The sequence below is a fragment of the Pseudarthrobacter sp. Pseusp20 genome, assembly GCF_059492155.1.
This window is the reverse complement of record NZ_CP168521.1, coordinates 2,319,753-2,549,047: the sequence shown is the minus strand read 5'-3', so window position 1 is coordinate 2,549,047 and position 229,295 is coordinate 2,319,753. Positions and strand designations below refer to the sequence as shown.

The window sequence follows — 229,295 nt, the reverse complement described above, 5'->3', positions numbered from 1 at the left end:
GCAGGTAGGCCTCAATGACCTCAGCCTCGGCGATCTCTGCCTGCGCCCGGTCATCGTGACCGGCCGCCGAATACGTGGCGGCGGTGTCCCGGCGCTTGGCCGCTTCCTTTTGCAGCAGCGCCGTGACCTGCAGGTCGTCGAGCTCGACCGGCGTCTTGCCGGACTTCTCCCGCGTTTCGATTTCGCCCAGGACGTTGCGCACAGTGGTCAGGCCCAGCTTGTTGCCGGCCTTCATGTGGACGATGACATCGCCCTTCAGTTTTTCCTTCAGTGACATGGACCTGACTCATTCCTTCGTTGGTTATGGAGCTGGTTGGTGATTGAGCTGTAGGTACGGCGTGGCTCTTGGAGCGGCCTTATCCCGCCCTGCGCATCGCGCCGGTGCTTGCCGCCGCCGAGTGGACTGCAGCAGGGAGGATCTTGCCCAAGCCTATTCCCGACGTGGCAGTGGAGCGTTGCTGGTTTCAATCTGTCTGGAGCCGTCTGCACGGGGCGGAGGTAAACGCACGGGCGTAGGTTAGTTTGGAAACGCAGTGGCCTGCCCCCGGGCCCCGGAAGGAGCGCCACGTGGACAGCATGGTTGGCAAGTGGTTTCTGAATCAGGCTGAGCGGGGAAACCCTGCCTCCGACGTCCAAGGGGCTGGTACGGAATCCGGCCCCTGGTCTGAAGGAAACCTGGTACGTCCCCTGATTCACGGAGCAACATACTTCTCCAGGCTGCATGAGGAGCTGTCTGCGCTGCAGGCGGGAGACCAGGTATGGTTCACCGACTGGCGTGGCGATGCCGATGAGCAGTTGGAGGCGAACGGTACGACCATTGGCGCGAAGCTCGCCGGGCTGGCCCGGTCCGGCGTGGAGGTACGGGGCCTCGTCTGGAGATCCCATGGTGAGCGCGTGTCGGCCCCTATCAGTGGCCGCTCCAACGAACTTCTCAGCCGGAAGATCAACGACTCCGGCGGGGAGGCACTGTTGGATCAGCGCGTCCGCCTCTTCGGCTCGCACCATCAAAAACTGGTGGTCATCCGCCGGCGTACCGATCCTTCCCTCGATGTGGCGTTCGTGGGGGGACTGGACCTCTCACACAGCCGCCGTGATGACGCCGGCCATGCGGGAGACCCCCAGGCAGTGGAGATGGATTCCCGTTACGGGCAGAGGCCCCCATGGCACGACGCCGCCCTTGAGCTGCGCGGCCCGGTCGTTGCAGATGTGCTGGCCGTATTCGCTGAACGGTGGAACGATCCCCACCCGCTGGACCGGCGGACCCCGTACCGGATGCTGTTGCAGCGCCTGGCCCGGATGCCCAGGCACCCCAAGCCGCTCCCCGAGTCCGCTCCTCCCCCACCTCCGGCAGGCCCGCACGCCGTGCAGCTGCTGCGCACTTACGGCCTGAAGCATCCGCCATTCCCCTTCGCCCCACACGGAGAACGGACCATAGCGAAGGCTTATGCAAAGGCGTTCGCCCAGGCCCGTTCGCTCATCTACATCGAGGACCAGTATCTGTGGTCAACAGAGGTGGCAGCGGGGATCGCAGCCGCCCTGCAACACAACCCCGGGCTGAACGTGATCATCGTGGTTCCCAGGTACCCCGACACGGATGGCTTTCTCAGTGGACCGCCCAAGCGCTTGGGGCAACTGCGCGCCATCGGCATGCTCCGCCGGGCCGCGCCGGACAGGGTGGGCATATTCGACCTGGAAAACAGCCAGGGAACCCCGATCTACGTCCACGCCAAGATCTGCATCATCGACGACACCTGGTTCACCTGCGGATCAGACAACTTCAACCGGCGCTCCTGGACCACTGACAGTGAGCTCACCTGCGCCGTGATGGACACATCCGCCGACGGCATGCTGCCTGCAGACTCCGGCACCCTGCCCACCCGGCCACTCGCCACGGAGCTGAGGCTCCAGCTCTGGGCCGAACACCTGGGCCTGGAGCTGGACGACCCACAGCTCCAGGCCACCACCGCAGGACTGGAGCTGTGGAACAGCACCGCCGATGCCCTGGACCAGTGGCACCGGGCCGGCCGCAGTACGCCCCGACCGCCAGGGCAGGTGCGCCACCATGCCACGCAACCCGTCCGGCCACTCCATCGCCTCTGGGCGGATCCGGTCTACCGCTTCATCGTCGATCCGGACGGCCGCCCCCGGGGTCTCCGCGGCACGGACCGCTTCTAGCGGTTAGGTTGGAGCGGTAAGGGATGAGCATCCGGACATGGGAGAAGACGTGAAGGCAATCGTGTACCAGGCAACGGGTCCCTCCTCGGTGCTGCAGCTCCAGGACAGGCCATTGACGGAGCCAGGTCCCGGTGAGGTCCGGGTCCGGCTGGTGGTGTCCGGCGTGAACCCCACGGACTGGAAGTCTCGTGCCGGAACGGGTGGCAGGAAACTGGACGTCACCAAGGTTCCCAACCAGGACGGAGCCGGCGTTATCGACCAAGTGGGCGCAGAGGTGGCGGGTTTCAGCCACGGCGACCGTGTCTGGCTCTGGGACGTGGCGTGGGGCAGCAACGAAGGTACGGCGCAGGAGTACGTCGTGGTGCCGGCCCACAAAGTTGTGGCACTTCCCGACGCCGAATCCTTTGACACCGGCGCCTCGCTCGGGATTCCGGCCCTCACGGCCCACCGTGCCCTGACATCGAATGAGGACGGTCCGGCCACGCTCTCGCCCGGCGCCCTGGCGGGTCGAACCGTGCTGGTCACCGGCGGTGCAGGCGCCGTGGGCCATGCTGCCATCCAGCTGGCGCGGTGGGCCGGTGCTACCGTCATCACAACCGTCAGCGGAGAACGGAAAGCCGAACTCGCCCGCCGCGCAGGCGCCGGGACGGTCATCAACTATCGGAAGGACGACGTCGTCCGCGCCGTTCAGGAGGCAGCGCCCGGTGGGGTGGACATCATCGTGGACGTCAACGCGCCGGCGAACATCGATGCCGACCTGCACGTTCTCAAGCCTGGCGGGACCATCTCGATTTACGCGGCCAACCCCGGAGAATCGCTCACGGTTCCGATCCGCGAAAGCATGACCAAGAACGTCCGCTACCAATTCATCCTCACCTACACGGTCACGGACGGGCAGAAAGAGAAGGCAGTAGCCGGCGTTGCCGAGGCACTCGCAGCAGGTGCCCTTCGGGTAGGCGAGGAACATGGGCTGCCTCTTACCCGGTTCACCCTTGAGGACACTGCGGCGGCCCACGATGCCGTGGAGCAGGGAACCATCGGAAAAGTGCTTATCGACGTCGCGCCGGCACCCTGAAAAGCCCCTGCGCCTTACCTGGCCAGGCGGTCCCTGGCAGCATGTTCAACCAGGACCGGTACGAACGCGCGGACCCTGCCTGCATCCAGCAGGCTGTGCTCCTGCTGCACCACATCCTCGATGCGTTCGCGGGGCAGTGCGGGAAACCTTGCCGCAAGCCGGTCCACCACGTCAGTCAGTGCCCGCAACTCTTCGCTTACTCCCATCGGGAAAGTGTCAGGGTTCCGAAGAAGCCCGTCAAGACTTGACTGGCAGGCAGCAGCGCAACACCGTCAACGGACGACGGCGGGCGCCAGGCCGGGTGCGGTATGCCGGCCGGGTGCTCCACGCCGATGCACCCGGGCACGTCCCGCCGTCGTCAATGCGGGTGCAGCCTACGCGAGTGCCGGTCCCGTCCTTGGGGATGGGAACCCGCCGCGACGGGGCGATACTCGATCCGCCGCTTCTCCGTCCGGAGGTCGCGCCGTTCCTGCCGGCGCGCCTTCCTTTCGGGGCGGTCAATGGCAGACAGGATGGTCAGCGCCACGATGACCCACAACAACGCCGTCCCCAACACCAAGGCAATTTCCAGCTCAGTGCTCATGCACACAATTTTAGGCCCCCGGGACCCAAGCCCACCCCTGCAGACCCACACTATGGGTCGCAAATCCGCAGCGCTTACAGCAGGCCCAGCTCCCTGACCGCAGCCATGACGTCGGGCACCTGGATTGCCAGCAGCGCGGGGTCCGGCTGCGCCGCGAACGTGTCCCCGCGCCGCAGCTCCGTGCGGGTCAGGACCACATGGGGCCCAGGGGGCGGACCCCAGATTTCGGGTGGGGCCGGACCAAAAAGCACCACGGAAGGAGTGCCGTAAGCGGATGCCAGGTGGGCGGCGCCCGTGTCGGCGGAAACCACCAGGCGTGCGGCGGCGATGGTGGCCGCGAACTCTCCGAGGCCCAGGACGCCGGCCAAGACGGTGGTCCCCGGGAGCCCCGCAAGGCGGCACACTTCGTCAGCGCGTTCCCTCTCCCCTGCGCCGCCGGTGAAAACCACCTGGTGGCCGGCTTCCGCGAGGGCCGCTGCCACCGCCGCGAAGCGGTCCGCCGGCCACAGCCTGCTGCCATAGGCGGCCCCGACATGCAGGACTGTCGCACCGGGGACGGGGCTGGGGACGTGCGGCGTATTCAGCTTTACGTCCAGTGGATCCGCCTCGATGCCATGCCACTCCAGGAGCTTTACCCAGCGTTCGCGTTCGTGCAGTTCCGGCCGCCACGGCGGGCCGTCCCGGTGGGCGCTTCGGTGGCCAACCGTATGCCTGGCTTTCAGCGCCTCAATCCTTCCCTGGCTCTCCGGGCCGCTGCCGTGCAGGTTGACGGCAACGTCCACTACGCCGGGTTCCATCGCCAGCGGCTCGTCCAGCCCATGCGTAGGGAACAGCTCATAACCGCCCACCAGCCCCAAAGCTTCTGCCAGCCATCCCTGCGCCGCATAGCGCAGCCGGTGTTCGGGAAACGCCCGCCGGATACCCTTCAGGGCAGGTACGGCCACCAGCAGGTCGCCAAGCTTCAGGGCGCGCAGGACCAGTAATTCCGGTTTGCCGTCAGCGGGAAGCGGATCGGTGGCAACGCCCGCCGTCCCGGTTCCGCTCATGCGTCCTGCTTTGCGTAGGCCGTGGCGGTGAGGCTGCGGACATCCTCGTACACCTCCGGCACCCCGATGCCCGCTACCGCAGAATCGTCATGGGCGCAGCGGGGTGCCGTCCAGCCAACCTGGGTCACGTCTATCCCGCACGTGGGGCATGCCGTCACCCAGGAGGCATGCACGCGGTGCAGGCTCCTGCCCAGCGCTCCGGCGTTGATCACGTTCCCGGCCCAAAAGATGCCGACCGTGGGAACGCCCAGGGCCTGGGCAAGGTGCCGTGGACCGCTGTCGTTTGCCACCACAACGCCGGCTTCCGCCAGCAGGGCCACAAGCCCTGCCATGTCCAGTGCGCCGGCTGCGGAATCGACGGCCGCCGATCCGGCCCGGGCCGCGATCGCCTCCGCGAGGTCCTGCTCGCTGCTGTCACCGATAATGACCACCCGCGAGCCGTCCGCTGCGCAGGCAGCGGCAAGTTCGGCGAACTTGTCAGCAGGCCAACGACGGCGGGGGTCGGTGGCGCCGGGATGGATCACCACCAGCGGCTGGCCGGCGGCGCCGTCTAGGGCTTCGTGTGCGGCTCCCCCGCCGGCGGGCGCCAGCCGGGCTTCGAGATCGACCGGGAAGGCACCAGCGAACCCGGCCACTTCCAAAGCCCTGAGTGGTTCGTGCTGATAGTAAAGGTAGGGGACGGTGCGCTCGAGGCTGGCTGCATCGGCAGTCCGGGTCCCGACGGTATGACGGGCGCCGAGCCTTAGCAGGAAGGGGTTTGAATAGCGGCCGCCGCCATGAAGCTGGACAGCCAGGTCGAAGGTGCGGCCCCGCATGTCGGCAAAGAAACGGTCCAGTTCAGCTGCCTCTTCCTGCCCAGGCCTGACTCCTTCGGCGAAAGGCAGGACCACCACTTCATCCACGGGGCTTTTCACCGCCTCCAGCAGCGCCTTGTGGATTGGTGTTCCCAGCAGCGTGATGGTTGATCCCGGATAAGCCACCTTCAGTGCCGCCATGGCCGGGATGGCGAAAATCAGGTCGCCCAATCCTCCGCCGCGCAGGATGACAATCCTGGACACGTCGGTGAACTTCTCCAGCACAGGACCGACGCCCACGCCGATTTGTCCTGCACCGCCGAACTCTGCGGTGAGTTGTTCCACACACTGCCCCTTCCGTCATGCAGGGGGACCAGTACCCTGTCCCCCCACTGCCCACGCGGCCGCAATGCGCTCCTGGAACGTGCGGCTGCTCCTTAGGACCTTTACCCAATAGGCGGCGGATTCACGCTCACTGTTGGGGAATACCCTCCCGATGCTGTACGTTTCATACCCGACAGCCAATCAAAGAAAAGAGAAGCACCTAAAGTGGCAACCGATTACGATGAACTGCGTTCCGACGTCAAGGAATCGCAGGACAACTCACTCGAGCAGCTCCAGTCAGCAAATGCTCCCGACGCCCGCAGTGTTGTGCAGGAGTTGGACGAGGCTGACGGACTGGACGGCGCCGGCGTCCCTGGCGGCGAATTCGTCGCTGAGGAGCTCGTAGTCCAGGTCATCCCGCAGGCTGAGGATGAGTTCACCTGCTATTCCTGCTTCCTGGTCCGCCACCGGTCCCAGATCGCCCGTCAAAAAGACGGCCACAGCTACTGCACTGAGTGCGAAGGCTAGTCGGGAACCTTTCGGGCAGCGATTCGCACGTCCCACCAACGCCGAAGGCACGCCGCAACGGGCGTGCCTTTCGACTTTAAGCCTTCGCCCAGCTGGGGTGCGTAGCGTTGGAGTAGGACATTTACGACGCCAACCGGCAGCCAGGAGGCAATGTTGGACAGCTCCGCGAGCTTGTGGAACACCTTCAGTGCGGCGTTCGCGCAGGCAAACGTACCCAACGTCACCTGGATCGAGATGCTGTTGTCCGTGGCGGCAGCCATCGGTCTGTCCATACCCCGCCGCAGCTGGCGCTACTTCGGGCTCCTCGCTACCACCACCCATGAGCTGGGTCACGCGTTCGCGGCCTTGACGTCCGGTCAGCGGCTGTCGGGAATCCGCCTCAGGCTTGACCATTCCGGAACCACCACCACTTACAGCAGGAGCCGGCTTGCAGCAGCATGGTCCTGTTTCTGGGGATATCCGGTACCGGCTATGGTCGGTGCCGCTTTCGTCTGCTGCGGCCTTGGCGGGTGGGGCCCGGCTGCCATGGCCGTGAGCCTGTTGGTCCTGGCCGCGTCGCTGATCTTCCTCCGCAACCTTGCCGGTTTCATCATCACTGCCGCCGCCATCGCCGGCGCGGCTGCCCTTACCTTCCTTGCACCGGCGCCAGTCGTGGGGCATGTGGCCGTCATCTTCGGTCTTGCACTCCTGGTGGCTGCTGTGCGTGACCTGCTCAAACTCACGAACGTCCACATCCGGCGTCGTGGAAGCCTTGGCAGCTCCGACGCCTACCTTCTGTACCGCGCCACCTCCGTCCCCTCCGGAGTCTGGATTGCTTTGTTCACCCTCCTGGTTGCCGGAGCGTGGCTGGTTGCCTGGCAGCCCGTCTCGGCGATCCTCGCGGAAGGTGCCTGGAACGGATAGCCGGCGCATAGGCTTGTGGCATGAGCCAGGAAACGCACAGCACCCGTGGAGCCTATGTGACCGGCGGCACGGAGTTCACCCGGGACACCAATTACATCGAGGACCGGATCACCAGGGATGCCTCCCCCGGCAGCAAGGGCGAGCCGGGGTGGCCGGTGGAAGCCGGGCGCTACCGCCTCATCGCCGCCCGTGCCTGCCCGTGGGCAAACCGCACCGTCATTGTCCGCAGGCTGCTGGGCCTGGAAGAAGCGATTTCCCTGGGCCAGCCCGGCCCTACCCACGACGCTCGCTCCTGGACGTTCGACCTGGATCCCGGCGGAGTGGACCCCGTCCTCGGCATAGAGCGCCTCCAGGAGGCCTACTTCAAACGGTTCCCCGGCTATCCGCGGGGAATTACCGTACCTGCCATCGTGGATGTACGCAGCGGTGAAGTCGTGACCAACAACTTCCCCCAGATCACCCTCGACTTCTCGACCGAGTGGACGGAGTTCCACCGGGCAGGTGCGCCGCAGCTCTACCCTGGACACCTCCGCGACGAAATTGACCAGGTAAACAAGCGCGTCTTCACGGAGGTCAACAACGGCGTCTACCGCTGCGGTTTCGCCGGTTCCCAGGAAGCCTACGACTCGGCGTACGACCGGCTGTGGACTGCGCTGGACTGGCTTGATGACCGCCTGTCCCGGCAGCGCTATTTGGTGGGCGACACCATCACCGAGGCGGATGTGCGCCTGTTCACCACGCTTGCCAGGTTCGACCCCGTGTACCACGGCCACTTCAAGTGCAACCGGCAGAAACTCAGTGAGATGCCGCATCTGTGGGGCTATGCACGGGACCTGTTCCAGACGCCGGGTTTCGGGGACACTATCGACTTTGTGCAGATCAAGCAGCACTACTACATCGTGCACGAGGACATTAATCCCACGGGCATTGTTCCGGCCGGTCCGGACCTGGGCGGTTGGCTGGAGGACCACGGCAGGGAATCGCTGGGGGGCCGGCCGTTTGGAGACGGCACGCCGCCCGGGCCGGTCCGGCCAGGCGAAGAGGTTGCGCCGGGACACGGCGCGTTGCGCTAAACAAACCTCGGCCAGGAAATCGCTTTCCTGCCTACACTGAGGGCATGCAGACATCTCTTGGTTCCGTGGCGCCAGGGTACGAAAACGTCCTGGCCCTGTTTGAGTCGTTCCTCGCTGAGGACTCCCGGTACAGCGCACAACTCGCCTGCTACCACAACGGGATGCCGGTGGTGCGCCTCACGGGCGGCCCCGACATGGCTTCGGAAACCGTGACCGGGGCCTATTCCTGCTCCAAGGGCGTTGCCGCCATGGTCATCGCCCTGATGGTCCAGGATGGCGTCCTTGACCTGGATAAGGCAATGGTCCATTACTGGCCGGAATTCGGTGGCCACGGAAAGGACAGGCTGCTGGTCCGGGAAGCGCTGTCGCATCAGGCAGGACTGATGGGCGTTGAGGGCGGATTCCGCCTGGATGAATTCACCACGTCCGCGGCCGCGGCGCGCCTTGCCGCTGCCGCTCCCGCCTGGGAGCCCGGGCGGCAGTTCGGCTACCACGCCCTGACCATCGGAATCCTTATGGAGGAGTTGTGCCGCCGCGTCGCGGGCGAGTCGCTGCAGGCCATGTACGACCGCAGGATCCGGCAGCCGCAGGACGTGGATTTCTTCCTGGGGCTCCCGGAGGAGCTGGAGCCACGGTACAGGGACGTCCTCTATGAAGAAGATCCCGGCCAGGGCTGGGTTGATCCACTCAGCCTCGAAGGCATGAACAGCAATGCGCCGGTCAGCACCGTCATGGAACTGCCGAACATCCGCGCCGTCCGGGCGGCCGGAATGTCCGCCGCCGGCGGTGTGGGCTCCGCTGAGGGCCTGGCGCGGTTGTACGCCGCTGCGACCACAGGCGTCGACGGGGACAAACCGTTCCTGGCGGCCCGGACGGTGGAGGCCATGACCCGGGAACAGGTGTGGGGCCTGGACCGCTCTTCCGGCCTGGACAACGCGTTTGCGGTCGTCTTCATGAAGCCCCACCCTTCCCGGAACTTTGGCAGCCACCGGGCCTTTGGACACGAGGGCGCCAACGCGGCGCTCGGTTTTGCGGATCCGGCCTACGGGCTTGGCTTTGGCTACATTCCACGCCGCCAGGAGGAGGGCCGGACGCCGGGAAGGGCGCATCGCCTGGCCGCCGAAGTGCGGCGTTCCGCAGCCGGCTTGTCCTGACGGGCGCCCGGCCCTACTGTGGTCCGGATGGGCAACACTCAAGCACGACCGGATGCACGGTGGGCTCGGGGGACCCAACTTCTCAAACAATCGGTGGCGGGGCTCTCCGCTGCCTTTGCGGCGCAGCGCCTGCAGTTGGCTGCCAAAGCCGCGCTTGCCGCGGGCCTGGCGTTCGCCATCGCTCCGCTAATGCCGGGCGCGGCCTCGCACTATGCGTACTATGCGCCGCTGGGGGCCCTGGTGGCCATGTACCACAACGTCGCGGGCTCAGTGAAGCAGGGGGCGCAGGCCCTCGCCGGGCTGGCAATGGGAATCGGCCTTGCTTTCATTCTGGTCAGCCTTGCCCAACCCTCCCCGTTGACGGTGGCCCTGTTCATGGGAGTCGGCGTGCTCCTGGGCGGCTTGCCGGGTATCGGTTCGGGCCGTGACTGGATTCCGACGGCGGCCCTGCTGGTCCTGCTGGTGGGCGGAAGCAACGCGGACGATTTCTCCTTTGGCTACCTGGTCCAGATGGGTGCGGGCGTGGGCGTGGGGATCGCAGTCAATTTTCTGATCTTCCCGCCGCTGCATTTTGACGCAGCGGCTTCAAGCCTCGATGATCTTCGCCTCGCCCTTGGGCGGCAACTTACGGACATGGGGGCGGCGATTACCGAGAAGTGGCCTCCGGAGCACGAGGACTGGGCGCGCCGGTCGGACGAACTGGCCGAAGCAGCTCGATCGGTGCGGCATCTGGTCAAGGAAGCCGATGCCAGCCGCCGCGCCAATCCCAGGCGGAAGCTGCACCCCAGGGACGTGGACAGGGACTACCGCGACCTGCGGGAACTGGAGCGGGTCACTTTCCACATCCAGGACATGACGGACGTGCTCTCGGACGTCATCTGGGAAAGCGACGCCCCCTACGATATCCCCCTGCAGGACAGTGAACCGCTTGCTGCCGCCATCACGGCCACCGGAGAGCTGCTGGCGTCCTACAGCGAAGCTGACGAACAGACCCAGAAACACCGCTTCGCCGCCGCGAAAGAGGCGGTGGACGCCTGCATGGCGGCCGCTGCAGGCAGGGAGGCAACCCAAGGCACCGTCCCTGCCTCCGAATCGGTCCTCCTCAGCCTCCACCGGATCCTGCGGGCTGTCCGCCCGCAGGACTAGTCCTGGCGCCGGGAACCGGGCTGGCTAGAGCGCGGCAACCGTCCCGCTGAAATGGCGGCGCCCCGAGCGGGGGCTCCAGGCGACAAAGCGCGAGTGTTTCCATGCCCCTGATCCGCTTTGTTCGGTGGCGATTTCCAGGGCAACCCGGGAGGGCAGGAACACCGGAGCCTCGAACTCCACGTCCCACGTGAAGGAGTCACCGCGGGCAGGGCCGACATCTGCGAGCGCACGCGAGGCTAAGTACATCCCGTGTGCTATCGAACGCCGCATGCCCAGCGCTTTTGCCGACAGCACGCTCAGGTGGATCGGGTTGAAATCCCCGGATACCGCGGCGTAGGCCCGCCCCGTGTCAACGCCCAGGTGCCACAGGGCCGTCGGGTCCGGCGGCGTGAAATCGGCCTTCGGTGGCAGCGCAGTAGGTTTGTCGATTCCGGGCAGGAACACGCCCTTGGCCAGGTAAGTGGAGACGCCCCGCCAATGCACATCCGGCGAGCCGGCAGGGCGCACTTCCGCTACCACGTCCACCTGCGTGCCGGAACGGTGCCCACGGAGGTTTTGCACCCAAGCGGTCATGTCCAGAACGTCCGTGAAGACCAATGGGGACCTTTGTTCGACGCTGTTGTGCAGGTGGATCATGCCCAGCAGGGGCAGCGGGAAGTCGTCGCGGTTAAGGACGCTCATGGCCAGCGGGAATGCGATCGCGTGGATGAAACCGGCAGGCAGGACATCGCTTGCCGTCTCACCGATCAGGTGCTGGTAGGCCGTGAGGTTTTCCACCCCCACCACCACCCCCCTGACTTCATGGCTCTCGGCCGGGAGGACGGCGGAGTCATGTGTGCCCAGGAGCCTGCGCCGTGCCGCCTGGGCGGCGGCGTTGACGTAGAGCTTGGACAAGGACGGCATCTCGGCCAGGATCACCGGCTGTGCGAGCGTCATGCCCCCACCAGGTTTTGCCCGCACACCCGCAGCACCTCCCCGTTGATTCCGCCTGCGGCGTCGCTGGCGAGGAACGCTATGGTCTCGGCGACGTCGGAGGGCAGGCCGCCCTGCTGGAGTGAGTTCAACCGTCGTGCCACTTCACGGACGGCGAAGGGGATGCGCGCGGTCATGTCGGTTTCGATGAATCCGGGTGCCACCGCATTGATGGTGCCGCTCCGGGACGCGAGCAGCGGGGCGCTGGCACGGACCATTCCCACAACTCCCCCCTTGGATGCGGCGTAGTTGGTTTGTCCCCGGTTCCCGGCGATGCCGCTGGTGGAGGCAACAGAAACGATACGCGGCGAAGACCGGAAGTGTTCTGAGGCCATCAGGGCCTCGTTGATCCGGAGTTGGGCGGCGATATTGATGTTGATGACCTGGTTCCACCGCGCCTGGTCCATGTTGGCCAGCAGCTTGTCCCGCGTAACCCCGGCATTGTGCACCACGATGTCCAGACGTCCGTACCGCTGTATGGCGTGGTCGATGATCCGCCGGCCCGCGTCCGCTGCGGTGATGTCGAGCTGCAATGCCGTCGCGCGTACCTCATTGGCTACGGCCGCCAGCTGGTCTCCCGCTGCCGGAATGTCCACCAGGACCAGCGTGGCACCATCGCGGTGCAGCGTCCGGGCAATCTGCGCGCCGATGCCGCGGGCTGCGCCGGTAACTACTGCCACTTTTCCTGCAAGTGGCTTTTCCGGGTCGGCGGGCAGCGCGCCGTCCTCCGTTGAAACCGTGAGGAACTGTCCGTCCACGAACGCTGAACGGCCGGAGAGGAAGAACGTGATGGCACCGAGCGTGCTGGGGCTGGTGGAAGTGGTGCCATCAGCGAGGAGCACACCATTTCCGGTTGCTCCCGCACGCAGTTCCTTGGCAAGGGATCGCAGGAAGCCATCCACCCCCTGGCGTGCTGCTGCAGCGTCGGGAGTGGCAGCTTCCGCCGCCGGGCGGGACAAGGTGATGATCCGGCCCCCGGCCCGCAGGTCGCGGAGGGAACCCGCGGCCGCCAACACAGGCTTTTCCAGGTCCGCCGGGTGCCCGAGCTCATCGAGGACCAGGATGATGGCACCCAGTTTTTCGGCCGGAACGGCGTGCCGCCTGACATCGAGGTCCCAGGACAGCAGCTCGGCGGCAAGTTTGTCCGCGCCGGGGGTGTCGCCCAGGACAACGACAGGCCCGGTCACCAGGGGCTGCCCCGGCTCGTAGCGGCGCAGGACAGCGGGCTGCGGAAGGCCGAGTTTCTTTGCGAGGTTGCGGCCTACGCCGCTGTTGACCAGTTGTGCGTATGTGTCAGCCATGCCGTCCCCTACAGAGATTCCAGGATCGCGACGACGCCCTGGCCGCCGGCTGCGCAGACGGACACCAGGCCGCGCGAAGGACGACCTGTGGACGCCGACTTGGCGTGGAGCATCTTGGCAAGCGTGCCGACAATGCGGCCGCCGGTCGCCGCAAACGGGTGGCCCGCTGCCAGCGAGGACCCGTTGACGTTCAGGCGCGAGCGGTCGATGCTGCCAAGAGCACCGTCCAGGCCGAGGCGGGTACGGCCGAATTCCTCGTCCTCCCACGCGGCCAGGGTGCTGAGGACAGTGGCGGCGAATGCTTCGTGGATTTCGAAGAAGTCGAAGTCCGCCAGCGTAAGGCCTTGGCGGGCAAGGAGCCTGGGCACAGCGAACACGGGGGCCATCAGCAGCCCGTCCTTGCCGTGGACAAAGTCCACGGCCGCAGCTTCAGCGTCCACCACTGCTGCCAGCTTCGGCAGGTCGCGGGCATCTGCCCACTCGTCGGACGCCAGCAGCACTGTGGAGGCACCATCGGTCAGTGGGGTCGAGTTTCCTGCCGTCATGGTTGCATCTGCCCCGAGGTTCCGGCCAAACACCGGCTTCAGGGACGCAAGCTTTTCCAGCGATGTATCGGCCCGCAGGTTGGCGTCCCGCGTCAGTCCGCGGTAGGGGGTCATGAGGTCATCGAAGAAGCCGGACTCGTAGGCGGCAGCCAGATTGTGGTGGCTGTTCAGCGCCAGTTCGTCCTGGGCTTCGCGGGAGATCTTCCATTGTGCCGTTGTGAGGGCCTGGTGTTCACCCATGCTCAGGCCGGTGCGGGGTTCTGCCGTGCCCGGGGCCAGCGGTGCCAGGTCCTTGGGCCGGAGGCGGCTCAGGATCTGCAGGCGCTGGGGAAGTGTCTTGGCGCGGTGAAGGTCCAGGATGACCTCGCGCAGCCCTTCGCTGACTACCACCGGCGCGTCGGAGGCTGAGTCCACGCCACCGGCAATGGCCGAGTCGATCTGCCCGAGCTTGATCTTGTTCGCCAGGCCCACCACCGTTTCAAGTCCCGTGGCGCAGGCCTGCTGGAGATCGTAGACCGGGGTCTCGGCGGAAAGTGCCGAGCCCAGCACGGCCTCCCGGGTGAGGTTGAAATCCCTGGAGTGCTTGAGCACGGCGCCGGCGGCCACCTGGCCCATCCGTTCGTCCTGGAGCCCAAAGCGTGCGATCAGTCCGTCCAGGGCAGCTGTAAGCATGTCCTGGTTGGAGGATTTTGCATAAGCGCCGCCGGCACGGGCGAACGGGATCCGGTTGGCCCCTACGATCACTGCCCTCCTGGTTGCCGGGACCCCGGCCGCGATTGATCCGTCGGGTGTGGGGGTGGACTGTCCGTCTGTGGACATGGATGGCTCCTCTGGTCACATGTGGTTACCGATACCCAGCGTACCTGATACGCTGGGTATCGTGAACTTTCAGGACACGCGCTTTCCAGCGACGGTTGAGCTGCCGTCTTCCGCCAGCGCTGACGGCCGTTCGGCGCGCTGGCAGAGCCACCGGGAGGAACGGCGCCGCGAACTCATCAAGCAGGCCCGCCGCGCTGTGCACGCACTGGGCAGCGACGCCTCCATGGAGGACATTGCAACGGCGGCAGGAACCTCGAAGTCGGTCTTTTACCGGTATTTCGGGGACAAGGCCGGACTGCAGCAGGCCGTGGGCGAAGTGGTCCTCAGCCAGATGCAGCACCGCATCCAGGAAGCAGCGCAAAGCGCTGTGACCCCCCGGGAAGGTTTACTGGCCATGGTCTCGGCATACCTGCAAATGGCGGACACCAGTCCCAACGTGTACACGTTCGTCACGAGCTATGCCCCCGGCGACCCCGCCAACCCGCCGCATCCGTCGGCGGCAGGCGGCCCGCTGGGCCACTTCTTTGACGCAATTGCGGACATGATCGCCACCCCCATGCGGTCGCACCTGGGCGACGACAGGGAAACCGTCATCGGCTACTGGCCCAAGGCGGCAATCGGCCTGGTGCGGAACGCCGGCGAACAATGGCTCAGCACTCCGGACTCCCCCTCCAAACCAAGCCAGGAGACCATGGCGCGCCAGATCACCGCCTGGCTGTGCGTGGGCATAGCCCCCGAACTCACTCCTGCCCCACCGACCACCAAGTTATCCGCCAAAGAAGGACTGTGACATGACTGACGTAGTGGACCGCCCCGCCCGCAAGGGGCTTCGCCCCGCGGCGACCCCTGCAGCCAAACCCGCAGGCAGCAGCCCTGCCCCCGCCGTCGACGTCGAGGCACTCGGCCGGCAGCTCCTGGGCAAGTGGGCCGACGTGCGGCTCCAGGCAAGGGACCTGGCCGCCAGGCCGGAACTGCACAAGACCGAGGGCCTGACGCACACCGAACACCGCGCCCGCGTGTTCGACCAGCTCAAATACCTTGTGGACAATGAAGCCGTGCACCGCGCCTTCCCGGCGGCACTGGGCGGTTCCGACGACCACGGCGGTAACATCGCCGGGTTCGAGGAGCTGGTGGTGGCTGACCCGTCACTGCAGATCAAAGCCGGCGTCCAGTGGGGACTCTTTGGATCCGCGGTGATGCACCTGGGCACCGCAGACCACCACGCCAAATGGCTGCCGGGAATCATGAACCTCGAAATCCCCGGCTGCTTCGCCATGACAGAGACGGGCCATGGTTCGGACGTGGCCAGCATTGCCACCACCGCAACCTACGACCCCGCCGCCGGGGAATTCATCATCCACACCCCCTTCCGCGCCGCTTGGAAGGACTACATCGGCAACGCCGCCATCGATGGCCTGGGCGCCGTGGTGTTCGCCCAGCTGGTTACCCGCGGGGTTAACCACGGGGTGCATGCCTTCTACGTTGACCTGAGGGACCCCGCCACCAGGGAATTCCTGCCCGGGATCGGCGGGGAGGACGACGGCATCAAGGGCGGCCTGAACGGAATCGACAACGGCCGGCTGCACTTCACCGACGTCCGCATCCCGCGGACGAACCTCCTGAACCGGTACGGCAACGTCGATGCCGACGGGACCTACACGTCGCCCATCGCCAGCCCCGGCCGGCGCTTCTTCACCATGCTGGGAACGCTGGTGCAGGGCCGGGTGTCACTGGACGGTGCCGCCGTCGCAGCGTCCAAAGTGGCCCTGAAAGCAGCCATCCAGTACGCCACCGAACGCCGCCAGTTCAACGCCTCGTCGCACACGGAGGAAGAGGTCCTGCTCGACTACCAGCGGCACCAGCGGCGCCTCTTCACCCGGCTTGCCACCACTTACGCGGCCGGCTTTGCCCACGAGCAGCTCCTGCAGAAGTTCGACGATGTCTTCTCCGGTGCCCACGATACCGACGCGGACCGACAGGACCTGGAAACCCTGGCCGCAGCGCTGAAGCCGCTGAGCACCTGGCACGCCCTGGACACCTTGCAGGAATGCCGGGAAGCCTGCGGCGGCGCCGGCTTCCTGATTGAGAACCGGTTCGCATCACTGCGCGCCGACCTGGACGTGTATGCCACCTTCGAGGGCGACAACACGGTGTTGCTCCAACTGGTGGCCAAGCGTCTGCTGGCCGACTACGCCAAGGAATTCCGCAGCGTGGACTTCGGCGTGCTGGCCCGGTACGTGGTGAACCAGGCTGCCGGCGCAGCTGTCCACCGCACCGGACTGCGCCAGGTGGCCCAGTTCGTGGCCGACACCGGTTCGGTCCAAAAGGCTGCCATCGCGCTGCGGGACGAGGAAGGCCAGCGCGCCCTCCTTACCGACAGGGTGCAGACCATGGTGGCCGAGGCCGCGGCTGCTTTGAAGGGCAGCAAACGGCTGCCGCAGGACCAGGGCGCCGCCTTGTTCAACCGGCACCAGAACGAACTTATTGATGCCGCCCAGGCGCACGCCGAACTGCTGCAGTGGGAGGCGTTCACGGACGCCCTGCAGCAGGTGGACGACCCCGGAACCAGGAAGGTGCTGACCTGGCTGCGGGACCTATTCGGCCTGTCCCTGATCGAGAAGAACCTGGCCTGGTACCTCATGAACGGCCGGCTCTCCATGCAGCGGGCACGCACCGTGGGCGGGTACATCAACCGGCTGCTGGAGAGGATCCGGCCCCATGCCCTGGACCTGGTGGACGCCTTCGGGTACGGCGGGGATCACGTGCGGGCGGCCATCGCAAAGGGCGCCGAGAAAACCCGGCAGGACGAGGCCCGGGCCTACTTCCGTAATGAAAGGGCAAGCGGGCAGTCGCCCGTGGACGAGAAAGTCCTGATTGCCAGGACGACAGCGGCCCGGAAGGCCTGATCAGCCGCCGGCGCGCAGGCCCGGAAAGCACGACGGCGCCGCTCCCCCTGGCTGGGGAGCGGCGCCGTCGTTGTTGCCGTCCTTAAGCGTCCGTGGCGGTACGCTCAGCGGGCCGCAGGCAGCACCGAGCGGTAGACCTCAAGGGTGGTCTCCGTGATGGACTCCCAGGAGAAGTGCTTTTCGGCGCGCTCCCGGCCTGCCTCTCCCATTGCGCGGGCCCGTGCGGGATCGGATACCACCTCGGTGAGGGCCTCAGCGAACTCCTTGACGAACTTTTCAGGATCCAGGGGCGTGCCGGTGCCGTCGGTCACCTGCTCCAGGTCCACCAGGAGTCCGGTCCGGCCGTGCTCAACCACCTCGGGGATACCGCCCGTGGCGCTGGCCACCACGGCTGCCCCGCAGGCCATGGCTTCGAGGTTGACGATGCCCAGCGGTTCATAGATGGACGGGCACGCGAAGGCGGTGGCATGGCTGAGCACCTGGATCAGCTCATGGCGCGGCAGCATCCGTTCGATCAGGACAACGCCTGTGCGCTGCTTCTGCAGCTCTTCGATGAGCGCTGCGGTTTCGGCTGCCAGTTCGGGGGTGTCGGCGGCGCCGAGGCACAGGACCAACTGGACATCGGCGGGAAGCTTCGCCGCCGCCCGCAGGAGGTAGGGGACGCCCTTCTGCCGTGTGTTTCTTCCCACAAAGACGACGCTTGGCTTGGCGGGGTCGATGCCTAGGGCGCGGACGGCGTCGTCGTTTTCATCACGCTGCCAAAGCTCCACGTCGATGCCGTTGTGGACCACGCGGACCTTTGTGGGATCCACGTTGGGGTAGCTGCGCAGGATGTCCTGGCGCATGCCCTCGGAGACGGCGATGATCGCCGCAGCCGCTTCATAGGCCGTCTTTTCCACCCAGGAGGACAGGGCGTAGCCGCCGCCGAGCTGCTCAGCCTTCCAGGGCCGCAGCGGCTCAAGGCTGTGCGCGCTGAGAACGTGCGGGATACCGTGCAGCAGGGAGGCCAGGTGCCCGGCCATGTTGGCGTACCAGGTGTGCGAATGGACCAGGTCCGCGCCTTGGACGTCGGGCACGATTCGCAGGTCCACGCCCAGGGTCTGCACCGCTGCGTTCGCCCCGCCCAGGTCCTCCGGGACCTGGTAGGACGTCACGGTCGCGCCATGGTAGTCGGCGTCGCGGGGAGCCCCAAAAGCACGAACCTGCAGGTCAACGTGCTTGCTAAGCACCCTGCTCAATTCGGCTACATGCACCCCGGCGCCACCGTAGATCTCCGGCGGGAACTCTTTAGTCACAATGTCTATTCGCACAAGACCCAAGGTAGTCCTTCACGCATAACTGTTCTAGTGTGAAGGAGTCCGGGCCTACCGGACTGTCTTGGGGAGTTACGAAGGCGTACAGGAGCGACCATCATGCCGTTAACGAAAAAAGTCCTGGCCATTGTCCTCGCAGGTGGCGAGGGAAACAGGCTGATGCCATTGACGGCAGACCGGGCAAAGCCCGCCGTGCCCTTCGCCGGCAGCTACCGCCTCATCGACTTCGCGCTGTCCAACTTGGTCAATTCCCGCTACCTCCAGATCGTGGTGCTGACGCAGTACAAGTCGCACAGCCTCGACCGGCACATCTCCGAGACGTGGCGGATGTCCACCCAGCTGGGCAACTACATCGCTTCGGTTCCCGCCCAGCAGCGCGTAGGCAAGAGCTGGTTCCTGGGCAGCGCCAACGCCATCTACCAGTCCCTGAACCTCATCCACGACGCCAACCCGGACATTGTTGTGGTGGTGGGCGCCGACCACGTGTACCGCATGGACTTCGCCCAGATGGTGGCACAGCACGTGAACAGCGGTGCCAAGGCAACGGTGGCGGCAGTGCGGCAGCCGCTGCACATGGCCGACCAGTTCGGCGTCATCGAAGTGGACCAGAACGATCCCCAGAAGATCGCCGCCTTCGTTGAGAAGCCGTCCTCCACGCCCGGCCTGGCTGCCGATCCTTCACAGTTCCTGGCCTCCATGGGCAACTACGTGTTCGACGCCGATGCCCTGGTGGCTGCGCTGCACGTGGACGCTGAGCGCCTGGACACCAAGCACGACATGGGCGGGGACATCATTCCCTACTTCGTCAACCGCGGCGAGGCCGGCGTTTACGACTTCACGCTCAACGACATCCCCGGCTCCACCGAACGCGACCGCACCTACTGGCGCGACGTTGGCACCATCGACTCCTTCTACGACGCCCACATGGACCTCATCTCCCCGCTGCCGGTGTTCAATCTCTACAACTCCGAATGGCCCATCTACACGCGGCAAAGCATTTCCCCGCCGGCCAAGTTCGTCCGCGGCAAGAACAACACCGTGGGCACGGCGCTGGATTCGATCGTCTCCAGCGGCGTGGTGATCTCCGGCGGCGTGGTGGAAGGCTCCGTGCTGTCCAACGACGTATACGTGGCCACCAGCGGCAGGGTCATCGACTCGGTACTGATGGACAAGGTCCAGGTGGGCGAAGGGGCAGTGATCAACCGGGCCATCCTGGACAAGAACGTCAAGGTGCCAGCTGGTGCCGCCATCGGACTGGATCCGGACCTTGACCGCGCCCGCGGCTTCAAAGTCACCGATTCCGGCATCACTGTCCTTGCCAAGGGCCAGGAAGTCCCTGAGCCGGGCGAAGAGGAACGCCGGCTCGCTGCACGGCACCTCAGCCAGCTGCCCAACGCCGTGAAGGCCGCCACGGACCAGTACCCGAACATGCGCGAGGCCGCGGACAAGGTGGCTGACACGCACGCCGCCGCGGCCGCGGAAGCCGCGCCCGGCGCCAGGGTTTCCTGACCCCGGGCCCTCCCCAAAGGCATCCTGCAGGCCGGGACACCGCTGATGGTGTCCCGGCCTGCGGCGTACGCTGTAAAATTTCCCCAATGAGCTCCCCCGATCTGACCCCTGAGGACATCCAGGCCTGCCTCAAGGTCCTGAACACCATCCACGCCTATGACGAGGAGCACCCGGACTACATCTCGGTACGCCGCGCCACCGGAAAGATGTTCAAGGCCGTCAAGCGCCACCGCAGGGTCACCAAGCGCGACTCGATCGCCGACGCCGACCGGGCCGTCATTGCCCAGACGGCCACCGCCGCACCGGACCGGATCGATGACGAGACCCGCGGCAACAAGCTGGCGCCCTCAGCCACCGGCAAGATTGCGGGCCACCTCATCCGGTCCCGCCCCTGCTACATCTGCAAGCAGCACTACACGCAGGTGGACGCCTTCTACCACCAGCTCTGCCCCGAATGCGCTGCCTTCAGCCACAGCAAGCGCGACGCCCGGACCGACCTGACCGGCCGCCGCGCCCTGCTGACCGGGGGCCGCGCCAAGATCGGGATGTACATCGCCCTCCGGCTGCTGCGCGACGGGGCGCACACCACCATCACCACCCGCTTCCCCAAGGATGCGGCCCGGCGCTTCACCGCCATGGAAGACAGCGGCGAGTGGCTGCACCGGCTCCGGATCGTGGGCATCGACCTGCGCGATCCTGCCCAGGTCATGGCACTGACCGACTCCCTCAACGAGGCCGGTCCACTGGACATCATCATCAACAACGCCGCCCAGACCGTGCGCCGCTCCGGCAACGCCTACAAGCCGCTGGTGGACGCCGAGGACGAGCCGCTGCCCGCGGCGCTTGAAGCGGCCAACGGCGGCCCCGAACTGCTGACCTTCGGCCATGCCCATGACAAGCACCCGCTGGCGCTTGCAGGCAGCGTCACCGAACATCCGGTCCTGGCCGGCGACGCCATCACATCACTGGCATTGTCCACCGGATCCGCATCGCTGGAGCGGATCGCTTCGGGGACCGCCATCGACGCCGGCGGCCTGGTCCCGGACCTTGCCACCATCAACAGCTGGACCCAGGTGGTGGACGAAGTGGATCCCCTCGAGATGCTCGAGGTGCAGCTCTGCAACGTCACCGCGCCGTTCCTGTTGGTCAGCCGCCTGCGCGGGGCCATGAAGCGCTCCTCCGCACGGCGGAAGTACATCGTGAACGTCTCAGCCATGGAGGGCCAGTTCTCCCGCGCCTACAAGGGCCCGGGACATCCGCACACCAACATGGCCAAAGCCGCGCTGAACATGATGACCCGCACCAGCGCCCAGGAGATGCTGGACACCGACGGCATCCTGATGACCGCGGTGGACACCGGCTGGATCACGGACGAACGTCCCCACTTCACCAAGGTCCGGCTCATGGAGGAAGGCTTCCACGCACCCCTGGACCTGGTAGACGGCGCGGCCCGCGTTTACGATCCAATCGTCATGGGCGAAAAGGGCGAGGACCAGTACGGTGTCTTCCTGAAGGATTACAAGCCCAGCCCTTGGTGAAGGGCGTATGCTCACCGCATGAGCAACGAGTCATCTACCCAAGTGCAGAACCTCGAACACCATGAATGCTGGGCCCTGTTGCGTACCGTGTCCGTGGGCAGGCTGGCAGTACTGGTTGAGGGACGCCCGGACATCTTCCCGGTGAATTACACGGTGGACGGCGGCACGCTGGTCTTCCGGACCGGCCAGGGAACCAAACTCTCGGCGGCGACCGGCGACGATGCTGCAGTAGCCGTGGAGGCGGACGGTGTGGACGCCGACACGGGCCTGGCATGGAGCGTGGTGATCAAGGGCACCGCCGCCCTGGTCAAGAGCACCGAGGAGGTGCTGGAGACCTCCCGCCTGTACCTCTTCCCGTGGCAGTCGGGGCGGAAGGACGCATTCGTGCGCATCACCCCGGACTCGGTCACGGGCCGCCGCTTCAAGGTCACTGATCCGATGACATGGTGGACCCAGATCAGCAGCACCGCCAGGACGGCGCCGGAATAGAGCCGGCGGCCCGGGTTCCCCGGCGATGGAAGCCGGGGAACCTGACGTGGCTCAGGCGAGCTGCGTGATCTCCACGCTGACTTTCAAGGCGGACCCGCCGCCTCCGGACAGGATGCCCTTGAGCGGTGGCACGTCCCGGTAATCCCGTCCGCGGGCCACCGTGACGTGGAAGTCGCCGGCGGGTTTGTGGTTGGTGGGATCCCAGCTGCGCCAGTCACCGTCCCACCATTCCAGCCACGCGTGCGACTGCCCGGCCACGGTCTCGCCGATGCCGGCGCTGGACCGCGGGTGCAGGTAGCCGGACACATAGCGGGCCGGAATGCCGCAGCTTCGCAGGGCACCGATGGCCAGGTGCGCCAGGTCCTGGCACACGCCCTGGCGCTGGCCCCAGGCTTCCTCCGCATTGGTGGTGACGGCGGTGGAGCCGGACATGTACGTCATCTCCCCCCGCATCCAGGCAAAGACGGCCATGGCGGCCTCGTGCGGGTTTTTCCCGGCCACGACGTCCGGGATGATGCCCAGCACTTCGTCGCCCGGCCCGCTCAGCCGGGACTGCGGCAGCCAGTCGCTGAACGCGTCCAGCGTCTCCGGGGAGGCAAGGACGTCCCAGCCCACGATGTCCGCTTCAGCCGGGATCTTCTCGGCACGGTGGACTTCCACCGTGATGTTGGAGACCACCTCGAGGTTCTCGTGCGGCATCTGCATGTCGAACGCGGTCACCCTGGTCCCCCAGTAGTCGCGGTACGTGCTCACCGCAGCCTGGGACGGGGACACCTTCACCACGGACTCCAGGACCACCTGCTGCGAATCCGTCAGCGGCGTCATCCGGGCCTCGTTGTAGGACAGGGTCACCCGTTTGTTGTACTTGTAGGCCGTCCTGTGGACGATGCTCAACCGGGTCATGACACTTCTCCCACCCAGGCAAGTTCGTCCGCCTGATTGAAGTACTTACGGGAAATGGCATCCGAGGCCTGGGACACTGCCTTCTGTACACGCTCCATGTGCTCGGGCAGTTCGGACATGAGGTCATCCGTCCGGTGGAACTCAAGGAAGGTCCGGGCCTGCCCCACGATGCGGCGGGCGTCGTTGATGAAGCCCACCCGCTGCGCGGACGGGTCCAGCTTGGCCAGGCACTCGTCGGCGTCCCGCAGCGCGTAGACGATGGAGCGGGGGAACAGCCGGTCCAGCAGCAGGAATTCGGCGGCGTGCTGGTCCCCGAATGCCGCCCGGCGGGTGCGCAGGAAGGATTCATAGGCACCGGCGCAGCGCAGCATGTTGACCCAGGACATGCCGGCGGAGAGCACGTCGCGGGTGGACAGCATCCTGGCCGTCATGTCCGCGCGTTCCAGCGAACGGCCCAGGACCAGGAAGAGCCAGCTTTCGTCATGGCTCACTGTGGTGTCGGCAAGGCCGCTGACCATGGCGGTGCGCTCCAGGGTCCAGTTGCAGAAGCGGTAGGTGCCCACCACGTCCTTGCGGTGCTGGCTCAAGCCGTAATAGGTGGTGTTCAGGCTCTCCCAGAGGCCCGAGGACACGGTTTCGCGGGCACGGCGGGCATTCTCACGGGCAGCACCCAGGGAGCCGGCGATGGACGTGGCGCTGGTCTTGTCGTAGGCCAGGGCATGGAGCAGTTCCGGCAGGCCGAAGTCCTCGCTCTGCGGCCGGGCACCCATGACCGCCAGCAGTTCCTGGGCCACGCTCCTGCGCTCCTCCATGGGGAGGTGGTTCAGGCGTTCCAGGTGAACGTCAAGGATGCGGGCGGTTCCGTCCGCCCGTTCGACATAGCGGCCGATCCAAAACAGGGACTCGGCAATACGGCTAAGCATTCGCGGCTACCTCCAGCGTGCCCGGAACAGTGAAAGGGAAATGCCCGACGGCGGCGCGGCTCACTGCTGCTGCTCCGACTGGCGGTCGCGCCAGTTGCTTTCCACCGGCCACACGGAGACCCGTTCACGGACCGTGACGGACTGCCGGGGCACGGTTTCCACCGGCATCTGGGGTGAATCGGCCAGGACCCAGGTGTCCTTGGATCCGCCGCCCTGGCTGGAGTTGACGATCAGGGACCCTTCCTTCAGTGCCACGCGGGTCAGGCCGCCCGGGAGCACCCAGACGTTGTCGCCGTCGTTCACGGCAAAGGGCCGCAGGTCCACGTGCCTCGGGCCGAATTTGTCCCCGCCCAGGGTGGGAACGGTGGAGAGCTGCAGTACCGGCTGGGCAATCCAGCCGCGGGGGTCCGCGATGATCCGCTGCCGGAGGGCGTCCAGTTCGTCCTTGGAGGCATCCGGACCGATGACCAGGCCCTTGCCGCCGGAACCGTCAACGGGCTTGACCACCAGCTCCGCGAGGTTGTCCAGGGTGTACTCCCTGGCCTCCTTTTCCTCCAGGCGGAAGGTGTCCACGTTGGCGATGATGGGTTCCTCGCTGAGGTAGTAGCGGATCAGGTCAGGCACGTAACTGTAAACCAGTTTGTCGTCGGCCACGCCATTGCCCACCGCGTTGGCGATGGTGACGCCGCCGGCGCGGGCGGCATTCACCAGTCCGGGGCAGCCGAGCATGGAATCGGAGCGGAACTGGAGCGGGTCAAGGAAGTCGTCGTCGATCCGCTTGTAGATGACATCCACGCGCTGTTCACCGGCCGTGGTGCGCATGTAGACGCGGTTTCCGCGGCAGATCAGGTCGCGGCCCTCCACCAGCTCGACGCCCATCAGGCCGGCCAGGAGGGTGTGTTCGAAGTAGGCGCTGTTGAACACCCCGGGCGTCAGGACGACGACGGTGGGATCGTCCACGCCCGCGGGTGCGGTCTTGCGCAGGGCCGAGAGCAGGCGGCGCGGGTATTCCTCGACGGGCCGGATGAGCTGCTGGCCGAAGGCCTCGGGCAGGCCCTTGGCCATGGCACGCCGGTTCTCCAGCACGTAGCTGACGCCGGAAGGGACGCGGACATTGTCCTCCAGGACCCGGAAAGTGCCCGCGGCATCGCGGACCACATCGATGCCGGAGATGTGGACCCGGACCCCGCCTGCCGGCTCGAAGCCGTGGACCTGCCGGTGGAAGTGGGCGCTGGTGGTCACCAGCTGGCGCGGGATCACGCCATCGGACACCACGGTCATCTTGTCGTAGACGTCGTTCAGGAAAGCTTCCAGGGCGCGGACGCGCTGGGCAACGCCCTTTTCCAGCACGTCCCATTCGGCCGCCGGGATGACCCGGGGAACGATGTCCAGCGGAAAGGGCCGCTCCTCGCCCGCGTAGTCGAACGTCACCCCGCGGTCCAGGAAGGTGCGGGCCATGGAGTCGGCGCGTGCGCTGACGTCCGCCAGGGAGAGCTTCCGGAGCGCGTCCGCCACCTGCCCGTACGAGTCCCTGGCCTGCTGCCCCGGGGCGAACATCTCGTCGTAGGCTCCGGTGCGGCCTGCGGCCTCGGAGTAATCCTGGAATAGGTCTGACATGTCCAATAGCCAACCATCTTTTTGTTTCGAATTCATTACTGCCATCCATTCTGGCGTGTTGGCGCCAATGGCCCGGTTCGTACTTTACGGGCACTGTCGGGCACAGTAGGTGAGTGCCAGTCAGCAGAAGCCTTCCAGCGCCGGGCCACGGCGGTTCCGGACCCGGGATTGCCCGGCTGGTTCCGGGTCTGCTGACCGCCGCTGCCGCCGTCGCGGCGGCGTTCCTGGTGCATGGGCTGCTGCCGGCCCTTCCTGCCATGACCCTGGCCGTGGTCCTCGGCGTGCTCGCCGCCAACCTGCCCGGTGCCGGCGGCTGGACGGCGGGCCGGGCCCGCCCGGGACTGGACTTCGCCGGCAAGCACCTGATGCGCGGTGGAATCGTACTCCTTGGACTGAAGGTCAGTGTCATGGACGTCCTGGGCCTGGGGTGGCTGGCACTGGTCCTGATCGTGGGCGTCGTGGCCGCCAGTTTCGGCGGGACGTACGCGATCTCGCGCCTGTTCCGCCTCCCGCCCGTGACGTCACTGCTGGTGGCCACCGGATTCTCCATCTGCGGTGCCTCCGCCATTGGCGCCATAGCCGCGGTCCGGCGCATCCGGCATGTGGAAACCGTCCTGCCCGTGGCCCTGGTCACCCTTTGCGGGACGCTGGCCATCGGCGTCCTGCCCCTCCTCGCCGAGCCCCTGGGACTCACGGCCGCAGTCTTCGGGGCGTGGACCGGCGCGTCGGTCCACGACGTGGGCCAGGTGGTGGCCACGGCGCAAACCGCAGGTACCGCTGCCCTGGCGGTCGCCGTCGTCGTTAAGCTCACCCGCGTGCTGCTGCTGGCGCCCGTCGCCGCCCTGGCGGGTGCGCATCACCGCAACGGCGTGCGGGCCTTGGGCGCCGAGGGCGTGACAGCGGAAATGCCTCCGCTGGTGCCGCTGTTCGTGGTGGGCTTTGTTGCCATGGTGGGCCTGCGCTCCACGGGCTGGCTGTCCGGCGGCTGGCTGGACCTCGGGGCCACGCTGCAGGACATCCTGTTGGGTGCGGCCCTGTTTGGCCTTGGCTCTGCGGTGCGGATCCGCACCCTGCTCCACACCGGCGGGCAGGCACTCCTGGCGGCCCTCGCGTCCTGGCTCCTGATCGCCGTGTTGGGCCTGGGTGCCGCCTTCCTGATCGCCGGCTGAGCCAATGAATCAGCACCGTGATTAGATAGCCGGGTGTCACATGAGAATCTGCAGCGCCGTGAAGCCGCTGAACGTTCAGCACTTGTCCGCACCACCAGTTACGACATCTCCCTGGATGTGCGGCAGGCAGCGGATCCGGCGGTCCCCGGGTACACCAGCCGCAGCGTCATCACCTTCACCGCAAACCCCGGTGCCACCACGTTCCTGGATTTCATCGGCAGCGACGTGCACAGCGTGTTCCTCAACGGCAAGGGGTTGCGGGTGGACGACGTGGTGGACGGCGCACGGATCCGGCTGGACAACCTGCGGGCCGAAAACCAGGTCACGGTCACCGGAACAGCGCTGTACAGCCGCTCCGGCGAAGGCATGCACCGGTTCGTGGACCCCGCGGACGGCCAGTGCTACCTGTACACGCAGTACGAGCCCGCCGATGCCCGCCGGGTCTTCGCGAACTTCGAACAGCCCGACCTGAAGGCAACCTTCACCTTCCATGTGATGGCCCCTGCCGGGTGGCACGTTGCCTCCAACGGCGCCGAGGCCAACCGCACCCTGCTGACCAGCGATCCGGCCAGCGCGTGCTGGGACTTCGCCACCACCCTGCCCATGTCCACGTACATCACCACGGTCCTGGCCGGTCCGTATTTCAAGGCCGAGGACCGCTGGCAGGCCACGCTCGACGACGGCACCAGCCTGGACGTCCCGCTCGCCCTCTACTGCCGCGCGTCCATGGCGGACTCCTTCGACACCGCGCAGCTCTTCAGCCTGACCAAGAAGGGCCTCGACTTCTTCAACCGACTCTTCGACTTTCCCTACCCCTGGGGCAAGTACGACCAGGCGTTCGTCCCCGAATACAACCTCGGCGCCATGGAGAACCCGGGGCTCGTCACCTTCACGGAGAGCTACGTGTTCACGTCGCGGGCCACGGACGCCCAGTACCAGGCGCGGGCTAACACGCTCATGCACGAGATGGCGCACATGTGGTTCGGCGACCTGGTGACCATGCAGTGGTGGGATGACCTGTGGCTGAAGGAATCCTTTGCCGACTACATGGGAACGCTCGGTGTTGACCGGGCCACGGACTGGGACACGGCCTGGGTCAACTTCGCCAACAAACGCAAGGCATGGGCCTACGTGCAGGACCAGCTCCCCACCACCCATCCCATCGTGGCGGACATCCCGGACCTTGAGGCTGCCAAACAGAACTTCGACGGGATCACCTACGCCAAGGGCGCCTCGGTCCTCAAGCAGCTGGTGGCCTACGTCGGCTTCGACGCCTTCATCGCCGGGTCGCGGGAGTACTTCCGGAAGCACGCCTACGGCAACACATCCCTGGCCGACCTCCTCGCGGCCCTGGCTGCCGCCTCGGGGCGGGACCTGTCCGAATGGGCCCGGCAGTGGCTGCAGACCTCCGGAATTTCCCGCTTGTCCCTGGACCTCGGATCCGCCGGCGGGAAGGACGACGACGGCGTGCCGGGCCGGGTGGCCATCGTCCAGGAAGCAGTGGACCCGGTGACGGGACGTGAGGAGCTGCGCCCCCACCGCCTCCGGGTGGGCTCCTACGATTTTGACCCCGACGGTGCACTGGTGCGGACCGGAAGCATCGAAACGGACGTGGCCCGCGCGCGGACCGGGCTCCCCCAGCTCGCCGGGCAGCCGCGGCCGGCACTCCTGCTGGTCAATGACGAGGACCTGACGTACGCCAAGGTGCGGCTTGATCCGGTGTCCGAAGCCACGGTCCGTGCATCCCTGGACCGGATCAAGGACCCCATGGCCCGCGCCCTCTGCTGGACTGCACTGTGGAATTCCGCCCGCGACGGCGAAAGCCCGGCGAGCCAATATGTTGACGCCGTGGCCGCCTTCGGTCCGGCTGAGACGGGCATCGGGGTGCTGCTGAACATCCTGGACAATGCAACTACCGCCGTCGAACGCTACACCCCGGCGGACACCCGTGACAGTGTTCGTGCTTCCTTCCTGGCGGCAGCCATAGCGGAGCTGGACCGGGCGGTCCCGGGCTCCGACGCGCAGCTTGCCTGGGCGCGCACCCTTGCCACCCTCAGCCGGCACGATGCAGCAGCGCTCCCCCGGCTCCGCGGCCTGCTGGACGGCACGTTCCCCGTGGAGGGCCTGGCGGTGGACGCCGAGCTGCGCTGGCAGCTCTGGCATGCGCTGGCCGCCAATGGGCAGGCCAGCGCGGCCGGGCTCGACGCCGAGCTGGCGCGGGACACCACGGCCTCAGGCCGGGCCGGACACGCAACTGCCATGGCATCCCGCCCCGACCCGGAGGTCAAGGCAGCAGCCTGGCAGGCCGCGGTCCAGGGGAATGAGCTCTCCAACCAGCTCCTCACCGCCACCATCACCGGCTTCACCACCGCGCCGCCGGCCTTGTTGGAGCCGTACGTGGAGCCATACTTCGACTGCCTGCGCACTGTCTGGGATGAGCGCAGCATCGAAATTGCCAGCCGGATTGTCCGCGGACTCTTTCCCGCAGCGCAGGACCTGGCGGCGGGCACACGCCCTGAAGACCACCCGGTGGTCCGCCGGACGGACGACTGGCTGGCCGCCAACCCCGACGCACCGCACGCCCTGCGCCGGATCATCATCGAGCAGCGCAGCCACCTGCTGCGGGCACTCACCGCGCAGGCCGCCGGGTAATCTACGCGCTAACCGCGGTGCCAATGGACCCGCCTTGCGCAGTAAAGGCCGGGGCCGGTGCGCACGGGCGGTCCCTGCGCATCGAACCCTAAGGCCAGGGCGCTGCCCGGTTACGGGACCCGGTGGAGCCATTCCCTGGTGCCGAACTTGGCGGCCACCCGTTCCTCGGCGGCCGCCAGTTCGTGTCCCGCCAGCTCTGACGGCGTTGCCCCGTAACGCTCGCTGAAGACCGCCATCATCGCCTCGATGATCGCCGTGCGTGCCAGGCCAGTCTGGCGCCGGAGCGGGTCCACCCGCTTCTTGGCGCTGCGGGTGCCCTTGTCGGAGAGCTTCTCCTTGCCGATCCGCAGGACCTCCACCATTTTGTCGGCGTCAATGTCGTAGCTCATGGTCACGTGGTGGAGCATGCCGCCGTTGGCCAGGCGCTTCTGTGCGGCGCCGCCGATTTTTCCCTGGTCCGTGGCAATGTCATTAAGCGGGATGTAGAAGGCGTTGATGCCAAGCCGTTCCAGTGCGGCCATGACCCACGCGTCCAGGAAGGGGTAGGAGTCGGCGAAGCTGAGCCCGTCCACCAGGGTCTGCGGCAGGTAGAGCGAATACGTGATGCAGTTGCCGGCCTCCATGAACATCGCTCCCCCGCCGCTGATCCGGCGGACCACGTTGATGCCATGCCTGGCGACGCCGTCGGGGTCCACCTCGTTCTGCACGGACTGGAAACTGCCGATGACCACGGACGGCTCCTGCCAGTCCCAGAACCGCAGCGTGGGCGTGCGAGCCCCCGCGCCGACGGCCTCGGTGAGCACCTCGTCCAGGGCAACGTTGATTTCGGTGGGAAGCACGGTAGGCGCAATGACGTTCCACTCGTGGTCTCCCCAGGAGGTTGCCTTGGCCAGGGCACGGCGGACGGTGACGGCAACGGCGTCCGCGGAGAAGCCGAACAGCACGGCTCCGGCCGGCAGTGCGGCCGTGACGGCGGCTGCGAGGTCCTTGGCGGGCGTGGTGTCCGGCAGGCCGGTCAGTGCGCGGTTAATGTCCTCCAGTGCCTCGTCCGGCTCCAGGAAAAAGTCCCCGCTGACGGAGACGCCGGACAAGGCACCGTCCACCACGGCCAGGTCAACCACCACGAGCTTGCCGCCCGGAACCTTGTACTCGCCGTGCAGGCGCTGGTTGCTGGCGGCATCATGGGCAGGAATATGCGGCTCGGTCATGCTTTCCATCCTGCCCCAGAAAACGGGTGCACGGTTAAAAGCGGAATGCCCGCGCCGTTGCCGGTGCGGGCATTCCATCAGACCTTGGGGAAGAAGTTTACTTCTTGCCGCCGAAGCCCTTGAAGCGAGCGTTGAAGCGCTCGACGCGGCCTGCAGAGTCCATGATGCGCTGCTTGCCCGTGTAGAACGGGTGGGACTCGGAAGAGATTTCGACGTCGATGACCGGGTAGGTGTTGCCGTCTTCCCACTCGATGGTCTTGTTGGAAGACACGGTGGAGCGGGTCAGGAACTTGGTGCCGGAGGCCAGGTCGTTGAAGACAACAGCTTCATACTTCGGGTGTGTATCAGACTTCATAATGGGACCTTTGTTCGCGCAGCTGGATTTTGCCAGCTGCCAGGTATGAATGGGATGGCTGGGATCTGTTGCATCAGCCGAAGCTGAAAAAGCAGGACAACCAGCTATCCATCATAGCGGATGCGGGAGGGGCTGACGAACCGGTTCACCTGCGGCTTCGCCTACCCCTACCGCGCCCGGAGCTCCCAGAACGCCACGGCCGAGGCGGCAGCAACATTGAGGGAATCCACACCGTTGCGCATGGGGATTTTGACGGCGAGGTCGACGGCGGCGAGGGTCTGGGGGCTCATGCCGGCGCCTTCGGTGCCAAGCACCAGGGCGAGCCTGTCCACGTTGCGCGAGGCGACGGCGTCGACGTCCTCCGCGTCCGGCGTCAGCTCCAGTGCGGCAACCGTGAAGCCGTGGTCCTTGAGCACCTGGAGGTCGCCCGGCCAGTCCTGCAGGCGCGCCCAGGGAACCTGGAACACCGTGCCCATGCTGACCCTGACGCTGCGCCGGTACAGCGGGTCCCCGCACCGGGGTGAGACCAGGACGGCGTCGATGTCCAGCGCCGCGGCAGAACGGAAGATGGCGCCCACATTGGTGTGGTCCACGATGTCCTCCAGCACGGCCACGCGCCGCGCTCCGGCCAGGAGATCCGGCAGCGGCACCGGCGCAGGGCGCTGCATGGCCGCCATGGCGCCGCGGTGCAGGTGGAAACCCGTGATTTCCTCCAGCAGGGCTGCCGAGCCAATGAAGGCCGGGACGTCGGGATATGCCTTGAAGACGTCGCCGAGGTCCGCCATCCACTTCTCCGCCAGGAAGAAGGAGCGCGGCTGGTGGCCCGCAGCCAGCGCCCTGCGAAGGACCCTCGACGACTCGGCGATGTACATTCCCTCGGCGGGTTCGCGGAGCTTGCGGAGGTGTACGTCCGTCAGGGTGGTGTAGTCGCTGACCCGCGGGTCATCGGCAGAGTCGAGGTAGTGGAAGGTCACCGGGTGATTATTTCAGCAGGTTGGCGGTCATGACGGCCAGCGCCACGATGCCCAGGCTGAAGATCACCGCGCGGAGGACGCGCGGCGAAAGCTTCCGGCCTACCTTCGAGCCCAGCAGGCCGCCGATGGTGGAGCTGACCGCAATGAGCAGCACCACCAGCCAGTTGATCCGGTCGAAGGCGAACAGCAGGTAGGAGATGGCCGCCACCATGTTTACGCCGAGCACCAGGATGTTCTTCATGGCGTTGGCGTTCTGGATGGTGCCGGTGAGGAAGACACCAAGGATTCCGACCAGCAGGATTCCCTGGGCAGCCACGAAGTAGCCGCCGTACACGCCGGCAAGGTACACCAGCACTATGAGGAGGATCCCGTGGCGCTTGTCCCGGACGGCGTGCTCCGGGTTGGCCTCGCGGTTGCGCACCCAGTCCTGGAGCCGCGGCTGGAACACCACCATCAGCAGCGCCAGGACCAGGAGGACCGGCGCAACGTAGTGGAACACCTTCTCCGGCAGGTGCAGCAGCAGCCAGGCGCCGGAGACGCCGCCCAGGACCGACGCCGGCAGCAGGCGCAGCACCTGCCGTCCCCGGCCGGCCAGCTCACGCCGGTACCCGAAGGCGCCGGCAGCGGTCCCCGCCACCAGGCCCATGGCATTGCTCATGGAGGCGGTGACGGGTGCCACGCCCAGGGCGATGAGCACCGGAAAGGTCACAAGCGTGCCGGAGCCCACCACCGCGTTGATGGTGCCCGCCCACAGGCCGGCGATGAACACAATGATGCTGCTGAAGAGTTCCAAGGTAGTTGGCGCAGGCCTGCTCTAGCGGCGGGCTGTGGCGGTGTAGCGCCCGGCGTTTTCGGTCACCGACAGCGGCAGGCCGAAGGTGGTGCTCAGGTGCTCTTCGGTCAGCACCTCGGTGATGGGACCGGCGGCCACCACGCCGCCGTCACGCAGCAGCATGGCGTGCGTGAAACCCGGAGGGACTTCCTCGAGGTGGTGCGTGACCAGGACCATGGCCGGCGCGGCCTCGTCGCTGGCGAGTTCGCCCAGCTTGTGGACCAGCTCTTCGCGGCCGCCCAGGTCCAGGCCGGCGCCCGGCTCGTCCAGGAGGAGCAGTTCGGGGTCCGTCATGAGGGCCCGGGCGATCTGGACGCGCTTGCGCTCGCCTTCGGACAGGGTGGCGAAGGTCCTGTTGAGGAGCGGCCCCATGCCCCAGTCGTTCAGCAGACGGAACGCGCGGCGTTCGTCGTCGCGCTCGTAGCCTTCGCGCCAGCGGCCGGTGACGCCGTAGGCCGCGGTGACCACCACGTTCAGGACGTTCTCCTGTTCGGGGATCTGGGTGGCGAGGGCTGCGGAGGAGAGGCCGATGCGCGGGCGGAGTTCGAAGACGTCGACGCGGCCCAGGACTTCGTCGAGGATGCCCGCGGTGCCGCTGCTCGGGTGGAGCCGGGCCGCCGCGATCTGGAGGAGGGTGGTTTTGCCGGCGCCGTTGGGGCCCAGGATGACCCACCGTTCGCCTTCATTGACCTGCCAGTCAACCTTGTCCAGCAGGGTTTTCTTACCTCGGACAACGCTGACGGAGTCCAGTTCCAGAACATCACTCATAGGAGTAGACACTAGGACAAAAAACAAGATGACTGATAACCGGTGTGAAGGCCCCCTAAGTGGCAGTCTCCGGCTGGCGCCGGCTTTGCCCTCAACCGCCGTCCTGGGCTCCGGCCGCCGGCACAGTTCCGGAACGCAGCCTGCCGCCCAAGTACTGCCCTGCCCTGTAATACCAGTAGGGCCAGGCCAGCCACGCTGCGCCCGCCGCCGCTGCCCCGGCCGCCATCAGTGCCGTCCGCAGCCACGCCGGCCGCTCCACGGAGAAGCCTGCTGCAGCCAAGGCAAATCCAAACAGCATTCCACCGCCGATGGCGCGCCCCAATCCGGACAGGCTGCGCGGATAGTCCTCCACCCTGCGCAGCCGGGCGTGGATGGCCAGGAACCATGCGCCCTGCAGGGTGATGGACGCGACGGAAACAGCGGTGGAAGTGTTGAAATCAAGCAATCTCAGGACAAGCAGTGCGGAACTGGCAGCACCTGCAGCGCAGGCTGAAACCGTGAGCCAGGTCATTGGCTCCGTCCACACCGCACGGGGCGCCCTTCGGTGGACTTGAAGGATGACCGGAATGGCCAGCACGTTGAACGCAGCGCCGGTGGCGTCGTTGATGGTGCCGAATACGTAAGGGCCGCCCCGGGGGACCTCGACGGCGTACATGGCCCCCAGGGTCACCGCGCCCAGGGCGCCGGCGGCTGCCGCGGCGTAGGCGCACACTGCTGCGGTCCTGTCGCCGGGAATCGTGGTTGGCTGGTCCATCTGTTGTCTCCTGGTGTCAGGACGCGTCCGTCGGAAACCCAGCCACGATTATGGTAGGCCCGGCAGCAGTGCCGGCGCTATCCGCCTGTCCGCAACGAATTCCGGTCGTCCGGTCGGCGCTGGCTAAGATTGCAGGCATGACTTCGAACGTGACTGCGGTCAGCTATGGCCTCAATGTGACCCCCACCGGGCTGGAGGAGCTGCGTTCCGTCCTTGCATCGCACGGCGCCCAGGTGCTGTCCGAATCGTCTCCGGCGGACGACCGGTACCAGGTCCGCATCCTCGAACTGGCCCTTCCGGACGTGACCGCGGCGGCGCTCGCCGCCCTGCGCCGGTCCGTGGCGGACGCCGCGACCGGAGATTTCGACACGGCGCTTGTTCCAGCCGGTCTTCGGGCCGCTGCCCGGAAGCTGCTGATCATGGATGTGGATTCCACCCTGATCCAGCAGGAGGTCATCGAACTCCTGGCCGCCTACGCCGGCAAACGCGAGGAAGTCGCGGCTGTCACGGAAGCTGCCATGCGCGGCGAACTGGACTTCGCCCAGAGCCTGCACGCCCGGGTGGCGGTGCTCGCGGGGCTGCCGGCCGACGTCGTCCATTCCGTGCGCCACGAAGTGAAGCTCAGCGAAGGCGCCGGGGAGTTGGTGGCGGCGTTCAAGGCGGCCGGCCACGTTGTGGCCGTGGTCTCCGGCGGGTTCAACCAGATCCTTGAGCCGATTGCCGCCGACCTGGGCCTGGACTACTGGCAGGCCAATGAACTTGAAATCGTTGACGGCGTGCTGACCGGCAGGGTGCTGGGCGCGGTGGTGGACAGGGCCGCCAAGGAGAAGTACCTGCGGGATTGGGCCGCGGCGGAGGACATCGCCCTGGAGCACACCGTGGCTGTAGGCGACGGCGCCAACGACCTGGACATGCTCGGCGCTGCGGGGATCGGGGTGGCGTTCAACGCCAAGCCTGCCGTGCGCGCCGTGGCCGACGCAGCCCTGAACATGCCGTACCTGGACGCCGTCCGCCACGTGGCCGGCGTCTGACCCTGCTGGCGCCTTAAATGGCTGTGGCTCCCGCCGCCGGATTGCCCGGCAGCGGGAGCCACGTTCCCGGTACCTAGCTGGAAGGCTGCTGGGCGCCCTTGCCGAAGTAGTCGGCTCCGCCGGCGTACTCGGTGTGGCCGGATTCGACGTCGGCCGTTGCCATGCCGGCCACCACCTGGGCGAACTCCTCCACGGAATACAGTTTCCCGGCTTCCGCGCGGCGGGCCTCAATGGCGCCCGGGGTGGAGCGGTCCAGGAGCGTGGCGGTGACGGTGCCTTCGATCATGTCGCCGGACACCACCACCAGGGAGATGCCCTTCTCCGCCAGGTTGGGGATCAGGCCGCGCAGGGCATCCTCGCCGGCGCGCTTGCTGCGGGCCACGGGCTCATAGGCCGGCATGGTGGGGACGGTGTTGATGAAGTGGGCCTGGTGGCTGGTGACGAACACCACGCGGGAACCTTCCTTCATCAGGGGCACTGCAGCGTTGAGCATGTTCACCTGGGCGTCGCGGTTGAGCTTCAGGGCGTAGTCCTCCCCCATGCCGGTTTCCATGCCGCCGGAGGCGTTCAGCACCAGGATGTCCAGCGATCCGAAGTTCTCCATGGCGGCACTGGCGAGGGCCTGCACGCCCTCCTGCGTGGTGAGGTCGGCGCCGACGGCGACAGCGCGTCCGCCGGCGGCTTCAATTCCCTGCACCACCTTGTTGGCGCGGGGCGCCTTCTGGCGGTAGTTGACCACGACGGCGGCCCCCTCCGAGGCGAGGATCTTTGCTACGTCGGCGCCGATGCCCCGCGATGATCCCGTGACGATGGCCGTCTTGTTGTCCAGCAGTCCCATTCGAGCTTCCTTTGTTCAAAACATCTAAATCGTTGTGGTCTGCAGTCCATCATGCCAGCGGCTGTTGCCGACATCCCTTGTGCGGCTCCGACAAATAAGCGCCGCCCGGCTAGTTTCCTGCAGGGGCAAGGTCCGGACGAGTCAGTGGCCCATGCCCAGGCCGCCGTCCACGGGGATGACCGCGCCGGAGATGTAGGCGGCCTCGTCGCTGGCGATCCACCGGACCACGTTGGCCACCTCGGACGCTTCGGCAAAGCGCCCGGCGGGGATGCTGGCCAGGTAGTCCTTCTGGGTGGCTTCGGGGAGCTCGGCGGTCATGTCGGTGTTGATGAAGCCGGGAGCGACCACGTTGGCCGTGATGCCGCGGGAGCCGAGTTCGCGGGTGAGGGACCGGGCGATGCCCACCAGGCCGGCTTTGGAGGCGGAGTAGTTGATCTGGCCCGGGGCGCCGTAGAGCCCGGAGACGGACGAGATCAGGACCACGCGGCCCTTGCGAAGCCGGATCATGCCCTTGGAGGCACGCTTGATGACACGGAAGGCGCCGGTCAGGTTGGTGTCGATGACGGAGGTGAAGTCGTCCTCGCTCATGCGCAGGAGCAGGGTGTCCTTGGTGATCCCGGCGTTGGCCACCAGCACTTCCACCGGGCCGTGGGCAGCCTCCACTTCTTTGAACGCTGCGTCAACGGAAGCCTCATCGGTGACGTCCGCCTTGACCCCGAGAATGCCGTCAGGCAGCTGGGTTTCGCTGCGGTAGGTCACCGCCACCTTGTCACCGTTGGCCAGGAACGCCTGGGCGATGGCCAAGCCGATGCCGCGGTTGCCGCCTGTGATCAGGACGCTGCGGGGCGCGGAAGCTGTTTCAGTCATAGAGGGGCTCCGGATTCTGCGGCAGGCTGCGCCGCGGTAGCGGGTGTGGTTTGGACTGCCTCCGATCTTAGCGGCAGGCCCGCTGCGGGTTTGGGCAGCACTGCCGATGGTGCGAGAATTGAGGGAAGCCTTTGGAGCGTGATCATTCACCGTGACCCTTGAAAACCATGCGGGACATTCCGCGCCCGAAGAACCGGGCCGGTTCTCCGGCGACACCGAGGTCCACAGCATTACCGACGCTGCCGGCGCGCACTCTGAGGACATGCGCCAGCGGATGATCAAGTACGCCCTGGCGATGGGGATCCGCATGGTGTGCCTGATCCTGATCTTCGTGGTGGACGGCTGGTTCAAGATCATTGCCGTGGCGGGCGCGGTGTTCCTGCCCTGGATTGCGGTGGTCATCGCCAACGGGAGCGACAAGGCTGAGGCCCACAGCGATTTGCTGCTGGATTCCGCTCCCCTGGCCGAGATTGAAAGCCCGGTTCTCCCGGATACGGAAGACCAGCCGGGAAGCGCTGTGCTCCAGGGCGAACTGGTGAAGGATGAGGAGCCCGGGCCCGGGGAGGAGCGGCAGGCATCATGAGCATTTTCGATTTTGCAGCAGGATCGGACCTGGCATCTGAAACGGCCGCCATCTGCTCACGGAAGGCTTGCAGGGCCCAGGCGTCCTGGCAGCTCCTCTGGAACAATCCCAAGATTCATGCGCCTGAACGCCGCAAGATTTGGCTGGCCTGCGCAGACCACCGGGACTGGCTGGAGGACTACCTGCAGACGCGGGGGCTCTGGAAGGAAACGCTTCCCCTGCGCCCAGGCGACGACGGTTCACCCGAGCAGGACATCTGAATGTACCGCTTCCTCTTTTCCAGCAAATGGCTGGGCTATCTCCTGCTGGCCGCGATCTTTGCCACCGCATGCGTCTTCCTGGGCCGCTGGCAGATGGACCGCCGCGCCGAGACGCTGGCCGAGATCAACCGCGTTGTCAGCAACTACTCGGCCACACCCATCCCCTTCACGCAGGCACGGGACCAGTTCAACCAGCTGGACCCGGCCAAGGAGTGGACCCAGGTTGAGCTGAAGGGCTCCTACGATGCCGCCGGCCAGCGGATTGTCCGCAACCGCCCGCTCAACGGGCAGCCGGGGTACGAGGTGGTGGTCCCCTTCCGCCTGGCCACCGGCGAAACCGTCGTTATCGACCGCGGCTGGCTGCCCATCGGAAACAAGAACCCGGGCAGCCCGGATTCGGTGCCGGCACCCCCGTCCGGTGAGGTCACCGCCGTCGTCCGCCTGAAGCACGGCGAGCCGGAACTTCAGCGCGGGGCGCCCGAAGGCCAGCTCGCATCGATCGACCTGCCCACGTACGCCGCGCAGCTGGGCTATCCCCTGCTCACGGGGGCCTACGGCCAGCTTGCGTCGGAGACGCCGCCGTCCGCCGACATGCCCGTCGCGTTCCCCAAGCCGTCCACGGACGAGGGCACACACTTGTCCTATTCACTGCAGTGGTTCGCCTTCGGCGTGCTCATGTTCGTCGGCTTCGGTTACGCGGCCCGGCAGCAGGCCCGCAATGCAGCGATCGACGCCGAGGAGGAGGAAGAGGCTCTGCCGGACGGCGCCGTGCATTCAGCCGTCCCCGCCTCCCGCCGCCGGCCGGCCCCGCCGCGCAAGCGCAAGAGGGCCACGGCGGAGGAGGAAGAAGACGCCCTCCTGGACGCGCAGGGGTACTGAGGCATGACCACGGACGACGGCGGCCCTGTCGCCTTGGTGCGGGCGGCCTTGGTGGGTGCCGGAGTCGGCGACACGGTGCGGACCTTTGAAGCCGGGGTGCCGACGGCGGCGGCGGCTGCAAAAGCTCTGGAGTGCGATCTGGCGGCCATCACCAACAGCCTGGTCTTCGACCTCAACGGTGAGCCGCTGCTGATCCTCGCAAGCGGTGCCGCGCGCGTCGATACAAAGCTCGTGGCCGGGCAATTGGCCCAGGGCCGGATCCGGCGCGCTTCCCCTGCCTTCGTCCTGGAACACACCGGCCAGGAGGTAGGCGGGGTAGCCCCGGTTGGCCACCCGAAGCGAATCAGGACCCTGCTGGACTTGAGCCTCCAGGAGCACGAAACGCTCTGGGCCGGAGCAGGGGACCACCAGTCAATGTTCAGCATCACCTACGCCCAGCTCCGGAGGATCACCGGCGCCCTGGAGCTGAAGGTGCGCTAGGCCAGGGTGATCAGGTCCAGGTAGTCCTCGTTCCAGAGGTCTTCGACGCCATCGGGAAGCATGACCACGCGTTCGGGGTTCAGGGCTTCAACAGCGCCCTCGTCGTGGCTGACCAGGACGACGGCGCCGGTGTAGTTGCGCAGGGCGCCGAGGATTTCGGCGCGGCTGGCGGGGTCCAGGTTGTTGGTGGGTTCGTCGAGGAGGAGGACGTTGGCGCTGGAGGCCACGATGGTGGCCAGGGCCAGGCGCGTCTTCTCGCCGCCGGAGAGCACGCCTGCCGGCTTGTCGACGTCGTCGCCGGAGAAGAGGAAGGAACCGAGGATGCCGCGCACCTCGGCGTCCTTCATGTCCGGCGCAGCGGAACGCATGTTCTCAAGCACCGTGCGGTCGTGGTCCAGGGTTTCGTGTTCCTGCGCGTAGTAGCCCACCTTCAGCCCGTGGCCCGGGATGACTTCGCCGGTATCAGGGGTGTCCACCCCCGCGAGCATGCGCAGCAGCGTGGTCTTGCCGGCGCCGTTGAGGCCCAGGATGACCACCTTGGAACCTCGGTCGATGGCCAGGTCCACGTCGGTGAAGATCTCCAGCGAGCCGTAGGACTTGCTGAGACCGTCGGCGGTAAGCGGGGTCTTGCCGCAGGGTGACGGGTCCGGGAACCGGAGGGCTGCTACGCGGTCCTGCTCGCGGACGGCTTCCAGTCCGCTGAGCAGCCGCTCGGCGCGCTTGGCCATGTTCTGTGCGGCCACGGCCTTGGTGGCCTTCGCACGCATCTTGTTGGCCTGGTCCATGAGGACCTGTGCCTTCTTCTCTGCGTTGGCCCGTTCACGCTTCCGGGCACGCTCGTCCGTCTCCCGCTGCAGCAGGTACCGCTTCCAGTCCATGTTGTAGAAATCGATCTGGGCACGGTTGGCGTCCAGCAGGAACACTTTGTTGACGGTTGCTTCCAGCAGGTCGGTGTCGTGGCTGATGACGATCAGGCCGCCCTGGTGGTTTTTCAGGAAGTCACGCAGCCAGGCGATGGAATCGGCGTCCAGGTGGTTCGTGGGTTCGTCCAGGAGCATGGTTTCGGCATCGGAATAGAGGATGCGTGCGAGCTCCACGCGGCGCCGCTGGCCACCGGAAAGTGTTTTGAGCGGCTGGTTCAGCAGGCGGTCAGGGAGTGCCAGGTTGGAACAGATGGAGGCAGCTTCGGCCTCGGCGGCATAACCGCCGGCCGCGAGGAATTCGGACTCCAGCCGGTCGTACCGGTTCATGGCCTTGCGCTGGACGTCGGCGTCGTCGCTTGCCATTTCGTCATGCGCCTTGCGGAGTTTCCCGACCACGATGTCCAGGCCGCGGGCGGAGAGGATCCGGTCCCGTGCCAGCTGCTCCATGTCAGGGGTGCGCGGGTCCTGGGGCAGGTAGCCAATTTCACCGCTGCGGGTCACCTTGCCGGCCGCGGGAAGGCCTTCGCCCGCAAGGACACGCGTCAGCGTGGTCTTGCCGGCACCGTTCCGGCCCACCAGGCCGATCTTGTCACCTTTATCGATGCGGAAGCTCACCTGGTCCATCAGGAGCCGGGCACCGGCACGCAGTTCAAGATCCTGGACAGTAATCACAGCAGGTAAGGCCTTTCACAACAGGGAACGCCCTGGTCCGCGCACGTACTACGTAAGGGACGCTGGGGCAGCGTGGCCGGAGAACGGCACAGTCCAGTCTACCGTCCGCCGGAGCAGTGCACTTTCCGCGGGAACCTGCTGCGGGCAATTGCTGCTGATGCCGTGGGCGTCACCGCGGCCTGCGGCCCCGGAGTGTCGGAGAGAATGAGGTCATGGAATTCGATCGGCTGCTCCAGATCCGGCGCATCTACGCCCAGCCCGCCGCGTTGGAGCTGCCCCGGGGACAGGAGATCGTGGCACGCTGGCCGGATGCCGACGTCGTACTGGTCGAAAACCATTGGAACATTCCGGACGTGCATGGTGACGAAACCAACGTCCCGCGCTGGTCCCGGATCAAGACAGAAGCGCTGGTCCTTGGCGTCAAGAAGTCGCTGGCCGTCAAGCCCAATGGGCGGTCAGCAGACTTCATCGCACCCTCCACAGCCAACGGCTGCGCCATGGCCTGCGCCTACTGCTACGTGCCGCGCCACAAGGGCTACAGCAATCCGGTCACGGTCTTCGCCAACATTGGCCAGATCGCCGGAGCCATTGAGCGGCACGCCGTTCGCCAGGGGATCAAGCTGGAGCCCAACCAGTGCGACCCGGAACTCTGGGTCTACGACATCGGCGAAAACAGTGACTGCTCGGTCGATGCACTGATCAGCGACAACGTGGAGGAGCTTGTCACGCTTTTCCGCGAACTGCCCAATGCGAAGCTGTCCTTTGCCACCAAGTTCGTCAACCCGGCAATGCTGGACTGGGAGCACGGCGGGCACACCCGGATCCGCTTTTCGCTGATGCCCGCGGACCTGGCGAAGTCCATTGACGTCCGGACGTCGCCGGTGGCGGAGCGGATGGCCGCCATCAACGACTTTGTTGAGGCCGGCTACCAGGTGCATGTGAACTTCTCCCCCGTCATCATCACCGACACCTGGCTCTCGGACTGGGAGCAGCTGCTGCGCCAACTCGATTCGACCCTGACGCCGGCGGCCAAGGAGCAGCTGGCCGCGGAAGTCATTTTCCTGACGCACAATGACCAGCTGCACCAGGTCAACCTGGGCTGGCATCCGCAGGCTGAAGACGTCCTGTGGCGTCCCGATCTCCAGGAAGCCAAGGTCTCGTCGAACGGTTTCAGCAACGTCCGGTACCGGGCGCGGGCGAAGGCGGGGTACGTCCGGCAGCTCACCACACTGATGGGGAAGTTAACTCCCTACTGCCGCATCCGCTACGCGTTCTAGGGTTCGCTCCCGAGGTACGCGCTGTCCGTCAGGCGTCATGCTTCTCCGGGCCAGGGGCCTCGGCCCGGATCGTTTCCGCGTGCTCGTCGTGGCCGCCCTTGGCCTTGCCGAACGGCAATACTTTCAGCAGCGGTCCTACGACTGCCAGGATTACCAGGCCCCAGGCGAGACCGATAACTGCCGAGCACAGGGTGTCGACCAGCCAAGCCAGGAAGCCGCCCACAACCGCAACCCCGGCCACCGGTTGCTCGAGTGCATGGATCAGGTCATAGGGTGCATGCCAGCCGAGGTCGTGTGCCCCCTGCACCATGATGTGCCCGCCCACCCACAGCATGGCGATTGTTCCCACCAAGGTAATGGTGGTCAGCACGGCGGGCATGCCCCTCACCAGCAGATGCCCAAGGCGCTTGGCGCGGGGAGAGTCCTTGGCAGCCAGATGGACCCCGATGTCGTCCATCTTGACGATGAGTGCCACCGCGCCATAGACAAGCACCGTGATGGCGAACGCGACCATGACCAGGATGAACGCGCGGACCCAGATGGACTCGGCGGCAACCTCGTTCATGGAGATGACCATGATTTCGCAGGACAGGATGAAGTCCGTGGTGATGGCGCCCTTGACCACCTTGGCCTCTGCGTCGTGCCCGCGGTCCACCGCCGGAGCATCCCCGTCCTCTTCGTGGCCGCCGCGGAGTTTGTGCCAGACCTTTTCTGCGCCCTCGTAGCAGAGGTAGGTGCCGCCCAGCATGAGGATGAACGGGATGATTCCCGGGACGAACGCGCTGATGAGCAGCAGGGCCGGGAGGATGATCAGGAGCTTGTTCCGGATGGAGCCCCAAAAGATCTTCTTGATCATCGGCAGTTCACGGGACGGGTCCGAGCCCGACACATACTGCGGGGTGACGGCGGCGTCGTCGATCACGACGCCCGCGGCCTTGGCCCCAGCCTTGGCGGCGCCGGCCGCGACGTCGTCCACCGAGGCGGCCGCAATCCGGGCCAGGGCCGCAACGTCATCGAGCAGGGCAACCAGGCCGCCGCTCACAGCTGGCCTCCGCGCAGCACGGTAACGGACCGATGGGTATTGAGGGCTGGGTGCGAGAAGGGCATGTTGGGAGTATATTGCAGCGGGCGCTCAGCCCTTCTTCAGTTCCTCGGCGAGCATTACGATGATGCCGCTGGGCCCCCGGACGTAGGTCAGCTTGTAGACGTCTTCGTAGGTGGCCACACCGCGCAGGGGGTGGCAGCCGTGCTTCGCCGCGATTTCAAGTGCTGCGTCGATGTCCTCCACTGAGAATGCGACGCGGTGCATGCCGATCTCGTTGGGCAACGTGGGTGGAGTCTCGATCGCCGCGGGGTGGATGTACTCGAAGAGCTCAAGGCGGCCGTGGCCGTCCGGGGTTTGGAGCATGGCGATTTTGGCGTGGTTCCCGTCAAGGCCCACGGCGGTGTCCGCCCACTCTCCACTGACCGTCTGCCGGCCCAGGACGGTGAGTCCGAGATCGGTAAAGAACGCGATGGCCGCGTCAAGGTCACGGACGGCTATGCCGACGTTTTCCAGCTTGATGGGCATGGCCAGACATTACCAAGTCGCAGGGGGTTCCAGGCCACCAAACGGACAACGCGCCGGTCCGGTCCTCAGAACCATGAGATGTAGGACCGGGTCGGGCTCCAGTGAATAACGCCGCCCTGGTAGTTCTGGGCCACGCTTCCGTCATTGCCCGTCGCGTATTCGTTACTGGTGGGGTATCCGAGGCGGCCTGATTCAAACCCTGTGGAGGCCCAGATTGAACGGATGCCGCCAACGGAGATGTGGGCCCCTGTTGCCGGCGACCAGATGATGGCGCCGCCCTGGTAGTTCTGGTACACCCCGCCGTCCCTGAGCCCGCCCACTTCGTCGGTGACCGGGTATCCCAGCCCGCCGTTTTCAAACCCCGTGGCCGCCCAAAGACTGCGGATCGCCCCCACCGAGATGTGGGCCCCTGTTGCCGGCGACCAGATGATGGCGCCGCCCTGGTAGTTCTGGTACACCCCGCCGTCCCTGAGCCCGCCCACTTCGTCGGTGACCGGGTATCCGAGCCCGCCGTTTTCAAACCCTGTAGCCGCCCAAAGACTGCGGATCGCCCCCACCGAGATGTGGGCCCCTGTTGCCGGCGAGTAGAGGATGCATCCGCGTTCAAAACACTGGTATCCGCCGTTGTCCTTCAGGCCGTAGATCTCCGGGGTGGTGGCTGCTCCCAGCCCACCGTTGAGTGACGCCGCCTTCACCGCAATGGGAGTCTGCGCGGGTGCGGGCGCAGCCGTGGTGAAGGTCCATGTCCTGTCCGATGCCAGAGGATTGCCTGCTGCATCCTTTACCCCGGCCACGCCGCCCGTGATGGTTGCCGTGTACGTCGAACCGGCCGCCAGGTCGGCACTGGGGTTCAATGTGGCCACTTTGTCTGTGCTGTTGTACGACACGGCGGCCGGCACCGTCGTCGTCCCCGTCTTCAAGGTGAACGTGTTCGCTGTAATCGTCGAGGCAGTCATGGCCTCCGAGAACGTCCCGGTCACGTTCGCCGCCACTGCCAAACCCGTGGCACCGGCAGCGGGAGACGTCGCCGTCACGGTGGGGGCTGCCGTATCAGTGCTGCCGCCGCCGGTCGGATCGTAGTAGTGCCAGTACCGGCTGGTCGCATTCGCATCCGCAAGCACCAGCAGGCCGCTGTTCGCCGTGCCACGGTCGGCACTGTTGAGGTTTTGTTTGGTCGAGGTCACGTTGTGCACATATTGGTCGGCGTCCACGATGCGGGCTGTCTTGGTGGTGGTGAAGCTGATCTTGTCCAGCGGCGTGGACTTCTCGTAGATCGCGCCTCCCGTACTGGTGCAGACACCGGCATCCGTCGTGCCGCTAGGTTTCGGATAGGTGGCGAAAGTACGCAGCCGCTGGGTGCTCTCGTCAATCATCACGATCACGCGGTTGGGACACTCCGCCACGGTTGCGATCGTGTGCGCCGACCACGTGGTTCCACTGAGTGCCAGGAGCTGTATCAGGGGCTGGGATGCTGACGTGTAGGACGTCTTGATAGCGGCGAAAACCCTGCCACCCGAGGAGTCCAGCCACTTCAGATTCATATGGTCATCGCTGCTGCTCTGGCCCGAAACTGCCGCAACGGGGGTGCTCCAGGACGTGGTCGAGGCGCCGTCGACGTGGTAGCTCCAGTACATGCCATCGGTGGAGTCGCCGACCTGCCGGCTCCACATGACGCCCATCTTCCCGTCGAACGCGATGACGGCCGACGTGTCATCCACGGAGACGTTGCTCATCGATGCCGGATGCTGGAAGGGGGTTCCCCACGTTTTGCCGTCCGTGGCGGTCACGTTGAGGTAGATCCTGTTTCCCTGCTGCCACGTGGCCCAGACCCTGCCAGTGGTGTCCTTATCGATGGTCAGGACCTCAACTTTGGAGTTGTTGATCTGGGTGGAACTTAGCAGGCTGTACTTTTTGGTGCTCGAGTCATAGCTGTAGCGGCGCAATGTTGTGGGGTAGTTGGGCTCAGCCGGCAGCTCGTCGTTAACGAACCGGTAGCTGGCCACATACAGCGTCTTCCCGTCCCACAACACGTCGTGGTGGGTGCTTGGGCGGGGATCAGTTGCCACACCCGTATCCACCCAGGAACCCGTCGCGGCATTGAACCTGAAGATGTGGAAATCCGACGTGGCCGAACTCCACAGGTTGCCCCACCAGGAGCCGTCGGTGAACCACAGCGAACTGGTGGCCCGCTTGGTGCCCGTGGGACTGTCCGTTCCTGTATGCGATGGACCTTCAACACCAACATCACCGGTGGCAGCCGACGCCGGGACCGGCACTGCCAGAGCAGCCAGCACAACCAACATCGCTGTCAGGAGGCCGCAAGCCAAGCGATCAAGTCCTAGCAATTGGAAAAGCGCGGCCCTCCTGGAACTATTGCCACGCTCGCCCCTGTGGAAAAACGGACTATAAATCAATTTAGCTCCCCGGAGTCCAATGCCACCGCCAATTATCAGTTCGTTCAGTGTCATTGCTGGGGGCATCCGAAACAATCCCGGGCTCCCCCTAATCCCTGCCCCTACACGTCAAAAGGAACGTATTCTTCGGGTTTCCACAGCAGTTCCACATTGTTATTGCATAGACTTCGATTTTGTGGAGGCCTGCTAAAAAGCATTTTCAGCACGAAGCCATTTTCGTCTGAATTGACAGTTCTGCTGGATGTTTGCAGCGGTGTATGGACTACCGCTGGTGATCCGTTCCGGCACTTCCTATCGCCTGCGGAGCGCACACGGGTCCACCTCCGTCAACCGCCGGTCTGTACAGCGAATACCGAACGACGGGAGACTATCGCCATGCGCAACCTCACCTTCGCCATGAACATGAGCGTGGATGGCTACATTGCCGCGCCCGGGGACAACCTCGGCTGGGGCGTACCGAGCGACGAGCTGTTCCAATGGTGGTCGGACCGGGTTGCGGTGACCGGGCTGGCGCTGTACGGGCGCAAACTGTGGGAGACCATGAGCTCCCACTGGCCGACTGCCGACCAGCAGCCTGGCGCCACACCGGCGCAGATCGAGTTCGCCCACCGCTGGCGGGAGATGCCGAAGGCAGTGTTCTCCTCGACTATCAGCACGGTCGGCTGGAACACCCGCCTGGTCACCGGTGACGCGGTCACCGAAATCACCCGGCTCAAGGCCGGCGACGGCGGCGCCATGGACATCAGCGGTGCCACACTCGCCGGGGCGGCCATGCGGGCCGGGCTGATCGACGACTACGTGCTCGTCACCCATCCGGTCCTGGTGGGCGGCGGCACGCCGTTCTTCACCGCCCTGGACAACTGGGTAAACCTGAGCCTGGTGGAGACCCGGCCGTTTCCCGACGGCGTGCTGCTGACCAGGTACGAGACCAGGCGCTGAATACCCGACGTCGGGTCAGCATGGCCCCGGGCCAACCAAGGATCTCGCTGCACTCTGTTATGAGGCGATGGACGTTCGTGCAGGATCGTGTTCTTCACCAAAGGCGACCGCCCGGGTATGGATCCGACTGAGGGGCAGCGGCCCATTCAATTGGGCCCATTCGGTGCTTCGAAGGCCTCTGCACCTCGAAACACCGGGACTCTTACTTACCCGAGTCATGAGACAGATCCAGACGGACCAGGAGACGAGTTTGGCTGTCCGCAAGGGGATCGGCTACCGCACCGTTGTGAAGTGCTCAACGACCGGGAACGGGTCGTAGAAATGGTGCAGCAGGCCCTTCCATTGCTCGTAGTCGGCGGACCCACGGAAGCCGTCGGTGTGAGCTTCCATCGAATCCCACTCAACGAGGAGAAGGTACAGGTTTGGGGACTCGATCGACCGCGAAATCGAAAGACTGCGGAACCCCGGCTGCCTGCTGATCAGAGGTCGCGCCACCCGGAATGCCTCTTCGAAATCCGACTCGCTGCCGGTACGGACGGGGAGGATCGCGTGCTCCAGAATCATTCGCTCAGCTTCTCACAGCCGTCCGGTTGACGATCCCTTACGGGGACAGGATGTAGCGGCGTTCCGGCCGGCCCGGCGAGTTGCGAACCTTAACGTCGGACGTTGGAATCCAGCCGGCACTTTCGTAGGAGGCGATGGCTCTCGTGTTGTCAGCGATAACCCAAAGCTCCACAGAAATCTGCACGTCCAGCGAGTGGCGTCGGACATGATCAAGGAGTTGGCGCGCAAGACCGTTGCCCCAGGCTTCCGGGTCAACTGCTAGATAGAGCACTTCCAAAACATCCAGTCGAGGAACGACGATCGAGAACGCCATCGCGCGATCACCAGTACGGGCCATTAGTAGCAGCGCCCCGTCAGGGGCAAGCGCTGATTCAATACCCGGCAGTTTGTCGTCGACCGCTGGAATTACGGGGAGTTGATCCCGCAGAGCGGTAGCGCGAGCCCAGATTCCGGCCGCGTCCCGTGCGGACGCGCTTCCCTGCTCCGCACGAACGTCTGGAAGTGGTGTTAGGTTCATCCGTCGATCCTGTCACGACGACGAGCAGGGATATCTCAGTGCGCATTGGCTCAGCCTGGGGAAGTGACGATGTACCGCCCGTAAGCCGGTGGCCGAGCGCGCGGCCAGGCAAGATTCTTCCCTCGGCACCGTCGCTGGCCTCCCTATGCACGTTTACCCCGCACGATGATATGCACGGTGAAGGTGCCCTAACCGCTACACATCAAATCGTCTCCAAACCGGTGGTTTTCTGGACGGAGGGTTTCGAGACATCGGAGCAGATGGGGGCATGAGGACCAAGGTACGCCGGCATGGCAGTGGCATACGCGCCGGCCAGCTGCGCCTGCGGCGCCTACACGATTCGACGTGAGGCCGGTAGGACGGGGGCCACGCCCTGGCGCCGCCGGTGTCGTCACCTGCTCCTGGGGTTCTCCCCCGAGACCCAGAAGCCGGGAGACTCCCGCAACAAAGTCTGACAACCGTTCGGTGGAAGAGGTGCAGCCACCAGTGGATAGGAGCCTCGTCGGTACGATCAACAGTGGGGGCCTCACGCGCCGGAAGAAGCGACAAGACCCGTGACCGAGGGCTCTTTGTGCCCAGCCCGAGGCAGGCGCGGCCCGGTTTAGTAGATCCCCTACAAAATGGGCGGTGTTCCACCCCGGTAGCGTCGGCTGTACATTAGATTCCGCTTGTACAACCCCGACAGGACCACCATGAGCAATACCGAGACCACCCCCAAGAACAGCCCGCGGACGGAGCGCCGCCGCTGGAACGGCACTGACCTTGGGCTGATCGCCGTTTTTGCCGCCCTCGTGGCCGGCGCAGCCCTGGTGCCCGGACTGGCCCTGAACGGCTTCGGCGTCCCCATCACCTTCCAGACCCTGGCCGTCATGCTCACCGGACTGGTGCTGGGCCCCGCCCGCGGGTTCGCCGCCGTCGGGCTTTACACGCTCCTTGGCCTGGCCGGCCTGCCCATCTTCAGCCAGGGCCGCAGCGGCCTGGGCATCCTCGCCGGACCCTCGGCCGGCTACATCATCGCCTTCCCCATCGCCGCAGGCGTCGTGGGATGGCTGGCCACCGTGGTGATCAAACGCACCACCAAGGCCCGCGCCCTCTGGTTCTTCGTGGCTGCCACGGCCACGAGCATCGTGGTTGTGCACTCGCTGGGCATCCTGGGCATCGCGCTGAACTCCAAGGCCACCCTGGAGCAGGCCTTCCTGAGCGACCTGGTCTTCTACCCGGGCGACATCATCAAGAATGTCCTCGCCGCCGCGATCGCCGTCGCCCTTCACCGCGCCTTCCCCGACGTCCTGGTCCGCCGCGTGCGCCGGCGTACCGCCGCGTCCGAAAGCGCCTAGGACCTCCCGCCATGCCCGCAGTGACCTTTGACCAGGCGTCCGTCGCCGTCGAAACGGAGAACTCCGCACAGCCCAAAGTCCTCCTTGACGCGGTGACCCTCCGGCTGGAGGAGGCACGCGTGGGCGTCATCGGCGCCAACGGCTCGGGCAAGTCAACGCTGCTGCGCCTGGTCAACGGGCTCATCCAGCCCACCACCGGCACGGTGACGGTCGACGGCGACGATACAGTGCGTGCCGTGCGGAAAGTCAGGCGGAACGTCGGCTTCGTCTTCACCGATCCCCTCTCCCAGCTGGTGATGCCCACCGGCAGGGAGGATGTGGAGCTTTCCCTGCGCCGTTCCGTGAAAAACGGCCCCGAGCGGCGCCGCCAGGCCGGCCAGGCGCTCGAACGGCTGGGGCTCCTGCACCTGGCCGACCAGAGCATCTACGAGCTGTCCGGCGGTGAGCGCCAGCTCATGGCGCTCGCCGCCGTGCTCGCAGTGAACCCTGCGGTCCTGGTCCTGGATGAACCCTCCACCCTCCTTGACCTGCGCAACCGTGAGCTGCTCCGCCGGACGCTGGCCAACCTGGACCAGCAGATCATCATGTCCACCCATGACCTGGACCTGGCACTGGAAATGGACCGCGTCCTGGTCATCGAAGCAGGCCGCGTGGCATTCGACGGCGCCCCTGGCGAAGCCGTGGCAGCCTACCGTTCGTGGTGCCTGCAGGGGCTGAATCCGGCAGGCAGGGACGCTCCGTGAGGGGCCACGGATTCCTCCTGGCCAATTACGTGCCAGGCAACTCCCTTCTTCACCGCGCACCGCTGGCGCTGAAGTTCGGGCTTGTGTTTGCCTGCGGCCTGGCGTCCTTCGTCATCGTGGATTGGCGCATCTCCGCTGCCGTGCTGGCCATGCTCACCGGACTGTTCCTGTTGGCAGGCGCCGGCGCGAGACGGATCTGGGGAGCCGTCCGGCCGCTGGCTCCAGTGCTGTTGGCCATCGGGTTCTTCCAGTGGTGGCAGCTCGGCGGCCCCACTGCGGCGCGGATCGTCCTGAACATCCTGGTCTGCGTGGTGGCGGCGTCCCTGCTCACCGCCACCACACCCATTCAACAGCTCCTGGATGGCGTTGTCCGGCTGGCGCGTCCGTTCAGGAGGCTCGGCGCTGATCCTGAACGCTTCGCCCTGACTATTGGCATCATGCTCCGCAGCATCCCGTTCATTGCCGGCACGTTCGCCGACGTCCGCGATTCCGCCCGGGCACGGGGCCTGGAGCGCAACCCGCGCGCATTGATCCTGCCCGTGTTCATCACCTCCGTGGCCTACGCCCGCCAAACCGGCGAAGCGCTCGCCGCCCGCGGCCTCGGCGAGGCCGAGGACTGACACAGCCCCCCTGAAGATCAGGCTGGCGCCAGCTGCCGGTACTCCAGCAGTGCCGCGGTCCCCATGCCGCCCGCCATGCTGATCATCGCCAGCCCCAGGGTTCCCGGCGTGCCGGCGCCCCTCGCCTGGGCCAGCAGCCGCGTCACCAGGACGGCCCCGGACGCACCGTAGGCATGCCCCAGAGCCAACGCACCGCCGTCGAGGTTTGCCCGCTCGGGATCGATGCCAAGCTGGTCCAGGCAGGCAAGTGCCTGCGACGCGAACGCCTCATTGAATTCCACCAGGTCCACCTCGCCGGCTGACACCCCGGCACGGGCCAGCACCTCCCGCGCGGCAGGGGCAGCACCGATCCCCAGTACCTGGGGGGCCACGCCGGCTGTGCCGGTGCCGCGCACCACCAGGCCGTCGCGTGCCCCCAGCCGGCGTGCGCGCTCCAGGGAGGTGATGACGACGGCGGCGGCGGCGTCCGCGTCGAAGCAGGAGTTTCCGGCGGTAACGGTTCCTCCCGGCACGAAGGCGGCCGGGAACCTTGCCATGATGGCGGGGGTCAGGCCGGCCCGCGGCCCGCCATCGACGGAGACGGTCCCGGCAGCGGTGGCCAGTGGCACGAGTTCGCCCGCGAAACGCCGGTCCCGGGTCGCCGTGAGGGCCTTCCGGTGGCTGGCAAGGGCGAAGGCATCCTGGCGGTCCCTGCCGACTCCGTATTCCGCGGCCACCGTTTCCGCGGCGGTACCCATGTCCGGATCGCCGTAGCTGGCCGGCACAAACTGGGCGCGGGCGTAAAACTCCGGGCCGCCGTCGTCCCTCCGGTTGGCGCGCAGGGGCGCGGTGCTGGTGCTCTCCACTCCCCCAGCCAGGTAAACGGGGCTGCCTCCTGCCGCCACGAGCCGGGCCGCGAGGACGATGGCGTCCAGTCCTGAGCCACACTGCCGGTCCACGGTGATCCCGGGTACGGTGACGGGCAGACCCGCCTCCAGCAAGGCCAACCGGGCCACGTTTCCGCCGCCGCCCACCGCGTTGCCGATCACGACGTCGGCAACGGAGTCCGGATCCAAGGACAGTTCGGAGACGAGCGCGCGCAGCACCGGGGCCAGGAGTTCATGTGCCCGCAGGGTGCGCAGGGCTCCGTTGACCGGGCACACCGGGGTGCGGCGGGCGGCGATGATCACCGGCTGGCGGTCCGGTGGCAGGAGCTCAGCGTGCACCGCGTCAGCCACCAAGGGGCCGTACCCTGGGATCCCGGGTGTTGATCCACTCCAGCAGCAGGTTCCGGCTGACCTTGCCGCGGTCCGTGGTGGGAAGTTCCGGCAGGAGGTAGTACTGCAGGGGCCGCTTGTGCCGGGACAGGATGTCCTCCAGGCCGGCGCGCAGCTGCGTGGCCGTCAGCCCGCCATGGGATGCAACCACCCCCGCCACCACGCGCTGGCCGCGCAGATCGTCAGCCACGCCGGCGGCCACCGCTGCCGCCACACCCGGGACTGCCGCCAGGGCCAGTTCCACCTCGTGCGGGTAGACGTTCCTTCCGGCGGTAAGGATCATGTCCGCGCGCCGGCCAAGGATGTGCAACTCGCCGTCCAGAAGGTAGCCCTGGTCCCCCACCGTGTACCAGTCGCCGAAGGACCGCAGCGCCTCGCCGTCGTCGCCCCACAGGTAACCGTTGCTCACCATGCCGCTGCGGACGCAGATGTTGCCGTAGCCGCCATCCGGAACCTCTCCGCCGTCGTCATCCAGGATCCGGACGTCCACGCCGGGAAAGGGCCGCCCGATTCCCGTACCGCCAGCCGCCGGAACCTGTCCCGCGGCCAGGCCCAGGCCGGAGACGAAGCTCAGCTCGGAGGCCCCGTAGTACTCATAAATGGTGGCGTTCGGCGCCCAGCGCCGTGCCGCTTCCAGGGTGCGGGCATCGAGTTTGGAGCCTGCACAGATGATGGTGCGGATTCCGGAGGCGTCCACGCACCCTGTCATCCCCCGTTCGCTGAGCATCCGCAGCATGGTGGGCACCAGGACCAGCCGGGTGACCCGGTCGTGGGTGATGGCAGCGTGGACGTCGCCGACGTCGAACGTCTCCAGTGTTTGGAACTCGGATCCGGCGTAGAGGCATTCGGCCAGGGCATAGAGGTTCAGGCTGGCAGCCAGCGGCCCGGGCGCAAGGGTGACGTCGTCCTGGCGAAGCCCGAAAAACTCGATTGAAGCGTCGAAGGACTGCTGCCATGACCGCCGGGAGCGGGTAAACGCCTTGGGTACAGACGTAGTGCCGGAAGTGAGGCCGATGAGGAAGCTGGAGCCAGGCGGGCCGTCGGCCAGCACGTCGTCCGGGGAGACCTGGGCCGGAACGGCGCATGCCTCCACCCGCCGGACAATATCCTCCTGCAGCGGTGCGGGCCACGAAGGGTCCAGGACCGCGCACTGGCGGCCGCCGGCCACGGCGGCTGCGAACTTCACGGCAAAGTCCACCGAATTGGACTCGCACAGGGTACTGACGGACTTCATCTCCGGCACCAGACCCGCGGCGGCATCCAGCAGCTCCGCCCAGTCCAGTCGCCGGCCCGCGATCACCACGGCAGTGTCCTGCGGCCGTTGCCCAGCCCAGAGCTGGATCTTGTCGAGGAAAGGCACGGACCAACTTTACCGGCCGCCACGGGTTGAGCCCCCGGCCCGCGGGTATTGTGACGATATGAGTTTCAATGACAACGTGCAGCTTGATCCTTCCCAGGTCCAGGACCGTAGGGGCATGGGCACCGGCGTGAAAATCGGCGGCGGAATCGGCGGCGGCCTGGTGCTGCTCGTTGCGCTCCTGCTGGGAATCAACCCGAACATGCTCGGCGGGCTGGTGGACAACGGTGCCGGCGGACAGTCCCAGGGCACGGCACCGGCCTGCACCACCGGAGCGGACGCCGATGCCCGCCTGGACTGCCGGATCACCGGCACGGTGAACAGCCTCAATGCGTTCTGGCCCGGCTACCTGAAGCAGTACAACGTGCAGTACCCCCGCCCGGAGGCCGTGATCTTCAGCGGCGGCACCAACACCGGGTGCGGGGCCGCAACCTCCGAAGTAGGGCCCTTCTACTGCCCCACGGACACTACCGCCTACTTTGATCCCGGTTTCTTCCAGGAACTCGTGGACCGGTTCGGTTCCTCAGGCGGACCTCTGGCCCAGGAATACGTAGTGGCGCACGAGTTCGGCCACCACATCCAGAACCTGCTGGGCGATCTGCAGCGGGCGCAGCAGGACCCGCAGGGACCGGAGTCCGGTTCCGTCCGTACGGAACTGCAGGCGGATTGCTATGCAGGCCTGTGGGCCAAGTACGCATCCACCACGCCGGACCCGTCCACCGGGCAGCCCTACCTGGAACCGCTCACCCAGCAGGACGTCAACGACGCGTTGTCGGCGGCCGCAGCAGTGGGCGATGACCGGATCCAGAAGGCAGCCACCGGACGTGTCTCCCCCGAAGGCTGGACACACGGCTCCAGTGAGGAACGCCAGCGGTGGTTCAGCCGGGGCTACCAGACCGGCGACATCAAGCAGTGCGACACCTTCAGCGCCGCCACCCTCTAACCTCGATGGAACGGGGTACGACGACGGCCGGTCACCTTTCGCGGGAAAGGTGACCGGCCGTCGTCGTACTTTTTTCTAGATGTTGAAGCCGAGGGCCCTCATCTGGTCCTTGCCGTCATCGGTGATCCGCTCGGGACCCCAAGGCGGCATCCAGACCCAGTTGAGGCGCCAGTCGTCAACGACGCCGTCCAGGGCCTGGCCCACCTGCTCCTCGAGCACGTCGGTGAGCGGGCAGGCTGCGGTGGTGAGCGTCATGTCGATCAGGAGCGCACCGTCGTCATCGGAGTACTTCAGGCCGTACAGGAGGCCCAGGTCCACCACGTTGACGCCAAGCTCAGGGTCGATGACGTCCTTGAGCGCCTCTTCGACGTCCTCCAGGGCCGTGCGGCCCGGCTTGATTTCGGTCATGACAAGTCCTTACTAGGCCTGTGCTGCGGCGGCAGCCGCGATGGTGGCTGCGCCGGCGCCCTTGGCGTAACGGTCGTAGCCTTCTTCCTCGAGGCGGTCGGCCAGCTCGGGGCCGCCCTCCTCGACAACCTGTCCGTCCACGAACACGTGTACGAAGTCAGGCTTGATGTAGCGCAGGATGCGGGTGTAGTGCGTGATGAGCAGCGTGCCCATGCTTCCCTCGGAGTGCGCACGGTTGACGCCCTCGGACACAATTTTGAGCGCGTCCACGTCCAGGCCGGAGTCGGTCTCGTCCAGGACGGCGAACTTGGGCTTGAAGAGCTCCAGCTGCAGGATCTCCACGCGCTTCTTTTCGCCGCCGGAGAAGCCTTCGTTGACGTTGCGCTGGGCGAAGTCGGCGTCGATGCGCAGCTTCTCCATGGCGGCTTTGACGTCCTTGGTCCAGGTGCGCAGGGCGGGCGCCTGGCCGTCGATGGCGGTCTTGGCGGTGCGCAGGAAGTTGGTCATGGTGACGCCCGGAACCTCCACCGGGTACTGCATGGCCAGGAAGACGCCGGCGCGGGCGCGCTCGTCAACACTCATGGCCAGCACGTCTTCGCCGTCCAGCGTGATGGTGCCGCGGGTGACGGTGTAGCGGGGGTGCCCTGCAATGGTGGACGCGAGGGTGGACTTGCCCGAGCCGTTGGGGCCCATGATGGCGTGCGTCTCGCCGGTCCTGATGGTCAGGCTGACGCCCTTCAGGATCTCCTTGGTGCCCTGTTCCGTCTCAATGCTGACGTGCAGGTCCTTGATCTCAAGAGTTGACATGCTCTTCTTTCTTTTCGCTCGTAAGTCTGGTGCTGCGGGCGCTCAGTAGTTGTCTACTGCTGCGCCGTTCAAAACGTTGGTGACGTCCACGTAGACGTCGTCCCCGTCGAGTTCGACGGCGAAGACCGGCACGGGATCGTAGGCGGGGAGCTGGAGCGGCTGGCCGCTGCGCAGGTCGAACTGGGAACCATGCCCCCAGCACTCGATGGCGCAGCCTTCCACGTCGCCTTCGGACAGGGAAATGTCCGCGTGCGAGCAGGTGTCACCGATGGCGTGGATGTCCCCCATCGAGTCCCGGACCACGGCTACGGGGTAGCCGTCCACCAGGATGCGCAGCGCCTGCTTGACCTGGATGTCATTGGCGCTGCACACCAGCTCACCCTTGGGTTTGCCGCTCATACGTTCCTGCCTGCCTGTCTCTAGTAGTCGATTGCCGCGAGTTCGCGTTCCACGGCATCGGTCAGGCGCTCTTCGAGGGCCGGGACCTTGATCTGCTGGATGATCTCGTTCAGGAAGCCGCGGACCACCAGGCGGCGGGCAACATCCTCGGGGATGCCGCGGGCCATCAGGTAGAACAGGTGCTCGTCGTCGAACCGGCCGGTGGCGCTGGCGTGGCCGGCACCCTCGATCAGGCCGGTCTCGATCTCGAGGTTGGGCACGGAGTCCGCGCGGCAGCCGTCAGTCAGGACCAGGTTCTGGTTCTTCTCGTAGGAGTCGGTGCCCTCGGCCTGCTTCTGGATCAGCACGTCGCCAACCCAGACCGTGTGCGCACCCTTGCCCTGCAGCGCGCCCTTGTAGAGGACGTTGGACTTGCAGTTGGCCACGTTGTGGTCCACGAAGGAACGGTGCTCCAGGTGCTGGCCTGCATCGGCGTAGTAAAGGCCCAGGAGCTGTGTCTCGGCGCCTTCCCCGGCGAAGCGGACGTTGGAGTTCAGGCGCACGATCTTGCCGCCAAGAGTTACGGCAATGTGCTTGTACACGGCGTCCTTGGCAACCTCGGCGTCATGCTGTGCCAGGTGCTTGGCGTCGTCCCCCCAGAGCTGCAGGGAAACCACCGTGAGGTGGGCGCCTTCGCGAACCAGGACCTCAACGTTGCCGTTGTGGTCTGAGGTGCCGTCGTGCTCGATGATCACGACGGAGCGGCTGTTGACTCCGGCTTCGATCACCACGTGGGAGTTGGTCCGGCGGCCTGCGCCGTTGCCGGTCAGGACCAGGCGCACCGGCTCGTCCAACTCGGCGTTCGCCGGGATGGAGATGAGCTGGGCGTCGCCGGCGTTCGCGGAAGCCACGACGGCGGCACGGTCGGCGGGGACGAGGGTGGCGCCACGGGGGGCCTCACCTGCGCGGAGGGTCCGCTGGACCACGGCTGCAGGTGCCTCGACCGTAACGCCAAGGGCGCCGGCCTCCGACGGGGTATCGGACAGCAGGTTGGCCAGTTCACGCACCGGGGTGAAGCGCCATTCCTCTTCCCGGCCGTTGGGCAGGGCGAAATCGGCCACGTCATGGCTGGTGAGCCGCTCGGCGCGGGAGGCCATGACCTGTGTGCCGTGGCTGTGGTGGCGGTCCACCTTGGAGGCGACGAGGTGCTCGCCCTCCTCGGTGAAACCGGCGATCGACGGTGCGCCGACGCGCGCCTTTTCGGTAGTTGCTTCGGCAGTCATTAACCGACGGATCCTTCCATCTGGAGTTCGATGAGGCGGTTCAGCTCGAGGGCGTATTCCATGGGCAGTTCGCGGGCGATCGGCTCAATGAAGCCGCGCACGATCATGGCCATGGCCTCGTCCTCGGGCATGCCGCGGGACATGAGGTAGAACAGCTGTTCCTCGCTGACGCGGGAAACGGTGGCCTCGTGTCCCAGCTGGACATCGTCCTCGCGGATGTCGATGTACGGGTAGGTGTCAGACCGGGAAATGGTGTCCACCAGGAGGGCGTCGCAGCGCACGGTGTTGGCCGAGTGCTTGGCTCCTTCCCGGATCTGGACCAGGCCGCGGTAGGCGGCGCGGCCGCCACCACGGGCAACGGACTTGGAGATGATCGAGCTCTTGGTGTTCGGCGCAATGTGCACCATCTTGGAGCCGGTGTCCTGGTGCTGGCCTTCGCCGGCGAAGGCGATGGACAGGGTCTCGCCCTTGGCCCCTTCGCCTACGAGGTACACGGCCGGGTACTTCATGGTGACCTTGGAGCCGATGTTTCCATCGATCCATTCCATGGTGGCGCCTGCTTCGCAGATGGCACGTTTGGTCACCAGGTTGTAGACGTTGTTCGACCAGTTCTGGATGGTGGTGTACCGGACGCGGGCGCCCTTCTTGACGATGATCTCCACGACGGCGGAGTGCAGCGAGTCCGAGGTGTAGATCGGCGCTGTGCAGCCTTCGATGTAGTGGACGTAGGAGTCCTCGTCGGCGATGATCAGCGTGCGTTCGAACTGGCCCATGTTTTCCGTGTTGATGCGGAAGTAGGCCTGCAGGGGGATCTCCACGTGGACGCCCTTGGGGACGTACACGAACGAGCCGCCGGACCAGACGGAGGTGTTCAGCGAGGCGAACTTGTTGTCGCCTACCGGGATGACGGTGCCGAAGTACTCCTGGAAGATCTCCGGGTGTTCCTTCAGCGCGGTGTCGGTGTCCAGGAAGATGACACCCTGCCGCTCAAGGTCCTCCCGCAGCTGGTGGTAAACAACCTCAGACTCGTACTGGGCGGCAACACCCGAAACAAGGCGCTGCTTTTCGGCCTCGGGGATGCCCAGCTTGTCGTACGTGTTCTTGATGTCCTCGGGCAGGTCTTCCCAGGTGGCAGCCTGCTTCTCGGTGGAGCGCACGAAGTACTTGATGTTGTCGAAGTCGATGCCGGAGAGGTCCGCGCCCCAGGTGGGCATGGGCTTGCGGTCGAAATACTTCAGGCCCTTCAGGCGCAGGTCGAGCATCCATTCCGGCTCGCTCTTCTTCGCCGAAATGTCCCGGACTACCTCTTCGTTGAGCCCACGGCGGGCATTGGCGCCGACATCGTTCTTGTCAGCCCAGCCGTACTCGTAGTTGCCGATGCCGTGGAGCTCGGGATTCTTTTCCAGAATCTCCGAGATCACAGTGTTTTCGGCGACTGCTTTCTCTGATAGTTGGTCCGTCATCACGGCCTTTCTTGCTGATGGTTGATTACTTCGTCCAGGCTGGCGGGGGCTGCCGCCGGCACCGTGGCCGGGTTGGCAGGCAGCCTGCCTGTAGGAATATGTGTGGTGCAGACGTGGCCGCCGCGGGCCAGCGTGGAGAGGCGGCGGACGTCAACGCCCACCAGCCTTGAAAAGACTTCGGTCTCGACGTCGCAGAACACCGGGAAGCGGGCGGCGAGCTGCTGGATGGGGCAGTGGCCCTGGCAGAGCTGCACGCTGGAAAGCGCCGCGGGCAGCGGTGCCTTTGCCTCGATGGACGCAGCGGAGGCCACGAAGTTGTCGCGGGTCAGCGCCGCTGCGAGTGCGGTGGCGCGGTCCCGGATGTCCGGGCCGGCCTGCTCGATTTCGGGTGCGTAGCGCCGCTCCATGTCCGCAAAGCGCTCCTCGGCGAAGGCGCGCACCGCGTCCGGGCCTGCCATCTTTTGCAGCTGCTGGAGCGCAAGGGCGGCGATGTCCAGGTAGTCGTTGCCCAGGCTGGACTGGCCCTGTGAACTGAGGACGTAGCGGCGGGCCGGACGGCCGGCACCCGCGCCGGGCTTGGCCACCCGCTTGACCTCGATGACGCCCGCACGCGAGAGGTGGTCCAGGTGGCGCCGGACGGCGGCCGGGGTGAATCCCAGCATGTCGCCCAGTTCGGCCGCGCTGACGGGCCCGTGCTCCAGGACGGCAGCGAGGACCCGGTCCCGGGTGCGCTCGTCGGCATCAGCCACAGGCCCGGGCGCAGGCACGGCAGTAGCGTTGGTCATGGAATACACAACACAATCATGTCGTAATTTAGTCCCGCACTCCAGTAAGGGCAGGCTGACCTATGCCAGGCAGCTGCACAGGCCCGGGGGACGGTGCTAAATACTACATCCCGTAGAATACTGTGGTGCGATCCCCCCAGTCCCCCGTTCTGTCCATCCATGGGCTCATCAAGGACGTCGGCCCCCTTTCCAGCCTGGACGGAAAGATGCTCAGGGTTGTCAGCGGCGTTTCACTCGTTGCCGAGCGCGGACAGGTAACCGCCCTCCTCGGCGCCAACGGTGCCGGAAAAACCACCACCCTCGAATGCGCCCAGGGCCTGCAAAAGCGCAGTGGCGGCACCATCTCGCTGCTGGGCCAGGACCCGGCGGCGGCAGGCGCTGACCTCCGGTCCCGCGTCGGCGTGATGCTGCAGGACGGCGGCCTCCCGCCGTCGGCCCGGCCCCTGCCGCTGCTGCGGCACATCGCCGGGCTGTACGCCCGCCCGTGGCCGCTGGAAGACCTGGTGGGCAGGCTGGGCATCGACTCCTTCAGCCGGACCAGCGTGCGCAGGCTGTCCGGCGGCCAGAAACAGCGCCTGGCACTCGCCGCCGCCCTGGTGGGCAGGCCCGAAGTATTGTTCCTGGACGAGCCCAGCGCCGGACTGGACCCGCAGTCCCGGCAGCTGGTGTTCGACCTGATCGCCGAGTTGCGTGACAGTGGGATGGGGATCATCCTCACCACCCACCTGATGGACGACGCCCAGCGCTTGGCGGACTACGTGTACATCATCGACGGCGGCCGCAACGTTGCCGAAGGGACCGTGCAGGAACTGCTGCAGCGCAGCCCCGTTGCGGACCAGGACGGCGGGCACATCCGGACGCTGGTGTTCGAAGCCCCGCCCGGGCTGGACCTGGCAGCCGCTTTGCCGGATGACGTGGACGTTTCCGAACCCCGTGCCGGCAGCTACACCATCACCGGCGCCCTGACGCCCCGGCACCTCTCCGCCCTGGCCCGGTGGTGGGAGGCGAAGGGAATCATGCCCGCCTCAATGAGCCTTCAGGCGCGTAGCCTTGAAGACGTCTTTTTGGATATCTCGGGAAAGGACATCCGATGAGCACCGCAGCAATGCAGGAGGCCCAGCAGCCGGCGCCCCTGCTGCGCCGGGTCCTGCTGCAGGGCAAGTACGAGGCACTGACAATGCTGCGGAACGGCGAGCAGCTGATCCTGGCAGTGGTGCTGCCGCTGCTGGCACTTGTGGGCCTGACGGTCACCCCGTTCCTGGACGGAATGGGATCCAGCCGCATCAACGTGGCCGTTCCCGGAATCCTGGCCCTGTGTGCGATGTCCACGGCCTTCACCGGCCAGGGCATCGCCACCGGCTTCGACCGCCGCTACGGCGTACTCCGGTTCCTGTCCACCACCCCCTTGGGCCGCGGCGGCCTGATTGCCGGCAAAGTCCTGTCGGTCCTGGCCGTTCTGTGCCTCCAGGTGGTGGTGGTTGGCGTGGTTGCCCTGGCCCTGGGATGGCAGCCGACGGCGGCGGGCTGGCTCCCGGGGCTGGCGCTGCTCGCGCTGGGCGCGGCGGCTTTCACCGCGCTGGGGCTGCTGGTGGCCGGGACAGTCCGGCCGGAAGCCACGCTGGCCATCACCAACCTGCTGTGGATCCTCCTCGGCGCCATGGGCGGCATCGTCATCCCCGCGGGGCGACTGCCTGCCGCCGCGCAGGCAGTCGTGCACTTCCTGCCCTCCGGCGCCCTGGGCGAATCGATGCGGGCCGCCTTCCTGGACGGGGCCGTGAACGGCGGCGCCGCCCTCATCCTGCTGCTCTGGACGGTCATCGCCGGCGCCGCAGCCATCCGTTGGTTCAAGTGGAATTGAGATAACCGTGTCCACGGCTTCACGCCTCCCCCAGCTCGCCGGCCGCCTGGCCTCGCGGCTCCCACGCACCGTGGACGTCCGCATCCGCCGCCTCGCCGTCGCCTCCCTGATCGGCCAGACGCTTCTGGTGGTCACCGGCGGCGCCGTCCGCCTCACCGCATCGGGCCTTGGCTGCCCCACCTGGCCCCGCTGCACCTCCGACTCCCTGGTAAACACTCCGGAGATGGGCATCCATGGCTTCATCGAGTTCGGCAACCGGCTCCTGACGTTCGCGCTGGCCGCCGTCGCCGCCCTGATGCTGGTGTACCTGTGGAACCTCCGGAAGGAGCGCAAGGACCTCTTCCTCCTGGCACTGGGCCTGCTGGCCAGCATCCCCGCCCAGGCCGTGATCGGCGGCGTCACCGTGCTGACCAACCTCAACCCGTGGGTGGTGGGCCTGCACTTCCTGGTCTCCATGGCGCTGGTGGTCTTCGCCACCCTGCTGGTCAACCGTGCCTTCGGGCGGACCGGCCGCTTCCTTGCCACCCGGCCCGCCGCCCTGCCCGCACCCCTGCGCCCGGTGACGGCCGCCGTCGCGCTTTTCTCCGCCGTCGCCGTGATGCTCGGTGTGGTGGTCACCGGGGCCGGCCCGCATGCCGGTGACGCCGATGCTCCCCGCAACGACCTGGACTGGGATTTGTTCTCCCACATCCATGCCGTGCCCGCGTACCTGGTGACTGCCGGGACTGTAGTGGCCCTGGTCCTGGTCATCAGGCGCCGCATTACGGGCCCCTTCCGGACGGCCGTCCTGGCCCTCCTTGGCGTCACCGTGCTCCAGGCGGTGATCGGGTTTACGCAGTACTACAACGGTATTCCGGCGCTGCTGGTAGCGGCCCACATGCTCGGCGCGGCCCTGCTGATGGCGGCATCGACCAACGCCTGGGACATCGCCCGTTCCAGTGCCGTGGACTCATCCAGGGCAGCGAAGTAGGCGCCCGCCCACCCGTACAGCGCGCAGGCGCCCCGGCCCGGGATGGGGCCGGGGCGCCTGCGTTTTACCGCCTTTGTATGTTTCGCCGCCTTGCAGGCGTCCCGGGAAATTACCGTTCAGCGAAGGCGTTGATCCGAAGCCCGGACCCGCCGGCCGGGTCAAGGTTCCGGATCCCCGTGGCGGTGATCTGCAGGACCTGCGCGGTGGCAATGTCGTAGAAGAGGCCCGTTGCCTGCACCTTTCCCTCCACCAGCGCCGGGCCCGTCACCGGGTGGTCCTGCAGCTTGGCCAGTTGCACGGCCACGTTGACCATCGCCAGTTGGTCCACCCGGGCGTAACCCGCCGCCGCCGCCTGCCGGCCCACCGGATGCCCTGCCAGCAGCTCCGTGTAGCTGGGCCGGGCGTGGTCCAGCCACTGTCCGAATGCCGGACCAAGCGAACTGTTGTCTTCGCCGCCGGCCTCTGCGAACAGCGCCTTCATGGCGCCGCAGTTGGAGTGCCCGCAGATGGCGACCGACTGCACTCCCAGGCCGTTGACGGCAAAGGACAGGGCAGAATCCGTTGAGGCGTCCTGGCCATTGGCGCACACCACGTTGCCGATGTTCCGCAGCGTGAGCAGGTCCCCCGGGCCGCTGCTGGTGATCAGGTTCGGATTGACGCGCGAATCGATGCAGCCCACGAACAGGCTGTCCGGGTTCTGTCCTTCCGTCAGGTCATGCACCAGCGGACGGACCTGGTGCGCAAACCGGCGGTGGTATTTGTTGACGCCCTGCAACAACGGCTCCTTCCTTGGCGGAAGGGGCAACTCGGTGGCTTCCTCGCGCCGGGGAGCCTGGTGGGCGGCGTCCCGGAACACCGTGTTGCCGTGCTCCTCAAGGTTCGCCGTGCCGCCGGCGGCCTGGTGCTGGAGCTGCCAGGCCAACAGGGCTTCCCGGAAGGAATGGTCAACATAGTCGGCGTTGAGCTCCACCACCACGTCCGCGCCGGCGGGCACCGACTGCAGGACGCCGTTGAGCTTTGGCAGCGCGAAGAAGCTGCATGATCCCGCGATGGTCACCCGCCAGGGCGACGGCGGTGCGGCGGGACGGTGCGCCTGGATGGGGGCCCGCAGGACACGCCACAGCACACTGGCAGCGGCGAGGGCCAGGCCGATCATGACTCCTTCCAACAAGTTCAGGAACACCACGCAGATGAGGGTAACCGCGTAAATGGTGAGGTCTCCCGTGCGCAGGCTGGTCCGGATGTCCGCCACCTTGATCAGCCGCGCGCCGATAACCACCAGCAGGCCGGCCAGGACGGCCAGCGGGATCAGCTGGATCAACCCGGCAAAGAGGGCAGAGAAAGCCAGAACCCAGACACCGTGCAGCACTGCGGATGTCCGGGAAGCCGCTCCCGCTTCCACATTCGTGGCGCTGCGGACAATGACGCCCGTCACGGGCAGGCCGCCCAGGGACCCGGAAACGATGTTTGCGGTGCCCTGCCCGATGAGCTCCCTGTTCAGGTTGGTCCGCGGACCGGTCTGCATCTTGTCCACGGCCACGGCCGACAGGAGGGACTCGATGCTGGCGATGAGGGCCATGGTCAAGATGGCAAAAGCGAACGCGCGCCAGTTGCTATCCGGAAGCTGCGGCAGGGCGATGGCATCGAAAATGGAGCCATCAAGGGAGATGCGCTCAACACCGGGGGCAAAGGCCACGGCCAGTGCGGTTCCTGCCGCGACGGCGGCCAGGGGGCCCGGAACACGCCGGACCGTGGCGGGCAGGAACTTCCAGCACAGCAGGATTGCCACGACGGCCAGTCCCAGCAGGGCCGCGTGCAGTTCCAGGTTGGTGATGGCTGCCGGCAGTGCCGCAAGGTTCTCGAGGGCCGAGCCTGCCGGCCGGGATCCGAGAAGCACGTGGACCTGCTGCAGGATGATGGTGACACCGATGCCGGCGAGCATGGCTTTGACCACCACCGGTGAGACGGCCAGGGCGGCCCGGCCCACGCGACTGATGCCCAGCAGGAGCTGCACGGCGCCCGCGGCCGCGGTGATGGCGCAGGTCACCTGCCATCCGAACTCCTGGACCAGCCCGGCCACGACGACGGTCAGCCCGGCCGCGGGTCCGCTCACCTGCAGCGGTGAGCCGCCCAGGCTTCCGGCCACGATCCCGCCCACGGCTGCAGCGATGAGGCCTGCCATGATGGGGGCTCCCGACGCGGCTGCGATGCCGAGCGAGAGCGGGAGGGCCACGAGGAACACCACCAGGGATGCGGGTACGTCGGCGCCCAAATGGGCAGCAAACGGCGGGCGGCGGAAGGTGAAGCGGCCACGGCTTCCCCTGCCTCCCGGCGGGCTGTGGCTGGGGGCGGGAATTGTGGAGGGACGGACTTCCATGGATTATTCCTTTGATCGAGGGAAGGGTCCACCCCACCGTAAGCAGCTGGTCATGATGGATGACACTTAAAGTGACCGATATGACAAAAATGTCATATCGGTTTCGATCCCGGTTAACGCAAACGGCGGCCCCCACCACTCAGGTGGGGGCCGCCGATGGGCTTGGGCCGGGGATGTGCGCCGGGGATCTGCGCCCTGGGGCCTAGCCGGCCATGATTGCATGCCCGACGAACGGGTCCACCGCCAGCGCGATGAACAACAGCGTCAGGTAGCTGATGGAGCCATGGAAGACCTTCATGGCGCGTTTGTCCGGGATGTCCTCGCTGTGGGCGCGCGAATACAGGGCATGGGATTCATAGAGGAACCACGCGCCGGCCAGGACTGCGGTTACGGTGTAGACCCAGCCGGCCCCACCCGCAGGAATCATCAGCAGGGAGCAGGCCACCATGGCCCAGGCGTACAGGACCACCTGGACGGACACCACCTTGGCGCCGGCGATGGCACCGAGCATGGGGACGTTGGCGTTCCGGTAGTCCTCGCCGTAACGCATGGACAGGGGCCAGTAGTGTGGCGGGGTCCACAGGAAGATCACCATGAACAGGACGACCGCCGGCCACTCAACAGAGTTGGTGACGGCAGCCCACGCGATCAGCACCGGGAAGCAGCCTGCTGCACCGCCCCAGACAATGTTCTGCGCCGTGCGCCGCTTGAGGATCATGGTGTAGATGACCACGTAGAAGAAGATGGCACCCAGCCCCAGCCAGGCGGAAAGCGGATTGGCTCCGAACCAGAGGATCACGATCGAGGCGGCACCCAGCAGCCAGGAAAAGACCAGCGCCTCGCGCGGGGTGACTTCACCGGTGACCAGCGGCCTGTTCTCCGTGCGGTGCATCAGCTTGTCGATGTCGCGGTCGATGTAACAGTTGAAGGCCCCGGCGCTGCCCGCAGCAAAGGCACCGCCCACCAGCGTGGCGAGGATCAGTCCGATGGATGGGAAGCCCCGCTGGGCGTAAATCATGGTGGGCAGGGTGCTGACCAGCAGCAGTTCGATCACGCGCGGCTTGGTGAGGGCGAGATACGCCTTGGCCTTACGGGCAAACCCGGCGCCGGAGGCCCGGGATGCGTTCAGCGGCGTATCTGTTGTGCTCACGGTGGCAGTCACCCGTTCTGTGTGGCAGTTGAGGCTGGCAGTGCAGCTCCGGTCGTGCGGCCCGGACCCGGGCACGGCAAGAAGGGAGAAAATGCTTCAGGTGCGTGCAACAGTCGGGAAACCCCGGACGGCGATAGGGATGCACGCCCGGCGTTGGCCTCCGAATATCATACCGCGCCGCGGGCGCTGTCCCGGCCCCGCCATATGCGCAGATGATTGCTCACGGGCCCATTCGAGCAGATTAACTCAACCCTTCGTGACGGTGATTCACAAAAGGGGAAATTGCGTCCAAAACGTGAGATTTGGGCCGCCCGCAGAATGGATAAGAGCTAAGCTGTCAACAGATCAGCACGCAGCAAGAAAGCGGTGGAAAACGCATTCCCGCTGCTGTCCGTGACTGAATGCAAGGATCAACGTTTCGATGGTGAACGGCTGGTACACACCGCAGCAGGCGCCACGCAGTGCGCCCTTAAACGGAACCGGTGTACAGCCGCCATCAGCACAGAGAGGGGCCCGGTTTTCGTGCCACATTTGGAAGAGCAAGAACTGTCATGGACCAGCTTGGACCAGCGCGCCGTGGACACCATCCGCGTCCTGGCCGCCGATGCCGTAGAGAAGGTGGGCAACGGCCACCCCGGAACCGCCATGAGCCTGGCCCCCGCCGCTTACCTTCTTTTCCAGAAGCTGATGCGCCATGACCCGCGCGATCCGCAGTGGCTGGGCCGCGACCGGTTCGTCCTGTCCCCCGGCCACACCTCGCTGACCCTTTACATCCAGCTGTTCCTCTCCGGCTACGGCCTGGAACTGAAGGACCTGGAGGCGCTTCGCACATGGGGTTCGCTGACCCCGGGACACCCGGAGTACAAGCACACCGCCGGCGTGGAGATCACTACCGGACCGCTGGGCCAGGGCCTGGCCTCCTCGGTTGGCTTCGCCTACTCCCAGCGCCGCCAGCGCGGCCTGTTCGATGCTGATGCCCCCGCCGGCGAATCGCCGTTCGACCACACCATCTGGGTCATTGCGTCCGACGGCGACCTCCAGGAAGGCGTCACGGCCGAGGCTTCCTCGCTCGCCGGCCACCAGGAACTCGGCAATCTCGTGGTCATCTACGACGAGAACCACATCTCCATCGAAGACGATACGGACATCGCCTTCACCGAAGATGTCCTGAAGCGCTATGAAGCCTACGGCTGGCACACCCAGCGGGTGGACTGGACCAAGACGGGCGAATACAAGGAAGATGTGCAGGAGCTGTACTCGGCCCTGCTCGCAGCGAAGGCTGAGACCTCCAAGCCCTCCATCATCTCCCTGCGCACCATCATCGGCTACCCGGCGCCCAAGAAGCAGAACACCGGCAAGATCCACGGCTCCGCCCTCGGCGCCGAGGAAGTCGCAGCGCTGAAGGAAGTCCTGGGCTTCGACCCGTCCAAGTCCTTCGATGTGGACCAGGAAGTCCTGGCCCACGCCCGCTCCGTAATGGACCGTGGCGCCGCCGCCCGCAAGGAATGGGAAGAGTCCTTCAATGCCTGGCAGGCAGCCAACCCTGAAGGCGCGGCTCTGCTGCAGCGCATCGAGGCAAGGGAACTTCCCGAAGGCGTGGACGCTGCCCTTCCGGTCTTCCCGGCAGGCAAGGACGTTTCCACCCGCGCAGCATCGGGCAAGGTACTGAACGCGCTGGGCCCGGTACTGCCCGAACTCTGGGGCGGCTCCGCCGACCTCGCCGAGTCCAACAACACCACCATCGAGGGCTCGCCGTCCTTCGTGCCTGCCTCCAAGCAGACCGGTGCCTGGTCCGGAAACCCCTACGGCCGCGTGCTGCACTTCGGCATCCGCGAGCACGCTGCTGCCTCGATCGTGAACGGCATCAGCCTGGCGGGCAACACCCGCGCCTTCTCCGGCACCTTCCTGATCTTCAGCGACTACCAGCGCCCCGCCATCCGGCTCGGCGCGCTCATGGGTGTTCCGTCGCTGTACGTCTGGACCCACGACTCCATCGGCCTGGGCGAAGACGGCCCCACCCACCAGCCGGTGGAACAGCTCGCCTCGCTGCGTGCCATCGTTGGCCTGGACGTGGTCCGCCCCGGCGACGCCAACGAAGTGGCAGCTGCGTGGAAGACCATGCTCGAAAACCACAGCAACCCTGCCGGCATCGTCCTGACCCGCCAGAACATCCCCACTTGGGAACGTGGCGCGGGCGACGCCGACGGCGACACGTTCGCTTCCACCGCAGGTGTTGCAAAGGGCGGCTACGTCCTGGCCGAGGCCTCGAAGGACGGCGCCACGGTTCCGGCAGACGTGATCCTGATCGGCACCGGCTCCGAGGTCCAGTTGGCCGTCCAGGCCCGCGAAGCCCTCCAGGCCGAAGGCATCGCAGCCCGGGTTGTCTCCATGCCGTGTGTCGAGTGGTTCAAGAAGCAGGACGCCGCCTACCGCGAATCCGTCCTGCCCGCCGCCGTCAAGGCACGCGTTTCGGTGGAAGCAGGACTGGCCCTGGGCTGGCGGGAATTCGTCGGCGACGCCGGCCGTTCCGTGAGCCTTGAGCACTACGGCGCTTCCGCGGACTACAAGCGCCTCTTCCAGGAGTTCGGCATCACGGCAGAAGCAGTGGCTGCCGCAGCCAAGGACTCCATCTCCAGCCTCCAGGCCTGAAACCCTCATCTTTTAGGAGATACAAGAAATGACTACTCCCACCCAGCAGCTCTCCGACGCCGGAGTCTCCATCTGGCTCGACGACCTTTCCCGGGGACGCCTGCAGACCGGCACCCTCCGCAAGCTCATTGAAGAGAAGAACGTGGTCGGCGTGACCACCAACCCGTCCATCTTCCACGCAGCCATCACGTCCGGCACGGACTACGACCACATCATTGCCGGCAAGGCCGCAGAAGGCGCCAGCGTGGAGGACACGATCTTCGAGATCACCACCACCGACGTTGCTGATGCCTGCGACCTGTTTGCACCCGTGGCTGCTGCCACCAAGGGCGTTGACGGACGCGTCTCCATCGAAGTCGACCCGCGCCTTGCCTGGGACACCGCAGGGACCATCGCCGAGGCCAAGCACCTCTCGCAGCGAGTCAACAAGGACAACGTCCTGATCAAGATCCCGGCAACCATCGAGGGCCTTGAAGCCATCACGGCAACACTGGCCGAGGGCATCAGCGTCAACGTGACCCTTATCTTCTCGCTGGAGCGGTACCGCGCGGTCATCAATGCATTCCAGTCCGGCCTGGAACAGGCCAAAGAGAACGGCCACGACCTTTCGAAGATCCACTCCGTTGCCTCGTTCTTCGTCTCCCGCGTGGACACGGAAATCGACAAGCGCCTCGACAAGATCGGCACCGACGAGGCAAAAGCCCTCAAGGGCAAGGCCGGCGTGGCCAACGCCCGCCTGGCCTACCAGGTCTACGAAGAGCTCTTCGCCACCGAACGGTGGGCGCTGCTGGCCGACGCCGGGGCTCTCCCCCAGCGCCCCCTGTGGGCTTCCACCGGTGTGAAGGATCCTGCTTACCCGGACACCCTCTACGTCACCGAACTCGTGGCCCGCGGCGTGGTGAACACCATGCCGGAAAAGACGCTGGATGCCACCTTCGACCACGGCGTGGTTACCGGTGACACCATCACCGGCTCCTACGCCGAAGCAAACGCAACCCTCGACGCCCTTGAAAAGCTCGGGGTCTCCTACAACGACGTCGTGGCACTCCTTGAAACCGAAGGCCTGGACAAGTTCGTGGCCAGCTGGAAGGAACTGCTGGCCGACGTCGAAGGTGCCCTGGCCTCTGCACGGAAGGCTTCCTAACACCTATGAGCACTCTCAGCTTCGACGCCACCGGCGCTGCCCAGCACGCGCTTGAACAGCACCTTCCCGCCCTGGTGGAGGACCGGGTCGCCACGCGGATCTTCGCCAAGGACCACACCCTGTGGGGTCCCGACGCCGAATCGGAGTCGGCAATCCGCCTTGGGTGGGTGGAGGCGGCAACAGTCTCACAGCCTTTGGTCAAGGACATCCTGGAACTCCGCGACGCCCTGCGCGCGGAGGGAGTGAGCAGGATCGTGCTCTGCGGCATGGGCGGATCCTCGCTGGCCCCTGAGGTCATCGCTGGCACCGCCGGCGTCGAGCTGACAGTGCTGGACAGCACGGACCCGGACCAGGTCCGGGCTGCCCTGGCGGACCGGCTGGGCCAGACCGCAATCGTGGTCTCGTCCAAGTCCGGCTCCACCCTGGAGACCGACTCGCAGCGCCGGATTTTCGAGCAGGCCTTCACCGAGGCCGGCGTGGACGCCAAGAGCCGGATCATCATCGTGACGGACCCGGGATCGCCGCTGGACAAGGCCTCCCGTGAAGCCGGCTACCGCGCCGTCTTCAACGCCGACCCCAACGTGGGCGGCCGCTACTCCGCGCTGACAGCGTTCGGCCTGGTTCCTTCCGGCCTGGCCGGCGTGGACATCCAGGCATTCCTGGACGAAGCCGAGGAAGCTGCCGAGATCCTCAACGACGACGCCCCTGAAAACATCGGGTTGGCACTGGGCGCCGCGCTGGGCGGAACCAGCCCGCTGCGGAACAAGGTCGTCATCGCCGAGGACGGCTCCGGCATCGTTGGCTTCGCGGACTGGGCTGAGCAGCTCATCGCCGAGTCCACGGGCAAGCTGGGAACCGGGATCCTGCCGGTCGTCGCGGGGCCGCAGGCCCCGGAGGTAACCTCCGGTGCCCCCGACGTCCTGGTGGTGCGGCTCGTCGCCGCGGATGCCGACGTCGAACCCGGTGACAACCAGGTGGCCATTGCCGGCGGCCTTGCCACCCAGATGATGGTGTGGGAGTTCGCCACCGCCGTTGCCGGGCGCCTGCTGGGGATCAACCCCTTCGACCAGCCCGACGTTGAGGCCGCCAAGGTGGCAGCGCGTGGGCTGCTGGACGCCCAGCCGGAGCCCACGCCTGCGGCATTCGTCGACGGCGCCATTGAGGTGCGCGGCGGGGACTGGCTCGGAAACGCCGCCACGGCGGAGGGCGCCGTCAAGGCCCTGCTGGGCACCCTGGCCGCGGACAGCTACCTGAGCGTACAGGCGTACTTCGACCGGCTGGCGTTCGCCGGGCTGGAGGGTATCCGGGACGAACTTGCCGCCGCGACCGGCCGTCCGGTGACGTTCGGCTGGGGTCCGCGCTTCCTGCACTCCACCGGCCAGTTCCACAAGGGCGGTCCCGCCATTGGCGTGTTCCTTCAGGTCACCGCTACCCCCGCCGAGGATCTGGGGATCCCGGACCGGCCCTTCAGCTTTGGCGAACTCATCGCCGCACAGGCAGCAGGCGACGCCCAGGTCCTGGGTGGGCACGGACGTCCCGTGCTCCGCCTCCACCTCACCGACCGTGCCGCCGGCGTGGCGCAGCTGCAGGACATCGTCGCTGCCCTGTCCACCCGCGCATCCGCTACCGAAAGCTAAGGCGCAGAAGCAACCATGCCAGAAACTGAATACGGCAGGAAGGGCGCGGGCCGCGGGCGTAATCCGTTGCGCGATCCGCGTGACCGCCGTTTGAACCGGATTGCCGGTCCGTCGTCGTTGGTGCTCTTTGGGGTCACGGGTGATTTGGCCCGGAAGAAGCTCATGCCTGCGGTGTATGACCTTGCCAACCGTGGGCTGTTGCCGCCGAGTTTCGCGCTGGTGGGTTTTGCCCGCCGGGAGTGGGACAAGGAAGATTTCGCCGCCGAGGTGAAGGCCTCGGTGCAGGCGCATGCGCGGACGCCGTTCGATGAGGCCGTGTGGAACCAGTTGTCCGAGGGCATCCGGTTTGTCCAGGGCGAGTTCGACGACGACGCGGCCTTTGAGCGCCTTGGTGAGACCATCAAGGAACTCGACGACGTCCGGGGCACCAGGGGGAACCACGCGTTCTACTTGTCGATCCCGCCCAAGGCGTTCGAGCAGGTCTGCCGGCAGCTCTCCAAGCACGGTCTGGCGCAGGCCGAGGGGGACAAATGGCGGCGCGTGGTGATCGAAAAGCCGTTCGGTCACGACCTGCAGTCGGCCAGGCAGTTGAACGACATCGTCGAATCGGTGTTCCCGCCGGACGCGGTGTTCCGGATTGACCATTACCTGGGCAAGGAAACGGTGCAGAACATCCTGGCGCTGCGTTTCGCGAACCAGTTGTTCGAGCCGTTGTGGAACGCCAACTACGTGGACCATGTCCAGATCACCATGGCCGAGGACATCGGCACCGGCGGCCGGGCAGGATATTACGACGGCGTGGGCGCGGCCCGCGACGTGATCCAGAACCACCTGCTGCAGCTGCTCGCTTTGACGGCTATGGAGGAGCCGATCTCCTTCAACGCCGATGACCTGCGGGCAGAGAAGGAAAAAGTCCTCGCCGCGGTCAAGCTACCGGAGGACCTGTCCACGCACTCGGCCCGCGGGCAGTTCACCGGCGGCTGGCAGGGCGGCGAGCAGGTCCAGGGCTACCTGGAGGAAGAAGGCATCCCCGCCGATTCCACCACCGAAACCTACGCCGCTGTCCGGGTGGACATCCACACCCGCCGCTGGTCCGGAGTGCCGTTCTACCTGCGGGCCGGCAAGCGCCTGGGCCGGCGCGTGACCGAAATCGCGGTGGTCTTCAAGCGCGCCCCGAACCTGTTGTTCCGTGACCACGGGGAGGATGACTTCGGGCAGAACGCCGTGGTGATCCGGGTCCAGCCCGATGAGGGCGTGACCATCCGGTTCGGTTCCAAGGTCCCGGGCACGCAAATGGAAGTCCGCGACGTGACCATGGACTTCGGCTACGGGCACTCGTTCACGGAGTCCTCTCCGGAGGCGTACGAGCGGCTGATCCTGGACGTGCTTCTGGGTGAGCCGCCGCTGTTCCCGCGGCATGAGGAAGTGGAGCTGTCCTGGAAGATCCTTGACCCGTTCGAGGAATACTGGGCGTCCCTGAGTGAGCAGCCCGAACCCTACGCCCCCGGTTCCTGGGGCCCCGCCTCGGCCGATGAGCTGCTGGCCCGTGACGGACGAACCTGGAGAAGGCCATGATCGTTAACCTGCCCGACACCACCACCTCGAAGGTGTCCAAGAAACTCATGGCCCTGCGCGAGCAGGGCGGCGTGATCGCGCTGGGCCGGGTCCTGACCCTGGTGGTCGTGACCAAGTCCGGGCTCGAGGAAGAAGCGATCGAGGCCGCGAACGACGCCAGCCGGGAACACCCCTGCCGGATCATCGTCCTCGCCGACGCCGGGAAGGACGCCGAGGACCGGCTCGACGCGCAGATCCGGGTGGGCGGGGACGCCGGCGCCTCGGAAGTGATCGTGCTGCGCGGCTACGGCCAACTGGCCCACGAGTCCGAGTCCCTGGTGGCCGCGCTGCTGCTCCCGGACGCCCCGATCGTGGCCTGGTGGCCGCACGGCGCCCCCGCGAACGCGTGCGAGACCTCCATCGGCGCGATCGCGCACCGCAGGATCACCGACTCCGCGAACGAACCCGACCCCCAGGCCGCACTGGAACGGATCCACCGCACCTACAAGGCCGGCGACACCGACCTCGCCTGGACCCGGCTGACCAACTGGCGGATCCAGCTCGCGGCAGCCCTGGACGAAGTGGACTCCTCACCGGTCACGGCCGTCGCGGTCGAAGGCGCCTCGGACTCACCCTCCACCATCCTGCTGGCAGCCTGGCTCACCCTGACCCTGGACGCACCCGTGACCATCGTCGCGGACCCGGCAGGGACCGGCATCCGCCGCGTCCGCCTCAGCCGCCCCGGCGGCGACGTCCAGCTGTTCCGCCCCGGACTTTCCGTCGCCGAACTCACCCAACCCGGCCAACCCGCCCAACGGATCTCCCTCCCACGCCGCAGCCTCCGCGACTGCCTCGCCGAAGAACTCCGCCGCCTCGACCCGGACGAAGTCTTCGGGGAAGTGATTACTATGGGACTGCCACGTACCAATCTAAGGAGCGTCCGACCCAGTGAGCGTTGACCCACGAGTAAGCATCCATCCAGATTCGTCCGTCCTCATGGCCGCCATCGCGGCCCGCCTGATCACCAAGCTCGTTGACGTGCAGGACAAGTACGGCGAAGCCACCGTGGTGCTCACCGGGGGAACCGTGGGGATCGGCACGCTGAAGGCGGTTGCGGACTCACCGGCAGCGCCCGCCGTCGACTGGTCCAAGGTCAACTTCTGGTGGGGCGACGAACGATTCGTCGGGTCTGCCGATCCTGAGCGGAATACCAGGCAGGCGTTCGACGCACTGCTGTCCCACATCCCCGTCGATCCGGACCGGGTGCACTCCCCTGGTTCTTCGGATGAGTTCGGCACTCCGGAGGAAGCCGCCGAGGACTACGCCCGCCAGCTGCGGGAAGCCGCAGCAGACGAACACGCGGCCGACATGTCCGACGACCGGCCGGAGGAGCCGTCCTCGCTCCCCCGGCTGGACGTGGTGCTGCTCGGCGTGGGGCCCGACGCACACATCGCATCGCTGTTTCCGGAACAGGCCGGCATCCGCGAAAAGGAGCGCACGGTGGTGGGTGTCAGGAACTCCCCCAAGCCGCCGCCGCTGCGGATCTCGCTGACCCTTCCCGCCATCAATACGGCGGCGGAGGTTTGGATGGTTGTGGCCGGTGAGGACAAGGCAGGAGCTGTGGGGCTGGCCCTGGCCGGGGCCAACCCTGTGCAGGTACCGGCGTCCGGCCCCCGTGGAACGTCCCGTACCCTGTGGTTGATTGACGAGAATGCAGCCTCACGTGTCCCGCAGCAGTTGGTCCGGAAGGACGCCGCGGGCGCGTAGCTTTTCCAGCGCTCCGGCCAGGACGTCTTCGGCGTCCTGGGCGGAGCGCCGTTCTTTAACGTATTCCAGATGGCTCTTGTAGCCGTCGTCGAAAGGGTCGTCAGCAGCCGCGGCCCGTCCGTCCCTGGTGGCGGGTCCGCCACAACGCCTGCAGTCCCACGTCGCGGGAATCTGGTCCTCGGGCATCTTCAGGAACACGGGCTGCGTCTCATGCCCCCTGGCACACCAATAGGACACCCGGATACGGGGAAGAGGGCGCGGGGACGAGTCGTTGGACTGCAGGCTCGACCCGGACCCTGCAGTAACCCCGGCGCGGGTGCCCCGGAAGCCTGATGACGGATGGACCATTACGACTCCTGCCTCGAAGCGGACGCCGGGGACCTGCAGCTTAAACAAGACTGTGGCCGCCGGGTGAACCGACAGCCACAGTCTAATTGGCAGGCCTACCGGGCGGCAGGGCCTAAAGGACCTTGTACAGCAGGGGTCAGGAATCCCCGGTCCCGCTGAACCGCATGATCAGGCCAAGGGCGATGATCACCACGCCCCACGTCACGCCCAGGATGATGGTGAAGCGGTTGAGGTTCCGTTCTGCCACGCCTGAAGAGCTGAGGCCCGAGCTCATGCCGCCGCCGAACATGTCGGACAACCCGCCGCCGCGTCCCTTGTGCAGGAGGATCAGCAGAGTCAGCAGGAGGCTGGTGATGCCCAGGAGGATCTGCAGAATGACATGAAGAACGTCCACGACGGCCTTTCAGAAGTTGGGATTGCGGGAGTTTTCGCTGGCTGGGGACTAGTCCGCGACCAGGTGGCTCTCGAACCTGACAATATTAGCAAACTCGGCGGGGTCGAGGCTTGCGCCTCCCACCAGCAGGCCGTCCACGTCGCGTTCCTGCAGGATCGCTGCCGCGTTGTTGGCCTTTACCGAACCGCCGTAGAGAAGGCGGGTCTTGTCGGCTGTCCCGGCACCGAACAGCGATTCCAGCTCGGCGCGGATGGCGGCGCACATTTCCTGTGCGTCCTCCGGTCCTGCCACTTCACCGGTGCCGATGGCCCAGACGGGCTCGTAGGCCACCACCAGTTCGGCGGCCTGTTCGGCCGTCAGGCCGGACACTCCGGCACGGAGCTGCTGCAGCGTGTGGTCGACGTGGGTTCCGGCCTGGCGGATCTCAAGGCCTTCGCCGACGCAGAGGACCGGGGTGACCCCGTGCCTGAAGGCGGCCTTGACCTTGGCGTTGAGGACGTCATCGGATTCGTTGTGGATGGTGCGGCGTTCGCTGTGGCCCACCAGGACGTACTTGCAGCCGAGCTTGTTCAGGAACTGCCCGGAAATGTCGCCGGTGTAGGCTCCTGAGTCGAACTGGGACAGGTCCTGGCCGCCGTAGGCGACCTGCAGGTCGTCGCCCTGGACCAGGGTCTGGACACCGCGGAGGTCCGTGAACGGCGGGAAGACGGCCACCTCGACGCGGCTGTAGTCGTGCTTGGCGTCGGAGAGGATCCAGGCCAGCTTCTGCAGGAGCGTGATGCCCTGGACGTGGTCCATGTTCATTTTCCAGTTGCCCGCGATGAAGGGCTTGCGGTCGAAAGCGCCGTTCGTTGACGTAGTCACGTAATCTCCAAAAAGTTCTTGATATGTGTGCGGCCGGCAGGCTGCCGCGGGCAACCTGCCGGCCGGAGGACTGCGAAGTCCGTTTACTGCTGGGAAAGCAGCGGTGGTTCTACCGGCCTGGCCCTACCGGTCCAGGACGCTGAGGCCGGGGAGTTCCTTGCCTTCAAGGTATTCCAGGCTGGCGCCGCCGCCAGTGGAAATGTGTCCGAACTGGTCATCACTGAAACCCAGCGTGCGCACAGCGGCAGCGGAGTCCCCTCCGCCCACCACGGTGAACCCGCCGGTTTCGGTGAGGGCCTGGGCGATTGCACGGGTGCCGGCCGAGAATGCCTCGAATTCGAAGACACCCATGGGGCCGTTCCAAAAGACTGTCCGCGCGCCCTTGATCCGTTCGGAGAAGGCAGCCGCTGTATCCGGCCCAATGTCCAGGCCGATGCCCTGGGCGCCGAAGCTGCTGCCTTCAATGGCGTCGGCTGCCACGGTCTCGTGCCTGGCGCCGGCGGCGAACTTCTCTGCCACCACAACGTCCCTGGGGACAACGAATTCCGTGCCGGCATCGGCCGCGCGCTTCAGGTAGTCCTTGACGACGGTGATCTGGTCCTCCTCAAGGAGGCTGGAGCCAACCTTGTGGCCTGCTGCCGCCAGGAACGTGAAGAGCATGCCGCCGCCCACCAGGATGGTGTCAGCCTTGCCGATCAGGTTGTCGATGACCGCGAGCTTGTCCGAGACCTTGGAGCCGCCGAGCACCACCACATAGGGGCGCTGGGTGTCGGTGGTCAGCTTTCGGAGGACTTCCACTTCGGTGTGCACCAGGTCGCCCTGGTATGACGGAAGCCGGGTGGCGACGTCATAGACACTGGCATGCTTGCGGTGGACGGCGCCGAAGGCGTCATCCACGTAGGCGCCGTTGCCGCCGGTGAGCGCCACGAGCTCATCCGCGAAGGCTCCGCGTTCAGCGTCGTCCTTGCTGGTTTCGCGGGCGTCGAAGCGGACGTTCTCGAGGACCAGCGCTTCACCGTCCTGCAGTGACGCGGCGGCTGCCTTGGCGGCATCGCCGACGGTGTCGGCTGCAAGGGTGACCTTGAAGCCTGCCAGTTCGGCGAGGCGGTCCACTGCGGGGCGGAGGGAGTACTTGTCTTCCGGGGCGCCCTTGGGGCGTCCGAGGTGGGCTGTTACCAGCACGCGGGCACCGGCGTCCGTGAGCTTTTGCAGCACTGGCAGGGAGGCCTTGATACGGCCATCATCAGTGACTGTAGAGCCGTCGAGCGGCACATTCAGGTCACTTCGAACCAGAATGTACCGCCCGCGGACACCTTCAGCGATCAGTTCGTTGAGGGTGTGAGATGTCATGTGTCTAACCCTAGCCCAGCTTGGATGCGACAAGCTCCGTAAGGTCTACGAGGCGGTTGGAGTAGCCCCATTCGTTGTCATACCAGGAAACAACCTTGACCTGGTTGCCGATGACCTTGGTCAGGCCGGAGTCGAAGATGGAGGATGCGGGGTCGCCGACGATGTCGGAGGACACGATGGGCTCGTCCGTGTAGGTCAGGAAGCCCTGCAGTTCCTCGGATTCTGCGGCGCGCTTGAGGGCTGCGTTGACTTCCTCCACGGTGGTCTCGCGGGAGACGGTGACGGTGAGGTCGGTGGCCGAGCCGGTGGGCACGGGAACGCGGATGGCGTAGCCGTCCAGCTTGCCCTTCAGCTCAGGCAGGACCAGGCCGATGGCCTTGGCGGCGCCGGTGGAAGTGGGGACCATGTTGATGGCGGCAGCGCGGGCGCGGCGCAGGTCCTTGTGCGGGCCGTCCTGCAGGTTCTGGTCTGCGGTGTAGGCGTGGACGGTGGTCATCAGGCCGCGTTCGATGCCGAATTCGTCGTTGACCACCTTGGCCAGCGGGCCGAGGCAGTTGGTGGTGCAGGAGGCGTTGGAGATGATGTGGTGCGTGGCGTTGTCGTACAGGTTGTGGTTCACGCCCATCACGATGGTGATGTCCTCGTCCGAGGCGGGAGCGGAGATCAGGACCTTCTTGGCGCCGGCATCGATGTGCTTCCGGGCATCGGCGGCCTTGGTGAAGAAGCCGGTGGACTCGATGACGATGTCCACGCCCAGTTCGCCCCAGGGGAGGTTGGCGGGGTCGCGCTCAGCCAGTACCTTGACGACGTTGCCGTTGACGACGATGTTGCCGTCCTTGACCTCAATGGTTTCCTTCAGGCGGCCGCCCACGGAGTCGTACTTGAACAGGTGGGCCAGGGCTTCGGGGCTGGTGAGGTCGTTGACTGCAACGATCTCCAGGTCGGCGCCCTGTGCCAGGGCTGCGCGGAAGTAGTTGCGGCCAATACGGCCAAAGCCGTTGATACCAATACGGGTCGTCACTTTTTCAGTCTCCTTGGTGCTTTCAGAAGCACAACTAGTTGAGCGGGCTATCAAGCCAACTAACAGATCCCGCACGCCATTGGGCAGAGATGATTTACAAACGGAGGGCGACCAGCCTCATTGCTGAAGGCTAACCGCCTTCCGTGACCTATCTTACGTTTAACTGGGTCCGCCCCCGCAAGTGCGGGGGCGGACGGTCCACATTGCGGGTGGTTTAAGTCCGAATGTGAAGTTTGTTACAGCAGGGTATGGTGCCCCCCACTACGGGAGGGTGATGAGTCCCGTGGCGTTGGTGCGTGCTGCCTCGAAACGCTTGGCAACGTCCGCCCAGTTGACGATGTTCCAGAAGGCCTTGACGTAGTCGGCCTTCACGTTGACGTAGTCCAGGTAGAAGGCGTGCTCCCACATGTCCAGCATCAGCAGCGGGGTGGTTCCCAGTGCCGTGTTGCCCTGCTGGTCGTACAGCTGCTCGATGACGAGGTTTCCGCCGATGGGCTCGTAGGCGAGGAAGCCCCAGCCCGATCCCTGGAGGCCCAGGGCAGCAGCGGAGAACTGTGCACGGAAGGCATCGAAGGAGCCGAAGGCGTCATCGATCGCGGCAGCCAGCTCACCCTCGGGCTTGTCGCCGCCGTCCGGGGAGAGGTTCTTCCAGAACACGGAGTGGTTGATGTGGCCGCCAGTGTGGAACGCGAGGTCCTTGGAAAGCCGGTTGATGTTGGCGAAGTCGCCCTTTTCGCGCGCCTCGGCCAGCTGGGCGAGGGCGTTGTTGGCGCCTGCCACGTAGGCGGCGTGGTGCTTGCTGTGGTGCAGTTCCATGATCCGCGCGGAAATGTGCGGTTCGAGGGCGGCGTAGTCGTAGCTGAGTTCCGGCAATACGTACTCGGTCACAAAATCCTCCAATATCGTGGACCCGTCAGGCCCGGTTGGTAACTCTCGGATTGTGCATCCGGGCAGCTGGTGCCCGGAATTATTTTTGATTCTATGGGGCGGTTACTCGTCCAGCATTTCGGGCGTCACATTGGCGTCCGTTCCGGGAATGCCCAGGTCAAGGGCGCGCTTGTCCGCCATGGCCAGCAGCCGGCGGATCCTGCCGGCAATAGCATCCTTGGTCATGACGGGGTCGGCCAGGCGGCCCAGCTCGTCCAGGCTGGCCTGCTTGTGCGCCACCCGCAGTTCGCCTGCGTACTTCAGGTGGTCCGGAACATCGTCGCCGAGGATTTCCAGTGCCCGGTCCACCCTTGCCCCTGCCGCCACCGCTGCCTGTGCGGAACGGCGCAGGTTGGCGTCGTCGAAGTTGGCGAGCCGGTTTGCGGTTGCCCTGACCTCCTTGCGCATGCGGCGCTCCTCCCAGACCATCAGGGCGTCGTGGGCTCCCATGCGGGTCAGGAGTGCGGCGATGGTGTCACCGTCGCGGATCACCACCCGGTCCACTCCCCTGACTTCCCTGGCCTTGGCCTGGATGTCCAGGCGGCGGGCCGCGCCCACCAGGGCCAGGGCGGATTCGGGTCCCGGGCAGGTGACCTCCAGCGATGATGACCGGCCGGGTTCCGTGAGGGAGCCGTGGGCCAGGAAGGCCCCGCGCCAGACGGCCTCGGCGTCCGCCGCGGAACCGTTCACGACGGCGGACGGCAGCCCGCGCACGGGGCGTCCGCGTCCGTCCAGGAGGCCGGTCTGGCGTGCCAGCGCCTCGCCGTCGCGGACCACGCGGACGACGTAGCGGCTGGCGCGCCGGAGTCCGCCGGCGGAAACGACGATGATTTCGCTTTGGTGTCCGTAGACCTCTGCGATGGCGGCACGGAGCCTGCGCGCCGTAGAGGCCAGGTCCACTTCCGCCTCGATGACGATCCGGCCGGAGATGATGTGCAGTCCCCCGGCAAACCGGAGCATGGCGGAAACCTCAGCCTTGCGCACTGATGACTTCTTGATGTCCAGACGGGACAGTTCTTCCTTGACTGATGCTGTCAGTGCCATGGCACCTTCCTAACTGTTCCCAAAAATGTCCTGGTACGCCGTCGCCAGCCGCAGCGGCTCGTGGACAGGGCGGCGTCCCGACGCCCCTACTTTACCCAAGACCACCTCTGCGCCGATCATGCCGGCGGCCTTCTCGAACTCCCGGCGGTCCGGTATGGAGGTGGGATCGGCCAGGACCACGTCCACGCTGAACTCCGGCGCGTAGCGCCGCAGGACGTGGAGATGGTCCGCCGCCGTCATGCCCGTGGTTTCCTTGGTGTCCGTGGCAAGGTTCATGGTCAGGCAGCGTTTGGCGGGGGTGCTGCAGAGGGCCTGGCGCATCTCCGGCAGGAGCAGGTGCGGCAGGACGGACGTGTACCAGGAGCCCGGACCCAGGACCACCCAGTCCGCCAGTTCGATGGCCGTCAGGGCGTCCGTGCAGGCCGGCGCCGCTTTCGGCAGGAGGCGGACCTCCTCGAGTGAGCCTGCCACGGCACAGCGGGCCTGGCCGTGGATGGTTTGCAGCGCGGTTGAGCCGTCAGGTGCGGTCACGCGCACATCACCTTCAATGGTGAGTGGCACGGTGGACATCGGCAGGACCTGGCCGCGGGCGCCCAGCAGGGCACCCGCCCATTTGAGCCCTGCGACGGTGTCCCCCAGCAGTTCCCAGAGCGTGACGATCAGCAGGTTCCCCATGGCGTGCTCGTCCAGCGATCCGCCGGGTCCCTTTGCGGCGCGGAACCGGTGCTGCATGACATCGCGCCAGGTACGGCCCCAGTCGGTGTCGTCGCAGAGCGCAGACAGCGCCATGCGGAGGTCTCCCGGCGGAAGGACACCGTACTCCTCGCGCAGACGCCCCGACGACCCGCCGTCGTCCGCCACTGTGACCACCGCAGTGAGTTCGGAGGTGAGCAGGCGGAGCGCGGACAGCGAGGCCGCAAGGCCGTGGCCGCCGCCCAGGGCCACCACGTTGGGGCCCTTGTCCTGCTGGCCCGAGCCCTTGCCGGCGGCAGGCGGCACCAGGGGCAGTGCTCCGGTGAAAAGTGCCATTATTCGCGGCCCAGATCCCGGTGCGCGGTGGTCACCGTGACCCGGGGGTACTGCGCAAGTTTCTTGGAAAGTTCCACGGCGACCGCAACGGAGCGGTGCTTGCCGCCCGTACAGCCGACGGCGATGGTGGCGTAGTGCTTGTTCTCCCTGCGGTAGCCCTCCAGGACGGGTTCGAGTGCCAGGACATACCGGTCCACGAAGTTCTTGACGCCTTCGGCCTCGAGCACGTAGTCGCTGACGTCCTTGTCCAGGCCCGTCAGCGGGCGCAGCTGCGGTACCCAGTGCGGGTTGGGGATGAACCTGACATCGGCCACATAGTTGGCGTCCACCGGCAGGCCGTACTTGAAGCCAAAGCTCATGACATTCAGCCGAAGCGCCACCGGACCGGTTTCGCTGAACAGTTCGGTGATGGCGGTGGCCAGCCCGTGGACGTTGTAGTTGGAGGTGTCGAGGACGACGTCGGAGCTGTCGCGCAGTTCCTGCAGCAGCTCACGTTCGGCAGCGATGCCGTCCAGGATGCGTCCGCCGCCCTGCAGCGGATGGGGCCGCCGCCCCTGTTCGAACCGCCGGACCAGGACGTTGTCGCTGGCGTCGAGGAACAGGACGCGGAAGGTGACACCGCTCGCGGCGAGTGCGCCCAGGGCTGCGCGGATGTCCGCGAAAAGGCCCTTGCTGCGGACGTCGATCACCACTGCCAGCCGGGGGATGGACTGCGGGGCGTGCGAAACAAGCTCCGCCAGCGTGCCCAGCATCTGGGGCGGGAGGTTCTCCACGACATACCAGCCATGGTCCTCCAGGGCGTCCGCGGCGGTGCTGCGCCCGGCGCCGGACATTCCGGTGACCACCAGCAGTTCCGCTTCGAGCGGTTTGACGGGCTCCAGCCCGTCCTGATCCGCTCCGGATCCCGCCGTCGTGTCTGCCATGAAGCCTGCCCCGTTTCCTCGTTGTCCACCGGCAGCCGTGATGGCACTGCCCGTCCTTTACCCTAGCTAAATTTCCGGGAACTCCGCTAAGTCTCGATGATTTCGCCGGTGGTCATGTTGATCGCGGGCACGGCAACGGCCTCGGGCCCGTCAGCGGCGAAGTGGTTCACGATGGCGCTGGCGAGTGCCGGACCAATCCCCTTTGCCTGCGAAAGCTCTTCCACGGTTGCGGCCTTCACGCCCTTGACCGATCCAAAGTGGGCCAGCAGGGCCTTGCGCTTGGAGGCGCCCAGGCCCGGAACAGCGTCCAGCGCGGACACGGTCATGGCCTTGCCGCGCTTTTGCCGGTGGAAGGTGATGGCGAAGCGGTGCGCCTCGTCACGGATCCGCTGGAGCAGGTACAACCCCTGGGAGGTTCGGGGCAGGATGACGGGAAAGTCGCTGTCCGGAAGCCACACCTCCTCCAGCCGCTTGGCCAGGCCCACCACGTAGACGTCGTCGATGCCCAGGTCCTTCAGGGCGCGGGCCGCTGCGTTCACCTGTGGCTGCCCGCCGTCCACCACCACCAGGTTGGGCGGGTAGGCGAACCTGGCCTTGGGTGCAGGAGTGGTGGTGTCCAGCACGGCGGCGTCCACGTCCCGTTCCAGGCCGTCGGATGCCAGGACGGATTCGTCCACCTGCGCGGACTTGTCCTGCAGGTAGTGGCGGAACCGCCGGGTCAGGACATCATGCATGGCCGCCGTGTCATCGGCGGCCGCGGGGCCGGTAATGGAGAACTTGCGGTAGTCCGACTTCTTGGGCAGCCCGTCCTCCACCACCACCATGGATGCCACCACGTTGGTGCCCTGGACATGGGAGACGTCGAAGCATTCGATCCGGAGCAGGGGCACGGGCAGGTCCAGTGCCTCCTGGAGTTCCTGGAGGGCCTGGGACCTGACGGTGAGGTCCCCGGCGCGCCGCGTCTTGTGCAGCTTCAGCGCGTGCTCGGCATTCTCGCGGACGGTGGACATCAGCGCCGCCTTGTCTCCGCGCTGCGGCACCCGGATGTCCACCTTGGCGCCACGGATGCCGCCCAGCCATTTGGCAAGGTCCTCCGCGTTGCTGGGCGCCACGGGCACCAGGACTTCGCGCGGCAGCCGGCCATGGGTGTCGCCGTCCTCGCCGTAGACCTGCTGGAGCAGGTGCTCCACCAGGTCCGGAGTGGTGAAGTCCTCCACCTTTTCCACCACCCAGCCGCGCTGGCCGCGGATCCTGCCGCCGCGGACGTGGAACACCTGGACGGCGGCTTCCAGCTCATCCTCATGCAGGGCGAAGACGTCTGCATCCGTGTCCTCGGACAGCACCACGGCGTTCCGTTCGAAGACCTTGCGCAGGGCCGTGATGTCGTCGCGGAGCCGGGCGGCGTGCTCATAGTCCAGCCTCGCCACGGCGTCGGCCATCTGCTTTTCCAGCTTGGTGATGAACCGCTTGGCCTCGCCTCCCATGAAGGCGCAGAAATCCTCGGCAAGTGCCTTGTGGTCCTCCGGCGAGATCCGGCCCACGCAGGGCGCGGAGCACTTGTCGATGTATCCCAGCAGGCACGGCCGCCCGCTGGCCTCCGCCCGCTTGAAGACGCCGGCGCTGCAGCTCCGGACCTGGAAGACGCGGAGCAGGGTGTCCATGGTCTCGCGGATGGCCCCGGCGGTGTACGGGCCGAAGTAGCGGGTCCCCTTCCGCTTGTCCCCCCGCATGACCTGTACCCGGGGGTACTTTTCGTTCATGGTCACGGCGAGGTAGGGATAGGTCTTGTCGTCCCGGAACACCACATTGAACCGGGGCTTGAATTCTTTGATCCAGGTGTATTCCAGCTGCAGCGACTCGAGTTCGCTGCCAACGACCGTCCACTCGACGCTGCTGGCCGCGTGCACCATGGCATAGGTCTTGGGCAGCAGTCCGGCCGGGTTGGCGAAATACGAGTTCAGCCTGGACCGCAGGCTTTTCGCCTTGCCCACATAGATGACCCGGCCGTGCGGATCACGGAACCGGTATACGCCCGGGTTGGTGGGGATTTCACCGGTTTTGGGCCGGTAACTTGCTGGATTTGCCACCTATCAAGTCTACTGAGTCGCGCCGGGTCTCCCTGCCAGCCGGCCAGGACGGGGTCCGTTCCGGCTGTCCCTGGCCGGCTTGCCGGCTATTCCGGGGTCTTGCTCTGGTTGTAACTGGCCGAACGTTCCTGGCCGCTGAGTTCGGCGATGGCGTCCATGATGCGGTCCGTGACCTCGCGGCGCGCAGGCAGGGAGTGGTCCGGGCCGGTCTTGTCGAAGTACAGCGGCTCCCCCACCTTCATGGTGAAGTGCTGCGGCCTGACCCCCTTCTCGCCGGCGCGCTGCAGCTTCTCGGTGCCGATCAGGCCCACGGGAATCACCGGCGCCCCGGTAGTGAGCGCCAGCCAGCCGACCCCGGTGCGTCCCCGGTAGAGGATGCCGTCCCGGGAACGGGTTCCCTCAGGGTAGATGCCGATGCCGCGGCCTGACTCCAGGATGTCCAGCAGTGTCTTGAGCGCCTGGACACTTGCGGCCTGTTCGCCGCGCTCCACCGGAATGGAGCCCACGGATTCGAAAAACGCCTTCATGACCTTGCCCTTGACGCCGCCGGTGGTGAAGTATTCGGCTTTGGCGAAGAAGGCGACCGGCCGCGGCATCAATGCCTGGACGATCACGCTGTCGAAGAAGGACAGGTGGTTGGGAGCCACGATAAACGGGCCGTCGGAGGGGACATTGTCCAGCCCGACGACGGTGGGCCGGCAGGTGCCGGAGATCAGGTTGCGGGTGGTCCAGCGGACGGCATCAAACATTTCCATCGTTGCTCACCCCGCTCATTGCCGCGACGTGGACGGCCTGCAGACGCTCGATGACCGCGACCAGCTCCTCATCGGTGCTGACGACAGCCACGGAGCCGGCTTCCTCCAGTTCCCCGTCCGGAGCGAACCCCCATGCGACGCCGATGCAGTCCAGTCCGTTGGCGATGGCCCCGGACACGTCCTGGGCGCGGTCCCCCACCATAATGGCGTGCTGCGTGTCCAGGTCCCGCAGGGCGGCGGCGATGATCTGGGTCTTGCCCAGGGGAACACCGTCCACTGCCGCTTCGTCATCGCCGGAGCCGTGGATTCCGTGGAAGAGGCCGTCGATGCCATGATGCGCCAGCACAGTATGCGCCAGACGCTGTGGCTTTTGGGTGGCTACTGCCACAGGCCGGCCCGCTGCGGCGAAGGATTCAAGGATCCCGCGGATGCCCGGGTACAGCCGGCTTTGGGCGATTCCGGTGGCCACGTAGTGTTCGCGGTACCGGCGGACCACCTCTTCCAGGCGGTCCGCCGGTACCTTTGCCACGTTGAGCAGGGAATCGCTCAGCTTGGGGCCGATCATCGCGTTGAGCAGGTCCTGGCCGGGAACCGGGAGCCCCAGTCCGCGGAGGGCCGCGGCAATCCCCTCGGTTATGCCACCTGCCGGGTCGACAAGAGTGCCGTCCAGGTCAAAGATCACGGGCACTGTTGTTGAAGTCACCGGGTTAGTTTCTCATGACAGCAGGAGTGCCTGAAACTCGCATTCCCCGTGAGGAATATTTCCGTGGAATTTCCTCCGGTCAGCCGAGTATCTCGGCCAGGAACTTCCCGGTGTGGCTGGTGCCGGACTTGGCCACCTGCTCCGGCGTTCCGGCCGCGACAATCTGGCCGCCGCCCGAACCGCCGTCGGGCCCGAGGTCAACCAGCCAGTCGGCACTCTTGATGACGTCCAGGTTGTGCTCGATGGTGATCACCGTGTTCCCCTTGTCCACCAGCCCCTGCAGGACCATCAGCAGCTTGCGGATGTCCTCGAAGTGCAGGCCAGTGGTGGGCTCGTCCAGGACGTAGATGCTGCGGCCGTTGGAGCGTTTCTGCAGCTCCGCCGCGAGCTTGACGCGTTGCGCTTCACCGCCGGAGAGGGTGGTGGCAGGCTGTCCGAGGCGGACATACCCGAGTCCCACGTCCACCAGGGTGTTCAGGTGCCGTGCGATGGGCGAGAAGGCCGCGAAGAACTCGGCGCCCTCTTCGATGGGCATGTTGAGGACGTCGGCGATGGTCTTGCCCTTGTAGTGCACCTCCAGGGTCTCCCGGTTGTAGCGCGCACCGTGGCACACCTCGCAGGGGACGTACACGTCAGGCAGGAAGTTCATCTCGATCTTCAGCGTGCCGTCGCCGGAGCAGGCCTCGCAGCGGCCGCCTTTGACGTTAAACGAGAAACGGCCGGGCAGGTAGCCGCGGACCTTGGCCTCGGTGGTTTCGGCGAAGAGCTTGCGGATGTTGTCGAAGACACCGGTGTACGTGGCCGGGTTGGACCGCGGCGTGCGGCCGATGGGGCTTTGGTCTACATGGACCACCTTGTCGAGGTGCTCCAGGCCCTGGACCGTCTTGTGCCGTCCGGCCACCTGCTTGGCGCCGTTGAGCTTGTTGGCCAGCACCTTGTAGAGGATTTCATTGACCAGGGTGGACTTGCCCGAACCACTCACGCCCGTCACCGCGGTGAAAAGACCCAGCGGGAAGGCTGCGTCGACGTTCAGGAGGTTGTTCTCCCGTGCGCCCAATACCTTGATCTCGCGCTTCTTGTCGTACTTGCGCCGCTTCCGGGGCACCTCGATGGCCTTGCGGCCGGACAGGTAGTCGCCGGTCAGGGACTCCTTGTTGTCCAGCAACTCCTTGTAGGTCCCCGAGTGGACCACCTGGCCGCCATGCTCGCCCGCGCCGGGTCCGATGTCCACGATCCAGTCGGCCACGTGGATGGTGTCCTCGTCGTGCTCCACGACGATCAGGGTGTTTCCCATGTCGCGGAGCCGGGTGAGGGTTTCGATGAGCCTGCGGTTGTCCCGCTGGTGCAGCCCAATGGAGGGTTCATCCAGGACGTAGAGGACGCCCACCAGGCCGGAGCCGATCTGGGTGGCGAGCCGGATGCGCTGCGCTTCGCCGCCGGACAGGGTGGCCGAGGGGCGCTCCAGGTTGAGGTATTCCAGCCCCACGTCCAGCAGGAAGGTCAGGCGGGCCTGGATCTCCTTGAGGACCTGGTGGGCGATCTGCGCCTCGCGCCCGGTCAGCACCAGGTTGTTGAGAAAATCCGCGCAGTCCCGCATGGGCAGGGCGGCAACCTCGGCGATGGACTTGCCGTTGATCAGCACCGACAGGGATGCCGGGTTGAGCCGCGCGCCGTTGCAGGCGGGGCAGGGAACCTGCCGCATGTACTCCTCGTAGCGGTCGCGGGCCCAGTCGGAATCGGTCTCGCCGTGCTTGCGGTGGACGTACTGGATGGCGCCTTCAAACCCGGTGCTGTACTTGCGTTCGCGGCCAAAGCGGTTGCGGTACTGCACCACCACCTTGTGGTCCTTGCCGTGCAGGATGGTCTGGCGCACGTCCTTGCCCAGCTTCTCCCACGGCGTGGTCATGGAGAAGCCAACCTCCTTGGCCAGGCCCTCGAGGAGCCGGTTCCAGTACTCCGTGGTGGCAGTACCCAGTGACCAGGGCGCGATGGCTCCCTCCGACAGGGAGAGTTCCGGGTTGGGAACAATGAGTTCCTCGTCAACCTCGAGGCGGGTGCCGATGCCGCTGCAGGCGGCGCAGGCGCCGAAGGGGTTGTTGAACGAGAAGGAGCGCGGCTCGATTTCGTCGATGGCCAGGGGGTGCTCGTTGGGGCAGGCGAGGTTCTCGGAGAACGCCCGGATCCTTTCGGGGGCGTCCGCGTCCACGTCGACGAACTCCGCCAGGACCCGGCCCTCGGCCAGTCCCAGCGCGGTCTCGATGGAGTCGGTGAGCCGCTGGCTGATGCCTTCCTTGACCACCAGGCGGTCAACCACCACTTCGATGGTGTGCTTGAACTGCTTGCCCAGCTTGGGCGGATCGTTGAGCTGGACGAGGTTGCCGTCCACCCGCGCCCGGGAGTAGCCCTTTGAGGTGAGTTCCTTGAAGAGGTCCACGAACTCGCCCTTGCGGCCACGCACCACCGGCGCCAGGACCTGGAAGCGGGTTCCCTCGTCGAGTTCGAGGAGCTGGTCCACAATCTGCTGCGGCGTCTGCTTTGACACGGGTTCACCACAGACGGGGCAGTGCGGCCTGCCGACGCGCGCCCACAGCAGGCGCATGTAGTCGTAGATCTCGGTGATGGTTCCTACAGTGGACCGCGGGTTCTTGCTGGTGGATTTCTGGTCGATGGAGACAGCCGGGGAGAGCCCTTCGATGAAATCGACGTCGGGCTTGTCCACCTGGCCCAGGAACTGGCGTGCGTAGGCGGACAGCGATTCGACGTAGCGGCGCTGGCCTTCGGCAAAGATTGTGTCGAACGCCAGCGAGGACTTGCCGGATCCGGAGAGGCCGGTGAAGACGATCATGGCGTCGCGCGGCAGGTCGAGGTCCACGTTGCGCAGGTTGTGCTCCCGCGCGCCCTTCACCACAAGGCGGGAGAGGTCCGGGCGCTGCGGGGCGGCGGCGGCAGGGACCGCGAAGGACGTGGAGGGGGCAGGGGTTTCTTCAGCTACGGCTTTAGGCACCCCATTATGCTAATCGAAAACTTTTTCGAACACTCGCGGTTCCGCCGTCAGGGAACATCGTAGGCGGCCGCCAGGATTTTCACGGCCTCGGCAAAGCTGGCCCCTTGGGATTTGGCGACGGCGGCGTATGCGGCGGCTGCGGCGGACAGGCCGCCCAGGCGCTCGTCACGCGCGGCAACCACCGTACCGTTCCGGCCACGGGTGGTGACGATCCCGGCGGCCTCCAGTTCCTTGTACGCCCGGGCCACGGTGTGCGGGGCGACGTCGAGCTTCTCCGCCAGGGCCCGCACGGCAGGCAGCCTGGTGCCCGGCGCCAACGCGCCGCTGTCCGCCAGATGGATGACCTGAAGCCGGAGTTGCTCGAACAGCGCCACGCTGCTGGCCGGGTTGGGGCGCCAGGATCCCGGGAAGTCGCCTGCGGCGCTCACAGGCCGCCCTCCAGGATGCCCGCACGGCCGTCGCGTTCGGCGAACTGTGCGTTGTACAGCCGGGCGTAGTAGCTGTTGGCGGCAAGGAGGCTGTCATGCGTGCCCTGCTCGACGATCCGTCCATGGTCCATGACGAGAATTAGATCAGCGTTCCGGATGGTGGACAAACGGTGGGCAATCACGAAACTGGTCCGCCCCTGGCGCAGCCGCTGCATCGCCTGGCGGATGAGCACCTCCGTCCTGGAATCGACCGAACTTGTGGCCTCATCCAGGACCAGCACACTGCGCCCGGCGAGCTGCGCCCTGGCGATGGTGATGAGCTGCCGCTGCCCCTGGCTAAGCTGCTCGCCGCCGTTCTCCAGGACTGTGTCGTAGCCGCGCGGCAGGGACCTGATGAAACGGTCCGCGTGCGTTGCCTCCGCGGCGGCAACTATGGCCGCATCCGCAGCGCCTGGCAGCCCGTAGGCGATGTTTTCCCGGATGGTCCCGGCAAAAAGCCAGGAATCCTGGAGCACCACGCCGAACCTGCCCCGCAGCTGGTCGCGGGGAATTTCCGCGATGTCCCTTCCGCCCATGGTGATCCTGCCGGACGAAGGTTCCAGGAACCGCATCAGCAGGTTCACCACGGTGCTCTTGCCCGCGCCCGTGTGCCCCACGATGGCCACCGCCTGGCCCGGTTCCACCGTGAAGGTGAGGTTGCTGACCGCCGGAACGGAACCGGGATAGCTGAAGGTGACGTCATGGAAGACGATGCGGCCGGCGGCGGGAGCGCCCGCCCCCGGCTGCGCCGGCCGGTTCCTGGAGGTCTTCCCCGGCATCGAGGAGCACGAAAACCCTTGCCGCCGAGGCTGCGCAGGACTGAATAACGTTGAGCAGGCCGCCGATTTGCCCCACCGGCTGGGTGAACAGCCGGCTGAATTGGATGAAGGCCTGGACGCCGCCGATGGTCATGGCGCCTGCGATGACCTGCAGCGCACCCACCACTGCGACAGCAATGTAATTGAGGTTGGACATCAGCACCATCAGCGGCTGGACCACACCGGCTGAGTACTGGGCTTTGGCTGCCGCCCGGGCCAGGCGGCCGTTGCTGCGGCTGAAGACCTCCGTGGCCTGCGCCTGCCGGCCAAAGGCCTTGATGACTTCATGCCCGCTAATGAATTCCTCCACGTGCGCGTTGAGTTCGCCGGTCTCCTTCCATTGCCTGGCGAAATGCTCCTGGGACCGCCGGGCCACCAGGACGGTGATCCAGGTGGAAACGGGGACGCTGGCAATGGCAATGGCCGCGAGCAGCGGCGAGATCCACAGCATCATGGCCAGCGACCCGCACAGCATCAGGACGGACACGATGAGCTGGGTCAGAACCTGGTTCAGGGCCTGGGCAATGTTGTCGATGTCGTTGGTGGCCCGGCTCAGGACATCCCCGCGGGAGCGTTCCCGGAAATACGTGGAGGGGAGCCGGTGCAGCTTGTCCTCAAGCGCTGCTCGCAGGCCATACATAAGTCCCTGCACCGCACGTGCCGTCAGAGCGCCCTGGATCCAGTTGAAGAGGGAAGCGAAAACATACATCAAGGCCACGGCTGCCAGCAGGACTCCGAGGCGCTGGTCCAGGCTTCCCTGGAAGATGCCCTGCACCACCATGTCCGTGGCGTCGCCCAGATACTTGGGGGCGGCAACGTTGACCCCTGCGAAGGCGCACGTTGCCGCCACGGCCCCCAGCATCTGCAGCCGGAACGGGCGCAGCAGGCCAAGGAGCCTGCGGGCGGTCGGCCAGAACCTGTGCGCCGATTCCGCGGATTCCTCCACCGCCGTCACAGTGTGCCGTCCAGCGCGAGCTGGGAGTCTGCGATTTCCCGGTAGGTGGCGGACGTTTCCAGCAGCTCCCTGTGCGTTCCCTGCGCAACCAGCCGGCCGTCGTCGAGCACCAGGATGAGATCCGCGTCTTCGACCGCGGAAATGCGCTCGGCCACGATGATGACCGTTGCGGCGGCGAGCGCCTGGTCAAGTGCGCGCCGCAGCCTGGTGTCGGTGTCATAGTCCAGCGCGGAGAAGCTGTCGTCAAAGAGGTAGAGGGGCGCTTTGCGCAGGAGGGCCCTGGCGATGCAGAGCCTTTGCCGCTGGCCGCCCGACAGGCTGGCGCCGCCCTGGCCGACGGGGGTGGCAAGTCCAAGCGGGAGGTCGCGCATGAAACGCATGGTCTGGGCAGCCTCCAGGACAGCCCACAGTTCCTGGTCCGTGGCGTCGGGGTCCGCCATCCGCAGGTTGTCTGCGATGGTTCCCGTAAAAAGGTGGGAGTGCTGGGGCACGATAGCCATGGCAGCGCGGAGTTGGTCCAGGGGCAGGTGGCGGATGTCGTGGCCTGCAAGGGTGATGCGGCCGTGGGTGGGGTCCAGGAAACGCGGGATCAGGTTCAGCAGCGTGGTCTTGCCGCTTCCGGTGGAGCCCACGATTGCTGTGGTGGTACCGGGAGCTGCCGTGAAACTGATGTCCGCGAGCACGGGCGCTTCTGCTCCCGGATAAGAGAAGGCAACATCGTGGAACGCCAGCGTTGCCTGCCGCCCCGGCAGCACGGCGCCGGGCGGCGGAGGCGCGGCTGCCTTGTCACTGGCTGCCTTGTCGCTGGCCGCTCGGTCACTGGCCGCAGTGTGATTGCCCGGATCGCCGACGGACGGCTCGGTGTTAAGGACCGCCTGGATGCGTTCCGCGCAGACTGCCGCCCGCGGCGCCGTCATGAGCACGTACATGGACATCATGATCGCCAGCAGTATCTGCATGATGTAGGCGATGAACGCCGTGAGCGCCCCAAGGTTCATCTGGCCTGCCTGGATCCGGTGCCCGCCGAACCACACCACCGCAACCGAGCTGGTATTGACCACCAGCATGATGATGGGCAGCATCCCCGCCACCAGGAGCGCGGACTGCAGGTTGTTGGCGGTGAGGCCGGCGTTGGTTTCCGCAAACCGCCGGACCTCATGGCCCTGGCGGACAAAGGCGCGGATGACATCCACCCCGATGATCTGCTCGCGAAGAATCCCGCCGGACCGGTCCAGCAGGTCCTGGCCCTCACGGTAGAGCGGAATCAGCCGCCTGACAATCAGGTACATGATCAGCAGGAGCAGGGGCACGATGACGATCACCACCAGGGACAGCGCAACATCCTGCTGCACGGCCAGGACGATGCCGCCTACGCCCATGGCGGGCCCGGCAAAGAGCATGGTGAAGACAAGCACCGCGAAGGCCTGGATCTGCTGGACATCGTTGGTGGCGCGGATGGTCAGGCTCTGTGTTCCGAACAGGGCCACGTCCTGGGAGGACAGGGACTGGATCCGGGTGAAAACCTCGGCCCGCAGGCGGTGCCCGATCCTCATGGCCACCACCGCCCCAAGGTAGCCGGCAGCAATGGCGGACGCTGCCTGCACCACGGCAATGACGGCCATGAGCACGCCAAGGCGCGAGACCACCCCCGCCTCCCCTGCGACAATCCCGTCATCGATAATGGCGGCGTTCACGGTGGGCAGCAGCAGGTTTGCCGCCGCCTGGATCAGCTGAAGGAAAACGATCGCCCATACATACGCGTATTGACCGGCAAGCTGCCGCTTCACGAGTCCGACCAGCAAAATACCCCCTGTAAATGCATGGGCCGAAGAGGGGGCCAGCGGCTTGACCCCTAAACCACAGTCGCCATTGTAAGCCAGATCACTTTTCACTGCTGTCACAGCCTGTGACGGGCGTGGAAAACCCGTGGGCCGGGTACCGGTTAGCCGGCTTTGCGGCCCACTGCGAAGATGCGGCGGAAAGGCAAAACGGTGCCGTGGACCCCGCGGGGGTAGGCGTCCCGCAAAGAGGCCGCGTACTCGGTCTCGAAACTCCTGGCGTCCTCCTCGCCCAGGGCGGCCATCACAGGCCGCAGTGCCGTGCCCCGGACCCATTCCAGCACGGGGTCCGGCCCCGGCAGGACCTGCAGGTAGGTGGTTTCCCACGCATCCGCCGCGCAGCCGGCGTCGAGCAGGATCCGCAGGTATTCCTCCGGCTCCCCCACGGCCTCCCCGCCCCGCAGCACACCGTCCAGCTTTGCAGCCCAGCGGTCCGACCCCGCGATGTCCCGCATCAGGGAGTGCGAGGGGGCGTTGAAATTTCCGGGTACCTGCAGGGCGAACCAGGCCCCCGGCCGGAGCACTTCCAGCCACTTGCGCATCATGTCCTGGTGGCCCGGAACCCACTGCAGGGCGGCGTTGCTGACCACAACGTCCGTCTCCGGACTGGGCATCCAGCCCTCGATGCCGGCCTGCTCAAAGCGAAGGGAGGGCTTCTCCTCCGCCAGTGCCGACGCCTTTGCCAGCATGTCCGCGGAGGAATCCAGGCCCAGGACCCGGGCGCCCGGCCAGCGGTCAGCCAGGGTTGCCGTCAGGTTCCCTGGCCCGCAGCCCAGGTCGACCACGCGCTTGGGCCGGTCGGCATGGATCCGGGCCGTGAGATCGAAGAACGGCCGGTTCCGGTAGTCGCCGAACTGGACATACTTGGCGGGGTCCCACTTCATGAATCTCTCCAGCTTCTGACGCGCACACGGGCAAGGCGTAGCCTAACCCGCCAGGGACTCCGGGTCCGGCCGCAACGTGGCACTAAGGTTGAAGTCAATGAAACTCGTTGACCAGCTGATCGATCTGCCCGCCCCCGCCCCATCCGCCGCCGTCGACCCCGACGCCCTTTACACCCGGTTCGTGGAGTGGACGGAAAGCCGGGGCCTGTCGCTGTACCCGGCACAGGACGAGGCCATCATGGAGCTGGCAACCGGGGCGAACGTCATCCTGGCCACGCCCACCGGCTCAGGGAAGTCCCTGGTGGCCATTGCGGCGCACTTCCAGGCCATGGCCCAGGGCCGCCGAAGCTATTACACGGCACCGATCAAAGCCCTGGTGTCCGAGAAATTCTTCGCGCTCTGCGACATCTTCGGAGCAGAGAACGTGGGCATGATCACCGGCGACTCCGGGGTGAACCAGGATGCTCCCATCATCTGCTGCACCGCCGAGATCCTGGCCAACATCGCGCTCCGGGAAGGCGCCGCAGCCGAACTCGGTGCGGTGATCATGGACGAGTTCCACTTCTACTCCGACCCGCAGCGCGGCTGGGCCTGGCAGGTCCCCCTCCTGGAGCTTCCGCAGGCCCAGTTCCTGCTGATGTCCGCCACCCTGGGCGATGTCACCCGGTTCGAGGAGGGGCTAACGGCGCTGACCGGACGTGCGACCACCACCGTCAGTTCCGCCGAACGGCCCATTCCGCTGCACTACTACTACCACCAGACACCCGTCCACGAGACGCTGGAGGAGTTGTTGTCCACCCGGCAGGTGCCCGTCTATGTGGTGCACTTCAGCCAGCTCGAAGCGATCGACCGTGCCCAGAACCTGATGAGCATCAACGTGTGCACCCGGGAGGAAAAGGACAAAATCGCGGAGCTGATCGCCAACTTCCGGTTTGCCGCGGGCTTTGGGAAGACGCTGAACCGCCTGGTCCGCCATGGGATCGGTGTGCACCACGCCGGAATGCTGCCCAAGTACCGGCGGCTGGTGGAGCAGCTGGCGCAGGCGGGGCTGCTGAAGGTCATTTGCGGCACGGACACCCTGGGCGTGGGCATCAACGTCCCCATCCGGACGGTGCTGCTCACGGCTTTGAGCAAGTACGACGGCGTCCGCACCCGGCTGCTCAACCCGCGTGAGTTCCACCAGATTGCGGGCAGGGCAGGCCGTGCGGGCTACGACACCGCCGGGACAGTGGTGGTGCAGGCACCCGAGCACGTGACTGAGAACGTCAAGGCGATGGCCAAGGCCACCGCCAAGTTCGGCGATGACCAGAAGAAGCTGCGCCAGGTGGTGAAGAAAAAGCCGCCCGAGGGCTTCGTCTCCTGGGGTGAGCCCACGTTCAAGCGGTTGGTGGAATCGGTACCGGACCCGCTGACGTCCAGCTTCACGGTAACGCACGCCATGTTGATGAACCTGATGGAGCGGCCCGGCGACCCGTTCGCGGCGGCCCGGCGGCTGCTCACCGAAAACCACGAGCCGCGCGCTTCCCAGCTGCGGCTGATGAAGAAGGCCCTGGGCATTTACCGGGAACTGCTGGCCGCCGAAGTGATCGAACGCATCCCGCCGGAGGAGCAAGGCCCCGATGGCCGTTCCGTCCGGCTGACCGTCCATCTGCAGCCGAACTTCGCGCTGAACCAGCCGCTCTCCCCCTTTGCGCTTGCCGCACTGGAGCTCCTTGACCCGGAGTCGCCGTCGTACGCCCTGGACGTGGTGTCCGTGATCGAGGCGACCCTGGAGAAACCGCGGCAGATACTGTCGGCGCAGCAGAAGAAGGCGCGCGGCGAAGCGGTGGCCGCCATGAAGGCTGAGGGCATCGACTACGACCAGCGGATGGCCATGCTGGACGAGGTCACCTACCCCCAACCGCTCGCGGAGATCCTGGGCGAGGCGTTCGAGGTCTACCGGAAGGCCGCGCCGTGGGTGGGCGACTTTGAGCTTGCACCCAAGTCGGTAGTGCGCGACATGTACCAGCGGGCGATGAACTTTGGCGAATTCGTCCAGTTCTACGGCCTGGCCCGGTCCGAAGGAATCGTGCTGCGGTACCTTGCCGATGCCTTCAAGGCGTTGCGCCAGACTGTTCCGCAGGACATGCTTCGCGAGGACCTGGAAGACCTGATCGCCTGGCTGGGTGAGCTGGTGCGGCAGGTGGACTCCAGCCTCCTGGACGAATGGGAGGAGCTGGCCTCCGGGGCGGCGCCGACGCCGCATGACGCGCCGCCTCCCCCGCCGCCGTCGCTCACCTCCAACATCCGCGCCTTCCGGGTGATGGTGCGCAACGAGATGTTCCGGCGGGTGGAACTGTTCGCTGACGAGGACGCCACGGCGTTGGGCGAGCTCGACGGCGGTTCCGGGTGGGGTGCCGAACGCTGGGAAGACGCGCTGGACGACTACTTCGACGAACACGATGACATCGGGACCGGGCCCGACGCCCGCGGTCCGGGCCTGCTCATGATCACCGAGGAACCCGGAACGTGGAAGGTGCGCCAGATCTTCGATGACCCGGCGGGCAACCACGACTGGGGGATCTCCGCCGAGGTGGATCTTGCGGGCTCGGATGCCACCGGGACAGCGGTGGTCAAGGTGACGGAGGTTAACCGGCTCTGACACCGACCTGGCCGGGGCAGCCGTCCCGGCGCCGGCGGTAAGCTCGGAGAATGAGTGCAATCCGCCCCGCAACCCGCCACGACGTGCCCGCCATCCTCCGAATGATCCATGAACTGGCCCATTACGAGAAGGAACCCGACGCCGTCCGGAACACGCCCGAGCGCCTGGAACAGGTGCTCTTCGGCGACAACCCCCGCGTATTCGCGGCCATGGCCGAAAACGCGGCGGGCGAGGTGCAGGGCTTCGCGCTGTGGTTCCTGAACTACTCCACCTGGGAGGGCGTTCACGGGATCTACCTGGAGGACCTTTACGTCAGCCCGGAAGCCCGGGGCGAAGGCCACGGCAAGGCGCTGCTGCAGCACCTTGCGGCGATCGCGGTCGAGAATGGCTACGCACGGGTGGAATGGAGCGTGTTGGACTGGAACGAGCCCTCCATCAACTTTTACCGCCGCCTGGGTGCGCGCCCCATGGACGGCTGGTCCACCTTCAGGCTGACCGGCGAATCACTGGACCGGTTCGGCCGGGCCACGTCCCGCGACTCCCTTCCCGCTTCTGCCCGTGGCTGACGCGCGCCGGGTCCAGGCGACCGCCGTCGGGCATGACGTCAGGGCCCGGCATGAATTCCGTGGCATGCGCACGGTGGAGCACTACTTCACAGTCCCGCTGGACCATTTTGCTTCGGAGGACCATGCCCTGGCCGGCGGCCAGCCTCGCGGCGAAACCATCACGGTTTTCGCCCGGGAGTACGTGTCTGCCGCGCACAGCGAAGAAGCCGCCGCGCGGCTGCCCTGGCTCCTCTTCCTGCAGGGCGGCCCGGGCGGCCGCGGCAACAGGTGGGGTTCCCTGGGTGGCTGGAGCAAAGCCGCGGCGCAGGACTTCCGCATCCTGATGCTTGACCAGCGCGGCACGGGCCTCTCCTCGCCCATTGACCGGAACACCCTGCCCGGCCGCGGAAGCGCGGCGGAGCAGGCGGCCTACCTGGAGCACTTCAGGGCGGACTCGATCGTGGCGGACGCGGAGTTGATCCGCCACGCCCTGGAATCACCGCCCTGGACGATTTACGGCCAGAGCTACGGGGGCTTCTGCGCGCTTACCTACCTGTCCTTCGCACCTGCGGGCCTGCGCGAGGTGCTGGTAACCGGCGGCCTTGCCCCGCTCACCGGTTCCGCGGACGACGTGTACCGGGCCACGTACCAGCGGGTTGCGGCCCGCAATGACGAGTACTTCCGCTGGTATCCCGAGGACAGGAACGTTGTGAAGCGGATTGCCCGCCACCTGCGCTCCACGCCGGAGTTCCTGCCCGACGGCGGCCCCCTCACCGTGGAGCGGTTCCAGATGGCGGGGGCGTTCCTGGGCGGCAACACGCGCGTGGACAGCCTCCACTACCTGCTCGAGGACGCCTTTGTGGACACGGCGGCCGGACCGCGCCTGTCCGACGCGTTCCTGGAGCAGCTCCAAGGCGTCATCTCCCGCCGGTCCAACCCGCTGTACGCGCTGATGCACGAATCCATCTATGGCCAGGGCCAGGCCACCGATTGGTCAGCGTGGCGGATGCTCGGCGAAAACCCCTGGTTCCGGCCGGATGCCGACCCGCTGCTGCTCACCGGGGAGATGGTGTATCCGTGGTACTTCGAGCAGGACCCTGCCCTCCGGCCACTGCGGGAAGTGGCGGAACTGCTGGCCGGCAAACAGGACTGGAAGCCGCTGTACGACGCGCGGGTACTGGCCCGCAATACTGTTCCCGTGGCTGCGGCAGTCTACTCGGACGACATCTACGTGGACCGGGAGCTTTCGCTGCGGACCGCCGCTGCGGTGCGCGGGCTGCAGGTCTGGGAGACGGCGGACTTCCATCACGACGGAATCGCCGACGACGGTGAGCGGATTTTTGCCCGCTTGCTGGGCATGGTGCGGTCAGGCGGCCGCTGACCGGCGGTGTGACAGGCGCGTGGCCACCGCTGCGGCCAGGACGGCCGCCCCGATGGTCCCGCCCAGAAGGTTCAGGCCCAGGTAGCCGGCAACACCCAGGACAAGTCCCGACACCGCGCCGCCCAGAGCCCCCGCGGCCCCCATCAGCATGTCGGAGACACCCTGGACCGCCACCCGGGCTTCCTGCCCCACGCTTTCCGCCAGGAGCGTGGAGCCGGAAATCGTGGCCGCAGACCAGCCCATGCCCAGCAGGACCAGCCCGGTGGCCACCGCGGCGGTTGAGGACTGGCCGAACCCGGCAACGGCCACCGCCGCGATCAGCAGCGTGAAGCCGATCATGATGGTCTCCATCCTGCCCGCCCTGTCGGTCAGCCAGCCCATGACCGGGGAGAGCGCAAACATCCCGGCGATGTGAAGTGAGATGGTGAAGCCTATGATGACCAGCACGTCCCCCTCGGCAACGTGCCCGGCGTGCGGACCGGGTCCCTCCACGAGGTGCTGGAGGTGCAGCGGCGTCATCGACATCACGCCGACCATCACCGCGTGGGCTGCCACGACGCCCGTCACCGCCAGCAGTGCTGTCCGCGATCCACGGATGGCACGAAGCCCCCGGCTGAGCGAACCCGGGGAGGCAGCTGCGGCGGCCGCGGAGACAGTGGGTGGGGCGTCCATGGGAGGGGCTTGCGAGGGGGCGGCGGCAGCGACCCCGGTTCGCGCTGCCGCTGACGGCGGAACGGCTCCACCAGGGCCGGCGGCCGCACGTTGGCGTGCCAGCAGCAAGGGGTCGGGGCGAAGGCCTGCGAACAGGATTACAGTGGCAATGAGGAGCCCGGCCCCGGAAATCACAAAAGGACCAGCAACCGGAGGCAGGCCCAATGCTGCCCCCACGGCTGTGCCCGGCTGGATCAGGTTGGGTCCGGCAACGGCGCCGACAGTCACGGCCCAGACCACGGTGGACAGCGCCCGCCCGCGGTGTTCGGCAGGAGCGAGATCGACGGCGGCAAACCTTGCCTGCAGGCTCGCGGCCGTGCCCACCCCTATGCCTGCCGATCCAAGCAGCAGCAGGACGAAGAGTCCGGAGACAACGGCCAGCACCATCAGCACGGCGCCTGCCAAAGCGGCCGAGAGACCGGCCACCTGCCCGGCCCGGCGTCCGCGCCGTTCCGCCAGCGATGCCAGCGGCAGTGCCGCGGCCGCGGCCCCGAGGGTCATCACCGTGGCAACGGCACCCGCCCAGGCGCTGGAACCGGAGAGTTCCACGGCCAGGATTGAGCCTATGGAGACGGTTGATCCCGTCCCAAGTCCACTGAATACCTGGGCCACGCTCAAGAGCACAACAGTGCGCCGCTGCACGTGGCGCACGTCCTGCTCCATCACAAGTGTGCGGGCCATGTTCAGAGCATAGTCCCGGCGCGGCGCACGCCACAGGGGTTTTTGCCCGCTGCCTCAGGAAGGGTTAAATGCCGGATCCCGGCCGCGCGTGCGGCCGGGATCCGGCGGATTTGAGCGGGCGGGGGCGCCTAGTCGACGTCGCTGTGGCTCCTGCGAACGTCTTCCTCAAGCCGGGGATCCATCTTGGCAGCCTGCGCCTTGGAGCTGACCAGGCTGGCGACCACGGCGATGATGATGGTGCCCACAATGACGGCAAGGGAGACGAACGTGGGAATCTCCGGCGCCCATTCGATGTGGTGTCCACCGTTGATGAAGGGCAGCTCGTTCACGTGCATGGCGTGCAGGACCAGCTTGACGCCGATGAACGCGAGGATGAAGGACAGTGCGTGCTTCAGGTAGATGAGCCGGTTCATCAGGCCACCGAGCAGGAAGTACAGCTGCCGCAGTCCCATGAGGGCGAAAAGGTTGGCCGTGAAGACAATGAAAGGGCTCTGGGTCAGGCCGAAGATGGCGGGAATGGAGTCAACCGCGAACAGCAGGTCCGTGAGGCCGATGGTGATGAAGACGATCACCATGGGGGTGAACACCTTCTTGCCGTTCACCGTGGTCCGCAGCTTGCCCCCGTCGAACTTCTCGGACATGGGGATGACCTTGCGGATCCTGGCAATCAGCGGGTTTTCCCGGTCTTCTTCCTCTTCGCCCTCGTCCTGGGCCTGCTTCCAGGCCGTCCACAGCAGGAATGCGCCAAAGATGTAGAACACCCAGCTGAACTGTTCGATGACGATGGCGCCCAGCATGATGAAGATGCCTCGCAGGACCAGCGCGATGATGATGCCCACCATCAGCACTTCCTGCTGGTACTTCCGGGGCACGGAGAACCTGGCCATGATGATGATGAACACGAACAGGTTGTCGATGCTGAGGCTGTATTCGGTGACCCAGCCGGCCACGAACTGGCTGCCGAACTCGGCACCCGTGAAAGCGAACATGGCACCGGCAAAGGCCAGGGCGAGGCTGACATAGAAGGCTACCCACAGACCGGCTTCCTTCATGGACGGCTCGTGCGGCCGCCGGACCACCAGGAGGAGATCGATCAGGAGAATCAGGCCAAGGACGACAAATGAGCCGACCTCGAACCAAACAGGCAAATCAAGCACAGGGAAGCCTTTCGCAGGGTACACAAAAATGGTGTAAGTCTCTCCGGCCTGCCTGTGCACTTGGTGCTGATGCGGCGGCCCGCTACGCCCGGCAGGGCAACTGTGCCCTGCGTGTTGACGATCGTAGCGCTTGGGATACTCCCCTACGTGCCATTAACTGTACCCCAGGGGGCTGACCGGCGCGCCCCGGGACGCGGGCGCACGTCGCTGGATAACGTTTTCCCCCAAACCGTTGACGGCCGCCGGCACGCTTGCAATAATCACGTCCAGGCGGGAAAGCGGTTTCTCGCTTCGACCCGGCGTCCCGGCGTCATTCCCAGAAAATCAAGGTTGGTCAATGAAGACTCCTCATCGCACTGGCGTGGTGGCCAAGGCCCTTGCCACCGCCGCCGCGCTGGCCATGCTGGCCAGCGGCTGTTCGTCCTCCCCCTCTTCATCGTCGGGCGACGGCGGAAACGTCACCATCCGCTTCACCTGGTGGGGCAACGACCTGCGGAACAAGCAGACGCAGCAGGTGATCGATGCATTCCAGGCTTCGCATCCCAACATCACCGTCAAGGCTGAGCCCGGGGTGTGGAGCAGTTACTGGGACAAGCTGGCCACCACCACGGCCGCCAACGATTCACCGGACGTGATCCAGATGGACCAGGCATACATCGCCGAGTACGGCGGCCGGGGCGCGCTGCTGGACCTGTCCAAGCAGGGCAACGTCGACACGTCCAAGATTGACCAGGACGCCCTGAAGTCCGGCCAGGTGAGCGGCAAGCAGTACGGCCTGAGCACCGGGCAGAACGCCAAGGCCGTGATGATCAACACCAAGATGTTCCAGGACTACGGGGTTCCCATCCCGGATGACAAAACCTGGACCTGGGACGACTACGCCCGGACCGCCGCCCAGATCGCGGCGGCTGCGGGCAAGGCCGGCCAGACCAACTACGGCAGCTCCTACTCCCTGACCGACTCCGACCTGAACACCTGGGCCATGCAGCACGGCGAGTCGCTGTACTCGGCGGATGGCGGCCTCGGCTTTGACGAGGGCACGGCAGCGTCCTTCTTCCAGAACGTGTTGAACCTGCGTAACAAGGGCGCCGCCCCACCGGCCAACATTGCCACCGAGGACATCAGCGCCCCCGTGGAACAAACCCTGTTCGCCACCGGCAAGACGGCCATGTCGTGGTGGTGGACCAACCAGGTGAATGCGCTCCAGTCCGCACTGAAGACCGAGGTGAAGATCCTGCGGGCACCCAGCTCCACCGGCAGCGCCAAGGACAACGGCATGTCCTACAAGCCGTCCATGTTCTGGTCAGTTTCCTCGCGCAGCAAGCACCCCAAGGAAGCCGCAGAAGTGGTCAACTACATGCTCAACAACCTGGATGCGGCCAAGACCATCCTGACTGAACGCGGCTTCCCCACCAACTCCGAGGTCCAGACGGCGATCGACCCGCTGCTGACCCCTGCGGACAAGGCCGCTGCCGCGTTCCTGAAGGACATCAAGCCGGACCTGAAGAGCGGTCCGCCGGTACCTCCCACCGGTTCCTCCGGCGTGCAGGCGCTTATCCAGCGGTACAGCACTGATGTCCTGTTCGACCGGAAATCCCCTTCAGATGCAGCGAAGGGCCTGATGCAGGAAGCAAAGGGAATGATCGACTCCGCCAGGAAGTAAGGCAACAGCACCACAGCAGAGAAAGCGCGACGGCGGGCACCCGGGGTGGGTGCCCGCCGTTTCCGGTCATGGCTGCGGCTGCCTGGAAAAGCAGCGCCTAGGCGTGGCCGGCCGCCTGCATCTGCCGCAGCTCCTTCTTCAGGTCGCTGACTTCGTCGCGGATGCGGGCCGCCACCTCGAACTGCAGTTCAGCCGCAGCGCCGTGCATCTGTTCCGTCAGCTGCTCGATCAGGCCCACCAGGTCCTCGGCCGGTGCAGCGGCCAGCCCGTCCGCACGCACCTGCGCTGCGCCCTTGGCGCCCGACTTGCTGCGCTTGGCACCCTTGGCCAGCCGGTTGTTGTTCAACAGTTCCTGGGTGTCGGCGTCCTCGCGGGCCAGCTGGTCCGTGATGTCCGCGATCTTCTTGCGCAGCGGTTGCGGGTCAACGCCGTGTTCCTTGTTGTAGGCCACCTGGATGGCGCGCCGCCGGTTGGTTTCGTCGATGGCGTTGGCCATGGAGTCAGTGATCCGGTCCGCGTACATGTGCACCTGGCCCGACACGTTGCGGGCGGCACGGCCTATGGTCTGGATGAGCGACGTTGAGGAGCGCAGGAAGCCTTCCTTGTCTGCGTCCAGGATACTTACCAGGGAGACCTCCGGCAGGTCCAGTCCTTCACGGAGCAGGTTAATGCCCACCAGGACGTCGAAGCTGCCGAGGCGCAGCTCCCGCAGGAGTTCAACGCGCCGCAGCGTGTCAACGTCGGAGTGGAGGTACTCCACCCTGATGCCGTGCCCCAGGAGGTAGTCCGTCAGGTCTTCGGCCATGCGCTTGGTAAGCGTAGTGACCAGGACCCGCTCATCCTTCTCCACCCGGGTGCGGATCTCGCCCAGCAGGTCATCGATCTGGCCCTTGGTTGGTTTGACGATCACTTCGGGGTCGATCAGCCCGGTGGGGCGGATGATCTGCTGGACGAAGCCGTCGGCCTTGCCAAGTTCGTACTTGCCGGGAGTGGCGGAAAGGTAGACGGTCTGGCCGATCCGTTCCAGGAACTCATCCCACTTGAGGGGCCGGTTGTCCATGGCGGAGGGCAGCCGGAAGCCGTGGTCCACCAGGGTCCGCTTCCGGGACATGTCGCCTTCGTACATGGCACCGATCTGCGGGATGGTCACGTGGGATTCATCCACCACCAGCAGGAAGTCGTCCGGGAAGTAGTCCAGCAGGCAGTGCGGCGCAGATCCGCCGGGGCGGCCGTCGATGTGCCGCGAGTAATTCTCGATGCCGTTGCAGAAGCCCATCTGCTGCATCATTTCGAGGTCGTAGGTGGTCCGCATGCGGAGGCGCTGCGCCTCCACCAGCTTGTTCTGGCCCTCCAGGACCGCCAGCCGCTCCGCGAGCTCGGCCTCGATGGTCTTGATGGCGCGGCTCATCCGCTCCGGCCCGGCCACGTAGTGCGACGCGGGGAAGACGTACATCTCCGTCTCCTCCCGGATGACATCGCCCGTCACCGGATGGAGGGTGTAGATGTTTTCCACTTCATCCCCGAAGAACTCGATCCGCAGCGCCAGTTCCTCGTACATGGGGATGATCTCGACGGTGTCGCCCCGTACCCGGAACGTGCCGCGGTGGAAGTCCATGTCGTTCCGGGCATACTGCATGGACACGAACTTGCGCAGCAGTGCATCCCGGTTCATCTCCTGGCCCTTGCGCAGCGTGACCATCCCTGCGATGTATTCCTCCGGCGTTCCCAGGCCGTAGATGCAGGACACGGTGGCCACCACGATGACGTCACGGCGGGTCAGGAGGGCATTGGTGGCGGAGTGGCGCAGCCGTTCGACTTCCTCATTGATGGAGGAGTCCTTTTCGATGAACGTGTCCGTCTGCGGGACGTAGGCTTCGGGCTGGTAGTAGTCGTAATAGGAAACGAAGTATTCCACCGCGTTATTGGGCAGGAGTTCGCGGAACTCGTTGGCCAGCTGGGCGGCGAGGGTCTTGTTCTGCACCATTACCAGGGTGGGGCGCTGCACCTGTTCGATGAGCCAGGCAGTGGTGGCGCTCTTACCGGTACCCGTGGCACCGAGCAGCACCACGTCCTTCTCGCCGTTGTTGATCCGCTCCGTCAGCTCCGCGATGGCCGCCGGCTGGTCGCCCGCGGGCTTGAATTCGCTGATGACCTCAAAGGGCGCTACAACACGGTTGATCTCCTGCGCAAGGCTCATGGATCTAATCTACAACCGGGCACCGACACTGGGCGGTACCGTCCGTTACAGGCGAACAGCCGCCCGTCCAAGGACCTGCCTCAGGACGCGTACGACGGCGGCACCCACCCTGTTGCCTCGGCCCAGGCGGACATGCGCGGCCAGGCAACGTCGGTGAACCAGGGCTCCTTGGCGTCCGCGTAGGCCCTGGTGGTGGCGGAGTCCGCGAAGCGTCCTGCCAGGTCCGCCTTGTGCGCTTCGTAAAGCCGGACCGCGGAGGGGTCAGTCCGCAGCCAGTCGCGGAACATCAGCGCGTAACGCCACCCGGCCGAGCCGGCGGCCCGGACATGGACGTTCACGGCCCGGCACGGGTCCGCGTTGGCGTGGAACCGCTTCTGCCATTCGGCATGATCAGGGGCGTTGGGCTTCGGGGTGTCCGATTCGGCTCCCCGTACTGCCGGGAAGCCGGCAGCCGCCAGGAGCGGCGCGATCCTGTCCGCGGTTTCCAGGTCCGGCACCGCCACTTGCAGGTCGATGACGTCCTTGGCGGCCAGGCCGGGAACGGAGGTGGAGCCGATGTGCTCCACGGTCAGGATGAGGCCGGGCGCAGCCGCTTCCAGCCGGGCCGCGATCCGGGCCGCCTGCCGTGCCCATTCCTTCCGGTGCGGCTCCAGCACCGGTCCCCCCTTCCGCGGTGCGCGGGTCCCGGCCGCCAGGTTGCGCGCAAACGGCACCAGCCGCCGGTCCCAGAGCCTGTCTACCTGCTCAAGCAGGTGCAGGATGGTGCCGGAGTTGTCCAGGACGACGTCGGCAGCGGCCAGCCGTGCCTCCCGGGTGGCCTGGGCGGCCATCCGCGCACGCGCCGCTTCGGCGGTCATGCCGCGCTGCTCCTGCATGCGTTGCATCCGCACCTCGTCCGGGGCGTCCACCACCAGCACCAGGTGGAAGGCGGCCCCCTGCCCCGTCTCCACCAGAAGGGGGATGTCCTGGACCACAATGGCGTCTTCCGGCGCCGCTGCCGTGATGGCGGCGGCGCGGGCGCGTACCAGGGGGTGGACGATGGCGTTCAGCGCAGCCAGGCGCTCCTGGTTGCCGAACACCGCCCCGCCGAGCCGTGCGCGGTCCAGCCGCCCGGCGCCGTCGAGCATGTCCGCGCCGAACTCCCCCACAATCCGCTCGAGGCCCTCGGTGCCGGGCTCAACCACCTCCCGTGCCAGCGCATCTGCGTCCACCAGCACGGCGCCACGTTCCTTCAGCCGCGCGGCCACCACCGATTTCCCTGAAGCGATCCCGCCCGTCAGCCCGATTTTCAGCACCCCGCCAGCCTACTAGTCCCCGGCCGCAGGTCCGCCGCCTGGAAGCAGGGAGGTGAGGCCGCCGGCGGGTGGGCCTAGACTGGGGCGGATGCAAGAGCAAGACAGCCGGTCAGGCACCTACACCACGCTGGCGGCCGGCCGGGACTTCCGGCACGAACTCGAGATCAAGCGCTCCCGATTCATCACGGTCCTGCGGAGGGCCGGCACGGAGGCTTCGGCCCGTGACCTGGTGGCGGACCTCCGCCGGGAATTCCACGACGCGCGCCACCATTGCTCGGTGTTTGTCCTTGGGCCGGACCGCACCATCCAGCGCTCCAGCGACGACGGCGAACCTGCCGGGACTGCAGGCATCCCCATGCTCGAAGCCCTGCTGAAGAGGGAGACCGCACCCGGGGTGACCGACCTCAGTGACACCAGTGCCGTCGTCGTGCGTTATTTCGGCGGCGTCCTGCTCGGCGCCGGTGGGCTGGTCCGGGCCTACTCCGAGTCGGTTTCGGCAGCCCTGGACCTGGCGCCCCTGGTCCGCCGCAGCAGGCTGCGGATCTGTTCCACGGCGGTACCGCACGCCGCCGCAGGGCGGCTGGAGAACGACCTGCGTGCCACCGGCGCCGTCATGGCGGAGACCAGCTACCAGGACCGGCACACGGTGCTGCGGATTGCCGTGCCGGACCACGCAGCCGCCATAGCTGCCGCAACTGACCGCGTCCTGCAGCTGACGGCAGGGTCTGCCACGCTCACGCCCGGTGGAACGGAATGGGTGGATGAAGCCATCACCTGAAGTGACCCTGGTGGACGTCGATGAAGCCGTAGCGGACCAGCTGCTCCAGCTGGCCAAGCGCGACGCCTCCCCGGATGAAGTGGCTCCCCCACTGGGCGGCCCCGGCTGGAACCTGGAGCGCACCGCCTGGTTCTACAGCTACCATCACGCTGCGGCCGCCGGGTTGGGAGGCCACGCAGCGGAAAAGTCCTGGGCCGTCTTCAGCGGCAGCCGGATTGCCGGCTCCGTGCGCCTCAAACGGAACGCTGGTGCCGACGTGCCTTCCGCGGAAACCGGGATCTGGCTTGGCCGGAGCTTCCGTTCGCGCGGGATCGGCACCGCCGCCCTGGACCTGGTCCTGGCGGAGGCCCGCCGGGCCGGCCTGAGGCGCGTCACCGCGCGTACCCTGGCTGGGAACCACCGCGCCCAGCGGCTGCTCGCGGCAGCCGGGGCGGCACTGACCTCTGACGGCGAAGGGACGGTCCTCGCCGTCGTCGACCTGTAGGCCCGGCTGACCGCAACGCCCCATGCGTTGTCTGGCAGCTGCCAGCCAGCTGTCGCGTTAAAGCACAACGGGCCCCCGCTTTCGCGGGGGCCCCTTGCGTCAGCCCGGAATCCGGGCCGGCGGCAATTAGTTGCCGGTCAGCTTCTCGCGCAGGGCAGCAAGTGCCTCGTCCGAAGCCAGGGTGCCGGCACCGGTGTCGGTGGCAGCAGGCTCGGAGGAGTAGCTGGTGGCGCCGGAATCGCCGTCACCGGACGTTGCGGCAGCAGCGTCGTCAGCAGCGTGCTGGGCAACCTGCTTCTTGTGGGCTTCCCAACGGGCCTGGGCGTCAGCGTACTGCTGCTCCCAAGCGGCGCGCTGGGTCTCGTAGCCTTCGAGCCATTCGTTGGACTCGGGGTCGAAGCCCTCGGGGTACTTGTAGTTGCCCTCTTCGTCGTACTCTGCGGCCATGCCGTACAGAGCCGGATCGAATTCGGTGCTGTCGGCGTCGACGCCCTCGTTGGCCTGCTTGAGGGACAGCGAGATGCGGCGGCGTTCCAGGTCGATGTCGATGACCTTGACGAACAGTTCGTCGCCAACGGAGACAACCTGCTCGGCCAGCTCCACGTGGCGCACGGCCAGCTCGGAGATGTGGACCAGGCCTTCGATGCCGTCTTCGACGCGGACGAACGCACCGAACGGAACCAGCTTGGTGACCTTACCCGGGACAACCTGGCCCAGGGCGTGGGTGCGGGCGAAGGTCTGCCACGGGTCTTCCTGCGTAGCCTTGAGCGACAGGGAGACGCGCTCGCGGTCCAGGTCGACCTCGAGGACCTCGACGGTGACTTCCTGGCCTACCTCGACAACCTCGGACGGGTGGTCGATGTGCTTCCAGGACAGCTCGGAAACGTGGACCAGGCCGTCTACGCCGCCCAGGTCCACGAAGGCACCGAAGTTGACGATGGAGGAAACAACGCCGGGACGGACCTGGCCCTTTTCCAGCTTGTTGAGGAAGGTGGAGCGGACCTCGGACTGGGTCTGCTCCAGCCATGCACGGCGGGACAGGACCACGTTGTTGCGGTTCTTGTCCAGCTCGATGATCTTGGCTTCGATCTGCTGGCCGATGTACGGAGCCAGGTCGCGCACGCGGCGCATCTCGACGAGGGATGCGGGCAGGAAGCCGCGCAGGCCGATGTCGAGGATAAGACCACCCTTGACAACCTCGATGACGGTACCGGTGACGACACCGTCTTCTTCCTTGACCTTCTCGATGTCGCCCCAGGCACGCTCGTACTGAGCGCGCTTCTTGGAGAGGATCAGGCGGCCTTCTTTGTCTTCCTTGGTGAGCACCAGGGCTTCGACCTGATCGCCAACGGAGACGACGTCTCCGGGGTCAACGTCGTGCTTGATGGAAAGCTCGCGGGAGGGGATGACACCTTCGGTCTTGTAACCGATGTCGAGCAGAACTTCGTCGCGGTCGACCTTGACGACGGTACCTTCGACGAGGTCTCCGTCGTTGAAGTACTTGATGGTCGCGTCGACTGCTGCGAGGAAGTCCTCAGCGGTACCGATGTCGTTAATGGCGACTACGGGGGTACCGGGCTTCTCGGTGGAGGTGATGGTCATGTAGTAGGGGCTCCGTTGTGGATAGTTAGTCGGTCAGGCAAACCGGCGCGCCCGCGTTATGGAACGCAGGCGCGATTCGCGGTGAATCCGACGGATCCTCCGGGTCATCCTGATTTTGTGGATTGCTTTCAATGCGCCCCGCGAGGGGACGCAAGTGCGTACACGTGGTACACGCCCGTTTATTCTAGTCGCTGCCCGCAATTCGGGTCAAAGCGGGCAGGCGCAGTACGCCGGTGGCGCGTTCACCCAGGACCGGACCCCATGCAGTCAACCGACCTCAGAAGTGGGTGAGGCAGTGCGTCGCCCGTTCGACGGCGAACATCTGCATGGCCGTCAACGCCGAACCTGCCGTGTGCTCCCGGATTTTGCCGGCTGCCGCCAGCGTAACCGGACTGACCCCGCCGACGTAGATGGACGACAGGGCGGACACATCGAGGGTCAGGTCCGCCTCCGCGGATTCCGGCAGGCGCTCGACGGCGGCCTGGCCGCCGTCGGACGAAAGGGCGTAGGTTCCAGCCGTGAGGCCGAGCGGGTCCAGGACTTTCAGCGCCAGGCGGCCTGCTGTTGGGTACTGCCGCCCGGAGAGTGCCTTGGGGACATCGAGGATGCGCAGCCAGAGCATGTCCCGGCTGTCCGAGGAGTCGATGCAGCGGGGATCGTCCAGGGCCCAGGCCAGGGGGTCGTCCAACGGGGCTTCCATCCAGGACACGCGGTCCACCAAATCGATGGCACCAAGGAACTGCCAGAGTTCCAGGTAGGCATCGTTGCTGCCGGCCAGCAGGTCCACTACTTCCACGGTGTAGGGCTCGGTGTCCCAGCCGAGGAACTTGTAGGAAACGTAGCCGTCAATGTCGCCGCCCGGGCCGTAGTGGAGCGCCACCTTGATGGCGGGGTCCTCCTTGCCGTCGCGGCCGAGCTCGCCCGACGCAAGCAGCCGATACCAGTCCTGCCGGCCTACGGACCCCGGAGTCAGCCGGTGCACCTGGTCGAAGACTTCAGGAGCCAGCTGCAGCAGGGCCTTGGGGTCGGCGACCTCCACGGTGCCGGTGGCCTGGTGCCGCAGGCTGAACCGCGCAGTGGTGTCCACCTTGGCAGTGCGTTCAAAGCTGGCCACGCCGTAGCCGAACCGGCCATAGATGGTTCCCTCTGATGCGGTCAGCGCCGCCACCGCCACCCCGTCGTCCTTCGCGAGCTGCAGGTCCTCGCTCATCATCCGCCGCAACAGCCCCCGCCGCCGGTGCGAGGTGCGGACGGTAACGGCGGTGACCAGGTGGGCTTCCACCAGGCGCCCGAAGCCTACGTTGAGGGTATTGCGCATGGTGCCGAAGGTGGCCACCGGCACGTCCGCGGGCAGCGACGAGGGCGCCACCGGGCCCGTTTGGTAGGCGCCGGTGAGGACGCGCCGGTCTGCCTCATACGTTTCGAGCGTCTTCGCGACGTGTTCCGGGGTGCGGGTGGATTCGTGGAAGCCGAAGGATACGGCGCGGCTCCAGGTTTCCGCCTGGGCGTAACCGTCTTTGCCCCTGGATACAGCACCAAAGCGCCGGATTTCGTAGTTTCCACTCAGATCAGCCACGCACCTGAGCCTAGCCAAGACCTCCGGCGCCTGGCCAGCATCAACACACGTTAGTGCCCGGCGTCGTACCAGCTGGGTCCGACGCCGATCTGGACTTCCAGGGGCACGCTCAGGTCCGCGGCTGCCGCCATCTGCTCGGTCACCAGTTTCTCCACGGCGGTTCGCTCCCCGGCAGCGACTTCCAGGACCAGTTCGTCATGGACCTGGAGCAGCATCCGCGATTTCAGGCCCTGCGCCTGCAGTTCGGCATGGACACCCAGCATGGCGCGCTTGATGATGTCCGCCGCCGAACCCTGGATGGGGCTGTTGAGCGCGATGCGCTCGGCGTTCTCGCGCAGCTGGCGATCGGTGCTGGTCAGGTCCGGCAGGTACCGCCGGCGCCCCTCAATGGTGGCGGTGTAGCCGTCAACCCGGGCCTGGTCCACCACTCCCCGGAGGTAGTCGCGGACGGCGCCGAAGCGGTCGAAGTAATCCTTCATCAGGGTCCGTGCCTCATCAACGGAAATCTCCAGCTGCTTGGACAGGCCGAAGGACGTCAAACCATAGGCAAGCCCGTAGGACATGGCCTTCACCTTGGAGCGCATGGCGCTGGTGACCTGGTCCGTGGGGACGTGGAAGATGTTGGAGCCGACGAAGCGGTGCAGGTCCTCGCCGTCCCTGTACGCCTGGATCAGGCCCGCATCCCCCGAAAGATGCGCCATGATGCGCATCTCGATCTGGGAGTAGTCGGCGGACAACAGGCATTCGTAGCCATCGCTGACCACGAAGATGCCACGGACGCGCCGGCCTTCCTCGCTGCGGATGGGGATGTTCTGCAGGTTGGGGTTGTTGGACGAGATCCGGCCGGTGGCGGCCACGTTCTGGGCGTAGGTGGTGTGGATCCGGCCGTCCTCCGCCACGGACTTCTTCAACGATTCGAGCATCTGGCGCAGCTTGGCCGCCTCGCGGTGCGCCATGAGCTGCACCAGGAACTCGTGCCCTGTCTTTTCCAGGAGGTTCTTCAGGGAAGCGGCGTCCGTGGTGTAACCGGACTTGATCTTCTTGGTCTTGGGGAGCTGCAGTTCGTCGAACAGGACGGTCTGCAGCTGCTTGGGCGAGCCCAGGTTGACCTCGTGGCCGATGGCAGCGAAGGCCTGTTCCTGCGCCTGGTCGATCACCCGCGCGAGGTCGGCAAGCTGTTCATCCATCTTGTCCATGTCGATGGCGATGCCGGCGAGTTCCATGTCGGCGAGGACCCGGCTGACCGGCAGTTCCAGGGTGGACAGCAGTTCCTCCGCCTTGCGCTCCTTGAGCTCGTCCTCGAAGTAGCGGCTCAGGGCCAGCACGACGGCGCCGGCCTGGACCAGGGCGTCGGCGGCTGCGGTGTCGTCGCCGTCGAACGACAGTTCCAGCTGCCCGGCCTTGGCCGTGGCGGCGGGGATTCCCACGTTGAGGTGGTGCTGGGCGAGTTCGGCGAGTTCATAGGTGCGGCGGTCCGGCTGGATGAGGTAGCCCGAGATGGAGGTGTCGTCCACCACGCCCTCCAGCTCCAGGCCGCGGGCAGTGAGTGCCTTGAGCGCGGCCTTGAAGCCGTGCATCACCTTGGGTGCTTCGGGGTCGCGCAGCCATCCGGCCAGTACATTTTCGGTTTCGGCGTCCTGGCCGGCGAGGTCGACGTAGACGGCGGCGTCGCCGCGCACGATGGCCAGCGCGGCGGCGTCCTCGCCAATGCGGCCGGGCACGAGGTCCACAGCGAGGGCGGTCCGCTGGCCGGCGCCTGCGGCCAGGAAGGCGGCCAGTTCGGCGGCACCGGCAGGCGTGGTGTAGTGCGGTGTTTCGATGCTGTCGCGTTCGGCGGCGGGAGTGTCAGCGTCGCCGTAGAGGGCAAACAGCCGGCCGCGGATGGCCTTGAACTCCAGCTGGTCGAAGAGGTCCTCAATCGCGGCCTGGTCGGGGCGCGGCTGGTAGAGGTCGTCCAGGGTGACGGGGAGCTCAAGATCGGTGTGGAGCTGGTTCAGCCGGCGGTTGCGCTTCACGGCGTCGACGTTCTCCCGCAGGGCGTCGCCCACCTTGCCCCCGATGGAGTCAAGGTGCTCCAGGACGCCTTCCAGGCCGCCGTACAGGTTGATCCATTTCGCCGCGGTCTTGGGCCCGACGCCGGGCACGCCCGGCAGGTTGTCGGCCGTCTCCCCCACCAGGGCGGCAAGGTCCGAGTAGCGGGACGGGCTGACGAAGTATTTCGCTTCAATGGCCGCAGCGTCCATCCGCGGGATGTCGCTGACGCCCTTCCGCGGGTAGAGCACGAAGACGTTGTCCGTGATGAGCTGGAAGGCATCCCGGTCACCGGAGACCAGCAGGACTTCGAATCCGGCCTTTTCACCCATGGTGGCGAGCGTGGCCAGGATGTCGTCGGCCTCGTAGCCGGGCATTTTGATGGTCTTGATGCCCCACGCTTCCATGACCTGCGCGATGAGGTCGATCTGGCCGCTCATCTCGCGGGGGGTTTCGTTCCGGCCGCCCTTGTAGTCGCTGTACTCGGTCTTCCGGTGGGTGGATTCGTCCGAGACATCGAACGCCACCGCGATGTGGGTGGGCTGCTGCTCCTTGATGAGGTTGATCAGCATGGAGGTGAAGCCGTGGATGGCGTTGGTGTGCTGGCCGTTGGACGTGGAGAACTTGTCCGCGGGCAGGGCGAAGAAGGCGCGGAACGCCATGGAGTGGCCGTCAAGGACCAGCAGCCGGGGCTGGTCGGTGATGGGAATCACGGGCGCTTCCGTGGCTGAAACAGACCCACCGGCAGCGGGGGTGGCGGCTTTTGCAGCAGGCCTGGGCGTGGAGGACGAAAGCTGCGCGGCAGCCTCCTCAGCGATGGCCGAAGACGGGAAAGGGGCCGGTTTGGTTGTTTCACTCACAGGTGCCAGCCTAGTTGCCATGACAGACAATTTCACGCCGGGCGCTTTCGCGGAGGAGCTGGCGGCCGCCGGCATTCCCGACCACATGCACGGCTGGCTGGGCCGGTTTGGCGTTGGCGCCCTGGTGGTCAAAATGGGAATCCATTTCCTGGAGATGAGTCCGGAACGGACCGTTGCCACCATGCCGGTGGAGGGCAACACCCAGGTGGCAGGCATACTCCATGGCGGCGCGCACGTGGTGCTGGCCGAGACCCTGGGTTCGTTCTCCGCAGGGATGCACGCCGGTCCCGGCCGGCATGCCGTCGGCATCGAGGTCAGTGCCACGCATCACCGGTCCATTGCGAAGGGCATGGTGACGGGCACCTGTACGGCGATCCATTTGGGGCGCACGCTTGCCACCCATGAAATCGTCATGACCGATGCCCAGGGACGGCGCCTTTCAACGGCACGGATCACCAACATGCTCCGGGACGACGCCGGCTGAGGTACGTGCGTCAGGACCGCGGGCCCGTTCGCCCGGGCAGCAGATAGCGCAGCTCCACGATCCCCCTGCCCATGGTGCGGGACGCAGCCAGCTCAAGCGGCGGCGTCGGTCCTTTTACCGGGAGCAGCCGCTTCCCGCTGCCCAGGACCACCGGGATGACGGAAAGGATGATGTCGTCCAGCAGTCCGGCATCCGCGAACTGGGCCGCCAGGTTGCCGCCGCCCACTACCCAGATGTTCCTGTCCCCGGCCGCGCGCTCGAAGTCGGCCATGAACTCCAGGACATCCCCGCGGACGAACGTGATGTCTGCGCCCTCCGGGGCACGGTATTCGTGGTGCGTGAAGACGTAGCTGGGTGTGTCCGTGTACGGCCACCTGCCGGGCTCGTGCTCCATCAGCCAGGCGTAGGTTTCCCCGCCCATGACGATGCAGCCCACTCCGGACATGAACTCGCCGTAACTGTCGGCCCCGCCTTCGAAACCGTCGAACTGCAGGAGCCAGTCCAGATCGTCGGTTGACGTGGCGATGAAGCCATCAAGGGACGCGGCCACAAAATATTGGATGCGCGGCATGGCCCCAGCCTAGCCAAGCGGCCCAGTCCAGCCAATGGCCCGGGCCATGCCCGGGCTGCGGCTCTCCGGGCTGCAGCTTCCGGGAATGGCTACTTGGAGAAGTACGGAATGATCAGGTACAGCCCCACCAGGACAGCCAGGCCGCACAGGCCGAAGCAAGCATAAGCGAACGAGCGCTTCATGGCCGGGGACGTCTGTTCGGCGTCAGCGGCGATGGCCGTCAGCCGGACGCCGAGCGAGTAAAGGGTCACCACTGTTGCGGCAGCAACCAGCGTGGCGCCGGCAACGGTCAGGAGTTCCAACCACTTCATCGCCGATTCTCCTTGGGGTTGTTGGCTTTGGCGTCGGCCTTGGCTTTAGCCTTGGCTTCGGCCCGGGCGCGGGCCATGGCCTTCTTCTTGGCGAACCGGACAGCCTGGCCGGCTTCCTCCACCTCGACGGCGTTCTGGTGGCTCACGGAGGACTTGCGTGAGTAGAAGAACATGAAGAGCACCGCGGCGCTGCCGGCAATCGCGGCAATGAGCACGCCCACGACGCCGGTCTTCACCAGCAGGGCGGTCAGGGCACCGACGATGCCGGCGGCAGGCAGGGTGAAGAGCCATCCCAGCGCGATCTTGCCCACCATGTTCCAGCGGACGGTGGTCCCGCGGCGTCCCATTCCGGAGCCGATGACGGAACCCGAGGCTACCTGCGTGGTGGAAAGGGCGAAGCCAAGGTGGGACGAGGCGAGGATGGCGGACGCAGTGCTGGTCTCGGCCGCGAAGCCCTGGGCGGGCTTGACTTCGGTCAGGCCGGAACCCATGGTGCGGATGATCCGCCAGCCGCCGGCATAAGTACCGATGGCGATGGCGAGGGCGCAGGCGGCGATCACCCAAAGCTGGGGACCGGACCCGGGCGCCTGGCTTCCGGCGGCGATCAGGACCAGCGTGATGATGCCCATGGTCTTCTGGGCGTCATTGGTTCCGTGTGCCAGGGCCACCAGGCTGGACGTGAAGACCTGCCCCGTGCGGAAGCCGCCGCGCTTCTGGGTGAGCTTGGTGCCCGTCTCGGGATCGTGGCGTGACGTGAGGGCGTAGGCAAGGCGCGTGCAGACGTAGGCGGCAAGGCCTGCGATCAGCGGTGCGAAGACCGCCGGAAGAATGACCTTCTGAAGGAGCGTCTCAAGGTTGACGGAGTTGAACCCTGCGCCGACGATGGCCGCGCCGATCAGTCCGCCGAACAGTGCGTGGGATGAGCTGGAGGGCAAACCCTTCAGCCATGTGACCATGTTCCACAGGACGGCCCCCATCAATCCGGCGAAGATGATCTCCGGCGTGATCTGGACGCCGCCGGACCCTTCGCGGATGATGCCGCCGGACACTGTCTTGGCCACCTCGGTGGAAAGGAAGGCGCCCACCAGGTTCAGGACGGCTGCCAGGGCCACGGCTGTCCTGGGCTTGATGGCACCGGTTGCGATGGGCGTTGCCATGGCGTTCGCGGTGTCGTGGAAGCCGTTCGTGAAGTCGAAAAATAGTGCCAGTGCGATGACCAGCGCCACCATGAAGGTGATATCCACCTGTTGCCCAATCTGCAGAGTCGACGTTCAGCAGTTTCTCTTACCCGGCTGCCTTGGACAGCATAGTTCACCAGTTGTTTGCTTTGGAATGACTTGCGGCGATGGCACAACCGGCGGGAAACCTTATCGATCGTACGCGTACCGGGCAGGAGGTCAAAACACGGGCCCGGCCAGGAAAGAGCGGAGCACGTCCAGCTCCGCGGGCGTGATTCCCTGCCGCGGATGGGGCGACACCGTGAGGATGCGCCTGCCCAGGAAGCGTGCCCATGATTGTGCTTCAGCCTCGAACGCCAGCTGGTCATCCACCCACGCCACCGAGTCGGGTCCGGTCTTCTCGACGTCGCCCTGGATGGCCCGGAGCTTCCACCAGACGGCCCCGCCTGCTGCCCCGTCCGCGGCAAGGTATGGCCAGCCGCTGCCCGCAAGTCCGACGGCGGGACACAGGTATTGGGGCGCCAGCTCCTCCCAGCTGGTAAGCCAGACACAACGCAGCCCGGGCGTCATGGCCAGGGAGTTGAGCCCCGATACGAGTTCTGCGGCGAAGGTGACGGGCAACAGCCCAGCGTCGGCGCGCTGCCAGGCGGACCCCCAGCCGGTGGTTCCCTCCGGGCCGAACGGGCAGACCACGCCGTCGACATCCAAATAAAGCGTCCGCCGCACGCTGCACCTGCAGGGGCTTCAGCCCTGGTGGAACTGCGGCGGCCTGGGACCTGCATCCAGCGGCGGCGCGATTCTGCCCTCAAGGGCCGCCACTGTGACGTCCGGCAGGACGATGAGCCCGTCCAGCTCACGCCGGGCCCGCTTGTAGGCAGACTGCCGTTCGGCCGGGGTAGCCGCATGGTTCTCGGCAATCATGAGCAGTTTCCGTGCCACGGCAAGCCGTTCGCGTTCGGGGCCGCTGAACTTGCTGTCCCTGATCCGTATGGCTTCGCGCTCGGCCACATCCAGGGCCACCACGAAGTTGTTCACGGCCTGCCGGTAGGCGTCAAGGCCGGCCACTGATGTCAGGTCTTCGGCAGAGGGTGGCCGCAGGCCGTCGGCTTCGCGTTTGGCGCGCAGGAAGGCGACCGTGAGGGGTTCCCGGACGTCCGTCATGAGGGGAAAGTCAATGAGCTTGCCCACGTCGAGCTCATAGTCAAGCCATCGCCGGTTGGTGGCATCGTGGGTGGCCATGAGCGACTTCACGTCGGCCACCGACGCCCTGTCAGCTTCGCGTGCCTGGTTCTGGAGTTTGTCCTGGTTCTGGAGTTTGTACAGTTCGACCCGGCGCCGGTACCGGCGCTCGCCGGCACGCCGCCAGCCGCCTGCCCAGCGGCCGGCCACCGCCATCAGTGGAAACACCATCCACCACTTGTCGTACAGGAACTCCATGAGGGGCCTCACGCATCAATCCTCCCAGCCCGGGGGCCCGGCCTCAAGGCGCAGGGGCAGATCCATGCAGGCTGGCCGGCCGGCACTCCCCCTCCACGTCCTCAGGGTCCTCAGGGTGCCGGCGTGGCCTGCGATGCGTTGACGTTGACCAGCCAGGCGACTCCGTACCGGTCGGTGCACATGCCGAAGATGTCACCCCACGGCGACTTTTCCATGGGGACAGTCACCGCGCCGCCATCGCCGCTGAGCTGCTCGTAGTAGCCGCGAAGCTCCACTTCATCATCGCCGCTGAGCGAGATGGAGATGGCGGAACCCGGGTGGTACTCCATGCTGTTGGGGGTATCAGCGCCCATGAGGACCAGGCCCTGGGTGGTGGTCAGCATGCCGTGCATGATCTTTTCCGCTTCCGCAGGATCCTCGCTGGCCTGGAAGTCACCAAAAGTGCTGAGTGTCAGCTCGCCGCCGAACACCTGCTGGTAGAAGTTCAGTGCCTCACGGGCATTGTCCCGGAAACTTATGTAGGGATTGAGGATTGTTGGCATGGCAGGTTCTCCTTCACAGGGGCCGGAACTGCTTCGGCCGGAACGCGGGCAGACAACATCCTGCCCTATCCGGCCGCCACCCGGTAGGGGAAGTCTCCCCTGTTCATCCCGTGTTCCGGGGTTTGAATGTCAGGGGACGAAACTGTTTCCGTGTCGAGGCATATCCCGCAGGAAAGGGTGCGGCGCGGGCCGCGGGAACGTAGGCTCGGGGCATGGCCCGATTCTTTGATGTGCATCCCCAGGACCCCCAGCCGCGCGCCATCGCGCAGGCAGTGAACATAATCCGCGACGGCGGCCTGATCGCCTACCCCACGGATTCCTGCTACGCGCTGGGGGCGCAGATGGGCAACCGGGAGGCGCTGGACCGGATCAGGAGCATCCGGCACCTGGACGACAAGCACCACTTCACGCTGGTCTGCCGCGATTTCGCGCAGCTGGGCCAGTTTGTGAACATCGGCAACGACGTGTTCCGCAGCATCAAGTCCGTTACCCCGGGCAGCTACACCTTCATCCTGCCCGCCACCAAGGAGGTTCCCAAGCGCCTGCTCCACCCCAAGAAGAAGACGGTGGGCGTGCGGATTCCGGACAACCGCGTGGTCCAGGCGCTGCTCGCCGAACTGGGCGAGCCGCTGCTGTCCAGCACGCTGCTGCTGCCGGACGAGGAAGAGCCGCTGACCGTGGGCTGGGAAATCAAGGAGCGGCTGGACCACCAGGTGGATGCCGTGATCGACGCCGGGGACTGCGGGGCAGAGCCCACCACCGTTATTGATTTCTCCAGCGGGGTGGCCGAGGTGGTCCGGCGTGGCATGGGCGACCCGTCCCGCTTCGAATAAACCTGCTTCGAAGTAACCCGGGCCGCACCTGCGGTCCCGGGGCACTTTGGCGGCGCCGCCGTCGTATTTTCCGAGGGCGGCCGGCGTGTCCGTGCCAAAGTGCCCCGTTTTGGAGGGCGCAGTTCAGTCGTTGTTGGCGTCAGTCTGCTTTTTCGCCCGGCTGGGCTGGACCCGGGGCGGTTCGCCCGGCATCTTGGGGTAGTCCGGCGGGAAGGGCATCTCCCCCAGGCCGGCTTTGCAGTCGCGGTCCCACCATTCCAGCAGCGTGTCGATGGTCCCGGGCTTGGCGTTGAAGCCAGCCCAGGGGTCTCCCACCGTCTTCAACCGTTCCGGAACCGTGAGGATGGTGAAGTTCTTTGGATCCGCGTGTTCCAGTTCCTCCCAGGTGATGGGGCAGGACACGGGGGCGTGCGGCAGGGCCCGCGGGCTGTAGGCGCCGGCGATGGTGCGGTCGCGGTTGGCCTGGTTGAAGTCCAGGAACACCCGTTGGCCGCGTTCTTCCTTCCACCACGCCGTGGTTACTTTGTCCGGGATCCGGCGCTCCACTTCCCGGGCCGCGGCGATGACCGCGTGCCGGACGTCCAGGAATTCGCGTGTTGGTTCGACGGGTGCGTAAACGTGCAGCCCGCGGTTGCCGGACGTTTTGATGAAGCAGGTGAGGCCGGCCTCGGCGAGGACGTCCTTCAGCACCAAGGCGGCGGGAACGGCGTCGTCGAAGTCCGTGCCCGGCTGCGGGTCAAGGTCGATCCGCAGCTGGTCCGGGTTGTCCGTGTTCTCCGCCCGGGAGGGCCAGGGGTGGAAGACCACGGTGTTCATCTGTACGGCCCAGACGGCAGCTGCCGGTTCGTCAAGGACCAGCTGGGGGTGGGACCTGGCGCTCGGATACACCACCTTGACGGACCTGACGAAGTCCGGCGTGCCTTTTGGCGGGTTCTTTGAGAAGAACATTTCGCCTTCGATGTTGTCCGAGTACCGCTGGAGGGACACGGGCCGGTCCCCGTTGGCGGCGATGAATGCCTCCCCCACGTCGCAGATATACCTGGCGAGGTCCAGCTTGGTCAGGCCCAGGTCCGGCCAGAGGACGCGGCTGGGGCTGGAGATGCGCATTTCGCGCCCGCCGTTGGGACCCGGGACAGTGATGGTGGTCTGTTCGCTCGCCATGGGGACAACGTACACCCGGCCGCCGGCAGACACCGGCATATCCGCCGGCCTCCGGCATGATGGAGCCATGCCCTCATCCGATCAGCAGCTCATGGTCGCCGTCGGTGACGCCTCGTTTTCCGCCGTCTACGCCCGTCCCGGGAAGCCCACCGCCACTGTGGTGGTGGCGCATGGTGCCGGTGCCGGCAAGGACCATCCGTTCCTCCGCGGCTTCAGCGACGCCCTGAACGGGCTGGGCCTGGCCACCCTGCGCTTCAATTTCCCGTACCTGGAGGCAGGGCGGAAGTTCCCAGACCGCCCTCCGGCTGCCATCGCTGCCTGGCGGGCCGCCATGGACACAGCCCGCGCCCAGGCGGAGGCCAACGGCGGCAGCGGCCCCGTCTGGGCGGCGGGCAAGTCGTTCGGCGGCAGGATGGCGTCCATGGCCGTTGCCGACGGCATGGAGGCCACAGGCCTGGTGTACCTCGGCTACCCGCTGCATGCCCCCGGCAAGCCGGAGAAACTCCGGGATGAGCACCTGTACGGGATCACGGCGCCGATGCTGTTCCTGCAGGGAACGCGCGACACGTTTGCCACGCCCGACATCCTGGCGGGCGTCGTGGCCCGGATCGGATCCAACGCGGTCCTGCAGTGGGTGGAGGGCGGTGACCACTCCTTTGCCGTGGCGGGAAACAAGCGCCCCGCCGATGAGGTGGGTGCGTCGCTGGCGCTTCCGGTGGCGGAGTTCATCGCCGGGCACGGCTGACGCTGCTAGGCAGCGTCCTCGTGCCACCAGCCTTCCCAGGCGGCGGAGGTGAGCCGGCCTTCCGGGAACGTGCCGGTGTCGGTGTTGCGGGACCCGCCGGCCTCACTGCGTCGGCCGTCCAGCAGGAGGTTGAGGCTGTTCAAGAGAAACATGGTGTGTCCTTCCGTAGGGGAATGCGGACCACGTTGTCCGCGTACTTAAGAGCGTAGGGAAGGCATGTTTCAGCACGTCGACGCGACGTTTCGGCTGTGTATCGGAGTTCTCACGCAGCCTTCCCCGGCCGGAAAGAATCGGACGTGGTTTCAGTTCCGCTTGTTGGTCCGTGCCGTGGCGGGAGCCGACCAGGGGTCCTCCGGCCAGGGATGCCTGGGGTAGCGGCCCCGCATTTCGGCGCGCACCTGGGTGTACGGGCCGGACCAGAACGATGTGAGGTCGCCGGTGACCGCCAGCGGCCTGCGGGCCGGGGACAGCAGGTGGAACAGGACCGGGACACGGCCGCCCGCCAGGCGCGGGGATTCAACCAGCCCGAAACACTCCTGCAGTTTCACCGCCACCACGGGCGCGGCGGAGTCCCCACCTGGTTCCGGGTAGTCGATCCTGACGCGGGAGCCGCTGGGGACCTCCAGGTTTTCCGGCGCAAGCTCGTCCAGCCGGGCCGCTTCGGGCCAGGGCAGCAGCCGGCGCAGGGGGTGGGCCAGGTCGATTGAGGTGACCGGCTTCCCGGCCGCCAGGTCTTCCAGCTCGGGCCCCAGCCACTCTTCCAGCCGCCCAAGCAACGCCCCGTCCGACACATCAGGCCACGGCGCCCCCACCTCGCGGTGCAGGAAGGCGAGGCGGCGCCGCAAGGAGGCCGCCGCCGTCGACCACGAAAGGGCGGCAAGGCCGCTTGACCGCAGCGCGGCTTGCACGGCCCTCCTGCCCTGTTCGGCGGTGGGGCGCACGGGGGTTGCGGAGAGTACGACCGCTCCCAGCCGCCTGGTCCTGCGCGCGCTCAGCCGGCCGCCGCTGAATTCCGCGTCCACACTGTCGGACAGCAGGTGGGACGCCGCCGCTTCGGCAATGCCAAGGGTGATGGGGGCTGCGGCGCGGATCACGGCGCCCGTACCGGCCGCGTCCCTTCCCTCGGCGCGGGACACGTCGGCCACGGCCAGCCACTCGTGGCCTGACAACGTGCTGCCTGCCGGCAGCCCCGCCCTGGTCCCGGACGTCAGCAGGTACTGTCCGGCGCCGTCGCTGCCGGGCACGCGGCGGGCCACGCGGTCGGGAAAGGCGAGCGCGACGACGGCGCCCGCAGCTTCGTTTCCAGCGGCAGGGATGGCGGGAGGGGCCGTGGCGCCGTCCTGTTGCCGACCCGCCAGGGCGCCCAGCCGCCTGGACTCGTCCGCCCAGCGCCTTCCGGCCGGGCCTGTGTCGGCTTTGAGCTGGGCCAGCAGGCGGGTCAGGTCCGCTCCGGGTGCGCGGTGGTCCCCGGAGAGCGCGGCTACCACCCCGGCGGCGAACCGGTGTCCGGTGGAGGTGCCGCCGTCGAGCAATGCCCGGGCAAGCCGTGGATCGGCGGGGATGCCGGCAAGGGCGCGGCCCGTTGCAGTCACGTGGCCGTCACCGGACACTGCGCCCAACTCCCGGAGCACCTCAACGGCGTCATCCATTGCCTGGCCGGGCGGTGCGTCCGGCAAGGCAATCCCCTTCCCCCGGGGCGCGCCCCAGCAGGCAAGGGTCAGGGCGGCGCCGGTCAGGTCCGCCACCTTGATTTCCGGCGTCACGTGGGCGGGAGCGGCACCATATGCGTGCTGCGAGTAGCAGCGGACCACCGTCCCCGGGCCTTGCCGTGCGGCACGCCCGGCCCGCTGGTCGGCTGACGCCCTGGAACAGGACACGGTAACCAGCCCGCTCATGCCGCGGCCTGCGTCCCGCCGCGGTTCCCGGGCCAGTCCGGAGTCTATGACCAGCCGGACGCCGGGCACTGTCAGGGAGGACTCGGCAAGATCGGTCGAGACGATGATCCGCGGGAGGTCCCCGGGACCACGCCCCGCCACTGCCCTGTCCTGCTCGGCTGTCCCCACCTGGCCGTGAAGTTCCAGCACGTCAACACTGCTGCCCAGCCGGCTGCGCAGGACCGCTGCAACGTGCGAGACCTCCCTGGCCCCTGGCAGGAACACGAGCGCGTCCACGGACCCGTCGGCCGCAACGGCACGTTCATGGGCGTCCGCGGCTGCCGTGGCCACATAATCCAGGAAGGTGCGCGCCACTCCCCTCGCGTCCAGCCGGGCGGCGGGCGCCGGGAGCCACTGCACGTCCAGTGGATGGTTGACGGAGGGGCAGTCGACGACGGGTGCGGGCCCGGCGCCCTCGTCATCCCCCAGCAGGGCTGCGAACCGGGGCGCGTCCAGGGTTGCGGACATGGCGACGACGGCGAGGTCGCCGCACAGCGCACGGACCTCAGCGAGCATGCCGACCAGGAGGTCTGTTTCCAGTCCCCGCTCGTGCACTTCATCCAGGACGACGGCGGCAGTGCCCTCCAGCCCGGGATCTGCCAGCAGGCGTCGCAACAGGATGCCCGGGGTGACGAACTCAATCAGGGTGTCCGGGCCCGCCTGGCGTTCCCCGCGGACGGTGTAGCCCACGCGGCCAGCCATCCGGCTGCGGTCGAGCGCAGAAAGGCGCCGGGCGGCGGCACGGGCGGCAACCCGCCGCGGCTGGGTGACGACAACGCGGCCCCGCCGGCCGTGGAGGTTCGCCAGCAGGGGCGGTACGAGGGTGGTTTTTCCCGTTCCCGGCGGTGCCTGCACAACGGCGGCACCCGGGATACCATCACTTCCCAGTGCCTCCCGCAAAGCGGAAAGGGATCCTTCGAAGGCGAGTCCGGCACCGATCGCGCGGAGGTCGAAGGCGTCGGCGGCGGGGCGGCCCTCAGGAGGATTCATCCATCCATTCTCCCTTGGCCGGGGAGCTGTTTGCCGCTGCGGTCAGGGCTTGCCCTGGCCTTTGCCCTTGCCTTTGGCTTCCTTCGCGGGGTCCTGATGCTCCGGCCCGGGGGCCTGCGGAGCGGAGTCTGCCGGGACCGGCGCCGGAGCGACGGCCGGAACGGCGGGTTCCACGGGAGCGGCTTGGTTCGGCCCGGTGCCGGCAAGGGCAGGGTCTGCCGAAACGGCGCCCGGCGCTGTGTCAGGGGATGCTGCCGCGGACGCTGCTGCCACCTGCGTGGCGAGATCTGTCCGGACCACCGACAGTGCATTCTCGATGCTCCGGTACCGCGATGCCGAAAGCCGGCCATTTGCTGCCGCATCGCCCAGGTCCTTCTCGAGGGCCTGCAGGGCAGCCAGCGCCCCATCCATCCTGTTCTCGGCGGCGGCCTGGCTGATACTCAGCACCCGGATCTGGAACCCGCGCAGGACGTTTTCATCTGCATCCCCGGAACGGATGCCGGAGGCGCCGGCAACCAGCGCCGCCGCAACGACGGCGCAGCACAGGAGCATCAGGGCACGGACTCCGCGGCGACGCCGGGGTGCGGGATGCGAGGCGCGTTGCTCAGGAGTCAGCACCGGGTCCGCCGGTGCCTGCGCCTCAAGCGGCATGCCTGCCCCGCAGCGGGACTGCGGAGGCGGTCCGGACGGGGAGTACAGTCACGGAGGCGAGCTCCGCCGCCGGGGGTGCCACGGGAGCGCTCCGCCGCTGGGATCCTGGCCGGGCCAGGAGATGCCGGATGCCGATGCGCAGTCCGGTGGCGAACAACAGGCCGATCCCCACTCCGAGGAGCACGTGCCCGGCCAGATAGTGCTGCGCGGCTCCCGGGCCGCGTTCTGCCGCCACCGCCGCACCGCCAACGGTCAGCACCAGTGACAGGGCCGTACCGAAAATTGCGCCCATAGCTCCTGCTCCCATCCCATTTAATCAGCAAGCTTACTAGTAATGCTCAGCAAGCTTACTACTGGATGGAGCTAAAGCAAGGGCACGGAGGCGGGGTCCCGGGGCATCGGCAATGCCCGGTGGATTGGGCGCGCCAGTCAGCCGGCCGCTTCGAGCAGGCGCTCCGCGGGGGCGAGTCCTGCATACCGGCCCTTGAAGAACAGCAGGGGTTCGGCGTCGTTCCGGGCACTGAGGTGCCGCACGGCAGCCACCGCAATGGTGTGGTCGCCGCCGTCGTATTCTGCATGGAGTTCGCAGTCCAGCCAGGCGAGCGCGTCATCCAGCACCGGGTTCCCCAGGGGCGAGGATGCGTGGCTGACGCCGGCGAACTTGTCCGTCCCCGAGCGCGCGAACTGGCCCGCGAGGTGCTGGTGTTCGGCCGGAAGGATGTTGATGGTGAAGGACCCGGCCCTTCTCAGTGCAGGCCAGGTGGTCGATGTCCGCGCCGGGCTGAAGGTGACCAGCGCCGGCTCCAACGAAAGGGATGCGAAGGACTGGCAGGTGAACCCGGTGGGCCCATCGGGGGTGGAACCCGTAATGATGGTCAGGCCGCTGGCAAACGTGCCGAAAATGTCCCGGAGCCGGCGCGGAGCAAGATCTGAAGTGACTGTCATGGAAATGGCCTCTCATCTCGATCGTTACCTCACCAAACCATCAGCAAATCGGCTCATTCAAGCCGCCTGAAACGCACCGACCCGCGGCGAAACGAATTGTCATGCCCGTACTTCCGGCGTCATCGGCGCGTGGCTTCAGGGACGCTGACGTGTCCTTGTTTGACGCAACAGAAGGACGTAACCAGCACTGGCCGGTCGGGACAGCCCCGGTTAAGGCCGCAGGTCGAGCGCGGCCAGCAGCCGGCGGACCGAGCCGCCCAGGTTCCACTCGCCGCCCAGCTGCTCCAGTTCCGCGCGCCGGTCGCCCGTGACGGGCTGCAGGCGGGCGCCCGCCTGGTCCAGGGTGGGAAGCTCCAGGTTCCGCACCAGGCGTACGACGGCGGGGGCTGCTTCCAGGTACGCGGAGGCAGCGGAGAGCTTGGCCCGGACAGGTGCCGACACGCCCGTGCCCGGCTCGTCAGCAGCCGCCAGCAACCCTTCGAGGGTTCCGTACTTCAGCAGCAGCGACGCTGCCGTCTTCTCGCCGATGCCCGCCACTCCGGGCAGGCCGTCGGAGGCGTCTCCGCGGAGTGTGGCGTAGTCGGCATACTGCTGGGGCAGCACCTTGTATTTGGCCACCACGGTTTCTTCCGTGATGACTTCGAGGTTCTTCATGCCGCGGGCGGTGTAAATCACCCGGACAGCCCGTTCGTCGTCGCACACCTGGAAGAGGTCGCGGTCACCCGTGACCACGTCCACCGGGAAGCCGGCATGGCTCGCATAGGTGCCAACGACGTCGTCGGCCTCGTGGTGTGCCGCGCCCACAATGGCGATGCCGGCCAGCTCCAGCACGCGGCGGATCATCGGCAGCTGCGCCTGGAGGCCCTCCGGAACCACCTCGATGTCGGCGCCGCCGGAAACTGCCTCGGCCACCCGGTGGGCCTTGTAGGTGGGGATCAGGTCCACCCGCCACTGCGGCCGCCAGTCGTCGTCCCAGCAGGCCACGAGGTGGGTGGCATGGTAGTCGGTGCTGAGCCTGGCGATCATGTCCAGCAACCCGCGGACCGCGTTGACCGGCGTTCCGTCCGGGCGGCGGATGCTGTCCGGCAGGCCGTAAAAGGCGCGGAAGTACAGGGAGGCAGTATCGAGCAGCATGAGTCGCCGGGGCATACCTTGATCCTGACACGGAATCGGCTACCTGGGCAGCAGCGGCTGGCAGTTGCCGAGGGTTTTACGGTTCGCCGGTGAGCGGCGGGCGGTCGATGACGCGGGGGATGTACTCGAGCAGCTGCAGGCGTCCGTCGAAAATCCTGCTGTCCACCATTTCCAGGGCGACGTCCGGATAGCCGTCATAGATGCGTTCACGTCCGGTACGCCCGGTGATCAGGGGGAAGACGACCAGCCGGAACCGGTCCACTAGACCCGCTGCCACCAGGGAACGGCAGAGGCTGAGGCTGCCGAGGGTGCTTAAGAGTTCGTCGTGGGTCCGCTTCATCTGCCGGACGGCCTCGACCGCGTCCCCGGCCACCAGTTCGGAGTTCGGCCAGCGGAGGGGTGCGGCCAGGCTGGAGGAGAACACCACTTTGGGAACGGCGGCAAGACCCGTCAGGGAGGTGCTTTCGTCCGGCGAATATCCCGTGCCCCCGGCGGCAGCATCTTCCGACATCCCCGACATGAGGCGGTAGGTGTTGGCCCCCATCAGGTAGGTACGGTCCCCTCCGGCCTCCTGCTGCAGCCAGGCCAGATATTCAGGACCTTCCAGGCCCCACCAGCCAGGCCATCCCTCGCCCGAGGCGAAGCCGTCCAGGGTGATGATCATGTCCACCATCAACTGGCTCATGGCGGCCATGGTATTCCCGCCCGCGAAGCCCGGCAAGGGACCAGTGACCCGGACTCACGGACCAGCCCGGACCGCAGAACCGGTCAGAACCAGTCGCCGTCGGCGTAGGCGCTGCGGACGTGCGCCCGGAGGTACTCCCCCACCACCGCGGCACCCAGGTCCCCCACCTCCGGCGCCACGACCCTGCCGTCAACGCGCTGCGCCATCCGCCGGATGAAGCGCTCCAGGCCGGGGTCGTTGCCCAGGCGGAAGAACGTGGTCTGGACGCCCGAACGGCCAAGCCGGTCCAGTTCGGCAACGGTGGCGCGGATGGTCCCGGCGTCCGGCGGCCAGTTGAACCAGGAGTCCCCGTCCGGCAGCAGGTGCGCCGTCGGTTCGCCGTCGGTGACCACCAGCAGCACGGGCTGCATGGAGGGGTGCCGGCGGAAAAAGCGCCCCGCCAGCAGCAGGCCGTGGTGCAGGTTGGTGCCCTGTTCGCGGAGGGCCGGCAGGGCCGTGAGTTCCCCGATGTCCATTGACTGCGCGTAGCGGCCGAATGTGATCAGCTGCAGCCTGTCGCCGCGGAACCGGGTGGAGACCAGGTGGTGCAGTGCCAGCGCGGTCCGCTTCATGGGAACCCACCGCCCCTCGGCAGCCATGGAGAAGGAAACGTCCACCAGCAGGACAACGGCGGCCTGGGTACGGGCCTCGGTCTCGCTCACTTCGATGTCGCCGACGGCGAGCCGCAGTCCGCGGGCCGGATCGCCGCCGTCGGCCATGGTGCGCCGGATGGCGTTGGTCATGGTGCGGGTAACGTCCCAGGGCTCGGCGTCCCCGAACTCCCATTGGCGGCTGGAACCCGTTTGTTCCCCGGCGGCCCCGGCCACCCTGGTGTCACGGTTCCCCTGGCGCCCGGAGAGCTGCCTGGCGGTGTCCCGCAGCAGTGATTTCCCCAGCCTGCGCATTGCCTGCGGTGACAGCCGCAGGTCGCCGTCGGCACCGCGCCGCAGGTAGCCGCCGTCCTGCATGGCGCGCTCGATCTCGGCAAGCGTGCGCGCACTCACGGCTGCGTTCTCGCCCAGCTGGCGGGCAAGGGCATCAAGGTCCAGGTCATCAAGCCGGGAGCCGTTGTAGGACTGGGACAGTTGCTCAGACAGTTCGTCAAGCTCGGCGATGTCCTGCAGGACACCTGTCCCGTCACCCAGCCCCAGGCCTTCCTGTCCTTCGAAGCGTTCCGATCCCGTCCAGTCCTCCCCGGGACGCAGCGCCTGCAGGGTGGCGTCGAGCTCGCTGAGCTGGGCCATCAGCTCAGGAGAGCCGAAGGCCTGGGCCGACAACCGCATCAGCTCCTCACGCTGTTCCGGGGACATGGACTGCAGGAGCCGCTGGGCTGCGGCGGCCCGTTGCGCCAGGGCATCCACCAGTTCCTCGACCGATTGCGGATTCTCCGGAAAGAACTGGCCGTGCCTGGCCATGAACTCCTGGAAATCGGCTTCCGTGTCCTCGCCCCGCCGGTGTTTGCCCAGCAGCTCATTGAGGTCCCGGAGCATTTCGTTGACTGCCTCGCGGTCCTCATCAGTGGCGCTTTCCAGAGCCTGCTTCATGCCGGCGAACCGCTGTTCCAGGACCTCCCGGCCCAGCAGGTCCTTGATCCGGTCGTACGCTTCCCTGGCCGCGCTTGACTGCCAGTCGTAGGACGCAAGCTCGTTGACGGCCGCCGCTGTGGAGGGCGGCAGGTTCTGCAGCTGCATCTCGCGGAAGGCGCGTTCGGTGTTGTCCATCATGGCGTCCCGTGCCAGCTGCTTGCGCTCCTCCAGGATGGCGGTGTCCAGGAGTTTCTTCACTTCATCCAGGGTGCCGTCCAGCCGGTGGCGGCTGAGCAGATCACGGCGCCGCTGCTGGACGCGCCGGGCGAGATCGTCCAGTCCGTCGCGGTTCCGGCCGCCGCGCCGCAGGAACTCCTGCAGGGCATGGCGGGGCGAGTAGCCTTCCATCACGTCCTGGGCGACGGCTTCGAGCGCCTCCGCCAGGTCAACCGGCGGGGCCAGCGGGTCCGGACCGCCGGTGTACCGGCCGTACCTTGCGGACCGCTTGTGGATGGCCATGGTGCCTCCCGTGCCTAGCCGTAAATGGTTTCCTCGTCGTCGGATTCCTTGGAGATCCGCCGTCCGAGGTACAGGCCTTCGAGCGCCAGTTCGACGGCGGCTGCCCGCTGCCCGTCATTCGTCGCACCCAGGCGCCGGCCGATTTCGTCATACAGGCCTGATCCGTTCAGGGCCGGGAGGTTGCCGAGGAACTCCTTCGCCGTGACCTGCTCCCCGGTGGTGACGGTCCGGTGGCCGTCCAGGGCAGCCACGAGCGGACCCATGTCCAGGCCCTGGAAGTGCGCCCTGACAGCTTCGGCGGTGGCGGTGCGCAGGAGGTGGTCCAGGACGCCCTGTTCGCGTCCTTCCTCGCCCGATTCGAACTCAAGCTTCCCGGTCAGGACTTCCACGGCGGGCTCCAGGTCAATGATCCGGGCCACGGCCTGGTCCTCGCCCCGCAGGCTTGACCTCCGCAGCGCGGCCGCGGCCACCGTCTCTGCCCCCGCGATGGCGAACCGGGCGGAGACGCCGGATGTTTGGTTGATGGCCGGAGACTGCCGCAGCGCCCGGGTATAGCGGGCCAGGATCTCCAGGATGAAGGGAGGAACGTCCGCCACCAGCCGGCCCTCCTGCCGGATGACCGAGACCTCGTCCTCCAGTTCAATTGGGTAATGGGTCCGGATCTCGGCGCCGAAGCGGTCCTTCAAAGGGGTGATGATCCGGCCCCGGTTGGTGTAATCCTCCGGGTTGGCGGACGCGACCACCAGCACGTCCAGCGGCAGCCGCAGGACGTAGCCGCGGATCTGGATGTCGCGTTCCTCCATGACGTTGAGCATCGCCACCTGGATGCGCTCGGCCAGGTCCGGCAGTTCGTTGATGGCGATGATGCCGCGGTTCGAGCGGGGAATGAGCCCGTAGTGGATGGTCTCGGGGTCTCCCAGGCGGCGGCCTTCGGCGACGCGCATCGGGTCCACGTCGCCAACCAGGTCGGCCACCGAGGTATCCGGCGTCGCGAGCTTTTCCACGTAGCGCTCGGACCGGTGACGCCAGGCGATCCGGAGCCGGTCCCCTTCGGTCAGGGCCCGGGCGCGGGACTGTTCGGTAATCGGTTCAAAGGGGTGTTCGTTCAGCTCCGAATCCTCGATCACCGGCGACCACTCGTCCAGCAACCCGGCCAGGGTACGGAGCAGGCGGGTTTTGCCTTGCCCCCGTTCACCCAGCAGGACAATGTCATGCCCCGCAATCAGGGCCCGCTCCAGCTGCGGAATCACGGTCCGGCCGAAGCCGTACAAACCCGGCCAGGGGTCGCGCCCCGCAGCCAGGGATGCGAGGAGATTGTCGCGGATCTCGTGGCGCAGGTCCTTGTGGACATGGCCTGCCGCACGCAGTTCACCAACGGTAAAGATATCGGGGCGATCAGTCACCCCTCTACGGTAGTCCCCGCCCTGCGGCTAATCGAGAGTTTCCTCCAGATTCCTCGAAGCAGCGTGACGATGCGGCGTGGCCGGCCATGGGAGCCAGCCGGCGTCCCGGCCCGTGCCGGCGGGGCGCAGGCAGCCAGCGGGGCGTTAGGCTGGTTGCTGATGACTGCTGAGAGTACGTTGATCCTCCTGGTGCGGCACGGCGAAACACCCACCACGGGTACTGTCCTGCCCGGCAGGGCCCCGGGACTGCACCTTTCCGAGCGCGGCCGTGCCCAGGCGGACGCTGTTGCCGAACGCCTTTCCGGCCTGCCCGTCCAGGCCATCTACTCCTCTCCCCTGGAGCGTGCAAAGGAAACCGCGGAACCTGCGGCGGCACGGACAAGCATGGCGGTGACGGAAGAACCCGGACTTCTGGAGTGCGACTTCGGTGACTGGACCGGCGCCGCGCTCGCCGGCCTTGCGGGCCTGCCGGAGTGGCAGACCGTCCAGCACAATCCGTCGGCCTTCCGGTTCCCCAACGGAGAGGGCTTTTCCGGGATGCAGGCCCGGATGGTCGGCACCCTGGAGAACCTTCGCGCAGCCCACCGGGGCGGCGTGGTGGTGTGCTTCTCCCACGCGGACCCCATCAAGGCGGCCGTGGCCCACGCCCTGGGCACCCATCTGGACCTTTTCCAGCGGATCATGATCAGCCCGGCGTCGGTCTCCGCGATTTCCTACGTGGACGGCCGGGCGCCGGCCGTGCTCACGGTGAATTCGACGTCGGAACCCCTGAGCGGGCTGAGGTCGCCGTGATGCCGCGCGGAGTGTCATCGGATGGATGGCCGCGGGACGCGGCCGCACGGGGCATGTGGTGTCCGGCCGGGAACTGACCCTCCTTAACGAGGGCCGCGTGGAACTGCTGGGCCGCATCATGAGCGGCAGCAACGCCACCTTCCTGGTGGAGGTTTCCTGCGCGGATGAGTCCGCCTGGGCGGTCTACAAGCCCGAAGCCGGGGAACGGCCGCTCGCGGATTTCGACGCCGGCCTGTACCGCCGGGAACGCGCAGCCTATCTGCTCAGCGAAGCACTGGGGTGGGGCATCGTTCCGCCAACAGTTGTCCGATCGGACGCGCCGCTTGGGGTGGGCTCCCTGCAGTGGTTCGTCGAAGGGGACCTCGAGGAGCACTACTTCACCCTCTACGCCGACTCGCCCGGGACCCACGCCGCGTTGGCCCGGATCGCCCTGTTCGACTACGTGGCAAACAATACGGACCGGAAGAGTGGGCACGTACTGCGCAGCACTGACGGCCACATCTGGGGAATCGACCACGGCCTGTGTTTCTCTGCCGCGTTCAAGCTGCGCACCGTGATCTGGGACTTCGCCGGCGACCCTATTCCGGACGACTTGCTTGAGGACATCAGTCCCCTGGCCACCACGGTGCCTGCCGATGTGGCCGGGCTCCTCGACCACGCCGAAGTGGCAGCCCTCCGGCGGCGCGTCCAGCGCCTGCTTCAGGACAAGGTACTTCCCGTTGACCACACGGGCATGCGCTACCCGTGGCCCTTGATCTGAGTCAGCTGCGCCGGGAAATCCCGGTCCGGCCGGCGCTCACTGGGCCTCCGGACGGCCTTGCGCTGCGGCCGCGGCCGGGGCCGCCTGCTCCAGGTAGGCGCCGATGTGCTCCAGCAGGTAATGCTGTCCCAGCACCGTGGGGTGGTCGCCGTCCGGGCCGATGAGGTCGTCAAAATCGTCGCTGATCCAGCCCTCGGCGATGGGGTCCACGAACTCCCCGCCTGCCTGCCGGGCAGCGGCCCTTAGCTGGTCGCTGATGTCCACGAGGGCGGGGTCCGGGGTTGCAGAGTACGACGGCGGCCCCACCACGATGATCTTCGCTTCCGGGGCAAGGGCTTCCGCACGGTCCATCGCGGCCAGGGCGGCGCCGCCAACGTCTGCGGGCGCAAAGCCAAGGTCATTCTCTGAACCGAAAAAGACCACGATGCCGGTGTCCGGTGTCACGAAGTCTTCGACCTCGGTGCCGAAAGTTCCGTCAAGATCACCTGTGCTGAGGTAGCCGCTGCCATTCTCGGCGGCGTTGACAACCTCCAGGCCGGCGCCCAGCGGGTCCTTGCGCATCAATGCCGGCCACGCCTGCTGCGGCGAAGTGCCGTGACCGGTGCTCAGCGAGTCCCCCACTACCACTACGCGGACCGGCGCGGCGGCGGCCGGGGGCTGGGTGGGGGCCGTACTCCCTGAGGTTATGGCCAGGACCAGGCCAACTGCTCCCGCCGCTATCACGCGGCCGGGATGCCGGTACACAGGATGTCCCTGAAGCAGCACGCCGTGGTGCATCGGTCCACCTCCTGCCAGCAAATCGTCGCGGGCCGGAGGCGGCTGCGCGCCGCCAATCCGTCCCCTGTCCGTATCCCATCGTAGGCAATGGTGGGAATACTGTAGGGCCAAGGTGACCAGGATCAAAGGATGCACAGCGACTGCACAGGAACTTTAGGGGCATTAGGTATCCCTGGGCTTGGGCCGCATCCGCCATATGCGGCTGCCTGCGGCTACTCTTTTACCCGTGCAGCAGCAAACCGCGGGGTGGGACCCCGCAACCAGCCTTTCCGAGCAGGCACCCGGCGTGTATTTCGCTGAAGGGCCGGCGTCCAACTGGATAGTGGTGCGGGACGGCACGGGATTCATCCTCATTGACAGCGGATATCCCGATGACCGCCGCCATGTCATCGCGTCGCTGCGCCATCTGGGCCTGGAACCTGCGGACGCCCTTGCCCTGCTGGTCACGCACGGCCACGTGGACCATACCGGCTCCGCGGCATTCTTTTCCGAGTCCTTCGGGACCCCTGTCCTGTGCGCTCCCGCGGAGTTGGCGCATGTGCAGGGGAAGGAGAAGCACCAAGTCACCCTGGGCCAGGTCCTCAGGCGAGCGTGGCGGCCGCGTGTGTTCCGCTGGATGGTGCACGCCATCAGGGCCGGCGCGCTGGCGGCCAGGCCCGCGACGCAGGCGGAGGCCTGGGACGACGCCACACTCAAAGCCCTGCCGGGCAGCCCTGTTGCCATCTCCGTGCCCGGGCATACGCCCGGCAATGCAGCAATCCTTCTTCCGGCTGCGGGTGCCATCGCCGTTGGAGATTCGTTTGTCAGCGGCCACCCGATCAGCCGGACGTCCGGTCCGCAGATGCTGCACGCGATGTATCACTCAGACCGGGCCGCGGCGCTGGCCTCCGTGCGGACCCTGGCCGGCGTTGATGCCCCGGTTGTCCTGCCCGGCCACGGGCCGGCCCTGCGCATCCAGCTGGACGAAGCGGTAGCCGGCCTGGTCAGCCAGGCCGGCTCGGCAAGTCCGGGCGGGCGCCGTAAGTAAGGCCGCATCCGGGCATCCCGGTCCCGGAAGGGGCCCAGGGGCACAAGCTAGAACTTTCCGTACCGTGCCCGGGCCATGGAGTACACCCCGTAACAGATGAGCCCTGCGGCGATGGCGCCCAGCAGGAACACCCCATAAGGCTGCGAGCCCAGGGTCTTCAGCCCGCCGTCCAGGCCGGAGGACTTGGAAGGGTCGGCAGTTGCGGCCGCCACGATGATCAGCACGCCAACGACGGCGAGCACCACGCCTTTGGCTGCGTAACCGACTGTTCCGAGCCACTTGACGGCGGTCCGGGCGTTGCCCGGGTCCTGCAGGTCCTTCATGAACTTCCGGGTGATGCCGCGGTAGGCGTAATAGACGCCGGCGCCGATGATTGCCAGCCCCACCGCTATCACAAGAACCACGCCTGCGGGCGCTCCCATGAGCTTTGCCGTGAAGTCACTGGCGGACTGGCTGGAGTTCTTGCTGCCCCCGGAGGCGAAGACGGCGAAGGTGAAGGCAAGGAAACCGAAGACCACGGCCTTTCCCCCGGCGCTGGCGGCAGCCTTCAGCTTCTTCTTGGAATCTGTCTCGGAGCGCGCCCCAATAAACGCCTCACTGAGCATCCACAGGGCAAGCGCAGCGCAGGCCACCGCCCCGACCCACAGCAGGATGCCGCCGCCGGGCTTGGAAGCCAGGGATCCGATCGCCCCGGACTGGTCGGCTTCACCACCCTGGCCCCGGTCCACCTGCAAGGCGATGGCTCCGATCAGGATGTGGACCAAACCGATGAAGACAAATCCGGCACGGGCCAGAATACGGACCGCGGGGCTGCGGCTCGCCGACGCGGCCTCGGATACTGCCTTGTTCGCTCCCTGCGACGCGTTGCCCATGGCCGGCCCTTCCTCAATATGTAGTTGGTCTTCTGTCCCCGGTCGGCGTCCCCCGCCTGCCTGCGTCACGGAATGCTTTAGTGTAAATCCGTCCGCGCTGTCCTGACAGGTCCCCTCAAGTTCCGGCCAGGCACGGTTGGCCACTACAGTCGAAGCGGTGCATGCCAAACAGAACGCTGAGCAACTGACCTCGCTGGACCTCCCGGGTTTTACGGCCGACCAGGCCGAAGACGGCTTCGTCCGGGTGCGGGGCGCCCGGGAGAACAACCTGCGCAACGTCAGCGTGGATGTGCCGCGGGATGCCATTGTGGCGTTCACTGGAGTATCGGGCTCCGGCAAGTCGTCCCTGGCCTTTGGCACGATCTACGCCGAGGCACAGCGCCGGTTCTTCGAGTCCGTCGCGCCATATGCCCGCCGGCTCATCCAGCAGGGCCACAACCCCAAGGTGGAGCAGATCACCGGGCTGCCGCCCGCCGTCGCCCTCCAGCAGCGCCGGGGCACCGCCACTTCCCGGTCCACGGCAGGGACCGTCACCACGCTCTCCAATTCGCTGCGCATGCTGTTCTCCCGCGCCGGCAGCTATCCCGCCGGAGCTCCCCCGTTGGACTCGGACGCTTTCTCCCCCAACACCGCGGCAGGCGCCTGCCCGGAATGCCATGGCCTTGGCACCGCCCACACCGTCACTGAAGCATCACTGGTTCCGGATCCGTCACTGAGCATCCGCGACGGCGCGATCGCCGCCTGGCCCGGCGCCTGGCAGGGCAAGAACCTGCGGGACATCCTGGCCCACCTGGGCTACGACGTCGGCACCCCCTGGCGGGAACTGCCGAAAGAGGACCGCGACTGGATCCTGTTCACCGAGGAACAGCCCGTGGTGGAAGTGACGCCGCAGCGGGACCGCGTGGCCAAGCCGTACAAGGGCCGGTTCTGGAGCGCCCGGAGCTACGTGATGCACACACTGCTCGATTCCAAGAGCCCCGCCATGCGGGAGAAGGTGCTGCGCTTCATGGAAACCGGACCGTGCCCGCGGTGCGGCGGAACGGGGCTTCGGCCCGAGGCCCTTGCAGTGACCTTCGCCGGGCACACCATCGCCGGGCTCAATGCCGTGCCCATGACCGAACTGGCGGAGATCATCCGCCCCACCACCCTGCTGGCCACGGCGGGGACGGCATCGCGGAAGCAGTCATCCGAATCCAACGAAGTGGCCGTGGCCATCACCCGGGACCTGCTGCAGCGCATCAGCGTGCTGTTGGATCTTGGCCTGGGCTACCTGGCGCTGGGCCGGGCCACGCCAACGCTCTCGCCGGGCGAGATGCAGCGGCTACGGATTGCCACCCAGCTCCGGTCCGGGCTGTTCGGGGTGATCTATGTGCTGGACGAACCGTCGGCCGGCCTGCACCCCGCCGACGCCGAACCCCTCCTGGCTGTCCTGGACCGGTTGAAATCATCCGGAAACTCCGTGTTCGTGGTGGAACACAACATGGATGTGGTCCGGCGTGCCGACTGGCTGGTGGATGTTGGTCCCCGGGCCGGCGAAGACGGCGGGCAGGTGCTCTACAGCGGGCCCGTTGAGGGCCTCGACGCCGTGGCAGGGTCGGTGACCCGGCCGTTCCTGTTCCCAAACGGTTCAGCAGGGTTGACGGACGACGGCGGCGGCGCCGGCATGGGTGCGCCGCGGGAACCCTCCGGGTGGCTCGATCTGCGCGGCATCAACCGGCACAACCTGCGGAACCTGGACGTGGCCTTTCCGCTTGGTGTCCTGACAGCCGTCACCGGCGTCTCCGGCTCGGGAAAGTCCACCCTGGTCAGCAAGGTCCTGGCGGACGTTGCCGGCACGTCCCGGCAGGCCAGCGACGACAGCCTCGAGCCGACTGAGGAGCCAGGTATGGACCGTGACGAAGACGGTGCCGGCAGTGTGGGGCACGCGTCCGGGCTGGAGCGGATCGACCGCACGGTGAAGGTGGACCAGAAGCCGATCGGCCGCACCCCCCGTTCCAACCTGGCCACCTATACAGGGCTCTTCGATGCCGTCCGCAAGGAGTTCGCCGCAACGGGCGCGGCCAGGAGCAGGGGCTTCGGTCCCGGGCGGTTTTCCTTCAACGTGGCCGGCGGACGGTGCGAAACGTGCCAGGGCGAGGGCTTCGTGGCCGTGGAACTGCTCTTCCTGCCCGGCAGCTACGGTCCGTGCCCCGAATGCAGCGGCTCGCGCTACAACCCCGAAACCCTGGAGGTCACCTACCAGGGCAGGAACATTGCGGAGGTGCTGGGCATGACCGTCAATGCCGCGGCCGGCTTTTTGGCCGGGGTTCCCACTGCCGCCCGGTCCCTGCAGACACTCCAGGAAGTGGGCCTGGGCTACCTTCGCCTGGGCCAGCCGGCCACCGAGCTGTCCGGGGGTGAGGCGCAGCGCATCAAGCTGGCCACCGAACTGCAGCGCGCCCGCCGCGGCCACACGCTGTACCTGCTGGACGAGCCCACCACGGGACTGCATCCGGCCGATGTCGAACTCCTGATGGCGCAGCTCAACCGCCTGGTGGACGCCGGCAACACCGTGATCGTGGTGGAACACGCCATGGATGTGGTTGCGTCCGCGGACTGGGTAATGGACCTGGGACCGTCCGGAGGCGACGCCGGCGGGAAGCTCGTCGCCGCCGGCCACCCCGCCGCCGTCGCACGTTCAGCCAACAGCCGCACAGCGCCCTACCTGGCAGCCGCCCTCCGGGACCGGAAGGCCGGGGACGGAACGGTAGCGGGCAACGCCCTTGCCCCGGACCGCGCAGAGGCGTAGGACGGAGGAATGCGTTCCCGGCCGGCCATGCCCCCTCACACTGTGCTCCAAGGCAGGGTGGCGGTGGTGACCGGCTCCAGCCGCGGGCTGGGGTTTGCCATGGCCCGGGTGCTGGGCCTGCATGGCGCGGCGGTGGTGCTGGCATCCAGAACGGACGACGGCGTTGCTGCCGCCGTCGGGCGTCTGCGCCTGGAAGGCATCGCGGCGGACGGAAGGCGCTGCGACACCGGCGAGCCGGCGGACGTGGAAGCACTCCGGGACATGGCCCTCAGCCGTGGAACGCTGGACATCTGGGTCAACAACGCCGGCACGCCAGGGGTCTACGGACCGACGGCATCGACGCCCGTGGATGACTTCACACGGGTGGTGCGGACCAACATCCTGGGCACGTTCCACGGCGCCAGGGCGGCCCTGCCGGTGTTCCTGGAGCAAGGCCATGGTGACCTGGTGAACCTCTACGGCCAGGGTGACCGCGGACCCGTGGCGATGCAGAACGCCTACGCGTCGAGCAAACGGTGGGTCCGCCAGTTCACGGAGACGCTGAGGCTGGAAACCAAAGGTACGGGGGTCCGGGTGCACGGCATGAATCCCGGCCTTGTGGAGACGGCCCTCCTGGGAAAGGTCACGTCGCAGGCCGGGTACGAACACCGTCTCGGGGCACTGCAGGTGGTGGTTGGCCTGTGGGGGCAGAGCGCCGACCAGGCCGCACAGCCAATCCTGGACCTTGTGACGTCCGACAAAGCGGAATACCGGTTCCTGACCAGGAGGCGGCTGGTGACCCACGGGCTGCACAACATCCTGGCCGGCCGCCTGCGGCGGACAAACAGGATGCCCCTGGAGGTCACCGTGGTGGACACAGACCGGGAGCCGTGACAGGGCCGCTCCCCCTCCCCGTTCCGCGCCCGCGCGCCGTTAGGGAACCGAGACCTTGCCAATACAGGCTTGTGACGCGGAACACACTATGCTCGACAGCACCATCGGGATCGCGGGAAGAGGCACCATGAGCATCGACACTGAGGTTGGGTCCATCCACAGCACCGGGGATGCAGCGCTGGTCACCGCGGCAGCGAATGCCATCACCACAGCCGTTGCCACCGCCATGCAAAGCGTCCTGGAACGTCACGCAGCCTACAACTGGGTCTGGACCGACGAAATCCGCTGCCGGGGGTGCGGAGCCAGCCTGCCAATACCGTACCTTTCCAGCACACGGGCCAATGCCGACCTCGTCTTCGAGGCCCACCGGTCCGCGGAAGTCGGAACCCTCCTGGCCACGGGTTCGGAGTCCCCGAACCGCCGCTGACCGGTCGCAGCGGCACCCTCGGACCGGCACTCTCCTGCCGGACGCCTGGCCGCACCCTTCCGGCATCTGCCAGGCGCCGCCGTCGTACGCCCTTCATCGTTGCTGCAGGCAAATATCGGCCCGGCTCTGGACTCTTGACCGGGGCCCAACGAGACTGGCTACAACAGCTGGCCAGGCGCAGATTCCGAAGGGTCGGACAAATGGCCGGCTGCATTCATTGGGGTTTTACCGTGAAGCGATTTTCGCGGCATTGAAAGGACCTGGCCATGCCGGACTTTGCACCGTTCTTCCCGTTAATTTCCACTGTTTTGGGCGTACTTGTTGCCATTGCCTTCATTTGGGTGGCGACGAAGCTCATGTGGAAGGTGGCTGAACCCAACGAGGCCCTGATCATCTCCGGACTGACCCGGGGAACCCTTGAGACCCGGGCCGGAATGGACTTCAAGATTGTGACCGGCAAAGGCGCCCTGGTCCTTCCCGGCCTCCAGACGGTGCGGACCCTGTCGCTGACACTGAACGAAACCGAGCTCAAGGTTTCCTGCGTGACGTCACAGGGTATCCAGGTCATTGTGGAGGGCGTCGTCATTTACAAAATAGGTGACGCACCGCCGTTCATTGCAAATGCGGCCCGCCGTTTCCTGGGCCAGCAACCCAAAATGGAAAGCCAGGTCTACAACGTCTTTGAGGGCCACCTCCGCTCCATTATCGGCAGCATGACCGTGGAGGAGATTATCCGCGAGCGGGACAAGCTTGGGTCCCAGGTCCGCAGCGCCAGCGGAGTGGAGATGGAGAAGCTGGGCCTGGTGGTGGATTCCCTGCAGATCAAGGACCTGCAGGACCCTACCGGCTACATCCAGAACATCGCCAAGCCGCATATTGCCCAGGTGAAGATGGAGGCCCGGATTGCCGAGGCCACCCGCAACCGGGAGGCGGCGGAGAAGGAGGCGGAGGCTGCGGCCCTGATCGCGGACGCGCAGAGCGTTTCGGCGATCCGGCAGTCCGTGGCGCAGGCCAACGCGGAACGCGCCAGGGCCAACGCAGCCCAGGCCGGCCCGCTCGCCGAGGCTACGGCCCGGCAGCAGGTGGTGGTCCAGGAAACCGAAGTCGCCAAGCTTGAGGCGGACCGTGAGGAGCAGAAGCTGCAGACGAGTATCCGCAAACCCGCTGATGCGAAGGCCTACGCCAAACGCACCGATGCTGAAGGCCAGAAGGCGGCGGATATCAGCGCTGCGGAGGCGCTGGCACGCCGCACCGAGCTCGAGGCGCAGGCGAACGCGCGGCGCACGGAACTCCAGGCCCAGGCGAATGCCACCGCAGCCGCCGCCGCAGCAGGAGCAACCAAGGTCACCGGCGAGGCTGAAGCCGCCGCCACCAGGGCCAAAGGCGACGCCGCGGCGTCCGCCATCAAGGCCAAGGCACTGGCCGAAGCGGACGGCATCAAGGCCCGGGCCGAAGCGCTGGGCACCAACCAGGACGCGGTCATCTCCCAGCAGCTTGCCGAAAACATGCCCGCCATCATCGCCGCTGCAGCCGAGCCTTTCTCCCACGTGGGCAACATGACCGTCCTCAACGGCGGCGAAGGCGTCAACAAGATGCTGGGCGGCATCCTGGCACAGGCGGGCGACTACCTGCCTGCCCTCGCATCAGCGCTCCGGAAGGGCGAAGACACCAAGCGTCCGCCGAAGGCTCCCGGTGCATAGGCCCGCCCATGCGCAAGGACGTTGACCGGAGCCTGACGGGGAAGATCGGCCGGGTGACCGGGCGCATCGGCCCGGGCACCATCGGGGAAGTCATGCTGCCCTACCTCGGCGGCATCATGGCGTTCCACGCCCACCCGTTCGACAAAACCAGCGACTTCCCGGTGGGCAGCGAGGTGCTGGTGATCTACTACGAGCCGCCGCAAACGGTGTATGTGGACGAGCTGCCGGACGTGCTGAAGCACGCGGAGTAGGTCCTTTCACCGTGCCCTCGTTCGCGGTGTAGCTACCGCCCGCCCTCCATTTTCCGGCTGCGCTGTTCCTCAGCCATGGGTCCGTAGGGATAAACGCCGGCCTCTGGCTGGCTGGCCTGGGTAAGCCGGTCCACTTCATCGGCACTGAGCTGCAGTTCGGCGGCGGCGAGGTTGTCAGCGAGCTGTTCCGTGGTCCGCGCCCCCAGAATCACCGAGGTAACAGCCGGGCGGTCCGCCAGCCAGGCCAGGGCCACCTGGGACGGGCTCACGCCGTGGGCGTCGGCGATGTCCTGGACGGTGTCGATGACAGCCCACGTGCGCGGGTTCTCGTTGCGCGCCTGCCACGCCTCCATGCCGCGTTTGGGGTTTTCCCCGAGGCGGGTTGCACCGGTAGGCTGCTGGTCGCGCTTGTACTTGCCCGAGAGCCAGCCTCCGCCCAGGGGCGACCACGGCAGCAGGCCGATTCCTGCGTCGAGGGCTGCCGGAACGATCTCGAATTCGATGTCGCGGACCAGCAGGCTGTACTGGGGTTGCAGGCTGACGGGCGGGTTCCATCCCTGGTTGCGTGCAACGTGCACAGCCTTGGTCAGTTGCCAGCCAAGGAAGTTCGAGAAACCGTAGTAGGCGATTTTGCCGCGGCTCACAGCGTCGTCCAGGAAGCGGAGGGTTTCCTCCAGCGGGGTGATCGGGTCCCAAGCATGCATCTGGTACAGGTCGATCTGCTCCACGCCCAACCGGCGGAGGGAATCATCAAGGGCGCGGGTCAGGCGACGCCGTGAGGTTCCGACGTCGTTTGGTGCCGTCCCCATGGGAAAGCGCCCCTTCGTGGCGATCACCGCCCTGTCCCTCACGTCGGGGCGCTTGGCCAGCCAGCGGCCGATGACTTCTTCCGACACTCCCGCACTGTAGACGTCCGCGGTGTCGATGAAGTTGCCGCCCGCGTCGAAATAGCTGTCAAGGATGGCATGGGATGTCTCCTCCGTCGCCTCCGCGCCGAAGGTCATGGTTCCCAGCGCGTAACTGGTGACCACGGCGCCGCTGTGGCCAAGGGTTCGATGCTGCATGGCTTCTCCTCGTATTCAGTGGTTATGGGGCGGAAAGTGGCGGGCAGCCGCGTCCCTGGTGGTGGTACGGATCCGGTACAGGCTTGTGGTTGCCGTGATGTAGAGGTCCTGGCCGTCGGAACCGCCAAAGCACAGGTTCGAGACCGTCTCGGGCACTGGGAGGGTGTCCAGGAGTTCGAAGGACGGTGAGTAGACCCTTATGGACGGGCCGGCGGAGGTCCAGATCCTGCCTTCGACGTCCACCCTGAGGCCGTCGGCCGGGTGGCCGTCCTCAAGCTCGAGCGTCCCCGTCCTGGCGCTGCAGCGTCCCTCATGGACGTTGTACGTTGCGATCCGCAGCGGAACGCCATAGAGGGAACCGGCCGTATCCGCGACGTAAAGAACGGACTCGTCGGGCGAGAAGGCAAGCCCGTTGGGGTGCACCAGGTCGGTGATTTCGGCCGTCATCGATCCGGAATCCGGCTCGAAGCGGAAGACATTGCAGCCACCATATTCCTGCTCACCCTCGTGGCCTTCCCTTGTCCCCGGCAGAATTCCATAGGGCGGGTCCGTGAACCAGATGCTTCCATCGCGGGCGATGACCACGTCATTGGGTGAGTTCAGCCGGTGACCCTCGAAGGAATCCACCAGGCCCGTCACTATGCCTTCGCGGTCGCGCTCCACCCGGCGCTGCCCGTGGCTGCACTGGACCACGCTGCCGTCGGCGTCGAGGGTGCGGCCGTTGGTGAACTCGACGCCCACCGCGTAGTCCCGGGTGGCCCCGGTGGCGGGATTGAACTCGAGGATGCGGTTGTTCGGGATGTCGCTCCACCGCACGGTTTTCGAGGACGGCACCCACACGGGGCCCTCTGCCCAGACCGAACCCGTGAAAAGGCACTCGAGCCGGCCCGTGGTTAGTTCGTCAGCCAATGGAGCTCCTTTGCGTTCCAGGTACCTGCCGCCGGCTTGCCGGCAAGGGGACGGCGTCCCGGCCCGGGGGCCAGGGATCCCACAGGCCCGAACTTACCCTAGCCCTGTCGTTGGGTCTGCGGGACGCGCAGGCTGCCGTACCTTTCCATCCGGTGCCACCGAAGGTGCACTCCGGCCACTGCTGTGACGACGGCCTGGATGACCACCAGGTACATGAGCTGCCGGTAGACGAACTGCTGCAGGGGAAGCGTCCAGAGCGGGCCGAGCCGTTCCCTGTCGAGCCGGAACGCGTAAGCAGCCATAAGGAATTGAACCGCCAGGAACAGGAGCCACAGCACCCCGATCCGCAGGGGGTCAAGGAAGATCAGGCCGTACAGGGCAAAGACATCGACGACGGGCGCGAAGAGGGGAAGCAGTACCTGGAGGACAAACAGGTAGCCGAGCCCGCGCCGGCCGAGCTTCCCGGCCGCGCCTTTTTGCAGCACAGCCCCCCGGTGCTTCCACATAGCCTGGAGGGTGCCGTAGCACCAGCGGTACCGCTGGCGCCACAGGGCGCCGAGGGTTGCGGGCGCCTCCGTCCAGGCCCTGGCATCCTCCTGGTACACCACGCGCCAGCCGTCCCGGCACAGTGCCATGGTCAGGTCGGTGTCCTCAGCGAGCGTGTCATCGCTGACACCGCCGACGTTGCGGAGGGCCTCGATCCGGAAGGCCCCAATTGCCCCGGGAACGGTGGGCATGCATTCGGCGACGTCGAACAGCCTGCGGTCGAGGTTGAACCCGACAACATACTCGATGTGCTGCCACGCACCCAGGATGCCTCCCCGGTTGGCCACCTTGGTGTTGCCGGAGATCGCGCCCACGCGGGGGTCCGCGAAGGGCTGGATGAGGGCGCGGACTGTATTCGGTTCGAAAACGGTGTCACCGTCCACCATGACAACAAGGTCGTGGCCCGCGGCCTGGATTCCGGCGTTCAGGGCGGACGGTTTGCCGCCGTTCTCCTTGCGGATGACGGTCACGCCGGGCAGGCCGAGAGCCTCCACGATGTCGGCGGTCCCGTCGGTGGAGCCGTCGTCCACCACGATGACTTCCACCGGATGCGTGGAGGCAAGGATGGACCGGACCGCGGCTTCAATTCCGGCGGACTCGTTGTAGGCGGGGACAACCACCGTGGCCGGTTCGGTAACTGCCGGCCCCACCATCACGTCGACGCGGCGCCTGCCCCGCCCAGCCCTGGGGAGGCGCCGCGCTGCGCGGCTATGGCGGGCAGCGAAGAACATCACCAGGACGGCGCGCACGAGAGTCACGGCACCAGCGGCAACGAGTCCCCACGAGATGGCGGTGACAACGAAGTCACTGAGGCGGATGCCCCACACGAACGCAGAGCCGCGAACCTGTTCCATGCCGGAGGCGGGGCGCATGCTGTCAACGCCCACCGCATCCCCCACCGTGGTGACGCGGTACCCCTGCCCGGAGAAACGTGAGAGGGCGGAGTCCAGCGCGGCGACGGTCTGTTCCCTGTCACCGCCCCCGTCATGCATGAGAACCACCTGCCCCTGCGGCCCGGACGGCGCGAGATTGTCCTCGATCGCTCCGGCGCCCGGCATTTGCCAGTCCTTGCTGTCCATGCTGCTCAGCACGGTGAGGTATCCCTCATCCGCCAGCCCCCGCAGCGCGGACCACATGCTGTCCGTAATGGCCCCGTTGCCGGCGGTGTAGGGCGGCCGCAGCAGGGACGCGGCCTGGCCGGTGATCCCCACAATCGCGTCCTGTCCGCCCTGCACCTCAAGTTCCCGGCGCCAATCTGGAGCTGCGCCGAGGTCTGTGTGCGTCAGCGTGTGGACCCCCACTTCATGGCCTTCGGCCACGATGCGGCGCAAAAGATCCGGGTTGTCCACCGCTGCGGAGCCCACGACGAAGAAGGTCGCATGGACATGGTGTTCCCGGAGGACGTCGAGGATGCGGGGCGTCCACAGGGCGTCAGGGCCATCGTCGAACGTCAGGGCGACCGTCCGGTCCGGCGGCCTGACGGACGTTACGGTCCCGCCACGGGAATCCAGCACCGGGCCACCGTGGGAAACGGCATCCGGGACATTCCCGGCGGCCTGGTCCACGGGCACCTGGTCCACGCCGGCACCGCCCGAGTGGTGCAGGTATCCCTGCACCGCCAAAGCCAGCCCCAGCGCCATCAAGGTGGCCAGGAGGACGAACCAATGGGCCCTGACATTCGCGGGCACATTGCTCTTTGCGTTTCTGGTGCCCTTGTTCCGGAGGGTCATGTTACTGGCGGGAAGGGGCCGACGGCCGCATAGCCTGGCCCGGCGCAACACCGCTGGACCCCGGCGCAACACCGCTGGTACCCGGGGCCGTCCCGCTGGAGCCGGGGGCGGTTCCAGCGGCACCGGGAGCCGTCCCGCTCAGTCCGGGTTGAGTGGGCGCAGCAGGAACCGGAGCAGCAACAGGGGCGGAAGTCTCGACGGCGGTACCGCCCACCGGGGGTGCGGCCGGTGCGGCGGCCAGGGCCACCGGCACTGCCGCCGGGGACTGCTCAACGGGCGGAGCGGCGGGGCCGGACAAGGCTGCGGCAGTGTGGGAATCAGCCGCTGGTGAAGACGGCGGAATTGACGGCTGGTCGTGGGGGCCTGCCGCGGCGGGCAGGGGCAGGAAGGGCGCGGAGACCCCGGAGCCGCCAATGAACGCGGCAAGCACCAGGACGACGTATCCGGCCACCAGCCCGAGAACCCCCAGGCCAATCAGCTGGACCCGCCGGAGGCGCCGTCCTGAGGCATCAACAAAAACGGGTCCGCGCGGGGAACCTGCGGGCAGCTGATCGGAAGTCTTCTCAGGGGCTTTCATCGAGCATCAACCTTAGGGGACCCGGATTGTCTACCACAAAACCCGGGCCCCAGGCCCCTGGCCAACGGCGGGGTGGAAATCCAGGGGCGGGCCGTCACCATTCCACCCCGGCGCCGGCAAAGGCGGGCACCACTTTGGCCGGTCAAAACGAAAACGGCGTTCGAGTGCCACAACCATGGCATTGGTGTCGGATAGAATCCCCTCTCGGCGAGTCCCACTCGCCTCGATACCCGCTAAAGGGCGGAGGTTGACAGCAGAATACAAGGGGAAGCAATGAGGCATGCCGCGGCTAAGGTCCGGGCGCACGGCACCAACGGCTCCGGGGCCAGACGGGACATCCAGGGCCTCCGCGCACTGGCCGTTGGGATCGTCGTCATCTACCATCTTCGGCCTGAAGCCCTCCCGGGCGGGTTCGTAGGAGTCGACGTGTTCTTCGTCGTCTCGGGCTTCCTCATCATCGGCTCCCTTGCCAGGGAAGCGTCAAAGAACGCGTCAATCTCCGTTCCCGAGTTCTACGCACGGCGCATCCGCCGCCTCTTTCCGGCGTCGGCCGTTGTTTTGGTTGCAGTCCTGGCCGGGGCAATGCTGCTGCTTGCCCAAAGCCGCTGGCAGAACATCTCCTCCGATGTCCTGTTCTCGCTGCTCCAGGTACAAAACTGGCATCAGGCCCTGTCCGCAGTCTCATACGCCGGCGCAACGCAGGAAGTGTCCCCCCTTCAGCACTTCTGGTCCCTTGCCGTCGAGGAGCAGTTCTACCTCGTCATCCCGTTCTTCTTCCTTGGCCTGATCTCCGCGGCGCTCGCCACAGGCAAGCCGCCCGGCCGCTTCATCGTCCCGGCGTTGTCCGTGACTGCCCTGGCGTCGTTCGTCTACAGCATCTACCTGAGCGACCATGAACACACCATCGCGTACTTTGCCACGACGACGAGGATCTGGGAACTCGCCGTCGGCGGGCTCGCCGCTCTCCTGCCGGCACTGCCGAAACCGTCCGGCCGGCTTGCAGCGGTCAGCGGGTGGCTGGGCGTCTCTGCCATCGTCGTCCCCGCTTTTCTCTTCAGTACTGACATTGCCTTCCCCGGCAGCATCGCCGGCATCCCAGTACTCGGGACCGCCATCCTCTTGCGCACTGGCCCTCCATCATCAGCCGTTCCGTGGTCAGCTTCCAGGTTCCTTGCCATCCGGCCCATGACGCTCGTCGGAGACGTGTCGTATTCCCTGTATCTGTGGCACTGGCCCGTCATTGTTTTCGCTGTCGCGCTGTTGGGCCGCACGCCACGCATCAGGGAAGCGCTGCTTCTCGCCGTGCTCAGTCTTGTCCTCGCGGTAGCCTCCTACCACCTGGTGGAACAACGCTTCCGGCACCGCTCAGGGCATGCTGGCTGGAGCGTGTACCGCCGGACTTACGCGATGGCGCTGTGCGGCGCGATGGTGGTGTCCGTTGCAGCGTGGGCGCCGTGGCAGGTAATTGAGATTAAGCGCGCACAACTGTCGACCGAACTGTCGGACCACGATTACCCCGGCGCCCAGGCGTGGTCCACCCGCCCCGCGCCGGTACCTGCCGGCCTCCCCATCCGCCCTGATCCCTCGGTCGCCATGCAGGATGTACCTGCCACCAGCGCCGGGGCCTGCGGCGTTTATGACCCCGCCGTGGTGCCTGACACTGATTGCTGGTTCGGTTCGGTGACACAGCAGGATGCGCCTGTTGTTGTGGTTGTCGGGGATTCACACGCCGGCCAGTTTGTTGACCCCCTCATTGCCGTATCCCGGAAGATCCCGCTGAGAATCCACGCCCTGGTGCGGAACGGCTGCCCGTTTGCCTTGACTCCGCCGCGGTCCGAGACCACCCTCTACGCCAACTGTCCGAACCAAAATTCCGTAACAGCCGAAAGAATCGCGGCAGGAAAACCGGACCTCGTCCTGGTTGCCGGGATGCGCGAGTCCGGTTACAGAAAGGCTCTTGGGTGGTCCTGGGCGCCGGATGCCCCGCTTGTCGAGGGTTATGTTCAGACCCTTTCCCGGCTGCGTGCTGCGGGACTGCGGGTCGCGGTCGTCGCGGACCTGCCGTATCCACAGGGCAACCCGGTGGAATGCATTCAAAAGTATGCCGACCACGGCGCTTGCGCCACGCCTGCCTCGGAGGCCCTTGCGGGCGGGGATGATGCGCTTGTTGGGGCGGCCCGCCGGGTTGGAGGCATTGAAATTGTTGACCTCTCCAGGCTCTTTTGCCGGGACGGCCTTTGCCCGGCTGTCATCGGGAACGTCTTGGTCTATCGGGACAACCACATGACCAATACCTTCGCGAAGTCACTGGGACCGGACCTCGCCGTCGCCTTACGCCTGGGGTAGGTGTCTGTTGCGGTTCCGGCAATCCCACAGACGGCGGCGGGGCCCGCTGACAGCCGGACTTCAGTAACGGCCAGGGATTTCGACGGCGGGACTGATGACCCAGGCGCAGGCTTTGGTTAGGATCAAGGTTCCACGCTCAGTCGTTTGAGGCCTTGGCGCCCGCCGTGCCCCCGGGAGCGCCAAGGAGGCAGAGAGGCCACCATGGACGTCACACAGGCTGCTGATTATCCGCTCGATCCCTTTCCCCACTACGAACAAATGCTGCAGCCGCTCCTGTCTTCCAGGACGGCCAATCGGGGAGCTGGCACGTGTTCCGGTATGACGATGTTCAGCGGGTGCTGTCCGAGCACGCTACGTTCTCATCCCGCATGGGCGGTGAAAATCCGTCCGGCTCCGGCCAGCTCTTCGCCTCAAGCCTCATCACCGCCGATCCCCCGAGGCACCGGCAGCTGCGCTCCCTGGTGACACAGGCTTTCACGCCAAAGGCCGTTGACGCGCTGGCTCCACGTATCGCCGGCCTCACGGACGAACTCCTGGAGGGGATCGCGGCCCGCGGGAGCGGCGACCTGATCAAGGAATTGGCGTACCCGCTGCCGGTCATCGTGATTTCCGAGCTCATGGGCATCCCGGCGGAGGACCGCGAGCGTTTCAAGCAATGGTCCGACGTGATTGTCAGCCAAACCCGCACTGGCCCGGCCAGCGACGGGCAGGACGCAACCGCCTCAGAGATGATCGAATACTTCCTGGCCCTCATCGACCAACGCAGGAGCCGCCCCGGCAGGGACCTGATCAGCAGCCTGCTGTCTGCCGAGATTGACGGCCAAAAGCTCACGGTCCCTGAACTGCTCGGCTTCTGCAGCCTGCTGCTCGTCGCCGGCAATGAGACCACCACCAACCTGATCGGCAACGCCGTTCTATGTTTGTCTGAGTCGCCGGGCTCTCTCGAGCGTGTCCTTAAGGAGCCGGCCCTGCTTCCCCAAACCCTCGAAGAGGTGCTGCGGTTCCGGTCGCCGGTCCAGTCCATGTACCGGGTGACGGTGGCGGAGACGATTTTGGGCGATCAGCGAATCCCGGCCGGGGCACCGGTTGTTGCCTGGATCGGGTCCGCCAACCGCGACGGGCAGCAATTCGAGCGGCCGGCGGAGTTCGACATTGACCGCAACCCCAACCGGCATCTGGCGTTCGGCCACGGCATCCACTTTTGCCTCGGCGCGCCCCTTGCCCGGCTGGAGGCCAGGATTGCGCTGGAGGCACTGCTGGCCCGCTTGCCTAAGCTCTCCTTGGCTCATGAAGCGCAACTGGAGCGGATGGAAAGCACCATCGTTTACGGACTGAAGGCACTTCCCGTCAGGTGGCAGCCTGCCTGACGCACGGACGGCCGAGTCCACGGGGAGACCCCGTATGCACCTGAAGCCGGCACTGCGACCGCCAGCCGCCCGGCATCATTCGGGGGTGCCCGTTTCTGCGGCGTAAGCGGTCGCCTGGGCCCGCACCTGACGGATGTAGGCATCGGACTGGTTGTAGGAGTGGATGGCGTCTGCCCACCCCTGCGGGGTTGTGAGGTCCCGGCCGTGGGCGCACAAATATGTGGCCGCGCTGAGGGCGGCGTCGTCGATGTTGGACGGGTCCGCTGTTCCGTCCCCGTTCCCGTCCCTTCCTGCAAGCCGCCACGTGGAGGGAATGAACTGCATCGGCCCCACCGCGTGGTCCCACCGGGCGTCGTCGTCAAGGGCGCCGCCATCCGTATCCGCGATGGCGGCGAATCCATCGCCGTTAAGGCTTGGTCCCACGATGGGCCCGCTCGCATGGCCGTTGCTGTCCAGGCGGCCGCCGCCATAGGTTCCATGGGCTGATTCGACGAAGCCGACAGCAGCCAGAGTATTCCAGCCGATTCGACACATCGGGGTGGCGTCATTGGCCGTGGCGGCGGCGCCAACGTAGGCCCGCAGGGCCCGGGCAGGGATACCGGTCTGGGTGGAAGCCTCCAGCAGCCACTGGGCGTCCGGGCTGCGTGTTACGTTGACGGCGGTGTCGATGCCGGCGGGGCCGAGTGCGAAAGTTGCCCCTGCCCGCGGCGGTGCGGAAAAGGCCACCCGGGCGTCCGCGCCTGGCTGCCGGATGAGCCAGAAGGAGACAGCAGTGCTGATGCAAACGACAAACAGGCTGAAAACAACAAAGCGTTTTACACGGAGCACTGACTAATCAAACCATCAACCGCGAGGGCTGAAGGACGAGCCGGTTCCCAACCCACCATGCAGCGCCCGGGAACATCGTCGGATCCATCTTCTTCAGCACGCAGTATCGGTACCATCAGGCATGGGCAGGAAGAACTACCTCATCGAAGGCGGCTCAGGAACCGGCAAGACCGCTGTCTGCGACGAGTTGCGCCGGCGCGGTTATCACGCAATCAACGGTGACCGCGAACTGGCCTATCAAGGCGATCCTGAGACCGGTGAACCACTCGCCGGCATCACCGGCGTCTCCGTGCACCATCACCATCTCTGGAGGGTGGACGACGTGAAGGCCCTCACCGAAGACCGGCGGGAGGCGGTGACGTTCTTCTGCGGCGGATCCAGGAATCTCTCAAAGTTCATTGAGCTTTTTGACGCGGTGTTCGTTCTTGAGGTGGACCTCGAAACGCTTCGCCGGCGGCTTGATGCGCGCCCAAAGGACGAGTGGGGAGGGCGCCAGGCTGAACGGAAGCTCATAGAACGCCTTCACGGAACACGGGAAGAAATCCCGTCCGGTGCCATTGCGATCGACGCTACTGCACCACTCCAGAGCGTGGTGGATGACATCCTCCACAGGACCGGAACAGGTTCCGGGAGCTAAGCAGGCGGTTTACGAAACCTGCGCGCGATGGTTGTCTGCAAGGACGGCAAGGTCGCGGATCAGGCGCTGTACCTCATGTTCCCGCCTGCTGGAACGCGAGGTCTGTTGAACCGTGCCGGGTCTTGCCAACGGCCCCACAGGTGGAGCGGGCACCGGTGGCGTCACCGTATGTTCGTCCTTGGCGGCCGGCGGATTGCTTGTGCTCATGCGGCCCCCCTTGGCCTGGTCAATTGGGGGACTGTCCCCCAAGTCGTAGCTGTACGGCCACTTTAGGAAGCCCTGCGGCCACGGGGAAGATATTTTGTCCACTACAGGGATTTATTGTTTCAATCTTGAGCTTGGCTTCATTGTCGGCTGTCGACCAAGAACCCCCACGGCCTCCCGCCGCGAAGGTGCTGCCAGTGACCGGACCATTGCCTTGAACCGCGGGCATGGCGACCATGGAAAGGTGGGAATGAAGGACAGGCAGCGTGGTCTTGCTTTCACCCTTTGCTTGCCGACTGTGGCCTGGGGAATCGCCGGCTGCGCGTATGGGTACAAAGAGACTGTGCAGAGTCCCATGGCGAGCCCGTCCCCAGTCGCTGATTCCCCTGCCCCCTACGTTGACCCCGCTCGTCCTGGAGCGCGAGGTGGGAAACTATGCTGAGCTGGACCGGCTTCTTAAGGCAGTACCCGGGCCTGCGCTCCTTTTCGAGGAGGGACCCCTGGATGGCCCCGTCAGGGGGTTTGGCACGATGGCGAAGGTGCCGGCGGCTGGGCTGTACACCGTCACCGTAGCCTGCGTGGGTGGTTCCGGCGCTGTGGTCTCCGTGGGGCAGGAGCATCCCGGCGCCCCCTTTCAGCCGGTGGCGCTGTGCCTGAAGTGCGCAGGGGCCACGTCCAGGGTCCTCCCACTTGAGCAGGGGTACGTTTTTGCGCATCTGGTGCTGCCCGTTCCGGGCGATACGCCGTGGACAGGGGCGGTGGGCGGAGTACGTGTCACCGGTCCCGGCGCGTCATCGTTGGGCCCGTCACCGGATTCTTTGTTGGACTCCTCCAAAATCGAGTCGCCCAGGGAGAACTAGCGTCTGCTGTGAGGCATATTCCATGTAGACGCAAAGGACCAATTAATGACCATCCAGGCAAACCTTCCCAGCGCCGGCAGCACCGGGACCACCGCGGGCGGAGGCTGCGCAATCCTGGAAACCGCCGGCCGGCAGGTTCTCGGGGACGGCATCGGCCTGAACCAGGCCCAGCTCGAAGAGGTCCTCCGGCTCCCGGATGAGGCACTTCCAAGCGCCCTTGAATTGGCCCACCAGGTACGGCTCCGCCACTGCGGGGAGGAAGTGGAGGTAGAGGGCATTATCTCCATCAAGACCGGCGGCTGCCCGGAGGACTGCCATTTCTGCAGCCAGTCCGGTCTCTTTGACTCCCCCGTCCGTGGCGTGTGGCTGGATATCCCGGAACTGGTCAAGGCCGCCAAGGAGACAGCCGCCACCGGGGCCACGGAGTTCTGCATCGTCGCTGCCGTCCGGGGGCCCGACATCAAGTTGATGAACCAGATCAAGTTCGCCATCGACCGCATCACCCAGGAAGTGGACATCAACATCGCCTGCTCGCTGGGCATGCTGACGCAGCGCCAAGTGGACCAGCTCAAGGAGTGGGGGGTGCACCGCTACAACCACAACCTGGAAACGGCACGCAGCTACTTCCCCGAAGTCGTCACCACCCACACCTATGAGGAACGGCTGCAGACCTGCGCCATGGTCAAGGACGCCGGCATGGAACTGTGCTGCGGCGCCCTTATCGGAATGGGTGAAAGCCTGGAGCAGAGGGCTGAACTGGCCGCCCAGCTCGCAGCCCTGGAACCCCACGAAGTGCCGCTCAACTTCCTCAATCCCCGGCCTGGAACCCCGCTGGAGAACCAAGGCATCATGGACGGCAAGGACGCCCTCCGCGCCATCGCCGCCTTCCGCCTGGCCATGCCCCGCACCGTTCTTCGGTACGCCGGCGGCCGCGAACTCACCCTCGGCGACCTCGGCACCCGCGATGGCCTGCTCGGGGGCATCAACGCCGTCATCGTGGGCAACTACCTCACCACCCTCGGCCGCCCTGCCACCGCAGACCTGAACCTGCTCGTGGACCTCAACATGCCCATCAAGGAACTTCAGAAAACGCTGTGAAGAGAGCTTTTCCCTCCATGCATTCAGCCGCCGGGAACTTTTGCGGGCACTGCGGCGAGGCGTTCGACGGCGGCAACCACCCGCCGTCGTACGCCCACCAACGCTGCGGCGAACGCATGGCAATGGAACCGCCGCGGTACTGCGCCGCCTGCGGGCGCCGGATGAAAGTACAGGTGACGCCGCTTGGCTGGACAGCGGAGTGTTCCCGGCACGGCGTGGTGGTGGCCTGAGCCGGGGGCTTCGCCCACGTCTATTGACTATGGTGTGGCACCGCGCTATACCTCAACTAAGTCCAGCAGCAGGCCCCGCTTCAGCTCAGCCGGAGGCCGCTGTGACATCACCCCTATCCCCCACCCGCTGCAGGATCCTGCGCGTCAGCAGCCACCCCGGACCCCACCATGGCATGGGACCGCCCGTGGTGCGTCCGGGTACAGAGGCACCACGCCAATGACCCCGTTCTTTACGTGAACCAGCAAACCCCTGCTTCCTGAGGAAGTGCCGCAGTGGACACGATTCCGACAGTGCTCCTTGTCATCGGCGTTGCGTTCGCCTGGATCGGCCTGACCGTCCTCGTGATCGTCCATCTTCGCCGCCGAAGGAACGGATCCACCCTGGTGGCGTCAGCGCCGTCTACCACGGTCCACCTTCATGCAAGGCCATGGCACAGCCGCATGCGCCGAAACCGTGCCGCTCCACACCCCCGGAGGGTAAGCCTGCGGCGGGCACGGGGCCGAGGCAATACCCCCCACATCTGATCACTGTCTCGAAAGCAGCGCCGCGCTGGACCCTTGCATACTGAAAGCACCGCCATGGTCCCAGGCACCAAATCGCCTCAAGGAAGATAAGCCGTGTACCGCCTTCTTCGCTTTGCAGGCCCCGGCAAAGTAGAGATCATCGAGGGCCAGAGCGTTGCCCTCCAGCCCGGAGAGGTTCGGGTCCGCACCCTGTTTTCGGGTATCTCGGCCGGGACCGAGATGACCGCGTACCGGGGCACTAATCCCTACCTGACCTCCGAATGGGATCCCGGGATCCGCCTGTTCCAGCAGGATCTACGTGAACCGCGGCTTGGCTACCCCCTGGACGGGTGGGGATACTCGGAGGTCGGAGAGGTCGTGGAGGTTGCTGCCGTGCCCGACCCGGTCGATGAGGGGAAGGACGCCGGCCGGCCTGTCAAAGTCGGAGACACCGTCTGGGGCATTTGGGGGCACCAGTCCGAGGCTATCCTGCCGGCAAAAACCGTGGCCGGTCACCAACTGCCCGAGGGCATGGACCCGCTCGCTGCCGTATTTGTGCGGGTGGGAGCGATAGCCCTGAACGCCGTCCTGGCAGCTGACCTGGGGGTGGGTTCGACGGTTGCCATTTTTGGCCAGGGCGTCATCGGCCTGCTGGCCACCCGCTTCGCCGTTTTGAACGGCGCGACGGTGATCGCAGTTGACGGAATCAGGGTGCGCCATAGCCAGGCACTCGCTTGGGGTGCGGAGGAAGCCTTGGCGCCGGACCCGGATCCCGCAGCCCGGATTCGCGAACTTACCGGCGGCATGGGGTGCGATTGCGCCATTGAACTCAGCGGGAACTACCGCGCCCTCCACGAGGCCACGCGGGCCGTGGGTGCCGATGGCACAGTGGTTGCTGCCGGCTTTTACCAGGGCGGCGCGGCACCTCTCCGCCTGGGAGAAGAGTTCCACCACAACCGGGTCCAGATACTCGCCTCGCAAATCGGTTCGGTCCCAAACCGGCTGCGCAGCCGGTGGAGCGTTCCCCGCCTGGAACAGACAGTGATCGCTTCGATCGCGTCCGGCGCCCTGGATGCAGCCTCGCTGGTGACCCACCGGTTCGACATCGCAGATGCTGCCAAGGCCTACGAGCTGTTGGATAACAATCCCGAGTCTGCCCTTCAGACAGTTTTGGAGTTCCGATGATCCCGCTCACCGTACAAGAGCAGCACCTGCCCGGTAGCTGCCTGGAGGAGAAATTTGAGAGAGCCGTTGCCTGGGGCTTCGACGGAATTGAGCTCCGCGCCCAAGGCGACCTGGGTTTCCAGAACCGTCTGTCCGAGCTTCGGCGCGCACGGAAGAACGGAGTGGTCATGCCCACCGTATGCGTGGACATGCTTCACTTCATCGGAGACTTTGACGAGGCCCTCCGTCGGGACGCCGTGGTTCAACTTCGATCCCAGCTAAGTGTCATGGCCGAGCTGGGGGGCCGGGGCGCCGTAACCCCGGCCTCGTACGGCATGTTTTCAAAACGCCTTCCCCCGTTCATTCCGCCGCGAACCCCGGAGGAGGACACGGCCGTGCTTGTTGATGTTCTCGGTCAACTTGGCGGGCACGCCGCGCGCGAAGGCGTAGAACTCTACCTGGAACCCTTGAACCGGTACGAAGACCACATGGTCAACACACTCGCCCAGGGCGTGGAACTGCTGCGGAAAGTCGGACTCGGTTCGGTCAAGCTTGCCGCAGACACCTATCACATGAACATTGAAGAAGCAGATCCCGCAGCGGCCCTGGAGGCAGCGGGCGCTTTCGTCGGCCACGTCCAGGCCAGCGACTCCAATCGACTGGAACCGGGCGCCGGCCACATCGACTGGGCTCGGATCGGCGCCGCCCTCAAGGCCATGCGGTACCAGGGAACAGTGGCCCTCGAGTCCCGGCTTTCCGGTCCCCCTGAACTGGTCCTGCCCCGGGTCCCGGAACTGCTCAGACGCTTCCTCTGAGACGCTGGCCGTTCGGGGGATAATCCATCGGTGGCCGGCGCCTTTGTAGAACGATGCTTTCTTGCCGCCGCTGAACGCCCTCCTACATCCGTCCTGAGGCAAGATCTGCGTCGACATTCGCATCCGCACCGCTCATGTCCTGCGAACTGTCCGAACGCACCGTCTCTTCTTTGGACGCCTGCATTGAGCGCCAGACTGCTGCCCCGGCCGCCAACGCTACGAGCCCTGCGATCCACCACCACATCCGGAAGGCCGGCTGCCGGGACCTCACCGGGCCGCGTCTCTTGGCTCGTCCGGCCGGTTTCGGGCCAACGCGCTTAAGCTGTCCCTGGACCCGTGGCGTCAGTGTCTCCACACCCCCGGCAAGCTCATCGGCCAACCGGCGCAACAGCGCCTGGAGGCGGGGAGAAGCGGTCTCGATGCCTGCATCCAGCCCGGCCACCGCCCGCTGAAGCGCAGCCTGCACACCAGGCGTGGCCCATTCCCTGCCTCTGGCCAGCTGGCCCATGAGGTTCTCGGAGAGATGATGGACCCGCTCGGTTTCAGTCATTGCTGCTCTGCGCATGGATGCCTCCTTGATGTAATGGATGACGACAGACTAGGGCGCGGAGAAGTGCCCAAACAGGGTCTTTGGAACCAAGACAGGTCTCCGGGGCGTCCCGGCGCTCCAGAGGTACAGGGTGCCATGACCAAAGCCCCTACTCCGCCATTGCCTGCACTATCACGCTGGGAGTTGGGGGTAGCAGCTCCCGGGTCACCGGCGGGCGCGCGTTTGGTCAGGCAGGAGGGTCCCCATGACAACGCAACCACAGCCCGGAGTGCCGCTCGTTTCGGGCGCCGCCGGCAAGGGGTTCTCCTCGTTCACGAGGCGCCATCCCTTGCCTGTTTTCTACCTCCTCGCATTTTTCATCTCCTGGGGCGGAATGGTTGCCATTCTCAGTGCAGGGCACCTAACCGTAACCTGGGCCGCGGCGGCGCTCCCGGCAGGGCCCGCCGCAGCCGGCGTTTCCCTTACCGCCCTTCTATACGGCCGAACAGGGCTTCGGGAACTCGGGACCCGGCTGCGCCAATGGCGGGTGGGCCCCCGGTGGTACCTTTTCGCCCTTCTTACTGGCCCGATCGTCATGGCTACGACGGCGGCCATGGTCTCGATGATGTTTCCGGGTTACTACGCGGGCACGACCACACTGGAGGGGACAGCGGCCATTATCCTGGGCGGCCTCCTGGTCGGGCTCGCGGTCGGCATCCTGGAAGAGCTTGGCTGGACGGGCTTTGCCCTGCCCAGACTCCGTAGGCGTTACGGCATTCTTTTGACTGGCCTCATCATGGCCCTGCTGTGGGGAACCTGGCACTACCCGATGTTCGCGGACAGCACTGACCCTTCAGGAGCTATACCAAACGCGGTTATCGTGGCGGTGTTCCTGTTTGCCTGGCTGCCCCCATTCCGGGTGCTGATGGTGTGGGTCTACGACCGGACAGGGAGCCTCCCGCTGGCGATGCTCATGCACGCGCCGCTTTCGGCAGGGGCGTTCATCAACTCTTTCATGGCATCAGGTACGGCGACCGGGATGGCGGTCCTGATGCCGGCACTGCTTTGGGGTGCTGCATTCTGGACGATTGTTGCGGTTGTCTTCCTCGTCAAAGCCCGTCGACTTCGGGACGCAAACCCTTAGCGCACCACCTTGCGGTGGCCTGCGTCCAACCGCTGGGTCCACCCCCGCGAATCGAGGTGTTCCAGCAGTGGAACCGCTATCCGGCGCGTCGTTCCGAGGGCTTGGCGCGCCTGGCTGGTGGTAAAGGGCTGCTCCAGGCCGGCTAGGGTTCGCATCGCAAGGGCCGGCGCCGTTGGCAGCAGCACCACGCCGTCACGCAGCCTCAGCAGGCGGCCCGAGCGTTCTGCAGCAGCCAGCTCCCGCGTGCCCAAACCCAGCGCGGCCAGCTCCTCGGATTCCGGGGCCTGGAACGTATGCGTGGTGAGCCTGCGCTCCAGCTCGGCAATTGCCGGTTCGATGGGGCCAAGGTGGCCCCGGCTGCCGGGCAGCCGGATGTGGCCTGCGTCCTGTTCCAGGGCGGCCCCACGGATGACATGGGAAAGCAGCTTCTCGTCGGGCAGGCGAAGCAGGTTGCGGGCTGCCCCCATGGAAAGGCCCGGCGCCAAGGGATCGGATTCCTGCAGCGCCTGGACTGCGTTGCGAAGCTGGTGCTGCCAGGCCTCAAGGACAGGAGCGTGCACCCACCAGTCGTCGATGACCTGCACGCCGGACGGCCCTTCCGGGTCCTGCCCGGACAACAGCCCGAGCCGGCGCAGATGCTCCACCTGCACGGCTTTGCGGGCTGCCACCTCCCCCAGCACGTCACCCGCCGGGTCCATGCCTGCAAGCCGCTGGGCCCAGTGGGCGCCGTCTCCGCGCCGCCGCAAGGCCGGTGGATCGGCGTCGAGGATGCGTGCCCCGCCCAGCACAGAGCGGCTTCCGGGGTCGCGCAGCACCAGCCGGTCGCCCAGGACGAGAGGCAGGTGCCTGTCGAGGACGAGCCTAGCGTGGTCGGCGCCGAAAGGACGCAGCCTGGCCGGCACGGACGCGGTGCCAACATGGACCATGAGCTGCTCCGGCACATCCGTATACGCCACACCGGTGGTCCGTTGGATGCCCACGACGCCGGTGGTGGGCCAGGCATCGAGGGTGAGCAGCGCATCACCGCGCCGGATGTCCGTGGCGGAAACGTCGCGCAGGTTGAGGGCCACACGGCTGACTGGCGCCACCGAGGTGTACGAGGTGTCGCGGCTTTGCAGGCCGCGGACGACGACGGACCGGGAACCAAGGTGACCAAAGAGGCCCAGCCGGTCCCCCTGGACGATCGTTCCTGCGGCCAGCGTTCCGGTCACCACGGTGCCGGAACCGGTGATCGTGAACGACCGGTCCACCCACAGCCGGACCCGCCCATCTGTGGCGGGTTGGGGCACACTGGCCAGGACGCCGTCGAGCGCTGAACGCAGCTCAGCCAGGCCGGTGCCGTCGATGGCGGACACGGCAACGGCCGGGGCATCCCTCAGACCAGTCCCGGCCAGCTCCACCCGGGCGCGTGCCAGGACGTCCGCCACCCGCTGGCTGGACGCCCGGTCCGCGCGGCTGAGGACCACCACACCGTGCTCGATGCCCAGCGCCGCCACGGCGTCCCGGTGGTCACTCGACTGGGCCTGCCAGCCTTCGTCGGCGGCGACGACGAAACACACCACCGGCGCGGGTCCGATGCCGGCAAGCATGTTGCCCAGGAAACGCTCGTGGCCGGGGACGTCGACGAACGCAACGTCCTGCCCGGACGGCAACGTGGTCCAGGCGTAACCCAGGTCGATGGTCAGCCCGCGGCGCCGTTCTTCGTCCCAGCGGTCCGGCTCCATGCCGGTAAGGGCGCGGACAAGGGTGCTCTTGCCGGAATCGACGTGACCGGCCGTGGCAACGACGTGCACGGTTCAGCCCGCCCTGCCTGCATCCGCAGCCTCGAGGGCTGCCAGCGCCTGCCGAATGGCCTCGAGAATCCGGTCGTCGTCCGCGGCGGGCACGCACCGCAGATCGATCAGGCAGGAACCGTCGTGGACGCGCGGAAGCACGGCGGGATCGCCGGTACGCAGGAGCCGCGCCAGTCCTTCGGGGAGCCGGAGCGCCCACCCGGGCAAGGCAAAACCGGGGGCGCCCCCGCCGCCTACCCTGCCGTCATGCGGCACCACCGCTGCCCCGAGTTCCTGGGCCAGCCGTTCCGTGCGGCGCCGCAATTGCCCGACGTCGGCGTGCAGCGCCTGTACGACGGGCGGCATTCCGCCGGCCACGGTCGCCTCCAAGGCAGCGAGGGCAAGTTTGTCGGCCCGGACGGCCCGGGCAAGCGGGTGGCGGGCCAACCGGGTGATGACCTCCTTGCGGCCCAGCAGCAGGCCCGCCTGGGGTCCGCCGAGAAGTTTGTCGCCGCTGGCGATGACGACGTCGGCCCCGGCCGCCAAAGCGGAGGCAACATCAGGTTCATCAGGGAGGTGCGGGTCGGGTGCCAGCAGTCCACTGCCAAGGTCGGCCACGAGCGGTACTCCGTGTGCCTGCGTCAGCGGGGCCAGTTCATGCAGCGGAACAGCGGAAGTGAAACCGTCTACCCGGAAGTTGCTCGGATGGACCTTCAGCACGCAGCCCGTATCGGGGCCGAGGGCCGCTGCGTAGTCGTGCAGGTGGGTCCGGTTGGTGGTGCCCACCTCGCGAAGCCTTGCCCCTGTCGATTCCATCAGGTCGGTGAGCCTGAAGCCTGCACCGATCTCAACGAGTTCGCCGCGGCTCACCACCACGTCCCGGCCGGCGGCCAGGGCTGTAGTGGCCAGTACCAGCGCCGCTGCTCCGTTGTTGACCACCAGTGCGTCCTCAGCGGCGGGACAGGCGGCGAGCAGTACCGCCCGGGCCCCGGCGCCACGGCGGGAGCGGTTTCCGTCAGCCAGGTCGAGTTCCACGTCAACGTAGCCGCTGGCTGCGATAACAGCTTCGACCGCGGCCGCGGAAAGGGGTGCCCGCCCCAGGTTGGTGTGGACGATGACCCCGGTGGCGTTCAGCACCGGGCGGAGGGTTGTTGCCTTGCGGTCAGCGACGGCGGCCAGCAGGACTGGCTCCACCTGGCCGGGAGGAAGGTCACCGCGCCGGGCCTGGTCCTGGATGTCCCGGACGAGTTCGCGGATCACACGCTCACTCAGCCGTGACCGGGCTTCGCGGACGGGCGGCAGTGCCAGCAGGTCGTCCGTGCGGGGAATCAGGCGGCGGGGATCGACGTGGTCCACAGCCCTCCTCATATCGCGGCATTCACTGCCGAAAGTTGGCGGTGGCGGACGGGAATCGAACCCGCCAGGCCGAGATGCTCAGCCGCACCGGTTTTGAAGACCGGGGGGCCCACCAGGACCCGGACGCCACCGCGCCTCAATATAGCAGGTCGATTCACGGGGGTACGCTAGGCGGGTGAATGAGGCCCAGACGTCAGTCCAGCAACTTGATGAGGGCGCCGTGGGCGCCCTTCGGCTCACCGACTACGCCCACGGAGGAGGCTGTGCCTGCAAGATCCCGCCGGGTGAGCTCGAAGATGCCGTCCGTGGCCTCATCGGCCAGCCGGGCGCAGAGGTGCTGGTTGGCCTGGACAGTGGCGACGACGCGGCGGCCGTCCTGGTGCGGGACGACCTCGCGGTTCTTACCACGGCGGATTTCTTCACTCCCGTTGTCAACGATGCCTTTGACTGGGGCCGGATCGCCGCCGCCAATGCGCTCTCGGATATCTATGCAATGGGCGGCCGGCCGGTCACGGCCATCAACCTGGTGGGCTGGCCCCGCGGCGTCCTGCCAATGGAGCTGATGACGGAGGTCCTCCGCGGCGGGCTTAGTGTGGCGTCGGAGGCCGGTTGCCCGGTGCTTGGCGGACACTCCATCGACGATCCGGAACCCAAGTACGGCATGGCCGTCACCGGCGTCGCGCACCCGGACCGGCTGCTGCGCAACGACGCCGCCCGGCCGGGCCTGCCCATCACGCTGACAAAGCCGATCGGCGTCGGGCTTCTCAACAACCGGCACAAAGCGACCGGTGAAGTGTTTGCCGAGGCGATAGCGACCATGGTGGGTCTCAATCGCGACGCGTCCGAGGCAGCGGTGGCCGCCGGCGTCCGGGCAGCAACGGACGTCACGGGTTTTGGCCTGCTTGGCCATCTTCACAAGATGGTCCGGGCATCGGAAGTGGGCGCAGTGATCGACCTGAAGGCGGTACCGCTGATTGATGGAGCCCGCGAGGCACTGCGCGACGGCTTTGTCTCCGGCGGGACCCGGCGCAACCTCGACTGGGTGCGGCCGCACCTGCAGACCGCACCGGGCATCACCGAAGACGACCTGCTGCTGCTTGCCGATGCCCAGACTTCCGGCGGGCTGCTGGTGGTCGGCGAGCTGCCAGGGCACCCCGTCATCGGCCACACCACTGCCGGCCGGGGCATCAGGATCCGCTGATGCCTGGCGGCCAGGTCAGCTGGCGGTCGTGATCGCGTCGCCGGTTACGCCGGCTGCGCGGCGGGCTGCGAGCCGGGCCTTCTGCGGTTCGATGGTGTACCGCGGGTCCTTGGCAGAGGCCAGCCCCGCTTCGAAGATGCCAAACCGGGTCAGTGCAGAAGCGGCCAGCAACGCCACCCCCGAAGCGGCAGCTGCGACGCGGTTGCGGCCACCCAGCACGGTTCCCAGGCCGCCGGCGACTGCCAACCGCTCGCTCCACTTCAGCATGGTGCCTGCCTTGCCCTGATGAAGGGGCTCGGCTGCCACCGGATCCATCCGGCGCTCCATGATCTTCATGGCAAGCACGTCGCCCACGACGCCAAGCACCGCGAGTTTGCGGGCGGGACCGGTCTCGCGGGCCGGCGTGGTGACCATGGCGAGCCCGGCAGAAGCGAGGCACGCCGAACTGACGAAGACGAACGGCAGTTCCTCGTGCGCAGCGTTCCAGGTGGGGGTGGCGGTGTCGCCAAGCAGGACAGCTGTGTATGCCGCCAATGGTCCGGCGAACACCGCAGCCTCGACGCCCGCCGGTCCTTCCACGGCCTGCAGCACCCTGCGCAAGGGTCCCAGCGGCAGCCGGTTTCCGCTCATCCGGTCGATTTCGGCCACTGCGGCAACACCCGCACCTGCGCTGAAGGCGCTGAGGATCCAGGAGCCCACGCTCATCGGCGAGGTCACTTTGAAGGTCCGCAGCATATGCAGGAAACGCTCCGGCCTGCCCAGGTCCTTCACCAACGCGACGGCGCCGGCACTCACGGCGGCCAAGGCACCCAGCCGGGCATTCCGGCGAAGTATCGGCCGTCCGGTCAACTGGCCGCCGAGGCCAAGCAGCGCCGAGCCTGCTGCCACGCCGCCCAGGAACAGGTAGATGGCAACGTCATCGCCCCACGGCGCGGGCTTTACGACGGGGCGGCCGTAGTAAGAGGTGAATTCAGGCTCCGGGACCATGGGCACTTCGCGGGAACCGTCCCCGTTGTCCCTGCGGCGGCGCAGGCCGGGTTTGCCGTCCTGCCGGCGGCGCCGGGCACGCTCCGCCGGCCGGAAGCTGTCGAATTCCGAAAGGGTCACGCCCGTCCTCCCAGGAAAGCCAATGCTGCAGCCGCGGCCATGCCCGCTACAGCCATGCCTGCCCGCCGGTACATCTGCGGCAGGTCGGCTGTGGGGACGCGCGGGTCCGGCGGGAGCCCGTACACCTCGGGCTCATCCAGCAGCAGGAAGACCGATCCCGTTCCACCGACGCCGTCGTTCTCGTTCGCACCGTAGAGCCGCGCTTCGGTGAGGCCTTGCGCGTGCAGGTGGGCCACCCGCTCCCGGGCTGTTTCCACCATGTCGTCGTGGTCGCCGAACTTGATGGACGTCGTCGGGCATGCCTTGGCGCACGCGGGCGTCTCATCGGCCACCAGCCTGTCGTAGCACAACGTGCACTTCTGGGCCACGCCCACGTTGGGGTCGGCGGGATGCTTTTCGTGCTGCTCGTCCCGCTGGCCGGCCACCTTCACCGTGCCATTGCTGCGGCGTTCGATCACGCCGAAGGGGCACCCGGCCACGCAGGTTCCGCAGCCGTTGCAGACGTCGTCCTGGACCACCACGGTGCCGAATTCGGTACGGAAAAGGGCCCCCGTGGGACAGACGTCAAGGCATCCGGCGTGGGTGCAGTGCTTGCAGACGTCGGAGGACATCAGCCATCGGAAGTCTGCCGTGTCCGGGGGCGTCGTGTCGGCCTCTGCCAGATCGGTCGCTGCGGACCCTGCCGTGGCGGGAGGACCAATGCGGGGCATGCCCAAATTGACCAGGGCCCGCCCGGATTCCCGGGCCTCGGTAATGCGTTCCTGGCCTTGCTCAATGAACGCCACATGCCGCCAGGTGCTGGCGCCCAGGGATCCGGTGTTGTCGTAGGAAGACCCCAGCAACTCGAGGTTTCCGTCCTGCGGGTTGTGGTTCCATTCCTTGCAGGCAACTTCGCAGGCCTTGCAGCCGATGCAGATCGAGGTGTCGGTGAAGAATCCCTTGCGCGGATGGTTGTGTTCCCAGTGGGCATCGGCGGTGGGGTCGGTCGGTCCGGACAGCTGGCCCATCTAGTCCTCCGTTGTGGGATCGGTATGCGGGGCGGGTTTGTTGCCTTCCGCCGTCGGATTGGTGACGGCGCTGTTCCCCGTCTCGATGGTCACTCCTGCCCGGGCCTGGTACTCCGCAACCAGGGCAAGCAGTTCCTTCCCCCGCGGACGGCGGCCCGGACGGATATCGCACGAAGCCACCTTGGACTCCTGGATCTGGACGTTGGGGTCCAGGGTCACACCCAGCAGGTCGTTGGCCGCGTCACCACTGACCACGGCATTGCTGCCGACGCCCCAGTGGTAGGGCAGCCCAATTTGATGCACGGTGTGGCCGCCAACAGCCAGGGGCCTCATCCGGTCCGTGACAAGAACCTTCGCCTCGATGGCGGAGCGCGGCGAAATGATCGTGGCCCACCCGTACGGCTCAAGTCCGCGCTCGGCGGCCAGTTCAGGCGAGACCTCGCAGAACATCTCCGGCTGGAGCTCCGACAGGTATGGGAGCCAGCGGCTCATCCCACCCGCCGTATGGTGCTCCGTGAGCCGATATGTGGTGAAGACGAACGGGTAGACGTCTGCCCCGCTGGTGCCGGCGCTCGGTGCGCTGAGGTTGTCCGCGCGGGGGAACACCAGCCGCGCAGGACTTTGCTGCTGCGGATAAAGCGCGTTCGCCACCGGTGATTCCTGCGCCTCGTAATGGGTGGGAAGGGGTCCATCCATGAGGCCCTTCGGCGCGAACAACCAGCCTTTGCCGTCTGCCTGCATGATAAAGGGATCATCACCGCTGAGTGCGGCTGGACCACCGACAGAGGGATCGGGTTTGCTGCCAGGTGCCCGGTCAACCGGGAAGTCCGGCACGTCGTCTCCGACCCACTTACCCTGTTCCTGGTCCCACCAGATGTATTTCTTCCGCTCGCTCCACGGGTTGCCGGCCGGATCAGCCGACGCGCGGTTGTAGAGGATCCGGCGGTTGGCCGGCCATGCCCAGCCCCATTCCGGGGCCGCAGGCCCCTGTTCCTTGCCCGGCTTCCGGTTGGCGGCGTGGTTGACACCGTCAGCGTACACGCCGGTGTAGATCCAGCAGCCGGCCGCCGTGGATCCGTCGGCGCGCAGTTCGGTGTATGCCGAGAGCGGCTTGCCCGCATCCGGGCCGTCCAGGTGGCGGCCGTTGATTTCCGCCAGCACGGCTTCACCATCAGGTTCGCCATGCCCGTCCGTGGGGTAGTCCCAAGTGAGGTCCAGCAGCGGACGGTCCCGTTCGTCCTGCGACCCGGCCAGTTTCTCCCGGATCCGCTGGCCCAGTTCGAAGAAGAACTGCAGCTCGCTCTGGCACTCCCCCGGCGGCGACACCGCCTGGTGCCGCCACTGCAGCAGGCGCTGGGTCTGGGTGAAAGAGCCGGCTTTCTCAACGTGGGTTGCGGCAGGCAGGAAGAACACTTCGGTCTCGATGTCCTCGGTGCGCAGCTCCCCGGATTCAATTTCCGGACCGTCTTTCCACCACGTGGCCGACTCGATGAGGTTCAAGTCACGCACCACCAGCCACTTCAGGTGCGACATGGCCAGGCGTTGCATCCGGCCGTGGGCCGAACCCACTGCAGGATTCTGGCCGAGAAGGAAGTAGCCCTCAACTTCGTCCTCGAGCATGCCCATTACTGTCTCGTACGTTCCGTGGGCCCCCGTCAGTCTCGGGAGATAGTCGTAAGCCCAGTCGTTGTCCGCGTTGGCAGCCTCACCCCACCAGGCCTTTAGGAGGCTGATGGTGTAGGCGTCGGCATCAGCCCAAAAACCCTTCTGTTGCTTCGAGCCAATGACTGACAGGTACTCCTCAAGGCTGTCATGGCGTCCGGCGCTGGGCATGGGCAGGTACCCGGGCAGAAGGTTGAAAAGGGTGGGGATGTCCGTTGAGCCCTGGATGCTGGCATGGCCACGCAGGGCCATGATCCCGCCACCGGGGCGTCCGACGTTCCCGAGCAGAAGCTGCAGGATGGCGGCGGCCCGGATGAACTGAGCCCCAAGGGAGTGCTGGGTCCAGCCGACGGCGTAGGCGAAACACGTCGTGCGGTCGCGCCCGGAGTTTTCCGTGATGGAGCGCGCCAGGTACTCGAAGTCCGCGGCGTCGATCCCGCACATGTCCTGGACCATCTCCGGGGTGTAGCGGGCGTAGTGCCGCTTGACGATCTGGAAAACAGTCCGCGGGTCCTGGAGGGTGTCGTCGCGCTGCACTTCGGCGTGCTCCAAAGGTGGTCCGCCGCTGCCAAAGGCGTGGCCGGCGGCGCGGGCCGTGGCATCGGCTCCGTGTTCCGAACCTGGCCCGGGCTCATCGATGGCACCGTCCCCTTTTTCCGCATAGGCCCACGATGACGTGTCGTAGGCGCGCTTCTCCGGATCAAAGCCGGAGAACAGCCCACCCAGGTCCTCGGCGTCGCGGTAATCCTCATGGACCAGCGTGGCGGCGTTGGTGTACGCGCTGACGTACTCCTTGAACCACAGGTCATTGGTGAGGACATAGTTGATGAGCGCACCAAGGAGAACCACGTCGGAGCCTGCACGAATGGGAATGTGCTTATCCGACACTGCCGACGTCCGCGTGAACCTGGGGTCAACGTGGATGACCTTGGCTCCGCGGGCTTTAGCCTCCGCTACCCACTGGTATCCCACGGGATGGCACTCGGCCATGTTGGAACCCTGGATAACGATGCAATCGGCGTTGGCCATGTCCTGCAGTGACTGCGTTGCACCACCGCGTCCAAACGAGGCTCCCAAACTGGGAACCGTGGCGGAGTGTCATATGCGGGCCTGGTTCTCGGTCTGCACCGCCCCTGCAGCCGTGAAGAGCTTCTTGATCAGGTAGTTTTCTTCGTTGTCCAGGGTTGCGCCGCCCAGCGAAGCAATGCCCATGGTGCGGCGAAGCAGCCGGCCCTGGTCGTCCTCCTGCTGCCACGTCCTGCGGCGCGTTTCGATGAACCGGTCCGCCACCATCTCGACGGCCGTGGCCAAATCCAGGTGTTCCCACTCCCTGGAGCGCGGCGCACGGTAAAGCACCTTGGTCTGCCGGCCTGGTGAATTGACCAGTTGCTCGCTGGCAGAACCCTTGGGGCACAGGCGGCCGCGCGAGATGGGTGAGTCCGGATCGCCTTCGATCTGGATGACCTTTTCGTCCTTGACGTAGACACGCTGTCCGCAACCCACGGCGCAGTAGGGGCAGACGCTCTGGACAACGCGGTCAGCAGTAGCTGTGCGGGGGGCAATGGCCTGGGTCTTGGCCGAGGTGACAGCGGGCCCACGGCCCAGCAGATCCCCCGTCGACAATTGACGGATGACCGGCCATTGAAGGAAACTTCGCGGTGCCATTTGTGGAGCATATCCCGAAGCGCCGCGAAAGCAACAGGACAGCGTTCGCGTGTCTTCCGCAGAAACTACGGCGCCGAAATTCAAGTAGTCCCCACAAAAGTCAAGGAGCACGACGACGGGACGCACCGCCGTCGTGCACCTTCCGCCGGTGCCCCCTCCCCCAGGCGGACGCAAAAAGACATTCGCCCCGGTCCGACCGCCCCGCGTTCAGCTTCATGGTGGAACGATGGACGCATCAGAAGGTAAAGGGAGAGAATTTTGAACCAGTTTGATAACTCCGACGACGGTGTTGAAGGCGGCGAACGCGGTTCGCATGCGGGCGGCACCCCCGCGGCCTTTACGGTCGACCAGTTACTGGAAGAGAGCCGCAGCGGGCTCGTGCGTGTCCACCCTTCGGATCTTGAGCGGGAAATGGCAGCGGGCGCCCTTGTTGTTGACATTCGGCCCGTGGATCAGCGGGACCGGGACGGCGAACTTCCGGGAGCCGTCGTGATCGACCGCAACGTTCTTGAGTGGCGGCTCGATCCTTCCAGCGCCCACCGGCTCCCGATCGCTGACGACCCCGCCCGCCGCATCGTGGTTGTGTGCAACGAGGGCTACAGTTCCAGCCTCGCTGCGCACACCCTGCAGAGGCTGGGGCTGATCCGTGCCACCGACCTGATCGGCGGTTTCCAGGCGTGGGCGGCGTTGCGCAACCAAAGCAGTGAGTAACCGGCCCCGGGCCAGCGTCCAACCGGATTTCACACGCCTTAGCTGATGCGCGCCCGGGTCCAGTCAGCACGTTTTTTCGTAGTTTTTGGCGGTGTCAATTAATAGATTGACACCCTGCGTGGCACGAGTCACACTGTTGCATATGGTGATCGATGTTGCGTACAGCGCGAACAGGGACGTCCCCGACGGACGCATTGGTGCAGGTCGATCCTCCCCAACCTTTATGACTGCAAAGTTGCGGCAACGCCGGTTGCCGCCTCCAACTCTGTGGTCGCCACGAATCGCACACCAGCCAGCCCTCCCGGGAGGAAACCCAACATGACTGCTTCAGTGAACGTCCCCCTCAAGCGTGGAAAACTCGCTGCATCCCTGCCTGCCGAGCAACTGGCGGAAATCACCGAACTGTTCGAGTTCCGGCGCACGGGATATTCCCTCGATGCCCCCTTCTACACGGACCCGACGATCTTCAACATCGACATGGAGGCCATTTTCGGGCAGCACTGGATCTTTGCCGCCAGCACTGCCGAACTGCCGGAACCGGGCGACTACGTCACTGTCGACTACGGGCCCTATTCCCTGATCGTGCTGCGCAACGACGACGGCGGCGTGAACGTACTGCACAACGTGTGCCGGCACCGCGGCGCCCGCGTCCTGACGGAATCCACGGGATCAACGGGAAACCTGGTCTGCGGCTACCACTCCTGGACCTACTCGCCCAGCGGCGACCTGATCCACGCCTCGGCCCCGGGGGAAACGAAGTTCGACAAGAGCTGCTTCGGCCTCAAGCGCGCCCACGGCCGGGAGGTGGCAGGACTGATCTTCGTCTGCATCGCGGACGTGCCGCCGACGGACTTCGATGAAACCGCAAAGATCTTTGAGCCCTACCTCGCGCCCCACGATCTGTCGAAGACGAAGATTGCCTACCAGCAGAACATCATCGAAGAGGGCAACTGGAAGCTGGTCATGGAGAACAACCGGGAGTGCTACCACTGTGACGGCCACCCCGAACTCGCTTGCTCCCTCTTTCCCACCTGGGGCCTCACGGAGGGGCTGATCCCGACGCACCTTGAGGAAGTGTGGGACCGCAACAAGAACGCACAGTCATCGCTCGAGGAGCGCTGCCGCCGCTACGGCCTTCCATACGAGGTGGTCGAGGAGCTCGACACGCGCATCGCGGGAATCCGCATCTCACGGGAATCGCTCGACGGCGAGGGCGAATCGTTCTCGCCCGACGGACGCAGGCTTTCGAAGAAACTGCTTGGCGACCTTCCGGACTTCCGCCTTGGCCGCTGCTCGATGCACCTGCAGCCCAACAGCTGGTTCCATTTCCTTGGGGACCACGTCATCACCTTCGGTGTCTTCCCCATCAACGAACACCAGTCGCTGGTGCGAACCACCTGGCTCGTGGCGGACGACGCGGAAGAAGGCGTCGACTACGACCTGGACAAGCTCACCTACACCTGGAAGCAGACAAACCTGCAGGACAAGGCGTTCGTGGAGCTGTGCCAGAAGGGTGCCGGCAGCCCTGCCTACCAGCCCGGCCCCTACATGAAGAGCGAATACCAGGTGGAGGCCTTCATCAACTGGTACGTTCAGCGCGTTCAGGAGCACTTGGCATGACGGAACTCCTTACTGAAACGGTAGTCCAGGAACCCCAACGCATCCGTGGCCTTGAGATGCCGTGGAACAGGGTAATGGGCAGCGCCGAGGCACCCGCCCGCGCTGCACGTGCTTTGGGTCCCTGGCATCCGCAGGAGTTCATGGCGGAATGTGTGGAGACCGTACCCGAGGCCGGGGGCATGATGACCTTCGTGTTCCGCCGCTGCGACGGCGCACCCCTGGCATTCAGGGCCGGCCAGTACGTGAATATCGCCTTTCCCGTGAACGGCGAGGACCAGGAACCCGTGGACCGCAGCTACTCAATCTCCAGCTCACCCACGGAACCCTGGACCTTCAGCGTCACCGTTAAGCGCGATCCCGGCGGACTGGTTTCACCGTGGGTGCATGACAACGTCAAACCCGGCACCGTCCTGGACATGCTGGGACCCGTGGGGGCATTCCACCTGCCCGATGCCGACCGGCGCGCACGGTACCTCTTCCTGGCTGCCGGCGCGGGCATCACTCCGATCATGTCGATGCTGCGGACCATCCACTCGCTGCCCGGTACGGCCAATGTGGTAGTGCTCTACCACGGAGCGGAAGCCGGCGGCTTTGCCTTCCACCGTGAACTGGCCTACATTGCGTCGGTGGACTCGCGCGTCAAGGTCTTCTACGCCCTTGGCGACCGCGGCCGGCCCGAGGAGTGGGATGGCTTCAGCGGAAGGCTGTCCTCGGCCATGATCGACGAGGTCGCTCCTGATGCCAACGGCCGCCAGGTGTACGCCTGCGGCCCGGAAGGTTACCTGAACACCGCCACCGAGCTGCTTAAGAAGGTCGGCGTCGACGACACCTCCATTTACATGGAGTTCTTCTCGGGGGATCGCCAGACACTCCTTGAATACCAGGCAGAAATCGCGCTCGCTTCGGACATCGCGGAGGAGATCGCCGAGGAAATCGCCGATTCCGCCGAGGACTACTTCGAAAGCCAGCCCAGCGCGTTCGGGCTCTACGAGCCCGGCTACGACGACGAGGGAACCTTGAAGGCCACGGGGCTGCCGCTGGAAACGGTCGACCCGGGCCCGGCGGCCGCCGAAGGCGGATCAGATGCGGAACCGGAGGCCGCGTCCCCCGACGCCTCCAGCTTTGACACTGTGGGAACGGGCAGCCTCACGTTGTCCTTCATGCGGACGGGCATCAATGTGCGGATCGGCCCGGACGAACACATCCTCGGAGTGGCCCAGCGTGCAGGCGTCCGGATCGGCGCGAACTGCAAGGAGGGTATGTGCGGCTCCTGCAAAGTCGTCAAGCTTTCCGGCGAGGTGGAGATGAACCACCAGGGCGGGATCCGGGCACGTGAGATCACTGCAGGCAAGTTCCTACCCTGCTGTTCAACCGCGCTGACCGACATGGTTATCGACGCCTAGCCGCTCGGTCCGGCCCGCCCGGCACCTCAATCCACCCCCCTTGCTTCACGAAAACTGACAACTCTTGCCCCACGGAAGGTCTGATGCAGCCGGCGTCAGGCCTTCCGCGCCAATTCGAACACCAACCATAGGAGCCATGCCCATGTCAGCCAACAAAGCCGTTGCGTACAAGGCACCCGGGATTGTCGAAATCATCGATACCCCCTACCCCACCTTTGAACTGAAGGCCGGCCCCGGAGTCAATCCCGTCAACGTCGGCCGGAAGGTCCCGCACGGCGTCATCCTGCGCACCGTGAGCACCAACATCTGCGGGTCGGACCAGCACATGGTTCGCGGCCGCACGACCGCCCCCGCCGGCCTGGTCCTGGGTCACGAGATCACCGGGGAAGTCATCGAGACCGGGCCCGACGTCGAGTTCATCAAGGTCGGGGACATCGTCTCGGTCCCGTTCAACATCTCCTGCGGGCGCTGCCGGAACTGTAAGGAGCGCAAGACCGGGATCTGCCTGAACGTGAACCCGGACCGCCCAGGATCCGCTTACGGCTACGTCGACATGGGCGGCTGGGTCGGAGGGCAGGCGGAGTACGTCCTGGTCCCTTATGCCGACTGGAATCTGTTGCGGTTCCCCGACCGCGACCAGGCCCTGGAGAAGATCCTGGACCTGACCATGCTCTCCGACATCCTCCCCACCGGATTTCACGGCGCCGTCACGGCAGGTGTCGGCGTCGGGTCAACCGTCTATGTTGCCGGGGCCGGACCCGTAGGACTTGCCGCGGCCGCAAGCGCCCAGCTGCTGGGGGCCGCCGTGGTCATCGTAGGGGACCTCAATGAGGATCGTCTCGCCCAGGCCCGGTCCTTTGGCTGCGAAACGGTCAACGTGGCCAACGGCGACCCGGCCGACCAGGTCGAGCAGATCCTCGGCGTTCGGGAGGTCGATGCCGGTATTGACGCAGTCGGTTTCGAGGCCCGCGGGCACGGGCATGGCGCCAAGGAAGCGCCGGCCACCGTGCTCAATTCGTTGATGGACCTCACCGCCGCCGGCGGGTCCGTGGGCATTCCCGGCCTTTACGTCACCGGAGACCCGGGCGCCGCGGACGAGGCGGCCCAGAAGGGTTCACTGTCCCTGTCCCTGGGCACTGGCTGGGCAAAGTCCCTCTCCTTCGCGACCGGCCAGTGCCCGGTGATGAAGTACAACCGGCAACTGATGATGGCGATTCTGCATGACAAGATCCAGATCGCCAAGGCGGTCAACGCCACAGCCATAGCGCTGGATGATGCACCGCGGGGGTACGCGGAATTCGATGCCGGAGCGGCCACAAAGTACGTCCTGGACCCGAACGGCTACCTCAGCAACTAGATCCGGGCAGGAAGCGGGCTGCCTGGGCAGGCTACCTCGTGTGAGGTCCGCCGGTTCGTCACCGGCGGACCCGCTCCCCCTGTCCGGTATCGCTCCCCCGCCGCCTGCGGTTCTCCGGCCGGTTCAAGTGACGGTGAGCTCCGTGTACATCCCTGCCCAGTAGTGGCCCGGGAGATTACAGAACAGTTCATACCGCCCGGGCGGCAGGTCAAGCGTGACCCAGCCGCTCGTGGACGGCAGGATCCCCTCTCCTTCACCTTCGGCGCAGGCAGCGGAGGCCTCGCCCAGGCTGCCGGCCTCGTCGGCTCTTCCGTCCCGGCCCACGGGGCGCGTTCCTGCGCTCTGGGTGCCCGCCACGGGGACGACCAGCATTTCATGGGGAATGGTGCCGGCGTTGACGACCAGGAAGGACACTTTGCCGTGGACCACGGTGGCCCGGTCCGCGGTCAGGCGCATGCTGCCGCGCATCATCCTGGGACCGGCCATCATGGGCCCGCCCCTATCGATGGTAGTGACGTTCACGACGGTGCCCGCGAAACTCGGCGCCGCACAGCGGGTGGTGCCGGGATTCCCTGCTCCGCCCGGATTCGGGCCACCGCCCAGCAGCGCGATCCCCGTCATGGACAACGCGGTCAGCATTACTGTCGCGATAGCCCCGATCAGGATCTGCGTGCTGCGGGAGAGTGTCTTCACGGCCTGCGTCGGAGAGCAGCCCGGCGTTCATTCAGCTCGGTAGCGTCGATTTCCCCCCGCGCGAAACGTTCATTCAGGATCCGCTCAGCCTCATCATGAGCAGACCCATAGTATCCCCCGTGCCCCTGGCGTCCGCCGCGGACCAGAAGAATCACGACCGTCACCACACCACCCCAGAACAGCAGCATCATCAGGGCCATGACAATCCAACCGCCCACACCCCAGTCGCCATACCATCCGTACATCATCCCCGGACCCGCCCCTTCAATCCCTGCCGTTCATTCCAGCTTTGCGCGGTCACCGCCGGGCGAACAGAGCCATTAGTCACCTGGTTTCGGGCCTTCCCGAAACCACGGGATTCCCTGGCGTCCCGCCCGTCGCGACGGCGCATTCCGCCGGATCGTCCATCTGTGCTGTGTTCAAACCAAGCCTTGAACAGCAGGCACTTTCTCATCTGGCTGACATGCAGAGCCGGTCAAGGGTCTCGTTCAGGGAGGACTCGACCTGGCTGTCCAGGAGGTCACGCCTGTTCCCGGTGGACGGGCCTTCGAGTTCGGTGGGCAGTGATGGCGTTGTGACTGTCATCGCCGCCTGGTAGCGCCCGTCAGCGCTGCTGACTGCTATGGTCCGGTATCCCCAGAATGAGCCCCTTCCTTCGTGCCGCGACTCTTTCGAGCATCCGTCCGCCTGCTCCCACAGGCCCAGCCCGTAGGGGCCAAGCCCGGGCCTGGTGTTCACCCTGGAAGGGCTCCTGCCCGTGGATACCCTCCACGCCGTTACGGTGGGCAGGCAGGGTTGTTTCGGACGCTCGAAGCAGTGACAAACACAACGGGAAGGGCGCGCTCACTGAACGGAGCGCGCCATACATGGCACGCCTCTTCACTGGCAAAGCGGTTACGGTGGAGTTGCTGCGGGAAATGGAGACCAGCCCGGTTTCGCCCCGACGGACTGGGCATGTGGGAGCAGGCTCCGCAGCCCTGCACAACTGACCAAAGAACTATTCTGACTGTCTTGGCACCGTCGAATCAAGGGCACAACAAAGCCTCGGACCAGCAATGGTCCGAGGCTCCCCAGATGCGCCTAACGATCGATGCGGACGCTGAGATCCAGGTGGATGTTCTCGGCCATGAGGCGGTCCTGAAGGTACTGGGCGAGGCTCGCATCGGTCGCGGTGTGCGGGCCTTTCGGCGCAGCCCCGCGGAACAGGGCCTGGGTGTTCGTTGACTTGATAACGTCCAGCGGCGTCCACCGGAGATGTCCGTCGGTCATCCGCTCGATGTCGGTGCGGAAGGTGCGCCGGTGGTCGTCTCGGACCGAGGCGCGCATAGTGAAGGGAATGAAAGCAGTGGGCAAGAGGGTCCTTTCGAACGAGGCAGCCAACCGTCGGCGCCTCACTGGGAACAAGCTCAAAACCAGCACTGGTATTCCCTCTAAGCCAGAATGAGGTGGGCGTCACTGACGGACGTCAAGGTCCCGCTTGTTGGGGGCAGGACCTTGAATGGGGATAGGGCCGGCGGCCGTGGCAGCTTTGAGACAGGATGCTGCCCTCTAACCGCCGCCGGCCCAGCCTTTCCCGGGCATCTGCGTGGGAGGGCTCCTGCGCCGATGATACCTGCGTGCCAAGAATCATTTGGGGCCCGGGCCTCGGCTGGAGCTGACACCGGAGCTTGAAAGACGACGCCGGCTGGACGCTTAGCTTTTGGCGTCGAGTCCGGCCTGCGAAATGAGCTCGCTCAGCCACGGCCGGTGTTCGCGGTGGAAAGTGATGCCCTCCGGCAGGCCCTGCACCGATGGGCCAGAGGGGGTGATGTCAATGGTGATCCGGCCCCCGGCCAGGGGCGCATTGGTAATGTGCAGATCCCCGTACGATGCCGGCAGAGCAGGATCCATCCAGAAGCCGCCCCGCGACACGTGGGCGTCGTACCGCATCAGGCTGGTGATCAGCATGATGGGTGTGGTGGCCGCCCACGCCTGGGGTGAGCAGGCCGTGGGGTACGGCACCGGTTCGGTTACCTGTTCCCGGCTGAAACCGCAGAACAGTTCCGGGAGCCGCCCGTCGGAGTAGTCCGCCGCTTCAAGCAGGGCCGTGGCGATCCGTTGCGCCTCCTCCACGAAGCCGTAACGCATCAGGCCCGCCGCGATAATGGCATTGTCGTGGGGCCAAACAGACCCGTTGTGGTAGCTTGCCGGATTGTAGGCGCCCATGTTCGTGGCAAGGGTCCGCACGCCCCATCCACTGAACATTTCAGGCGACATCAGCCGCTCGGCCACCATCGGCACCTTGTCATCATCAATGATGCCGTGCCACAGGCACTGGCCCATGTTTGAGGCGCAGGCATCCACCGGGCGTTTCCTGCCGTCCAGCGCTACCGCGAAGTAGCCGCGTTCCGGCAGCCAAAACGCCTCGTTGAACCTCTTCTTCAGCGCCGCCGCCTCATCGGTGAGCTGCGCGGCCAAACCCGCGTCGCCGCCGTCGTACGCCATCCACGCCCGTGCCTGCAGCGCGGAGTACACCAGCGCCTGCACCTCGCAAAGGGCTATCGGCGGCTCGGCAAGGGTGCCGTCAGCGAAGTTGATGCCGTCCCACGAGTCCTTCCACCCCTGGTTTAGCAGGCCGTGGTCATTGAGGCGGCAGTACTCGACGAAGCCGTCGCCGTCCTTATCGCCGTAGTTCCGAACCCAGTCCAGTGCGCGGTCCGCGTTGGGCAACAGTGCCGCAATGGTTTCCTTCGCGAAACCCCACCGGCTGACGGAGGCCAAAGTCATCACGAACTGCGGAGTGGCGTCCACGCTGCCGTAATAGACCGACTTTCCGCCCAGAGCCAGCCCGGAAGATACCCCAAGCCGTACCTCGTGGAGGATCTTCCCGGGTTCCTCCTCACTCACCGGGTCCACCACCTTGCCTTGGCGGTCAGCCAGGGTCTGCAGGGTGCCAAGAGCCAGTGACGGATCCACAGGTAGGGCCATTTCTGAAGCCCACAGCGAATCACGCCCAAAAAGGGTCATGAACCATGGCGCTCCTGCGGCCACCACAATCCGCTCCGGATACGCAGGGTCCTCGATCCGAAGTGCGCCGAGGTCGTCGTAGCTGCGCCGCAGCGTCCGTTCGATGGACCGGTTGGTCATCTGCAGCCTGGGTATCTTCGCGACCCATTCCTGGTGCCGCCGGTCACTCTGTGAGGTGCCGTGCCGGACAGGGCGTGAAACGTCCTTTTGCGCGGCCGGTGCAACGCTTAGCCGCGTTCTCCAGTGGCCGGAAGCGGGCACCATCGCCTGGTATGTGAGTGCGCCGGCGGTGGCCACGGCCCCGCGTCCCCGCACCAGGACAGCCTTCCGCAGGTCCTGCCATGCCGCGCTGATAATCAGGGAATCACCGTCGGCTCCACGGACGACCTCCCAGCGCCGCTGGACCCTCGCCTCCTTCACCTCGAACAGGTCCGCGAAATCCGAATCGACGCCAACGGAGACGCTGCACTCCACAGGGTTTCCGGAGTAGTTGCGAATGGTGATTTCCTCTATCACGCCGTCAGCGACTTCCCGCAGGCGCTCCACGATCAGAGGGCTGTCCGCGTATCCGTCCCCGCGCGGAACGCGGCCGATGAACAGTGCCCGGTAGGGTTCTTTCGTTTCCGCGGCCAGCGGCTCAAGCGACTGGCCGTTCACCGTCATGCTCCACCCGGACAGGATCCGGGTGTCCTCGTGGAAAACACCGTGGGGAAGTTCCGAATGGATGTCGCCGTTGGCAGCGGAGATGCAGAAACATGAGCCTTCCACCAGCGTTACAGTTCCCGCCCCCACCGGCCCCGCCGCTGTGTCCGCATTCCATCCAGCCATGTCCGCTCCTCTGACGGCTACGACCGTTCCCGGCGGAATAGACGATACGCCGCCGCCAGGGCTCATGAAAGGGCCATCGGCAGGAGTGGCAGGGCGTCATCCCGCACATCCTCGACAACGGACTGGAGCGACGTCGACCGCATGAAGACCTGGGTGGAACTCCCCCGGACGGCATCGCCGGCGGGACGCGAGTTCATGGGGACGAGCCCCAGCCGTTTCAGACTGGTCCTGGTGAGGCTGGGGCATGTGGCTGTCCCGTGAGTATTGGAGGACTGCTGACTTCACACCCGTCTGCAGGCCCTTAGGAATTGTCAATAAATGTTGACGCTGGCGATTTCCGTCAACTAATGTTGACGCATGGAGGTGGACCGGATGAAGACATTGGTTGCATCAATGGACGGCAAGGGCCCCGCTGACGCGTTGCGCGCGGTCGCTGAGCTGCAGAAGGAGGTTGGGCGCACCGAAGCGTCCCTGGTCAGGAAGGCCCGGCAGGCCGGCCTTTCTTGGGAAGCCATTGCCCTGTGCCTGGGCGTAAGCAAACAAGCCGTCCACGGCAAGTACGGGAAGCGCTAAGCGCTGCTCCTCAGTCTTTCTACCGGCTCGTCCCCGCCGGATGGGAGCAAACTTTGGCAGGACAGACAGGTGCCCCATCTCCCGCGCCGAAGAAAGTAGCCGTCCGAGGAAGTTTCCCACCACAATCAGCAAAGTCTTGTTGTGCCCGCTCCCCCGGCCCTTGCACCGGTGCTGGCCATCCCGAACCAACCCGACACAGCCGGAAACGAAGCCGGCTGTTCGCTGTTCAGCTTTTTGATTCGGGGTCGACTGCCTGGCTCTTTGCCGCTGCTGGCGACCGGGAGGGGCGGATGCGAGACGGTGGCGAGGGCCCTTCGACACGGACGTGCAGCTCGTTGTCCCCGCGCAGAATGGCGCGGAGCAGCCACCGCTCCTCCCATCTGAGTGACCTGAGCGCGTGACCGCGCCGCAGTAGCAGACCCCCGTTCGGGGTGGCGTACCACTTCTGCAGATCTCCCAGCTCCTCGGCTCGCAGCAGCGCGACCGTGCTGCCCGCCGCCGAGTCGATCATGCTGACAAGCGACGAAGGTCCCGTCAGATCGGTCGAAACGACTCGCCGCTCGCTCTCGGCGAGGATTGTCTTTTGCGCTGCGCGTGTCACGACGAGGGGACGGGACGGGCCGTCCAACAGCCCGGTCAGCACGTCCGCCGCAGCGTCAGGGCGGCCCGTCCTCCGCGCCGCCGCCTGCATCCGCTGCAGGCGGCCCGGCTCCCGCAGCAGCTCGTCGATCTTCCAACCGATCGTCGCGGGAGTATTGCAACGGACCGCCGCCCCCTGCTCCATCAGGTAATCCCCGTTGCGAACCTCCTGCCCCGGAATGGGGTTCACAAGCACCATGGGCAGCCCTGCAGCCATGCACTCCGCCGCCGCCAGACCGCCCGGCTTGCCCACAAACAGGTCGGCGCGGCGCAGCAACTCGGGCATCTCCGCCGTGAAGCCGAGCACGCGGTAGCGGTCGCCAGCGGGCGCCACTAGCTGTTCGATACGCTGCCGCAGGGCATCGTTGCGTCCGCACAGAACCGTGGCCGTGAAGGATGAGCGCATGTGCAGCGTCTGCCGCACGACCGAGACGGCATAGTCTCCGCCAGTCGCGCCCGCCGAGATCAGCAGCATCGGGGGCTCGTTTACATCGCGCGCAGGCGCTACATCCAGCTGGCTGGCGATCGGGATGCCCGTGGCCGCGACGCGGTCGGGGGGCAAACCCAGCGCTATCAGCTCCACCCTGCCCTCTTCCCTGGCCAGGAAGAGCGCATGGAACGCCCCCGTAAGCCATAGGCCCTGGAAGTCGTAGTCCGTCATGACGACGGCGGTCCGCGCGTCAATCACGCCGCGAAGGAGCAGCGACGCCAGCAGTTGGGCTGGCAGGAAGTGCGTGCACAGGATTGCGGTCGGCCGGAATCGCTTGATCGCACCGATCACCGGAAGAGCGTTCACCCGTGTCCAGGGATCAACTGGGACCCGGCGCCGGAACGGACGGTCGTTGATGTCGTAGCCCCACTCGACCAGCCAGGGCAAGTCCTTGACCAGGACGAAGTAACCCTTGCCAAGCAGTGAGCGGTAGAGCACGCTGCTCACCTGCAGCACGTCGAGCACCTGCACCTCATCAATGTCGGCGCGCGCGGCACACGCCTGCCGCAGCGCCGCCGCGGCGCTGTTGTGCCCCGCTCCTACCCCTGCTGACAGGATAAGTACGCGCTCGCTCCCAGCGGCGTCGGGGCCTCGTGCCGAGGTTCTGCGCATGAAACGAGTCTAACCGGCCCGGCTTTTCCCACCACCGCACAACCCCAACTAGTACTCGATCGGAAGGGCTTGGTTCTCCTGTTGGCGGCCCTGCAATCCTGGGCACCCTCAGGCTTTCCGGCAGGAGTAGCGTTGGAAGCCCCCTCCATGACCCAGCCCGCTCACGGCTGCCACAAATGAGCGATTCCTTTGTGCTTTCTGAACGTGTCTGTGAATCTCAAAAAGCCGTTATTTCTGGTGCTGAACCTATAGGCGAAGTGAGGTGCCCTCCGGTAAGCAATTTCACGGGCATAAAAAATAACCGCGAACCGTGGACTACTTCCTGGCTGTTCGTTAATTTCAGTGGCGTCGGCTTCAGGCGGTTTTGGGTGTCCGTACTTTCGTTGCAATGTACCTGCACCTCGGGCGTTTTGGGCGTTTCGATAGGCAAATAATCGAAACAGCTACCTGACCTGTTCAACGCGTGACATATCCAAATATCAGTTAGGCCTTGGACAGAACCGTTGGGGCCTAACTGCTCCAATTAGGACTCACTCGCACCGAACGGCAGATACGCCCGCAGCAGGCGGAACGATTCGGTCATGAACGGCGAGGGAGAGCCCGTATGCGCTTCTGAAAGGTGGCACAAACATTGTTGGTTCGCTTCGACGCCTACTGACCACAGCCTTCAGGCACAATGGCGTCATGTGCGGCAGATACGTGCTGTCCAAGGCCACCGGCGACCTTCTGAGCTACTTTGATGCCAAAGAGGTAGACGGTGACCCGCCTCCTCCGAGCTGGAATGTGGCGCCGACACAGAGCGTGCATATCGTGGCTGAGCGCGTGGACGAGGGTTCCATCGAGCGGCATCTGCTCGTGGCCCACTGGGGCCTGGTCCCCTCTTGGGCGAAAGACATCCAGATCGGCAAGAAGCTGATCAATGCCCGCAGTGAAAGCATCCTGGAGAAGCCGTCTTTCCGCAAAGCGGCGGTCAAACGAAGGGCAATCCTGCCAGCTGACGGATACTTTGAGTGGCAGAGCACCTGCCGGGCTCTCTGCCGGAGCCAACCCTGACACCCCGGGTTGTCAGCACGAGGGTAAACAGCGTCCGTAACAACGGACCTGAGCTTATCGAGCCGGCCGAGTGATCGAGGCGTAGAGCACCACGATGCCGTTCCCGCATGCCCCGATGTGGCTTATGGCTGGCAGGCTTCGCGTCCCATGTAATTGTTTTTGCATGGCGAAATTGGCCGCCATTGAAAGGTCAAGGATGCCTTCAAGGAGTAACAGTTCTATACAGGAAGGGCGCGCTCAGCGAACGGGGCGCGCCTTCTTCGTGCCCTCTGACCTTCCTGCGTTTGAACTTGAAATAGCCTGGCACCAGGCCACTCGCTGCCTCCGCTCTCCGGCCGTCTCTGCGGCGGGAGGATGATGGAGTTAAGAGGTGCCCGGAGGGCCGTCCGCCATGTCGAAGAGGTCAAGGACCGCTGCGCCCTCCTCCAGCAGGGGGTCGCGATCGGCTGGCTGCGCCACGAGCCGGGTTACGTCGCTCATAAGGGTCTGCACATACTGCCGAACGACGGCGCGGTGCGCGGCGTCTCCGAACCAGGCGAGATCACGGCACACCCGCAGCAACGCCCTGACGACGCGGGGTTCGTTCGATCCGTAACGCCGAACCTGTCCGAGGGCCAGATCGACGAGATAGGCGAAGTCGCGGGCCGGGATGTGGAGCCTGACCGTACCTTGGGCGTCTGTCACTGCTCGCGGGCCGTGCTGCCTGAGTGTAAGCGCGGCGAGGATCGTGCCCAGATGGTCGACCGCCTGGTTCGCCGTGTATGGGTCATTAATAGCTGGCGAGAGCGCCTTGGACGCGACGTCCGCGAGCTGTCGGATCCCGAACGCGACGTCCTGCTCCAGGGTCCGTTCGTAGCCGATGCGTACACTCTGCGCTAGTGCCCGCCGAAGCGGGGCGGAAGCCTCGGGCACATACGGTCTCCCGCTGCCGTCAGCGACGTCCCATACCCAGGCGATGGGTGCTCCGGCAACCACGTGCCGGCCCACCATGGGCACCATCAGTGCCTTCAGGCCCCGCTCCGCGAGTGCACCGACGAATGGCCCGACATGGAAGGCCTGGACGTATCCCGATGCCGGTGCCGGCAGGGCGGTGGCACCGTGCGGCACGTCCGGCATGGGGATCCCAGGGTCGCCGGGGACGTATGACTGCTCGATCACCTTCAGCGTCGCCGTCTCGACGCCCTTCATGACTTGGTCCACCTGGATCGAATGCGATAGATGGTGGACGAAGAACACGAGCATCACCATGCTCACGAACAGCAGCATCAGCGCGCCGCTAACGGCGAGTCGGGGGTACTCCTCGATGCGTTGGCCGCCTGCGATGCCCACCGTGTAGAGCCCCGCCGTGCTGTACGCGAAGGTCGCGACGAAGGCGCTCAGGGTCAGCTGGTTGGGGATGTCGCGGAGGAAATTCCGCAGGAGCCGAGGGCTGAACTGCGTCGACGCGAGCTGCAGGGCCACCACGGTAAGTCCCAGGACGAGGGCGATGACCGTGACCATCGTGCTGGCGATGCTCACGAGCAGGTTCCGGGCGTCATCGGATGTCCCCTGGAAGAGGAGGACTGCAAGAGGCGACGTCTTGTCGATCTGCACAGCGGAAAGGCTCGCCCCCGCGATGAGCGCGAGCACGACGGCGCATGTCGGCATCGCCCACAGTGCGCTCGCCAGATACTCCCGAAGAGCCACACGCTTCACATGTGCCACTCTCTGCCGACGGTCCTCGGTCGTCAAGGGGCGCTGTGCTGAGTCCGGTCCACCGGAGGTCACTGGTCTTCGCAGGACGGAAGCCCTGGCATCCATGCCCTTGCTGGTCTCCTCAATACCGCCGCCGCCGAACCACCCGAGGTGTTTCTGCCACCAGTGTGCGACCAGCACACCGCCAAGTCCGGCACGGAACAGGGTGCGGGCTCCCCGAGTTAGGTTTTTTACCGCTACTGCTTTCGGGAGCTACCCCAAAAGCTCCCAGTCCCAGCCATAGATAACCACAGGAGTCATAGGGTTTGTAGGGATGCGGCGATGTCGTTGGCGAGCAGTTGGGTTCTTCGTGGGGCGCGAAGTGTCCTCCACGGGGCATGAGCGTGTATCCCCTTACGTCGTACGTCCGCTCCGCCCAGCTGCGTGGTGGGGTTGCAAGGTCGTGCGGGCCGAGGGCGACAGCGCTGGGGCGAGGGTGAGGGGCAGGGTCTGCTAATGCTGGTAGGCGCCCTCGGCTGCGATCCGCGCCTGAACCTTGTCTAGATGCTCCCGCTCCTCATCGGTAACTGTCGCCTCGTCAATGTGAAGCGGGGCAGCGACCGCCAAGAGATGGTACCTGCGACGGCGCCACGATACGCCTGCCCGAGCCGCGAGGTGATTCCGGCCGCCGAGATCACCACCATGCGCCGCGTACTGCTGGAGGCCGAGATGACGGTCATCAAGTGGTGCCAGAGTTTAATGCGTTTGCTCGTCCAAAGTTGGTCGCTGGGGCGAGAAGGGAAACCCAGGAAGGGCCGGAACGATCACCGTAAGGGCGCGGTCTGGGTCGCCACCGCAGCGCGACGGCGTGGCCAGGCGCTGTGCCACTTCAAGGAGCTCGAGGACACTGATTGGCCACCCATTGGTAAGAATGCTCACTCAATTCGGACGGGAGGGAAAATAGATTGTCTTCAGTGAAACTATCGTGGGCGCCATCATCCCGGGTCCGCGTCGGCATCTTCCCCAGAGATGGACGAGAAAAAAAGTCCGTGCCACCCCGACGTCGACGGTGTTGGCGTGCATGGGTTCGCGAAACAAAGCTGTCAGGGTCCGCTGCGCCAGCCCCGACGCCTAAGCCCGGGGTGAGGTGTCCCGTCGTCGATATGGCGTACCGGTCTGAAAGCCGCTGACTCCTGTATAGCCGCCTCGGTTACATTGATATTCCATACTCTGGACTTCTGCATTCGACAGTCGTACTCTGACGGGCACGAGCTGGGGAAGCCGCAAAGGAGGGGCGATGTCCTCAGCGCTGGAAATTCTCGAACTCCGCGTCCATGGGGTTCGTAATACTCCGCCTCATGAAATGTTGGGGGTCGAGCCGGGCGATGTGGTGCCAGCCGACGCTGACGGCATCAAACTCGCCGACAATCTAGCTGGTTTCTACAAAGCTAAGCAGCCGCCCGCGGAAGCATTGTTGGCGCCAGATTCGCGAATACGGATAGAGGCATACAGCTGGGGCAAGCTGGACCGCTTCGCGCCGTCTGGACTTCTAGGCAAGGCTGCCCGGGCACTATATAACATCGGGTGGTTTTTGATCGCACCATTCGGTCTTGCTAACGCTGCCTACTGGGCCCGTGTTCTAAAGGCTGACAACCGTCGCGAAGGCGATGTCGGTCCAGGCACAGGCGCGGCGCTCGTGCGTCTCTTCAGTCTGCTGTTGACGCTCTTGTTCGCCACTGCCGTGGCCACGGCCGCCATGGACTTTGTCGCTGTTCAGTGCTTTCGTACTGAGAATGGGCAACGCCAGATGTGCGATGCCTTGCCGCACTGGTTCGATGGTCTTCGCGACCTGGAGCGGGGTCAGCGCCTTGCCGCCGTATCAATTTTTCCGATCCTCGCCGTGACACTTTTGGCAGCCGTTAGCCTGTCCAGCGATGTTCGTTTCCGCACCCGGTTCACCGATCAGAAACGGGTTCAGAGTCATTTGAAAGTACCCGGGGAGAAGCCAAAGACCCGGAGAAATATGTTGAAGGACGCACCTGTCCTCGCTGCACCGCGGCTCTGGATTCGCAGGGTCAACTCGCCGACGGGCGTGGCGCACATTGCCGCGACTGTCCTGCTCGTCGCATTCCTGCTCGCTGCTGACCTCAAGGCAAATTCGAAGGACGACGCTGCCGCCGCCACAACTTTTGCGGCTATTGCCTGCTTTTTGCTTGCAGTTGTAGCAGGATCTGTCATGGTTTGGGGATCAAAGAGCGTGCGGGCACCCTTCAAGGTCAGGTTCTCGCGAATGGCCTTGGCGGTGGCTCTTCTCCTTGCGAGTCTCCTCGTCTATCTTTTGACCGTCGTGGTGATCTGCCGCGCTACTACTGTGAACGAAACAGCCCCCTTTACCGTGGCCCAGATCGTGCCGATCGTGCTGGTGGCCCTCCTGGCGATATTTGCGACGTCGGGGTGTTTCATGCGACTGAGCCCGGCTGCCGCCGTCTTCTGGGGAACGCTGTTATGGTGTTGCGGCTTCATCGGCGGCCTCATCATCGTCAGCCGCTTGGATAGGGCACCAATGTCCGTAAGCGCGGCCTATGGAGTGTGCGCAATCTGCTTGATCGCTGTGGCGGCTTCCCTCATGAAACAGGGAGAGAGGGCTCCGGTGCGGCCACTTGGCCGGAAGGCTGAAGCGTGGCACGGTCTTGCTCCTGCCGTGATGATGTACCTCAGCCTCCTGCTCGCTGCCTTCTACTCCAGCGCAATCGTCGTCGGAATCGGCAACTGGCTGCAGGCTGGCGGACTCCTTTGGCAACAGGACACCAACCATCCGCTCTTCCGCAACCTACTGAAGGACGACGCCTCTGCAATCAAAATCCCCTTCCTCTACTGGGCAGCTGGTGGAGTCATGGTGCTCCTGGTCCTGGCCGCCGTACTGTTAGTGGCCGCGCTAATGCTCAGCAGCCTATGGAGTGGTAACGGAGTCACAAATCCTGACATCGCTGAGGTTGAACAGCCCTATACATCGGAGATTTTGGCTGTCCGTCGCAGAAGCGCCTTGCTTCAGCGCGGGGAGCGAGTAGTAGAGATCGCAGCCCTGGCAACTATGTTTGGCGTCATCGTGGTTCTGGCATTGACGATCCTCCATGAGTACGGTCCAGGCCGCCAGTGGCTGCAGCAACAATGGCTTTGGGAAACGTTCGCACCTGCCGGCACCTGGGTGACCACATGCGCACTAACAGCAGCAGGGGCCCTGATAGTGGGCGCAGCGATTACCAGTGCGGCAGTGGGAACAGGCAGGCCGCTGGGGCTCCTCTGGGACTTGGTGGCTTGGCTGCCAAGGGCCGGCCATCCTTTTGGTCCTGCTTGTTACTCCGAACGCGCGGTTCCCGAACTGGCAAGCAGGATGCTCCAATGGCTCACGGACCAGAAAAAAGTAGATGATCCGGAGGTGCTCGATCAGGTGCAGCCTGCGCGTCGCATCCTCCTGGCTACGCACAGTCTTGGAGCCGTCCTAGGCATCGCCGCCCTGTATCATCTCGCGGCCACGGTCCAACAAAAGGAGCTCGACGCGCGAGAAAATATGGCTACCGCAGCCGCCAAGGAAGCCGCCGAGCAGAAGACCAGGGAGCTCCTATCCAGGATCAGGCTGCTTACTTTCGGGATTCAGCTCCGCCCATACTTCGGGAGGTTCTTCCCCGACCTGTGGGGACCGGCTGTCCTTGGAACGCCAGGAGTCAAGGGACCACGCTACTTCGCAAGCGATCCATGGAAGGACCGCTTTTTGCCCACGCCACCCCTACTGCCGCAGAATCCGCCTCAAGGCCATCTTGTGGGGCTTCTGCGTGGAGGAGCAGACGGCCCAGGAGTTTGGCAAAATTTATGGCGCCGAACGGACTACCTCGGCTTCCCTGTCTACTCGTATCCAAACGACACTGCAGATAAGAACGCACTGGATGCCACCGCCCTTGAGATTGAGCCTGACTCCTATCAGGCGCTAGTAGCTACCCACGGGAACTACTTCAAGACAAGCAGTTATGCTGTCGCCCGTGAGAGCCTACTGAAGGATTGGGAGTTCCAGGAAGGGCGCGCGCCTGCCGGCACAACCATGGCGGTCGTGGTTGTTGGAGTCATGGGGTGGTTCTGGTGGCGCCTGAGACCGGACGGCTCCCGATTGAAAGTCCAAGCCGCGAAGGACAAGCCGGATGAGATGTAACTTCGCCCCGGCTTCGGCTCCGTGCAGAGATTCTTATTGCCCTGGGCTCTCGATTACATACCCGGTATTAGGAACAACGGATGAAAGACAGATGGCCTTTGACCTGCGGAATCACTGTGCCCGAAGTGGGACTCGAACTGTCTTCTAGCCCTTGAAAACACTGGGCTCCCGCGAAAACATGCGGAATTCGAAGAAGTCCGGCAGCTGTACGAGACAGTACGAGACGAAAAGTGTGAACATTGTCCACACCCCATTTCCGGGGGGTGAAGGACTACAGGGGCACCAGATGCCTGGAAATCTCGGCGGCGGAGTCCAGCAAGTCGATGGTGCCCGCGGCGACTCCGACGACGAGGTCGAAGCCCTCCTCCGTGGTGAAGGCATGCCGGTAACCGTTGACCCAGAGCAACAACACCATGAGCGTCCACGCCGTCCGTTTGTTCCCATCAATGAGTGGCTGGAACCGCGCGACCGACTCCAACAACGCGGCCGCCTTCACCGCCAGTTCCGGATAAGCCTCCGCACCCATGACAGTCGTAGCCGGCCTGGCCAACGCCGAGGCCAACAACCCGACATCACGGATATGGAAGCCGTACCGATCAACTACCTGAAGTGCATCCTCAATGTCCAGGTACGCCGTCACGCGTCCTCAAGGCGCTTCAGCAACTCCGCATCATGACTCATAACAAAATCAAGGCCCTCGCTGATCTCACGCCGCCGCGCATGGCGCTGCAGAACCAATTCTGCCCCCTGCAACAGAAGCGCGGACTTGGACGTGTGTTCCTCGGCAGCCAACTTCTCCAGCCGCCGATCGAGGTCTTCAGGGACACGGAGATTCATAGCCATGTCACTATGGTACCAAAACGGTACTGACACCTCAGCAGGCGGCACGCGCCTTCGATTCGAGTCCCGAGCTCAAGGGGCGGGAGCACCGGGATGAAGTTCGCTGCCCGAATCTTCCAGTCGGCCGGGAGCCTAAATCCGAAGGGTCCTGTCGGCTTTATCGAACGGCCGATATCGGCCTTCGAATTTGACCTGGGGATGGCTCGGAGAAGGACGCCCCGCGGCTTTTCTCTCGCTTACCAGCGCGTGACAGGTTGTCCCCGGGCAGTGCCGACGTTTTACCCTCAGTCGCCATTGCCTGCCATCACCCTTGGCGAAGGGGTGCCTCAGGGGTAGCCCAGGCGGCCATCCCGAGCCATGATGGCACCATGACTGATCCCCAACGGAAGCTGTCCGCCGCCGAACTCGCCGAGACCGGGCTCACCGGCTGGCACGTGACCGGCGAGGCCCTCGCCGCCACCTTCAGGACCCGGAAGTTCTCCACCGGCCTGGAGCTCGTAAACCGCATCGGCGCCTCCGCCGAGCAGGCCAACCACCACCCCGACCTCACGCTCACCTACCCCGAGGTCGGCGTCACGCTCTCAAGCCACGATGTCGGCGGGATCACCAGCCGCGACATCGACCTCGCCCGCACCATCAGCGGCCACGCCGCGGACCTCGGGGTCGCCGCGGCAGAGTGAGTCCGCGCCGTCGGGCACAGGGCGAACGGACCATCGAGGCGCTAAGCGGGCTTTACGGAATCTTCATTATCGGCTCTTCTACAAAGGGCGGGCGAGGCGCCTTGGCAGGGGGCCTCCGGGCCTGGCGGAGGGATAAGTTCGACGGCGCCTGCTTGAAAGCAGGCAAACAACTGGCCGTCTGCCTACGCAGGCCTTACATTTACAGTAGATAGTAAGTAGGCTTACTTGTGGGTGGGGTGTCCAGCAGTGAGGCATCGCGCTCCATGACTTCGTGCACCAAAGCCGACGGGCGTACGTCTATTGGTGTCGCGGGAATGGCGGCGGGACTTCGGCTGACGCTCGTGGCGGCATGTGATGCAGATGTATGCCGCCACGAAGCTGCGCCGCGGTATCTGGCGTCGTCGGAGCGTTGCTGGTCGATGATGAGGCCCCCAGAAACTCCATGGGGCGGTCGTGGCAGCCGCGCACAAGGGTTAGCCGCGGCAGCGGCCTCTAGGCTGCGTCAAACGGTCTATTTGCTTTTGGTGAGGCGGGCAGGCAGGCAGGGCCTCTATCTCACTAGATCCCTCTGGCGAGCAGTTCCCGTCGGGGTCTTCCCCTGCATGGCACACGCCGAAGAATAAATCCCCAGGTACAGCAGAGTGCGGCCCTGGTTGCAGAGTGGAATACGACTCAACTGTTTGCGGTGAGGGCAAGGATGACGACCACTACCGCGAGAGTAGCCAAAATGGCCAGTACGACGTAACTGAGCCATTTGGGGCGTTGCCGGTGAGGGTTTATATCGATGTACGGCACGGCGCCTCCCGCTCGCTGGTTGAAATCTCTTCTTCTTTTCGTCGTGACCTCCGCATCAAGATCACGTGGGCTGTGAAAGCAATGACAAATGACACGCCCAGAAAGACCGAGAGGGCGCTGAGGTAACGGATGAAGTCCAAGAAAGGTGCCTTTCGTAGGCTGACCCGCAGATCCTATACCGGCGGGGGCATTTTACAGAGTCAAGTTCTGGATGACGAAGGTTGAATGCTCAAGAATGCATCAAGGTTTCCTCAAATCCGCTGATTTTCTTGTAGCTTAGGGTTTGGGTTTGAATGCTGGCCGGCGCTGGGCGGGTGCGGATTCAATAGAAAACGGGGGGCCATGGGCGACCTGGGTGTGGCTGTCGTTATTGAAGATGACCTGGATGTACGCGGCCTTGTCGAAGGTGTCCTCCTTCAAGCGGGGTTCGCCGTGCATACCGCAGTGAACGGGCGGCAGGGTGTTGACACGGTGCGGGAACGGAATCCCGACGTGGTGACCGTCGATGTGGGTTTGCCCGACATTGATGGGTTCGAGGTTTTACGCAGGATCCGCCTATTCAGCAACGCCTACGTCGTGATGCTCACCGCGAGAACGGGGGAGCCGGACTTGCTGGCCGCCCTTCAGGGCGGGGCGGACGATTACATCACCAAGCCTTTCCGTCCCCGGGAGATGCGGGCGCGTATCGCGGCGATGATGCGCAGACCCAGGAGCGCCGGCGCAGCAGAGGATCAGGCCCCGCAATCGTTACCGCCCGCTCCCTTGGCGGTAACCGGCGGACCGGTCCTGGCTCATAACGGATTGACGTTGAACCCACGGACGCGAACCGCCGCGCTGGCAGGAGTGCCTTTGGAACTAACGAAGAGTGAATTCGATCTGCTGCGCGAACTGCTCCGCGCGTCCGGAAATGTCCTTTCACGTGCTGATCTTGTCCGCGCCGTCAGGGGCGACAACTACCCCAAGGGGGCCTATATCAGCGAGGCCGATGAGCGTGCTGTCGAGGTCCATATCGGGAATCTTCGCCGGAAATTGCGTGACGACCCGGAAGCGCCGCGGTGGCTGCAAACGGTCCGGGGTGCGGGATACCGCCTGGCCGCCCGGCGGCTTCCCGGTCCGTCTGCTTGACCCCTGGGGGCAACAAGCGGGCTATCCGCGGTGCTGGAGATATTGTGCCTGAAGTTCTTCGACCGTGGCCCGGCCGTGAACTGATAGCTCCCGAACGATTCCGCCACTGATGTCGCCGCTGCGGACCCTCGCCTCCAGCGTCTGGGCCAGGAACGCCAGGCGGAGCGCTCCCACCATGGCCGAGGAGACCTTCAGACTGATTACCGCATCTAAGGCGGCGGTGAGATCCTCCTCTTGAACCGATGCAATGAGACGGCGCTCCCGCCGTTCCCACATCACGACGTAGTCCTTGGCGAAATTCGTGGCCAGATCAGGGCGTCCCAGATCCTCTTCAAGTTCCTGCAGCACCAGAGGATCCACCAGCGGTAGGGCCCGCCGGTCACCGACCAGGGCAGTCCCCTCGCCCGGGCAGGAGAGAGTTGTCGCCGTGGGGGGTTGTTCACCGCCCAGCGGTCCCGGTGATCCTGCTGAAATGGCCATGACACGAGACTACGTGCCGCTAAGCCGCAAAGCCCCCGCCCTCGGGGGATCCTGCGCAAACCTTTGGCCCTACCTTGAGCGCGGCCGGCACATGCCACAGGTTCCACTCGCCCGTCCCCATCGCCGGAGACCTGGCAGACCTGCCCTCATTTTTCCCAAGTTTCCTGCGGTTCCTTTGGCCGTTACTGCTGTTTCCTCGATTTCCCGCACCTTCCCAAGGGTTGGGCGAAGTTAATCCAAGGAAAGGATTTTCCTGTTTGTCCTGCTGTTAGCTTCGAATTGTCGATGGAACGCAGGACGGTTTCCCGTTCCGTTCCGTTGGCGGCGGCATCCAGTTGTACCTGGGGGTTGCAACGGCCGCGGAGCCCGCTCAGGGGCTGCCGGGCTTCCTACACGAAAGAGAAATCATGCGCACTTCTGCAAAGATCGTCACTGCCCTCTCCGTCACCGGCCTGGCCCTGGCAGCCGGTTCCGCCTTCACCGGCGCCGGCCTTGTCAACGCTGCCGGGCCGAGCCAGTTCGTCGGCGGCACCGTCACCCAGGAAGTCACGGGCGCCACCCTGACCGGTCTGGAATACGGGTTCACCGATGCCACCAAGACGGCAGTGAACCAGGTCACCCTGACCTTCGCAGAGGGCGTTGCCGGCAAGACCCCGGTACTGTCCCTCACCGGCGGCGGTGCGCCGGCAACCTTCGGCTGCACCGCCATCGACGCCCTGACCAACACCTCGGTCTGCACCACCACTGGATCCCAGAGCGACGTGAGCAACGCTTCCGTCACCGTCAGCTAGTTTCGATGCGTGGGTGGCCGATGTCCGCTGAGGGGCCGGCCACCCGCCGTCTCACTTCGAACGATTCCTGCCAGTTCCCGAGAGGGGTTCCGCTTTGGCTCAGCGTCTGACGCATCGCCTCCGCACGGTCCTCCTCGTCATGGTTGCCGTGGTCGGGGCGGCCGTGGGAGTTGTTTTGGCCACCGGTCAGGCGGGGTTGGTCGTCACCCACGGCGTGAGCATGAACCCCTTGTACTACCAGGGAGATCTGGTCGTTGTGGCCCGGTCCTCCTCCTACGCGGTGGGAGAAATTGCCGCCTACAACCTCCCGGGCCGGGATGAGGTCGCCCTGCACCGTATTATCGGCGGCAACGACGGCGCTTTCGTCTTCAAAGGCGACAACAACCAGTCCGTTGACCCCACCACCCCGGCCGGCAAGGACCTCGTGGGCCGGGCCCTGATTCATATCCCGCAGGGTGGGCTGTGGTTGGAGTCCCTGACCAGTCCCCCGGTCCTGGGGCTGCTGGCATTCGCGCTGCTGGCCGGCGGTGGCGCAGCCACAACACGGCACCGTCGCAAACGAAGGAGAACATCCATGTCCCGCCACATCAGCACCCGGCCCTCCAGCCGTCAGAGCCTGGGGAGCCTGCCGCCATCGCTGCGGATCTCCACCCTGCTTGCCGTGGTCTTCGCGGTCGCCGGGGTGACCGTCGGTGCCATGGCGTGGTCCGGGCCCTTGGACGAAACGGCCAGCACCTCGGTCAAGAGCGGCACGCGGATGAACTTCTCCTACACCGCGGACGTTGGACAAAGCGCAGCCTACGACGGCAGCACGGCGAAGTCACCGGACCCGGTCTTCCGTAAACTCGCCAAGACCGTCGATGTCAGCTTCAGCTATCACGGTGAACCCGGAACGGTGACCGTGACAGCGGACCTGTCCACTCCCGGAGGCTGGCGCTCCACCGTCCCCGTGGCCGGTCCGGTCGCCATTGCCGGGAACGACTATGAAGGCACTGCCCGCTTGGATCTGGCAAGCTTCGACGCCAAAGCCCAGGCAGCCTCTGCGGTCACCGGCCTTCCCGCCGGACCGATTTCCCTCGCCGTGACCCCGACAGTACGGACGGCGCAGGGCGCTGAATTCCGGCCTCAGCTCAAACTCGAGCTCACACCACTCCAAGTCAGCCTCCCCGGCGGCCCGGCCGCCTTATCGGTCACTGATTCGACCACCCGGGAGCACACCGCGATCGTTCCCCGCATGATCGGTGTCAGCGGACTGTCCCTGACCGCGGCCGCGGCCCGTATCGTCTCGGCGGTGTTCATCCTCGCTGCCCTGGCTACCGGAATCATCATCATGATCTTCGCCCGCCGCACCACCCCCGCCGACGAGGCCGCGGCGATTCGCCGACGCTACGCCGCGTTGCTGGTCCGGGTCCACCCGATGCCGGCTCCCCAGGGCAGGCCCGTGATCGACGTCACGACTTTCCCGACGCTGGCCAAGCTGGCCGAACGCTACGGCCTCCTGGTCCTTCACTGGTCCCGCAGCGGGGTGGAGACCTTCGTCGTCCAGGACGAGAACATCACCTACCGTTACCGGGCCGGGGCAGAGCCCGCCGCGGTCGATGCACAGCCGGAACCGGCTGACATCCAGGCATGACCGCGCTCTCCGGCAGGGTTTCGGAACCCGCCGTCCAGGCCCCCGTTCCAGCGCCGCCCCTTGGGGGCACGAAGACTCTACAGCTTCCATGGCGGCGTCACGGATTGCCGGGCAGGGCGGGCCTGCGCGTCTTCATGGGCAGCCGCCTGCTGCTGTGTGTGCTGGCCACGCAGGCAGCCTTCGTCCTGGCCTTCACGACATGGCTGCACGTTCTGGCTCCGCACGCCGAGGAGCCGGCAGTCCTGACCGGTGTGCTCGTTTCCCTCGCTACGGGCCTGGTCCTCGTCGCGGGCTGGGCCGCGGCCCGGGGCATCCGGGCCCACCGTGAGGAACGGACCCGAAACAGCGTGATCTCACGCCTGGTGAGCACGGTGATGGACACCAGCGGGGAATGGTTGTGGGCCTTGGACGATGCCGGGACCTTCTCATTCTCCAGCCGGGCCAGCGCCGATCTGCTCGGCTACGAACCGTCCGAACTGATCGGCCGGCCTTTCAGCCTTGTCATCAACGAGGACCACCTGGCCAGGGCGCGTGAAGCAGTTGCCAAGGCATTAAACGACGCAAAGGGCTGGGCGGGCGTCACCGTCTGCTGCCGGCACCGAAACGGCACCCCGGTCCTGCTGGAGATGTCCGGCAAGTCCTGCGGGTCAGAGGACGGCCCCGGACCGCGTTTCGCAGGCACCAGCCGTCTGCTGCCCTCCCCCGCCCCAGCAACAGCAATGGCACAGCGGGTGCGGGAACGGATCGGGAATACCGTCAAGGACGGGCTGATCCTCACCGCGTTCCAGCCCATCCATGACTTGACCAGCGGCGCCGTGACAGGCGTCGAAGCCCTGGCGAGGTTTCCCAGCGACGACGGTAGGAGCCCGGAACACTGGTTCAGTGAAGCCAGCAGCATCGGGCTCGGCGGCGATCTCGAATTCGCGACCCTGGCCGCGGCCCTGCGCAAGAGCGCCGCGCTGCCCGGCCACCTGTTCATCTCGTTCAACATCGCCCCGGAAACGTGCATCGATCCACGGCTACCGGCGATGCTGCGAAGCTCGGGCCTGCCCCTGGAGCGTGTCGTCCTGGAACTGACCGAGCGGCACGCCGTCACCGATTATGAGCTGCTTCTCGAGTCCCTGTCGCCCCTGCGCCGGGATGGGATGCGGATAGCCGTAGACGACGCCGGATCGGGATTCGCCTCCATGCGCCACATCCTGCGGCTGCGGCCCGACATCATCAAGCTCGACCGGACACTCATCGCACGCATCGACACCGACCACGCGAAGCAGGCACTGGGCACAGGCATGGTCAGTTTCGCCGAACAAACCGGCGCGCAGGTCCTCGCCGAAGGCGTCGAAACAGAGGCCGAACTCCACACCGTCGCACGGATCGGCATGACAACAGCCCAGGGATACCTCCTCGGACGGCCAACAATCCACCCATCCGACTGGGCCAACTGGCATTAGGACCCGTCACCGGTCCAAGCACCAACCGCTGATCGGCCCCGTATATTCCGGTCTCAGAAGGTACTCCCTCGTATAGTCAATGCGGAACCGTCCAGCCTCGCCCCGATCCACGGGCCGGGCGCGATCTTCCATGTCCTCAACCCTGCCCGGTTCCAGAACCCGGCAGGCCCGGCCTATTCCTCAGGGGGAGATGATGAGTCCAGGCCTTCACGACGACTGCCCTGGCAGTGTGGAACTTTGCGGTCGAATTCTTCACGTCCGCTGGGCCCCTGGGATCCTGATCAGCGAATCCCACGCCCGGGCAATGATCATCCGGGCCGGTGAACTCGCCGGCGGACGCGCGCTGCCGGTGCTCGTGGAGATGGGCGGAATCAAAGGCCTCACCCCCGAAGCCGGCGCCCTCTTCGCGACCGAATGGCCACGAAGTAAAACAGCAATCGTCGGAGACTCCCCGGTCGACGAAGTCATCGCCGTCTTCCACACCGAACGGAACAAACCCGAATGCCCGACCAAATTCTTTCGCTCTGTCCCTGAAGCCCTGAAATGGGTCACAAAGCAGTAAGAACCGGCCATGACATACCGTGAATTCCTGTCGCCTGGTTAGCGGCGATCACAGCATGGGACGTTTCGGGCGGACCCGTGGAACGGGGCAGCGTGGCCGGCAACACCTAGTGCAGCGGCTGGTTCACCACCGACCGGCAAGTCGGCGGGCCCGGAGCATCGCGTGGTGCGAAGCCTCAGCCAGGCGGGGCCGACCTGTGGTGCGGTACAGGTCCCGGGCCCACTCAAATTCCGCTGCTGCGTCGCGGTATCTGGCTTCATCGAAGAGGCGCCGGCCGATCTGATGGCGTACCAGGGCCTCACGGGAGTTCGTGCCAGCGAGGCACAATGCTTCCTCGTGGAGTCTCGCGGCTTTATGCCATCTGTACTGTCGCTGATAGGCGTGCGCGAGCACGAGCAATGGCCTGAACTGGTCCCGGGAGTGAGCCAGCAGCAGCCGTCCTTCAGCGATGGCTTCCTGGTCGCGGCCCAGCACGGAAAGAATCCATATCCGTTCGAGTTCAGGGCACCCGTTAAGCCTGTTTTCAATCACGGCGCGGTCAAGGACAACTTCCCGGAGGGTCGCTGGATCCACGCGCCATGCCTCCACTTCGCTCTCCAACGACACAGTTCTCCCATGACACACCCGTGTTTATCCGCCGCGGCCACACGCAGTCCTTGGGCGCTGCCGGGTCCTTTGCGATTTCGGTGCGGCCGATACCATGCTCTCATGGGCATCGACGCCGGGCTTGATTATGGTGCCCTTGTCTGATCGGGGGGAATTGGCATGAGAGATGAAGAGCGTCGCAGGAACTTGAATGGGGATGACGACCCTAACGCCATGCTGCACGCTCTTTTGCTGCGTGTTGACGGCATCATCGATGAGGTACGGCGGACGAGCGATGCGCAGCCTCACTTCACTGTGGAGGCGACGCTGAGAAAAAGTCTGCGGGACGAATTTCCGGACATCACTTTCACGGATGCTGACATTAGTTCCTGGGCTGCAAAATTCTCAAGTTGACGCACGGAATGGTCCCTGAACGGCAGGAATCTAATTCCGCGCCTGCTGCCCGCTTTCGGGAATTTTTTCAGGATAGTAGAATTCCGGAATTGCGGTCTGGAACGTCGCTCCGTTTGGGGCCGTCTTGAAAAAATTGTCTATTCGACATCCAAATTCGACGGTCATATTGTGCTAGCGGGAAGCCCGCTGATCCCCCATCGGCGGGCTTCTCCAGCCGCCTGACTCCGCGGAACTGCCTGCGTTGCGGTCGTCACTGCAACTGTTGCTCCTGCAGAGGTTCCCGGCACCGGGCGTTCAGCCAGCCCGGGACGTGCTCGGACGCGATGGGCTTGCTCCACAGGAAACCTTGGGCACGGTTCACGCCCAGGCGGCGCAGTTCATTTAGTTGGGTGGAGGTTTCGACGCCTTCGGCGACAACATCCAATCTGAGGCTTTTTGCCATGCCCAGCACGAGCTCGATGACCGTTCCGGCCCGCGGGTCTTCCCCGAGTTCCTTGATGAAGGAGCGGTCAATCTTCAACGTCGTCGCGGTGAGCCACTTCAGATAGCTGAGGGAGGAATAGCCTGTGCCGAAGTCATCGATGGAGAGGCAAACACCCAGGCGGGCAAGTCGCTGCAGGGTTTCCCTGGGCAGATCCGGTTCGTCCATGAGGACTGTCTCGGTGATTTCCAGATGCACGGCTTCAGCGTCAATGCCAGACTCCCGGATGGCGGCTTCGACAATGTCCGGGAAGTCCTTCGCAACCAGCTGGCGCCCGGAGATATTAACGGCCATCGTGAGGTTCGCTGCGCCGCTTGTCTGCTGACGCCAGACCTGCCCTTGTCGCAGTGCTTCCTTCAGGAGCCAGGTGCCGATCGGAATGATAAGGCCTGTCTCCTCGGCGATGGGGATGAACACCTCAGGGGATATGAGGCCGTGGTCCGGGTGTTCCCACCGCAGGAGAGCCTCGAAACCCAGCGGGGCCTCCGAATCCAGGTCCATGATCGGCTGATAATCCAGGCGCAGTTCCCCCCTATCCAGGGCCAACCGCAGGTCCGATTCCAGGTCCAAGCGTCCGCTGGCCCGTCGAGTCATACGGGAGTGATACATCACCGAGGCGTCCCCACCAGCAGATTTCGCCCGGTACATGGCAGTGTCCGCCCCGCCCAACATGGACTGGGCCGTGTCTTCCGGCCCGGCAAGGGCAATGCCGACACTGACGTTCAGGAAGATCTGCCGCTCCTCGATCTCGAAGGGAGACCTGACGCAGTCACGGATCCGCGCGGCCAGCACCTGAGCGGCACGCATGCCCATGTTCTCGCAAACAATGATGAACTCGTCGCCTCCGAAGCGGCCCACGGTGTCACCGGCCCGAACCGCCTTCTTCAAGCGTTCAGCGACGAGCATCAGTATCCTGTCTCCGCCACTGTGACCAATACCGTCGTTGACCAGCTTGAACCGGTCAATGTCGACAAACATGACGGCCGGCCGGCAGCCCCGGTCAAGGAAACCCTGCAGCACCTCTGTGATCCAGTACCTGTTCGGCAGACCTGTCAGGGCGTCATGCCGGGCCTGCCATTCCAGGATCTGCTCAGCGTCCTTGCGCTCGGTAATGTCCAGCACCGTGTCCAGGAACTGAAGGGGTTTCCCGTCCGGGCCATCGACGCTGCGGATCCTTGAATGCAGCCACCGCTGCCCGCCATTAGGCCGCAGGAGCCGGTATTCAACATCCGCGAATCCAGCTCCTGTTCGCAGGCTCTGCCACACCCCCCGCACCAGGTCACGGTCCTCCGGATGGGTCCGCTCCAGCATCCACTCCCACGACAATGACTCCCCCGGGCCGAGGCCCACGACCCGGGCTAGCTCCTGTGAGTGCCATATCGTACCCAGATCGGCGGAGTACTCGAGGCTTCCCACGTGCGCCATCTCCTGTGCCGCCAACAACCGACGCCGCTCCGCGTCAGCCTCTGTGCGCAGCCGCTTGATTTCGGTGATGTCCCTGGCGATCCCGGAAGCTCCGGTCAGGGTCCCATCCTGCCCATAGACCGGGGAAACGGTCAGTTCAACATCAATGAAGGACCCGTCCTTACGCCGCCATCGCGCTTCCAGACCGGTGACGAACGCCCCGCTGCGGATCCGTTCGGCGACACGTTCGCCCACATCCTCCGGTGCCCGGGTCGTGAAAAGCCCGGGGTTTTGGCCCACGGCTTCCCCCGCGCTCCAGCCAAGCATCCTGACAGCGCCAGCGTTCCAGCTGCTGATCCTCCCATCCATGTCAGCGCTGATGATCGCATCCCCTGAGGACTCAACCATCGCCGAGAGCCGCCGCAGGATCGCCTCCTGGTGCTTCCGGTCGGTAATGTCCTTTGAGATGGCCACAATGTCTACCGGTACCGTGTGCCGGCCCCTGATCGGGCTGATCGTCCCATGGACCGGGAACTCCCTCCCGGCCCGGTCCTGCACCCAGAACTCCCCCGACCAGTCCTTGTCTCTCGCTATACGCTCGGCGATCTCCTCGCCCGTGGGCCCCGGCGCAAGGGTCTTGAAATTACCCACGATCCCGAGCTCAAGAGGCGTCAGTCCCAACACCTCAGAGGCGGCATAACCGTACAAGCGCTCAGAGGCACGGTTCCAGTAGGTCACCCGCCAACTGCTGTCCATCCCGATCACGGACTGCCCGATCTCATCGAGCAGCAGCGACTGCGTCAGCAGGTGATCCTGGTGCTCCTCCGTCATCTGCGCCCCCGGCCTGTCTTCGGTCATGTCTGCATGACCACTGCCTCAGTTGCTGAAGTATATGTCGACCCGGGATCCGCCGGCCCGGGCACTGCGTCAGTTTGCCGATCCCAGGGTCTACGGGCACTGTCCCCGATCCCTGGCTCCCCAAGGAGGATGACGCCTTGCTGCGCAGCTGTTATGGCTCAACCGTCGCCCCAGAGGTCGGTTGGATCACCCAGGGCGACCAATCCAGCGGATGCACCGAAGGCCGGCCCAGCAGATAGCCCTGGCCCGCAGTAACGCCAGCGGCGATCACCGCCGCCAGCTCGGCCTCGGTCTCGATGCCCTCGGCCGCCAAGAGAGCGCCTACCTCCCGGGCCAGGCCTATCACGGCCGGCTCATCCGTCTCCGGCCCCCCAAGAACCCCGTCGATAAACGTGCGGTCGAGTTTGATGATGTCGGGCAGAAGGCTGAGAACCCGTTCGGCAGGAGTGTACCCAGCTCCAGAACCATCGACCGCTACCCGCAATCCACGTCCTCTAAGGGGTTCCAGGGACAGGATGACCCTGTCCCACTGTTTATCGTCTGTCTGGCCCCGAAGCTCGATGACGATCCTGTCCATCGACAACCCCGACTCCTCCAGCAGGCTCAGGACACGGCTTTCCGTCAACGTCACAGGGGTCAGGTTGAACGCGACAAAAAGATGCGAAGGGACTACCCGCGCCGCGGAGACAGCGCGCTGCAGAGCCGCTAACTCCAACTCGATCCCAAGGCCTACGGACTCGGCCTCCCGGAACCAGATGTCCGCGTCGGCCCCGTCGCTGCTGACAAAACGCGTCAGGGCTTCGACCCCGAGGACCCGCCTCTCCGGTAACTCATGGATCGGCTGGAACGCCGTCAACAACAGCCTGCCGCCCAGAACCGACTCGATTCGCTGCATTACTTCCGGATCCTGGGGGCCATCATCAACCGGACAACCCTCAGAGGCGCCCCCGTAACCCCGAGGAACAGGCCACTGCCCCGCCCCGTGCTTTCGTGTCCCGATGAGGTGCTCAAGAAACGCACGCTCGGGCTCACCCGGATACGACGCCACAAGCTTCCGCAACTGCGACCTGGCCCACTGCCCCGCAGGATCAGAGTCAGACAGGACATCATCAATCAGCTCCATCACCTGGGAGCGCAAGGAAACACCCTCCGCCGCAAGCGGCGGCAAAACAGGTCCCCCCGGACCCGGTATCGACCCTGCGCCGGTGACCGCTGGAAGAGGGAACTCATCCCTGGACATCGGCTATTCCTTTGTTGGCTGAAGGCAACGGCTGAGCCCGGTACCTGGGCCTAAACCACACACCTACGCACACCAGAAGGTGAGGCATCGGCCTGAACAAAGAATACAACCGCCAAGAACCAAATGTCCCTGCCGAAAGGGCTTCCTTTCAGCGCCGTTCTCCAGGGCAGGGTCATAATGCGCAGGGGGATGAATAACTGCTCATTGCGTCGATGCACCAATCCCGGCTCAGCTTGGCTGTGACAGGGAGGCGCGGCCCTCCTCGCGGCTATCGCGAGCCTGCATTTGTGCTGAAGGGCAAGGCGAGGATCGACGCACACGGTGGACGGACATGTCGACCGACAGTTCCATCATGAGTGATATGACAGATTGGTTCAGGACCGCTGTGACGGCTTGAATCAGGACCACCCGCGCGCTGTCGTTGAGCCGTGTCGCTGCCGCAGTTGGAGCTGCGATCGGTTGCGGAAGGTCGCCCGAGGCTTCCATGCCCTGCGGCAGATGCTGGATTGGCGTTGTTCTTTGGGTCACAGCATTCGTTTCCCCTGCGGCACGTTAGCACTGTCCCGTCGCGGGGCGCGCGGGGACCAGTTTTTCCACCCGCTGTCGCAGTTCGAGCGGGCTGAATGGCTTCGCCATGAGCTCGGTGACACCAGCGGCAAGCGGCTTGTCGGCGACGTCGTTGTGGCCGGTGAGCATGAGGGCGGGTGCTTGGCTGAATTCACGGATGCGGCGGACGGCTTCAAGGCCGTTGAAGTCCGGCAACCCGAAGTCGACAACAAAAACTTCCGGTCGGTGTTGGCGGACTGCCTCGACACCGGCGGCGGCCGTGGAGGCTTCGTGGACCTGTAAGCCGGCCCCGGACAGAATGCCAATAATGAGAGCACGGACATCGTCGTCGTCCTCGATGATCACCACTGAGATTGGCACAAACTCCCCCTTTATCCCCTCCACCGTTCCGGCGGGTCCAGCACCGCAGCCATATCAGCCCCACGGAAGCAGCTACGGTGCAGGTGCGCGTCAGCCTACCACCCGGCGGTGGTAAGCCATCGTTGGTGGTTTGGCCGTTATCTTTCCCCTGCGGAGCTTGAGGCAACGGGACGGGGCAGAATCAGTGTGAACGTTGAGCCTTGGCCGGGGGCACTGGTGCAGGTGATCTGTCCTCCGTGGTTTTCCACGATGGCCTTTGTGATGGCAAGACCCAGCCCTATTCCTGGGATGCCCGATTGATGTGCCGTCCGGGACCGGAAGAATTTGGTGAACAACTGGGGCATGTCCTCCTGGGGGATCCCTAGCCCGTTGTCCGTCACGGAACAATAGACGCACTCAGCCGTTCCCCATGCGCGGACGGTCACCGTTCCGCCTTGAGGGGAGTACTTGATGGCGTTTGACACCAGGTTATCCACGGCCTGGCCTATCCGTACCGGGTCCAGGGGTGCCGGGAGGACAGGTTCAGAGTCGTTCAGCAGCCTGACGCTCGCCGCGGCCGCCTGCGGGGCGGCTGTCGCCACGCTGAGGCCCACGATGTCGGCAAGGTCCGCTGGTTCGGGCCGGACGTCCACGGAGCCCGATGCCGCCGTCAGCAGATCGGTAACCAGCCTCTGCAATTGTTTACCGTTGCGCTGGACGACTCTGAGCATCTTCCCGGCGTCCGGGGGCAGATCCGTTTTGCCGGCCAGTACCTCTGTGTATCCCAGGATCGAGGTGAGCGGGGAGCGCAATTCATGGGTGACATTGGACAGGAACGCGTCCTTCGCGGCAAGGGCTTCGACCAGGGCGGTGACGTCAGAGAAGGTCACCACTGCCCCATCAAAACGGCCGTTGGTCCGAAGTGCCCTGCCGGAGGTGGAAAATGCCCGCTGTTTTCCGTCCTCGCCGGTCCGCACCAGGTAATCGGAAAAGTCTTCGCCGCTGGCAGCCCGCCGCTCGGGGAACATCTCGGGGGCGAGCAGTTCCTTGCCATTACCTCCGTACAGACGCAGTTCATCGGCGGCGGTCCCCGATCCTGGGTCAGGGCGCAGGAGTGCCTGGTTGCGGTGCTGCTGCCGGTTCCGAAGAATGATTTTCCCCTCGGAGTCCATGACTAGAACAGCCACGCCGACGGTGTCGATGATGGTGTTCAGCAGCCGCTCCTGCCGGGCGGAGCTCTCCAACGCTTCTTGAAGCCGGGCTTTGGCCTGCTGCAGGATGCGTTGCTGATCGTCCCTGCTCGCGCTAAGAGTGTGGACCGCGTAGCCTGTCGCGAACATTAGGAGTGGCAGCAGCACCACCACGCTGTACTCCTGCACGGAAGCGGAGCCCTGAAGGACCAATGGCCACCAGACCATCAGCAGAGGCCAATGAAACTCATCGCCAGGCAAAACCGTGGGAACGACTGTGAACTTGTCAGCCATACCACCGGCAGGACGGCGACCGCCCCCAGCGCGGGGATGCTTTGCACCCCAGGGTCCCGGACCAGTCCGATCGCTACAAAATCAAGGAGGGGGATGGCCAGGGAGGCCGGAGCAGCAAAGCGATGCCACGGTGCTGCCACAGCCAGGAAGATCAGCACGGCATGAAGCACCAGCCCGGCCATAAATACGGGCACGGAGAGCAGTTCCGGGTGAAAGATCAGCACGATGGCCAGCACCACAATCATCGTGCCCGTGAGCGGCAGCTGGCTGAGCGCCACGCGGCGGCGGGGCGACAGTTCGTGAAAAAACGGATGCGCCTGCAGCCTTGCCAAGCCCCCACTCAATGGTCCGCCCGCACCGTTGTTGATCACGTCCCCGCCTCTATACCGCCCGTTGCCTGATCTCACCCGGTCGGCGAACCAGCCCGAAACGCGCTCAAACGGGGCCGCCCTCCGGCAACCGTCACGCAGAAGCCAACACAAACACCGGCGGGGAAACCTTCTCTAATCTCTCACCTTATTGACTCATGCCCCTGATCAGGAAGGCCGGAGGCTCAATACTCCCGGCGCAGTTGCTCCATTGTCAGTGCACCGCAACGCTCCAGTTCTTCCAGCCACGGCTGCATCCTGTCCCTGCGGCCGTCACGAGCGGCAGCCTCGATGCCCCGGGCCAGACACTCAAGCCGGAGTGCACCGACCATCGCGGCCGAGGTTTTGATGCTCAGCACAGCGTCCAGCAGCGCCTCAACGTCCTCCGCCCGCACAGCCGAAGACAGCCGCCCGCAGCGTTGGGGCCACATCTTCAAGTAATGGCTCAGGTACCGCCTGTACAACTCGGGGAGCGCAAGATCGGCTTTCAATTCCTCCAGTACACCGGCGGCAACAAGCGGAAGATCTTGGCATCCACCAGCCACTATCGCCTCCTACTCCGCTGCCGCATCACGGCGAACTGGCCACCTCGCGATCCCGCCCATCCTTGGATCTGCACACTGTAAAGGCAAAACCGCACCGGATCCGGCGGTTCAGACGAAACTGATGAAACCTTGAGACAAAACAGACGCTACGCAGCGCACTGCAGGCTCAGGACCGAGGACGGGGCCATTACCAGGCACGAAACGGATCCGCGGCGCGCTGCCCGGCGGTGAGAAACATTCCGCGGCGCATCCGGGCAGCATGTGGAAAGCATTGTTCAATCCTGTCCAAACCCTGTATCGCCGCTAAGGAAAAGCGCCGGAATTCTTGATGCTCATCGGGCATCTTTAACACCAACAAGTCACGGCGGCCGGGCCAACGCCCTTGGCGACACAGGAAATGCAAAACGGAAGCAGGAATGGATAATGACTCAAGCGCCAGCCTTGGATGCAGTTTCCGTCGTCGGCGGGATCATCACCGATCAGCACCCCCTGGACTTCCATGTCCTGGGCGTCGCCGGCTGCATTGACCGGTTAACCCAGCCCCTGCGCCGACAGGGAACCATGGTCCGGTGGGAAACACCACACCACGGCATCGAAATCACGGCCGCGTCCGCCGCACTGCTTTATCACGCCGCCCAGGAAACACTCAGCAACGCCCTCAAGCACGCGCAGGCATCTGAAATTACTATCCGGCTGGGCGCCGTCTACCACGGCATCCGCCTGGCCATCACGGACAACGGCAACGGATTCGACAACACTGCCACCGGCAGCCGCACCCCCGGGTACGGGCTCCGCCTGATGTCGATCGCCGTCCACGAGGCCGGCGGCACCATCACCATCGACTCCAGCCCCGGCAACGGCACCGCCCTCACCATCACACTCCCACTGGACTGACCACACACTTCAGACGGTAGCCCGGGAGTGTCCGAACAACGGTGGATCCGGGGGGTTGCCCTGACACGCCGGGCAGTGAAAGGGAAGGAGGTCTGGAACTAGTGGCTCTCACCCCCTCGTTCAGACGGGAGGCGTATTCAAGAACCAGAGTGCCGATCATTCGCCCGCCTGCTTGAGGTACACCCAACCTTGACATCAAGACCGTTCGACAAGGGAAGACTTGGCCTGATTGTGCAGCCCCTGCTTGTTCTTGGACGCCCGCCCCAGCTACAACAGGGGGAATAGCCACCTACTGATCCACGCAGACGCCACGAAGTCCACATTCATTGGACTATTCGACGATTCCAGACTCGCCGGCCCGATTTCTTCCCCTGCGACTGTCAGGGTGGGATCTGAGACCATCATGAACCACCGTCAGTTAAACGCAACTTCGCACTATTCTGACGACAGCCGAGGCGGGGTGCCGGCCGGAGCGGCTCGAACTGATCTCTCGCTGTCAAACGTTCGCGTCAGCCGGTCCAGTCCCGACAGAGATGGCTTCTGTGTCCTGTGACGCGGGCTCCGCTTGAGCCGGGGAGGAAATCCTCTCCCACTTCAGCGCAGGTCGATGACGATTCTGTCCATTGGCAACCCCGTGTCCTGCAGCAAGCTCAGGGCAGGGGTCTCGGTCAATGTCGGGGGGGAGGTTGAACGGGACGAAACGATGGGAAGGGACCATACGAGGGCGGAGGCCGCGCACTGCAGCCGGCTGCCTCCCCCCGGGTAAAGGATCCAAGGGCTCGGATCCCGCAGGTACGAATGAGAACAACATGCGCCTCGGCCACGACTGCAGGAGGGCACGGGCTGGACTAGAGGCGCCTCCTAAAAGCTTCGCAGGGCAACCGAAGCTACTACCGGGTTACAGTGGTGCCATGAGCCGCTATCGTTGCGATCGGTGCAGGGCAGCTATCGAGCCGGTGTATGAAATGACCAACCCGGTTGCGGGACAGCTGGACCCGCCGGTGGCACGGATACAACTGGGGTGGCGCTGCACGAATCCGGAGTGCGGAGGCCAGACAGGCAGCCCACACACGGCCAAGCCTCAAGCAGATGCGGGACCGCCCAATTCGCAAGCAATTCCTCTGTGAGAGAAGAGCTCGCGGCGCGAGACCCGTCGGGAATCTTAACCAGGTGCTTTTTGAATTCTCAGCTTGAGCGCAACGCCGATCATTATCGACCCGCCTTTCTCTCCTGATGACACTAAACGGCCCTTGTCCTGCACTTGAAAATGCACAGACTGGAAGTAGCAAGGAGGAGTACACATGCCCAAGGTGGAATGTGATATCGACTCCCGCGTGCCGCCGGAAAAAGTCCGCGGAGCGTTGTTGGACTTCAGCCTACGGCGGCCCGGGATCTGGCCGGGTATATACCCGCTTATGTACGAGGTCTACGAAGTGGGAGAGACATATGCGGACATTAGGGAGGGAAGTAAGGCGCCCGGCGGCCCGATCTGGGCCAAGGAACACTACGACTGGTCAACCCCCGACACCGTCACCTGGACAGTGCGGGAAAGCAACTTCTGCGCACCGGGAAGCTACGTCAGTGCCAGGCTCACGCCCGTTGCCACTGGCGGTTCGCGAATCCACGTCACGTGGAACCGGCACCCAACGAGCATGGCCGGGCGCATAGCCACATTCCTGATCGTGGCAACACGGGGCGCTCCAGTGGCAAGCTCCATGCGCCAGGGACTACGGCGGCTCGAAGCCCAAGGCGCCCCCTAAACCGCCGACGCAGGCTCAAGAGCCCCCTCCCACGACTTTGGGATCAACCAGCCGGGGATCAGACCGCTGTGACGCGAGGTTGTGTTAGGTCCAGAATTCGTCTGCCTTTGCGGTGTCATCGAAGTATTCCCGGCCCTCGACGACTTTGCCGTCCCGAAGCACGAATGCAATGACGGTTCCGGCGTCCGGGGTCTTACCGTTGTTTTCGGCATGCGTCTGTTGGATGCCGATGCTGTGGTTTTCGCCGCCGACAATGTCCTGGACCGCCGCTTGGAAGGTCCCTTGTGAGCGGGTTCCGAGCTCTCCGAAATACGCCAAAATCGCGTCTCGACCCTCTTTTGTTCCGGACAGCATGCTGTTCCCGGCCGCATACCAGACAGCGTCCTCTGCGAAGATTTCGGTGAGTGTCGTCAAATCCCCTGCGTTGAAGGCCTCGTACCCGCGCCGGATCAGTTCCGCATTTTCCTGCGCACCCATTTCAGGCACCCGCCTCTCCACTTTCTGCAATCAGGACAATTTAAGGCTATTCCGACCACGGAACACTGTCCACGTCGAAATAAAAGGACAAGACTGCACCACCCCGTATTAACCGCCGCCCCCCCCCACGAACACGGGTGTTATGAACTTCCGGCCACCAGCCACTTCCGGATGGGTTCGGCCACGAGGCCAGCTCCCTGCGCGCACATGCCCCAACGCCATTGGCATCAGCCTCTTGCGGGCGGACCGGTTCGGTCTCCTCCACACATGTACGCCTAGAGGTGCAAGGGCTGCGGCGGTCTTGAGCGAACATTGCGCTCAAGATGGGCTGCCGTTTAGGAACGGGTTCTACCGTGGAGGCCAGGACACCGTCGTTGGGGGCAGTGCCCTGGAAGGTGACAGGGCCGGCGGCATTAAGGCATCCCATGAGACAGGGGTGCCGCCCCCCAAACCGCCGCCGGCCCAATCCCTTCCATCCCTACGTTGAAGGACGGTATCCAAGTCAATGGAAGTCGCCCATAACGGCAGCGCGAAAGGTCATTTGGAAATCCTAGGTCGGTAGTAGGACAACGGACGCGCCAGTCGCTCGCGAGGAGGCGCTGAAGAATCGGGATTTCAAGAAGGGCCGGTGGTCCCCCTCCGACCGGGACCCCCGCACCGACTACCCGGGCCCGCCCGCCTACCACGGCTACGACTACTTCCTCATGGACGCCAACGGCGAAAAGCTGGAGCAATCGTGGGGCAACTCCCAGGGCGAAACCAAGGGCTGCTATGACCCGGACGACCCTGGACTACGACGTCTGAGAAATCGGCCGGGTGGTGCCCCGCCTGAAGCTGCAGACCAAGAAGAAGATCGAGCAGTTGAAGGAAACCATCAGGGAATGCAGGGAGGACATCGACGCGGTCAACACAAGACCTACAACATGGGCGGCTACGGCGCCATCTCCTGGTCGAGCCGAGCCGGCCCTGCCCAGAAGGCGGCCAACACGTACACGAGCCGAACCCGACGCACCACGGTCTCCCCCATCGACCAGTACCCCAGCCCGTCCCCACCCAGTGGCCCCTGACCGTCCGCGCCAGGGGCCACTGCCGTCCCTGGCAGCTGTCTCGGGGCACGTCTTCCGACCGGGCAGGCGAGCATCATCAGCAACGCTTCTTACCGGCGCCGGATGCCCTAGGATCGGCAGGTTGTCTCACCGAAAGCACCCTCTTTTCATGGATCCCCTCCGCTATGCCCTCGGGCTCGCTGCGCTTGGTGAAAGAGCGCCAGCCCGGCATCCGCACCGTGGCACTGACCAATAAGGACTTCCTGCAGGCTGGCCAGCCAGGCAAGTCGCCATTGGCTCGGCGGCATTGACGCCGATGACTTCGGCGGCGACCTCGTGGACGCCGCCGGCAGCCTCGGCTTTGACGCCATCTCCCCCGTCCATGGCACGCCCCAGAACGGCACCGTCACCGACCCAGGCTACGTCCCCTACGTGAACGCGGACATGGTGACCCGCGCCCACGCCAAGGGCATGCAGGTCATCCCCTGGACCGTCGATAACAAGCCGACCATGCACAAGCTCATGGACGACGGCGTCGACGGCGTCATCACCGACTACCCCAACATGCTGCGCGACGTAATGGCCGAACGGTCCCTGAAGCTGCCCAAGCAGTACACCCTGGAACCGGGCATGTCGGCAGCCAAGTAGCCTGGCCGACAGCGCTCCAAAGCCCGAGGCTCCTGCTCGGCAGACTTGCCAACCAGATCCTAAGCCTGCTTACTATGGATACAGCCGAATGCGAACGGCTGCCGAACCAGAGGAGGAAACACCATGGGACTGGGCGACAAGATTGACAACGCTGCCGAGAAGGCAGGCGGCAAGGCCAAAGAGACGGCCGGCGCCGCAACAGGCGACGAAAGCCTCCGGACCGAAGGCCAGGCAGACCAAGCCAAGGGCGATCTGAAACAGGCCGGCGAAAAGGTCAAGGACGCCTTCAAGCACTGACAGCTTTACACGGAAAGGGCGCGCCCAGCGAACGGGGCGCGCCTTTTTCGTGTCTTGGTGTGTGGTGCGTCCGGCTCTGGAAGGTGTGTTCTGATCCCAGCTCGTGTGGCGAGGTCAGGCATTCCTCGAACGATCCCTACTCCCGTCCGCTATAGCCGTCGAGAGAGCCCTGTCGACGGCCGATCTCGCGGGACAGGCCGCCAGCGGAGCGTCACCGTGCCCGGGCACACGATTCCGATGAGGCGGACCGGCAGCAGGCACTCAGGAGACGCTTGGTCGAATTCGTCCAGACCGCATAGGCCCGCGGCATCCACCCCCTACCCCTGGAAACCTACAACGGCCACCGGAGGTACCGAACTTCGGTCTTCGGTTGGGTCTTGTTTCCCGACACGGGCCTGGCTGTCGGTACCGACGCGGAACTGTACCGGCTGCATCTGGAGGACGGATTGACCCGCAGAAAAGCGCCTGTTCGTGAAGAGTGGATCCGCAGCTTCTACTGGCTCGGCTGGTCCTCCAGATGGGTCACGCTCAACGAGATGCTTGTCGACGCCGTCGCCCGGGGCACAAGCCAGCGCCTGTCCTAGATGACTGCCCGCATGAGGATGACGAGCTGCTGACGGTAGCGCTACGAATACGCAATCGGGCTTGCGCACGCATTACTAAGCATGCTTATGATAGTTTCAATCGGATGGGTATCCGGTTGCGAGGGGAAGCGAAAAGCGTGCGCTCAGCGAACTGAACTGCTCCCCGGAAGTTGGACTGAGAAATTCAGTTCCGACTACCGGGGAGCAGTTTTATGCGTCCATCTAGTTCGTTGTCTGAGGTTCAGCGCGAGGCCGCTGTAGCGTGGTTTGAGAAGGGCATCGCGGACAAGGCGACGGCCGGCCTGCTGGGTGTGGCCCGCGCGCCGGTGGATCGTCTTTATCGGCGGTGGAGGATCCATGGCCGGGGAGCGTTGATGACTAAGCCGACAAACCGCGCATACTCGTTTGAATTCAAGCTCGCATTGGTCGAACGCTTCGCCGCAGGCGAGAGTGCTCAAGATCTCGCCTCAGAAACCGGCTTATCATCGCCCAAACTTCTCGAAACCTGGGCTCGGGCATACCGCCGGGAAGGACCGGATGCGCTGCGCCCAAAGGCCAAAGGCAGACCCAGGAAGCCCGCCGACGCGCCACCAGTGGAGCCATCTGAACTGGAACGGTTGCGACGGGAGAACGAACGTTTGCGGGCGGAAGTGGCTTATCTGGGAAAATTGCGGGCCTTGAGGGCGCAGGAACGACGGTGAAGGTTCAGGCCCTCATCGCCCTCAAGGCTGACTTTCCCCTCCCGGCACTGCTTCAGATAACGGGTCTTGCCAGATCAACATTCTTCTACCACCAAGCCCGCCTCCGAGCTCCCGACCCCCGGGATGCACTCAAGGCCAAAGTTATGGAAATTTTCGAGAAGAACCATAGCCGGTACGGGCACAGGCGAATCCATGCTGAGCTGGTCAAACAAGGATGGACGATCGCGAAGAAGACAGTGCTGAAACTCATGCATGCGATGCGGCTCGTCTGCAAAGTCCGGCGAAAGAAGCGTTACAGCTCCTACAAGGGTGACCAGGGAAAGGTTGCCCCGAACGTGCTAAATCGGGAGTTTGAGGCCGATGGCCCCAACCGGAAGTGGGTGACAGATGTAACCGAGTTTCGGGTCGGTGACCGGAAACTCTACCTCTCACCGGTCATGGACCTCTTCGACCGACAAATCATTTCCCACACCATCAGCTCGTCCCCGAACCTGGAGCTCACCAACAGTTCGCTGCGCGAGGCCCTCAGCCGCCTCGATCATGGCCAGCAGCCGCTGGTGCATTCGGATCAAGGCTTCCAGTACCAGCACGCTTCCTGGCGAGCTCTCCTGAAGAGCCCGGCGCCGTCCAATCGATGTCCCGCAAAGCCAACTGCTATGACAACGCCGTGATGGAGAACTTCTTCGGACACCTCAAAGAAGAGCTATTCCACCGTGTCCGGTTCCTCAGCGCTGATGCACTCACGGCAGCCCTGCACGAGTACATCCGTTGGTACAACACCGAAAGAATCTCAACAAAGCTCAAGGGCCTGAGCCCGGTGCAATACCGTGCTCAGGCCATCTCAGCTTAAGCTCCTACTTAACCAGTCCAACATTCGGGGACCAGTTCAAACGGGGCGCACCCTTTCCCGTGTCTCCTGCCGGAGCTGCCCACCGAGTAGCCTTGGGTCAACAACTACTTGGGGGTAGCGATGACAACTTTGTCACCAGCGTTCGAAATCCTAGGCATCCTGTACGCCGTCTTCACGGTCGTCGTGGCTGTCCTGGCGGTGTACGCCTTATTCCTGGCAATAGTGTTCCTGCGGCTGCGGATCGCCGAGCTGAAGCGGGCCGCGCGCCCCCGCGGGGGCTCACTGGAGTGAGGGCGCGACCCAGCTGATGCGCCGGACCAGGCGCAGCGCCCCGGACCCGGAGTGGGTACAGATGTACCGCAACGGCATTCCGGCGCCCAAGATCGCCGCGGTCGTCGGCGCCGCAGAGACGACCGTGAGGTATCACCTGGCGATCGCAGCCCGGAAGGATCCCGGTCTACGGGCTGAAGACCGCTCGGCACTCTCCAAGCCCCAGCGGGTGACGGCTCTCGGCCAACGGAACCCGGACGACGTCCTGGCACTCTATGCGACCGAGGGCCGTCGGCCGGCCAGAGGCCGCACCGACCGCGAACGCGCATTGGCCACGTGGCTGGCACGCTGCCGGAACGAAGCAACCGACGGGACTCTCTCCCCCATCTACGCTGACGTCCTGAAGGCCTTCCCCGGCTGGCGGGAAAAGCCGACCAAGCGGGAGGTGGACGCAGCCCCGTGGCGCAGAGACTGGCCGAGGTTGCCGCATGGCTGACTGCCGGCAACGACTGGCCGCGGCACTAGAAGACCGACAACCAGGAGGAGCACACGCTCGGAGTGTGGCTGCACAGCCAGCGAATCGACTACCGGGCCGGGAAACTAACCGCAACCAAAGAGAAGCAGCTGAACGACTTCATTCCCGGGTGGCGGCAAGGCCGGCCGCGACGCGGTGCAAGCAGCAAACACGCCAAGCTATAGACAGGAGCAGCGACGTGGAGATAGCCCTGTCGGTCCGGGATTGGACCTTTATCGACGCGACCATCGACAACACGGTGGCCATCGCGGCACAGGGTGGCGAACTTCCCATCGCATCGTATGGCTTTGTACTCCGGGAAGCTGGCTGGGAGGCGGTGCGCAATGACTCCAAATCGCCCCAGGGTACTTCCGGGTGGCCACCTGAGGACGAGGAGCTGACCCTGGATCTGCCGGTCGAAGCGTGGAAGTTCATCGCCGACCAGCTACGCCGCTGGGATGGAGCAGACGCCCTCGCGAGGCCCCGCCAACAGGGAGGCCCTGAGTCGAGGTTCCAGCAGCTGGCCCGGGTGCTGGAGGAACGGCTTCCGTTGGCCTAGCCGAACCCGCCTCCTCCGACTGGTCCTACCCAGCCGCTGAACTCCCCTCCTCCCCTCTGGCGCTCATCGTCGTCCTTTCCACAGCGGAGACAGCGCTTATACAAGCTGCCGTCTTCGGCGTGTTCGACATGCCATTTGTGGTTGATATTGAGCTTGCATAGCAGTGCCTTGAGCATGGCCTTCTCCCATCGCTGCAGCAGCCACTCCGGCAATCCAATGATGGCCCTCGCCCCGCCACGGCGAAACCAACAAGTGCTGGTGCTTCCTGCCGTTAAGGACCAGCAGGAGGAAAGCTCAGCCAAGAACGGCGAAGAAGCTTTGTGGGTCGTCGGCGCCCAGGAGGTCGTGGTGGAAGACGGTTCCCGGGATGCTGGGGCCAGGTCACGATCCTCCTGAAACCTCTGCTGGTTCGTGATGGCCTTATCAAGGATCCATACAGCGGTTTCAGGAACATAATGGAAAGTGGGCTGGGCAACACATTCCTGGAAGGGAGCGGTCATGATCCAGGCCTTGCTGTGCAGGCTCAATATTGGGCACCACTGGCTCGCAGAAACTGACTCAGATGGCGGGTTCCGCCGCCGCTGTACTAAGTGCGGGAAGTATGACCCGAGCGCCAAATGGTCGGGGCACCTGTCGGCCCAAGACCGCCCGGGCAATAGATGGGGTCCAGTTCCTGATTAGACAAGCACGCTGCAGTCCTGGCCGTGACCCGACCGAGTCAGCCCTCAGCGAGCCCCTCGACCGACTTTGCAGCCCCGAAAGGGTGTTAAAGGGTTTGGGGCGACGGTGCCGCTGAAAGTCTGGCCGGATGCCGCGGGCGGCCCCGAATCTGTCATATCGTCCCGAGCGGATGCGGCAATGAGTAGGAATAATCGCGTTTGGAAGCGGGCGGGACTCGCAGTCGTGCTCCTTGTTACTGGCTGTACCTATTCCATCGATGAGCCTGCACCGTCGTCAAGCTCACCGAGTCCTTTCGCTTCGCTGGAAAATCAGGTCCAGCTGTTCCTGGACGAGGGCGCGGTAGCCGTCGTCGTTCAGATCCGCTGGCCCGAGGGCGAGTGGTCCAGGGCGTATGGCGTGCGGGACCTTGAGACCAAGACCCCGGCGCAGCCTACGGACCGTGCTCAAGTTGCCAGTGTCACCAAGACGATGACGGCCGTGGCCGTGCTGAAGCTCGTGGACGACAACCTCATCGGCCTTGACGATCCCGTCAATGACGTCATCCCTGGATTCACGTCTTCGCTCAAGCCGCCGGCGCCGATCACCGTGAGGCAGCTGCTCAGCCATACGTCCGGAATGCCCGAAGTCAACGATGCACTGCCAAAGGATGTTGACTTCCGCTCTGGGCTGGCCCAAACACTCACGATGGAGCAGGGCCTGCAACTGGCAGGGACCCTCCCTTGGCCCGCTGCCGATGTCGGGTCATTCAAGTACTCAAACACCAACTATTTCGCACTCGGCCTCCTGGTCCAGACGCTGCGGCACAAGCCCTTCGTCCAAATCATGCGGGAGCAGGTCTTTGACCCTCTCGGCTTGAAGAACACCAGCCTGGATCATGTCGATCTCAACGAGAACGGGCTTTTGCATGGCTACGTGACCCTGCACGGTGAGAGGGTAGACATCACAGACAACACCTTCACGGTCGGCAACCCGGCAGCCGGCGCTGTATCGACCATGGACGACCTGAACCTCCTCATGGCCGGAATCTTCCAGGGACGGGCCTTCTCAGCGTCCTCCGTGCGGGAAATGAAGACCAGCCCCGGTTTTAGCCCGTACGGGCTCGGCGTGTGGGAGCATGCAGACGGATGCTCGAAAGACTCGCGGCACGAGGGCCGGGGCACGTTCTTGGACTACCAGACCGTCGCGGTCAGCAGCGGAGACGGGGTATACCAGGCCGCCATGACAGTTACAACACCACCGATGCCCACCGAGCTCGAGGACCCCTCAACCCAGGACAAGCGCTACTACCTGAACGACCGGATCGAAACCTCACTCAACGAAGCCCTGGACCGCATCTGCACACCGGGTCACTGAGAAAAGCACTGCCTAACCCACCCGTCCCCTCCGGTCCAGGCTTAAAAGGTGGCGTCTGAATGCTGCAATTCTGCAGAGCGGCGCATCTTGGAAAGGTCGCGGTTTCCGTGGTCAAAAACCCATTTCATCACTCCACTCGGACTGACGGCACGGAGAAAAAGCCGGATGAAAACAGGCTTTCCTGGCTCCAGCGGGAAGGCGCCGCCGTCAGCCACGGCAAGAGCAGTCTCTTCTTCATCACCCACGACACCCCTGTACCCCCTGCCGTGACCTGCCTCCAAGGCCATGACATCTTGCCCGGCGAAAGCACCTGCAGGGAGGGCCATCCGATCGGCTGAGCAGCACTGATAGCGAGTCGTTCGGGTTGGCTTCCCCACCGCGCATGGTTCTGGGGGGGGTCTGCTTTAGGCCGGAACGTTGAAGAAGCACTTCGGATCGTCTGCGCCCACCAGGTCGTGCTGGAAGGCAATGGCGTCCACCGGCCGGGTGTCCACGAACAGGACAGCGACCGTCCGTGGAGTGGACCACGGTGTACCGGGTGAGGCCTTCAACCCAGGAATGGATCCCGGTGTACTCCTCGACGAACAACCCGTCCCCGAGCAGGCCCCGCTGATCGAGCAGGTCGTAGACAAGATTCCAGGCGAGATCCATAAGTTCATGGATAGCCGCCTCCACCGTTGGAGCCGTCATAGCTCCATGCTCCTCCCGGGCTACGACAGGATGGCGCAGGCGGAGGGGCGTCTCAGGCCTTGCAGAAACCGGTGGTTTTGATAACCCCTATGATTCGGTCCGCAGACCCCTCAGGGACGGCGACGGCAGGGTTGCCTTCACGGAAGAAGACGCGCTCAACCTGCTCCCGCTGGGCCCGCTCCGGCATGCCGCGGGCCATCATCTTACACACCATCATCGCGTTGGGCAGCACCCGTGGCGTATCAAGGGCCGGGTCGATGGCGCGCAGTTCGCCGCGCAGGCTATGTTCCTGGGCCGAGCTGATCACCACGGGCTTGGCCGCCGAGGGACTCGGAATACTTGCGTCCGCGGCGCCCTGGGCGCAACCGGTCAGGCTCAGGACGGCCAGGGCAGCCAGTGCAGCGATGTTTGCGTTCTTGGTCATCGGGCTTTCCTCCGGATGGGGTCTTTGGCGGTGATCCTGCTCGGTCGCGACAGGGCGGGTTCACCGGGAATCATGCGTAGGCCTCACCACCTGGCGGGGCTCCTTGAGGATGCTGTGGCTAGACTGGGCCGGGTAAGGACGGATTGGGGGATCCAAAGTCGGCGCTGCCGTCGTTCCGCGGGTCGGTCGCAGCCAGCGGACCAAGGATGCCCGTGACTTTCTTCCAGGATTACTCGATCCCTTCGCCGCCTCCCCGCCCAAGAGTGCCGCAGTTCACTCCGCCCCCTTGGGTCGCGCCTCCCCGGTACGAATTGCCGGCAATCGTTCCTGTGGGGCGGTTTGTCTACCAATCCCCCACCTTCGTACTGGCAATCGAGGCCGCGAAGGCCTCCTCCACCGGGTGCACCTTTGACGTGACGTGGATGCTGCGCCGTACTGACCAGGAAGATCGGAAGTGGGCGGAGCTCAACGCCGTCTTCCACCGCCCGGCGCCCCAGGTGCGCGATGGCGGCCTCTCTGCCGAATCCGTACTTCTGTTCGGAGTTCAGTTCCCGGACGGCACGAAGGCCAGCAGCTCATCGCTTGCAATGTACGAGCCAAAATCACTGGACCAAGAACCGGACGGGCCAGTCTTCGAATACCGACCCAGGAGCGGCAACGGCGGCGAGGACGACATGTCCGCCAATGGTGCACTGTGGCTGTGGCCACTGCCGCCGGCCGGGGACCTGCGCCTGGTCGTGTCCGCTTCCTCAACACCGACGCACTCGCATCAGCGCTGCACGACTACATCCGTTGGTACAACACCGAAGTGATCTCAATGAAGCCGACGGTCTGAGTCCCGTGCAATATCGTGCTCACACCCTTGCGGCTTAGGTTTTGGTTGCCCAGTCAGCTTTTTAGGGGCTGTTTCAAAGCCCAGATACCCCTTGGCTCTGCGCATTCCAGCGCCCATCTCTATTGACCGGGCGGTTAGGCTCTGGGCATGAGCCCCCGAAGGAAAAAACAGCCGACCAAAGGCGAAGCCGTGGTCATAGCGGTTATGGCTTTGTTTTGGACTGCTACCACCGCGGCTACCGTCCTGGTGGAGGGCCGTCCTGCAACACTCCTTTTCTGGCTGTCCATTGCGATAAACGTGGTCCTCTTTGGAACTTCCATTTGGCTGTACTGGCGAGCCGCCAAAATTTCAAGGCCATCTGAATAGCACACGCTGATGTCTGTCAGCGTTCCTTCCGACAAAGGGCTGTTGACAATGACACACGGAAGGCTCCGTCCCAATTGGGACGGAGCCTTCCGCGGAGTGCCGACCACTGGCCCGCTAAAGTGAGTACCTGACCCATAAGCAAGTCCAACTTTCGGGGACCAGTTCACGCCCGCCGAGCCTTCTCGAATTAGCCTTATCCTGTTGGCGTTAGCGGACTACGCGGGTTCCTCCACTGAAGGTGCCTGGGATGGCCAGGGTGGCTCCACTGGTCTCGTCAGTGACGGCGACATTGGTGTACGACCACGCCGTGAGGGTTGCCGTCTGGCCTGAGGGACAGTCCAGGACGGTGTCAGCAGCAGCAGGGGTCAACGTCAACGAACCGACGATGTTGCCGTTCTTGTCTGCCGTAAATGTCCCGGACGCGTACACAGGGACATCGGTGACCGTCTTCTTGATGTCAGACGGGTTGTGCCCGGCCTTATTGATGCACTGGTACGTGCCGCTGAAGTCGGCTGAGGCGGTAACGAACTCGGAAGCACCGGAAGGCAGGCCGGTCTCCTTGAAGGAAACGACAAGGCTGGAGCCCGATACGGATGCGCTGGTCGCGTTCTTGATGAAGTGCGGGTTGCCGTTTGGCGGTGCTGCCTGGGCTGGACCACCGAAGAGGAGGATTGCCGTAAAGACGGCGGCGAGAATCGCCAGAATGCGCTTGAACATGGTTGTCTCCTGAAAAGGACACGAGGTGAAGCAAAATCGCCGACAGATAGCGGCGCTTAGGGGAGGGCTCCCAGCCAATCCCTGCATCTTGGGGCAACCCGCTAAGCGGAGGCTCCCGTACTCTTCAACCTACGCCCCTGTGCACCTGTTGGCCACAGGCCGCCCTACCCTATCTTCCAGCCCTCCGCAGGCTGCAAGCCCGTTTGGTGAGCGTCGGCTCACTCTGGTCCGGAGAGATTATTCGAACTTGCCGCGAGGGAGTGAATAGTGGGGCCCTGCCCGTGACTTTCCGAGTCCCTCGGACCGCCCACAGATCACATACGGAAATATAAATAATTGTCAAGGCCGGGAAAAAGTTGTCCCAAAATGGTAAACTTTGCACCACTCTGGACGCTGCAACCGTGATTACGAAGTACACGAGCGGGACCACCCAGCAGGACCGCAAGGAACGCGAAGTCGACTACGGCGCTTCCCTATTCATGCGGCGGCCCGTCTGCCGGGCCGAGTGGGCGCGGATGGAAGGTTTGGATTCGGCGTCCGGTGCGGCCAGTTCGATGTGGTGCTAGCTCAGGAGTATCCCCCTGCCTTGTTATGGCCCGCACGGCGCGCCGAAGTCCTCGAGAACTCGCCTACTTCCGCGATAGGGGGATGCCAACGTAGTTGGAAGACTTCCAACTAGGGGCTCCGAAACTTCCAAGTAGGAACTGGTTCTTCTACTTAGGTCTACGTCTCACACGCTCTGCATGGTCACGGTCCTTGAACCCTTTCGTGCCCAGGGCGTCGATGGCGACGTTGTAGGCGCACCGGTGGTGACTGTCCCACTGCACGCGGTCCTCGGGGCTAAGCGGATCGCCTTCATCCCAGGGCAACTCGAAGTCCCGGTCATCCTTCATCTACGACCGCCGTATCCGTCGGTGCAATGATTTCGGAAGCTGCCTCAAGGGCGATGCCGACTCTTGTCAAAGTGACGTCGTAGCCCTACGACAAATACTGCCGCAGGACAGGGGCCTTACTCCACCGACCGCTTGTCACTGGACGCGACGTCTGCCGACCCGAAACAAAGAAGATTTAAGTGTGGACGCTGTTCACACGCCATTTGCCCGGACAAATGCCAGCGCGTGGCCACCTCGGCCCCGCTCGAACCCGCTTTGCAGAAGCTCTGGATCGACTTCCTGGCAGTCATGTCGTCCCCCTTCCCCCGGCACATGGATAGGTGTAGGCAAACACCGGCCCACCCAACAGAACCGGAACGAGGACCCACATAACCCCAGCTCAGCAGGCGGAGCGCCCACCAGCCAGGGACTTGAACCCGCCACCCCACACATCTGCATAGGCTCCGCGGCAGCCAGGCTAAAGCCCGCACCAGTAGCGTCAGAGGCGCCCCAGTGCAAGCTTTGTCAACACATCAAAGCAAAAAAGCCCCTGACGAGAGGGTATCCTGTGCCCGAGGTGGGACTCGAACCGGCTTCAAGCCCTTGAAAACACCGGGAACCCGCGGAAACACCCGGAAACCGAAGCAGTTTGACGGCTGTACAAGCCGATCCGGCGCGGAAAGTGTGGACATTGTCCACACCCCATTCGGGGCTGCTGAAGCACTACCGGGGACATCAGATGCCTGTAAACCTGGGCGGGCAAGTCAGTAGTGCCAGCAGCGAGCCCACAACCAGCCTGAAACCAAACTACGCCGTCACGCGTCCTCTAGACGCTTAAGCAAATCAGCGTCATGACTCATAACAAAGCCAAGGCCCTCACTGATTTCACGCCGGCGCGCGCGGCGCTGCAGAACCAACCCTGCGCCCTGCAACAGAAGCGCGGGCTGGGACGCATATTCCCCGGCAGCCAACTTCTCCAGCCGCCGCTCGGGCTCCTCAGGGACACGGAGATTCATAACCACCGCTTCACGGTACCAAAACGGTACCCTTCCTGACACTGGCTGCCCGCACGCAAAGCCGTAACCGCCACTTCCATTCTTTCCCGGTCTTGTTTGTTCTACCGTCCTGGCCCTGCTCCTTTAAGCAGCCAGTGGTCCGCCATGCCTGTTACTCCAATCCACTACACGACCACGCCTCATTCCAAGGGGCCTTCCCCCGTAAGTCATGCCGCATTGTCGCGCGGAGTCGATGGACAAGCAGAAGGACGAACTGCTTGTCATTCTGATACTCCCCATGATCGCTGGGCGGGTCCTCCACGCAACCAGGGCGCTACCGCGCCGACCCCGAAACCGAAAACTTTGCGCAACAAGGCACATGCGCTCCGCATGGAAGTTTCCAGTCCCGGGGCCGGTCCCCCAAGTTGCACTCCGGCCCCTCGACCCAGCGGATGGTCCCCTACCAGAACGACGCCCATAACCAACAACCGCAGAAGAAACAGCAATCGCAGGGTGAAGGGAAACACGGGATCATGGAAAAACTCACGCTCAAAACACCATCAGATGTCCTCAGCTTCATCGGGCACACCCTCGGCTTCTGGCCCCAGGAAAGCCTGGTGTGCATCACAATGAAAGACAACAGCATCGGCGCAACCCTCCGCATCGACCTCCCCCACCAACCAGGACAGGAACTCCCCTACGCACAAACCGTCGCCCACTACCTCACCAGCGACGCCACCGCCACGTCCATCCTCTTCGCCGTCTACACCAGCGAAACCACCCAACCCGGACAGCCTAAACCCCAAGCCGGAGCCATCGCGGCGCTCACCGGAGTCCTCGCAGAACAAGGCATCACCATCCGAGACGGCCTCATCGTCGGAGACGAAACCTTCTCCCCCTACGACGGGGAACCAGGCACCAGCCTCGCCCTGCCCGTCAATTCCACCCAGACCAGCGCCATCAACGCGGAATTCATCTACCGCGGCAGCTACGTCCAACCCACCGACCGCATCACCCTCCCAGCCACCGGCCCGACGGCAGCGAAAGCCGCCGCAGTTGAAAGCCACATGGACTCCATCAGGTCTCAAACCACCGAGACTGCCATCCTGCACGGAAGGGAACTCTGGGGCAGCATGCTCGGCTCCGCGGACTTCCCCAGCGACGACGACTGCCACGCCCTCGTCGCGAACCTGCAATTCCCCGCCATCCGAGACAGACTCATAGCCGACATCCCAGGGTTTGACGAACCCATGCAGCACATCCTGTTCGCCCAGACCACAGAGGCCCCGAAGTGGTCGCGCATCGAATGGGCACAACAACTCCTCCTGCACGCCTACACCCGCACCTCCCCCGAACACGCAGCACCAGTCCTCACCGCCATCGGCTACATCAACTGGTGGGAAGGCAAAGGCAGCAAAGCACACCAATTCCTCCAACCCGCCCTCGACAACGACCCCGCCTACCGCCTCGCCCGCCTCAGCGACCAGATGGTCGGCTCCGGCATCGTCGCCGGCTGGAACATGAACAAGAACACGGCCTACAAAGCCCTACCGTTCGACATGCCGTAAGACTTGTCCGCGCAAAAACGAAAACAATGTGCTCACCGTGACAGTGGAGATTCCCTACCTCCGGCCAAGACGCGAGCCACGGCTCGACATCCAACAACCGAGCAGATCAGGTTGACGGAAGATCAATTATCGGCGTTCGAGTGGGACGAGTAGAAGTACTTGCGAGAACTCCCGACTGGTGACGGGTGGCGAGCACAGATGCTTGGTCGCGGCTCTCGGCATAACCCCAAACAGCGAGCTGTTTGGGGTTATGCCGAGATGGGCGATGATGCCTGCGGCGCCCCGTGGAGTTTTTGGTTTCGGTGTCGGTCGCCTTCGTTGTCGAATGGCTTTCCGAGATGGAACTGCCCCCCTGTTGGCGTCCTTAAGATCAAGAGCTACACGGGGAGCAGTTCAATGTATGAGTCAATTGTGGCCGGCCAGACCCCACAGCTCAGCCACTCCAGGAGCACGTTACTTGGTGAGCGGCCCCAATACTGGATCGCCCTCGTAGGCAGTCTTGACGTTTGCGGCTGTCACGAGGACCGGGTCCAGCAGGTATGCAGGGACAGTTTTCACTCCGTTGTTGTATGACTTGTCGTCGTTAATTTCGGGCTTCTTGCCGGCCTGCAGGTCCTTGACCATCGTGATCGCGCGCTCAACCAGTTTGCTCGTGTCCTTGTTGATGGTGGAGTACTGCTCGCCGGACATGATGGACTTGACCGACTCCGCCTCGGAGTCCTGCCCAGTGACGACAGGGGTAGGTTTGCCGGCGGCCTTGATCGAGGTCAGGATTGCCCGAGCGAGATTGTCGTTGGGGGCCAGAACGCCGTCCAAAGATGCGCTGGCATAGCTGCCGCTGAGCAGGGTGTCCATTCGGTTCTGTGCGTTTTCACCCTTCCAGCCCTGGGTTACGGCCTGCTCGAAGCTGGTCTGGCCGGACTCAACCTTCAGGGTGCCGTCGTCGATCTTCGGCTTCAGGACACTCATGGCGCCATCGAAGAAGACCTTGGAGTTGGCGTCATCCGGGGATCCGGCGAACAGTTCGATGTTGTACGGTCCGGAAGGCTTCTTGGCCTTGAGGCCCTCCAGTAGGGCCTGGCCCTGGAGGACGCCGACCTTGAAGTTGTCGTAGGCCGCGTAGTAGTCCACGTTATCGGTGTTCAGCAGCAGTCGTTCGTACGCGATGATTGTAACGCCAGCGTCTTTGGCCTGCTTGAGCTGCGTGCCAAGCTGCGAGCCGTCGTTTGCCGCGACGATGATGACTTTGGCGCCTTTGGTGACCATGGCACTGATCTGGTTCTGCTGCTCCGATGCACCGCCGTTGGCGAACTGAATATCCGGCTTGAATCCCGCATCCGTGAGCCCCTTTCGGAATAGGCCCTCTGCCCGAACGAAGACCTCACTTGCTTTCTGAGGGAGCGCGACTCCGATCACTGAATCTTTGGGAATGGATTCGGCGGTTGCCCCACTGGAAGTTCCCGTCTCGGCACGGCCGCAGCCTGTCAGCGCCAGTGCTGCGATGGCAGCTACCGCTGCGGCCTTTCCTGCTTTGCCAATCATTCGCATTGTTGGTTCTCTTTCTTTGTGTGATGGAACGGTATTCAGGCTGCAAGCTCAGGCTTCCCTGGCGATTGCTTCCTTGGTGGAGGTTGTTTCGTCGGGCTGGATGGGGCCGCTGGGGCCGGCGGTGTTGCGGTTCATGTTCCGGGTCAGGAGGCCGATGATCGACTTCTTGCCCTGGCTCTTGTTGTAGACGTCGAAGGCGACGGCGATGAGCAGGACGAGGCCCTTGATGATCTGGGTGAGGTCGGCGCCGACGCCCAGGAGCTGGAGCCCGTTGTTGAGCACGGCCATGACCAGGCCACCGATGATGGAGCCGACCACGGTGCCTACACCGCCGGTGACGGCCGCGCCACCGATGAAGACTGCGGCGATGGCGTCCAGTTCCCAGCCGACGCCGTCGAACGGGCCGGACGCGGTGGAGCGGCCCACGAAGATCATGCCGGCCAGGCCGGCCAGGATGGACATGTTCATCATGACCAGGAAGTTGACCTTCTTGGACTGGACGCCGGAGAGTTCGGCCGCGTGCCGGTTGCCACCGACCGCGTAGACGTGCCGGCCCAGGATGGTGCGGGAGGAGATGAAGCCGTAGAGGAGTACCAGGACAGCCAGGATGAGGCCGGGGATGGGGAACGAGGTCCCGGGCCGGCCGGTGGCGAACAGGTATGTGGCGTAGAGGATGGCGCCGCAGACCAGGACCAGCTTCAGGGCCGTGACCCACATTTCGGGGACCTCGGCGCCCAAGGCCTTGGCGCGTGCCCTGAAGCGCAGTTCTCCCCAGACCACGAACGCCGCGGCGGCGATGCCGAGGAGCAGGGTGAGGTTGTTGAACCCGGTGTTGGGCCCGACTTCCGGCAGGTAGCCGGAGCCGAGGTACTGGAAGTCGTTGGGGACGGGGATGGTGTTGGACTTGCCGACGAACTGGTTGAAGCCGCGGAACAGGAGCATGCCGGCCAGCGTGACAATGAAGGCAGGGATCCCCACATAGGCGCTCCACCAGCCTTGCCAGGCACCGATGGCGGCGCCGAGTACGAGACCGAGCAGCACGCCCGCCCACCAGGGGATGCCCCAGTCGCGGATGGCCAGGGCAACGGTGACACCCACGAACGCCGCAACCGAGCCGACGGAAAGGTCGATGTGGCCGGCGATGATCACCAGCACCATGCCGATGGCCAGGATCAGGATGTAGGAGTTGCCGTTGAAGAGGTTGATGACGTTGCCGGGCGTCAGCGTCCGGCCTTCAGTGGCGAACTGGAAGAAAATGATCAGGGCCACGAGGGCAAAGATCATGCCGAATTGGCGGGTGTTGCCGCCAAACAGCTTTTTGAGGGCGTTCATGGTGTCAGTCCTTGTGTCCGGAAGGTTCTGGAAGGGCCAGAGGGTCAGGCGGCTTTTCGGGTGGCGGAGGTCATCAGCTTCATCAGGCTTTCCTGGGTGGCCTCGTCTTTGTTCAGGACACCAGTGACGGCGCCTTCGAAGATCGTGTAGATGCGGTCCGACAAGCCCAGCAGCTCAGGCAGCTCCGAGGAAATGACAATGACTCCCTTGCCCTGGTTCGCCAGTTGGTGGATGATCCCGTAGATCTCGTACTTGGCACCGACGTCAATGCCGCGCGTGGGTTCATCGAGGATCAGCAAGTCCGGGTCGGTAAACATCCACTTGGCCAGCACCACCTTCTGCTGGTTACCGCCGGACAGCTTGGCCACGCCCTCCTCCACGGAAGGCGTCTTGGTCCGCAGCGACTTGCGGTACTGCTCAGCCACGGTGAACTCCTGGTTCGGATCCACCACCGAGTTGAGGCTGATCTTCTCGAGATTCGCTGACACGGTTGTGGTCTTGATGTCGTCGAGAAGGTTCAGGCCCAGGGTCTTCCGGTCCTCGGTGACGTATCCCAGCCCGGCGTCGATGGCCTGGCGGACGTTCTTGAGGACCACTTCCTTGCCGTCTTTGTAGATGTGGCCGTCAATGAAGCGGCCGTAGGAGCGGCCGAAGACGGAACGGGCCAGTTCGGTCCGGCCGGCGCCCATAAGCCCGGCGAACCCTACGATTTCCCCGCGGCGAACGAAGAAGCTGGAGTTCTTGCAGACCAGGCGGTCCTGGACGTTGGGGTGGCCCACCGTCCAGCTCTTGACCTCGAAGAACACTTCCCCGATTTTGGGGGTGTGGTCCGGGAACCTGGACTCGAGGGTCCGCCCCACCATGCCCTTGATAATGCGGTCCTCGTCCACGCCGTCGGCCTTCACGTCAAGGGTTTCGATGGATTTTCCGTCGCGGATGATGGTGATGGAGTCGGCGATCTGCTCAATCTCGTTGAGCTTGTGGGAAATGATGATCGACGTGATGCCCTTGGCCTTCAGGCCCAGCATCAGGTCCAGCAGGTGCTGTGAGTCGGATTCGTTCAGCGCAGCCGTGGGCTCGTCCAGGATGAGGATCTTGACGGACTTGTTCAGGGCCTTGGCGATTTCAACAAGCTGCTGCTTGCCGACGCCGATCTCCTTGATCGGGGTGTCGGGGTCATCGCGCAGGCCCACGCGGGCCAGGAGGTCCAGCGACCGCAGGCGCGCCTCCGCCCAGTCGATGACGCCCCGTTTGGTGGGTTCGTTGCCCAGGAAGATGTTTTCCATGATGGACAGCTCAGGGATCAGTGCCAGTTCCTGGTGGATGATCACGATGCCGGCGTGTTCGCTGGCCCTGATGTCCCGGAAGTGCTGAACCTGCCCCTGGTAGACGATGTCGCCGTCGTAGCTTCCGTACGGGTACACCCCAGAGAGGACCTTCATGAGGGTGGACTTCCCGGCGCCGTTCTCGCCGCAGATGGCGTGGATCTCGCCCGCCTTCACCCGCAGGTTGACGTTCGACAAGGCTTTAACGCCCGGGAACTCCTTGGTAATGGACCGCATCTCAAGGATGACCGGATCCGAATGCGCCGTCTGGCACGTCATATTGCCCAACCCTTCAAATGCCACGACTTCTTGTCTTCTCGTTGCTCACAACTACTAAGGGAGTGCGAAAGCTGCTAACTCTAAATAAATGCTTCGATGAGCAATGCTCCGGCAAGGCCCGCTAAAGAGAGCAGGGTTACCATGAGAGTCCACGTCTTGAATGTCTGGCTGACCGTGAGACCTAAAAACTCCTTCACCATCCAAAAACCAGGATCGTTCACATGGGACAAGAAGAGTGAGCCAGCACCGATTGCAATGACCAAGAGGGATAGTTCCGGTGATGAAAGGCCGACAGCCAAAGGAGCCAAAATTCCGGAGGCGGTTACCGTTGCGACGGTTGCTGACCCTGTGGCAACGCGGACCAGAGCTGCGACCAACCATGAGAGCAATACGATGGAGATGCCGCTGCCCAAGGCAGCCTTCGCCAACAGACTTCCAATTCCGGCATCAATGAGGATCTGCTTTAGGCCGCCACCGGCACCGACAATGAGTAAGATTCCGGCTACAGAAAGCAGCGCGTCGCTTGCGGACCTTCCTACGTCACTTTGCCGCATGTTGCTCGCGCGGACGAAGAAAATCATTGCGTAGATCAAAGCCAAACCCAGAGCAATAGTCGGAGTTCCTATGAAATGAATCAAAGTTGAGAACGAATCAGTGGGATTTGGATTCAACGATTCGTTCACGGCGCGAACAAGCATGCAAACGATGGGGAGCAGAATTCCTATTGTTGTCACGAGCGCGGACGGCCGCTTTCGGACAACGGCCGTTGAGAGCTGTGTCTGCTCCTTCAGTTCCAAGCCCACAGAATGGCCACCGTGGGGACCAGCGGGAGGCCTGGATGAGTCATCATTATTGTTCGTTTGGAGAACGCCGCCACGGCCTTCTCCTGTGAACATTTCGGGAACTCGAACGTGCGGCATCCATCGTGCGGCAGCAAAGCTGAGCACGGGGCCGGCGAGCACCACGAGGGGCACCGCCAATGCTGCCCCGATGGCTAGACTCAGGCCGATGTTGGCGTTGAGCGTGGAGATGGCCACAAGCGGACCAGGATGCGGAGGGACAAGCCCATGCATCGCCGAGAGGCCTGCTATCGCCGGCAGAGCAACCTTTAGCAGATGCACGCGGCTGCGGCGTGCCACCAGAAGAATGATCGGCATGAGAAGGACCAGACCGACTTCAAAAAACATCGGTAGGCCCACTACGGCGCCAATTACCGCCATAATCCAAGGCAGCGACTGAAGCCCTGCTCGATGCAAGAGAGCGTCAACGATCGCGTCCGCACCGCCAGAATCGGCCAGGAGCTTACCAAAAATAGCGCCTATAGCGATGAGAACGCCGACGCCCGCCATAGTGGCCCCGAAACCATTTGTGAAGCTATCGACTGACTTTCCCGGTGCCATGCCAGCGGCGATGCCGGCGCAGATGGCTGTGCCAGTCAGGGCAAGAAAAGGATGTACTTTGAGCCACGAGATGAGGGCGATAATAAGCGCGACTGCGATAAGGGCGACCGTGATCAATTGCGCCGGACCACTTGCCGGCGGGACGTCAGCTGATCCGCCAGCCGTGGCGACTATTAGTGGAAACAAGATTTACCTCCTGTATATGGATGAGCGTTCAGCTCAACTTTGAGCGGGTCATCGGAAATTTGCGGGTGCTGCCGGGTTGGGACGTAGAAATAAGGGACTTCAATGAGAGTCCGCTGAGAGCCTAGGTTCCCTGGGGCGCCTAGGGTTAGCGTGGTAACTCTGCGCAGCTACCTTCTAATCGGGTTGCCATCCTGCGAGGTGGTGAGCGGGGATCCTGTCCCTGTCGTATGTGATTTCTGCATAGCCGTGAGGCTCAGGCTTGCCCTCGACGTCCAGGTTTACAAACACGATCTCTTCGATGGTGAGGATGCTTCGCCGGGTGATCATGTTGCGGACTTCCGCTCGCATGGTCAGTGAAGTCCGGCCAAATTTGGTTGCCGCTAGACCCATCTCGATGAGGTCCCCTTGCACGGCGGAGCTGACAAAGTTGATCTCCGAGATGTACTTGGTCACCGCCCGGCCATTGCCAAGCTGGAGAATGGCATAGATTGCCGCTTCCTCATCAATCCACTTGAGAAGACTTCCACCGAACAGGGTTCCGTTCGCATTCAGGTCTTCTGGGCGCACCCACTTTCGAGTGCGGAAGGTTATATCGGAGGACTCCATTGTGAACCTTACTTCTGTGGTCTTGCATTCGTTCCAATGCGAGGATTATTCGGGGGAGCCTTGGTCTAGTAGCCGGCTCGATTCCTGAGGACGATTGACGGTAACTTCGAAACGATCTGCTTGGTGGTACGCGCAATGTTTTGCAGCTTTGGCGAGGACGCAAGGCTGATGATGCTATCTGAGAAGAACCAGCACCCTTTTGGTCAAACTGAAGATGGCTGCCAGTTCGTGTCATTCATTCTTGACCGAGCTCTCAAAAGCCAGGGTGATTTGATGAAATGGCGGAGAGCTTTGTCGTGAGTCAGATCTAAGGCCAAATGATCGTCGTTTTGCCGATGCTGCCGTTAGCGAAGTCGGCGATGGCAGCCGGAGCATCTTCCAAGCCACAGCAAACTGTAAGGATTGGATCGAGATCGAGTCCCAGCTTCACTGCATCCGCGACAGCCTCCATCATCACGGGCATGCTGAAAACGAATGATCCCTTGATTGTCGACTGTCGCATAATCACGTCCGTGACGGGATCGATGTCGTATCCTGGCCCAAATCCGACTAGCACGACAGTGCCCCAGACCTTCGCAATGCGTGACGCCGTACGACGGCCATGAATGTTGCCTGAAGTGTCGATCACAGAGTCCACCCCGTCGGGTGCGATAGAAGTGACGTCGAAATCCCGGGAGTCGTGACTTTCGAAGCCCAGGCTCGTCGCGAATTCCAAACGCTCAGAAACCGGATCGATCCCGAATGCGCGCACTCCGAATGCTTTTGCCCACGCCAAGGCAGCAAGTCCCACCGGCCCTAGGCCGATAATAGCGACAGTGCCGCCGAGCGGGATGTCAGCTCGATGCAGCGCTTGGTATGCCGTTGAAGCACCACAGGCAAGAAAGGCACCTGCTCCGAAGCTCAACTCGCTGGGAAGGGGTACGCAATCGCGCGCTTCAACGATCACTTTGTCCTGGTAGCCGCCGTCACGGTCGAGGGAATACACCGTGTTGTTGACACAGTGGTTGTCCCACCCCTTGCGGCAAGACAGGCAATGGCCGCAACCTGAGTAATGTTGCACAGCTACGCGGTCACCGGGCTTCAGGTGGCTGACTCCCTCGCCGACGGACTCGACTATGCCGGCAATTTCGTGTCCCGGCGTCGTTGTGTACTTCCGTGGTTGGGTGTGGGACTCCATGGCGTCGGCCGAGATGTGGTAGTAATGCAGGTCGCTCCCACAAACCCCCTCCGCTTTAACATCAAGCAGCACTTCTCCAAGGCTTGGTGACTTGACTTCTTTCTGGACGAGAGCCATTTCGGACATCCCTGTGAAGATCGCAGCGGTGACTAGTTGTGTTTTGGACATAGGTGACTCCATGGTGTTCATGCTGTGGGACGCGTGTGAGAACGGCTGCCGAGGCGTTGAGGTGCCGGGGATCACAAACTATCGCTTTACCGGCCGATTTTACAACAACTATGTTGAAGTCTTTTCAGATAGAGACATTTTGGGCCCCATGAGAAAGAAGGGGCGAAGGCTCGTTTCTCGAAGGTGACATCGACCTCCAGCAGGATCGTTGCCGTGGCTATGCGGTCGGATGGCGGGTGCGCTAGTCAAGTGCCTCGACGACGCAGGCAGTGACCGCTCTAACTGCTCGGGCCTTCCACGAGGTTGACATAGGCCAGCTGGCGGTTCCATAAAGGGCCCGAACAGTTAATGATCAGGAAGAACGCATGACACTTTTCACCGTTCATGCCCCTTCCGTCTCGAATCAGGTGGCCTATCGTGGCTCCGTTCCGGAAACTAGCGCGGAATAAGGGGTGCCTTGATTGGGCCTTACCCAGGTGCGACGTGCACCCAGACTTCGTACGAGGCGGACTTCTCGTAGAGCCGCCTTTGGTCGGATGGGGGTTGAAGCCAGAGAATCATGCCGTCAGAAGTGACGGCATCAACAATGCCGGCACAGTCGACCTGCCCGTCTTTCCGAATCTCGACCCTGGATCCCGTCAAACCGGTCCAATCGTCGACATGCCGGGGAAGGACCTTCGGCGGGCGACTCTCCTCAGGTGGACAGTTGCATTTCACTGGCATCGTTCCAACCACGTCTGCTCACTTAGGACTGGACGCAGCGTGCTGGTGCTGCTGCTGTCGTTGATACAGGTTTTTCACGTCGTTTCTCAAAGCCCATTTCAGGGCGACGACCTGGTAACATCCCGGAATCTTCGGGGACGGGCCGCAAAAGGAGTGGCGGGCAGCTGGGCATGCGGCTTCGATGATGAGCAGGCAGTCTGGCCCCGCCCAGGCGGATGGGGCCAGACCTCCTAGCAGTAAAAGAGCCCGCCACGAGCATGGTAGTTAAACCTTGCCCAGCATCAGCGGTGGGTCAGATGGATGGGGATCCAGCGGTCGAATTGTTATTGACATAAATTCCCTTAGCGGCAGGGAGTCCAACAGCGTCTGGAGTTCGGTCACGTCTTCGGCCTCCCACAGACCGATGTTCCGCCATCCCGGCACTTGGGGGCGCCACAACCGAAGCAGATGCCCGGAGGCAGCGAGCTGCCCGGCCCGCTGTGCTTCTGCCGTTTTGAGCTCCTCAAGAACGCCAGAATCCATTCCAACTGGAGTTGTGAAAGATATTTCAACGAGGAACTCCACCGCCTTTACACCCCAATGGCGTGGCCAGTAGGGGCGCTGCTCACCA

207 protein-coding genes, 1 tRNA gene and 2 pseudogenes (2 of these 210 cut by a window edge) are annotated in these 229,295 nt (G+C 65.3%); 88 read left to right on the top strand and 122 right to left on the bottom strand.

Features of this window, described 5'->3' with window-relative positions:
* Window positions 1–277 carry the 5' portion of a GatB/YqeY domain-containing protein gene (locus ACEN9K_RS11730; protein WP_056390337.1) on the bottom strand. 185 nt of this gene lie to the left of the window's left edge, so 277 of the gene's 462 nt are visible here — the first part of the coding sequence; it begins with the start codon at window positions 275–277; its stop codon lies off the left edge, out of view.
* Between the two features lie 299 nt (window positions 278–576).
* Between ACEN9K_RS11730 and ACEN9K_RS11725 the strand changes: the two genes are divergently transcribed.
* Both ACEN9K_RS11725 and ACEN9K_RS11720 read left to right on the top strand, forming a co-directional pair.
* Entirely contained in the window at window positions 577–2,175 is a 1,599-nt protein-coding gene (locus ACEN9K_RS11725; RefSeq protein ID WP_495635703.1) for a phospholipase D family protein, read from the top strand.
* Window positions 2,176–2,224: 49 nt separating this feature from the next.
* Window positions 2,225–3,250, top strand: coding sequence for an NADPH:quinone reductase (locus ACEN9K_RS11720; RefSeq protein WP_478223441.1), 1,026 nt, complete (start codon window positions 2,225–2,227; stop codon window positions 3,248–3,250).
* Between the two features lie 14 nt (window positions 3,251–3,264).
* Here the strand turns inward: ACEN9K_RS11720 and ACEN9K_RS11715 are convergent, their stop codons facing one another.
* The 4 genes from ACEN9K_RS11715 to ACEN9K_RS11700 form a co-directional block, all read right to left on the bottom strand.
* A complete protein-coding gene (locus ACEN9K_RS11715) occupies window positions 3,265–3,456 on the bottom strand; it encodes a three-helix bundle dimerization domain-containing protein (RefSeq protein WP_018771136.1) in 192 nt (63 codons plus the stop codon).
* A 152-nt stretch (window positions 3,457–3,608) separates the two neighbouring features.
* The gene (locus tag ACEN9K_RS11710; RefSeq protein WP_018771137.1) at window positions 3,609–3,833 is read right to left on the bottom strand and encodes a hypothetical protein; all 225 of its coding nucleotides are present in this window, start codon (window positions 3,831–3,833) and stop codon (window positions 3,609–3,611) included.
* Window positions 3,834–3,907: 74 nt separating this feature from the next.
* Entirely contained in the window at window positions 3,908–4,879 is a 972-nt protein-coding gene (locus ACEN9K_RS11705) for a glycosyltransferase family 9 protein (RefSeq protein WP_478223372.1), read from the bottom strand.
* Window positions 4,876–6,018: a glycosyltransferase family 9 protein gene (locus tag ACEN9K_RS11700; RefSeq protein ID WP_134164742.1), complete on the bottom strand. Its 1,143-nt coding sequence runs from the start codon at window positions 6,016–6,018 to the stop codon at window positions 4,876–4,878. Before ACEN9K_RS11700 ends, ACEN9K_RS11705 begins: the two co-directional genes overlap by 4 nt.
* 204 nt (window positions 6,019–6,222) lie before the next feature.
* On the opposite strand from ACEN9K_RS11700, the gene ACEN9K_RS11695 reads away from it, so the two are divergent.
* From ACEN9K_RS11695 to ACEN9K_RS11675, 5 genes are all read left to right on the top strand, one after another.
* Window positions 6,223–6,525: a DUF4193 domain-containing protein gene (locus ACEN9K_RS11695; RefSeq protein ID WP_018761323.1), complete on the top strand. Its 303-nt coding sequence runs from the start codon at window positions 6,223–6,225 to the stop codon at window positions 6,523–6,525.
* A 150-nt stretch (window positions 6,526–6,675) separates the two neighbouring features.
* The gene (locus tag ACEN9K_RS11690) at window positions 6,676–7,428 is read left to right on the top strand and encodes a M50 family metallopeptidase (protein ID WP_144599734.1); all 753 of its coding nucleotides are present in this window, start codon (window positions 6,676–6,678) and stop codon (window positions 7,426–7,428) included.
* 20 nt (window positions 7,429–7,448) lie between these two features.
* Window positions 7,449–8,501 carry a glutathione S-transferase family protein gene (locus ACEN9K_RS11685; protein ID WP_495634448.1) on the top strand — a complete coding sequence of 351 codons (1,053 nt, stop codon included), beginning with the start codon at window positions 7,449–7,451 and terminating at the stop codon, window positions 8,499–8,501.
* Window positions 8,502–8,545: 44 nt separating this feature from the next.
* Window positions 8,546–9,655, top strand: a complete 1,110-nt coding sequence (locus ACEN9K_RS11680; protein WP_018771142.1) for an EstA family serine hydrolase — start codon at window positions 8,546–8,548, stop codon at window positions 9,653–9,655.
* A gap of 93 nt (window positions 9,656–9,748) precedes the next feature.
* Window positions 9,749–10,801 (top strand): FUSC family protein, encoded by a 1,053-nt coding sequence (locus tag ACEN9K_RS11675; protein ID WP_018771143.1) that lies wholly within the window; start codon window positions 9,749–9,751, stop codon window positions 10,799–10,801.
* A 24-nt stretch (window positions 10,802–10,825) separates the two neighbouring features.
* Here the strand turns inward: ACEN9K_RS11675 and ACEN9K_RS11670 are convergent, their stop codons facing one another.
* Genes ACEN9K_RS11670 through ACEN9K_RS11660 form a run of 3 tightly spaced genes read right to left on the bottom strand, consistent with a single transcriptional unit; the run spans window position 10,826 to window position 14,438 of the window.
* A complete protein-coding gene (locus ACEN9K_RS11670) occupies window positions 10,826–11,737 on the bottom strand; it encodes a MaoC family dehydratase (protein WP_018771144.1) in 912 nt (303 codons plus the stop codon).
* Window positions 11,734–13,074, bottom strand: a complete 1,341-nt coding sequence (locus tag ACEN9K_RS11665) for a 3-oxoacyl-ACP reductase (RefSeq protein ID WP_018771145.1) — start codon at window positions 13,072–13,074, stop codon at window positions 11,734–11,736. The genes ACEN9K_RS11670 and ACEN9K_RS11665 overlap by 4 nt, the downstream gene beginning before the upstream one ends.
* Window positions 13,075–13,082: 8 nt before the next feature.
* Window positions 13,083–14,438, bottom strand: coding sequence for an acetyl-CoA C-acetyltransferase (locus ACEN9K_RS11660; protein WP_018771146.1), 1,356 nt, complete (start codon window positions 14,436–14,438; stop codon window positions 13,083–13,085).
* Window positions 14,439–14,457: 19 nt separating this feature from the next.
* On the opposite strand from ACEN9K_RS11660, the gene ACEN9K_RS11655 reads away from it, so the two are divergent.
* Together ACEN9K_RS11655 and ACEN9K_RS11650 are read left to right on the top strand one after the other, a co-directional pair.
* Window positions 14,458–15,228, top strand: coding sequence for a TetR family transcriptional regulator (locus ACEN9K_RS11655; protein WP_495634447.1), 771 nt, complete (start codon window positions 14,458–14,460; stop codon window positions 15,226–15,228).
* Between the two features lies 1 nt (window position 15,229).
* Window positions 15,230–17,344 (top strand): acyl-CoA dehydrogenase family protein, encoded by a 2,115-nt coding sequence (locus ACEN9K_RS11650; protein WP_495634446.1) that lies wholly within the window; start codon window positions 15,230–15,232, stop codon window positions 17,342–17,344.
* Window positions 17,345–17,448: 104 nt separating this feature from the next.
* Here ACEN9K_RS11650 and glgA read toward each other — a convergent pair whose 3' ends face one another.
* Window positions 17,449–18,654 (bottom strand): glycogen synthase, encoded by a 1,206-nt coding sequence (gene glgA / locus ACEN9K_RS11645; RefSeq protein ID WP_043425351.1) that lies wholly within the window; start codon window positions 18,652–18,654, stop codon window positions 17,449–17,451.
* Window positions 18,655–18,756: 102 nt separating this feature from the next.
* On the opposite strand from glgA, the gene glgC reads away from it, so the two are divergent.
* The 3 genes from glgC (at window position 18,757) to ACEN9K_RS11630 (ending at window position 22,193) form a co-directional block, all read left to right on the top strand.
* Entirely contained in the window at window positions 18,757–20,166 is a 1,410-nt protein-coding gene (gene glgC, locus ACEN9K_RS11640) for a glucose-1-phosphate adenylyltransferase (RefSeq protein WP_018771150.1), read from the top strand.
* Window positions 20,167–20,252: 86 nt separating this feature from the next.
* A complete protein-coding gene (locus ACEN9K_RS11635; protein WP_268003138.1) occupies window positions 20,253–21,704 on the top strand; it encodes an SDR family NAD(P)-dependent oxidoreductase in 1,452 nt (483 codons plus the stop codon).
* Between the two features lie 18 nt (window positions 21,705–21,722).
* On the top strand, window positions 21,723–22,193 hold the full coding sequence (locus tag ACEN9K_RS11630; protein WP_026266057.1) for a pyridoxamine 5'-phosphate oxidase family protein: 471 nt from the start codon (window positions 21,723–21,725) through the stop codon (window positions 22,191–22,193).
* Between the two features lie 51 nt (window positions 22,194–22,244).
* On the opposite strand, the gene ACEN9K_RS11625 is transcribed toward ACEN9K_RS11630, so the two are convergent.
* Genes ACEN9K_RS11625 through ACEN9K_RS11615 form a run of 3 tightly spaced genes read right to left on the bottom strand, consistent with a single transcriptional unit; the run spans window position 22,245 to window position 25,636 of the window.
* Window positions 22,245–23,096 (bottom strand): transglutaminase family protein, encoded by an 852-nt coding sequence (locus ACEN9K_RS11625; protein WP_018771153.1) that lies wholly within the window; start codon window positions 23,094–23,096, stop codon window positions 22,245–22,247.
* Window positions 23,093–24,019, bottom strand: a complete 927-nt coding sequence (locus tag ACEN9K_RS11620; RefSeq protein WP_018761308.1) for an alpha-E domain-containing protein — start codon at window positions 24,017–24,019, stop codon at window positions 23,093–23,095. The genes ACEN9K_RS11625 and ACEN9K_RS11620 overlap by 4 nt, the downstream gene beginning before the upstream one ends.
* A gap of 60 nt (window positions 24,020–24,079) precedes the next feature.
* Window positions 24,080–25,636: a circularly permuted type 2 ATP-grasp protein gene (locus ACEN9K_RS11615; protein WP_056390300.1), complete on the bottom strand. Its 1,557-nt coding sequence runs from the start codon at window positions 25,634–25,636 to the stop codon at window positions 24,080–24,082.
* Between the two features lie 113 nt (window positions 25,637–25,749).
* On the opposite strand from ACEN9K_RS11615, the gene ACEN9K_RS11610 reads away from it, so the two are divergent.
* Together ACEN9K_RS11610 and pepN are read left to right on the top strand one after the other, a co-directional pair.
* On the top strand, window positions 25,750–26,805 hold the full coding sequence (locus ACEN9K_RS11610; RefSeq protein ID WP_495634445.1) for a YeiH family protein: 1,056 nt from the start codon (window positions 25,750–25,752) through the stop codon (window positions 26,803–26,805).
* A 33-nt stretch (window positions 26,806–26,838) separates the two neighbouring features.
* The gene (gene pepN, locus ACEN9K_RS11605) at window positions 26,839–29,457 is read left to right on the top strand and encodes an aminopeptidase N (RefSeq protein WP_495634444.1); all 2,619 of its coding nucleotides are present in this window, start codon (window positions 26,839–26,841) and stop codon (window positions 29,455–29,457) included.
* A gap of 110 nt (window positions 29,458–29,567) precedes the next feature.
* Here the strand turns inward: pepN and lplAB are convergent, their stop codons facing one another.
* The 6 genes from lplAB to ACEN9K_RS11575 form a co-directional block, all read right to left on the bottom strand.
* Complete coding sequence (gene lplAB / locus ACEN9K_RS11600; RefSeq protein WP_018771157.1) at window positions 29,568–30,665, bottom strand: lipoate-protein ligase LplAB; 1,098 nt, start codon at window positions 30,663–30,665, stop codon at window positions 29,568–29,570.
* Window positions 30,666–30,762: 97 nt separating this feature from the next.
* Window positions 30,763–31,020: a type B 50S ribosomal protein L31 gene (locus ACEN9K_RS11595; RefSeq protein WP_018771158.1), complete on the bottom strand. Its 258-nt coding sequence runs from the start codon at window positions 31,018–31,020 to the stop codon at window positions 30,763–30,765.
* 167 nt (window positions 31,021–31,187) lie between these two features.
* On the bottom strand, window positions 31,188–31,994 hold the full coding sequence (locus tag ACEN9K_RS11590; protein ID WP_478223382.1) for a TrmH family RNA methyltransferase: 807 nt from the start codon (window positions 31,992–31,994) through the stop codon (window positions 31,188–31,190).
* A gap of 7 nt (window positions 31,995–32,001) precedes the next feature.
* Complete coding sequence (locus tag ACEN9K_RS11585; RefSeq protein ID WP_495634443.1) at window positions 32,002–32,787, bottom strand: sulfite exporter TauE/SafE family protein; 786 nt, start codon at window positions 32,785–32,787, stop codon at window positions 32,002–32,004.
* Window positions 32,788–32,808: 21 nt separating this feature from the next.
* Window positions 32,809–33,594, bottom strand: coding sequence for an ABC transporter ATP-binding protein (locus ACEN9K_RS11580; protein WP_018771161.1), 786 nt, complete (start codon window positions 33,592–33,594; stop codon window positions 32,809–32,811).
* A 91-nt stretch (window positions 33,595–33,685) separates the two neighbouring features.
* Window positions 33,686–34,348 carry a hypothetical protein gene (locus ACEN9K_RS11575; protein ID WP_478223383.1) on the bottom strand — a complete coding sequence of 221 codons (663 nt, stop codon included), beginning with the start codon at window positions 34,346–34,348 and terminating at the stop codon, window positions 33,686–33,688.
* Window positions 34,349–34,485: 137 nt separating this feature from the next.
* On the opposite strand from ACEN9K_RS11575, the gene serB reads away from it, so the two are divergent.
* Entirely contained in the window at window positions 34,486–35,379 is an 894-nt protein-coding gene (serB, locus tag ACEN9K_RS11570) for a phosphoserine phosphatase SerB (RefSeq protein ID WP_495634442.1), read from the top strand.
* A gap of 73 nt (window positions 35,380–35,452) precedes the next feature.
* Here the strand turns inward: serB and ACEN9K_RS11565 are convergent, their stop codons facing one another.
* Together ACEN9K_RS11565 and ACEN9K_RS11560 are read right to left on the bottom strand one after the other, a co-directional pair.
* Window positions 35,453–36,217 carry an SDR family oxidoreductase gene (locus ACEN9K_RS11565; protein ID WP_018771164.1) on the bottom strand — a complete coding sequence of 255 codons (765 nt, stop codon included), beginning with the start codon at window positions 36,215–36,217 and terminating at the stop codon, window positions 35,453–35,455.
* Between the two features lie 141 nt (window positions 36,218–36,358).
* Complete coding sequence (locus ACEN9K_RS11560) at window positions 36,359–37,084, bottom strand: beta-ketoacyl-ACP reductase (RefSeq protein ID WP_018771165.1); 726 nt, start codon at window positions 37,082–37,084, stop codon at window positions 36,359–36,361.
* 151 nt (window positions 37,085–37,235) lie between these two features.
* Between ACEN9K_RS11560 and ACEN9K_RS11555 the strand changes: the two genes are divergently transcribed.
* The 4 genes from ACEN9K_RS11555 to ACEN9K_RS11540 are packed head-to-tail and all read left to right on the top strand — an operon-like array spanning window position 37,236 to window position 39,286.
* The gene (locus ACEN9K_RS11555; RefSeq protein WP_018771166.1) at window positions 37,236–37,667 is read left to right on the top strand and encodes a DUF3099 domain-containing protein; all 432 of its coding nucleotides are present in this window, start codon (window positions 37,236–37,238) and stop codon (window positions 37,665–37,667) included.
* Entirely contained in the window at window positions 37,664–37,927 is a 264-nt protein-coding gene (locus tag ACEN9K_RS11550; protein WP_056390277.1) for a hypothetical protein, read from the top strand. Before ACEN9K_RS11555 ends, ACEN9K_RS11550 begins: the two co-directional genes overlap by 4 nt.
* On the top strand, window positions 37,928–38,806 hold the full coding sequence (locus tag ACEN9K_RS11545) for an SURF1 family cytochrome oxidase biogenesis protein (protein ID WP_018771168.1): 879 nt from the start codon (window positions 37,928–37,930) through the stop codon (window positions 38,804–38,806). It begins immediately after the preceding gene.
* A 3-nt stretch (window positions 38,807–38,809) separates the two neighbouring features.
* Window positions 38,810–39,286 (top strand): YbaK/EbsC family protein, encoded by a 477-nt coding sequence (locus ACEN9K_RS11540; RefSeq protein WP_268003128.1) that lies wholly within the window; start codon window positions 38,810–38,812, stop codon window positions 39,284–39,286.
* Here the strand turns inward: ACEN9K_RS11540 and ACEN9K_RS11535 are convergent.
* Window positions 39,283–40,881 carry an ABC-F family ATP-binding cassette domain-containing protein gene (locus ACEN9K_RS11535; protein WP_056390270.1) on the bottom strand — a complete coding sequence of 533 codons (1,599 nt, stop codon included), beginning with the start codon at window positions 40,879–40,881 and terminating at the stop codon, window positions 39,283–39,285. The two genes, ACEN9K_RS11540 and ACEN9K_RS11535, sit on opposite strands and share 4 nt — an antisense overlap.
* A gap of 212 nt (window positions 40,882–41,093) precedes the next feature.
* Here ACEN9K_RS11535 and ACEN9K_RS11530 point away from each other — a divergent pair, with 212 nt between their 5' ends.
* Window positions 41,094–42,158: a spore photoproduct lyase family protein gene (locus ACEN9K_RS11530; protein ID WP_018771171.1), complete on the top strand. Its 1,065-nt coding sequence runs from the start codon at window positions 41,094–41,096 to the stop codon at window positions 42,156–42,158.
* Window positions 42,159–42,186: 28 nt separating this feature from the next.
* Here the strand turns inward: ACEN9K_RS11530 and ACEN9K_RS11525 are convergent, their stop codons facing one another.
* The 3 genes from ACEN9K_RS11525 to ACEN9K_RS11515 all read right to left on the bottom strand — a co-directional run bounded on the left by ACEN9K_RS11525 (window position 42,187) and on the right by ACEN9K_RS11515 (window position 46,031).
* Window positions 42,187–43,200, bottom strand: a complete 1,014-nt coding sequence (locus tag ACEN9K_RS11525; RefSeq protein WP_495634441.1) for a DUF808 domain-containing protein — start codon at window positions 43,198–43,200, stop codon at window positions 42,187–42,189.
* Window positions 43,201–43,290: 90 nt separating this feature from the next.
* Window positions 43,291–43,728 (bottom strand): VOC family protein, encoded by a 438-nt coding sequence (locus ACEN9K_RS11520; protein ID WP_134164756.1) that lies wholly within the window; start codon window positions 43,726–43,728, stop codon window positions 43,291–43,293.
* A 65-nt stretch (window positions 43,729–43,793) separates the two neighbouring features.
* The gene (locus ACEN9K_RS11515; RefSeq protein WP_495634440.1) at window positions 43,794–46,031 is read right to left on the bottom strand and encodes an Ig-like domain-containing protein; all 2,238 of its coding nucleotides are present in this window, start codon (window positions 46,029–46,031) and stop codon (window positions 43,794–43,796) included.
* 486 nt (window positions 46,032–46,517) lie between these two features.
* On the opposite strand from ACEN9K_RS11515, the gene ACEN9K_RS11510 reads away from it, so the two are divergent.
* Entirely contained in the window at window positions 46,518–47,081 is a 564-nt protein-coding gene (locus ACEN9K_RS11510) for a dihydrofolate reductase family protein (RefSeq protein WP_018771175.1), read from the top strand.
* Window positions 47,082–47,354: 273 nt separating this feature from the next.
* On the opposite strand, the gene ACEN9K_RS11505 is transcribed toward ACEN9K_RS11510, so the two are convergent.
* Entirely contained in the window at window positions 47,355–47,645 is a 291-nt protein-coding gene (locus ACEN9K_RS11505) for an antibiotic biosynthesis monooxygenase family protein (protein WP_018771176.1), read from the bottom strand.
* Between the two features lie 37 nt (window positions 47,646–47,682).
* On the bottom strand, window positions 47,683–48,162 hold the full coding sequence (locus tag ACEN9K_RS11500; RefSeq protein ID WP_495634439.1) for a GNAT family N-acetyltransferase: 480 nt from the start codon (window positions 48,160–48,162) through the stop codon (window positions 47,683–47,685).
* A gap of 692 nt (window positions 48,163–48,854) precedes the next feature.
* Between ACEN9K_RS11500 and ACEN9K_RS11495 the strand changes: the two genes are divergently transcribed.
* The 3 genes from ACEN9K_RS11495 to ACEN9K_RS11485 are packed head-to-tail and all read left to right on the top strand — an operon-like array spanning window position 48,855 to window position 50,862.
* On the top strand, window positions 48,855–49,499 hold the full coding sequence (locus ACEN9K_RS11495) for a biotin transporter BioY (RefSeq protein ID WP_478223389.1): 645 nt from the start codon (window positions 48,855–48,857) through the stop codon (window positions 49,497–49,499).
* An 11-nt stretch (window positions 49,500–49,510) separates the two neighbouring features.
* Window positions 49,511–50,242, top strand: a complete 732-nt coding sequence (locus ACEN9K_RS11490) for an energy-coupling factor ABC transporter ATP-binding protein (RefSeq protein WP_478223390.1) — start codon at window positions 49,511–49,513, stop codon at window positions 50,240–50,242.
* On the top strand, window positions 50,239–50,862 hold the full coding sequence (locus ACEN9K_RS11485; protein WP_056390257.1) for an energy-coupling factor transporter transmembrane component T family protein: 624 nt from the start codon (window positions 50,239–50,241) through the stop codon (window positions 50,860–50,862). The genes ACEN9K_RS11490 and ACEN9K_RS11485 overlap by 4 nt, the downstream gene beginning before the upstream one ends.
* Window positions 50,863–50,879: 17 nt before the next feature.
* Here ACEN9K_RS11485 and ACEN9K_RS11480 read toward each other — a convergent pair whose 3' ends face one another.
* Complete coding sequence (locus ACEN9K_RS11480) at window positions 50,880–52,079, bottom strand: thiolase family protein (protein WP_488314627.1); 1,200 nt, start codon at window positions 52,077–52,079, stop codon at window positions 50,880–50,882.
* Entirely contained in the window at window positions 52,072–53,478 is a 1,407-nt protein-coding gene (locus ACEN9K_RS11475) for a class I adenylate-forming enzyme family protein (RefSeq protein ID WP_478223392.1), read from the bottom strand. The genes ACEN9K_RS11480 and ACEN9K_RS11475 overlap by 8 nt, the downstream gene beginning before the upstream one ends.
* A gap of 58 nt (window positions 53,479–53,536) precedes the next feature.
* Here ACEN9K_RS11475 and ypfJ point away from each other — a divergent pair, with 58 nt between their 5' ends.
* Window positions 53,537–54,418, top strand: coding sequence for a KPN_02809 family neutral zinc metallopeptidase (ypfJ, locus tag ACEN9K_RS11470; protein ID WP_144599711.1), 882 nt, complete (start codon window positions 53,537–53,539; stop codon window positions 54,416–54,418).
* Window positions 54,419–54,493: 75 nt separating this feature from the next.
* On the opposite strand, the gene ACEN9K_RS11465 is transcribed toward ypfJ, so the two are convergent.
* From ACEN9K_RS11465 to ACEN9K_RS11440, 6 genes are read right to left on the bottom strand one after another with little or no spacing between them, the layout of a single operon-like run.
* Window positions 54,494–54,826, bottom strand: a complete 333-nt coding sequence (locus ACEN9K_RS11465; protein WP_018761278.1) for a metal-sulfur cluster assembly factor — start codon at window positions 54,824–54,826, stop codon at window positions 54,494–54,496.
* A gap of 12 nt (window positions 54,827–54,838) precedes the next feature.
* The gene (sufC, locus tag ACEN9K_RS11460; RefSeq protein ID WP_144599710.1) at window positions 54,839–55,633 is read right to left on the bottom strand and encodes a Fe-S cluster assembly ATPase SufC; all 795 of its coding nucleotides are present in this window, start codon (window positions 55,631–55,633) and stop codon (window positions 54,839–54,841) included.
* A 42-nt stretch (window positions 55,634–55,675) separates the two neighbouring features.
* Window positions 55,676–56,032, bottom strand: coding sequence for a non-heme iron oxygenase ferredoxin subunit (locus ACEN9K_RS11455; RefSeq protein WP_018772109.1), 357 nt, complete (start codon window positions 56,030–56,032; stop codon window positions 55,676–55,678).
* A gap of 20 nt (window positions 56,033–56,052) precedes the next feature.
* Window positions 56,053–57,294, bottom strand: coding sequence for a Fe-S cluster assembly protein SufD (gene sufD, locus ACEN9K_RS11450; protein ID WP_018772110.1), 1,242 nt, complete (start codon window positions 57,292–57,294; stop codon window positions 56,053–56,055).
* A complete protein-coding gene (gene sufB, locus ACEN9K_RS11445; protein WP_018772111.1) occupies window positions 57,294–58,757 on the bottom strand; it encodes a Fe-S cluster assembly protein SufB in 1,464 nt (487 codons plus the stop codon). The genes sufD and sufB overlap by 1 nt, the downstream gene beginning before the upstream one ends.
* Complete coding sequence (locus ACEN9K_RS11440) at window positions 58,757–59,542, bottom strand: helix-turn-helix transcriptional regulator (RefSeq protein WP_495634438.1); 786 nt, start codon at window positions 59,540–59,542, stop codon at window positions 58,757–58,759. The genes sufB and ACEN9K_RS11440 overlap by 1 nt, the downstream gene beginning before the upstream one ends.
* 125 nt (window positions 59,543–59,667) lie before the next feature.
* On the opposite strand from ACEN9K_RS11440, the gene ACEN9K_RS11435 reads away from it, so the two are divergent.
* Genes ACEN9K_RS11435 through ACEN9K_RS11425 form a run of 3 tightly spaced genes read left to right on the top strand, consistent with a single transcriptional unit; the run spans window position 59,668 to window position 62,370 of the window.
* Window positions 59,668–60,636: an ABC transporter ATP-binding protein gene (locus ACEN9K_RS11435; RefSeq protein WP_056390246.1), complete on the top strand. Its 969-nt coding sequence runs from the start codon at window positions 59,668–59,670 to the stop codon at window positions 60,634–60,636.
* Window positions 60,633–61,400, top strand: coding sequence for an ABC transporter permease (locus ACEN9K_RS11430; protein WP_018772114.1), 768 nt, complete (start codon window positions 60,633–60,635; stop codon window positions 61,398–61,400). The genes ACEN9K_RS11435 and ACEN9K_RS11430 overlap by 4 nt, the downstream gene beginning before the upstream one ends.
* A gap of 7 nt (window positions 61,401–61,407) precedes the next feature.
* Entirely contained in the window at window positions 61,408–62,370 is a 963-nt protein-coding gene (locus ACEN9K_RS11425; protein ID WP_018772115.1) for a COX15/CtaA family protein, read from the top strand.
* Between the two features lie 109 nt (window positions 62,371–62,479).
* Here ACEN9K_RS11425 and ACEN9K_RS11420 read toward each other — a convergent pair whose 3' ends face one another.
* Together ACEN9K_RS11420 and ACEN9K_RS11415 are read right to left on the bottom strand one after the other, a co-directional pair.
* The gene (locus ACEN9K_RS11420; RefSeq protein ID WP_495634437.1) at window positions 62,480–64,747 is read right to left on the bottom strand and encodes a SulP family inorganic anion transporter; all 2,268 of its coding nucleotides are present in this window, start codon (window positions 64,745–64,747) and stop codon (window positions 62,480–62,482) included.
* Window positions 64,748–64,949: 202 nt separating this feature from the next.
* Window positions 64,950–65,909, bottom strand: coding sequence for a heme o synthase (locus ACEN9K_RS11415; protein ID WP_018772117.1), 960 nt, complete (start codon window positions 65,907–65,909; stop codon window positions 64,950–64,952).
* A 519-nt stretch (window positions 65,910–66,428) separates the two neighbouring features.
* Here ACEN9K_RS11415 and tkt point away from each other — a divergent pair.
* The 6 genes from tkt to pgl are packed head-to-tail and all read left to right on the top strand — an operon-like array spanning window position 66,429 to window position 74,648.
* Complete coding sequence (gene tkt, locus ACEN9K_RS11410; RefSeq protein ID WP_495634436.1) at window positions 66,429–68,546, top strand: transketolase; 2,118 nt, start codon at window positions 66,429–66,431, stop codon at window positions 68,544–68,546.
* Window positions 68,547–68,574: 28 nt separating this feature from the next.
* Window positions 68,575–69,690: a transaldolase gene (gene tal / locus ACEN9K_RS11405; protein ID WP_495634435.1), complete on the top strand. Its 1,116-nt coding sequence runs from the start codon at window positions 68,575–68,577 to the stop codon at window positions 69,688–69,690.
* A gap of 5 nt (window positions 69,691–69,695) precedes the next feature.
* Window positions 69,696–71,327, top strand: a complete 1,632-nt coding sequence (locus tag ACEN9K_RS11400; RefSeq protein WP_018772120.1) for a phosphoglucose isomerase-related protein — start codon at window positions 69,696–69,698, stop codon at window positions 71,325–71,327.
* 15 nt (window positions 71,328–71,342) lie between these two features.
* Window positions 71,343–72,902, top strand: a complete 1,560-nt coding sequence (gene zwf, locus ACEN9K_RS11395) for a glucose-6-phosphate dehydrogenase (protein WP_134165360.1) — start codon at window positions 71,343–71,345, stop codon at window positions 72,900–72,902.
* Window positions 72,899–73,840 carry a glucose-6-phosphate dehydrogenase assembly protein OpcA gene (locus ACEN9K_RS11390; RefSeq protein ID WP_134165361.1) on the top strand — a complete coding sequence of 314 codons (942 nt, stop codon included), beginning with the start codon at window positions 72,899–72,901 and terminating at the stop codon, window positions 73,838–73,840. The genes zwf and ACEN9K_RS11390 overlap by 4 nt, the downstream gene beginning before the upstream one ends.
* Before the next feature lie 37 nt (window positions 73,841–73,877).
* Window positions 73,878–74,648, top strand: a complete 771-nt coding sequence (gene pgl / locus ACEN9K_RS11385) for a 6-phosphogluconolactonase (protein ID WP_263422505.1) — start codon at window positions 73,878–73,880, stop codon at window positions 74,646–74,648.
* On the opposite strand, the gene ACEN9K_RS11380 is transcribed toward pgl, so the two are convergent.
* The 17 genes and pseudogenes from ACEN9K_RS11380 to ACEN9K_RS11300 all read right to left on the bottom strand — a co-directional run bounded on the left by ACEN9K_RS11380 (window position 74,601) and on the right by ACEN9K_RS11300 (window position 94,059).
* Entirely contained in the window at window positions 74,601–74,996 is a 396-nt protein-coding gene (locus ACEN9K_RS11380; protein WP_026266190.1) for an RNA polymerase-binding protein RbpA, read from the bottom strand. The two genes, pgl and ACEN9K_RS11380, sit on opposite strands and share 48 nt — an antisense overlap.
* A gap of 136 nt (window positions 74,997–75,132) precedes the next feature.
* A complete protein-coding gene (secG, locus tag ACEN9K_RS11375) occupies window positions 75,133–75,390 on the bottom strand; it encodes a preprotein translocase subunit SecG (protein WP_018771976.1) in 258 nt (85 codons plus the stop codon).
* 48 nt (window positions 75,391–75,438) lie between these two features.
* Window positions 75,439–76,254 carry a triose-phosphate isomerase gene (gene tpiA / locus ACEN9K_RS11370; protein ID WP_495634434.1) on the bottom strand — a complete coding sequence of 272 codons (816 nt, stop codon included), beginning with the start codon at window positions 76,252–76,254 and terminating at the stop codon, window positions 75,439–75,441.
* Window positions 76,255–76,377: 123 nt separating this feature from the next.
* The gene (locus ACEN9K_RS11365) at window positions 76,378–77,604 is read right to left on the bottom strand and encodes a phosphoglycerate kinase (protein ID WP_495634433.1); all 1,227 of its coding nucleotides are present in this window, start codon (window positions 77,602–77,604) and stop codon (window positions 76,378–76,380) included.
* Between the two features lie 10 nt (window positions 77,605–77,614).
* Window positions 77,615–78,625, bottom strand: coding sequence for a type I glyceraldehyde-3-phosphate dehydrogenase (gap, locus tag ACEN9K_RS11360; RefSeq protein ID WP_018771979.1), 1,011 nt, complete (start codon window positions 78,623–78,625; stop codon window positions 77,615–77,617).
* A 261-nt stretch (window positions 78,626–78,886) separates the two neighbouring features.
* Complete coding sequence (locus ACEN9K_RS11355; RefSeq protein ID WP_018771980.1) at window positions 78,887–79,513, bottom strand: superoxide dismutase; 627 nt, start codon at window positions 79,511–79,513, stop codon at window positions 78,887–78,889.
* Between the two features lie 102 nt (window positions 79,514–79,615).
* Complete coding sequence (gene whiA / locus ACEN9K_RS11350; RefSeq protein WP_015937022.1) at window positions 79,616–80,596, bottom strand: DNA-binding protein WhiA; 981 nt, start codon at window positions 80,594–80,596, stop codon at window positions 79,616–79,618.
* Between the two features lie 9 nt (window positions 80,597–80,605).
* Window positions 80,606–81,625, bottom strand: a complete 1,020-nt coding sequence (locus ACEN9K_RS11345; RefSeq protein ID WP_018771981.1) for a gluconeogenesis factor YvcK family protein — start codon at window positions 81,623–81,625, stop codon at window positions 80,606–80,608.
* The gene (gene rapZ, locus ACEN9K_RS11340) at window positions 81,625–82,548 is read right to left on the bottom strand and encodes an RNase adapter RapZ (protein WP_018771982.1); all 924 of its coding nucleotides are present in this window, start codon (window positions 82,546–82,548) and stop codon (window positions 81,625–81,627) included. Before rapZ ends, ACEN9K_RS11345 begins: the two co-directional genes overlap by 1 nt.
* An 86-nt stretch (window positions 82,549–82,634) precedes the next feature.
* Window positions 82,635–84,635, bottom strand: a complete 2,001-nt coding sequence (gene uvrC / locus ACEN9K_RS11335; RefSeq protein WP_495634432.1) for an excinuclease ABC subunit UvrC — start codon at window positions 84,633–84,635, stop codon at window positions 82,635–82,637.
* Between the two features lie 86 nt (window positions 84,636–84,721).
* Entirely contained in the window at window positions 84,722–85,390 is a 669-nt protein-coding gene (locus ACEN9K_RS11330) for a lysophospholipid acyltransferase family protein (protein WP_026266192.1), read from the bottom strand.
* Window positions 85,377–86,093, bottom strand: coding sequence for an HAD hydrolase-like protein (locus ACEN9K_RS11325; RefSeq protein ID WP_026266193.1), 717 nt, complete (start codon window positions 86,091–86,093; stop codon window positions 85,377–85,379). Before ACEN9K_RS11325 ends, ACEN9K_RS11330 begins: the two co-directional genes overlap by 14 nt.
* Window positions 86,094–86,172: 79 nt before the next feature.
* A complete protein-coding gene (gene uvrA / locus ACEN9K_RS11320; RefSeq protein ID WP_495634431.1) occupies window positions 86,173–89,097 on the bottom strand; it encodes an excinuclease ABC subunit UvrA in 2,925 nt (974 codons plus the stop codon).
* 47 nt (window positions 89,098–89,144) lie between these two features.
* The gene (locus ACEN9K_RS11315; RefSeq protein ID WP_018771987.1) at window positions 89,145–89,525 is read right to left on the bottom strand and encodes a GntR family transcriptional regulator; all 381 of its coding nucleotides are present in this window, start codon (window positions 89,523–89,525) and stop codon (window positions 89,145–89,147) included.
* Window positions 89,522–91,337, bottom strand: a pseudogene (locus ACEN9K_RS11310) (ABC transporter ATP-binding protein). The gene ACEN9K_RS11315 and the pseudogene ACEN9K_RS11310 overlap by 4 nt, the downstream one beginning before the upstream one ends.
* Window positions 91,334–93,139 carry an ABC transporter ATP-binding protein gene (locus tag ACEN9K_RS11305; RefSeq protein WP_495634430.1) on the bottom strand — a complete coding sequence of 602 codons (1,806 nt, stop codon included), beginning with the start codon at window positions 93,137–93,139 and terminating at the stop codon, window positions 91,334–91,336. Before ACEN9K_RS11305 ends, ACEN9K_RS11310 begins: the two are co-directional and overlap by 4 nt.
* 140 nt (window positions 93,140–93,279) lie before the next feature.
* Complete coding sequence (locus tag ACEN9K_RS11300) at window positions 93,280–94,059, bottom strand: trans-aconitate 2-methyltransferase (RefSeq protein WP_134165367.1); 780 nt, start codon at window positions 94,057–94,059, stop codon at window positions 93,280–93,282.
* 97 nt (window positions 94,060–94,156) lie between these two features.
* On the opposite strand from ACEN9K_RS11300, the gene ACEN9K_RS11295 reads away from it, so the two are divergent.
* The 3 genes from ACEN9K_RS11295 (at window position 94,157) to ACEN9K_RS11285 (ending at window position 98,626) form a co-directional block, all read left to right on the top strand.
* The gene (locus tag ACEN9K_RS11295) at window positions 94,157–96,700 is read left to right on the top strand and encodes a DEAD/DEAH box helicase (RefSeq protein WP_495634429.1); all 2,544 of its coding nucleotides are present in this window, start codon (window positions 94,157–94,159) and stop codon (window positions 96,698–96,700) included.
* A gap of 50 nt (window positions 96,701–96,750) precedes the next feature.
* Window positions 96,751–97,266, top strand: coding sequence for a GNAT family N-acetyltransferase (locus tag ACEN9K_RS11290; protein WP_018771992.1), 516 nt, complete (start codon window positions 96,751–96,753; stop codon window positions 97,264–97,266).
* A 64-nt stretch (window positions 97,267–97,330) separates the two neighbouring features.
* On the top strand, window positions 97,331–98,626 hold the full coding sequence (locus ACEN9K_RS11285; RefSeq protein WP_268003398.1) for an alpha/beta fold hydrolase: 1,296 nt from the start codon (window positions 97,331–97,333) through the stop codon (window positions 98,624–98,626).
* Here the strand turns inward: ACEN9K_RS11285 and ACEN9K_RS11280 are convergent.
* The gene (locus ACEN9K_RS11280) at window positions 98,612–100,018 is read right to left on the bottom strand and encodes an MFS transporter (protein WP_018771994.1); all 1,407 of its coding nucleotides are present in this window, start codon (window positions 100,016–100,018) and stop codon (window positions 98,612–98,614) included. The two genes, ACEN9K_RS11285 and ACEN9K_RS11280, sit on opposite strands and share 15 nt — an antisense overlap.
* A gap of 128 nt (window positions 100,019–100,146) precedes the next feature.
* On the bottom strand, window positions 100,147–101,175 hold the full coding sequence (locus tag ACEN9K_RS11275) for a TerC family protein (protein WP_018771995.1): 1,029 nt from the start codon (window positions 101,173–101,175) through the stop codon (window positions 100,147–100,149).
* 337 nt (window positions 101,176–101,512) lie between these two features.
* On the opposite strand from ACEN9K_RS11275, the gene ACEN9K_RS11270 reads away from it, so the two are divergent.
* Window positions 101,513–102,838, top strand: coding sequence for an ABC transporter substrate-binding protein (locus ACEN9K_RS11270; protein WP_026266194.1), 1,326 nt, complete (start codon window positions 101,513–101,515; stop codon window positions 102,836–102,838).
* 97 nt (window positions 102,839–102,935) lie between these two features.
* Here ACEN9K_RS11270 and uvrB read toward each other — a convergent pair whose 3' ends face one another.
* On the bottom strand, window positions 102,936–105,035 hold the full coding sequence (uvrB, locus tag ACEN9K_RS11265; protein ID WP_142073049.1) for an excinuclease ABC subunit UvrB: 2,100 nt from the start codon (window positions 105,033–105,035) through the stop codon (window positions 102,936–102,938).
* A gap of 80 nt (window positions 105,036–105,115) precedes the next feature.
* Window positions 105,116–106,330 (bottom strand): dephospho-CoA kinase, encoded by a 1,215-nt coding sequence (gene coaE, locus ACEN9K_RS11260; protein ID WP_495634428.1) that lies wholly within the window; start codon window positions 106,328–106,330, stop codon window positions 105,116–105,118.
* A gap of 88 nt (window positions 106,331–106,418) precedes the next feature.
* Here coaE and ACEN9K_RS11255 point away from each other — a divergent pair, with 88 nt between their 5' ends.
* Window positions 106,419–107,108, top strand: a complete 690-nt coding sequence (locus ACEN9K_RS11255; protein ID WP_495634427.1) for an IMPACT family protein — start codon at window positions 106,419–106,421, stop codon at window positions 107,106–107,108.
* Window positions 107,092–107,592 (top strand): GNAT family N-acetyltransferase, encoded by a 501-nt coding sequence (locus ACEN9K_RS11250; RefSeq protein ID WP_495634426.1) that lies wholly within the window; start codon window positions 107,092–107,094, stop codon window positions 107,590–107,592. Before ACEN9K_RS11255 ends, ACEN9K_RS11250 begins: the two co-directional genes overlap by 17 nt.
* A 126-nt stretch (window positions 107,593–107,718) precedes the next feature.
* On the opposite strand, the gene rpsA is transcribed toward ACEN9K_RS11250, so the two are convergent.
* The 3 genes from rpsA to polA all read right to left on the bottom strand — a co-directional run bounded on the left by rpsA (window position 107,719) and on the right by polA (window position 113,463).
* Entirely contained in the window at window positions 107,719–109,194 is a 1,476-nt protein-coding gene (gene rpsA / locus ACEN9K_RS11245) for a 30S ribosomal protein S1 (RefSeq protein ID WP_018770974.1), read from the bottom strand.
* A gap of 277 nt (window positions 109,195–109,471) precedes the next feature.
* On the bottom strand, window positions 109,472–110,770 hold the full coding sequence (locus tag ACEN9K_RS11240; RefSeq protein ID WP_018770975.1) for a GNAT family N-acetyltransferase: 1,299 nt from the start codon (window positions 110,768–110,770) through the stop codon (window positions 109,472–109,474).
* A gap of 50 nt (window positions 110,771–110,820) precedes the next feature.
* Window positions 110,821–113,463 (bottom strand): DNA polymerase I, encoded by a 2,643-nt coding sequence (gene polA, locus ACEN9K_RS11235; RefSeq protein ID WP_043425302.1) that lies wholly within the window; start codon window positions 113,461–113,463, stop codon window positions 110,821–110,823.
* A 217-nt stretch (window positions 113,464–113,680) separates the two neighbouring features.
* On the opposite strand from polA, the gene ACEN9K_RS11230 reads away from it, so the two are divergent.
* Window positions 113,681–114,145, top strand: coding sequence for a hotdog fold thioesterase (locus ACEN9K_RS11230; protein ID WP_026266023.1), 465 nt, complete (start codon window positions 113,681–113,683; stop codon window positions 114,143–114,145).
* Window positions 114,146–114,155: 10 nt separating this feature from the next.
* Here the strand turns inward: ACEN9K_RS11230 and ACEN9K_RS11225 are convergent, their stop codons facing one another.
* The 6 genes from ACEN9K_RS11225 to ACEN9K_RS11200 all read right to left on the bottom strand — a co-directional run bounded on the left by ACEN9K_RS11225 (window position 114,156) and on the right by ACEN9K_RS11200 (window position 118,184).
* Window positions 114,156–114,716, bottom strand: a complete 561-nt coding sequence (locus tag ACEN9K_RS11225) for a dihydrofolate reductase family protein (protein ID WP_134165375.1) — start codon at window positions 114,714–114,716, stop codon at window positions 114,156–114,158.
* An 89-nt stretch (window positions 114,717–114,805) separates the two neighbouring features.
* Window positions 114,806–115,027: a hypothetical protein gene (locus ACEN9K_RS11220; protein WP_018770979.1), complete on the bottom strand. Its 222-nt coding sequence runs from the start codon at window positions 115,025–115,027 to the stop codon at window positions 114,806–114,808.
* Window positions 115,024–116,271, bottom strand: coding sequence for an inorganic phosphate transporter (locus ACEN9K_RS11215; protein WP_018770980.1), 1,248 nt, complete (start codon window positions 116,269–116,271; stop codon window positions 115,024–115,026). Before ACEN9K_RS11215 ends, ACEN9K_RS11220 begins: the two co-directional genes overlap by 4 nt.
* A gap of 153 nt (window positions 116,272–116,424) precedes the next feature.
* Complete coding sequence (locus ACEN9K_RS11210; protein ID WP_056390203.1) at window positions 116,425–116,931, bottom strand: HAD domain-containing protein; 507 nt, start codon at window positions 116,929–116,931, stop codon at window positions 116,425–116,427.
* 18 nt (window positions 116,932–116,949) lie between these two features.
* Window positions 116,950–117,654 (bottom strand): hypothetical protein, encoded by a 705-nt coding sequence (locus ACEN9K_RS11205; protein ID WP_268003109.1) that lies wholly within the window; start codon window positions 117,652–117,654, stop codon window positions 116,950–116,952.
* 98 nt (window positions 117,655–117,752) lie between these two features.
* Window positions 117,753–118,184 (bottom strand): VOC family protein, encoded by a 432-nt coding sequence (locus ACEN9K_RS11200; RefSeq protein WP_134165377.1) that lies wholly within the window; start codon window positions 118,182–118,184, stop codon window positions 117,753–117,755.
* Window positions 118,185–118,396: 212 nt separating this feature from the next.
* On the opposite strand from ACEN9K_RS11200, the gene ACEN9K_RS11195 reads away from it, so the two are divergent.
* Entirely contained in the window at window positions 118,397–119,017 is a 621-nt protein-coding gene (locus tag ACEN9K_RS11195) for an L-threonylcarbamoyladenylate synthase (RefSeq protein WP_134165378.1), read from the top strand.
* Window positions 119,018–119,140: 123 nt separating this feature from the next.
* Here ACEN9K_RS11195 and ligD read toward each other — a convergent pair whose 3' ends face one another.
* Entirely contained in the window at window positions 119,141–120,178 is a 1,038-nt protein-coding gene (ligD, locus tag ACEN9K_RS11190; protein WP_495634425.1) for a non-homologous end-joining DNA ligase, read from the bottom strand.
* A 67-nt stretch (window positions 120,179–120,245) separates the two neighbouring features.
* Between ligD and ACEN9K_RS11185 the strand changes: the two genes are divergently transcribed.
* Window positions 120,246–120,923: an alpha/beta hydrolase family protein gene (locus tag ACEN9K_RS11185; protein ID WP_056390198.1), complete on the top strand. Its 678-nt coding sequence runs from the start codon at window positions 120,246–120,248 to the stop codon at window positions 120,921–120,923.
* Between the two features lie 5 nt (window positions 120,924–120,928).
* Here the strand turns inward: ACEN9K_RS11185 and ACEN9K_RS11180 are convergent, their stop codons facing one another.
* The 9 genes from ACEN9K_RS11180 to ACEN9K_RS11140 form a co-directional block, all read right to left on the bottom strand.
* Complete coding sequence (locus ACEN9K_RS11180) at window positions 120,929–121,075, bottom strand: hypothetical protein (RefSeq protein WP_018770987.1); 147 nt, start codon at window positions 121,073–121,075, stop codon at window positions 120,929–120,931.
* Window positions 121,076–121,225: 150 nt separating this feature from the next.
* Window positions 121,226–123,847, bottom strand: coding sequence for an ATP-dependent helicase HrpB (gene hrpB, locus ACEN9K_RS11175; RefSeq protein WP_495634424.1), 2,622 nt, complete (start codon window positions 123,845–123,847; stop codon window positions 121,226–121,228).
* A gap of 42 nt (window positions 123,848–123,889) precedes the next feature.
* Window positions 123,890–124,498 (bottom strand): hypothetical protein, encoded by a 609-nt coding sequence (locus ACEN9K_RS11170; protein ID WP_495634423.1) that lies wholly within the window; start codon window positions 124,496–124,498, stop codon window positions 123,890–123,892.
* On the bottom strand, window positions 124,488–124,790 hold the full coding sequence (locus ACEN9K_RS11165; RefSeq protein WP_056390189.1) for a hypothetical protein: 303 nt from the start codon (window positions 124,788–124,790) through the stop codon (window positions 124,488–124,490). The genes ACEN9K_RS11170 and ACEN9K_RS11165 overlap by 11 nt, the downstream gene beginning before the upstream one ends.
* A 137-nt stretch (window positions 124,791–124,927) precedes the next feature.
* Complete coding sequence (locus tag ACEN9K_RS11160) at window positions 124,928–125,443, bottom strand: flavin reductase family protein (RefSeq protein WP_018770991.1); 516 nt, start codon at window positions 125,441–125,443, stop codon at window positions 124,928–124,930.
* A 210-nt stretch (window positions 125,444–125,653) separates the two neighbouring features.
* Complete coding sequence (locus ACEN9K_RS11155; protein WP_495634422.1) at window positions 125,654–126,592, bottom strand: 5'-3' exonuclease; 939 nt, start codon at window positions 126,590–126,592, stop codon at window positions 125,654–125,656.
* A 61-nt stretch (window positions 126,593–126,653) separates the two neighbouring features.
* Window positions 126,654–127,271, bottom strand: coding sequence for a dihydrofolate reductase family protein (locus ACEN9K_RS11150; RefSeq protein ID WP_018770993.1), 618 nt, complete (start codon window positions 127,269–127,271; stop codon window positions 126,654–126,656).
* A 74-nt stretch (window positions 127,272–127,345) separates the two neighbouring features.
* The gene (locus tag ACEN9K_RS11145; RefSeq protein ID WP_018770994.1) at window positions 127,346–129,346 is read right to left on the bottom strand and encodes a vWA domain-containing protein; all 2,001 of its coding nucleotides are present in this window, start codon (window positions 129,344–129,346) and stop codon (window positions 127,346–127,348) included.
* Window positions 129,347–129,360: 14 nt separating this feature from the next.
* Window positions 129,361–130,749, bottom strand: coding sequence for a sigma 54-interacting transcriptional regulator (locus ACEN9K_RS11140; RefSeq protein ID WP_018770995.1), 1,389 nt, complete (start codon window positions 130,747–130,749; stop codon window positions 129,361–129,363).
* Window positions 130,750–130,908: 159 nt separating this feature from the next.
* Here ACEN9K_RS11140 and ACEN9K_RS11135 point away from each other — a divergent pair, with 159 nt between their 5' ends.
* Window positions 130,909–131,541 carry an MSMEG_4193 family putative phosphomutase gene (locus tag ACEN9K_RS11135; protein ID WP_142073092.1) on the top strand — a complete coding sequence of 211 codons (633 nt, stop codon included), beginning with the start codon at window positions 130,909–130,911 and terminating at the stop codon, window positions 131,539–131,541.
* A gap of 25 nt (window positions 131,542–131,566) precedes the next feature.
* Entirely contained in the window at window positions 131,567–132,301 is a 735-nt protein-coding gene (locus ACEN9K_RS11130) for an SCO1664 family protein (RefSeq protein ID WP_268003105.1), read from the top strand.
* A 36-nt stretch (window positions 132,302–132,337) separates the two neighbouring features.
* Here ACEN9K_RS11130 and ACEN9K_RS11125 read toward each other — a convergent pair whose 3' ends face one another.
* Window positions 132,338–133,078 carry an SGNH/GDSL hydrolase family protein gene (locus ACEN9K_RS11125; RefSeq protein ID WP_018770998.1) on the bottom strand — a complete coding sequence of 247 codons (741 nt, stop codon included), beginning with the start codon at window positions 133,076–133,078 and terminating at the stop codon, window positions 132,338–132,340.
* A gap of 226 nt (window positions 133,079–133,304) precedes the next feature.
* Here ACEN9K_RS11125 and ACEN9K_RS11120 point away from each other — a divergent pair, with 226 nt between their 5' ends.
* The gene (locus tag ACEN9K_RS11120; protein ID WP_495634421.1) at window positions 133,305–134,105 is read left to right on the top strand and encodes an MBL fold metallo-hydrolase; all 801 of its coding nucleotides are present in this window, start codon (window positions 133,305–133,307) and stop codon (window positions 134,103–134,105) included.
* 47 nt (window positions 134,106–134,152) lie between these two features.
* Here ACEN9K_RS11120 and ACEN9K_RS11115 read toward each other — a convergent pair whose 3' ends face one another.
* Window positions 134,153–134,977, bottom strand: a complete 825-nt coding sequence (locus tag ACEN9K_RS11115; protein ID WP_018771000.1) for a DUF1206 domain-containing protein — start codon at window positions 134,975–134,977, stop codon at window positions 134,153–134,155.
* Between the two features lie 184 nt (window positions 134,978–135,161).
* Here ACEN9K_RS11115 and ACEN9K_RS11110 point away from each other — a divergent pair, with 184 nt between their 5' ends.
* From ACEN9K_RS11110 to ACEN9K_RS11090, 5 genes are all read left to right on the top strand, one after another.
* On the top strand, window positions 135,162–137,765 hold the full coding sequence (locus ACEN9K_RS11110) for an excinuclease ABC subunit UvrA (protein WP_495635702.1): 2,604 nt from the start codon (window positions 135,162–135,164) through the stop codon (window positions 137,763–137,765).
* Between the two features lie 27 nt (window positions 137,766–137,792).
* A complete protein-coding gene (locus tag ACEN9K_RS11105) occupies window positions 137,793–138,638 on the top strand; it encodes an SDR family oxidoreductase (protein WP_155845619.1) in 846 nt (281 codons plus the stop codon).
* Window positions 138,639–138,765: 127 nt separating this feature from the next.
* Window positions 138,766–139,065, top strand: a complete 300-nt coding sequence (locus ACEN9K_RS11100) for a hypothetical protein (RefSeq protein ID WP_043425306.1) — start codon at window positions 138,766–138,768, stop codon at window positions 139,063–139,065.
* A gap of 266 nt (window positions 139,066–139,331) precedes the next feature.
* Window positions 139,332–140,765, top strand: a complete 1,434-nt coding sequence (locus tag ACEN9K_RS11095; RefSeq protein ID WP_495634420.1) for a flotillin family protein — start codon at window positions 139,332–139,334, stop codon at window positions 140,763–140,765.
* 8 nt (window positions 140,766–140,773) lie between these two features.
* Window positions 140,774–141,016, top strand: a complete 243-nt coding sequence (locus tag ACEN9K_RS11090; protein WP_056390165.1) for an NfeD C-terminal domain-containing protein — start codon at window positions 140,774–140,776, stop codon at window positions 141,014–141,016.
* A gap of 32 nt (window positions 141,017–141,048) precedes the next feature.
* On the opposite strand, the gene ACEN9K_RS11085 is transcribed toward ACEN9K_RS11090, so the two are convergent.
* From ACEN9K_RS11085 to ACEN9K_RS11070, 4 genes are all read right to left on the bottom strand, one after another.
* On the bottom strand, window positions 141,049–142,080 hold the full coding sequence (locus ACEN9K_RS11085; protein ID WP_223995027.1) for an aldo/keto reductase: 1,032 nt from the start codon (window positions 142,078–142,080) through the stop codon (window positions 141,049–141,051).
* Window positions 142,081–142,095: 15 nt separating this feature from the next.
* Window positions 142,096–142,989, bottom strand: coding sequence for an SMP-30/gluconolactonase/LRE family protein (locus ACEN9K_RS11080; RefSeq protein ID WP_495634419.1), 894 nt, complete (start codon window positions 142,987–142,989; stop codon window positions 142,096–142,098).
* Between the two features lie 98 nt (window positions 142,990–143,087).
* Entirely contained in the window at window positions 143,088–145,223 is a 2,136-nt protein-coding gene (locus ACEN9K_RS11075) for a bifunctional polysaccharide deacetylase/glycosyltransferase family 2 protein (protein ID WP_223995023.1), read from the bottom strand.
* 43 nt (window positions 145,224–145,266) lie between these two features.
* The gene (locus ACEN9K_RS11070; protein WP_495634418.1) at window positions 145,267–145,842 is read right to left on the bottom strand and encodes a ribosomal eL19 family protein; all 576 of its coding nucleotides are present in this window, start codon (window positions 145,840–145,842) and stop codon (window positions 145,267–145,269) included.
* Window positions 145,843–146,115: 273 nt separating this feature from the next.
* On the opposite strand from ACEN9K_RS11070, the gene ACEN9K_RS11065 reads away from it, so the two are divergent.
* Entirely contained in the window at window positions 146,116–148,188 is a 2,073-nt protein-coding gene (locus ACEN9K_RS11065; protein WP_495634417.1) for an acyltransferase family protein, read from the top strand.
* A 308-nt stretch (window positions 148,189–148,496) separates the two neighbouring features.
* Window positions 148,497–149,555, top strand: coding sequence for a cytochrome P450 (locus ACEN9K_RS11060; protein WP_495634416.1), 1,059 nt, complete (start codon window positions 148,497–148,499; stop codon window positions 149,553–149,555).
* A gap of 75 nt (window positions 149,556–149,630) precedes the next feature.
* On the opposite strand, the gene ACEN9K_RS11055 is transcribed toward ACEN9K_RS11060, so the two are convergent.
* On the bottom strand, window positions 149,631–150,383 hold the full coding sequence (locus ACEN9K_RS11055) for a lytic transglycosylase domain-containing protein (protein WP_018771012.1): 753 nt from the start codon (window positions 150,381–150,383) through the stop codon (window positions 149,631–149,633).
* A gap of 121 nt (window positions 150,384–150,504) precedes the next feature.
* Between ACEN9K_RS11055 and ACEN9K_RS11050 the strand changes: the two genes are divergently transcribed.
* A complete protein-coding gene (locus tag ACEN9K_RS11050) occupies window positions 150,505–151,020 on the top strand; it encodes a hypothetical protein (RefSeq protein WP_018771013.1) in 516 nt (171 codons plus the stop codon).
* A 9-nt stretch (window positions 151,021–151,029) separates the two neighbouring features.
* Here ACEN9K_RS11050 and ACEN9K_RS11045 read toward each other — a convergent pair whose 3' ends face one another.
* Window positions 151,030–151,227: a hypothetical protein gene (locus ACEN9K_RS11045; protein ID WP_495634415.1), complete on the bottom strand. Its 198-nt coding sequence runs from the start codon at window positions 151,225–151,227 to the stop codon at window positions 151,030–151,032.
* Window positions 151,228–152,129: 902 nt separating this feature from the next.
* Here ACEN9K_RS11045 and bioB point away from each other — a divergent pair.
* The 4 genes from bioB (at window position 152,130) to ACEN9K_RS11025 (ending at window position 155,895) form a co-directional block, all read left to right on the top strand.
* Window positions 152,130–153,182: a biotin synthase BioB gene (bioB, locus tag ACEN9K_RS11040; protein WP_224084450.1), complete on the top strand. Its 1,053-nt coding sequence runs from the start codon at window positions 152,130–152,132 to the stop codon at window positions 153,180–153,182.
* Window positions 153,179–153,412, top strand: coding sequence for a biotin synthase auxiliary protein BsaP (gene bsaP, locus ACEN9K_RS11035; RefSeq protein WP_261377334.1), 234 nt, complete (start codon window positions 153,179–153,181; stop codon window positions 153,410–153,412). The genes bioB and bsaP overlap by 4 nt, the downstream gene beginning before the upstream one ends.
* A 618-nt stretch (window positions 153,413–154,030) precedes the next feature.
* Window positions 154,031–155,101 carry a zinc-dependent alcohol dehydrogenase gene (locus tag ACEN9K_RS11030; protein ID WP_495634414.1) on the top strand — a complete coding sequence of 357 codons (1,071 nt, stop codon included), beginning with the start codon at window positions 154,031–154,033 and terminating at the stop codon, window positions 155,099–155,101.
* Window positions 155,098–155,895: a sugar phosphate isomerase/epimerase family protein gene (locus tag ACEN9K_RS11025; RefSeq protein WP_495634413.1), complete on the top strand. Its 798-nt coding sequence runs from the start codon at window positions 155,098–155,100 to the stop codon at window positions 155,893–155,895. Before ACEN9K_RS11030 ends, ACEN9K_RS11025 begins: the two co-directional genes overlap by 4 nt.
* Before the next feature lie 82 nt (window positions 155,896–155,977).
* On the opposite strand, the gene ACEN9K_RS11020 is transcribed toward ACEN9K_RS11025, so the two are convergent.
* A complete protein-coding gene (locus ACEN9K_RS11020) occupies window positions 155,978–156,460 on the bottom strand; it encodes a hypothetical protein (RefSeq protein WP_018771018.1) in 483 nt (160 codons plus the stop codon).
* A 229-nt stretch (window positions 156,461–156,689) separates the two neighbouring features.
* Here ACEN9K_RS11020 and ACEN9K_RS11015 point away from each other — a divergent pair, with 229 nt between their 5' ends.
* Entirely contained in the window at window positions 156,690–157,568 is an 879-nt protein-coding gene (locus ACEN9K_RS11015; protein ID WP_488314654.1) for a CPBP family intramembrane glutamic endopeptidase, read from the top strand.
* Here the strand turns inward: ACEN9K_RS11015 and selB are convergent.
* From selB to ACEN9K_RS11000, 3 genes are all read right to left on the bottom strand, one after another.
* Window positions 157,565–159,361 carry a selenocysteine-specific translation elongation factor gene (selB, locus tag ACEN9K_RS11010; RefSeq protein ID WP_488314655.1) on the bottom strand — a complete coding sequence of 599 codons (1,797 nt, stop codon included), beginning with the start codon at window positions 159,359–159,361 and terminating at the stop codon, window positions 157,565–157,567. The genes ACEN9K_RS11015 and selB overlap by 4 nt on opposite strands.
* Window positions 159,362–159,364: 3 nt before the next feature.
* On the bottom strand, window positions 159,365–160,696 hold the full coding sequence (gene selA / locus ACEN9K_RS11005; RefSeq protein WP_224084444.1) for an L-seryl-tRNA(Sec) selenium transferase: 1,332 nt from the start codon (window positions 160,694–160,696) through the stop codon (window positions 159,365–159,367).
* A 36-nt stretch (window positions 160,697–160,732) separates the two neighbouring features.
* Window positions 160,733–160,827: transfer RNA gene (locus tag ACEN9K_RS11000), tRNA-Sec, on the bottom strand.
* An 89-nt stretch (window positions 160,828–160,916) separates the two neighbouring features.
* On the opposite strand from ACEN9K_RS11000, the gene selD reads away from it, so the two are divergent.
* On the top strand, window positions 160,917–161,897 hold the full coding sequence (selD, locus tag ACEN9K_RS10995; protein ID WP_144600025.1) for a selenide, water dikinase SelD: 981 nt from the start codon (window positions 160,917–160,919) through the stop codon (window positions 161,895–161,897).
* A gap of 15 nt (window positions 161,898–161,912) precedes the next feature.
* Here selD and nrfD read toward each other — a convergent pair whose 3' ends face one another.
* Genes nrfD through fdh form a run of 3 tightly spaced genes read right to left on the bottom strand, consistent with a single transcriptional unit; the run spans window position 161,913 to window position 167,338 of the window.
* A complete protein-coding gene (gene nrfD / locus ACEN9K_RS10990) occupies window positions 161,913–163,004 on the bottom strand; it encodes an NrfD/PsrC family molybdoenzyme membrane anchor subunit (RefSeq protein WP_056390125.1) in 1,092 nt (363 codons plus the stop codon).
* A complete protein-coding gene (locus ACEN9K_RS10985) occupies window positions 163,001–164,011 on the bottom strand; it encodes a 4Fe-4S dicluster domain-containing protein (protein WP_018771024.1) in 1,011 nt (336 codons plus the stop codon). Before ACEN9K_RS10985 ends, nrfD begins: the two co-directional genes overlap by 4 nt.
* A complete protein-coding gene (gene fdh / locus ACEN9K_RS10980; RefSeq protein ID WP_134165406.1) occupies window positions 164,012–167,338 on the bottom strand; it encodes a formate dehydrogenase in 3,327 nt (1,108 codons plus the stop codon).
* Between the two features lie 258 nt (window positions 167,339–167,596).
* Between fdh and ACEN9K_RS10975 the strand changes: the two genes are divergently transcribed.
* The 4 genes from ACEN9K_RS10975 to fdhA all read left to right on the top strand — a co-directional run bounded on the left by ACEN9K_RS10975 (window position 167,597) and on the right by fdhA (window position 172,429).
* Window positions 167,597–168,049: a rhodanese-like domain-containing protein gene (locus tag ACEN9K_RS10975; RefSeq protein ID WP_488314656.1), complete on the top strand. Its 453-nt coding sequence runs from the start codon at window positions 167,597–167,599 to the stop codon at window positions 168,047–168,049.
* Between the two features lie 318 nt (window positions 168,050–168,367).
* A complete protein-coding gene (locus tag ACEN9K_RS10970; protein WP_018771028.1) occupies window positions 168,368–169,669 on the top strand; it encodes an aromatic ring-hydroxylating oxygenase subunit alpha in 1,302 nt (433 codons plus the stop codon).
* The gene (locus ACEN9K_RS10965; protein WP_018771029.1) at window positions 169,666–171,072 is read left to right on the top strand and encodes a ferredoxin reductase; all 1,407 of its coding nucleotides are present in this window, start codon (window positions 169,666–169,668) and stop codon (window positions 171,070–171,072) included. Before ACEN9K_RS10970 ends, ACEN9K_RS10965 begins: the two co-directional genes overlap by 4 nt.
* Before the next feature lie 142 nt (window positions 171,073–171,214).
* Window positions 171,215–172,429, top strand: a complete 1,215-nt coding sequence (gene fdhA, locus ACEN9K_RS10960; RefSeq protein ID WP_018771030.1) for a formaldehyde dehydrogenase, glutathione-independent — start codon at window positions 171,215–171,217, stop codon at window positions 172,427–172,429.
* A gap of 123 nt (window positions 172,430–172,552) precedes the next feature.
* Here the strand turns inward: fdhA and ACEN9K_RS10955 are convergent, their stop codons facing one another.
* The 6 genes from ACEN9K_RS10955 to ACEN9K_RS10930 form a co-directional block, all read right to left on the bottom strand.
* Window positions 172,553–173,122: a sulfocyanin-like copper-binding protein gene (locus tag ACEN9K_RS10955; protein ID WP_488314657.1), complete on the bottom strand. Its 570-nt coding sequence runs from the start codon at window positions 173,120–173,122 to the stop codon at window positions 172,553–172,555.
* A complete protein-coding gene (locus ACEN9K_RS10950) occupies window positions 173,119–173,370 on the bottom strand; it encodes an SHOCT domain-containing protein (RefSeq protein ID WP_018771032.1) in 252 nt (83 codons plus the stop codon). Before ACEN9K_RS10950 ends, ACEN9K_RS10955 begins: the two co-directional genes overlap by 4 nt.
* A gap of 202 nt (window positions 173,371–173,572) precedes the next feature.
* Window positions 173,573–173,860: a hypothetical protein gene (locus tag ACEN9K_RS10945; protein ID WP_488314658.1), complete on the bottom strand. Its 288-nt coding sequence runs from the start codon at window positions 173,858–173,860 to the stop codon at window positions 173,573–173,575.
* A 342-nt stretch (window positions 173,861–174,202) separates the two neighbouring features.
* Window positions 174,203–174,475, bottom strand: a complete 273-nt coding sequence (locus tag ACEN9K_RS10940) for a hypothetical protein (RefSeq protein WP_026266036.1) — start codon at window positions 174,473–174,475, stop codon at window positions 174,203–174,205.
* 339 nt (window positions 174,476–174,814) lie between these two features.
* Window positions 174,815–176,956, bottom strand: coding sequence for an amylo-alpha-1,6-glucosidase (locus tag ACEN9K_RS10935; RefSeq protein WP_478221806.1), 2,142 nt, complete (start codon window positions 176,954–176,956; stop codon window positions 174,815–174,817).
* A gap of 62 nt (window positions 176,957–177,018) precedes the next feature.
* A complete protein-coding gene (locus ACEN9K_RS10930; protein ID WP_488314659.1) occupies window positions 177,019–177,153 on the bottom strand; it encodes a hypothetical protein in 135 nt (44 codons plus the stop codon).
* A 160-nt stretch (window positions 177,154–177,313) separates the two neighbouring features.
* On the opposite strand from ACEN9K_RS10930, the gene ACEN9K_RS10925 reads away from it, so the two are divergent.
* The gene (locus ACEN9K_RS10925) at window positions 177,314–177,529 is read left to right on the top strand and encodes an AsnC family protein (RefSeq protein WP_495634412.1); all 216 of its coding nucleotides are present in this window, start codon (window positions 177,314–177,316) and stop codon (window positions 177,527–177,529) included.
* 226 nt (window positions 177,530–177,755) lie between these two features.
* Here the strand turns inward: ACEN9K_RS10925 and ACEN9K_RS10920 are convergent, their stop codons facing one another.
* Window positions 177,756–179,270, bottom strand: coding sequence for an MGDG synthase family glycosyltransferase (locus tag ACEN9K_RS10920; RefSeq protein WP_488314660.1), 1,515 nt, complete (start codon window positions 179,268–179,270; stop codon window positions 177,756–177,758).
* A gap of 684 nt (window positions 179,271–179,954) precedes the next feature.
* Here ACEN9K_RS10920 and ACEN9K_RS10915 point away from each other — a divergent pair.
* Window positions 179,955–180,323 carry an SOS response-associated peptidase gene (locus tag ACEN9K_RS10915; protein ID WP_495634411.1) on the top strand — a complete coding sequence of 123 codons (369 nt, stop codon included), beginning with the start codon at window positions 179,955–179,957 and terminating at the stop codon, window positions 180,321–180,323.
* A gap of 363 nt (window positions 180,324–180,686) precedes the next feature.
* Here ACEN9K_RS10915 and ACEN9K_RS10910 read toward each other — a convergent pair whose 3' ends face one another.
* The gene (locus tag ACEN9K_RS10910) at window positions 180,687–182,123 is read right to left on the bottom strand and encodes a DUF2254 domain-containing protein (RefSeq protein ID WP_495635701.1); all 1,437 of its coding nucleotides are present in this window, start codon (window positions 182,121–182,123) and stop codon (window positions 180,687–180,689) included.
* A 1,171-nt stretch (window positions 182,124–183,294) separates the two neighbouring features.
* On the opposite strand from ACEN9K_RS10910, the gene ACEN9K_RS10905 reads away from it, so the two are divergent.
* Window positions 183,295–186,198, top strand: coding sequence for a hypothetical protein (locus ACEN9K_RS10905; protein ID WP_495634410.1), 2,904 nt, complete (start codon window positions 183,295–183,297; stop codon window positions 186,196–186,198).
* A 271-nt stretch (window positions 186,199–186,469) separates the two neighbouring features.
* On the opposite strand, the gene ACEN9K_RS10900 is transcribed toward ACEN9K_RS10905, so the two are convergent.
* Complete coding sequence (locus tag ACEN9K_RS10900) at window positions 186,470–186,838, bottom strand: type II toxin-antitoxin system death-on-curing family toxin (protein ID WP_495634409.1); 369 nt, start codon at window positions 186,836–186,838, stop codon at window positions 186,470–186,472.
* Window positions 186,835–187,041, bottom strand: coding sequence for a ribbon-helix-helix protein, CopG family (locus tag ACEN9K_RS10895; RefSeq protein ID WP_240685144.1), 207 nt, complete (start codon window positions 187,039–187,041; stop codon window positions 186,835–186,837). Before ACEN9K_RS10895 ends, ACEN9K_RS10900 begins: the two co-directional genes overlap by 4 nt.
* Before the next feature lie 365 nt (window positions 187,042–187,406).
* Here ACEN9K_RS10895 and ACEN9K_RS10890 point away from each other — a divergent pair, with 365 nt between their 5' ends.
* Together ACEN9K_RS10890 and ACEN9K_RS10885 are read left to right on the top strand one after the other, a co-directional pair.
* On the top strand, window positions 187,407–187,718 hold the full coding sequence (locus tag ACEN9K_RS10890; protein WP_387452544.1) for a 4a-hydroxytetrahydrobiopterin dehydratase: 312 nt from the start codon (window positions 187,407–187,409) through the stop codon (window positions 187,716–187,718).
* A 1,137-nt stretch (window positions 187,719–188,855) separates the two neighbouring features.
* Window positions 188,856–189,638: a response regulator transcription factor gene (locus ACEN9K_RS10885; protein ID WP_495634408.1), complete on the top strand. Its 783-nt coding sequence runs from the start codon at window positions 188,856–188,858 to the stop codon at window positions 189,636–189,638.
* 21 nt (window positions 189,639–189,659) lie between these two features.
* Here ACEN9K_RS10885 and ACEN9K_RS10880 read toward each other — a convergent pair whose 3' ends face one another.
* Window positions 189,660–190,118 carry an Hpt domain-containing protein gene (locus tag ACEN9K_RS10880; RefSeq protein WP_495634407.1) on the bottom strand — a complete coding sequence of 153 codons (459 nt, stop codon included), beginning with the start codon at window positions 190,116–190,118 and terminating at the stop codon, window positions 189,660–189,662.
* Window positions 190,119–190,525: 407 nt separating this feature from the next.
* Here ACEN9K_RS10880 and ACEN9K_RS10875 point away from each other — a divergent pair, with 407 nt between their 5' ends.
* The 4 genes from ACEN9K_RS10875 to ACEN9K_RS10860 all read left to right on the top strand — a co-directional run bounded on the left by ACEN9K_RS10875 (window position 190,526) and on the right by ACEN9K_RS10860 (window position 194,555).
* Window positions 190,526–190,909, top strand: a complete 384-nt coding sequence (locus ACEN9K_RS10875; protein WP_495634406.1) for a hypothetical protein — start codon at window positions 190,526–190,528, stop codon at window positions 190,907–190,909.
* A 139-nt stretch (window positions 190,910–191,048) separates the two neighbouring features.
* A complete protein-coding gene (locus tag ACEN9K_RS10870; protein ID WP_495635700.1) occupies window positions 191,049–192,542 on the top strand; it encodes a S24/S26 family peptidase in 1,494 nt (497 codons plus the stop codon).
* Window positions 192,543–192,646: 104 nt separating this feature from the next.
* Window positions 192,647–193,993: a sensor domain-containing phosphodiesterase gene (locus tag ACEN9K_RS10865; protein ID WP_495634405.1), complete on the top strand. Its 1,347-nt coding sequence runs from the start codon at window positions 192,647–192,649 to the stop codon at window positions 193,991–193,993.
* Window positions 193,994–194,072: 79 nt separating this feature from the next.
* Window positions 194,073–194,555 carry a DUF7793 family protein gene (locus ACEN9K_RS10860; RefSeq protein ID WP_495634404.1) on the top strand — a complete coding sequence of 161 codons (483 nt, stop codon included), beginning with the start codon at window positions 194,073–194,075 and terminating at the stop codon, window positions 194,553–194,555.
* Between the two features lie 123 nt (window positions 194,556–194,678).
* Here ACEN9K_RS10860 and ACEN9K_RS10855 read toward each other — a convergent pair whose 3' ends face one another.
* Complete coding sequence (locus ACEN9K_RS10855; RefSeq protein ID WP_495634403.1) at window positions 194,679–195,161, bottom strand: hypothetical protein; 483 nt, start codon at window positions 195,159–195,161, stop codon at window positions 194,679–194,681.
* Window positions 195,162–195,320: 159 nt separating this feature from the next.
* On the opposite strand from ACEN9K_RS10855, the gene ACEN9K_RS10850 reads away from it, so the two are divergent.
* The gene (locus tag ACEN9K_RS10850; RefSeq protein WP_495634402.1) at window positions 195,321–195,554 is read left to right on the top strand and encodes a hypothetical protein; all 234 of its coding nucleotides are present in this window, start codon (window positions 195,321–195,323) and stop codon (window positions 195,552–195,554) included.
* A gap of 250 nt (window positions 195,555–195,804) precedes the next feature.
* On the opposite strand, the gene ACEN9K_RS10845 is transcribed toward ACEN9K_RS10850, so the two are convergent.
* The 6 genes from ACEN9K_RS10845 to ACEN9K_RS10820 form a co-directional block, all read right to left on the bottom strand.
* Window positions 195,805–198,297 (bottom strand): sensor domain-containing protein, encoded by a 2,493-nt coding sequence (locus ACEN9K_RS10845; protein WP_495634401.1) that lies wholly within the window; start codon window positions 198,295–198,297, stop codon window positions 195,805–195,807.
* Between the two features lie 151 nt (window positions 198,298–198,448).
* The gene (locus tag ACEN9K_RS10840; protein ID WP_495634400.1) at window positions 198,449–199,192 is read right to left on the bottom strand and encodes an EAL domain-containing protein; all 744 of its coding nucleotides are present in this window, start codon (window positions 199,190–199,192) and stop codon (window positions 198,449–198,451) included.
* An 897-nt stretch (window positions 199,193–200,089) separates the two neighbouring features.
* Window positions 200,090–200,449 carry a response regulator transcription factor gene (locus ACEN9K_RS10835; RefSeq protein WP_495634399.1) on the bottom strand — a complete coding sequence of 120 codons (360 nt, stop codon included), beginning with the start codon at window positions 200,447–200,449 and terminating at the stop codon, window positions 200,090–200,092.
* A 152-nt stretch (window positions 200,450–200,601) separates the two neighbouring features.
* Window positions 200,602–201,861: a sensor histidine kinase gene (locus tag ACEN9K_RS10830; RefSeq protein ID WP_495634398.1), complete on the bottom strand. Its 1,260-nt coding sequence runs from the start codon at window positions 201,859–201,861 to the stop codon at window positions 200,602–200,604.
* Window positions 201,861–202,298, bottom strand: coding sequence for a hypothetical protein (locus ACEN9K_RS10825; protein WP_495634397.1), 438 nt, complete (start codon window positions 202,296–202,298; stop codon window positions 201,861–201,863). The genes ACEN9K_RS10830 and ACEN9K_RS10825 overlap by 1 nt, the downstream gene beginning before the upstream one ends.
* A gap of 182 nt (window positions 202,299–202,480) precedes the next feature.
* Window positions 202,481–202,840 (bottom strand): Hpt domain-containing protein, encoded by a 360-nt coding sequence (locus ACEN9K_RS10820; RefSeq protein ID WP_495634396.1) that lies wholly within the window; start codon window positions 202,838–202,840, stop codon window positions 202,481–202,483.
* Window positions 202,841–203,263: 423 nt separating this feature from the next.
* On the opposite strand from ACEN9K_RS10820, the gene ACEN9K_RS10815 reads away from it, so the two are divergent.
* Window positions 203,264–203,734, top strand: coding sequence for a sensor histidine kinase (locus tag ACEN9K_RS10815; RefSeq protein ID WP_495634395.1), 471 nt, complete (start codon window positions 203,264–203,266; stop codon window positions 203,732–203,734).
* 1,301 nt (window positions 203,735–205,035) lie between these two features.
* On the top strand, window positions 205,036–205,494 hold the full coding sequence (locus tag ACEN9K_RS10810) for a hypothetical protein (protein WP_495634394.1): 459 nt from the start codon (window positions 205,036–205,038) through the stop codon (window positions 205,492–205,494).
* Between the two features lie 84 nt (window positions 205,495–205,578).
* On the opposite strand, the gene ACEN9K_RS10805 is transcribed toward ACEN9K_RS10810, so the two are convergent.
* Window positions 205,579–205,971, bottom strand: coding sequence for a nuclear transport factor 2 family protein (locus ACEN9K_RS10805; protein ID WP_495635699.1), 393 nt, complete (start codon window positions 205,969–205,971; stop codon window positions 205,579–205,581).
* Between the two features lie 1,382 nt (window positions 205,972–207,353).
* Between ACEN9K_RS10805 and ACEN9K_RS10800 the strand changes: the two genes are divergently transcribed.
* The 9 genes and pseudogenes from ACEN9K_RS10800 to ACEN9K_RS10760 all read left to right on the top strand — a co-directional run bounded on the left by ACEN9K_RS10800 (window position 207,354) and on the right by ACEN9K_RS10760 (window position 213,474).
* Window positions 207,354–207,665, top strand: coding sequence for a glycerophosphodiester phosphodiesterase (locus ACEN9K_RS10800; protein WP_495634393.1), 312 nt, complete (start codon window positions 207,354–207,356; stop codon window positions 207,663–207,665).
* A gap of 123 nt (window positions 207,666–207,788) precedes the next feature.
* Window positions 207,789–207,962, top strand: a complete 174-nt coding sequence (locus ACEN9K_RS10795; protein ID WP_134164429.1) for a CsbD family protein — start codon at window positions 207,789–207,791, stop codon at window positions 207,960–207,962.
* 377 nt (window positions 207,963–208,339) lie between these two features.
* Window positions 208,340–208,546 (top strand): hypothetical protein, encoded by a 207-nt coding sequence (locus tag ACEN9K_RS10790; protein ID WP_495634392.1) that lies wholly within the window; start codon window positions 208,340–208,342, stop codon window positions 208,544–208,546.
* 267 nt (window positions 208,547–208,813) lie between these two features.
* A pseudogene (locus ACEN9K_RS10785) lies at window positions 208,814–210,097 on the top strand (IS3 family transposase).
* Between the two features lie 120 nt (window positions 210,098–210,217).
* Window positions 210,218–210,388 carry a hypothetical protein gene (locus tag ACEN9K_RS10780; protein ID WP_495634391.1) on the top strand — a complete coding sequence of 57 codons (171 nt, stop codon included), beginning with the start codon at window positions 210,218–210,220 and terminating at the stop codon, window positions 210,386–210,388.
* A 16-nt stretch (window positions 210,389–210,404) separates the two neighbouring features.
* Window positions 210,405–210,863, top strand: a complete 459-nt coding sequence (locus ACEN9K_RS10775) for a hypothetical protein (RefSeq protein WP_495634390.1) — start codon at window positions 210,405–210,407, stop codon at window positions 210,861–210,863.
* Between the two features lie 62 nt (window positions 210,864–210,925).
* A complete protein-coding gene (locus ACEN9K_RS10770) occupies window positions 210,926–211,066 on the top strand; it encodes a hypothetical protein (RefSeq protein ID WP_495634389.1) in 141 nt (46 codons plus the stop codon).
* Window positions 211,067–211,080: 14 nt separating this feature from the next.
* On the top strand, window positions 211,081–211,440 hold the full coding sequence (locus tag ACEN9K_RS10765) for a hypothetical protein (RefSeq protein WP_495634388.1): 360 nt from the start codon (window positions 211,081–211,083) through the stop codon (window positions 211,438–211,440).
* Between the two features lie 903 nt (window positions 211,441–212,343).
* On the top strand, window positions 212,344–213,474 hold the full coding sequence (locus tag ACEN9K_RS10760) for a serine hydrolase domain-containing protein (protein WP_495634387.1): 1,131 nt from the start codon (window positions 212,344–212,346) through the stop codon (window positions 213,472–213,474).
* 41 nt (window positions 213,475–213,515) lie between these two features.
* Here ACEN9K_RS10760 and ACEN9K_RS10755 read toward each other — a convergent pair whose 3' ends face one another.
* The 3 genes from ACEN9K_RS10755 to ACEN9K_RS10745 all read right to left on the bottom strand — a co-directional run bounded on the left by ACEN9K_RS10755 (window position 213,516) and on the right by ACEN9K_RS10745 (window position 214,588).
* On the bottom strand, window positions 213,516–213,719 hold the full coding sequence (locus ACEN9K_RS10755; RefSeq protein WP_495634386.1) for a hypothetical protein: 204 nt from the start codon (window positions 213,717–213,719) through the stop codon (window positions 213,516–213,518).
* A 159-nt stretch (window positions 213,720–213,878) separates the two neighbouring features.
* On the bottom strand, window positions 213,879–214,025 hold the full coding sequence (locus ACEN9K_RS10750) for a hypothetical protein (protein ID WP_495634385.1): 147 nt from the start codon (window positions 214,023–214,025) through the stop codon (window positions 213,879–213,881).
* Between the two features lie 191 nt (window positions 214,026–214,216).
* On the bottom strand, window positions 214,217–214,588 hold the full coding sequence (locus tag ACEN9K_RS10745; protein WP_495634384.1) for a hypothetical protein: 372 nt from the start codon (window positions 214,586–214,588) through the stop codon (window positions 214,217–214,219).
* A 212-nt stretch (window positions 214,589–214,800) separates the two neighbouring features.
* Between ACEN9K_RS10745 and ACEN9K_RS10740 the strand changes: the two genes are divergently transcribed.
* The gene (locus tag ACEN9K_RS10740) at window positions 214,801–215,400 is read left to right on the top strand and encodes a hypothetical protein (protein WP_495634383.1); all 600 of its coding nucleotides are present in this window, start codon (window positions 214,801–214,803) and stop codon (window positions 215,398–215,400) included.
* Between the two features lie 596 nt (window positions 215,401–215,996).
* Here the strand turns inward: ACEN9K_RS10740 and ACEN9K_RS10735 are convergent.
* Window positions 215,997–216,506, bottom strand: coding sequence for a hypothetical protein (locus ACEN9K_RS10735; protein ID WP_495634382.1), 510 nt, complete (start codon window positions 216,504–216,506; stop codon window positions 215,997–215,999).
* Between the two features lie 401 nt (window positions 216,507–216,907).
* On the opposite strand from ACEN9K_RS10735, the gene ACEN9K_RS10730 reads away from it, so the two are divergent.
* Window positions 216,908–217,072 (top strand): hypothetical protein, encoded by a 165-nt coding sequence (locus ACEN9K_RS10730; RefSeq protein WP_495634381.1) that lies wholly within the window; start codon window positions 216,908–216,910, stop codon window positions 217,070–217,072.
* A gap of 1,834 nt (window positions 217,073–218,906) precedes the next feature.
* Window positions 218,907–219,941 carry a DUF4192 domain-containing protein gene (locus ACEN9K_RS10725; protein ID WP_155845632.1) on the top strand — a complete coding sequence of 345 codons (1,035 nt, stop codon included), beginning with the start codon at window positions 218,907–218,909 and terminating at the stop codon, window positions 219,939–219,941.
* Between the two features lie 453 nt (window positions 219,942–220,394).
* Here ACEN9K_RS10725 and ACEN9K_RS10720 read toward each other — a convergent pair whose 3' ends face one another.
* The 8 genes from ACEN9K_RS10720 to ACEN9K_RS10685 all read right to left on the bottom strand — a co-directional run.
* On the bottom strand, window positions 220,395–221,483 hold the full coding sequence (locus ACEN9K_RS10720) for a substrate-binding domain-containing protein (protein WP_018771274.1): 1,089 nt from the start codon (window positions 221,481–221,483) through the stop codon (window positions 220,395–220,397).
* Window positions 221,484–221,537: 54 nt separating this feature from the next.
* A complete protein-coding gene (gene mmsB, locus ACEN9K_RS10715; RefSeq protein ID WP_018771273.1) occupies window positions 221,538–222,821 on the bottom strand; it encodes a multiple monosaccharide ABC transporter permease in 1,284 nt (427 codons plus the stop codon).
* Window positions 222,822–222,865: 44 nt separating this feature from the next.
* Window positions 222,866–224,425, bottom strand: a complete 1,560-nt coding sequence (gene mmsA / locus ACEN9K_RS10710; RefSeq protein ID WP_018771272.1) for a multiple monosaccharide ABC transporter ATP-binding protein — start codon at window positions 224,423–224,425, stop codon at window positions 222,866–222,868.
* An 80-nt stretch (window positions 224,426–224,505) separates the two neighbouring features.
* On the bottom strand, window positions 224,506–225,942 hold the full coding sequence (locus ACEN9K_RS10705) for a GntP family permease (RefSeq protein ID WP_018771271.1): 1,437 nt from the start codon (window positions 225,940–225,942) through the stop codon (window positions 224,506–224,508).
* Between the two features lie 243 nt (window positions 225,943–226,185).
* Window positions 226,186–226,617 (bottom strand): acyl-CoA thioesterase, encoded by a 432-nt coding sequence (locus ACEN9K_RS10700; RefSeq protein ID WP_018771270.1) that lies wholly within the window; start codon window positions 226,615–226,617, stop codon window positions 226,186–226,188.
* Between the two features lie 307 nt (window positions 226,618–226,924).
* Window positions 226,925–227,962: an alcohol dehydrogenase catalytic domain-containing protein gene (locus ACEN9K_RS10695; protein ID WP_018771269.1), complete on the bottom strand. Its 1,038-nt coding sequence runs from the start codon at window positions 227,960–227,962 to the stop codon at window positions 226,925–226,927.
* A gap of 987 nt (window positions 227,963–228,949) precedes the next feature.
* Complete coding sequence (locus tag ACEN9K_RS10690) at window positions 228,950–229,249, bottom strand: muconolactone Delta-isomerase (RefSeq protein WP_026266073.1); 300 nt, start codon at window positions 229,247–229,249, stop codon at window positions 228,950–228,952.
* A gap of 5 nt (window positions 229,250–229,254) precedes the next feature.
* On the bottom strand, window positions 229,255–229,295 hold the final stretch of the coding sequence (locus ACEN9K_RS10685) for an alpha-ketoacid dehydrogenase subunit alpha/beta (protein ID WP_018771266.1). 1,954 nt of this gene lie beyond the right edge of the window; the window shows 41 of its 1,995 coding nt (coding positions 1,955–1,995); its start codon lies beyond the right edge, outside the window; the stop codon is at window positions 229,255–229,257.

Excerpts from the sequence above, each read along its gene's own strand:
- ACEN9K_RS10695 (WP_018771269.1), bottom strand. The coding sequence starts at position 227,962 with ATGTCCAAAACACAACTAGTCACCGCTGCGATCTTCACAGGGATGTCC.
- ACEN9K_RS11650 (WP_495634446.1), top strand. The coding sequence starts at position 15,230 with ATGACTGACGTAGTGGACCGCCCCGCCCGCAAGGGGCTTCGCCCCGCG.
- ACEN9K_RS11615 (WP_056390300.1), bottom strand. The coding sequence starts at position 25,636 with ATGTCAGACCTATTCCAGGATTACTCCGAGGCCGCAGGCCGCACCGGA.
- ACEN9K_RS10830 (WP_495634398.1), bottom strand. The coding sequence starts at position 201,861 with ATGGTCTGGTGGCCATTGGTCCTTCAGGGCTCCGCTTCCGTGCAGGAG.
- ACEN9K_RS10870 (WP_495635700.1), top strand. The coding sequence starts at position 191,049 with ATGGTTGCCGTGGTCGGGGCGGCCGTGGGAGTTGTTTTGGCCACCGGT.
- ACEN9K_RS10860 (WP_495634404.1), top strand. The coding sequence starts at position 194,073 with ATGCGGAACCGTCCAGCCTCGCCCCGATCCACGGGCCGGGCGCGATCT.
- ACEN9K_RS11655 (WP_495634447.1), top strand. The coding sequence starts at position 14,458 with ATGTGGTTACCGATACCCAGCGTACCTGATACGCTGGGTATCGTGAAC.
- ACEN9K_RS11440 (WP_495634438.1), bottom strand. The coding sequence starts at position 59,542 with ATGACCAACGCTACTGCCGTGCCTGCGCCCGGGCCTGTGGCTGATGCC.
- ACEN9K_RS11165 (WP_056390189.1), bottom strand. The coding sequence starts at position 124,790 with ATGGGCGCAATTTTCGGTACGGCCCTGTCACTGGTGCTGACCGTTGGC.
- ACEN9K_RS11545 (WP_018771168.1), top strand. The coding sequence starts at position 37,928 with ATGTACCGCTTCCTCTTTTCCAGCAAATGGCTGGGCTATCTCCTGCTG.
- ACEN9K_RS11580 (WP_018771161.1), bottom strand. The coding sequence starts at position 33,594 with ATGAGTGATGTTCTGGAACTGGACTCCGTCAGCGTTGTCCGAGGTAAG.
- serB (WP_495634442.1), top strand. The coding sequence starts at position 34,486 with ATGACTTCGAACGTGACTGCGGTCAGCTATGGCCTCAATGTGACCCCC.
- ACEN9K_RS10875 (WP_495634406.1), top strand. The coding sequence starts at position 190,526 with ATGCGCACTTCTGCAAAGATCGTCACTGCCCTCTCCGTCACCGGCCTG.
- ligD (WP_495634425.1), bottom strand. The coding sequence starts at position 120,178 with ATGGCGAGCGAACAGACCACCATCACTGTCCCGGGTCCCAACGGCGGG.
- lplAB (WP_018771157.1), bottom strand. The coding sequence starts at position 30,665 with ATGACCGAGCCGCATATTCCTGCCCATGATGCCGCCAGCAACCAGCGC.
- ACEN9K_RS11530 (WP_018771171.1), top strand. The coding sequence starts at position 41,094 with ATGGAATTCGATCGGCTGCTCCAGATCCGGCGCATCTACGCCCAGCCC.
- ACEN9K_RS11670 (WP_018771144.1), bottom strand. The coding sequence starts at position 11,737 with ATGACGCTCGCACAGCCGGTGATCCTGGCCGAGATGCCGTCCTTGTCC.
- ACEN9K_RS11145 (WP_018770994.1), bottom strand. The coding sequence starts at position 129,346 with ATGGCCATCCACAAGCGGTCCGCAAGGTACGGCCGGTACACCGGCGGT.
- ACEN9K_RS11430 (WP_018772114.1), top strand. The coding sequence starts at position 60,633 with ATGAGCACCGCAGCAATGCAGGAGGCCCAGCAGCCGGCGCCCCTGCTG.
- whiA (WP_015937022.1), bottom strand. The coding sequence starts at position 80,596 with ATGGCACTGACAGCATCAGTCAAGGAAGAACTGTCCCGTCTGGACATC.
- ACEN9K_RS11255 (WP_495634427.1), top strand. The coding sequence starts at position 106,419 with ATGCAAGAGCAAGACAGCCGGTCAGGCACCTACACCACGCTGGCGGCC.
- tal (WP_495634435.1), top strand. The coding sequence starts at position 68,575 with ATGACTACTCCCACCCAGCAGCTCTCCGACGCCGGAGTCTCCATCTGG.
- ACEN9K_RS10965 (WP_018771029.1), top strand. The coding sequence starts at position 169,666 with ATGACGGAACTCCTTACTGAAACGGTAGTCCAGGAACCCCAACGCATC.
- ACEN9K_RS11550 (WP_056390277.1), top strand. The coding sequence starts at position 37,664 with ATGAGCATTTTCGATTTTGCAGCAGGATCGGACCTGGCATCTGAAACG.
- ACEN9K_RS11420 (WP_495634437.1), bottom strand. The coding sequence starts at position 64,747 with ATGGAAGTCCGTCCCTCCACAATTCCCGCCCCCAGCCACAGCCCGCCG.
- ACEN9K_RS10880 (WP_495634407.1), bottom strand. The coding sequence starts at position 190,118 with ATGGCCATTTCAGCAGGATCACCGGGACCGCTGGGCGGTGAACAACCC.
- ACEN9K_RS10805 (WP_495635699.1), bottom strand. The coding sequence starts at position 205,971 with ATGGGTGCGCAGGAAAATGCGGAACTGATCCGGCGCGGGTACGAGGCC.
- ACEN9K_RS11270 (WP_026266194.1), top strand. The coding sequence starts at position 101,513 with ATGAAGACTCCTCATCGCACTGGCGTGGTGGCCAAGGCCCTTGCCACC.
- ACEN9K_RS11045 (WP_495634415.1), bottom strand. The coding sequence starts at position 151,227 with ATGAGCACAAGCAATCCGCCGGCCGCCAAGGACGAACATACGGTGACG.
- ACEN9K_RS10745 (WP_495634384.1), bottom strand. The coding sequence starts at position 214,588 with ATGACCAAGAACGCAAACATCGCTGCACTGGCTGCCCTGGCCGTCCTG.
- ACEN9K_RS11280 (WP_018771994.1), bottom strand. The coding sequence starts at position 100,018 with ATGGCCCGCACACTTGTGATGGAGCAGGACGTGCGCCACGTGCAGCGG.
- ACEN9K_RS10915 (WP_495634411.1), top strand. The coding sequence starts at position 179,955 with ATGTGCGGCAGATACGTGCTGTCCAAGGCCACCGGCGACCTTCTGAGC.
- ACEN9K_RS10905 (WP_495634410.1), top strand. The coding sequence starts at position 183,295 with ATGTCCTCAGCGCTGGAAATTCTCGAACTCCGCGTCCATGGGGTTCGT.
- ACEN9K_RS11575 (WP_478223383.1), bottom strand. The coding sequence starts at position 34,348 with ATGGACCAGCCAACCACGATTCCCGGCGACAGGACCGCAGCAGTGTGC.
- polA (WP_043425302.1), bottom strand. The coding sequence starts at position 113,463 with ATGGCGTTCCGCGCCTTCTTCGCCCTGCCCGCGGACAAGTTCTCCACG.
- ACEN9K_RS10910 (WP_495635701.1), bottom strand. The coding sequence starts at position 182,123 with ATGGATGCCAGGGCTTCCGTCCTGCGAAGACCAGTGACCTCCGGTGGA.
- ACEN9K_RS10885 (WP_495634408.1), top strand. The coding sequence starts at position 188,856 with ATGGGCGACCTGGGTGTGGCTGTCGTTATTGAAGATGACCTGGATGTA.
- ACEN9K_RS11160 (WP_018770991.1), bottom strand. The coding sequence starts at position 125,443 with ATGACAGTCACTTCAGATCTTGCTCCGCGCCGGCTCCGGGACATTTTC.
- ACEN9K_RS10890 (WP_387452544.1), top strand. The coding sequence starts at position 187,407 with ATGACTGATCCCCAACGGAAGCTGTCCGCCGCCGAACTCGCCGAGACC.
- ACEN9K_RS10950 (WP_018771032.1), bottom strand. The coding sequence starts at position 173,370 with ATGATGTACGGATGGTATGGCGACTGGGGTGTGGGCGGTTGGATTGTC.
- ACEN9K_RS11345 (WP_018771981.1), bottom strand. The coding sequence starts at position 81,625 with ATGGCACTTTTCACCGGAGCACTGCCCCTGGTGCCGCCTGCCGCCGGC.
- ACEN9K_RS11490 (WP_478223390.1), top strand. The coding sequence starts at position 49,511 with ATGCCCGCAGTGACCTTTGACCAGGCGTCCGTCGCCGTCGAAACGGAG.
- ACEN9K_RS10930 (WP_488314659.1), bottom strand. The coding sequence starts at position 177,153 with ATGAACTCGCGTCCCGCCGGCGATGCCGTCCGGGGGAGTTCCACCCAG.
- ACEN9K_RS11365 (WP_495634433.1), bottom strand. The coding sequence starts at position 77,604 with ATGACATCTCACACCCTCAACGAACTGATCGCTGAAGGTGTCCGCGGG.
- sufB (WP_018772111.1), bottom strand. The coding sequence starts at position 58,757 with ATGACGGACCAACTATCAGAGAAAGCAGTCGCCGAAAACACTGTGATC.
- ACEN9K_RS11715 (WP_018771136.1), bottom strand. The coding sequence starts at position 3,456 with ATGGGAGTAAGCGAAGAGTTGCGGGCACTGACTGACGTGGTGGACCGG.
- ACEN9K_RS11505 (WP_018771176.1), bottom strand. The coding sequence starts at position 47,645 with ATGATTCTGGAGCACGCGATCCTCCCCGTCCGTACCGGCAGCGAGTCG.
- ACEN9K_RS11150 (WP_018770993.1), bottom strand. The coding sequence starts at position 127,271 with ATGGCCGCCATGAGCCAGTTGATGGTGGACATGATCATCACCCTGGAC.
- ACEN9K_RS11300 (WP_134165367.1), bottom strand. The coding sequence starts at position 94,059 with ATGAAGTGGGACCCCGCCAAGTATGTCCAGTTCGGCGACTACCGGAAC.
- uvrB (WP_142073049.1), bottom strand. The coding sequence starts at position 105,035 with ATGAGCCTTGCGCAGGAGATCAACCGTGTTGTAGCGCCCTTTGAGGTC.
- ACEN9K_RS11685 (WP_495634448.1), top strand. The coding sequence starts at position 7,449 with ATGAGCCAGGAAACGCACAGCACCCGTGGAGCCTATGTGACCGGCGGC.
- ACEN9K_RS11620 (WP_018761308.1), bottom strand. The coding sequence starts at position 24,019 with ATGCTTAGCCGTATTGCCGAGTCCCTGTTTTGGATCGGCCGCTATGTC.
- ACEN9K_RS10810 (WP_495634394.1), top strand. The coding sequence starts at position 205,036 with ATGCCCAAGGTGGAATGTGATATCGACTCCCGCGTGCCGCCGGAAAAA.
- ACEN9K_RS11330 (WP_026266192.1), bottom strand. The coding sequence starts at position 85,390 with ATGGAAATGTTTGATGCCGTCCGCTGGACCACCCGCAACCTGATCTCC.
- ACEN9K_RS11090 (WP_056390165.1), top strand. The coding sequence starts at position 140,774 with ATGCGCAAGGACGTTGACCGGAGCCTGACGGGGAAGATCGGCCGGGTG.
- ACEN9K_RS11390 (WP_134165361.1), top strand. The coding sequence starts at position 72,899 with ATGATCGTTAACCTGCCCGACACCACCACCTCGAAGGTGTCCAAGAAA.
- ACEN9K_RS10985 (WP_018771024.1), bottom strand. The coding sequence starts at position 164,011 with ATGGGCCAGCTGTCCGGACCGACCGACCCCACCGCCGATGCCCACTGG.
- ACEN9K_RS10700 (WP_018771270.1), bottom strand. The coding sequence starts at position 226,617 with ATGGAGTCCTCCGATATAACCTTCCGCACTCGAAAGTGGGTGCGCCCA.
- ACEN9K_RS11705 (WP_478223372.1), bottom strand. The coding sequence starts at position 4,879 with ATGAGCGGAACCGGGACGGCGGGCGTTGCCACCGATCCGCTTCCCGCT.
- ACEN9K_RS11565 (WP_018771164.1), bottom strand. The coding sequence starts at position 36,217 with ATGGGACTGCTGGACAACAAGACGGCCATCGTCACGGGATCATCGCGG.
- glgC (WP_018771150.1), top strand. The coding sequence starts at position 18,757 with ATGCCGTTAACGAAAAAAGTCCTGGCCATTGTCCTCGCAGGTGGCGAG.
- ACEN9K_RS11115 (WP_018771000.1), bottom strand. The coding sequence starts at position 134,977 with ATGGGCAACGCGTCGCAGGGAGCGAACAAGGCAGTATCCGAGGCCGCG.
- ACEN9K_RS11135 (WP_142073092.1), top strand. The coding sequence starts at position 130,909 with ATGACTGCTGAGAGTACGTTGATCCTCCTGGTGCGGCACGGCGAAACA.
- rpsA (WP_018770974.1), bottom strand. The coding sequence starts at position 109,194 with ATGACCATCACCTCCACCGAGAAGCCCGGTACCCCCGTAGTCGCCATT.
- sufD (WP_018772110.1), bottom strand. The coding sequence starts at position 57,294 with ATGACTGCCGAAGCAACTACCGAAAAGGCGCGCGTCGGCGCACCGTCG.
- ACEN9K_RS11070 (WP_495634418.1), bottom strand. The coding sequence starts at position 145,842 with ATGAAAGCCCCTGAGAAGACTTCCGATCAGCTGCCCGCAGGTTCCCCG.
- ACEN9K_RS11660 (WP_018771146.1), bottom strand. The coding sequence starts at position 14,438 with ATGTCCACAGACGGACAGTCCACCCCCACACCCGACGGATCAATCGCG.
- ACEN9K_RS10735 (WP_495634382.1), bottom strand. The coding sequence starts at position 216,506 with ATGTTCAAGCGCATTCTGGCGATTCTCGCCGCCGTCTTTACGGCAATC.
- ACEN9K_RS11225 (WP_134165375.1), bottom strand. The coding sequence starts at position 114,716 with ATGCCGCGCATCCAATATTTTGTGGCCGCGTCCCTTGATGGCTTCATC.
- ACEN9K_RS11015 (WP_488314654.1), top strand. The coding sequence starts at position 156,690 with ATGACAACGCAACCACAGCCCGGAGTGCCGCTCGTTTCGGGCGCCGCC.
- rapZ (WP_018771982.1), bottom strand. The coding sequence starts at position 82,548 with ATGGCAGACACGACGGCGGGATCCGGAGCGGATCAGGACGGGCTGGAG.
- ACEN9K_RS11380 (WP_026266190.1), bottom strand. The coding sequence starts at position 74,996 with ATGGTCCATCCGTCATCAGGCTTCCGGGGCACCCGCGCCGGGGTTACT.
- ACEN9K_RS11680 (WP_018771142.1), top strand. The coding sequence starts at position 8,546 with ATGCAGACATCTCTTGGTTCCGTGGCGCCAGGGTACGAAAACGTCCTG.
- ACEN9K_RS11130 (WP_268003105.1), top strand. The coding sequence starts at position 131,567 with ATGGCCGCGGGACGCGGCCGCACGGGGCATGTGGTGTCCGGCCGGGAA.
- ACEN9K_RS11050 (WP_018771013.1), top strand. The coding sequence starts at position 150,505 with ATGGGCAGGAAGAACTACCTCATCGAAGGCGGCTCAGGAACCGGCAAG.
- pgl (WP_263422505.1), top strand. The coding sequence starts at position 73,878 with ATGGCCGCCATCGCGGCCCGCCTGATCACCAAGCTCGTTGACGTGCAG.
- ACEN9K_RS10895 (WP_240685144.1), bottom strand. The coding sequence starts at position 187,041 with ATGGCTATGAATCTCCGTGTCCCTGAAGACCTCGATCGGCGGCTGGAG.
- ACEN9K_RS11285 (WP_268003398.1), top strand. The coding sequence starts at position 97,331 with ATGCGCACGGTGGAGCACTACTTCACAGTCCCGCTGGACCATTTTGCT.
- ACEN9K_RS10780 (WP_495634391.1), top strand. The coding sequence starts at position 210,218 with ATGACAACTTTGTCACCAGCGTTCGAAATCCTAGGCATCCTGTACGCC.
- ACEN9K_RS11155 (WP_495634422.1), bottom strand. The coding sequence starts at position 126,592 with ATGCCCCGGCGACTCATGCTGCTCGATACTGCCTCCCTGTACTTCCGC.
- ACEN9K_RS11170 (WP_495634423.1), bottom strand. The coding sequence starts at position 124,498 with ATGCCGCTTGAGGCGCAGGCACCGGCGGACCCGGTGCTGACTCCTGAG.
- ACEN9K_RS11180 (WP_018770987.1), bottom strand. The coding sequence starts at position 121,075 with ATGTTTCTCTTGAACAGCCTCAACCTCCTGCTGGACGGCCGACGCAGT.
- ACEN9K_RS11710 (WP_018771137.1), bottom strand. The coding sequence starts at position 3,833 with ATGAGCACTGAGCTGGAAATTGCCTTGGTGTTGGGGACGGCGTTGTTG.
- ACEN9K_RS11510 (WP_018771175.1), top strand. The coding sequence starts at position 46,518 with ATGCGCAACCTCACCTTCGCCATGAACATGAGCGTGGATGGCTACATT.
- ACEN9K_RS11020 (WP_018771018.1), bottom strand. The coding sequence starts at position 156,460 with ATGCGCAGAGCAGCAATGACTGAAACCGAGCGGGTCCATCATCTCTCC.
- ACEN9K_RS10795 (WP_134164429.1), top strand. The coding sequence starts at position 207,789 with ATGGGACTGGGCGACAAGATTGACAACGCTGCCGAGAAGGCAGGCGGC.
- ACEN9K_RS11690 (WP_144599734.1), top strand. The coding sequence starts at position 6,676 with ATGTTGGACAGCTCCGCGAGCTTGTGGAACACCTTCAGTGCGGCGTTC.
- ACEN9K_RS11105 (WP_155845619.1), top strand. The coding sequence starts at position 137,793 with ATGCCCCCTCACACTGTGCTCCAAGGCAGGGTGGCGGTGGTGACCGGC.
- ACEN9K_RS11100 (WP_043425306.1), top strand. The coding sequence starts at position 138,766 with ATGAGCATCGACACTGAGGTTGGGTCCATCCACAGCACCGGGGATGCA.
- ACEN9K_RS10925 (WP_495634412.1), top strand. The coding sequence starts at position 177,314 with ATGGAGGTGGACCGGATGAAGACATTGGTTGCATCAATGGACGGCAAG.
- ACEN9K_RS11665 (WP_018771145.1), bottom strand. The coding sequence starts at position 13,074 with ATGGCTGACACATACGCACAACTGGTCAACAGCGGCGTAGGCCGCAAC.
- ACEN9K_RS11085 (WP_223995027.1), bottom strand. The coding sequence starts at position 142,080 with ATGCAGCATCGAACCCTTGGCCACAGCGGCGCCGTGGTCACCAGTTAC.
- ACEN9K_RS11290 (WP_018771992.1), top strand. The coding sequence starts at position 96,751 with ATGAGTGCAATCCGCCCCGCAACCCGCCACGACGTGCCCGCCATCCTC.
- ACEN9K_RS11400 (WP_018772120.1), top strand. The coding sequence starts at position 69,696 with ATGAGCACTCTCAGCTTCGACGCCACCGGCGCTGCCCAGCACGCGCTT.
- ACEN9K_RS10725 (WP_155845632.1), top strand. The coding sequence starts at position 218,907 with ATGGAAAAACTCACGCTCAAAACACCATCAGATGTCCTCAGCTTCATC.
- ACEN9K_RS11500 (WP_495634439.1), bottom strand. The coding sequence starts at position 48,162 with ATGAACCTAACACCACTTCCAGACGTTCGTGCGGAGCAGGGAAGCGCG.
- sufC (WP_144599710.1), bottom strand. The coding sequence starts at position 55,633 with ATGTCAACTCTTGAGATCAAGGACCTGCACGTCAGCATTGAGACGGAA.
- mmsA (WP_018771272.1), bottom strand. The coding sequence starts at position 224,425 with ATGACGTGCCAGACGGCGCATTCGGATCCGGTCATCCTTGAGATGCGG.
- ACEN9K_RS11495 (WP_478223389.1), top strand. The coding sequence starts at position 48,855 with ATGAGCAATACCGAGACCACCCCCAAGAACAGCCCGCGGACGGAGCGC.
- ACEN9K_RS10935 (WP_478221806.1), bottom strand. The coding sequence starts at position 176,956 with ATGGCTGGATGGAATGCGGACACAGCGGCGGGGCCGGTGGGGGCGGGA.
- ACEN9K_RS11465 (WP_018761278.1), bottom strand. The coding sequence starts at position 54,826 with ATGACCGAAATCAAGCCGGGCCGCACGGCCCTGGAGGACGTCGAAGAG.
- ACEN9K_RS11095 (WP_495634420.1), top strand. The coding sequence starts at position 139,332 with ATGCCGGACTTTGCACCGTTCTTCCCGTTAATTTCCACTGTTTTGGGC.
- ACEN9K_RS11630 (WP_026266057.1), top strand. The coding sequence starts at position 21,723 with ATGAGCAACGAGTCATCTACCCAAGTGCAGAACCTCGAACACCATGAA.
- ACEN9K_RS10815 (WP_495634395.1), top strand. The coding sequence starts at position 203,264 with ATGACTCAAGCGCCAGCCTTGGATGCAGTTTCCGTCGTCGGCGGGATC.
- ACEN9K_RS10720 (WP_018771274.1), bottom strand. The coding sequence starts at position 221,483 with ATGATTGGCAAAGCAGGAAAGGCCGCAGCGGTAGCTGCCATCGCAGCA.
- ACEN9K_RS11560 (WP_018771165.1), bottom strand. The coding sequence starts at position 37,084 with ATGACTGAAACAGCTTCCGCGCCCCGCAGCGTCCTGATCACAGGCGGC.
- ACEN9K_RS11725 (WP_495635703.1), top strand. The coding sequence starts at position 577 with ATGGTTGGCAAGTGGTTTCTGAATCAGGCTGAGCGGGGAAACCCTGCC.
- mmsB (WP_018771273.1), bottom strand. The coding sequence starts at position 222,821 with ATGAACGCCCTCAAAAAGCTGTTTGGCGGCAACACCCGCCAATTCGGC.
- ACEN9K_RS11195 (WP_134165378.1), top strand. The coding sequence starts at position 118,397 with ATGGCCCGATTCTTTGATGTGCATCCCCAGGACCCCCAGCCGCGCGCC.
- ACEN9K_RS10970 (WP_018771028.1), top strand. The coding sequence starts at position 168,368 with ATGACTGCTTCAGTGAACGTCCCCCTCAAGCGTGGAAAACTCGCTGCA.
- ACEN9K_RS11065 (WP_495634417.1), top strand. The coding sequence starts at position 146,116 with ATGAGGCATGCCGCGGCTAAGGTCCGGGCGCACGGCACCAACGGCTCC.
- ACEN9K_RS11625 (WP_018771153.1), bottom strand. The coding sequence starts at position 23,096 with ATGACCCGGTTGAGCATCGTCCACAGGACGGCCTACAAGTACAACAAA.
- ACEN9K_RS11250 (WP_495634426.1), top strand. The coding sequence starts at position 107,092 with ATGAAGCCATCACCTGAAGTGACCCTGGTGGACGTCGATGAAGCCGTA.
- ACEN9K_RS11635 (WP_268003138.1), top strand. The coding sequence starts at position 20,253 with ATGAGCTCCCCCGATCTGACCCCTGAGGACATCCAGGCCTGCCTCAAG.
- fdhA (WP_018771030.1), top strand. The coding sequence starts at position 171,215 with ATGTCAGCCAACAAAGCCGTTGCGTACAAGGCACCCGGGATTGTCGAA.
- bioB (WP_224084450.1), top strand. The coding sequence starts at position 152,130 with ATGACCATCCAGGCAAACCTTCCCAGCGCCGGCAGCACCGGGACCACC.
- ACEN9K_RS11125 (WP_018770998.1), bottom strand. The coding sequence starts at position 133,078 with ATGCACCACGGCGTGCTGCTTCAGGGACATCCTGTGTACCGGCATCCC.
- ACEN9K_RS11220 (WP_018770979.1), bottom strand. The coding sequence starts at position 115,027 with ATGAAGTGGTTGGAACTCCTGACCGTTGCCGGCGCCACGCTGGTTGCT.
- ACEN9K_RS11520 (WP_134164756.1), bottom strand. The coding sequence starts at position 43,728 with ATGCCCATCAAGCTGGAAAACGTCGGCATAGCCGTCCGTGACCTTGAC.
- ACEN9K_RS11455 (WP_018772109.1), bottom strand. The coding sequence starts at position 56,032 with ATGAGCGGCAAACCCAAGGGTGAGCTGGTGTGCAGCGCCAATGACATC.
- ACEN9K_RS10840 (WP_495634400.1), bottom strand. The coding sequence starts at position 199,192 with ATGCAGCGAATCGAGTCGGTTCTGGGCGGCAGGCTGTTGTTGACGGCG.
- ACEN9K_RS10775 (WP_495634390.1), top strand. The coding sequence starts at position 210,405 with ATGCGCCGGACCAGGCGCAGCGCCCCGGACCCGGAGTGGGTACAGATG.
- ACEN9K_RS11515 (WP_495634440.1), bottom strand. The coding sequence starts at position 46,031 with ATGTTGGTTGTGCTGGCTGCTCTGGCAGTGCCGGTCCCGGCGTCGGCT.
- ACEN9K_RS10850 (WP_495634402.1), top strand. The coding sequence starts at position 195,321 with ATGAGAGATGAAGAGCGTCGCAGGAACTTGAATGGGGATGACGACCCT.
- ACEN9K_RS11540 (WP_268003128.1), top strand. The coding sequence starts at position 38,810 with ATGACCACGGACGACGGCGGCCCTGTCGCCTTGGTGCGGGCGGCCTTG.
- ACEN9K_RS10920 (WP_488314660.1), bottom strand. The coding sequence starts at position 179,270 with ATGCGCAGAACCTCGGCACGAGGCCCCGACGCCGCTGGGAGCGAGCGC.
- hrpB (WP_495634424.1), bottom strand. The coding sequence starts at position 123,847 with ATGAATCCTCCTGAGGGCCGCCCCGCCGCCGACGCCTTCGACCTCCGC.
- ACEN9K_RS11025 (WP_495634413.1), top strand. The coding sequence starts at position 155,098 with ATGATCCCGCTCACCGTACAAGAGCAGCACCTGCCCGGTAGCTGCCTG.
- ACEN9K_RS11295 (WP_495634429.1), top strand. The coding sequence starts at position 94,157 with ATGAAACTCGTTGACCAGCTGATCGATCTGCCCGCCCCCGCCCCATCC.
- ACEN9K_RS11595 (WP_018771158.1), bottom strand. The coding sequence starts at position 31,020 with ATGAAGTCTGATACACACCCGAAGTATGAAGCTGTTGTCTTCAACGAC.
- ACEN9K_RS11200 (WP_134165377.1), bottom strand. The coding sequence starts at position 118,184 with ATGCCAACAATCCTCAATCCCTACATAAGTTTCCGGGACAATGCCCGT.
- ACEN9K_RS11185 (WP_056390198.1), top strand. The coding sequence starts at position 120,246 with ATGCCCTCATCCGATCAGCAGCTCATGGTCGCCGTCGGTGACGCCTCG.
- ACEN9K_RS10845 (WP_495634401.1), bottom strand. The coding sequence starts at position 198,297 with ATGACCGAAGACAGGCCGGGGGCGCAGATGACGGAGGAGCACCAGGAT.
- ypfJ (WP_144599711.1), top strand. The coding sequence starts at position 53,537 with ATGAGTTTCAATGACAACGTGCAGCTTGATCCTTCCCAGGTCCAGGAC.
- ACEN9K_RS11230 (WP_026266023.1), top strand. The coding sequence starts at position 113,681 with ATGACAGACAATTTCACGCCGGGCGCTTTCGCGGAGGAGCTGGCGGCC.
- zwf (WP_134165360.1), top strand. The coding sequence starts at position 71,343 with ATGCCAGAAACTGAATACGGCAGGAAGGGCGCGGGCCGCGGGCGTAAT.